The organism is Hymenobacter glaciei, assembly GCF_039539585.1.
Classification (GTDB): domain Bacteria; phylum Bacteroidota; class Bacteroidia; order Cytophagales; family Hymenobacteraceae; genus Hymenobacter; species Hymenobacter glaciei.
Map to the genome: position 1 here is coordinate 173,015 of NZ_BAABDK010000029.1, position 189,314 is coordinate 362,328.

The 189,314-nt window shown below is 59.9% G+C and carries 159 protein-coding genes, 1 tRNA gene, 1 other RNA gene and 1 pseudogene (1 of these 162 cut by a window edge); 67 read left to right on the forward strand and 95 right to left on the reverse strand.

From position 1 onward, the window contains the following. A protein-coding gene (locus ABD837_RS18515) for a sigma-54-dependent transcriptional regulator (RefSeq protein ID WP_345057451.1) crosses the window boundary here: on the reverse strand, window positions 1–244 show its 5' end (the start). 920 nt of this gene lie to the left of the window's left edge; only the first 244 of its 1,164 coding nucleotides appear in the window; the start codon lies at window positions 242–244; the stop codon falls past the left edge of the window. A gap of 241 nt (window positions 245–485) precedes the next feature. Here ABD837_RS18515 and ABD837_RS18520 point away from each other — a divergent pair, with 241 nt between their 5' ends. Together ABD837_RS18520 and ABD837_RS18525 are read left to right on the forward strand one after the other, a co-directional pair. Beyond that, window positions 486–1,769 (forward strand): PQQ-dependent sugar dehydrogenase, encoded by a 1,284-nt coding sequence (locus ABD837_RS18520; protein ID WP_345057453.1) that lies wholly within the window; start codon window positions 486–488, stop codon window positions 1,767–1,769. A gap of 9 nt (window positions 1,770–1,778) precedes the next feature. Further along, on the forward strand, window positions 1,779–2,228 hold the full coding sequence (locus tag ABD837_RS18525) for a c-type cytochrome (protein WP_345057455.1): 450 nt from the start codon (window positions 1,779–1,781) through the stop codon (window positions 2,226–2,228). Between the two features lie 173 nt (window positions 2,229–2,401). Here ABD837_RS18525 and rnpB read toward each other — a convergent pair. From rnpB to ABD837_RS18575, 10 genes are all read right to left on the reverse strand, one after another. Next, an RNA gene (rnpB, locus tag ABD837_RS18530) (RNase P RNA component class A) lies at window positions 2,402–2,806 on the reverse strand. Window positions 2,807–2,885: 79 nt separating this feature from the next. Next, window positions 2,886–3,641 (reverse strand): carboxypeptidase-like regulatory domain-containing protein, encoded by a 756-nt coding sequence (locus ABD837_RS18535; protein WP_345057457.1) that lies wholly within the window; start codon window positions 3,639–3,641, stop codon window positions 2,886–2,888. A gap of 138 nt (window positions 3,642–3,779) precedes the next feature. Beyond that, window positions 3,780–5,642 (reverse strand): M1 family metallopeptidase, encoded by a 1,863-nt coding sequence (locus tag ABD837_RS18540; protein WP_345057459.1) that lies wholly within the window; start codon window positions 5,640–5,642, stop codon window positions 3,780–3,782. A 179-nt stretch (window positions 5,643–5,821) separates the two neighbouring features. After that, complete coding sequence (locus tag ABD837_RS18545; protein WP_345057461.1) at window positions 5,822–6,742, reverse strand: metallophosphoesterase; 921 nt, start codon at window positions 6,740–6,742, stop codon at window positions 5,822–5,824. A gap of 274 nt (window positions 6,743–7,016) precedes the next feature. Then, the gene (locus tag ABD837_RS18550; protein ID WP_345057463.1) at window positions 7,017–7,649 is read right to left on the reverse strand and encodes a hypothetical protein; all 633 of its coding nucleotides are present in this window, start codon (window positions 7,647–7,649) and stop codon (window positions 7,017–7,019) included. 584 nt (window positions 7,650–8,233) lie between these two features. Beyond that, entirely contained in the window at window positions 8,234–10,447 is a 2,214-nt protein-coding gene (locus ABD837_RS18555) for a hypothetical protein (protein WP_345057465.1), read from the reverse strand. Between the two features lie 403 nt (window positions 10,448–10,850). Continuing rightward, window positions 10,851–13,610: a beta strand repeat-containing protein gene (locus ABD837_RS18560; protein WP_345057467.1), complete on the reverse strand. Its 2,760-nt coding sequence runs from the start codon at window positions 13,608–13,610 to the stop codon at window positions 10,851–10,853. A gap of 53 nt (window positions 13,611–13,663) precedes the next feature. Continuing rightward, window positions 13,664–15,166 carry a hypothetical protein gene (locus tag ABD837_RS18565; RefSeq protein WP_345057469.1) on the reverse strand — a complete coding sequence of 501 codons (1,503 nt, stop codon included), beginning with the start codon at window positions 15,164–15,166 and terminating at the stop codon, window positions 13,664–13,666. A 161-nt stretch (window positions 15,167–15,327) separates the two neighbouring features. Beyond that, the gene (locus ABD837_RS18570; RefSeq protein ID WP_345057471.1) at window positions 15,328–16,560 is read right to left on the reverse strand and encodes a Smr/MutS family protein; all 1,233 of its coding nucleotides are present in this window, start codon (window positions 16,558–16,560) and stop codon (window positions 15,328–15,330) included. A gap of 135 nt (window positions 16,561–16,695) precedes the next feature. Continuing rightward, window positions 16,696–17,658, reverse strand: a complete 963-nt coding sequence (locus tag ABD837_RS18575; RefSeq protein ID WP_345057473.1) for a DUF2279 domain-containing protein — start codon at window positions 17,656–17,658, stop codon at window positions 16,696–16,698. Window positions 17,659–17,907: 249 nt separating this feature from the next. Here ABD837_RS18575 and ABD837_RS18580 point away from each other — a divergent pair, with 249 nt between their 5' ends. Next, window positions 17,908–20,727: a DUF4961 domain-containing protein gene (locus ABD837_RS18580; RefSeq protein WP_345057475.1), complete on the forward strand. Its 2,820-nt coding sequence runs from the start codon at window positions 17,908–17,910 to the stop codon at window positions 20,725–20,727. 80 nt (window positions 20,728–20,807) lie between these two features. On the opposite strand, the gene ABD837_RS18585 is transcribed toward ABD837_RS18580, so the two are convergent. The 4 genes from ABD837_RS18585 to ABD837_RS18600 form a co-directional block, all read right to left on the reverse strand. Continuing rightward, window positions 20,808–21,656: an N-acetylglucosamine kinase gene (locus ABD837_RS18585; protein WP_345057477.1), complete on the reverse strand. Its 849-nt coding sequence runs from the start codon at window positions 21,654–21,656 to the stop codon at window positions 20,808–20,810. 415 nt (window positions 21,657–22,071) lie between these two features. Beyond that, window positions 22,072–22,902, reverse strand: a complete 831-nt coding sequence (locus ABD837_RS18590) for a SusE domain-containing protein (protein ID WP_345057479.1) — start codon at window positions 22,900–22,902, stop codon at window positions 22,072–22,074. Between the two features lie 69 nt (window positions 22,903–22,971). Next, window positions 22,972–24,606 carry a RagB/SusD family nutrient uptake outer membrane protein gene (locus tag ABD837_RS18595; protein ID WP_345057481.1) on the reverse strand — a complete coding sequence of 545 codons (1,635 nt, stop codon included), beginning with the start codon at window positions 24,604–24,606 and terminating at the stop codon, window positions 22,972–22,974. 12 nt (window positions 24,607–24,618) lie between these two features. Beyond that, window positions 24,619–27,663: a SusC/RagA family TonB-linked outer membrane protein gene (locus ABD837_RS18600; protein WP_345057483.1), complete on the reverse strand. Its 3,045-nt coding sequence runs from the start codon at window positions 27,661–27,663 to the stop codon at window positions 24,619–24,621. A gap of 554 nt (window positions 27,664–28,217) precedes the next feature. Here ABD837_RS18600 and ABD837_RS18605 point away from each other — a divergent pair. The 11 genes from ABD837_RS18605 to ABD837_RS18655 all read left to right on the forward strand — a co-directional run bounded on the left by ABD837_RS18605 (window position 28,218) and on the right by ABD837_RS18655 (window position 39,484). Continuing rightward, window positions 28,218–28,907 carry a hypothetical protein gene (locus ABD837_RS18605; RefSeq protein WP_345057485.1) on the forward strand — a complete coding sequence of 230 codons (690 nt, stop codon included), beginning with the start codon at window positions 28,218–28,220 and terminating at the stop codon, window positions 28,905–28,907. 27 nt (window positions 28,908–28,934) lie between these two features. Further along, on the forward strand, window positions 28,935–30,134 hold the full coding sequence (locus ABD837_RS18610) for an alpha/beta hydrolase-fold protein (RefSeq protein WP_345057486.1): 1,200 nt from the start codon (window positions 28,935–28,937) through the stop codon (window positions 30,132–30,134). Between the two features lie 340 nt (window positions 30,135–30,474). Further along, window positions 30,475–31,902: an anthranilate synthase component I family protein gene (locus tag ABD837_RS18615; RefSeq protein WP_345057487.1), complete on the forward strand. Its 1,428-nt coding sequence runs from the start codon at window positions 30,475–30,477 to the stop codon at window positions 31,900–31,902. Window positions 31,903–31,958: 56 nt separating this feature from the next. Further along, a complete protein-coding gene (locus ABD837_RS18620) occupies window positions 31,959–32,528 on the forward strand; it encodes an anthranilate synthase component II (protein ID WP_345057488.1) in 570 nt (189 codons plus the stop codon). Window positions 32,529–32,666: 138 nt separating this feature from the next. Beyond that, window positions 32,667–33,662 (forward strand): anthranilate phosphoribosyltransferase, encoded by a 996-nt coding sequence (trpD, locus tag ABD837_RS18625; protein ID WP_345057490.1) that lies wholly within the window; start codon window positions 32,667–32,669, stop codon window positions 33,660–33,662. Between the two features lie 49 nt (window positions 33,663–33,711). After that, window positions 33,712–34,539, forward strand: a complete 828-nt coding sequence (gene trpC, locus ABD837_RS18630; protein ID WP_345057492.1) for an indole-3-glycerol phosphate synthase TrpC — start codon at window positions 33,712–33,714, stop codon at window positions 34,537–34,539. Between the two features lie 9 nt (window positions 34,540–34,548). After that, on the forward strand, window positions 34,549–35,289 hold the full coding sequence (locus ABD837_RS18635; protein WP_345057494.1) for a phosphoribosylanthranilate isomerase: 741 nt from the start codon (window positions 34,549–34,551) through the stop codon (window positions 35,287–35,289). A gap of 130 nt (window positions 35,290–35,419) precedes the next feature. After that, window positions 35,420–36,625, forward strand: coding sequence for a tryptophan synthase subunit beta (gene trpB, locus ABD837_RS18640; RefSeq protein WP_345057496.1), 1,206 nt, complete (start codon window positions 35,420–35,422; stop codon window positions 36,623–36,625). Between the two features lie 25 nt (window positions 36,626–36,650). After that, window positions 36,651–37,430 carry a tryptophan synthase subunit alpha gene (gene trpA / locus ABD837_RS18645; RefSeq protein ID WP_345057498.1) on the forward strand — a complete coding sequence of 260 codons (780 nt, stop codon included), beginning with the start codon at window positions 36,651–36,653 and terminating at the stop codon, window positions 37,428–37,430. Window positions 37,431–37,495: 65 nt separating this feature from the next. Continuing rightward, window positions 37,496–38,500 (forward strand): 3-deoxy-7-phosphoheptulonate synthase, encoded by a 1,005-nt coding sequence (gene aroF, locus ABD837_RS18650; RefSeq protein ID WP_345057500.1) that lies wholly within the window; start codon window positions 37,496–37,498, stop codon window positions 38,498–38,500. Window positions 38,501–38,761: 261 nt separating this feature from the next. Next, the gene (locus ABD837_RS18655; protein ID WP_345057502.1) at window positions 38,762–39,484 is read left to right on the forward strand and encodes a phenylalanine-4-hydroxylase; all 723 of its coding nucleotides are present in this window, start codon (window positions 38,762–38,764) and stop codon (window positions 39,482–39,484) included. Window positions 39,485–39,606: 122 nt separating this feature from the next. On the opposite strand, the gene ABD837_RS18660 is transcribed toward ABD837_RS18655, so the two are convergent. The 8 genes from ABD837_RS18660 to ABD837_RS18695 all read right to left on the reverse strand — a co-directional run bounded on the left by ABD837_RS18660 (window position 39,607) and on the right by ABD837_RS18695 (window position 47,350). Continuing rightward, window positions 39,607–40,077, reverse strand: coding sequence for an Mpo1 family 2-hydroxy fatty acid dioxygenase (locus tag ABD837_RS18660; RefSeq protein WP_345057504.1), 471 nt, complete (start codon window positions 40,075–40,077; stop codon window positions 39,607–39,609). 161 nt (window positions 40,078–40,238) lie between these two features. Beyond that, on the reverse strand, window positions 40,239–41,117 hold the full coding sequence (locus ABD837_RS18665; protein ID WP_345057506.1) for a dienelactone hydrolase family protein: 879 nt from the start codon (window positions 41,115–41,117) through the stop codon (window positions 40,239–40,241). A 40-nt stretch (window positions 41,118–41,157) separates the two neighbouring features. Next, window positions 41,158–41,703, reverse strand: a complete 546-nt coding sequence (locus tag ABD837_RS18670; protein WP_345057508.1) for a hypothetical protein — start codon at window positions 41,701–41,703, stop codon at window positions 41,158–41,160. Between the two features lie 8 nt (window positions 41,704–41,711). Continuing rightward, complete coding sequence (locus ABD837_RS18675) at window positions 41,712–42,917, reverse strand: serpin family protein (RefSeq protein ID WP_345057510.1); 1,206 nt, start codon at window positions 42,915–42,917, stop codon at window positions 41,712–41,714. A 37-nt stretch (window positions 42,918–42,954) separates the two neighbouring features. After that, window positions 42,955–44,256, reverse strand: a complete 1,302-nt coding sequence (locus ABD837_RS18680; protein ID WP_345057512.1) for an ABC1 kinase family protein — start codon at window positions 44,254–44,256, stop codon at window positions 42,955–42,957. A 140-nt stretch (window positions 44,257–44,396) separates the two neighbouring features. After that, window positions 44,397–45,026 carry a TetR/AcrR family transcriptional regulator gene (locus ABD837_RS18685; protein ID WP_345057514.1) on the reverse strand — a complete coding sequence of 210 codons (630 nt, stop codon included), beginning with the start codon at window positions 45,024–45,026 and terminating at the stop codon, window positions 44,397–44,399. 131 nt (window positions 45,027–45,157) lie between these two features. Continuing rightward, entirely contained in the window at window positions 45,158–46,477 is a 1,320-nt protein-coding gene (locus ABD837_RS18690; RefSeq protein WP_345057516.1) for a cryptochrome/photolyase family protein, read from the reverse strand. A 156-nt stretch (window positions 46,478–46,633) separates the two neighbouring features. Continuing rightward, window positions 46,634–47,350 carry an SDR family NAD(P)-dependent oxidoreductase gene (locus ABD837_RS18695; protein ID WP_345057518.1) on the reverse strand — a complete coding sequence of 239 codons (717 nt, stop codon included), beginning with the start codon at window positions 47,348–47,350 and terminating at the stop codon, window positions 46,634–46,636. A 258-nt stretch (window positions 47,351–47,608) separates the two neighbouring features. Between ABD837_RS18695 and ABD837_RS18700 the strand changes: the two genes are divergently transcribed. Further along, the gene (locus ABD837_RS18700) at window positions 47,609–51,130 is read left to right on the forward strand and encodes a pyruvate carboxylase (RefSeq protein ID WP_345057520.1); all 3,522 of its coding nucleotides are present in this window, start codon (window positions 47,609–47,611) and stop codon (window positions 51,128–51,130) included. Window positions 51,131–51,145: 15 nt separating this feature from the next. Then, on the forward strand, window positions 51,146–52,510 hold the full coding sequence (locus tag ABD837_RS18705) for a M20/M25/M40 family metallo-hydrolase (RefSeq protein ID WP_345057522.1): 1,365 nt from the start codon (window positions 51,146–51,148) through the stop codon (window positions 52,508–52,510). Between the two features lie 131 nt (window positions 52,511–52,641). Here ABD837_RS18705 and ABD837_RS18710 read toward each other — a convergent pair whose 3' ends face one another. Then, a complete protein-coding gene (locus ABD837_RS18710; RefSeq protein WP_345057524.1) occupies window positions 52,642–53,463 on the reverse strand; it encodes a hypothetical protein in 822 nt (273 codons plus the stop codon). 214 nt (window positions 53,464–53,677) lie between these two features. Between ABD837_RS18710 and ABD837_RS18715 the strand changes: the two genes are divergently transcribed. Further along, complete coding sequence (locus tag ABD837_RS18715) at window positions 53,678–54,544, forward strand: alpha/beta hydrolase (protein WP_345057526.1); 867 nt, start codon at window positions 53,678–53,680, stop codon at window positions 54,542–54,544. Beyond that, entirely contained in the window at window positions 54,545–55,759 is a 1,215-nt protein-coding gene (locus ABD837_RS18720; RefSeq protein WP_345057528.1) for a hypothetical protein, read from the forward strand. A gap of 98 nt (window positions 55,760–55,857) precedes the next feature. Here ABD837_RS18720 and ABD837_RS18725 read toward each other — a convergent pair whose 3' ends face one another. The 4 genes from ABD837_RS18725 to ABD837_RS18740 form a co-directional block, all read right to left on the reverse strand. Continuing rightward, on the reverse strand, window positions 55,858–57,174 hold the full coding sequence (locus ABD837_RS18725; RefSeq protein WP_345057530.1) for a leucine-rich repeat-containing protein kinase family protein: 1,317 nt from the start codon (window positions 57,172–57,174) through the stop codon (window positions 55,858–55,860). A gap of 107 nt (window positions 57,175–57,281) precedes the next feature. After that, complete coding sequence (locus tag ABD837_RS18730) at window positions 57,282–58,001, reverse strand: hypothetical protein (protein ID WP_345057532.1); 720 nt, start codon at window positions 57,999–58,001, stop codon at window positions 57,282–57,284. Between the two features lie 374 nt (window positions 58,002–58,375). Then, window positions 58,376–58,939 (reverse strand): hypothetical protein, encoded by a 564-nt coding sequence (locus ABD837_RS18735; protein WP_345057534.1) that lies wholly within the window; start codon window positions 58,937–58,939, stop codon window positions 58,376–58,378. Between the two features lie 22 nt (window positions 58,940–58,961). Further along, complete coding sequence (locus tag ABD837_RS18740; RefSeq protein ID WP_345057536.1) at window positions 58,962–62,483, reverse strand: UvrD-helicase domain-containing protein; 3,522 nt, start codon at window positions 62,481–62,483, stop codon at window positions 58,962–58,964. Window positions 62,484–62,521: 38 nt separating this feature from the next. Between ABD837_RS18740 and ABD837_RS18745 the strand changes: the two genes are divergently transcribed. After that, a complete protein-coding gene (locus ABD837_RS18745) occupies window positions 62,522–62,968 on the forward strand; it encodes a hypothetical protein (RefSeq protein WP_345057538.1) in 447 nt (148 codons plus the stop codon). On the opposite strand, the gene ABD837_RS18750 is transcribed toward ABD837_RS18745, so the two are convergent. Next, on the reverse strand, window positions 62,969–63,379 hold the full coding sequence (locus ABD837_RS18750) for an acyl-CoA thioesterase (protein ID WP_345057540.1): 411 nt from the start codon (window positions 63,377–63,379) through the stop codon (window positions 62,969–62,971). Between the two features lie 156 nt (window positions 63,380–63,535). On the opposite strand from ABD837_RS18750, the gene ABD837_RS18755 reads away from it, so the two are divergent. From ABD837_RS18755 to ABD837_RS18765, 3 genes are all read left to right on the forward strand, one after another. Further along, a complete protein-coding gene (locus tag ABD837_RS18755) occupies window positions 63,536–63,730 on the forward strand; it encodes a cold-shock protein (protein WP_208173229.1) in 195 nt (64 codons plus the stop codon). A 138-nt stretch (window positions 63,731–63,868) separates the two neighbouring features. Then, entirely contained in the window at window positions 63,869–64,159 is a 291-nt protein-coding gene (locus ABD837_RS18760) for a GIY-YIG nuclease family protein (protein WP_345057543.1), read from the forward strand. A 280-nt stretch (window positions 64,160–64,439) separates the two neighbouring features. Beyond that, the gene (locus ABD837_RS18765) at window positions 64,440–66,473 is read left to right on the forward strand and encodes a DEAD/DEAH box helicase (protein WP_345057545.1); all 2,034 of its coding nucleotides are present in this window, start codon (window positions 64,440–64,442) and stop codon (window positions 66,471–66,473) included. Between the two features lie 138 nt (window positions 66,474–66,611). On the opposite strand, the gene ABD837_RS18770 is transcribed toward ABD837_RS18765, so the two are convergent. The 3 genes from ABD837_RS18770 to ABD837_RS18780 all read right to left on the reverse strand — a co-directional run bounded on the left by ABD837_RS18770 (window position 66,612) and on the right by ABD837_RS18780 (window position 69,371). Next, window positions 66,612–67,070: a PA2169 family four-helix-bundle protein gene (locus ABD837_RS18770; RefSeq protein WP_345057547.1), complete on the reverse strand. Its 459-nt coding sequence runs from the start codon at window positions 67,068–67,070 to the stop codon at window positions 66,612–66,614. A gap of 61 nt (window positions 67,071–67,131) precedes the next feature. Beyond that, on the reverse strand, window positions 67,132–68,406 hold the full coding sequence (locus tag ABD837_RS18775) for a BaiN/RdsA family NAD(P)/FAD-dependent oxidoreductase (RefSeq protein ID WP_345057549.1): 1,275 nt from the start codon (window positions 68,404–68,406) through the stop codon (window positions 67,132–67,134). An 80-nt stretch (window positions 68,407–68,486) separates the two neighbouring features. Continuing rightward, window positions 68,487–69,371 (reverse strand): SDR family oxidoreductase, encoded by an 885-nt coding sequence (locus ABD837_RS18780; RefSeq protein WP_345057551.1) that lies wholly within the window; start codon window positions 69,369–69,371, stop codon window positions 68,487–68,489. 178 nt (window positions 69,372–69,549) lie between these two features. Here ABD837_RS18780 and ABD837_RS18785 point away from each other — a divergent pair, with 178 nt between their 5' ends. Then, on the forward strand, window positions 69,550–70,422 hold the full coding sequence (locus tag ABD837_RS18785; RefSeq protein ID WP_345057553.1) for an SDR family oxidoreductase: 873 nt from the start codon (window positions 69,550–69,552) through the stop codon (window positions 70,420–70,422). Window positions 70,423–70,573: 151 nt separating this feature from the next. Here ABD837_RS18785 and ABD837_RS18790 read toward each other — a convergent pair whose 3' ends face one another. From ABD837_RS18790 to ABD837_RS18830, 9 genes are all read right to left on the reverse strand, one after another. After that, a complete protein-coding gene (locus ABD837_RS18790) occupies window positions 70,574–71,443 on the reverse strand; it encodes a DUF1571 domain-containing protein (protein ID WP_345057555.1) in 870 nt (289 codons plus the stop codon). Between the two features lie 61 nt (window positions 71,444–71,504). Then, a complete protein-coding gene (locus ABD837_RS18795) occupies window positions 71,505–71,804 on the reverse strand; it encodes a hypothetical protein (protein WP_345057557.1) in 300 nt (99 codons plus the stop codon). A 159-nt stretch (window positions 71,805–71,963) separates the two neighbouring features. Beyond that, window positions 71,964–72,479, reverse strand: coding sequence for a YkvA family protein (locus tag ABD837_RS18800; RefSeq protein ID WP_345057559.1), 516 nt, complete (start codon window positions 72,477–72,479; stop codon window positions 71,964–71,966). A 52-nt stretch (window positions 72,480–72,531) separates the two neighbouring features. Further along, window positions 72,532–72,933 (reverse strand): hypothetical protein, encoded by a 402-nt coding sequence (locus tag ABD837_RS18805; protein WP_345057561.1) that lies wholly within the window; start codon window positions 72,931–72,933, stop codon window positions 72,532–72,534. Window positions 72,934–73,028: 95 nt separating this feature from the next. Further along, window positions 73,029–74,222 (reverse strand): hypothetical protein, encoded by a 1,194-nt coding sequence (locus ABD837_RS18810; protein ID WP_345057563.1) that lies wholly within the window; start codon window positions 74,220–74,222, stop codon window positions 73,029–73,031. Window positions 74,223–74,243: 21 nt separating this feature from the next. Further along, the gene (locus ABD837_RS18815; protein ID WP_345057565.1) at window positions 74,244–75,074 is read right to left on the reverse strand and encodes a type 1 glutamine amidotransferase; all 831 of its coding nucleotides are present in this window, start codon (window positions 75,072–75,074) and stop codon (window positions 74,244–74,246) included. A gap of 122 nt (window positions 75,075–75,196) precedes the next feature. Then, entirely contained in the window at window positions 75,197–76,300 is a 1,104-nt protein-coding gene (locus ABD837_RS18820) for a carboxylate-amine ligase (protein WP_345057567.1), read from the reverse strand. Window positions 76,301–76,377: 77 nt separating this feature from the next. Further along, the gene (locus tag ABD837_RS18825; protein WP_345057569.1) at window positions 76,378–77,451 is read right to left on the reverse strand and encodes an ATP-grasp domain-containing protein; all 1,074 of its coding nucleotides are present in this window, start codon (window positions 77,449–77,451) and stop codon (window positions 76,378–76,380) included. A 95-nt stretch (window positions 77,452–77,546) separates the two neighbouring features. Further along, complete coding sequence (locus ABD837_RS18830) at window positions 77,547–78,251, reverse strand: alpha/beta fold hydrolase (RefSeq protein WP_345057571.1); 705 nt, start codon at window positions 78,249–78,251, stop codon at window positions 77,547–77,549. A 141-nt stretch (window positions 78,252–78,392) separates the two neighbouring features. Here ABD837_RS18830 and ABD837_RS18835 point away from each other — a divergent pair, with 141 nt between their 5' ends. Next, the gene (locus ABD837_RS18835) at window positions 78,393–79,943 is read left to right on the forward strand and encodes an alpha/beta hydrolase-fold protein (protein WP_345057573.1); all 1,551 of its coding nucleotides are present in this window, start codon (window positions 78,393–78,395) and stop codon (window positions 79,941–79,943) included. Between the two features lie 543 nt (window positions 79,944–80,486). Here the strand turns inward: ABD837_RS18835 and ABD837_RS18840 are convergent. Next, window positions 80,487–81,116: an AlbA family DNA-binding domain-containing protein gene (locus ABD837_RS18840; protein WP_345057575.1), complete on the reverse strand. Its 630-nt coding sequence runs from the start codon at window positions 81,114–81,116 to the stop codon at window positions 80,487–80,489. Window positions 81,117–81,219: 103 nt separating this feature from the next. Beyond that, window positions 81,220–81,639 carry a DUF3127 domain-containing protein gene (locus ABD837_RS18845; RefSeq protein WP_345057577.1) on the reverse strand — a complete coding sequence of 140 codons (420 nt, stop codon included), beginning with the start codon at window positions 81,637–81,639 and terminating at the stop codon, window positions 81,220–81,222. Window positions 81,640–81,770: 131 nt separating this feature from the next. On the opposite strand from ABD837_RS18845, the gene ABD837_RS18850 reads away from it, so the two are divergent. After that, window positions 81,771–82,751, forward strand: a complete 981-nt coding sequence (locus ABD837_RS18850; protein ID WP_345057578.1) for an isoaspartyl peptidase/L-asparaginase family protein — start codon at window positions 81,771–81,773, stop codon at window positions 82,749–82,751. A gap of 155 nt (window positions 82,752–82,906) precedes the next feature. Here ABD837_RS18850 and ABD837_RS18855 read toward each other — a convergent pair whose 3' ends face one another. The 3 genes from ABD837_RS18855 to ABD837_RS18865 all read right to left on the reverse strand — a co-directional run bounded on the left by ABD837_RS18855 (window position 82,907) and on the right by ABD837_RS18865 (window position 86,903). Continuing rightward, window positions 82,907–83,893, reverse strand: coding sequence for an aldo/keto reductase (locus tag ABD837_RS18855; protein ID WP_345057579.1), 987 nt, complete (start codon window positions 83,891–83,893; stop codon window positions 82,907–82,909). A 160-nt stretch (window positions 83,894–84,053) separates the two neighbouring features. Continuing rightward, a complete protein-coding gene (locus tag ABD837_RS18860) occupies window positions 84,054–84,974 on the reverse strand; it encodes a cyanophycinase (RefSeq protein WP_345057581.1) in 921 nt (306 codons plus the stop codon). A 99-nt stretch (window positions 84,975–85,073) separates the two neighbouring features. Continuing rightward, the gene (locus ABD837_RS18865) at window positions 85,074–86,903 is read right to left on the reverse strand and encodes a M1 family metallopeptidase (protein WP_345057583.1); all 1,830 of its coding nucleotides are present in this window, start codon (window positions 86,901–86,903) and stop codon (window positions 85,074–85,076) included. 329 nt (window positions 86,904–87,232) lie between these two features. Between ABD837_RS18865 and ABD837_RS18870 the strand changes: the two genes are divergently transcribed. From ABD837_RS18870 to ABD837_RS18880, 4 genes and pseudogenes are all read left to right on the forward strand, one after another. Continuing rightward, a complete protein-coding gene (locus tag ABD837_RS18870; RefSeq protein WP_345057586.1) occupies window positions 87,233–88,975 on the forward strand; it encodes a L,D-transpeptidase family protein in 1,743 nt (580 codons plus the stop codon). Between the two features lie 382 nt (window positions 88,976–89,357). Then, window positions 89,358–89,477: pseudogene (locus ABD837_RS25050) on the forward strand (helix-turn-helix domain-containing protein); the annotation flags it as partial. A 489-nt stretch (window positions 89,478–89,966) separates the two neighbouring features. After that, window positions 89,967–90,374, forward strand: coding sequence for a hypothetical protein (locus ABD837_RS18875; RefSeq protein WP_345057588.1), 408 nt, complete (start codon window positions 89,967–89,969; stop codon window positions 90,372–90,374). Window positions 90,375–91,529: 1,155 nt separating this feature from the next. Further along, the gene (locus ABD837_RS18880) at window positions 91,530–91,700 is read left to right on the forward strand and encodes a hypothetical protein (protein ID WP_345057590.1); all 171 of its coding nucleotides are present in this window, start codon (window positions 91,530–91,532) and stop codon (window positions 91,698–91,700) included. A 118-nt stretch (window positions 91,701–91,818) separates the two neighbouring features. Here ABD837_RS18880 and ABD837_RS18885 read toward each other — a convergent pair whose 3' ends face one another. Together ABD837_RS18885 and ABD837_RS18890 are read right to left on the reverse strand one after the other, a co-directional pair. Beyond that, the gene (locus tag ABD837_RS18885) at window positions 91,819–92,307 is read right to left on the reverse strand and encodes a hypothetical protein (RefSeq protein ID WP_345057592.1); all 489 of its coding nucleotides are present in this window, start codon (window positions 92,305–92,307) and stop codon (window positions 91,819–91,821) included. A 177-nt stretch (window positions 92,308–92,484) separates the two neighbouring features. Next, window positions 92,485–93,975 carry a DEAD/DEAH box helicase gene (locus tag ABD837_RS18890; protein ID WP_345057594.1) on the reverse strand — a complete coding sequence of 497 codons (1,491 nt, stop codon included), beginning with the start codon at window positions 93,973–93,975 and terminating at the stop codon, window positions 92,485–92,487. A gap of 452 nt (window positions 93,976–94,427) precedes the next feature. On the opposite strand from ABD837_RS18890, the gene ABD837_RS18895 reads away from it, so the two are divergent. Together ABD837_RS18895 and ABD837_RS18900 are read left to right on the forward strand one after the other, a co-directional pair. Then, entirely contained in the window at window positions 94,428–95,153 is a 726-nt protein-coding gene (locus ABD837_RS18895; protein WP_345057596.1) for an HAD family hydrolase, read from the forward strand. A 92-nt stretch (window positions 95,154–95,245) separates the two neighbouring features. After that, window positions 95,246–95,794, forward strand: coding sequence for an NUDIX domain-containing protein (locus tag ABD837_RS18900; RefSeq protein ID WP_345057598.1), 549 nt, complete (start codon window positions 95,246–95,248; stop codon window positions 95,792–95,794). A gap of 53 nt (window positions 95,795–95,847) precedes the next feature. Here the strand turns inward: ABD837_RS18900 and ABD837_RS18905 are convergent, their stop codons facing one another. Both ABD837_RS18905 and ABD837_RS18910 read right to left on the reverse strand, forming a co-directional pair. Continuing rightward, window positions 95,848–96,975 (reverse strand): hypothetical protein, encoded by a 1,128-nt coding sequence (locus ABD837_RS18905; RefSeq protein WP_345057600.1) that lies wholly within the window; start codon window positions 96,973–96,975, stop codon window positions 95,848–95,850. A 528-nt stretch (window positions 96,976–97,503) separates the two neighbouring features. Continuing rightward, window positions 97,504–98,094 carry a hypothetical protein gene (locus ABD837_RS18910; RefSeq protein ID WP_345057602.1) on the reverse strand — a complete coding sequence of 197 codons (591 nt, stop codon included), beginning with the start codon at window positions 98,092–98,094 and terminating at the stop codon, window positions 97,504–97,506. 230 nt (window positions 98,095–98,324) lie between these two features. Here ABD837_RS18910 and ABD837_RS18915 point away from each other — a divergent pair, with 230 nt between their 5' ends. The 5 genes from ABD837_RS18915 (at window position 98,325) to ABD837_RS18935 (ending at window position 102,911) form a co-directional block, all read left to right on the forward strand. Beyond that, complete coding sequence (locus tag ABD837_RS18915; RefSeq protein ID WP_345057604.1) at window positions 98,325–98,549, forward strand: hypothetical protein; 225 nt, start codon at window positions 98,325–98,327, stop codon at window positions 98,547–98,549. Further along, window positions 98,546–99,478 carry a UDP-2,3-diacylglucosamine diphosphatase gene (locus tag ABD837_RS18920; RefSeq protein ID WP_345057606.1) on the forward strand — a complete coding sequence of 311 codons (933 nt, stop codon included), beginning with the start codon at window positions 98,546–98,548 and terminating at the stop codon, window positions 99,476–99,478. The genes ABD837_RS18915 and ABD837_RS18920 overlap by 4 nt, the downstream gene beginning before the upstream one ends. Before the next feature lie 82 nt (window positions 99,479–99,560). After that, window positions 99,561–100,556, forward strand: a complete 996-nt coding sequence (locus ABD837_RS18925; protein WP_345057608.1) for a glycosyltransferase family protein — start codon at window positions 99,561–99,563, stop codon at window positions 100,554–100,556. A gap of 232 nt (window positions 100,557–100,788) precedes the next feature. Beyond that, window positions 100,789–102,249 carry a GH1 family beta-glucosidase gene (locus ABD837_RS18930; protein ID WP_345057610.1) on the forward strand — a complete coding sequence of 487 codons (1,461 nt, stop codon included), beginning with the start codon at window positions 100,789–100,791 and terminating at the stop codon, window positions 102,247–102,249. Window positions 102,250–102,269: 20 nt separating this feature from the next. After that, a complete protein-coding gene (locus ABD837_RS18935; protein ID WP_345057612.1) occupies window positions 102,270–102,911 on the forward strand; it encodes a zinc-ribbon domain containing protein in 642 nt (213 codons plus the stop codon). Between the two features lie 6 nt (window positions 102,912–102,917). On the opposite strand, the gene ABD837_RS18940 is transcribed toward ABD837_RS18935, so the two are convergent. The 3 genes from ABD837_RS18940 to ABD837_RS18950 form a co-directional block, all read right to left on the reverse strand. Continuing rightward, complete coding sequence (locus ABD837_RS18940; RefSeq protein ID WP_345057614.1) at window positions 102,918–103,550, reverse strand: hypothetical protein; 633 nt, start codon at window positions 103,548–103,550, stop codon at window positions 102,918–102,920. 193 nt (window positions 103,551–103,743) lie between these two features. Beyond that, entirely contained in the window at window positions 103,744–104,799 is a 1,056-nt protein-coding gene (locus ABD837_RS18945) for a DUF6268 family outer membrane beta-barrel protein (RefSeq protein WP_345057616.1), read from the reverse strand. A gap of 85 nt (window positions 104,800–104,884) precedes the next feature. After that, window positions 104,885–105,340 carry a DUF2147 domain-containing protein gene (locus ABD837_RS18950; RefSeq protein WP_345057618.1) on the reverse strand — a complete coding sequence of 152 codons (456 nt, stop codon included), beginning with the start codon at window positions 105,338–105,340 and terminating at the stop codon, window positions 104,885–104,887. A gap of 303 nt (window positions 105,341–105,643) precedes the next feature. Here ABD837_RS18950 and ABD837_RS18955 point away from each other — a divergent pair, with 303 nt between their 5' ends. Both ABD837_RS18955 and ABD837_RS18960 read left to right on the forward strand, forming a co-directional pair. Further along, a complete protein-coding gene (locus ABD837_RS18955) occupies window positions 105,644–107,149 on the forward strand; it encodes a 3' terminal RNA ribose 2'-O-methyltransferase Hen1 (protein ID WP_345057620.1) in 1,506 nt (501 codons plus the stop codon). Window positions 107,150–107,303: 154 nt separating this feature from the next. Further along, window positions 107,304–108,170 carry a hypothetical protein gene (locus tag ABD837_RS18960; RefSeq protein WP_345057622.1) on the forward strand — a complete coding sequence of 289 codons (867 nt, stop codon included), beginning with the start codon at window positions 107,304–107,306 and terminating at the stop codon, window positions 108,168–108,170. Window positions 108,171–108,703: 533 nt separating this feature from the next. On the opposite strand, the gene ABD837_RS18965 is transcribed toward ABD837_RS18960, so the two are convergent. Beyond that, window positions 108,704–109,255 carry a hypothetical protein gene (locus ABD837_RS18965; RefSeq protein ID WP_345057624.1) on the reverse strand — a complete coding sequence of 184 codons (552 nt, stop codon included), beginning with the start codon at window positions 109,253–109,255 and terminating at the stop codon, window positions 108,704–108,706. Between the two features lie 69 nt (window positions 109,256–109,324). Between ABD837_RS18965 and ABD837_RS18970 the strand changes: the two genes are divergently transcribed. Further along, window positions 109,325–112,081 carry a polynucleotide kinase-phosphatase gene (locus tag ABD837_RS18970; RefSeq protein ID WP_345057626.1) on the forward strand — a complete coding sequence of 919 codons (2,757 nt, stop codon included), beginning with the start codon at window positions 109,325–109,327 and terminating at the stop codon, window positions 112,079–112,081. 45 nt (window positions 112,082–112,126) lie between these two features. Here the strand turns inward: ABD837_RS18970 and ABD837_RS18975 are convergent, their stop codons facing one another. The 3 genes from ABD837_RS18975 to ABD837_RS18985 form a co-directional block, all read right to left on the reverse strand. After that, complete coding sequence (locus ABD837_RS18975) at window positions 112,127–112,618, reverse strand: hypothetical protein (protein ID WP_345057628.1); 492 nt, start codon at window positions 112,616–112,618, stop codon at window positions 112,127–112,129. Between the two features lie 373 nt (window positions 112,619–112,991). Next, window positions 112,992–113,132: a TMEM175 family protein gene (locus ABD837_RS18980; RefSeq protein WP_345057630.1), complete on the reverse strand. Its 141-nt coding sequence runs from the start codon at window positions 113,130–113,132 to the stop codon at window positions 112,992–112,994. Between the two features lie 138 nt (window positions 113,133–113,270). Continuing rightward, entirely contained in the window at window positions 113,271–114,074 is an 804-nt protein-coding gene (locus tag ABD837_RS18985) for a hypothetical protein (protein ID WP_345057632.1), read from the reverse strand. A 95-nt stretch (window positions 114,075–114,169) separates the two neighbouring features. On the opposite strand from ABD837_RS18985, the gene ABD837_RS18990 reads away from it, so the two are divergent. The 6 genes from ABD837_RS18990 to ABD837_RS19015 all read left to right on the forward strand — a co-directional run bounded on the left by ABD837_RS18990 (window position 114,170) and on the right by ABD837_RS19015 (window position 119,394). Then, window positions 114,170–114,940 carry a nucleotidyltransferase domain-containing protein gene (locus ABD837_RS18990; RefSeq protein ID WP_345057634.1) on the forward strand — a complete coding sequence of 257 codons (771 nt, stop codon included), beginning with the start codon at window positions 114,170–114,172 and terminating at the stop codon, window positions 114,938–114,940. Between the two features lie 85 nt (window positions 114,941–115,025). Then, entirely contained in the window at window positions 115,026–116,093 is a 1,068-nt protein-coding gene (locus ABD837_RS18995) for a DNA polymerase beta superfamily protein (RefSeq protein WP_345057636.1), read from the forward strand. A 141-nt stretch (window positions 116,094–116,234) separates the two neighbouring features. Next, entirely contained in the window at window positions 116,235–117,161 is a 927-nt protein-coding gene (locus ABD837_RS19000) for a TIGR01777 family oxidoreductase (protein ID WP_345057638.1), read from the forward strand. Window positions 117,162–117,163: 2 nt separating this feature from the next. Continuing rightward, window positions 117,164–117,697 carry a GbsR/MarR family transcriptional regulator gene (locus ABD837_RS19005; protein ID WP_345057640.1) on the forward strand — a complete coding sequence of 178 codons (534 nt, stop codon included), beginning with the start codon at window positions 117,164–117,166 and terminating at the stop codon, window positions 117,695–117,697. Window positions 117,698–117,757: 60 nt separating this feature from the next. Continuing rightward, window positions 117,758–118,303 (forward strand): hypothetical protein, encoded by a 546-nt coding sequence (locus ABD837_RS19010; RefSeq protein ID WP_345057643.1) that lies wholly within the window; start codon window positions 117,758–117,760, stop codon window positions 118,301–118,303. Window positions 118,304–118,413: 110 nt separating this feature from the next. Then, entirely contained in the window at window positions 118,414–119,394 is a 981-nt protein-coding gene (locus ABD837_RS19015) for an ADP-ribosylglycohydrolase family protein (protein ID WP_345057646.1), read from the forward strand. Between the two features lie 51 nt (window positions 119,395–119,445). Here ABD837_RS19015 and ABD837_RS19020 read toward each other — a convergent pair whose 3' ends face one another. Beyond that, window positions 119,446–121,125, reverse strand: a complete 1,680-nt coding sequence (locus ABD837_RS19020) for a choice-of-anchor Q domain-containing protein (RefSeq protein ID WP_345057649.1) — start codon at window positions 121,123–121,125, stop codon at window positions 119,446–119,448. Window positions 121,126–121,541: 416 nt separating this feature from the next. Here ABD837_RS19020 and ABD837_RS19025 point away from each other — a divergent pair, with 416 nt between their 5' ends. From ABD837_RS19025 to ABD837_RS19045, 5 genes are read left to right on the forward strand one after another with little or no spacing between them, the layout of a single operon-like run. Further along, window positions 121,542–121,769 carry a hypothetical protein gene (locus ABD837_RS19025; RefSeq protein WP_345057652.1) on the forward strand — a complete coding sequence of 76 codons (228 nt, stop codon included), beginning with the start codon at window positions 121,542–121,544 and terminating at the stop codon, window positions 121,767–121,769. A gap of 30 nt (window positions 121,770–121,799) precedes the next feature. Further along, complete coding sequence (locus tag ABD837_RS19030) at window positions 121,800–122,216, forward strand: hypothetical protein (RefSeq protein WP_345057654.1); 417 nt, start codon at window positions 121,800–121,802, stop codon at window positions 122,214–122,216. Further along, window positions 122,189–122,470, forward strand: coding sequence for an ADP-ribosylglycohydrolase family protein (locus ABD837_RS19035; protein ID WP_345057802.1), 282 nt, complete (start codon window positions 122,189–122,191; stop codon window positions 122,468–122,470). The genes ABD837_RS19030 and ABD837_RS19035 overlap by 28 nt, the downstream gene beginning before the upstream one ends. A gap of 10 nt (window positions 122,471–122,480) precedes the next feature. Then, window positions 122,481–122,987 (forward strand): ADP-ribosylglycohydrolase family protein, encoded by a 507-nt coding sequence (locus ABD837_RS19040; RefSeq protein WP_345057657.1) that lies wholly within the window; start codon window positions 122,481–122,483, stop codon window positions 122,985–122,987. Window positions 122,988–123,021: 34 nt separating this feature from the next. After that, window positions 123,022–123,582, forward strand: coding sequence for a protein-tyrosine phosphatase family protein (locus ABD837_RS19045; RefSeq protein ID WP_345057660.1), 561 nt, complete (start codon window positions 123,022–123,024; stop codon window positions 123,580–123,582). A 14-nt stretch (window positions 123,583–123,596) separates the two neighbouring features. Here ABD837_RS19045 and ABD837_RS19050 read toward each other — a convergent pair whose 3' ends face one another. Together ABD837_RS19050 and ABD837_RS19055 are read right to left on the reverse strand one after the other, a co-directional pair. Further along, on the reverse strand, window positions 123,597–124,088 hold the full coding sequence (locus ABD837_RS19050) for a hypothetical protein (RefSeq protein ID WP_345057662.1): 492 nt from the start codon (window positions 124,086–124,088) through the stop codon (window positions 123,597–123,599). A gap of 85 nt (window positions 124,089–124,173) precedes the next feature. Next, complete coding sequence (locus ABD837_RS19055; RefSeq protein ID WP_345057665.1) at window positions 124,174–124,659, reverse strand: hypothetical protein; 486 nt, start codon at window positions 124,657–124,659, stop codon at window positions 124,174–124,176. Between the two features lie 337 nt (window positions 124,660–124,996). Between ABD837_RS19055 and ABD837_RS19060 the strand changes: the two genes are divergently transcribed. Further along, complete coding sequence (locus ABD837_RS19060; protein WP_345057667.1) at window positions 124,997–125,503, forward strand: DUF4112 domain-containing protein; 507 nt, start codon at window positions 124,997–124,999, stop codon at window positions 125,501–125,503. A gap of 495 nt (window positions 125,504–125,998) precedes the next feature. On the opposite strand, the gene ABD837_RS19065 is transcribed toward ABD837_RS19060, so the two are convergent. After that, entirely contained in the window at window positions 125,999–126,385 is a 387-nt protein-coding gene (locus tag ABD837_RS19065) for a hypothetical protein (RefSeq protein WP_345057670.1), read from the reverse strand. Between the two features lie 630 nt (window positions 126,386–127,015). On the opposite strand from ABD837_RS19065, the gene ABD837_RS19070 reads away from it, so the two are divergent. Continuing rightward, window positions 127,016–128,482, forward strand: coding sequence for an Ig-like domain-containing protein (locus ABD837_RS19070; RefSeq protein ID WP_345057673.1), 1,467 nt, complete (start codon window positions 127,016–127,018; stop codon window positions 128,480–128,482). A gap of 71 nt (window positions 128,483–128,553) precedes the next feature. Here ABD837_RS19070 and ABD837_RS19075 read toward each other — a convergent pair whose 3' ends face one another. From ABD837_RS19075 to ABD837_RS19085, 3 genes are all read right to left on the reverse strand, one after another. After that, window positions 128,554–129,429 carry a beta-1,6-N-acetylglucosaminyltransferase gene (locus ABD837_RS19075; RefSeq protein WP_345057676.1) on the reverse strand — a complete coding sequence of 292 codons (876 nt, stop codon included), beginning with the start codon at window positions 129,427–129,429 and terminating at the stop codon, window positions 128,554–128,556. 102 nt (window positions 129,430–129,531) lie between these two features. Next, window positions 129,532–130,908, reverse strand: coding sequence for a lipopolysaccharide biosynthesis protein (locus tag ABD837_RS19080; RefSeq protein ID WP_345057678.1), 1,377 nt, complete (start codon window positions 130,906–130,908; stop codon window positions 129,532–129,534). A 77-nt stretch (window positions 130,909–130,985) separates the two neighbouring features. Further along, on the reverse strand, window positions 130,986–133,481 hold the full coding sequence (locus ABD837_RS19085; RefSeq protein ID WP_345057681.1) for a glycosyltransferase family 2 protein: 2,496 nt from the start codon (window positions 133,479–133,481) through the stop codon (window positions 130,986–130,988). A 281-nt stretch (window positions 133,482–133,762) separates the two neighbouring features. On the opposite strand from ABD837_RS19085, the gene ABD837_RS19090 reads away from it, so the two are divergent. Then, entirely contained in the window at window positions 133,763–135,151 is a 1,389-nt protein-coding gene (locus ABD837_RS19090; protein WP_345057683.1) for a glycoside hydrolase family 2 TIM barrel-domain containing protein, read from the forward strand. A 135-nt stretch (window positions 135,152–135,286) separates the two neighbouring features. On the opposite strand, the gene ABD837_RS19095 is transcribed toward ABD837_RS19090, so the two are convergent. From ABD837_RS19095 to ABD837_RS19175, 17 genes are all read right to left on the reverse strand, one after another. Beyond that, window positions 135,287–136,459, reverse strand: coding sequence for a glycosyltransferase family 2 protein (locus ABD837_RS19095; RefSeq protein ID WP_345057686.1), 1,173 nt, complete (start codon window positions 136,457–136,459; stop codon window positions 135,287–135,289). 112 nt (window positions 136,460–136,571) lie between these two features. Continuing rightward, window positions 136,572–137,204: an acyltransferase gene (locus ABD837_RS19100; protein ID WP_345057689.1), complete on the reverse strand. Its 633-nt coding sequence runs from the start codon at window positions 137,202–137,204 to the stop codon at window positions 136,572–136,574. Window positions 137,205–137,282: 78 nt separating this feature from the next. Next, on the reverse strand, window positions 137,283–138,479 hold the full coding sequence (locus ABD837_RS19105; protein WP_345057692.1) for a glycosyltransferase family 4 protein: 1,197 nt from the start codon (window positions 138,477–138,479) through the stop codon (window positions 137,283–137,285). A 19-nt stretch (window positions 138,480–138,498) separates the two neighbouring features. After that, window positions 138,499–139,725 carry a glycosyltransferase gene (locus ABD837_RS19110; protein ID WP_345057694.1) on the reverse strand — a complete coding sequence of 409 codons (1,227 nt, stop codon included), beginning with the start codon at window positions 139,723–139,725 and terminating at the stop codon, window positions 138,499–138,501. A gap of 191 nt (window positions 139,726–139,916) precedes the next feature. Further along, window positions 139,917–141,116: a glycosyltransferase family 2 protein gene (locus tag ABD837_RS19115; RefSeq protein WP_345057697.1), complete on the reverse strand. Its 1,200-nt coding sequence runs from the start codon at window positions 141,114–141,116 to the stop codon at window positions 139,917–139,919. A 26-nt stretch (window positions 141,117–141,142) separates the two neighbouring features. Further along, the gene (locus ABD837_RS19120; RefSeq protein WP_345057699.1) at window positions 141,143–142,108 is read right to left on the reverse strand and encodes a glycosyltransferase family 2 protein; all 966 of its coding nucleotides are present in this window, start codon (window positions 142,106–142,108) and stop codon (window positions 141,143–141,145) included. Next, the gene (locus ABD837_RS19125) at window positions 142,101–143,549 is read right to left on the reverse strand and encodes an O-antigen ligase family protein (RefSeq protein WP_345057702.1); all 1,449 of its coding nucleotides are present in this window, start codon (window positions 143,547–143,549) and stop codon (window positions 142,101–142,103) included. The genes ABD837_RS19120 and ABD837_RS19125 overlap by 8 nt, the downstream gene beginning before the upstream one ends. A 43-nt stretch (window positions 143,550–143,592) precedes the next feature. Continuing rightward, window positions 143,593–145,713 carry a GumC family protein gene (locus ABD837_RS19130; protein ID WP_345057705.1) on the reverse strand — a complete coding sequence of 707 codons (2,121 nt, stop codon included), beginning with the start codon at window positions 145,711–145,713 and terminating at the stop codon, window positions 143,593–143,595. Continuing rightward, window positions 145,710–146,459, reverse strand: coding sequence for a TolC family protein (locus ABD837_RS19135; protein WP_345057708.1), 750 nt, complete (start codon window positions 146,457–146,459; stop codon window positions 145,710–145,712). Before ABD837_RS19135 ends, ABD837_RS19130 begins: the two co-directional genes overlap by 4 nt. Beyond that, complete coding sequence (locus ABD837_RS19140; protein ID WP_345057710.1) at window positions 146,456–147,655, reverse strand: sugar transferase; 1,200 nt, start codon at window positions 147,653–147,655, stop codon at window positions 146,456–146,458. The genes ABD837_RS19135 and ABD837_RS19140 overlap by 4 nt, the downstream gene beginning before the upstream one ends. Then, on the reverse strand, window positions 147,652–148,029 hold the full coding sequence (locus tag ABD837_RS19145; protein WP_345057712.1) for a response regulator transcription factor: 378 nt from the start codon (window positions 148,027–148,029) through the stop codon (window positions 147,652–147,654). The genes ABD837_RS19140 and ABD837_RS19145 overlap by 4 nt, the downstream gene beginning before the upstream one ends. A 464-nt stretch (window positions 148,030–148,493) precedes the next feature. Further along, entirely contained in the window at window positions 148,494–150,575 is a 2,082-nt protein-coding gene (locus ABD837_RS19150) for an ATP-binding protein (protein ID WP_345057714.1), read from the reverse strand. A gap of 270 nt (window positions 150,576–150,845) precedes the next feature. Beyond that, window positions 150,846–152,786, reverse strand: a complete 1,941-nt coding sequence (locus ABD837_RS19155; RefSeq protein WP_345057717.1) for an LTA synthase family protein — start codon at window positions 152,784–152,786, stop codon at window positions 150,846–150,848. Window positions 152,787–153,245: 459 nt separating this feature from the next. After that, complete coding sequence (locus ABD837_RS19160) at window positions 153,246–156,170, reverse strand: PAS domain-containing protein (protein WP_345057720.1); 2,925 nt, start codon at window positions 156,168–156,170, stop codon at window positions 153,246–153,248. A gap of 499 nt (window positions 156,171–156,669) precedes the next feature. Then, window positions 156,670–159,645, reverse strand: coding sequence for a DUF6493 family protein (locus tag ABD837_RS19165; RefSeq protein WP_345057723.1), 2,976 nt, complete (start codon window positions 159,643–159,645; stop codon window positions 156,670–156,672). Window positions 159,646–159,703: 58 nt separating this feature from the next. Beyond that, window positions 159,704–159,928, reverse strand: coding sequence for an SWIM zinc finger family protein (locus tag ABD837_RS19170; RefSeq protein ID WP_345057725.1), 225 nt, complete (start codon window positions 159,926–159,928; stop codon window positions 159,704–159,706). A gap of 8 nt (window positions 159,929–159,936) precedes the next feature. Then, window positions 159,937–161,043 carry a hypothetical protein gene (locus ABD837_RS19175; protein WP_345057727.1) on the reverse strand — a complete coding sequence of 369 codons (1,107 nt, stop codon included), beginning with the start codon at window positions 161,041–161,043 and terminating at the stop codon, window positions 159,937–159,939. Between the two features lie 319 nt (window positions 161,044–161,362). On the opposite strand from ABD837_RS19175, the gene ABD837_RS19180 reads away from it, so the two are divergent. Further along, on the forward strand, window positions 161,363–161,953 hold the full coding sequence (locus ABD837_RS19180) for a carboxymuconolactone decarboxylase family protein (RefSeq protein WP_345057730.1): 591 nt from the start codon (window positions 161,363–161,365) through the stop codon (window positions 161,951–161,953). Window positions 161,954–162,108: 155 nt separating this feature from the next. Here the strand turns inward: ABD837_RS19180 and ABD837_RS19185 are convergent, their stop codons facing one another. From ABD837_RS19185 to ABD837_RS19195, 3 genes are all read right to left on the reverse strand, one after another. After that, entirely contained in the window at window positions 162,109–162,735 is a 627-nt protein-coding gene (locus tag ABD837_RS19185; RefSeq protein WP_345057733.1) for a class I SAM-dependent methyltransferase, read from the reverse strand. 71 nt (window positions 162,736–162,806) lie between these two features. Further along, window positions 162,807–163,652, reverse strand: a complete 846-nt coding sequence (locus tag ABD837_RS19190) for a DMT family transporter (RefSeq protein ID WP_345057736.1) — start codon at window positions 163,650–163,652, stop codon at window positions 162,807–162,809. Window positions 163,653–163,763: 111 nt separating this feature from the next. Then, window positions 163,764–164,711 (reverse strand): helix-turn-helix domain-containing protein, encoded by a 948-nt coding sequence (locus ABD837_RS19195; RefSeq protein ID WP_345057739.1) that lies wholly within the window; start codon window positions 164,709–164,711, stop codon window positions 163,764–163,766. A gap of 323 nt (window positions 164,712–165,034) precedes the next feature. On the opposite strand from ABD837_RS19195, the gene ABD837_RS19200 reads away from it, so the two are divergent. After that, the gene (locus ABD837_RS19200) at window positions 165,035–166,414 is read left to right on the forward strand and encodes a serine hydrolase domain-containing protein (RefSeq protein ID WP_345057742.1); all 1,380 of its coding nucleotides are present in this window, start codon (window positions 165,035–165,037) and stop codon (window positions 166,412–166,414) included. 179 nt (window positions 166,415–166,593) lie between these two features. On the opposite strand, the gene ABD837_RS19205 is transcribed toward ABD837_RS19200, so the two are convergent. Both ABD837_RS19205 and ABD837_RS19210 read right to left on the reverse strand, forming a co-directional pair. After that, the gene (locus ABD837_RS19205; protein WP_345057744.1) at window positions 166,594–166,932 is read right to left on the reverse strand and encodes a hypothetical protein; all 339 of its coding nucleotides are present in this window, start codon (window positions 166,930–166,932) and stop codon (window positions 166,594–166,596) included. A 128-nt stretch (window positions 166,933–167,060) separates the two neighbouring features. After that, window positions 167,061–167,137 (reverse strand) — tRNA-Asp (locus ABD837_RS19210). 301 nt (window positions 167,138–167,438) lie between these two features. Between ABD837_RS19210 and ABD837_RS19215 the strand changes: the two genes are divergently transcribed. From ABD837_RS19215 to ABD837_RS19230, 4 genes are all read left to right on the forward strand, one after another. Next, a complete protein-coding gene (locus ABD837_RS19215) occupies window positions 167,439–168,386 on the forward strand; it encodes an acetyl-CoA carboxylase carboxyltransferase subunit alpha (RefSeq protein ID WP_345057747.1) in 948 nt (315 codons plus the stop codon). A gap of 93 nt (window positions 168,387–168,479) precedes the next feature. Next, window positions 168,480–169,328 carry an MBL fold metallo-hydrolase gene (locus ABD837_RS19220; protein WP_345057748.1) on the forward strand — a complete coding sequence of 283 codons (849 nt, stop codon included), beginning with the start codon at window positions 168,480–168,482 and terminating at the stop codon, window positions 169,326–169,328. Window positions 169,329–169,391: 63 nt separating this feature from the next. Beyond that, complete coding sequence (locus tag ABD837_RS19225) at window positions 169,392–170,204, forward strand: patatin-like phospholipase family protein (RefSeq protein ID WP_345057751.1); 813 nt, start codon at window positions 169,392–169,394, stop codon at window positions 170,202–170,204. Window positions 170,205–170,400: 196 nt separating this feature from the next. Next, a complete protein-coding gene (locus ABD837_RS19230; protein WP_345057754.1) occupies window positions 170,401–170,937 on the forward strand; it encodes a 1-acyl-sn-glycerol-3-phosphate acyltransferase in 537 nt (178 codons plus the stop codon). Window positions 170,938–170,988: 51 nt separating this feature from the next. Here the strand turns inward: ABD837_RS19230 and ABD837_RS19235 are convergent, their stop codons facing one another. From ABD837_RS19235 to ABD837_RS19255, 5 genes are all read right to left on the reverse strand, one after another. Then, window positions 170,989–172,272, reverse strand: coding sequence for a sensor histidine kinase (locus tag ABD837_RS19235; protein ID WP_345057757.1), 1,284 nt, complete (start codon window positions 172,270–172,272; stop codon window positions 170,989–170,991). Between the two features lie 23 nt (window positions 172,273–172,295). Next, window positions 172,296–172,739 (reverse strand): response regulator, encoded by a 444-nt coding sequence (locus ABD837_RS19240; RefSeq protein WP_345057759.1) that lies wholly within the window; start codon window positions 172,737–172,739, stop codon window positions 172,296–172,298. Beyond that, window positions 172,740–175,058, reverse strand: a complete 2,319-nt coding sequence (locus ABD837_RS19245; protein ID WP_345057762.1) for an ATP-binding protein — start codon at window positions 175,056–175,058, stop codon at window positions 172,740–172,742. Beyond that, entirely contained in the window at window positions 175,040–175,618 is a 579-nt protein-coding gene (locus ABD837_RS19250) for a biliverdin-producing heme oxygenase (protein ID WP_345057764.1), read from the reverse strand. The genes ABD837_RS19245 and ABD837_RS19250 overlap by 19 nt, the downstream gene beginning before the upstream one ends. A gap of 63 nt (window positions 175,619–175,681) precedes the next feature. Then, entirely contained in the window at window positions 175,682–176,344 is a 663-nt protein-coding gene (locus tag ABD837_RS19255; RefSeq protein WP_345057767.1) for a DUF4159 domain-containing protein, read from the reverse strand. A gap of 158 nt (window positions 176,345–176,502) precedes the next feature. On the opposite strand from ABD837_RS19255, the gene ABD837_RS19260 reads away from it, so the two are divergent. From ABD837_RS19260 to ABD837_RS19280, 5 genes are all read left to right on the forward strand, one after another. Further along, window positions 176,503–177,084 (forward strand): Crp/Fnr family transcriptional regulator, encoded by a 582-nt coding sequence (locus ABD837_RS19260; RefSeq protein WP_345057770.1) that lies wholly within the window; start codon window positions 176,503–176,505, stop codon window positions 177,082–177,084. Between the two features lie 93 nt (window positions 177,085–177,177). Beyond that, window positions 177,178–177,894: a hypothetical protein gene (locus ABD837_RS19265; RefSeq protein ID WP_345057773.1), complete on the forward strand. Its 717-nt coding sequence runs from the start codon at window positions 177,178–177,180 to the stop codon at window positions 177,892–177,894. 219 nt (window positions 177,895–178,113) lie between these two features. Continuing rightward, on the forward strand, window positions 178,114–178,671 hold the full coding sequence (locus ABD837_RS19270; RefSeq protein ID WP_345057776.1) for a hypothetical protein: 558 nt from the start codon (window positions 178,114–178,116) through the stop codon (window positions 178,669–178,671). Between the two features lie 40 nt (window positions 178,672–178,711). Further along, window positions 178,712–180,154, forward strand: coding sequence for an RtcB family protein (locus ABD837_RS19275; RefSeq protein WP_345057780.1), 1,443 nt, complete (start codon window positions 178,712–178,714; stop codon window positions 180,152–180,154). Window positions 180,155–180,175: 21 nt separating this feature from the next. Then, the gene (locus ABD837_RS19280) at window positions 180,176–180,676 is read left to right on the forward strand and encodes a hypothetical protein (protein WP_345057782.1); all 501 of its coding nucleotides are present in this window, start codon (window positions 180,176–180,178) and stop codon (window positions 180,674–180,676) included. Here ABD837_RS19280 and ABD837_RS19285 read toward each other — a convergent pair. Next, on the reverse strand, window positions 180,665–181,366 hold the full coding sequence (locus tag ABD837_RS19285; protein WP_345057784.1) for a 16S rRNA (uracil(1498)-N(3))-methyltransferase: 702 nt from the start codon (window positions 181,364–181,366) through the stop codon (window positions 180,665–180,667). The genes ABD837_RS19280 and ABD837_RS19285 overlap by 12 nt on opposite strands. Before the next feature lie 124 nt (window positions 181,367–181,490). Between ABD837_RS19285 and ABD837_RS19290 the strand changes: the two genes are divergently transcribed. Beyond that, window positions 181,491–182,564, forward strand: coding sequence for a hypothetical protein (locus ABD837_RS19290; protein ID WP_345057786.1), 1,074 nt, complete (start codon window positions 181,491–181,493; stop codon window positions 182,562–182,564). Window positions 182,565–182,667: 103 nt separating this feature from the next. On the opposite strand, the gene pckA is transcribed toward ABD837_RS19290, so the two are convergent. Beyond that, window positions 182,668–184,293, reverse strand: a complete 1,626-nt coding sequence (gene pckA, locus ABD837_RS19295; protein ID WP_345057788.1) for a phosphoenolpyruvate carboxykinase (ATP) — start codon at window positions 184,291–184,293, stop codon at window positions 182,668–182,670. A gap of 241 nt (window positions 184,294–184,534) precedes the next feature. Here pckA and ABD837_RS19300 point away from each other — a divergent pair, with 241 nt between their 5' ends. Then, window positions 184,535–185,458, forward strand: coding sequence for a helix-turn-helix domain-containing protein (locus tag ABD837_RS19300; RefSeq protein ID WP_345057790.1), 924 nt, complete (start codon window positions 184,535–184,537; stop codon window positions 185,456–185,458). Between the two features lie 244 nt (window positions 185,459–185,702). Continuing rightward, window positions 185,703–187,292 carry a peptide MFS transporter gene (locus tag ABD837_RS19305; RefSeq protein WP_345057792.1) on the forward strand — a complete coding sequence of 530 codons (1,590 nt, stop codon included), beginning with the start codon at window positions 185,703–185,705 and terminating at the stop codon, window positions 187,290–187,292. 266 nt (window positions 187,293–187,558) lie between these two features. Here the strand turns inward: ABD837_RS19305 and ABD837_RS19310 are convergent, their stop codons facing one another. Together ABD837_RS19310 and ABD837_RS19315 are read right to left on the reverse strand one after the other, a co-directional pair. Next, window positions 187,559–187,984 carry a hypothetical protein gene (locus ABD837_RS19310; protein WP_345057794.1) on the reverse strand — a complete coding sequence of 142 codons (426 nt, stop codon included), beginning with the start codon at window positions 187,982–187,984 and terminating at the stop codon, window positions 187,559–187,561. A gap of 205 nt (window positions 187,985–188,189) precedes the next feature. Next, window positions 188,190–188,756, reverse strand: a complete 567-nt coding sequence (locus ABD837_RS19315) for a helix-turn-helix domain-containing protein (RefSeq protein ID WP_345057796.1) — start codon at window positions 188,754–188,756, stop codon at window positions 188,190–188,192. Window positions 188,757–189,314: the final 558 nt, after the last annotated feature.

The window sequence follows — 189,314 nt, forward strand, 5'->3', positions numbered from 1 at the left end:
GGGCCGATACCATGATGAAGGCCGCGTCGGTGCCCATGGCCTGGGCGCGGGTGAGGACTTCGAGGCCGTCCATCTTGGGCATGCGGATGTCGCAGAGCACCACGTCGTACTTCTGCTGGATGAGCAGGTCGAGGCCGGCGGGGCCGTCTTCGGCCTGGTCGACGGTGTAGTTTTCAAATTCCAGAATCTCCTTCAGCGTATTGCGGATGGCTTTTTCGTCGTCGATGATGAGAATGCGGGGCATGGATGCGGGAACGGGAATGGATGCGAACAGAGAGGCGCGAAGGTAACGAAAAGCGGCGCTAGGAGTTTAAGCAAGGCAATGAACGAAGTAGAGACGCATATTTGCGTCTCGTCGTCTGCGCAATTCGCTTAGCAGCCATCATTCATCTCCGGCGCCTTCGACATTTCGTTCAACGAAGAGACGCAAATATGCGTCTCTACCTCGTTCCACAACTCGCTCCAATCCAATCCTAATTTCCCGCATGACCCATACCCTAACCCGCCCGCTGCTGCTCGTGGCGGCCCTGGCCGGCAGCTTCGGCCTCTACTCTCTCGTCAGCAAGCCTGCGCTGGCCGCCGACCCCAACAACGCCGGCCTGAAGTTGCCCGCTGGCTTCGGCGCGCTGGTGGTGGCCGAAACCGGTGGCAAAGCCCGGCACATCGCCGTCACGCCCCAGGGCACCATTTATGTGAAGCTGAATGCCGCGAAAAATGGCAAGGGCATTCTGGCGCTGCACCCGGCTGCCAACGGCAAGGCCACGGCTGCCCCAACGGGCTTCGGCAGCTACGGCGGCACGGGCATTTATGCCAAGGACGGCTTCCTGTACGCTTCTTCGGATGAAGAAGTATTTCGCTACAAGCTCGATGCGAAAGGGGAGGTAACCAACCCCGCGCAGCCCGAGAAAATCGTGACGGGCCTGATTAACCGCCACCAGCACGAGAGCAAATCCATCGTGCTCGACAACGCGGGCAACCTCTACGTCAACATCGGGGCCTATTCCAACGCCTGCCAGGTGAAGGACCGGCAGCGGGGCTCGCTGGGCGTGCAGAACTGCCCGGTGCTGGATTCGGCGGGCGGCATCTGGCAGTTCCGGGCCGATAAAACGGGCCAGACCTACGGCAGCGGCACCCGCTACGCCACCGGCCTGCGCAACGTGGTGGGCCTCGACTGGAACCCACAGAACAACCAACTCTTCGTGATGCAACACGGCCGCGACCAACTGCACGACAACTTCCCGGCCCTCTACGACGACAAGCAGTCGGCTGAGCTGCCCGCCGAGTGCATGTATGCCCTCACCAAAGGCGCCAACGCCGGCTGGCCCTACCTGTACTACGACGGCCAAAAGAAGCAGAAGATGCTGCCCCCCGAGTACGGCGGCGACGGCAAGAAACTCGCCGACCCCAAATACCTGGAGCCCGCCGCTGCGTACCCCGCCCACACCGCCCCCGACGGGCTGCTGTTCTACACCGGCACTATGTTCCCCGAGAAATACCGCAACGGCGCGTTCATCGCCTTCCACGGCTCCTGGAACCGTGCCCCCGAGCCCCAGAAAGGGTATTACGTGGTGTTCCAGCCCTTCAAAAATGGCAAGCCCGCCGGCGAGTGGGAAGTATTTGCCGACAACTTTGCCGGCACCCCCGCCAAAGCCGCTGCCGGCCGCGCCGACCACAAGCCCTGCGGCCTGGCCCAGGGGCCCGACGGCTCGCTCTACGTGAGCGACGACAAAGCCGGCACTATCTACCGCATCATCTACACCAAGAAATAAGGCCTGTTCGTGAAGAAGTTAATTGTAATGTTGTCGGTGCTGGCCTTGGCTGCCAACCCGGCGCTGGCACAAAAGAAGCCGACCGCCAAAGCCCCTGCCAAGAAAGCTGTTGCTGGCGTATCGGCCGCGCTGTTGGCTTCGGGGAAATCGGTGTATGCCCAGAATTGCCTTACCTGCCACATGGCCGACGGCCTGGGCGTGGATGGCATGAACCCGCCGTTGGCGAAAACCGACTACGTCCTGGGTGATAAAGTCCGCCTCACCACGGTGCTGCTCAACGGCCTGCAGGGTGTCGACATCAACGGCGAGCAGTACCGTGGCGTGATGCCCGCCCAGGCGACGCTCACCGATGCGCAGATTGCGGCGGTGCTCACCTACGTGCGCAACTCGTTTGGCAACAAGGCCAGCGCGGTGACGGTGGGCGAGGTGAAGGCCGTGCGGGCCGCGAATAAGAAATAGAAACAGAGTCAACGCATGCCAAGCGCAGCCGAGGCATCTCGCGTGCCGCCACTAATTATTACGATTGGATTTACTATTGCACGCGAGATGCCTCGGCTGCGCTCGGCATGACGGTTTAGATTACAGTTCAAAACATAAAAAGGCCACTTCCGCGCGGGAGTGGCCTTTTTATGTGGGGTGATGGGTCTGTAAGCCGGGTTTTGTCCGGGGCCGAAGCCCCTGCCTCACCATTTATCTAGGCCAGTCGTTGCCGAAAGGCTCCATCAACCTACCCGCTGGCGCCGGACGAGCCGCCCGGAGCCGATGCGGCCGAAGCCGCGCCGGCGTACCAGCTTATTTGGTCTTTCAACCCCTGAGGTTTACCCAGCCGGAACGGTCACCCGCCCGCTGGTGCGCTCTTACCGCACCTTTTCACCCTTACCGGCCACCCGAAGGCGACGTAGGCGGTAATTTTCTGTGGCACTAGCTGTCCTGGTTCGCATTATACTCGCCAGTCCTTCCCGTTAGGAAGCAAGGTGCTCTGCGTTGCCCGGACTTTCCTCGTCGCTCGAAAGCGCCGCGGTGAGGCGACCCATCACTGCGGGCAAAGGTACGCTTCGAAAAGGAGTCGAGAGTTGTTTTTCGTGCCTCCTGTCGGCTAAGCGCGCTTGTGGTAGGTTAATAGATGTCAACGTTTTTAAAAATACCCGTAATTTGCTTAGGAGCAACGGTTGCGCTATTAGCTGGTACGGCTTGGCAGGTGAACGAGCCAGACACCCGTCGAGGGTTCGTCCCGTACACTGAAACTGACACGGTGCCACTGCCTCCAACGGTCGTCCATTGTTGGACCACACCTTGCGGACTGGTTAGGCTGAAGGTAATGGAGGATGAACCATTGGCACTACCCAGGGGAAAGGCCATTGGAGAATTGTCGATTCCGGACAAGACTATCGACATATTTGCGCCGGCTGAAGAGTACGAGAAGGACAATACATTAGATTGATAGTTGGTGAGTGGTATGCAGAATCCATGGTATTTGCCATCTATCGACCACCACCCTCCTGGAGTAATGTTGGGTTCGTAAATAGAAGTCCCTATAAACTCAGTACGACCAGCTTTCGCATAGCCATCCATAGGAGATAGCCAACTGTAGCCCGGTGCGGGCGAAATGTTGATACTCCATTTGCCAACGGTGATGTCTTTAAAGTAATAGTCGCCATTTGCTGCTGGCACTACGGTTATTTCCTGACCAGTTGAATACGACCTGGCGGTAACGGATGCCGCTGCAAAGGCGGGTAGCGCTTGCCCGTATAGGGTGCCAGTCTGTGGCGAAGTGACGGTAGGGAAGACATCAGACTTGCTGTCGCAGGCCGAAATAAAACCCGAAGCACCCAAAAGTGCCCCTAAAAATAAAGAACGGAAAAAAGCTTTCATGAAGGAAGATGTGGAAAGGGATTTAAGAAGTTCATGCGATAGTAAGGGCACGGGGCAGTTGCTATGGGCTAAGCGGTGAGGAGCAAGTGAATGCAGCTACGTAAACATATTCAAATTTATCGTATCGACACGCATATTCTACTTCCCTTCCCACACATTATCCTTCGGGTAGCTGTCGGGCACTAAGGTGCTGCCCAGGGTGATGCGCCGGATGGGCTGTTTGCTGACCACGGGTACCGTAACGGCCGTTTCGCCCGATTCCCAGACGCTGATGCTGCGGTGGAGCTTCTGGGTGGTGTTATCGGCGAAGGTCAGGGTGAGGTCGACGGGGACGGGCTTGCGGCCGTGGGCTTCGATGAGAATGTCGTAGCCGGGGCTGGTTTTTTCGACACGGGCGATGGCCAGGTCGGGGTACCCGTCCTCGAAAAACCAGCGCTGCCAGAACCAGTTCAGGTTGCGGCCCGCTCCCGTGTTCATGCTGTTGAAGAAGTCGGGCGGCAGCGGGTGCTTGCCGTTCCAGTTGCGGATGTAGGTGTGCAGGGCCTTGGTGAACAGCTCGTCGCCGAGCAGGTCGCGCACGTAGAGGTAGCCCAGGCCGGGTTTGGGATAGGAGTTGAGGAAGGACGGGATGCCGCTCATCTGGGTGGTGAGCGTGACGATGGGCGCGTCCTGCTCGGTATCAGCAAACTGGGCGTAGCGGGCGATGCCGTAGTCGTCGTCCAGCTTGGGCTCGATGATGCTCGAAATCACCCACTCGCCGATGGTGGCCCAGCCTTCGTCCATCCAACCGTATTTGGTTTCGTTGATGCCCATGTAGAAGGGGAACATCGTGTGGAAGATTTCGTGGTCGGTGAGCGTGATGGCGTCGTCGCGGGTGTCGGTGGGGTTGTCGTTCACCATCATCGGGTACTCCATCTGGTCGAGGCCGTCGAACACGGTTTCGTGGGCGTAGGGGTAGGGCCAGCGCGGGAAGGTGTAGCTCATGGCCTCCACCGTTTTGCGGGCGAACTGGATGACTTCCTCGTAATCCTTATGCTTGGGGCTGTACACGGCGTCGACGCGGGTGCGGCGCTTGGTGGCGGGGTCCACGACCAGGCTGGTGCTCTGCCAGACGTAGTGGTCGGCGGTGGCAAACACGAAGTCCGTCACATTCTTTGCCTCGAAGCGCCAGGTATTCTGAGCATTGACGGCGGTGATGCCGCGCTGCTTGGCTTCCTCCGGGGTGATGATGAAGAAAACGGCGTCCTTCTGCTCGGCGGCGGCCAGGCGCTGGGCGTATTTGGGGGCCAGCACCTGGGTGGCGTTAGTGAGGTCGCCGGTGGCCCACACCACAAAATCCTTCGGCACGGTGATGGCGGCTTTAAAGTTGGCGAAGTCGTTGTAAAACTCTGCGTCGCCGGTGTAGGGCAGCTTGTTCCAGCCGTCGAGGTCGTCGTACACGGCGATGCGCGGGAAGAAGTAGGCCACGAAATCAGCGCCCGGCTCCACTTCGCCGGTGCGCTGGTGCGAGCCTTTGTTCAGGATGTAATTGTAGGCCACGCGCACGGTGGCCGTTTGGTGGGCGGCGAGTGGCTGGGCGAGCTTCACCGGCAGGTTGGTGGCCTGTACAGGCAGCTTCTTCACGTCGAAGTTCTCGCCGTTGATGCTCAGCGCCGAGATGCTCACGCCCGCGCTCACGTCTTCGGGGGCAATGGTGCGGCTGCGGGGCGCGCCCTTCTGGTAGAGGTTGGGGTAGAGCTTGAACCAGATTTGCGGCAGCGCATCGGGGCTGTTATTGACGTACTTGATATCGACCGTGCCAGCCACGCGGCGGGTGGCGGGGTCGAAGCTGACCTTGAGGTCGTAGTCGGCGGTGTTCTGCCAGTAGTTGGGGCCGGGCGCGCCGGTGGCAGCGCGGGTGCCTTTCTCAAACAACGGCTGGAAGTTGCGAGGCAGCGGCAGCGGGCTCTGGGCCAGGGCGGGCGCGGCCAGCAGCAGCAGGGCAAGGGGGAGAAAACGCATGGAGGAGGGAAGCAGAAGAAGCCGCGTGAATAAGGAAGAGCTACAAAAGAACGTCATGCCGAGCGTAGCCGAGGCATCTCGCGTGGGGTAGCAACTCAATTGAATGGTTTACTACCCCACGCGAGGCCTCGGCTACGCTCGGCATGACGTTCTGATTCAACCCAACACTCCTTAATCAACTACACCCGCACCAGTCCGCTGGGCGTGAGCGTCTGTTCGCCGTGCCAGCGGTAGGCTACCAGCTCGCCGCCCTTGGCCACGCTGTAGTCGAGGCACACGGAGTGCGGTGTGAGGAGCTGGGGCTCGCCGCGCAGCCAGTAGTGGCCGAAGAAAACGGGCGTCTCATCCTGGTAGTAGCTGGCGCTGGGCAGGGCGGCCACATCCACAGGCTGGCCGGCCAAGGCTTCGATGGGCTCCAGGTAGTAGTCGTTGTAGGTGGCGGCGGCCGGGTCGCGCCACCAGGCGGTGCGCATCTTGGTGCGGCGGTGGCCGTCTTTATCGAAGAAGTGGTGGTCGCCGGGCAGGTCGGTTTCGTGGCCTTTGAGGGTGATTTCTACGGCATCTATCTCGGCCGAACCCTGGCGGCTGGCTCGCAGCAGAAACTCCGGCGTCAGGCGGTCGTTGGGCAGCCACTCGCGTAGCTGGGCAATGTAGCGGGCGTCCCAGCAGGCATGCACCACGCGCAGACCCGGCAGCTCCAGAAACAGCGGCAGCCGCATGAACCACGCGAGGTAGTCGAGCCATTCGTTAAAAAGCTCTTTGCTGCTGAAGGCACGAATGGTTTCGAGGTGCTGGAGGATGTGGTGCGGCAGGTGGGGCCGCAGGTGCCCACCATCGGGGTGAAAGGTCCAGAAGGAAAGGGCGTTGTACTCGTGGTTGCCCATCACGGCCCGGGCCGCGCCGCCATCCACCATGCCGCGCACAAGTTGCAGCGTTTCGCGAATGGCCGGGCCGCGGTCGATAAAATCCCCCACAAAAATTACCTGCCTGCCGGCGGGGTGGCGGTACGTGCCGTGGGCATCGGGGGCGTAATCGAGCTTCGTTAGTAGCTGCCGCAGCTCGGCCGCGTGGCCATGAATGTCGCCGATGAGGTCGTACATGGAAAGGAGGAGATAGGGGATAGGCAAGAAGGGATAGGGAAGGCAAAGGAACGTCAGGCAACTTGCCGCCCGTCATCCTGCCTAACCTGGCAAGCCGGCCAGCACCCCGACGCACATGGCTTTATGGCGGCGTGGCAGTAGCGCCTAATCCCGAAATTGTTCCATACTGCCAGGCAGTACGCAAAGGGCCCGTACTGGTAGTACGGGCCCTTTGGGAAGGTCAACTGTCTGCCCACAGCCGCCTTGGTTCGGCGAATGGAGGCGGCGGGCCGGCTTAGGCGTGCGCCCCGCCGGGCACCAGCAGGGTGTAGGTGGCGCTTTGCGCGCCAGCCACCACGTTTTTCTTCAGGTAGTAGGCGTAGTAGTCGCGCTGCTCGGCTACGGCAGGCTCCCCGTTGGGGCGGTTGTCGAAGTAGGGCAGGTGCGTGACGGTGGCCAGGCGGGTAAACTCCTTTTCGCCGGTGCGGCAGCACCATATTTCCACCGCGTCGAAGCCGTTTTTCAGGCCGCCAATGCTGGGGTGAATGCCGTCCATCTTCACCTTGAGCGTGGGCGCTTCGGCGGCCACCCGGTCGGTGGCCTTGCCGGCGGCGGGGTTCACTTCCAGCAGGTCGAGCACTTCCTGGGGCACGTTCATCGTGTTCTTGATTTGCTTCACGCTGGCCCGCACGGCGGCCGAGGTCAGCAGTTCCTGCTCAATGAGCTTGCTTTGGGCCGTATCGAGGGCCTTTTGGGCCGCATCGCGCAGGCCAAACAGATCCAGCTCAGCCTGGGCGGCTGTGGTAGCGACCGCATAGGTGGCAGCGGGCTGCTTGAGCAGGGTGGTGGCGTCGGCCATGTTGTCGACGAAGTTCTGGAGGAACAGGCGGCGGTCAGCCTCGCGGGAAGGATACCAATCAGTAGGCATGGTAAAACGGGTGAAAAGGATGAAAAAGTAAGTGCCAGTGTGGCAAGGAAATCGGCCAACGCCCGGCGCAAGCAAATAGTATATAGACTACACTGAATTCCCTGTTTGACAGACTCTGCCACACGGCAGGCCTCTCCCGTGACAAGCCGGACTGCCCTCCATTGCCACTGGGAGCTCCCGGTTTCGGAAGGGAAGCTCCCGGTTTCCAGCGGTAGCCTCCGGGCCACCAACCGGGAGGTCCCACTTCTGAAAAGGGAAGTCCTTTTTCGGAAGTGGGACCTCCCGGTTGAAAAAAGGGAGGTCCCTTTTCCCCGCCGGGAGTTTCCGGTTTGAAAAAGGGACCTCCCGGCGGCAAACCGGGACCGCCAGCTGGCCGCCGCTGCCTCATAGGGGAGCAGGATAGTCCCGGGCGTCTACCAAAAAGCCCCCGACCAACCGGCCGGGGGCTTCCTCAGATACGCTGGGCGCGGGCTGCTACTTGCGGGCCTGGGCGGTGGCGGGGCAATTGGTGCGCCCGGCCGACCACCTAACCGCCTGGCATTACTAAGCCGTACAACCAGATAAGGTGGCAACTACCCGGCGCCTCAGGGCGCAAAAGCGGTGAAGGTGAAGGGAAAGTCGGCCGGCACCCCGCCGAGGGTGAACGTGCGAACGGTGATAAAGCCCGCCCCGCCGGTGAAGGTGGCCACGCCGGGGCTCGTGCCATAGATGGACACCGTGACCGGGTTGGCGTCGAAGTTCACCGCGCTCAGGCCGCTGCTGGCCGGAAAGGTGACGGTGTACACGCCCGCGCCGCTGGCCGCCACCGTGTAGTTGCCCGACGTGGACACGACCACCGCGCCCAGGCCCACCTGTCCGTAGGCCACGGCCAGCAGGTTGTGGGCGCCGGTGGTAGGCGTGAACACCTGGCCCGGCGCGGTGGCCGTGCCCAGGCGCACGGTGCCGTTCACGTCGAGGGGTTGGGTGGGGCTGCTGGTGCCGATGCCCACGTTGCCGGTGGTATACTCCACCAGCAGTCGGGTATTGCCGCCGGTGGCGTCGCGCAGCACAAAGTCGTAGTTTTCGCCGGTGATGTCGGCCAGGTTGCCAAGGTTCACCTGCACCCCCAGTTCCCATTGCCGGCCCACGCCGCTGCCGTTGCCGGCGCCCAGGCGTAGCAGCGCCGGCCGGGGCGAGCTCAGCGAGCCAATGTCGAGGGAGCGGCCCGCGTTGGTGGTGCCGGTGTTGATGCCGACGTTGCCGCCGTTGGGGTTGAGCAGCAGCGGGTAGTTCGTGCCCAGGCCGCCCACGTTGGTGCTTTGCAGCCAGGCGCCGCTGCCGCCGTTGCCGCCCAGGTCCAGCACCATCCCGGAGCCGTCGGCAAAGCGGGCGAAGTGGCCGGTGCTCTGCGCCGCGCCGGTGGTGGCTGGAAACGCCGACCCGCCGGTGTTGCGCGCGTCGAGCCGGGTTACGGGCGCCGTGGTGCCGATGCCCAGGCGGCTGCCCAGGTAACCGCTGTTGCTCAGGTTGAAGCCGCCGGATTGCGTGGTGGCGGGCTGGTTCTGCACGTAGTCGGCGGAGGTGGGCAGGGCCGTCGTGCCGATGGTGCCGTCCGGGGCCACGGTCACGCTGCGCGGGCCGTTGAGCACGAAAGCTTGCAGGTCGTTGGCGGGGCTGCCGTTGGCGGCCAGCAGCAGGTTGTTGCCCAACGCCAGGTTGTTGGCGCTGGCGTCGAGGGCGGCCGTGCCGCGCAGCACGGCGCTGGCCCCGCTCACGTCGATGACCTGCAAGGAATTGCTGCCCCGGCTGGCCACGTAGGCCAGGTTGCCGCTCAGGGCCACGCTCACGGGGGTAGCGCCGGTGGCGTAGGTGTGGCGCAGGGTGGGCACTCCGGCCGCCGACAGCGTGTAGGTCAGCAGCGAGTTGTTGGGGATGCTGAGCAGGCACAGCGTGGTGGTCGTCAGGGCCACCGGTACGTCGAAGCCGCCGTTGTAGGCCGGGCAGCCGGTGCTGCCCGTCACAACGGGCGCGGCGGGGTTGCTCACGTCGAGCACCGCCACGCCGCCGTACTGGCTGCTGACGGCGACCAGGGTGCCGGCCGTCGCCACGGCCTGCGGGGTGAAGCAGCCCGAATTGCCGGTGCCCAGCAGTGTGGCCGCGGCTGGCGTGGCCAGGTCGTATATGTAGACATACCCGCTGCTGCCGCCCCGGTCGTAGACCGCGTAGAGGCGGGTGCCGGTCATCGCAATGCCGCCGTTGGTGGCCGAGAGGGCGGCCGGGGGCGTGAGGGTGTTCACCAGGGTGGGCGCGCCACTGCCCAGGGCGTAGAGCTTGGTGAGGCCGATGCCGTTGGCGTGGGTGTCGTTGCAGAGCACGGCGGCGGTGGTGCCGCTCACGGCCACCTCCACCCCGTTGGTAATGCCCGTGGCGGTGCCGCGCAGCGCCGGGGCACTGGGGTTGCTCATATCGTAGAGGCTCAGGGTGCCCGCGTTGCGGTTCAGCACCACGGCCAGCGAGCCGCTCACGGCCACCAGAGGGTTGTTCAGGCCGGTGGTGGTACTGGCCGGGGCCGGGGTGAGGGGGCCGGCGGCGGTGCCCGCGGCGGGGTAGAGTGTGGCGGCCGGGCTCAGGTTACCGGCCGCGTCCACTTGTAGCAGGCGGGTGTCGGTGCCGCTCAGGCCGCGCACGCGCAGGTTGCCGTTCACGTCAAGCGGTTGGGTGGGAGCGGTGGTGCCAATGCCCACGTTCTGGGCCTGGGCGGCGAAAGGCAGGGCCAGCAGCAGCAGCGCGCGGCCCCAGCGGGGGAAGAAGTTCATCATATACAACCAAACAAAATGTACGCCCGCCGCCCACCGGGCCACGGGAAAAAGAGAGCGGCCGCCAACCGCAACAGTACCGGCAGCCCGGCACCCAAAAAGCCCCCGACCACACGGGCTTGTACTTACCCAAAACGCTTTGCCTGCCTGCTGGCGGCACTTGACCGGGCCGGTCCGACCGCCCTAGGCGGTCCGACCGGTTGAAGAACCCCCGATTTTGTCCCGCCAACAACCGCGGACCGCCTAGGGCGGTCGGACCGGAGCAACGACCGCCGTTTTGGGTAAGGACAAGGACCACAGGGCCGGGGGCTTTCGCTTTCAAGCAGAAACAGGCAGATTACTGGCGGGCCTGCGCGCGGGTGGGGCGCCCGGTTGGTGCTGTGCCGGGTGCCGGAACAAGCAGTTCCTAGTTCTTGGTGAGGACAATCCAATCGAAGCCGTTCGACTGAACGGTGATGCGGGAGTTGGTGGGCAGCGTGGTGAGGTAGGCACCGGGCACGTCGTCGTAGATGCCGGGAGAAGTACCGCCTGTATTACCGGTCACGGCCAGGTTCAGGGTGCCGCTGCCAACCGAGCTGATGATGACGTAAAGGCGGCCCGTGCAGGTGTTGGGGTTGGGCAGGGTGATGGTGTTGCAGCCCCCGATGCGGCGCACCGTGTAGTGGGCGTTGGTCAGGGTCAAGTCGGCGTTGGCCGTTACGAAAGGCATGCTGACCGAACCGTTCACGGCCAGCGTGGAAGTGGGGGTGGTGGTACCGATGCCGAAGTTACCGGCGTTGTTGAAGCGGGCCCACTCGGTGGGCACGGTGCCGGTGCTGGTGGTGATGCCGGCGAAGCGGATACCGGCGTTGGCCGTACCCGTGCCCAGGTGATTAATCAACGAGGTTTCGCCCTCGCCGCCGGAGCGGTTCCACTGCAGGTGAGCGCCTTGGTTGGTGGCCGATACGGCGGTGAAGGCCCCGTTGCCCGCAGCCCGGATGCCGCCCGTTTCCACTTCCAGCTTCTGGATGGGCGCGGTGGTGCCGATGCCCACGCTGCCGCCAAAGCTGGTGCTGCCCGTGCCGGTCACGTTCAGCGCAAAGCCGGCGTTGGCCACACTGGTGGCCTGGGTGAGCGTGCCGCCGAGGCGGATGTCGTTGCTGGTGCGGGTCAGGCCGTTGCTGGCCGTAATCAGGGCGGCGCTGGTGGCCGCCGTGGTCTGCACGGTGTTGTCGGGGAAGCGGAAGCCGCCGGTGTTGCTGAACACCTGGCCCGCTACTTCCAGCTTTTGGCCCGGGGCCGTGGTGCCGATGCCGAAGTTGCCGTTGTTGAGGAAGCGGGCCCACTCGGTGGGGGTAGTGCCGGTGCTGGTGGTGATGCCGGCGAAGCGGATGCCGGCGTCGGCGGTGCCGTTGCCCATGTGGTTAATCAGCCAGGTTTCGCCGTTGTTGCCGGTGCGGTTCCACTGCAAGTGGGCCCCTTGGTTGGTGGCCGATACGGCGGTGAAAGGCGTGAAGGAACCCGCTCGCACCCCACCCAGGGCCACTTCCAGTTTCTGGATGGGGGCGGTGGTGCCGATGCCCATACTGCCACCCACGTAGCCGCTGCCGCTAATGCGAAAGTCGGCGGCTTGGTCGGCCGCGCTCTGGTTCTGGATGTAGGCCGCGCTGCCCGTGGCGGCGGCGTAGTCGGTGCCGGCCACGGCGGCCGCTACGGTGCCGCTGGTGGCCTTGAGCAGGCCGGTGATGGTGCCGGCCCCGCCTTTGGCGTTGGGCACGTTGGTGGCGTAGGTCGTGGCGTTGCCCACGCTGGTGATGTCGCCGGTCAGGTTGGCGTTGGTGGTTACCGTGGCCGCGTTGCCGGTGGTGTTAGTGGCCGTGGCGGCGTTGCCGGTCGTGTTCTGGTTCAGGGTCGGGAAGTTGGTCAGGCCGGCCGCGCTGCCGGTGGGCGTCAAGTAATCGGTGCCGGCCGTAGCGGCCGACACGGTGCCCGCGCCGTTGGCCTTCAGGATGCCGCTGACCGTGCCCGCGCCGCCTTTGGTGGCGGGCACCACGTTGGCGTAAGTCGTTGCCGCCCCAATGCTGGTCACGTCGCCCGTCAGGTTAGCAGCCGCCGCGGCCGTGGTCTGGGTGGTCCCGTCGGGAAACTTGAAGCCGCCGCTTGTGGAGTACACCGTGCCGGCTACTTCCAGCTTCTGGGTGGGCGTAGTGGTACCCACGCCCACGCTGCCGCCCTGCACCAGCAGCGCCGTTTGGGCGGGAGTGCCGGGCACACTAATGAAGGTCTGGAAGGTGGCATCCCAGCCGGAACTGGTGCTCATGGCCCCGCCGGCGTAACAGTTGTTGGGGCAGAGGGCGGGCAGCAGGTAGGTGGCCCCCCCGGTGCGCGTCAGGCGCAGGCAGTAGACCTGGCCGGCCGTCATGGCCGGGGCCGGCGCAAACGTGAGGGCCGTCGCCACGAACGGGGAGTTATTCACGTAAGCTGGCAAGGTGACGGCCAGGGTGCCGAGCGGGGTGCCGGTGGGCGTGGTGCCCGCAAACAGCTCCGCCGTCACGTTCACCGACCCACCGGACAGGCCCGCCCCGTAGGTATCAATTCTTTGTAAGGTGCCAGTCAGGCCCGCCGTAAAGGTTTGGTAGTAGTTGTCGGTCACCCCGAAGTTGCTGCTCTGGTCGAGCTGTGTCTGGTCGGGGCCGTTGAAGGCCGTGCTGGGGCTGAACACCTCAAACTGCCCGGCCGGGCTGCTCGTGCCGATGCCCACCTTGCCCGTGCCGCTGATGGCCAGCACGTTACCGCCAGTAGCAATGATGGTAGCCCCGGTGAGCGTGCCGCCCAGCGCCACGTTCTGACCGGTTTTTGTCAGGCCGTTGCTGGCCGTGACGGCCGCACCGCTGGCCGTGGCAATCTGCTGCCAGCTGGGAGCACCAGACGTGCCGGCGTTGTAGTAGTAGCCGGCCGGGGCCCCGGTCTGGAACACAATCAGGCCGGTGGCCGGGCTGGGCACGCTGCCGGTGCTGGCCACGCGGGGTAGCAGCGCGCCCTTGTTGGTCGCCACAATGTCGAGGGCCGCCGAGGCATCAGGGGCGGTGGTGCCCACGCCCACGTTCTGGGCCCGGGCCGACTGCCCGGCGGTGGCCAGCAAAGCCGCCAGCAGCGCGTGGCGGAAAGGGGTAAGGTTATATTTCATCAACAAGAACTAATGAGAAGTATTAAGCGAAACGAGACCGCACCCGCAGGCGCTTATTCCACCACGCAGCGGGTGGTGAAGCGGCCGGCCGGGCCGGTGTAGCGCAGGAAGTAGGCGCCGGTGGCTAGCCCAGCCAGCGGTACCGCGCCGGTGGCGCGCCCGTCCAGGTTCACGGTCCCGAGTACCTGCCCGATGACGTTCAGGATTTCCAACGTGCCGGCCACCGCCGGGCCGGTGTAGAGGTAAGTAGCGGCCTGCCCAATCGCCACCCGCGTGGGGTACACCGCAAAGCCGGCCGCCAGCGGCGCGAGGGCCACCGTGCGCACGGGCGAGTAATGCACGTCGCCGCCCAGGTCGGTCTGGCGCAGGCGGTAGTAGAGCACCATGGCCCCGGCCGGCAGCTTGCCATCGAGTAGGGCGTAGTCGTGGTGGGCAGTGCTGGTGCCTGCCCCGGCCACCGTGCCGACGGCGACGAAGGTGCGGGCGTCGAGGCTGCGCTCCACGATGAAGCCGGCGTTGTTCAGCTCCGAGGCCGTGGCCCAGGCCAGGCGCACCGCAGCCGGCCCTTCGGCGCGGGCTGTGAAGTCAATCAGCGTCACGGGCAGCGGGTTGGCCGCGTTGCTCACCGTGAAGCGGCCCAGCGAGGCAAAGCTGCCCGTGATGCTGCGGCCGCTGGCGTTGGCCGCGGGGCTGCGCACGGCCCAGGGCTGGCCGCCGGCCGTTTGCTCGTAGATGCGGGCCTGCGAAAAGTCAGTCAGGCCGTTATCATTGTCAGGCAGCCAGCTCAGGGTGAGCTGCACGGGGGCATTGGCGGCGGGCTGCGTGGCCGGGGCCACGGTCCAGATGCGGTCGATGCCTTTGAGGCCGGCGTTGTTCAAATTCTGCCCGAAGCTCACATCGGCGGTTTGCAGACCGGCCACGCGGGTGATGGCCACCGTGCCCAGGTTGTTGGTGGTGGGGTCGAGCACGGCCCCGTGGCCGAAGTCGACGGGCGCCCCGCTCACGGCGTTGCGCGTGATTTGCAGCGCGCCGAGTACGTAGCGGCCCGCCGCCTCGCCGCTCAGGGTGGCCCCGTTGGGCAGGAGCAGGGTGTAGACCGTGCCGCCGTTTTTGGTGTTCACCAGGCCGTTGGTGAGCGTGAGGGCGTTGCTCACGGTCAGGTCGCCGGCCAGGCGCAGGGTGTTGGCCCCGGCCGTGGGCTTGTTCAGCAGCAGCTGGTAGAGCGTGGCCCCGCCGGGCGTGAGCAGCTGGTCGGCCGCGCCGGAGAAGGTTACCGGGCTGGTGCCGGTTACCAGGGTGCCGGTGTTGGCGAAGTCGCCTTTCACTTCCAGCCCGCCGGCGCCCAGGTCCAGGGTGCCGGGGTTGGTGAGGGGGCCGTCGACGCGCAGGGTGCCCTGGTTGGTGAGGGTGCCACCGGCCTGGTTGGCCAGGCCGCCCGTTCCCACGTAGAGCGTGGCCCCGGGCTGCACCGTAATGCTGCTACCGGCGTTGGTGAGGTCCTGGGCTACCGCCGGGGCTGCCAGCAACAAAGCGGCCGCAAAGTAGAGTTTGGTCATGGAGTGAGTCGTGAGAAAATAGAACGAATTTATAGGATTACAAATATACTGTCTAGGCTACCGCTATTTGGCATAAAAAAGCACCCATCCAGCCACAGAGGCCAGATGGGTGCTTTTTGTCGGTGAAGGGTGCGGGGCGAATCGCCACCAAGGTGCGCAGGCTACTTCAGCCGCACCAGCGTGGCGCCGAAGCCAAACTTCTCCTTGCGCGCATCCTCGAAGAACTTGATGTCCTTGTTGCGGCTCAGCTGGCGGTGGATTTCCTTGCGCAGCACGCCGTTGCCCATGCCGTGGATGAACACGATTTCGTGCATGTTGGTGGCCAGGGCGCGGCTGAGCGTGTCCTCGAAGGCGTCGAGCTGCAGGCGCAGAATGGCGGTGTTGCTCAGTTCCTCCTCCTTATTGTCGGGGCGCAGGGCTTCGAGGTGCAGGTCCACTTCGTGCGGCGGGGCCACAATGGGTGCGGCCGGTTTGGCTGGCGCCGCGGCTGCAACAACGGCGGCTGGTTTGGCCGGCGCATCGCCCGAGAGCTGGGCCTTGAGGGCCGCGGCATCTACGCCCGCTGGCTTGGCCGGAGCCGTGGGAACAGGAGCAGCGGCTTCTTCGGCGAGTTTCTCCGGCGCGATGGCGGCGGCGGCCTTCTCGTCGAGCTGAAATAGGTACGCATCCTTGCCAATTACCGGCGCGGGCTTCTGGCTGCCGTAGAACGTGCTGGCTTTGAACGCCTGCCGCTTGGTGAGCAGCTCGTAGGCCGCGTCGCCGTTCAGCTTGGTGGGCAGCAATTGAAATACCGCGGCGGGCCAGGTTTCAAAATCCTTCAGGTGTAGGAAGGAGAGGGGCTTGGTGCTGGCTTTGGGGCCGAGCTTGTCGGCGGCCAGGGCGCGGTAGGGGCGGGCGCTGGTTTCCTCGCCATAGGTGAAGAGCACGTCAGCCTCAGTGTTGTTGATGAGCGTGACGCCCAGCAGCTCGGGCGACTGATGCACCAAAGCCAGAAACAACCCTTTGGCCGCCGCGGGCTGCTTGCCACCGGCCCCGGGGCCGCTGCTGCCGGCTGGTTTAGCCACGCCCGCGCCGCTCGACGCCACGGCCGCCAGGGCCTGCTGCAACGAAGGCTGCGGGGGCCGGGGTGGGCCCGCCGACTGGCCTGGCCGCTTGCTCTTATCTTTTTTGCTGGCGTTGGCGTTTTTGCCGGGCGTCTGGCCGGGGCCATAGTCGGGCGCGGCGCGGTCGAAGTTCTTGCCTTCTTCGTGGGCGACCACCACTACTTCGCGCCGCAGCACCGGAATGGTAAAGTCATTATCAATGGCAACCTCTACCAACTCACTGTCGAGCAAGCGGGTAACGATGCCTTCTTCGGTGCCGGTCAACAGCCGGACTCTATCTCCTACGTTCATAATACTGCTGGTTTGCGCCGGGCGGCGCGGGTATCGGGGAAATACGAAACTGCGGCCGTGCCCGGACGGATTCATCAAAAGTACGTTCGCAAGGCGCGGCGCGGCTAAGTGCCGGAATTGTGCGCTGCTTTTCCCCTAGTAATAGAGCCCGTGGAAGCCGAAACCGTTGCGTGGGTTGTACTCCAACGCCGGCGCGGGCAGGTGGAAAATGCTGAGCGTATAAAACACCCGTTTCAGCAGCACGCTGCGGGTCGGAATGCGGCGCAGGTCCACATCGACGGACAGGTAGAATTGCCGATAGGGGCGCAGGCCGGCCGCGGCGTTGGTGCCGTCGTCGTTGTACACCATGTCGTGCCCGCCGTAGCCGATGGCCGGCTGCAGCCAGCGCGGCCAGCGGTTGCCGGGTTTCAGGAAGGCGCCCACATCGGTGCACAGCCAGTAGGTTTGGCCGTTGTAGTCTTTCAGCCACCGTTCGGGTACGGTGCGGCCCAGCACGTTGGGGCGCTGCTTGGCATAGCTGGTGAGGTGGAACGACCATTTGGGCATGATGCGCACGTCGTGCCAGGCCAGCTGCTGGGCCAGCAGCCCCGCCGAGCCCAGGAAGTTGGCGGCCAAATCGGTGGCCGAGGCGCCGTAGGCCGGGTCAAACCCGTCAAGAATCTCAATCGGGCTTTGCACCACAAAACCCACAAATGCGCCGTACCAGATGGCCTTTTTCTCGCTCAGGCCGGCCCAGCGCAGCATGTCGACTGCCCCCCGGCTTTCCTGAAACGAGCCCCAGAAATGCCCGTACTTATCGAGCTGCTGCCACTCGGGCAAGTCGTTGAACCAATGCAGGGAGGTGCGTTCGCCGGTGTACCAGGAAGTGGTGAGGCCGGTGTAAATCACGCCGTAACTAAAAGCAGTACCGCCCACCAGCAGGCGCAGGCGCCGCCGACTACGTGCGGCCGAGTCGACGGGCGCCGGGGATAAGGCCGGGGCGGGTGTCGCAGAAAAAGCGGAAGCTGGCGCCGCAGTTGTAGCGGCCGCTGCAACGGGTGCGCCTGCCGTTTGGGCCGGGGCGATGAACGGCAGTGACCACGCTCCGCCCATCACCATTGCCACAGCGCTTTGCTCCCTCCATTTTCTAAACCTGCCCCGTCGCGTCATGCTGGTAAAATATCGGCCAAAGGTACGGCGCCGGGCACGGCAGGCTGGCCGCCAGCGTGTATCTTGCGACTTGGTTTACTGACGAAAACAATAAAATAATTCCTTGGCAAACGTTTTCGCAGGTCTTTCAGGCGAACTTCTAGGACTCCATTACGCTTCTCATTTTCAACCCAATCCATTCCCACTTCCCGCCAACCAATGCAAATATTTCGACGCATTACCGGCCTGCTGCTAACGCTGCTGGCCTTCGCCAACCTGGCCCAGGCGCAGGTGACGACCTCGCCGGTGTTCTTCACCGACACCACCCCGGTCACCATTACCTACGACGCCACGCAGGGCAACGCCGCGCTCAAGGACTTCACCGGCGACGTATACATCTGGACCGGCACCGTCACCAACCTGAGCACCAGCAACACCAACTGGCGCAACGTGCACAGCCCCAGTTTCAGCACGGCCGACCCCAGCGCCCTGATGACCCGCGACGCCAGCAACCCGAACATTTACCGCATCACCTTCACGCCGCGCACTTACTACCCCATTCCGGCCGCCGAAACGCTGCTGCGCCTGGGCATGATTTTCAAGAATGCCAGCGGCAGCATTGTGGGACGCGCCACCGGCGGCGGCGACATCTTCGTCGATGCCACCCAGCCCGGCCTGTCGGCCCGCATCACCAGCCCCGTAAATAACAGTGGCAACCCGCTGTTTGTGAATGCCAACAGCCAGATTTCGATTACCGGCACGTCTTCGGCCGCTGCTACGCTCACCTTCACCCTGAACGGCACGCAGGTGGCTCAGCAGGCTAATGCTACGACGCTGAGCACCACGGTAACGGCGGCACAGGCGGGCCGCAACGTAGTGCGCTTCATCGCTACTTCGGGCGCTTCGTCGGCCGTCGATTCGCTGGTGTTTGTGGTGCGCCCCGCCGTAACTACGGCTGCGCTGCCCGCTGGCGCCAAGGATGGCGTCACCTACCTGGCCGGTGGCACGTCGGTGATTTTTAACATCACGGCCCCCAACAAGGAGTTTGCGTACGTGCTCGGCGAGTTCAACAACTGGCAGGCCGACAACGCCGGCTACATGAACCGCACGGCCGACGGCACCCGCTTCTGGATACAGCTGAACGGCCTGACCCCCGGCCGCGAATACGCCTACCAGTACCTGGTGGATGGCAACCTGCGCGTGGCCGACCCCTACTGCGAGAAAATCCTCGACCCCAACAGCGACTCGTTCATCCCGGCCGTTACCTACCCCAACCTGAAGCCTTACCCCACGGGCAAAACCACGGGCATCGTGTCGGTGCTGCAAACCGGCCAGACGCCTTATGTGTGGACGGCCAACAGCTTCCAGCGCCCCAGCCGCGCCGACATGGTGGTGTATGAGTTGCACCTGCGCGATTTCATTGCCCGCCACGACTACCAGACCCTGCGCGACACGCTCAACTACATCCAGCGCTTGGGCATCAACGCCATAGAACTGATGCCCATCAACGAGTTTGAGGGCAACGAAAGCTGGGGCTACAACCCCTCGTTCTACTTCGCTCCCGACAAATACTACGGCACCAAAGACCAGCTGAAGCGCCTTGTCGACGAGTGCCACCGCCGCGGCATTGCTGTAGTTCTCGATATGGTGCTGAACCACTCGTTTGGGCAGTCGCCGATGGTGCAGCTTTACTTCGACGGGGCTACGGGCAAGCCGGCCGCCAACAGCCCCTGGTTCAATGTGGATGCCACCCACCCGTTCAACGTGGGCTACGACTTCAACCACGAAAGTGCTTACACGAAATACTTCTCGAAGCGGGTGATGGAGTTCTGGCTGCAGGAGTACCACATCGATGGCTACCGCTTCGACCTTTCCAAGGGCTTTACGCAGCGCAACAACCCCACCAATGTGGGCGCCTGGGGCAATTACGACCAGTCGCGTATCGACATCTGGAAGGATTACTACGACTTCATGAAGAGCGTCGATACCAACGTGTACTGCATTCTGGAGCACTTCGCTGATAACTCCGAGGAGAAGGTGCTGGCCGATTACGGGATGATGCTGTGGGGCAACCTGAACCACAACTACAACGAAGCCACCATGGGCTACGTGAGCACGTCGGACTTCAGCTGGGGCTACTACAAAAACCGCAACTGGCTGAACCCAAACCTGGTGACCTACATGGAAAGCCACGACGAGGAGCGCCTGATGTTCAAAAACCTAACTTACGGCAACGCTTCGGGTAGCTACAGCACCAAGAACCTGGCCACGGCCCTGGCCCGTCAGGAGCTGGCTGCTGCGTTCTTCTTCACCGTGCCCGGCCCCAAAATGGTATGGCAGTTCGGCGAGCTGGGCTACGACATCAGCATCGACCAGAACGGCCGCGTCGGCAACAAGCCCATTCTGTGGAACTACTACCAGGATGCCAACCGCCGCAAGCTGTACGAAACATACCGCGCCCTCATCGCGCTCAAGAAGGTTGAGCCCGTGTTCGAAAACCCTACCACTTACACCCAGCAGCTGGCTGGCGCCGCCAAGTCTATCCACCTGGCCAACGCCACCACCAGCGTCACCATCATTGGCAACTTCGACGTGACGGCTACCACCATCGACCCGGCCTTCCAGCGTACCGGCAAGTGGTACAACTACCTCAGCGGCGACAGCATCACCGTTGCCAACGTGAACACGACTATTAGCCTGGCGCCCGGCGAGTTCGCCGTCTACACCAGCCGCCGCATTCAGAAGGCGGTGTTGCTGCCAACCCGCGCCGAGCAGGCGGCCAGCATCCTACGCCTCACGGCCGCGCCGAACCCCGCCCAGGGTAGCACCACGCTGCGCTATGAGTTGCCCACCGCCACTGCCGTGGCCCTCACCGTGCGCAACGTGCTCGGCCAGGCCGTACTCACGCTGCCCGCCACCCAAGAAACTGTAGGTTCGCACTCCCGCGAGCTGCCTTTGGGCTCGCTGGCTGCCGGGGTCTACATCGTCCAGCTTCGTGCCGGCAACCTCCAGCAAACGCAACGTCTGGTAGTCGAGTAAGAATACCCTCTGTATGTAAAAAGCCCCGTCGGAAATATCCGGCGGGGCTTTTTGTTGGGCTTAAAGGCGAAGCCGAAGGGCTACGGATTCTGCTCGTGGTACGTCACCAAATCATCGATAGGGGAGCGGATAATTTTGCCGACTTCCATGCCGTGGGTACGGGCTACCTGCGTCAGCACGTCGCGAAAGTTGTAGCCCACCGAACCCACGCAGTTGAAGGTGTACTCCTGGTAGCGTGGGTAATGCAGCACCAGGTTCTGGAAGAAGGTTTCGAAGCCTTCGAGCACGATGTCGCGGCAGTAGCTCACGTTGTTGTGGTCGTAGGCAAACTTGGCGAAGCTGGCCAAAAAGCGGTTGGGCAGCGGCTGGTTGTAGAGGCGGTCGAGAATGTCGTTGCGCGAGCCCAGGTTATACTCCTCGCGCAGGGCTTCCTGCAGGCCGTCGGGCAGCAGGCCGCGCAGGTAGTCGCGCAGCAGGCGCTTGCCGAAGTAGGAACCCGAACCCTCATCGCCCAAGAAATAGCCCAGCGAGTCGACGTTGTAGGTGATTTTCTCGCCGTCGAAAATGCACGAGTTGGTACCCGTACCCAGAATGGCAGCGAATCCTGGCTTCTTGCCTAACAACGCGCGGGCTGCGGCCAACAGGTCTTCCGTCACGTGGGCCCGGGTTTGCGGAAACACCTGCCGCAGCGCCGCTGCAATCACCTCGGCCTTCTGTGCCGACGACACGCCGGCGCCGTAGAAATATACGTCGCGCACCTGTTCGTGCGGCAGCGTGTCAGGCATGTTCTGGTTCAGCGACGCTACAATAGCAGCTGTGTCCATAAAATCGGGGTTGTACCCTTCGGTGTTGAAATACACGCGGGTGTGCGCGTCATCAAGTAGGCACCAGCTGCACTTGGTCGAGCCGCCGTCGGCAATCAGAATCATATGAGGGAGGGAAAATACGGGAGACGAAAGTACCACCCCAACCCGTAATCCTTTTCAGTAATAGGAATGGACAAACGTTTGCTGTTGAATATTTTATTCGTGAAAGAAACATGATTACTGTTAACCAGCCATTTATTAATTCATAAAGAGTTGGTCAATGCAAAAATGCCTTGCGCCGGTTTGGAAAAAGAGGCCATGGCTGCTGAAGCATTTTGGCCCAAAATTTTGCTAAATCTGCTTCGAAAGCCCATAAACTGCAATCAGTTATGAAGCCTTTATCCAACAGCTCGGAGATTTTCTCTCATTGGCAGAGCCCTGATGCACCCGATACGTACGTGTGGGGGCATAAAAAAAGCCGCTGAGTAATCAGCGGCTTTTTTTACGACTTGTGAAGACTATAAACTTCAATTACTGCTTAAGGAGTTACAGTCAAGGTAGCACCCGTGACACCGGTACCGGTTCCCACTGGCTTTAAGGTAATGGTGTAAGTTCCTGCGGTGGTAATAGTCATGTCCTCACCGTTAAGCTTCAGAGTAGTAGGCGCGGTACCAGGCGTCAGTGGCTTGGTCAGCGCACCTAAGTTAACCGCCCAATCTTTGTCCTTACGGAACTTGAAGTCCCCTACGTTTAGCGCCGTGCGCAACACGTAGGCATTCACGTTGCAATCCCATTTCAGCATACGGTCGGTAGCAGTGCCGCCGGGCCAGCCGTCACCAGCTGGGCCAACCAAGCCCCAGGTGTCCGAGCTGGGTGCCGTGCACTCGTCATAAGGCGTAGCAGCTAGTTGCATCGTCGGGGAATACAGAGTCGGGAGGTTTCCCGCGACGAAGGTTTTCAGACGCACATCAACCTGACCCGATTGCCCAAATGGTAAGCCCAACGCGAGCAAGGTCTTGTTCAAGTCAACGGTTTTAATGGACAGCGACGAAGCCGAAACTGCCCCGCCATCGATTTCCTTGACCGAGGCGAAGTTGGTGCCCGCCTTCGCAAACTGGAGCGTATAAGTAACCATGGAAGCAACCTTGGACTCATCCGACGTCTTAATGGTGTAAGGCGTCCAGGTATAGGTTACAGCGGTGTTATCCGCATTTGTCTTACTAAGCACGCCAGCGTTGGTCGTGCTCGCCTTCAATGTGGGAGGAGCGCTGAACTCGGAAGTGACTTTAATCTCATCCTTTTTACAGGCAGTAAGGCTTAAAGTCAGCAGTCCCATGAAAAGGGCTGGTTTAGAGAACAAATTATACATAATTATCAGAGAGATGAGTGGGAACAAAAATGCTACCTGCCTGGCAACGCCAGGCAGGTAGCAAAAGGTTTAGTAACCAGGATTTTGTTTCAGGTTCGTGTTAGCCGTCAAGTCAGCTGCCGGAATCGGGAAAAGCTTGTACTTGCTGTCAACACTTCTGCCGCTGGCCAAGCCCCCTTTCCAGGGCCACAGGTAGGTCGATTCCGTGAACTTACCGTAGCGAATGAGGTCGCTACGACGGGTGCCTTCCCAATGCATTTCGCGAGCCCGCTCATCAAGGATGAAGTCGGGCGTCATCTGGGCATCCGTGATGGCGCTGTTGGTGCCTGCACGGAAGCCACGGGCGCGGATTTGGTTCACATAACCCAGAGCAAGAGCCCGGTCAGCACTGCCGCGAGCGGCTGCTTCAGCATAGATGAGCATCACGTCGGCAAGGCGCAGCATTGGAAAGTCTACGCTGGAGAAGTTCAGCGAGAAGTTTTGCGGTGCCCCTGCTGAAGTCACGTTGCGAAACTTGGTTACGCCCAAACCTTGATTGAACTGGCTCAGGTCGCTGATTTCCAAGGTCTGGCCGGGAGTCCAAAAGCGGCCCCGGCGGTCAACTGCCGTATCACCGCCTTGCAGGAAAAATTTGTTGAACAGTGCACTAGTGGTGCGCAAGCCTTGCCAGCCAGTGGTTTCGCCTACATATTTCTGCCAGTTGGCATCAGACCCGCTCGTAGCACCGTTCACAATGAACGTGGTACCACCATAGCTCTGCACGTTGTTCACGTCGAAGATAACAGGCCAAATAATTTCTTCTTTCGCAGGGGCCATGTTATTGTCGGCCAGAAACAGACGACCATAAGCTGACGATACCGGCGCAGCAGCCGTAGTATTCAACTTATAGCCCGAGTCGATGACTTTTTTAGCTTCATCGGCAGCCTTGGCATACTGAGGGGTACCCGTGTATACACCGGCATTCAGGTACAGACGGGCCAAGTAGCCGTGCGCGGCGGCTTGGTCTACGCGGCCGTACTCGTTGGTGCGGGGCGCTGCCAGTTCTGTAGTCAGGGCCTGCAACTCGCTCTCCACATAGTTGTATAGCTCCTGGCGGGTAGCATACCGGGGGTTGCCAGCACCAACCACGTCTTGGTCAGTCACGAAGGGCCCGTTGCCAAACATGTCGATAACGTGCATGTAAGCCACGGCGCGCAGGAACCGTGCCTCCGCGCGGAAGAGCTTGCCTTGTGCTACCTCGCCGCCGCCAACACGGCTGTTGAGCTTATCATCCGAAGACTCGCGAACAAACTCGTTGCAAATGGCGATTTCGTAGTAAATGCGGCTATAGATGCCGCGCACCAGCGGGCCGCTGGCATCCCAGCTCAAGCGGTGCCACTCCTGTACGCCCGGGTCGTTCCAGGCAATTACGGCTTCGTCAGTGGTCAGTTCCTGAGCACTCCACCACTGGCGGATGTAGTCCGAGGTACCAGCGTCGATGCCCACAATGTCGCCTGAACCCGGGCCATTAGGGCCAGTCAGGGCAAAGCCACCGTAAAGCTTCGACAACACCTGCTTGTAGCCAGCCAAGCCTACGTACACTTTATCGGGCGTAAGCTCGTACTTGGGCGTTTGGTCGAGGTCTTTGGTGCAGGATGTGCTGAGGCTAACCAGAGCGGTACTCAGCGAGAGGGCCGTTAGCCCCCGGTATAATGCATTCTTCATGTTTGGTGGGAATTAAATGCCGAGAGCTAAGCCGAGCGTGAACGTACGGGCGCGGGGATAGAAGTTGGAGTCGATGCCACTGGGTACTTCCGGGTCAACACCTTTGTATTTGGTGACCAGGAAGGCATTCTGTACGTTGGCCGTGATGCGCAACGAAGCAGTACCGAGGACCTTGCCGGCGTTGTAGCCCAGCGAGATGTTCTCAGCCCGCAGGAACGAGGCGTTCTGCACGTAATAGTCGGAGAACACCTGCTGACGGGTGAAGCCGGTATTGCGCACATCCGGGTTCAGATTGTTTACAAACAAAGTCGAGCCCTGCGCATTGGCATAGTTGCCGAGGTTAGCAGCGTTGGCGTTGTATACGTAGTTGCCGAGGTTGCTACGCAGGGTGAAAGCAAAAGTCAGCTTTTTATACACAACATTCGAGCTGAAGCCCAGCGTCACGAGGGGGGCTGGTTGCTTATAACGGTCGTAATCAGCGTCGTTGATAATTCCGTTGCCGTCTTTATCAACATACACGCCTTCCACGGGCCGGCCGCTCGAATCGTAGACTTGTTTCGAAACGAAGAAAGAGTTGATGGGGTAGCCCACAGACTGAATTTGGATTTGGTTGCCAGTGCCGCCGCCGATGCCGCCTACTTTGTAACCTGCAAAACCTTCAGTCTGACGGTCTAGCGCGGTTATTTTGTTGACATTGTACGCGCCGTTTAGGTTCACATCCCAGGTCAGATTGTCGTTGCGCAGAATGCCATAGTTCAGGCCAACCTCAACACCGCGGTTACGCATAGAGCCGATGTTCGCGTTGAGTTGGTTGGTGAAGTTAGAACCAGCCGAAAAGTTCACGTTGGCAATCAGGTCGGTAGCCAGACGCTCATACACATCGACGGTTGCCATCAGGCGATTATCGAGAAAGCCCAAGTCCAGGCCGGCGTTGTACGTGTTAGTGGTTTCCCAAGTCAGCAGGGGGTTGTACCCCTGTACGCTATAAGTCGGAACTAGGATTGCGCCGCCATTGCCAAGCGGGTAAGTCGTCGACGAGCCGCTCAATACATAGCGCGGCTGGGTCGAATAGTAGCCGTAGTCGAAGTCCCCGTTCTTATTCACGTCCTGCTGGCCCGTGCGGCCGTAACCAGCACGAATCTTGAATTCCGAGAAGAAGTTATTGTCCTTTAGGAAATCTTCGTTTTTCACGCGCCAAGCCAAGCCCAACGCCGGGAATAAGCCGCTGCGGTAGCCGTCACGGAAGCGCGACGTCTGGTCATTGCGGAGGGTAGCCGTTAACAGATACTTGTCTTTCACATTAGCGGTAGCCCGGCCGAAGTAGGACAGCAGCACAAGCTTGCCGTAGTAATTTGGCAACGTCAGCACATCGCCCTCGTTAACTTTCGTAGTGCGGTCAAAGCGGTAGGGCAGAAAGTTCGGGCCCTGGTACGTGAAGGTCTGGTACGCGTAACCGCCCTGCACATCGAACTTGGTGCCTCCTACCTGCTTACCATAGGCAAGGTAGGCTTCGAGCAGCTTCATATCCTTGTCCTGCGAATACTGGCTGTAGTTGCCGTTCAGGCCAGGGTTGGTGGCAGCGGCAGCAGCAGTGTTGTAATTGCCGAAATCAGTGGGCTGGATGATGTTGTTGCCGCGTCCGCGCGATGCGTCCAGGCCCAAGTTCAGGTTAGCCCGAAGACCTTCGATACCGTGGACTTTGTAGTCGAACTGCACGTTGCCAATGAGGCGCTTCACCGTGCTGGTGTTGTTGGTGTTGTTGAGGGATGCCACCGGATTGCCGGGCGCATTGCCCAACGGCTGGCCAGCCGAGTTGGTGAACTGATAGTAACCACCGTAACGTGCGAAGCCGGCACCTTCAGCGCGCACCGGCTGGGTGGGGTCGTACACCGCAGCGGTGGCTACCGTACCGTAATCCACGAAGCGGTTGTCAACGATGCTGCCTTTGGCGTTCACATCGATGCGCAGATGGTTGTCGAGCAGGGTAGGCGATAGGCTCACCGAGCCCGAGTTACGTTTCAGCTTGTTGGTGATGACAATACCCTCCTGGTAGAGGTTGCCATACGAAACGCGGAACGGTACATTGGCCGCGCTACCAATTAGGCTCACTGTATTGTCATAGGTGCCCGCCGTACGGAAAATTTCGTTCTGCCAGTTGGTGTTGGCGGTGCCCAGCGTTGCGTACTGCGATGCCGAACCATTAGCCTTAATCAAGCTACGGAACTCGTCGGTCGACAGCGTCTCGTAGCGACGGGCTACTGTTGAAACACCCACTTGCGAATTCAATTCCACGCGCAGCTTTTCGCCCTTCAGGCCTTTCTTGGTCGTAATCAGGATTACCCCGCCCGAAGCCCGGTTGCCATAAATGGCCGTTGCCGATGCGTCTTTGAGAACCGTAAAAGTTTCGATGTCGCTTGGGTTAATAAGCGAGAGCGGATTGGAAGCTCCACTGACGCCCTCTTTATCCACTGGCACACCGTCAATTACGTACAGTGGGTCGCTGTTAGCGTTGAGCGACGAGTTGCCGCGGATGCGAATGGTTGTGCCCGTGCCCGGGGCACCGCCGGCGGTGGTAATGCTCACGCCAGCCACTTTTCCCTGAATCAATTGCTCGGGGTTGGTGACCTGGCCCTGCACAAATTGTTTAGCATCGACTGTAGCTACTGCCCCGGTGATATCCTGGCGGCGCTGGGTGCCGTAGCCTACTACCACGGCTTCGGCGAGCTGGGTGGTGTTCTCGCCCAGTGTGGCATCGGCCGATGCATTCTGGCCAGCCACAACCGTTACCGGAATGCGTGCCGAAGTATAGCCCACAAATGAGATGGTGAGGTTGTGTGGACCAGCTGGCACGTTGGTGATGTTGAAGGTGCCGTCTACATTCGAGGAGCTGCCCAGGGTGGTGCCCTCAACCAGCACCGTAGCGCCAGGAATGCCCGCGCCCTTGCCGTCAAGCACCTTTCCGCTAACGGAGCCGGTCTGGGTCTGAGCTCGGGTGGAGAAGCCGAGTCCCGCTAGCAGCAGCAGAAACAGCAGCTTTGCTAAATATGGGTGTTTCATAGAAACAGAGTGGTTAAAAAAAGTGGTGGGAAAAAAACTAAATTATTTGGGCCTGCAAGTTACCAAAAAATAGCATTTAAGAACGTTTGCAGTCTTTTTTTTCAAACGATTGTGATAGGCGTTAATCACAATCCCCCAAACGATTGCGGCTTAAATAGCCATGAATCAGTATTGCTAAAACCACTTTATTTTTGATGCATAATAATCATTACCAGATTGTTATGGCTTACAACAATGATTATTCTAATAAATCCTAGTCAAATGGAATTAATCCCATCATAGAAATTGGATAATGATTGCAAACGTTAGCGCAAATGGCAATTAAAATCAGCAAGTAGAAATTGGCCTAGACCTTGCAAACGTTAGCACACCTGCCAGACGGGATATAGTGTAGAATAGATACTGAGGCAACAGCAAACTTTGGCGCTTGGTTTGCCTCAGGTTGCGCAATCTGGAATTGGTTTGCCTGCGCCTGTTCTTATTGGCCCGACCGGGTGGACTGAATGTGTTGCGGCACTATCACCAGTTTGTTACATTTGGCTTTTACTTCCCTCATGAAAAACCGCATACTGCTGCTTGTTTTGCTGTTGGCCAGCACCGGTTCGGACGCCTGGGCCCAGGCACGGCCCTATCTGAAAAAATCGGCCAAGGGCAAAGCAGGGGCTTCCAAGAATGCCCCCAAACCACCTCCCGTGTACGCACCCATTGTGATTCAAAAGGCTTCCGACAACGAGGATGGCCCACCGCCGGTAGTTGTGAACAAGGTGAAGTTGAAAAAACCCGTGATAGTGTACTACCAGGAGCCTGCGCCCGGCAAAGTGGTGCAGCAGCTCATCATGTCGGAGGAAAACCTGCCCTTGCTCAAAACCAACGATTTGGAGCACCTCATGCAACGGCGCGAAGTATTTGTGGATGGCTTGGGCAACCTGGCGCTGCCTGGCAGCGACATGGCGAAGTACCGGCTGCTGGGCACCAGCATCGTTGCCGAAGACACCCGCCGCCCCGCCGGCGACGGCCGCTGCTTCTACTCGCGTCTGAAAGTGCCGTCATCGAGCTTTTTATATGTTGTTCGTGAGTCGGCCGAAGAATATCGGCACTTCGTGAAAGGCCCGCAGAAAAAGGGCGCACTGCTCGACTTTCAGGTAAACGGCCTGCCGGGCATCGACTCGGTGCGTGCGGCCTACACGCTGCGCAAAACCGACAATTCCGAGCGCGGTGCTGGGACTGGCGAAACCATTCGCTAGCTTTCGGGGGCCACTTCTGCATTGCTGATGACTATTCGATTCCTGCTGGCCGGCCTGCTGGTAAGTTTCGCTGGCTCTGCTGCCGCGCAAGTAGTCCTAAAGATTGCGCGCGTTCCAGCCAGCACCCCGCCCGTCGATACGCTTTTTGTAGCTGGTTCTTTCAACGGCTGGAACCCGCACAATGCTCACTTTGCGCTGCATAAAAACAGCGACGGCAGCTACCAAATCAGCCTGCTGCTGAGCCCCGAGCCAGCCGAGTACAAGTTCACGCGCGGCAGTTGGGCCACGGCCGAAATCGATGATAAGAACCAGCCCATCGCCAACCGCCGGGCCGATTTAAGTGCAGCCCGCGAAATCGGGCACCAGGTGCAGGCCTGGGACGACCAAAGTGGCGGTGCCGGGCCCAAAAAGCATACGGCAACCTCGCAGGTGCATGTACTAGCCCAAGCCTTTGCCATGCCCCAGCTTGGGCGCACCCGCCGTGTGCTCGTTTACTTGCCCGCCGATTACGCTACCCAGCCGAAGCGGCGATACCCCGTGCTGTACCTGCACGATGGGCAAAACGTGTTTGACGAGGCAACCAGCTTCAGTAGCGAGTGGGGCATTGATGAAACGCTGGACCAGCTTCGTAAAGCCGGCCAGGACGCGGCCGGCAGCATTGTGGTAGCCGTTGATAACGGCAATGAATTCCGGTCCGACGAATACATTCCCTGGCATAGCGAAGGCTTGAAAGGTCAGCCGCACCAAGGCGGGCAGGGAAGTGCCTACGTCGACTTCCTGGCTCAAACCCTGAAGCCATACGTCGATAAACACTACCGTACCCAATCCGATGTTGCCCATACTGGCATCGCCGGTTCCAGCCTGGGCGGGCTGATATCGGTATACGCAGCGCTGAAGTATCCGCAGGTGTTTGGCGAGGTAGGTGCGTTCTCACCGGCTTTCTGGGTGTGTAATGACTCACTTCAGGCCTATGCCCGTACGCATCCGGCGGCGCGTACTGCCCGGTTCTATTTTGTGTGTGGGCCCAAGGAATCGGAAACCATGCTGCCGCTTATGGTGCAGTGGCGCAACGAGCTGCGGGCCGGGGGCGTACCGGCTGCCAACCTGTCGTTTCATTCCCCAGTCGATGGCGAGCACAAGGAATGGTTCTGGCGGCGCGAGTTTCCGGCGGCTTACCGCTTTCTGTTTCGGCCCATGCCCGCAAGAGCTGGTTCAAAGAATAAATAGCCAGCTAATTAGCAACTGGGTTGACCCGGGCCACAGGATAGCCAGTGGTTGCCGAATTGCCTGCTAATGGTAGGTCGTAGCACTGGATTTGTATAAAGTTTCGGGTTTGCTTGCCGGTTTTTCAATATTGCTATCCTACCTTTGCAACGCGTTTCAGCCGAAGCGCCCTTCTCAACATGAATTCGAATCGCATTTCTCAGGCTTGGTGGTGGCATCTCCGAAACATCGGACCGGCCTTCCTGTGCGCCTCGTGAATTCATCTTGATTTTACCTGCAATCACAAAAAGCCCGGCCCGCAAGCCGGGCTTTTTTCGTTTCAGCTGTTCCCTTTTTCGACCTCGTGCCTTACCAACTCATCACCCGCTCCCGCCGCCTGCTCGCCGATACCGTAACTCCGGTGGGCCTGTTTTTGCGCCTGCGCGACCAGTATGCCAACTGCCTGTTGCTCGAAAGCGCCGACTACCACGGCCAGCAAAATGCCTTCAGCTACCTGGTGTGCGAGCCGCTGGCCACCTTTGAGCTGCGCCGTGGCGGGGTGTTGCGCCAACTGTTGCCCGGCGCGCCCGAAACCACCGAAACCCTGGCCCACCCCCGCCAGGCGCTGGCCCGGCTGCGCGACTTTGCCGCTGCTGGCACCCCCGATGCTTCGGCCGAAAAGCTGCCCTTCATCAGCACTGGCCTGTTTGGGTACATGGGCTACGAGGCGGTTCAAAGCTTTGAAGACGTGCAGCTGGACCCCGCGAAGGTTGCGGCCGGCGACATTCCACTTATTCGCTACGGGGTATACCGCTACGTTATTGCTTTCAACCACTTCCGGCAGGAACTGCACCTGTTCGAGCACAGCGTAGCTGGCCAAGCCCTGGCCGAATCCGATGGCCTCGACCGCCTCGAAAATCTGGTGCGCCATCCCAGCGTGCCAGCCTTTGGCTTTGCCACGGTGGGCGAAGAACAGACCAACCAGACCGATGAGGAGTTTCTGGCGCGCCTCACGCAGGGCCAGGCCCACTGCCTGCGTGGCGACGTGTTTCAGATTGTGCTCTCGCGCCGTTTCCAGCAGGGTTTTTCGGGCGACGAGTTTAATGTATACCGGGCGCTGCGTTCAATCAATCCGTCGCCGTACCTGTTTTACTTCGACTACGGCGACTACAAAATTTTCGGTTCATCGCCCGAGGCGCAGGTGCTCGTGCAGGGCCGCGAGGCCACGCTGTTTCCTATTGCGGGCACCTACCGCCGCACCGGCGACGATGCCGCCGATGCTGCCGCTGCCCAGCGCCTGGCCGCCGACCCCAAGGAAAACGCCGAGCACGTGATGCTGGTGGACCTGGCCCGCAACGACCTGGCCCGCCACGGCACCCAGGTGCAGGTGCGCACGCTCCGCGAAATCCAATTCTATTCGCACGTCATTCACCTGGTGAGCAAGGTCACGGCCGAGCTGGCCGAGAACACCGATACGCTGCAGGTGGTAGCCGACACCTTCCCGGCGGGCACATTGTCGGGCGCCCCTAAGTTTCGGGCTATTCAGCTCATCGATGGGCTGGAGCCCACTGCCCGGGGCTACTACGGCGGCTGCCTGGGCTTCATGGGGTTCGATGGTAGCTTCAACCACGCCATCATGATTCGCTCGTTTCTGAGCACCGGCAACCAACTCTATTTCCAGGCCGGGGCCGGGGTGGTAGCGGCTTCGAAAGTGCAGTCGGAACTGGAGGAGGTGCACCATAAGCTGGGAGCCTTGCGCGCTGCGCTGCAGGCCGCAGCGGAGGTCAGGTAGTCATTCAAGCCAAGTATAGTGCCTTTCGACACGACGTTCCTTATCAAGTTGAAACCATGAAAATCCTCGTTCTCGATAACTACGATTCCTTCACCTACAACCTGGTGCACTTGCTGCGCGAGCTCGGACACGGCCCTGGTATGATGGTGACGCGCAACGACCAGCTGACGCTTGAGGACGTGGCCGCTTACGATGCCATTCTGTTGTCGCCCGGCCCCGGTATTCCCACGGAAGCCGGCCTGATGCCGGCCATTATCCAGAAATATGCGCCTACCAAACGCATTCTCGGCGTGTGCCTGGGCCACCAGGGTTTGGCCGAGAGCTTTGGCGCGGAGCTTTACAACATCCCGGCCGTGCTGCACGGCGTGGCTAACGAAGCCGAGGTGACGGTGAGCGACGAGCGGTTGTTTGCCGGGCTGCCCCAGCGGTTTCAGGTAGGCCGCTACCATTCGTGGGCGGTACGGCCCGAGTCGATGCCCGCAACGCTGGAGGTAACGGCCCGCGACGCCAACGGCGAGGTACTGGCCTTCCGTCACCGTGAATACGACGTGCGGGGCGTGCAGTTCCATCCCGAAAGCATCCTCACCGAGCACGGCGCACAAATGCTGGAAAACTGGCTGGCTTAAGTACGTCGGAAAATTAAAAGAACGTCATGCTGAGCGTAGCCGAAGCATCTCGCGTGCAATACTAAATAACTCGTCGAACGATGCGAGCGAGATGCTTCGGTTACGCTCAGCATGACGTTCCAGTAAAGTGATAAAGCCTTGAAACAGATTCTCACCAAGCTTTTCGACCACCAGCCCCTGACCCACGCCGAGGCCCACGCCGCCATGCGCCAGCTGGGCGAGGGCGGGGCCAACCCGGCCGAAACGGCGGCTTTCCTGGCCGTGTACCGCATGCGGCCCATCACTGTGGCCGAGTTGGCTGGTTTTCGGCAGGCCTTGCTCGATTTGAGCCGTGACCCGGAACTGGGCACGCATGAGGTCGTGGATATAGTAGGCACGGGCGGCGACGGTAAAAACACGCTCAACATCTCTACGCTGGCCTGTTTTATTGTGGCTGGGGCCGGCACTAAAGTGGCTAAGCATGGCAACTTCGGGGTGTCGTCGGTGTCGGGGGCTTCGAATGTGCTGGCGCACCATGGCTACAACTTCGAAGCGACTTCCGACCAGCTGCGGCGGCAGCTCGACCAGGCGGGCATTTGCTTTTTGCATGCGCCGGCCTTCCACCCGGCCATGCGCCACGCCGGGCCCATCCGGCGCGAGCTGGGTTTGCGCACCTTCTTCAACATCCTGGGCCCGCTGGTGAACCCGGCCCGGCCGGCGGCCCAGCTGCTGGGCGTGTTCAGCCTCGAGTTGCAGCGTCTCTACCACTACCTGATGCAGCCCACCGGCACCCGTTACGCTGTGGTGCACGCCCTTGATGGCTACGACGAGCTGGCTCTTACCGGCCCCGCCAAAGTGGTGTCGTCCTTCGAAGGCGAGCGCCTCTTCACCGCCGACACGCTGGGCCTGCCCACCTGCACCGCCGACGACCTGGCCGGCGGCAGCACCGTAGCGGCGGCTGCCGAACTCTTCAAATACGTTCTCGATGGCCACGGTACCGCTGCTCAGCGCAACGTGACGACCGCCAATGCCGCGCTGGCGCTGCAGTGCGCCCGCCCCGGCCTAGGCTGGGACGATGCCTTGGCGCTCAGCCGCGAGTCGTTGGACTCGGGGGCGGCCCGGCGCGCGTTTGAAACCATGTTGGCCACGCAATAAAATTCTCCTTAGCGCCAAGCAAATCTGCCGCGCTGCTGTTCTCTAAGTCATGTCCCAAGCCACCATCCTCGATACCATTGTCGCCCACAAGCGCCAGGAAGTTGCCAGCCGCCGCGAGCTAGTGCCCGTGAAGCTGCTCGAAACCAGCCTGTATTTCAACTCGCAGCCCTTGTCGTTGCGCAAGTACCTGCTGCGCGAAGGCGGCAGCGGCCTCATTGCCGAGTTCAAGCGCAAGTCGCCATCCAAGGGCTGGATTAACCAGTACGCACCCGTCGAGCGTACCACGCTTGGCTATATGCAGGCCGGTGCGGCGGCGCTGTCCATCCTAACCGACACCGAATTTTTCGGCGGCAAAAGCGAAGACTTGACCACGGCCCGCCGCTTTAATTTCTGCCCCATTCTACGCAAGGATTTTGTGGTGGATGAGTACCAGATTCTCGAAGCCAAAAGCATGGGGGCTGATGCCGTGCTGCTGATTGCAGCCGTGCTCACGCCCGCCGAAATCGATGCGCTGGGTCGGTTGGCCCGCTCGCTGGGCCTCGAAGTGCTGCTCGAAGTACACGACGGAGACGAGCTGGCCCGCTCGGCCAACGCCGAGGCCGTGAACCTGATTGGGGTGAACAACCGCAACCTGCACGATTTCAGCCTGAGCCTCGACACGTCCATGGCGCTGGCCGAAGCCATTCCGCAGGAGTTTGTGAAGGTGTCGGAAAGCGGAATTTCTACGGCTGCGGCCATTGGCCAATTGCGCGAAGTGGGCTACCAGGGTTTTCTGCTGGGCGAAGCCTTCATGCGCCACGCCCGTCCTGAGCGCGCCTGCGCGGCATTGGTACAGGAAATTGCCGCGCTGCCTAAAACTGAATCGGCTGTTGCCTAGTTGCCCGCAATGAAAACACCCCGCCCAAACTTGCCTGCTTTGGCCCTCGCCGCCGGTGTGCCCGGCGCGACATCTCAGCCCGACGCGCCTGCTGCCCCTGCGCGGCTCCTCGTGAAGGTGTGCGGCATGCGCGATGCGGCGGCATTGCCGGGCATTGCCGGGCTCGGGCCGGATTTTCTGGGCTTCATCTTCGCCCCAAAGTCGCCCCGTTTCGTGGGCGAAATGCTGGCTCCCGAGTTGGTGCGCGCCCTGCCGCCAACCATCTGGAAAGTGGGCGTTTTTGTGAATGAGACCACCGAGAACATCCTTGCCACGGTGCAGCGCTTCGGCCTTGCCGCTGTGCAGCTGCACGGGCACGAAACCCCAGTCCAGTGCGAGGAATTGAACGAAGCCGGCCTGCTGGTGATGAAGGCGTTTTCGGTGGGGGAGCAGGTAGATTTTGCTGCGCTACTGCCCTATGTGCCGTATTGCGACTTCTTTCTCTTCGACACCAAAGGGGCTGCGCCTGGTGGCAACGGGGCCATTTTTAATTGGAATTTGTTGAAAGCCTACAACCTGCCCGTGCCCTACTTCCTGGCGGGTGGGTTGGGGGTGGAGCACGCTGCTGAGTTGGCAAGCTTGCACCTGCCCGGCCTGGCGGGCGTCGATTTGAACAGCCGTTTTGAAACTGCACCCGGGGTTAAAGACGCTGCGCGAGTAGGGGAGATGCTGAAAGCGCTACGCTCGAAAGGCGATGATGAAAGTAAATAGTGTGTCATGCTGAGCGCGGCCGAATCAACTCGCCCGCATTGTTGAACGATTTAATTACTGCTGCACGCGAGATGCTTCGGCTGCGCTCAGCATGACGTGCCGAGATAAGTCAAGCTAAAACCGAATAGATATGACTCCCACAACCACCTCTTACCAACAGCCCACGGCCCGCGGCTACTACGGGCAGTTCGGCGGCGCTTTCGTACCCGAAATGCTCTTTCCCAACGTGGAGGAACTGCGCACGCAGTACCTGGAAATCATGGCCGAGCCGGAATTCCAGGCCGAGCTTAAGCAGCTGCTGCGCGACTATGTGGGCCGGCCCACGCCGCTGTTTGAAGCCAAGCGCCTGTCGGAGAAATACGGCACGCGCGTGTTTCTGAAGCGAGAGGACCTGTGCCACACCGGTGCCCACAAAATCAACAACACCGTGGGGCAGATTCTGCTGGCCAAACGGCTGGGCAAAACGCGCATTATTGCCGAAACCGGCGCCGGGCAGCACGGCGTGGCCACCGCCACCGTGTGCGCCCTGATGGGCTTGCCCTGCGTGGTGTACATGGGCGCGGTCGACATCGAGCGCCAGGCGCCCAACGTGGCCCGCATGCGCCTGCTTGGGGCCGAAGTGCGCCGCGCCGAAAGCGGCAGCCGCACCCTGAAAGACGCCACCAACGAAGCCATCCGCGACTGGATTGCCAACCCCGTCGATACCCACTACATCATTGGCTCGGTGGTGGGCCCACACCCGTACCCCGATTTGGTAGCGCGCCTGCAATCCATAATCAGCGAGGAAATGCGGGCCCAGCTGCTGGAAAAAACCGGCTCGGAGCTGCCCGATTTCGTGGTGGCTTGCGTAGGTGGCGGCTCGAACGCGGCCGGCGCGTTCTACCACTTCCTGGATGAGCCCGAAGTGCGCCTCATTGCGGTGGAAGCCGCCGGGCACGGCATCAATTCAGGGCACTCGGCGGCCACGTCGGTGCTGGGAACGCCGGGCATCATCCACGGCAGCAAAACCTTGCTGATGCAGGACGAGCACGGCCAGATTACCGAGCCGTACTCGCTGAGCGCGGGGCTTGACTACCCCGGCATTGGTCCGCTGCACGCCTACCTGGGCGAGGTGGGCCGCTCCGAATTCATTGCCATTACCGATGACGATGCGCTGGCTGCGGTAGCCGAGCTGAGCCGCCTCGAAGGCATCATCCCGGCCCTGGAAACGGCCCACGCGCTGGCCGCCCTCGGCCAGCTGGGCGCGGGCCCCGATGACGTGGTCGTTGTTAACCTGTCCGGCCGCGGCGACAAGGACTTGGAAACCTACCTCAAGAACATGGACAAGCTGGTGTAGCCTGCGGCTCCCGAACACTATTACTATGGACCGCCTCAAACACGCCTTTGCGAGCAAGACCAACCTGCTCAACACCTACTTCACAGCCGGTTACCCCCGCCTGCACGACACCATTCCGCTGGCCCAGGCCCTGGTAGATGCCGGGGCTGATATCCTCGAAATCGGCATGCCTTTCTCCGACCCGCTGGCCGATGGCCCGGTTATCCAGGGGAGCAGCTCGGTGGCGCTGGCCAACGGCATGAACCTGCCCGTGCTGTTCGAGCAGCTGAAAGGCCTGCGCGCTGCTGTGCCAGAAGTGCCAGTGCTCCTTATGGGCTACCTCAACCCGGTAATGCAGTTTGGGGTGGAGGAATTCTGCCGGCAGGCCGCCGCCGTGGGCATCGATGGTCTTATTCTGCCCGACCTGCCGCTCGCTGAATACGAAGAGTTCTACCAGGAAACCTTCAAGAAGTACGGCCTGAAAGCAGTGTTCCTCATCACCCCGCAAACTTCAGAGGAGCGCATTCGCCACCTCGATAGCCTTTCCGAAGCCTTCCTGTACCTGGTTTCCGGACCCGGCACTACCGGCGGCACCACCTTGCCCGACGCCGAGGAGCAGGAGAAATACTTCGAGCGCATTGCTGCGCTGAAGCTGCGCAACCCGCGCCTCATCGGCTTCGGCATTGCTGATAAAGCCGGTTTCGACCGTGCCTGCACGCATGCCGAGGGTGCCATTATCGGCTCAGCGCTCATCCGTGCGCTGGAAGATGCGGAAAATGTACCTGCTGCCGCCGCGCAATTCGTGCGCGGCATTAAGCACGCGTAAGCAGTTCTGTGAAATCTACTGAATGGCCAGCTGCGCTTGTCGTTCTAATCTAACTTGTTCATTCCGTGATAATCCAACTCGAAAAATCGGCTTCGGTCTCCACAATTACCGAGCACCTGAAGCAGCAGGGCTACAAAGCCACCGAAGTCACGACCCAGCACGCGCACTATTTGGTGGCGATTGGCAAAAAAGACTTCGACATCCGTACTATTGGCCAGCTGCCGGGCGTGCGCGACGTGCACCGCGTGAGCGACGACTACAAGCTCGTGAGCCGCAAGTGGCGCGTGAAGCCCACCGTGCTCGACCTGGGCGACGGGGTAACCATTGGTGGCAATTCGTTGGCCATCTGCGCCGGGCCGTGCAGCATCGAGAGCGAAGCCCAAATGGAAAAGGTGATGGACCACCTCGTAGCCAATGGCGTGCGCCTGATGCGCGGCGGCGTATTCAAGCCGCGTTCGTCGCCCTATGCCTTTCGGGGCCTGGGCCTTGAAGGCCTGCGCGATTTCCACCGCATGGCCCGGGCGCGCGGCCTCAAAATTGTGACCGAAGTGATGCAGGTGTCGCAGGTAGAGGAGATGCACGACTTCGTCGACGTGTTTCAGGTAGGAGCTCGCAACACCCAAAACTTCAACCTGCTCGACGCCCTAGGCGGCGTGGATAAGCCCGTGCTGCTGAAGCGTGGCATCTCCGGTTCGATTGAGGAATTGTTGTCGTCGGCCGAGTACGTGTTTTCGGGTGGCAACGAGAAGCTGATTCTCTGCGAGCGCGGCATCCGTACGTTCGAAACAGCCAGCCGCAACACGCTGGACCTGAATGCAGTGCCGATTCTGAAAGCCAAAAGCCACCTGCCCGTAATTGTCGACCCCTCGCACGGCATCGGCATTCGCGAGTACGTGCCCACTATGGCGCTGGCCGGCGTGATAGCCGGCGCGGACGGCATTGTGTACGAAACGCACGAAACGCCCGAGACCGCCGCTTCGGATGGCGCGCAGACGCTGGATTTTGACGAGTCGGCTCGCCTGATTCGCAACCTGCGCCGCGTGTACCAGTTGCGCCAGGAGTTGGAATAAAGAAAAATTAATGTAGGCTAATGCTTGCATTTTCAAAATCGATTCCTAAATTCGTCTCACTCATGCGCCACCAATTCGTCAATTGCATTAACACCCTAGCGACCGCCCCCAAACAGGGCGAGTACGGGCTGCGATTGGCGCTACCGGAAGACGAGGCATGAAACCCGACTTTCTCTAGAATCCTTCAAAAGCCCGAATCCGTCAGGATATCGGGCTTTTTTTTCGCCCTGTTTTACCCACACGTTCTCTTATTGTTTCGCCATGTTTGCCAAGACCAACCCCGCCGCTGCCGCCAACCAGGACCAGCTCATCTGGAAGATGCTGTTTGACCGCCAGACCGCGCTGCTGCACCGCCGGGCCGCGCCGGCATTCAGCCAGGGGCTGGCCCGCCTGGGGTTGCGGCGCGAATCCATCCCCGACATACGGGAGCTGAGCGCCGTAGTGCAGGAGGAAACCGGTTGGCAGCTGGCCCCGGTAGGGCGGCCCTTCGAACCCAGCGCTTTTTTCGCCCTGCTGGCCGAGCGTAAGTTCCCGATTGTGACGCGCATCCGGCCGATGCACGCGTTCGACTTCAGTCCCCACCCGGACCTGTTTCACGACCTGTTTGGGCACGTGCCCATGCTGCTCGACGAGGGGCTGGCTAACTTCCTGCACGAGCTGGCGCAGGCCTACGTTGCCCAACCGGCCGGCTCGCCGGCCCGCGAGCAGCTGTGGGCCCTCTACTTCTTCACGGCCGAGTTTGGCATGGTGCAGCACGAAGGCAAGCCCTGCCTCTACGGGGCGGGTCTGCTGTCATCGGCCGGCGAAATTCACCATTGCGTGAACGAGTACACCCCGCGCCCGGCCTTTGACCTGGCCACGGTACTGCGCACACCCGTAAGCGGGACCCGCTACCAAAACCAGTATTTCATGCTGCCTGCCTGGGAGCAGCTCACGGAGTGCGTAGAGGAGTTGGCAGGTATTCTGGCGGGGCGCTTCGCTTAATTGAGAATGAGGAATGAGGAATGAGGAATGAGGAATGAGGAATGAGGAATGAGGAATGAGGAATTTTGGCCCTGACTGCCAATTCTTCATTCTTCATTCTTCATTCTCAATTAACCGAAGCATCAATATCCCCAGCCTAGCCGGCGATACACGAAGTGCAGCAGCCACAGGGGACCAATCAGCAGAAACTGTAGGTCCTTGAGGAAACTGGGCTTCTTGCCTTCGACTTTGTGGCCCCAGAACTGACCCACCCAAGCCAGCGCGAAGATGATGAGGCAGATGCCCCACAGTGGGAGCACCGCTGCACCGGCTACCAGGCGCAATGCCAGCGCCATGGCCACCCACACCAGTACCATGCCGAGGGCCAGCCGCCCACTCAGCCGCACGTAGTACACGAGGGCCAGCACCATCACCAGCGTGCCCCAGTTCAGCCAGGGGCTGATTTGCTGAATGGCCACGGGCACCGGAATGGACCACAGCAGGCCGATGAGCGAAAACATTATCAGCGGCACGCATACCCAGTGCACCAGCTTGTTGGTGGGGTTCTGGTGGCTTTCGCCGTATTCGGACAGCAGGGAGGCAAGTGGGGCCATGACGTTAAGCAATAGTGTGGCGCGGGCTTTTCGTCCGCAATCGGATAGTTCGGCCTGGCCCTGCAAAGTCGTGCAGTGGCCGGTGGTTCGGGTTTAGCAAAGTAGCAAAAAAAAGCCTTCCCGAGCGGGAAGGCTTTTTCGTTTCAGGTAGGTAATTCTGCTTACGCTTTTACCTTGAAGCGGCCGCGCAGGTAGTTCAGGGCCTGGCCGTGAGCTTTGGCGGCGAATTCCTTGTTGAACTTGGGATTTGAGGGATTCGCGAAGGCGTGGTCGGCCTCGTAGCTTTCGATGGTCACACTCTTGCCGGCAGTGGACATGTCCTTTTTGAACTGGCCAACTACCTCGGGGTTAATCCACTTGTCCTGAGTTGCAAAGATGCCCAGCACGTCCGAGTTCAGGGTTTTGAGTTTGGCCACGTCCTTATCGGGCATGCCGTAGTACATCACGCACCCAACGGTCTGCTTGCCGCCGAGCAGGGCTTCCTGCAGACTCCAGCCGCCACCAAAGCACCAGCCGATGCTGGCCAGCTGCGCCTTGGGGCCGGCGTACATCTGGGCTCCTTTGAGAATGGCCACGGCGCGGTCGGTTTTTACCTCGCCCATGTATTTGCCGGCTTCTTCGGGCGTGGTCGCCACTTTGCCGTCGTAGAGGTCGATGGCAATGATGTTGACGCCGGGCAATTCGACGGCGAAGGTGGCAGCCTCTTTCTTGATGTAGTCGTTTAGGCCCCACCACTCGTGGATGACGAACAGGTACTTGTTGGAAGGCTTAGCGCTTTTAATTTCGAAGCCCTTGCCGGTGCTGCCGTCGGGGGTTTTGAACTCAATCATTTTGCCCTCGCCTTTGAATTCGTACGGCAGCGGGGCGTCGTGGCCACCCGAAAAATCCTTGTCGGTGGCAAGCATAGCGAACGCCTCGGTGGCCGATGCCGAGAGGTTGGCGCCCGGGCGGGCGCAACAGCTGGCCATCTGTTGGGCCGAAGCCGAGAAAGAGAAGGTCAGCAGGGCTGCGCTGAGGGTGAGTAGCTTTTTGGTGAACATGTGAACTGGTAAGAATGAAACAACTGAGCCGCTGCAACAGCTAATGCGGCGAAACTTCCCGTGCAAGGTTGCGAAGTTTTGGCAATTCGCGCGCTGCTCGGCTGCGCAACGCAGCCGAGTCGGAAGTATTCAGGGCGGCTTCGGTGGCGGCTACCACTTCGGCCGCCAGCTCCGGGTAGGAGCCAGCTAGGCGGGCCGCGGCCGTGAGGGCGTAGGCCCGGATGGCGACCGGCTCGCGCGGGGCCCGCAACATTGCCAGGCAGGTATCGAAGGCCAGGGCCTGCCACTCTTCGGGCACGGGCACAAACTGCAGCAGCCGGGCCACGGCCCGCCGAATGGCCGGGTGCTGCTCCGGGCTGGGTTGGGCGGCGGCCAGCAGACCCGGCAGATGGGGCACCAGCCACTTGGGCCGGCGCTCACCCACCCAGCCCAGCACGTCGGCGGCCAGTTGGCGCTCCCGCTCCACGCCGTACCAAAATAGCTGCAGGAGCTCGGCCAGGGCGGTGGGATGAGCGCAGGCGTAGTCGGCCAGCCGCTTGGTCTGGCGCGCCGAGTGTTCCCGCAGTAGCTCAGTCCGGAGGTTCATGGACGAAATCAGTCCAGCTGGTTAACCGTTCCTGCAAAAAGCAGCATGCCATCGGCTTCGTCTACGATGGCGTAGAAAAACGGAGAATCCACTTTTACAACTACCCGAGGCGGGTTTTCCGGTGCGTCGGCACTGCCCCCCATTGCCATGATAGCAGTAACTGCGGCCGCTTCGGTGCCTTGCTCGTCCACCGCCAGGAACGTTTTGTGCAGGACTGAATCGATAAACCCTCCGCCAACTTCGTTGTCATAGCCCAAAGCCGCAAAATCAGCCCCGGGTGCGAATAGATTCGTCAGCCCAAGCCGGCCTAGCGCCGGGGCCAAATCAGCGTTCCATTCCACACGGAAGCGTGGCAAGGTGAGGTCCACTTCTGTTTGTGGGGCGTTCTTAAAATCCCGATGCCAGGACTGCCAGTTGGTAGCGGTAAGGCTAGCCAGAAAGGTGGGCAACCCGGTAGGCTGATTGGGATGAAAAATAAGCATGGATAACCCACGCCGAAAACTCAAGTAGGGTAAGGCAATAGCCTGCCAGCCCGCACCCGCCTGATAGCCGATATCAGTACTGACCTGATGCATGAGCTGGGCTTGCTGCGTTGTGCCATTGGCGAGCCGAAAAGGACCGGAATGCGTGTCGTACGTGTTAAATTCACTGGCCCAACGGGCGCGGAAATAAACGGCATTAAGCAGCAGCAATGCCGGAGGCAGCAAGTTTGCCAACGACTCTGGTGATACAATCGAATCAATGCGTCCCCGTGTACGTTGTCGCACCCAATCGTTTACTGTCAAGGCCGCTGTGGAGGCTGTGAAGTCCAGTGTGGCCACTTCCGCATTGTACAGACTTTGGGCCGCGTTGATAAACTCAGGTGCCAGGACGAATGGTTGGGAGGCCCATAAGCTTGAGGCTAATGTCAGGATAGCACCAGCTTCTTCAAGGAATTCATCCTCAACGTTCAGCAATTGCCGAAGCCAGCCGGAAAAAGCATTTTCCGCCCGCTCCGTGTTGGCTCCAACTCCAAAAAGCACATCGGATAATGCGGCTTTCGTCGGGCCGTCAGCCCCACGTGCTAGCAGCGCAAGAGCTGCCAATATTCCCAGTGGCGAAATGGCTACGTTTTTCTCAGTATCTGCCGCCACCGCTAGCTGCAGCAACTCCAGGCTGGAGGCTGTCTGAGCTACCGTAGTGAAATCGGTTTGAAAGATTGGGAAGGCTGACATAGGACGGAATAGTTTTAAACCGTCCCAAGATAGAGGCCTATTGGGTCCGCACAGATGCGCCCAGCTCGGTGAGCAGCGCGAAAAGGCCCACGTACGTCCGGTTCAGATAGATAAAATGCGCGGAGCCACGGGGCTCGCGTTGTTTGCGCAGTTCGGGGTCGGCCATGAGGTCGTCGCCGAGGGCGTAGAGGGCAGCCATATAGGCCGGGTCGCCGAAGTCAAAGATTGCCTGGCGGAAGGGGCGGCCGACCAGCTCCAGCGATACCTGCAAGGTGCGCAGGTACAACGCGCGCAGCGCCGGGGCATCGGTAGCGCGGAGCACGTCGGCCTGGGTTAGCAGGGCCGCAAGTCGGGCTTCGTCGGCGAAGGTTTCGGGTGCCAACAGGGCCGTGAAAAGCTGATACACGTCCTGCGGTACATCTTTCACACAGCCGAAATCGAGTACGCCCAATGTACCGCCGTTGTCATCGCGCATCAGGAAATTGCCGGGGTGCGGGTCGGCGTGCAGCTGATGCAGCGTGTTGAACTGAAACTGGTAGAAGTCCCACAGGGCCTGCCCGATTTGGTTGCGCACTTCCTGCGAGGGATTGGTCGCCAGAAATTCCTTCAGGTGCAGGCCGGGAAGCCAGTCCATCGTGAGAATGCGACCCGTAGAAAGCTCGGGGTAGTAAGCCGGGAACTCCAGATATTTTAATTCCTGGCACTTGGCCGCGATTTCCTGCCCGCGCCGCAGCTCCAGCTTGTAATCAGTTTCTTCGAGCAAACGGGTTTCTACTTCTTCCAGATAGGGACGCACCTGGGCTTCGTTCAGGCCCATTACGCGCAGGGCAATGGGCTTCACCAATCGGATGTCAGACTTAATGCTGTCGGCCACGCCGGGGTATTGCACCTTCACGGCGAGGGTCTTGCCTTCTTTGCGAGCCCAGTGCACTTGGCCAATGCTGGCCGCCTGCCGCGCCTCCGGCTCAAACTCATCAAAGAGCTGAAATGGCGACTTCCCGAACGCATCACGAAAGGCTTTCACCACCAGCGGGCCCGAAAGCGGTGGGGTCGAATACTGGGCCTTGGCAAACTGCTCGGCGTAGGCCGTGGGCAGCATGTTCTTCTCCATAGCCAGCATCTGGGCCACTTTCAGCACGGAGCCTTTCATCTCGCTCAGCGTGCCGTAGAGCTCGGCGGCGTTGGCCGCGTGCAGGTTCTCGGTGGTCGACTCTGCCCCAACGGCCTTCTTGGCGTAGTGCTTGATGTAGTTGGTGCCGACGTTGAAGCCGGTTTTGGCAAAGCGGGCGGCGCGGGCCACTTTGGTGGTCGGCAGGGAGGTTTGGGGTTCATCAGACATAAGGAAGGAGGGGCGGGGTCGTACCCGGTAGGGCTTAGCTACGCTGACCTTCGGTTGCCCCCGCCCGAATCGTCAGGTGTTTTTCGTTGAACAAAACCGTTCAACGATTCGGGCGGGGGCAAGCCCCCGCCCCTACAGTCTTACTTCCGCACCAGAAACCGCACGAAATCCACGGCCGAATCAAGCGTATTGCGGCCCACGAGGTCGAAGCTCAACGTCACGGCTTTTTCTACGGCGGCATCGGTGCGCTCGAAGTTCACGGTGTCGTCCTTGGCGAAGTAGCCCAGCACGAACAAGGCCTGCTGCCAGAAGAAACGCGGGTAACCTTCCTGCAGAAGGGGGCGGTTGGAAATTTCGCCACTCACGCGACCAGCGCTCAGCAAGTCGCCCACGAAGTATTCAAAGTCCTGCCGGAAGTCGTCGAGCACGCGGGGCGACAGCGCCGGGATACGGCGCAACGAGCGGCGCAGGCTCATCAGGGCGTAAGAGCGGTTATTCTTGAGGATTTCGAGCAGCGTGTAATAAAACGCCAGCAGCTTTTCGCGGCTGCCGTAACCCTCCCACACCGGCTCCGCTGCGGCGGCCTCGCGCGCCTGCCGGCCATAATCAGCCCAGATTTCGCGGTCGATGGCGTCGAAATTGGGGTAATGCTTGTAGAATTCTGCCTCGGCCAGTCCGAGCTGCTGCGTGAGCTTGAACACCGATTGCGGCGGGTGGCCTTCGTTGCGCACGAAGTCGAGGTAGGCTTGTTTGATGCGGTCCTTTTCCATAAGAGTGTAACCGGTTGGAGGTGCGCTAGGTTTGGTAGGACGCAGCCTTTGCTGCGTCGGCTTGCTGCGCCAACTTGGCCAATTGGGGCCGAGCACTTGGCGCGGCTAGCCGACGCAGCAAAGGCTGCGTCCTACATAACCCGCGCCGCCCGAATGGCCTCCACGGCCCGCTCACGGCCAAACTTGTGCTCTACAATAGGCGCTGGATATTTGGAGGTTCCTACCTCGGGTACCCAGCGCTTCACGTATTTCAATTCGGGGTCTACCTGCGCCAACTGGCTCTCAGGGCTGTACACCCGAAACCACGGCGCCGAAACCGCGCCGGTACCCGCCATCCACTGCCAGTTGCCGATGTTGTTGGCTAACTCATAATCAAGCAGCTTGTCGGCGAAATACCGCTCGCCCCAGCGCCAATCGATGAATAAGTGCTTCACCAGAAAGCCGGCCACAGTCATGCGCACCCGGTTGGGCAGGTAGCCCGTCTGGTTTAGTTCGCGCATGCCAGCATCAACCAAGGGGTAGCCGGTGCGGCCCTCGCACCAGGCCCGGAATTCGTCCTCGTTGTTGCGGTAGGGGATGTGGCGCATCTTGGGGTCGTAGGCTTCGGTGGCAGTATTGGGGTAGTGCCAGAGCAGCATCATGAAGAAGTCGCGCCAGATGATTTCGGCCAGCAGCTTCGGGTTCAGTGCTTTGGCCTGGCGCATGGTTTGACGCACGCTCAGCGTGCCGAAGCGCAGCTGCACCGACAGACGCGTGGTGCCGTTTTGCAGGGCCGGGGTGTTGCGGGTGGTGTGGTAGCTGCGCACTACTTCCTCGGCGGGCAGGTCAGCTGTGGGCACGAACTGTTCCTTACGCGCGAAGCCCATGCTGGCCAGGGTAGGGCGGGGGCCGGCTTTTTCAGCCGGCAAACGCGCCAGGTTTTCCTGAATAAAGGCGTCGGCCGAGCCAAAGGGCAGCAGCAAGTCATCGGTCAGCTTGGCCAGAAAAGCCTTGTGGTAGGCCCCAAACACTTTGGGCACCGTGCCCGATTTGGTCATGATGTCGTCTTTAGCGAAAATGACCTGGTCCTTATACAGGAAGAAGTCCACGTGGTGCTGCCGCAGCAGCTCACCCACCGCCGTGTCGCGTTGGCGGGCGTAGGGCTCGTAGTCCTCGTTGGTGTGTACGGTGGCCACCTCGAACTCCTCCACCAGCGCCGCCAGTATGTCGGCTGGTTTACCGTAGCGGGCCAGAAAAGTGCCGCCCGCTGCTTCGGTTTGCTGCGCCAGCTTTTCTACTTCATCGTAAATGAATGTGAGCCGGGCATCGGCTTTGTCGGGCAGGTGTTCGAGAATGTCGGAATCGTAAATGAATAGCGGCACTACCGGCAAGCCACTGGCCAGCGCCGCCGCCAGCCCAGCGTTGTCATGAATGCGTAAATCGCGCCGGTGCCAAAAGATGCAGATTTTCATCAGTGAAGTTGTTGCGAGTGTAGTAGGCCGTCATGCAGAGCGCAGCGAAGCATCTCGCGTGCCATAGCGACTCAATTGGATTGATTAATAACAGTACGCGAGATGCTTCGCTGCGCTCTGCATGACGGCCTTATTTTAAATCTAGCAATATTCCCTTTACTTCAATTTTCCCATGCCGCCATCCACGGCCAGCACCTGCCCGGTTACAAACGAGCTGTGGTCTGATAGCAGAAACGAAGCCGTATAGGCTAGGTCTTCGGGCTGGCCAATGCGCTGCAATGGGTGGCGCTTGCCACCGGCCTCCACCTTTTCCGGCGAGTTCAGGAGCGCGGCGGCTAAGGGCGTATTGGTGAGGGACGGCGCAATGCAGTTCACGCGCACCCCGCTGGCGGCGTACTCGGCCGCCAGGGCACGGGTGAGGCCCTCCACGGCCGCTTTGGCGGTACCAATGCTGGCGTGGAAGCTCATGCCCGTATCAGCTGCCACGGTGCTAAAAAGCACAATGGAGGACGTTCCTTCGGCTTTTTTCAACCGTTTGATGGTGGCCTGAATGATGCGGACAGCGCCAAGTACGTTCAGGTCGAAATCGGCGGCGAAATCGGCCACCGGTATCCGCTCGAACGGCCGCAGCTTGATGTTGCCGGGGCAGTACACCACGCCGTGCAGCACGTCGGGCAGGGCCTCAAAAGTTGTCCCGACTTCCTGCGTAGCATCGTACTCGAAATGGGTTGTATGCAGCGCTTCCAGTTCCGGGGAGCGGTGGCGCGAGGCCGTGAACAGATGGGCGCCAAGGCCGCTGAGCAGGGTGGCCGTGGCCAGGCCAATGCCGGACGAGGCACCGATAATCAGAATGTTTTTGTCGGAGAACTGCATGAGGCGCGAATGGAATAGTTTGCTGGCCTAACCCCGTTTGCGGCTGCTTGTTTGCGAATGCTCCGGCTCGGGAACCGTACAGGCACTTGGGCGTTAGCAGGAACTTGAGCAGCAGCCTGGGCTGGTAACAAATTGGTAACATGGGGTCAGCTCAACTGATTTGCTGGGCATTACAGCAGTTGCAATCGTTTGCATTCCGCATTCCGCAGCCTTTGCCGTAGTTTCGCCGTATCCGCGCCTATTACCCCGCCAGCTTTTATGAAAATAACTAAACTCTTGGTCGCCAACCGTGGCGAAATTGCCATTCGCGTGATGCGCGCCGCCAACGAGCTCAACATTCCCACGGTGGCCGTGTACACCTACGAGGACCGGTACTCGCAGCACCGCTACAAAGCCGACGAAGCCTACCAGATTGGCCGCGACGACGAGCCCCTGAAGCCATACCTCGACATAGAAGCCATTCTGCGGGTTGCCAAGCAAATCGGGGCCAATGGTATTCACCCCGGCTACGGTTTCCTGTCTGAAAACGCCACGCTCTCGCGCCGCTGCGCCGAAGAGGGCATCATATTCGTAGGCCCCCGGCCCGAGGTAATGGAGGCCCTCGGCGACAAAGTGCGGGCAAAAGAAGTGGCTCAGCAGTGCCAGGTGCCCCAAATTGAAAGCAGCGAGGCTGCCCTCGTCGACTTCGAAACCGCTAAAACCGAAGCCAACCGCATTGGCTACCCGGTCATGCTGAAGGCCGCCAGCGGCGGCGGCGGACGCGGCATGCGCATCATCCGCGACGACGAACAACTGGAGAAAGGCTTCTTTGAGGCCCGCAACGAGGCCCTGAATGCCTTTGGCGATGACACGGTGTTCCTTGAGAAGTTCGTGGAGCGGCCCAAGCACATCGAAATTCAACTCGTAGGCGACCAGCACGGCGGCCTGGTGCACCTATACGAGCGCGACTGCTCGGTGCAGCGCCGCTTTCAGAAAGTGGTGGAAGTGGCGCCTGCCCTTAACCTGCCCGACCACCAGCGCCACCTCCTGTACGAGTACGCCCTGCGCATTGGCCGGGCCGTGGGCTACGACAACGTAGGCACCATGGAATTTCTGGTGAACCCCGAGCAGGACCGCATCTACTTCATCGAAGTGAACCCCCGCATTCAGGTGGAGCACACCGTGACGGAGATGATTACGGGCGTCGACCTCATCAAAACGCAGATTTACATCGCCTCCGGCCACAAGCTCAGCGACCCTGAAATTGGCCTCGGCCCCGACGTAATACCTCTGCGCTCGGGCTTTGCCGTGCAGTGCCGCGTGACCACCGAGAACCCCGAAAACGACTTTAAGCCCGACTACGGCACCATTGTGGCCTACCGCACGGCCGGTGGCTTCGGTATTCGCCTCGACGAAGGCTCGGTGTACCAGGGCGCGATTATCTCGCCGTTTTTCGATTCGATGCTGGTGAAGATTTCGGCCCACGCGCCCACCCTGCACGCGGCGGCCCAAAAAATGCTGCGCGCTCTCGACGAATTCCGGGTGCGCGGCGTGCGCACCAACATTCCGTTTCTGAAAAACATCGTCGGCAACGAGGAATTCCAGCTCGGCAAGGCCAACGTCGACTTCATCAAGGACCACCCCGAGCTGTTCGAGTTCGAGCGGCGGCAGGACCGGGCCACGCGCCTGCTCAGCTTCATTGGCGAAACCGTGGTGAACGGCAACCCCGACGTGAAGAGCCTGCTCGACTCGCGCGCCAACCCCCGTCGCCCGCACCTGCCCGAAATTGACATGGCCGCGGCCTGGGGCCTGCACCACGAGGCAAACGGCGGCCCCAAGCCCAAAGGCAAAAAAGCCGCTACTGCGCCGGTCACCACTGATTTCGTGCCCGGCACCAAAAACCGGCTCACCGAAATGGGCCCGGAGAAATTTTCCCAGTGGCTGCGCAAAGAGCCGCTGGTGCACTACACCGATACCACCATGCGCGATGGCCACCAGAGCCTGCTGGCCACCCGCATGCGCACCTGGGACATGCTGAAAGTAGCGGAGTCGTTTGCCCGCATGCACCCGCAAACTTTCTCGCTCGAAGTATGGGGCGGCGCGACGTTTGACGTGGCCCTGCGCTTCCTGCACGAAGACCCCTGGGAGCGGCTGGCCCGCCTGCGCGCCGCCATTCCCAACATCCTGCTCCAAATGCTCATTCGCGGGGCCAACGGCGTGGGCTACAAGGCCTACCCCGATAACCTGACCGAGCGGTTTGTGATGCAGGCCGCCGAAACCGGCATCGACGTGTTCCGCATTTTCGACTCGTTGAACTGGCTCAAGGGCATGGAATCCTGCATCGGCTTTGTGCGCAACAAAACCGACCGGCTGGCCGAAGCCTGCATCTGCTACACCGGCGACATTCTCGACCCCAACCGCACCAAGTACACGCTCGACTACTACCTTAAGCTGGCCAAACAGCTCGAAGATGCCGGCGCGCACATTCTCTGCATCAAGGACATGGCCGGGCTGCTGAAGCCCTACGCGGCCACCGAACTGATTGCGGGCCTGCGCGACACCGTGAAGCTGCCCATTCACCTGCACACCCACGACACCTCGTCGCTGCAGGCTGCCACTTACATGAAGGCGGTGGAAGCCGGCGTGAACGTTATCGACGTGGCGCTGGGCTCGCTCTCGGGGCTCACCTCGCAGCCTAACTTCAACTCGGTGGTCGAAATGCTGCGCCACACGCCGCGCCACCGCGAGTTCGACCAGCACTCACTCAACGAGTTCAGCAACTACTGGGAGGCGGTGCGCGAGATGTACTACCCCTTCGAGTCTGGCCTCAAGGCCGGTACCTCGGAGGTGTTCCAGCACGAAATCCCTGGGGGGCAGTATTCCAACCTTCGCCCGCAGGCAGCTTCGCTGGGCTTGCTCGATAAGTTCGAGGAAGTGAAGGAGCGGTTCTCGGACGTAAATGCCATGTTCGGCGACATCGTGAAGGTGACGCCCAGCAGCAAGGTAGTTGGCGATATGGCCCTGTTCATGGTTAGCAACAGCCTCTCGCCGCAGGATGTGATGGAGAAAGGCGAAACCCTGAACTTCCCCGAGTCGGTACGCGAGCTGTTCCGGGGCGACATTGGCCAGCCCGAGGGCGGCTGGCCCGCCGAGCTGCAAAAGCTCATTCTGAAAAACGAGGCTCCCTTTACCGACCGTCCCAACGAACACCTTGCGCCCATCGACTTCGACAAGGAATGGGCGCAGTTTCAGGAGAAGTACCCCAACGCCAAGTTCACCGACCTGCTGTCGTCGCTGCTCTACCCCAAGGTGTTTGATGAGTACTGGGCCTTCCGCCAGAAGTTCGGCAACGTGAGCAAGGTGCCCACTTCGGCGTTCTTCTACGGCTTGAAGCCGGGCGAGGAGACCATCATCGAAATCGCGCCCGGCAAGTCGGTTATCGTGCGCCTCGAATCGGTGGGCACCATCAACGAAGAGGGGGGACGCACCATCTTTTTCACCCTCAACGGCCAGACCCGCAACATGCAGGTGCGCGACCAGTCGGTTGAAGTCACCAAAATCAGCAACGCCAAAGCCGACAAGGCCGACCCGCGCCAGTTGGGTGCGCCATTGCAAGGCATGCTGAGCAAAGTGTTGGTGAAAGCCGGCCAGGCCGCGCCCAAAAACACGCCGCTCTTCGTCATCGAAGCCATGAAGATGGAAACCACCATCACCGCCCCGCAAGACCTGACCGTAGCCAATGTGGTGCTGACCGAAGGCACCCGCGTAGCCGCCGATGACTTAGTTTTGACCTTAAACTAAGCCGTTGCACCTTTCATGAAAACCATTGTTCTGCTGAGCTGCCTGCTGGTAGCGGTGCCTTTCGCGGCCCAAGCTCAAACCAAAGCCAGGGCGAAAACCAAGACCAAAACAACGGCTTCGGCCGGGACGATGGTATCGGCAGCCACCGTTACCCGGGTTATCCAAACCCTGGCCGCCGACGACATGCAGGGGCGCGGTACCGGACAGCCCGGTGGTCTAAAAGCGGCTCAGTTTCTGGCCGCCGAATTCCAGCGTATTGGCCTGAAGCCGTTGCCGGGACAAACCGGTTTTGAGCAGTTGCTCACCGTGTACCAGAGCCTCACCAGCCCGGTAGCGGCCGTCATCAACGGCCAGACTATGGCCCCGCTCCAGGCGGTCGCCATTTCCGGCCAGCCCACCCTGCGCTGGACCAGCGAAGATGCGCAACCGCCGGCGGTAGTCGTTATCGGTCCCGAGCCAGCCGAGCGCGGCAAGCTGTTCTCCTACCTGCGCCCCACGGCCAATACCCTGGTTTTTGTGGATACTGCGCAGGTAAAGGTGTTCCGCCAGCTGGCTGGGTATGTTTCGAAAGGCACCACTAACGCGGAGCCGCCGAAGCCTTTTTCGACGGTATTTGTATTGGGGCCCAAGCCGGCAACGCTTACCTACCGCATCAGCGCCAGCAGCGTGGTGCAGCCGGTAGAGCTGCGCAACGTAGTGGGCATGCTGCCCGGCCGCGACCCCAAGCGCGCCAAAGAAAATGTGGTGTTCTCGGGCCATTACGACCACCTCGGTTACCTGAAGCCCGTGGCCGGCGACTCCATTGCCAACGGGGCCGATGATGACGCCAGCGGTACTACCGCCGTCGTAGCCTTGGCCGAATACTTCAAAAAGAAAAATAACAATGCCCGCCCGCTCATTTTCGTGGCCTTCGCGGCCGAAGAAGTGGGCGGTTTCGGTTCCCAGTTTTTCTCGAAGCAGCTCGACCCGCAGCAGGTCGCGGCCATGTTTAATATTGAGATGATTGGCAAGGAAGCCAAATTTGGCCCCAACACCGCCTTCATTACCGGCTACGAACGGTCCGATTTCGGCAAGCTGCTGCAAGCCAACCTGGCCGGTAGCAAATTCAAATTCGAACCCGACCCGTACCTCGAGCAAAACCTGTTTTACCGTTCCGACAACGCCACCCTGGCGCGCCTCGGCGTACCGGCCCACACCATCAGCACCGACCAGATTCCGACGGACGGCCTCTATCACTCCGTCGACGACGAAGTAGAAAGCCTTAACCTGACCAACATGGCGGCCGTCATTCAGGCTATTGCCCAAAGCGCCAGCGGTATTGTATCCGGCAAGCAAACGCCCACCCGCATTCCACCCCTTACCGACGACAACCGCCGCTAAGCCAGAAAGGGTACTTCTACCTGCCCCGCGCTGCTTATGCATAGCGCCGCTCAAATTTCCTTAAATGCAAAAAGCCAGCGTCGCGACGCTGGCTTTTTGCTTGATATAGGTTTTGGTAGTGTTTAATCTGTTTACCGGCCGACTTTAAACGTGAAGCCGCCACCCACGGTGGAAGTGCCAGCGGCCGCGCCGCCCAGCACCCGGCCAGCTGTGAAGTCGACGCGCACGCCGGGCACCGGGCGGTAGTAAATGCCCGTGGTGGTGCCCGTGTTCAGGGCCTTGCGGCCATAGCCGTAAGCTTCAACGAAGAAGCCGGTTTTGGCGCTGAGCGGGCCATTTAGGGCCAGTGTGCCCAAAAACTGACCTTTTTCCATGTCCTGCACCTGCAGGCCGGGCTGGCTAAAACCGAAGTTGCCTTCAAGTCCAAACCGTTCGCCGATTTGCTCGCTCACGAGCAGGCGGGCCGACGGGGCCCAGCCTTGTTGCCGCAGGCCCGTGCTGCCCGAGTTTGGTACCGCCGACTCCGCCAGAATAGCTACCTGCGTGCGGGTGTTGTAGTTGGGCGAGAGCATGAACTTGGCACCAACCACGGCCGGAGCCCAGCCGCTGGCCGAAATGGTGCCTGTTTCCGTGGGAATTGTGGGCCCGTTGTGGAAGTAGGGCTGGCTCACGCGAACCTCCATGCTGTTGAAAAAGCCGATGCGGAGCGTGGCGCCGCTCTGGCTTTGGGCGAACCCGGGGCCACCAAACTGGCGCTGGAATCCGGTTTCGAGCTGGAAGCGGCCGGGCTGCAGCACCTGCGCGGTGATGGTTTGCCCGGGGCGGTCGGCGCGGAGGTTGCGAACAAACGGCGCGTCAACGTTGGGGTTGTTTTCTTCAGCCGTGTTCTGGGCCAGGGTGAGGCCGGGGCTGCCCAACAGGGCGGCGGCGGCCAGCAGAGTGGTCTTTCGCATGCTTTAAAGACCGCCGACCCTACGGCATCGTTCAGAATTGGTTGTGAATACCCGAATTTTATACGCGTATTTTTGTGCTGTTAATTTGAAAATCAGGTGAATTTGGACTGATTTCAGGCACCTATTTAACCTGTCGTGCCGTACAAGCCGCATGGTGCACTTCTGTACATTTTGGGCTTGTTTGCTGCCTCTGCTGCTACTGGCGGCACCCGTTATGGCTCAGTCTACCTTGCCGCTATACTCCGGTACTATTCCTAATTCGAAGCCCAGCAACGTGCGCGAAACCAGCGTAACGGAATCGGGCAACCGCGTGCGCATTTCCAACGTGGTGCAGCCCACGCTCACGGTGTTTGCGCCGGCTGCGGGCACCGCCAATGGCACGGCGGTTGTCATCTGCCCCGGTGGCGGGTATGCCCGGCTTTCCATCGACAGCGAGGGCTACGACGTGGCCAAGCGCATGAACGAGATGGGTGTGACGGCTTTCGTGCTGAAGTACCGCCTGCCCAACGACCAAAGCCAACCCGACAAGTCCATCGCACCGCTGCTCGATGCCCAGCAGGCCCTGCGCTTTGTGCACCAGCAGGCTGCCAAATACCAGCTCAACCCCGAGCGTATCGGCCTGATGGGCTTCTCGGCGGGCGGCCACCTGGCGGCCTGGGCCGGCACCAGCTTTGCCCGGCCCGTGGGCGACCAGCCCGGCTCCGAATCGGTGCGGCCCGCGTTTCTGGTGCTGCTCTACCCGGTTATCAGCTTCAGCGATACCCTGCGGCACGTTGGTTCGCGCGACAACCTGCTGGGCAAAAGCCCCACGGCCGAACTCATTCGGCAGTACTCCAACGAGCTGCACGTTTCGGCCCAGACGCCGCCAACCTTTCTGGTGCACGCCGAAGACGATAAAACGGTGCCGGTGAACAACAGCATCGTGTTTTACCAGGCCTGCCTGCGCCACGGTGTGCCCGCCGAACTGCATCTTTACCCCCGCGGCGGCCACGGCTTTGGGCTGAACAATACGACCACGCCCGACCGCTGGCCCGACCGCCTGCGCAACTGGCTCGACGCCAACGGCTGGCTTACCAAATAGATGAGAATACCCCTACCCGTTGTTGGTGCGCTTGTTCTGGTGGCTGGCTTTGCCGTGGCCCTGGCTGGGTGCGAGCAGAAGGCTTACCTCACCGAAAAGCGCATCTCGCCGGTATCAATGGCGATTCCGCCGGCAGCCTCGCCGCCAGTGGTGCCCGCCGCTTCTGTACCCAAGCCAAAAGCCCCAGTGCCTGCGTCGGTGTACCGCCCGGGTTGGGCCCCACCGGCGGTGCTCGACACCACGGTGTCCCTCAACGGCCTGCCGCACCGCCTGCACATCGAAGCCGAAACCGACTCGACGCAGCGCCTGAAGACTACTTACCAGCCTTACCCGGGCCATTTCGAGCAGGCGCGGGGCTACCAGGGGCGCTTCACGTTTGCGTTGCACGACGCTTTGGGCCGGCAGGTGTTTCGTCGCCAGCTGCGCAAAGCTGACTTCTACAAAGCCGCCGGGCAGGACATCGTGACCGAAAGCGAAGCCTACCGCCCCGAGCTCCTGGCCTACAGTCCCGCCTTCGGGGCCTTGGTGTTCACCCTCGATTTCATGGTGCCCGACAGCGACGTGGGCTCGCAGGCGGTGCTGATGCTTGACCTTACCGGCCGCGTTGTGCGAATTAGCGACGGCCGTGCCCCCGGCACCGGAGCCGACTGCGACCCAGCCCTAACGCCCAACGGTCGGGCCCTGCTCACTGGCTCCGAGCTACTGCGGCCGCAGAAGCCGCCGCTGCGCCTGCACCGCGCCGATGCCGACCTGGCCGGCGCCTTCCTGCTCACCGACAGCACCGTGCTGATAGTGTACGCGCCGGGCAAGTCGCACCTCATTCATTCGCCCGGCGAGCCCGAAACCTACGGCCGCACGCCCACCCCGCAGCAACAGCGCGCGCCCAATGTGCTGGTCCGCCACATTGGCACGGGGCGCGTTCTGAGCCGCTTTCGCTACACTGGTTTCTATGAGGAGCTGGGGTATACCATTCCGCGTGCGTATGTAGCGGGGACTCACTACCTACTCGACGAACAGCGTGGCCTGCGCTTGGTGCCGGCCGCCGCGCCCGCCCGCACCGCCGAGGTTCGCTTTGCCGCCATGCCCCGCTTCGTACGGCCACAGCGCAGCCGCGAGGTGCGTTTTGAGCTCCAAAGCAGCGCCACCAGCTTTGCGTTTTACGTCGACACCACCAGCCAGCTGCCGCACATCCGCTACGAGCGGCTGGCGGAGTAGGGGCGGGGCTTGCCCCCGCCCGTCGTTGGGCGATATCGATTATTTATGCCTGACTATTTGAGTGAGACGCGAACGGCGGGCGGGGGCAAGCCCCGCCCCTACATCCCTTTCAGCACTTGTTCAATCTCCGCAAACAGCGGGCGGGCCGAAACCTGGGCCTGCACGCAGCGCCGCTGCAACTCCCAGAGCGCCTCGCTGGCGGCGGGCGCGTCCTCCGCCTCCGGGCAATGCGCCAGCAGCTCTTCGAGCAGGCAGCCGAAAGCGCGCACTTCCACTTGCTGCAAGGCAGTCGCCAGGGCAACTTCTTCGGGGGCAAAGAAGCAGGCGGCCCCGAAATCGCCTAGCAGCGCCTCGCCGGCCGGCGTGTTGAGGATGTTGTGGGCGTATAAGTCGCCGTGCAGAATTCCCTGGTTATGCAGGTGGGCCGCCGCGCTGGCAATGCCAGAGGCAATGCGCAGGGCGGTTTCGAGCCGAAATTCGGTGCTGGCCGCGTACACATCGCGGGTGCAGGTGGCCAGGCTGGGCGGGCCGGCCAGGTTCCCAAAGGCCGGCGCAATCAGCTCTAACACCAACCCTTCGGCCCCAGCCGGGTGCTGGCTGATTTTTCCCTGCACCGCAATCAGGTGGGGGTGGGGGCCGGCGCTGATGCAGGCGGCCATTTCGCTGTGCGGCAGCCCGTCGCTCGTCACCGCTCCCTTGAAGAGCTTCACCGCCACTTCGGGCGTTGGGGCGTGGGCCCGCCGCGCCCGGAAAATCACGCCGGAAGCGCCTTCGCCCAGTTGCTGCTCAATCGTGAGGTCGGCCCAATCGATGGCCTGGATTGGGTGCCGGGCCAGCGCCGCCGCCTCCGCAGCCTCGGCAAACGGGTTGCCGGCATAGGCCAGCCACGCCAGGCGCGGCAGCTGCAGCAGCCACGCCGGCAGCGCCGTAAGGCGGTTAGCCGCGATGCGCAGCAGCTCCAGGTTGGTGCAGTTCGCCAGGGTTTCGGGCAGGGCGGTGAGGCAGTTGCCCGCCAGCATCAGCTTCTGGAGCTGGGTGCAGTTGCCAATTTCGGCGGGCAGTTCTGCCAGCTGATTATCGGTGAGGATAAGCCAGCGCAGCGCCGGGGGGAGGGCTGCGCCCGGCAGCGTGCGTATCCGATTGGCTTTGAAGCCGACCATGCTCAGGTTTGGGCACTGCCCGAGCACGGCAGGTACTTCGGTGAATTGGTTATCGGAGCAAAACAGCACCTGCAATTTGTGCAGCCGGGGTAGGTCGTCGGGTAAGGCAGCAAGGGCGTTACCGGTGAGGTTGAGGACTTCGAGGGTATCGGCGAGGGCGAAGATTTCGCGGGGAAACTCGGTGAGGCCGGCGCTTAAATCGAGGCGCTTGAGGCCGTGGAGCTGGCCGGCGCGCAGTTGGGCAAGGGTGTGCATGGGCGCAAAGTTGTAGCGCGAACTGGTAGTTCGCGTCCCCGCGCCATGCACAAATCGTTGCAACGGTGCCGGGACGCGAACTAAAAGTTCGCGCTACTATGCGCTTGCTAGTAGCTCTCCTTTCGGAAGCCCCAGCTCCGCAATTCGGCCTCGAACGTGTCCGGGAAATTGGCTTTCAGCGCGTACACCACGGCTTGCAGCACTTTGCGCAGCTCCAGCTTCGCGGTGTCTTTCTGGCTCACCGACTTGCTCACTTTGCCGGCCAGGCCGTCGGTTTTGCCCAGCAGGGCTGCGTACTCATCGGCGCGGGTTTGCCAGTAGGCCGTGCCGTAGTCGCGCTTGGCAAACGGGGCTTTGGCCACGGCGGGCAGCAGCAGGTCGCGCAGGGCTTTGAGGCGTTCGCCGCGGTCTTCGCTCAGGGCGAAGCCGCGGCTTTTGCGCGTTACCTGCCCGAAGCCGGGCAGGCGGGCATCGGTGCGGGCCTTGTCGTAGCCGCTGTCTTTGTTGATGTATTTTTTCAGAATGCGCAGGCCCTCGTCGAACTGGTCGTCCAGCTCCTGCAGGCGCTGGCTTTGCGGGGTGCGGGCGGCAGCGGCGCTGCGCTTGTCGGTGATGGCCGCGCCGAATTCGGCAGCCAGCGTGGCGAAGTCGGCCTGCGTTTTCCAGCGCAGTGCAAACCAGGTTTCCTTACCCCAGGCCTCGGCTACGAGCCGGCCTACCTCAGCCAGCGGGCCGTCTTTCTTGGGGGTGAGCAATTTGGGGTTCACCACCGCATCGGTGGGGGGGGCGGTGCCGGTCGAAACGGGCGTGGTAGTTTGGTCTGTCATGGGATGAAAAGGAAACAGGTAGGGATGAACGGTGCCGCAGTAGCACGGCCGGGCTAAGGTGCGGAGAAATTCCGAGGGGGCAAAAATTCCCCGTAACGTTCTCTGGTGTAGCGCGCCGGTGGCCGTCGCGGCGCTCAACGCCCTTCGGCCGGTGGTGCCCAGGGCCGGCGCGGCGCTCAACAGCCCTTGGTGCCGGGTGACAGAGGCTGCCGCGGTGCTCGACGGCCCTTGGCACCTCGCGCCGGGTGCTCCCGCGCCGCTCGACGGCTCCCAACTCACGGTGACAAGGGCCGTCGAGCATTTTTCCGGGATGAATGGTCCGCCAGCCAGCAGGAAAGTTATGAGCCTAGAAGGTACTAAAGTGGCAATTGTGACTAAGCTGCAACCATCCCAGCCTTCTTCATCCTCTTTTGTCCCAAGCTGTAAATAATTCCGACAATTAACCCGATGACTCCACCGGCATAGCTAAAATTATGCATGGAGCCCACCGTAATAAAACCTTTGAAATCAATAATATTGTCAGGTATGAACCAGTTGCTGAATGACTCAACTGGTTCATTTGCCAGGACTAAACATCCATAAACAAGGCCGATGATTCCGGTTATAAATGCTACAGCCATTGTGACCAAGAAGGCTTTCATGGTTACGCTAAACATTGTTTGCCAATTGGTATGAGCCAGCCCGACCAACCCCAAAATGAGGCCAATTGGTACTCCCATCCACCAAGTGGCTAAAAAACCTACTGCGGCTACCCAAACCCTTGGGCTCGCGGGATTCGCTTCCTGGCCTTTATCTACTAATTCAAATTGAATGAATTTGAATTTGGTGTAGTATTCTGGCGAAATTGTATAGGTTAGTTGGTCGTGTATTGCCCCATAAATACCGCCAATTAATGAAGCGGTAATTACAATTAAAATTAGGATAAGAATTTTTTTCACGAATTTTATTAAATGAATTTCCTCACACCTCCACCACTTCCCCCGTCCCGAAATAATAAATAATCCCGCGCACCTCCGCATATCCCAGCTGCTCGAACAGCGTGGCGTAGTTGCGCAGCAGCCGCTTGTGTTTCTCCAGCGCCGGAGGCAGCCGGAAATCCAGCAGCGTGACTAAGCCGCCGAGGCGGTGGTGGGCTTCGAGGGATGGTTCGAGCACCACGCGGTCGGGCTTGTAGTCGCGCAGCTTCACGCCGCCCACCAGTATTTCGCGTTCCGTTTCCACGCTTAGGTGCGGGGCGAAGTAGGGGGCCAGGCGCGGGTCACTCACTAGCTTTTCCAGGCTCTCGACCAGCGCCGGCCGCTCGCGGGCGCTGAGGATGCCCTCGGCCACCAGCTGGCTGGCCACCCGGCCCACATCTCCGGCCGTGAGCAGGCGGCGCAGGGCGAAGTGCAGCTTGCGGTTCCACTCGCCCTGGGCCTTTTGCTCGTCAAAATCGAACAGTGCCGTGGCGTGACGGCGCAGTTTCAGACGCTCCTCCCAAGGCGCGGCCGCGAGATTTGTTAACTCATAGTTGTTGGTTGTTAGTTGTCGGTTGTCAGGCTTTTTGGGGTCTGCTGGCGTGCCTTGAGAGATGATGAAGGAGACTTGTTCGTCCTGCCATTCGCCGTGCCCTACCAAGTAGCCATGCAGCAAATCGGCTACTGTGCGGGCCGCAGCTTCGCCAAGCGGCTCCTTGCCCTCCTTCGAACTAACAACTGACAACGAAGAACTAACAACTGAAGCCGGCCGCTTGCTGATGACGTAGAGGCGGTGGCGCGGCCGCGTAAAGGCCACGTACAGCGTGTTTAGCCCCTCGAGAAAGGTTTTCTCGCGCTCTTCATCGTACTGCGCTCCCAATACTGTCTGCTGAATTCCTTTGCTCAAACTCACGACGGCCACGTCGGGCATCTGCTCAATGGGCTTCTGGCCGGGCTCCAGATGCCCCCACAGCAGCGTGCCCCGGTGCGGCTCGAGGCTCCAATCGGCAAACGGCACAATCACGACACCATATGCCAGGCCCTTGGCCTTGTGCACCGTGGTGATGGTGATGGCCTCCCGCCCGCCCGGCGCATTGATGCTGATGCGCCCCTTGCGCTCCTCCCAATGCGTGAGGAAATTGCCCAGGTTGTTGCCAAACTTCAGGCTGTATTCCAGGGTCAAATCCAGAAAGCGAAACAGGTACTCGCTCTCCCCGTTGCGCCCCAGCAAACCGAACAGGCTCAGCAGCCGCTCGGCCAGCTCGTAGAGGCCCAGGTTGCCGGTTTCCTGCTCCTCCACATCGTAGCCCAACGCCCGCAACTCGTCGAAAAACGAGGTGCCGCCGGCTGCATTCGCTACCTCGGCAATGTGCCGAGCCCGGGCTGGCGTCGGGGCCAGCCTGCGCACCACCTTGTCTACGAGCAGCAGTGCCTCGGCCCGCGCCAGCGTGTCGGCCGGCTGTTGCAGCACTCGCAGGATGCTCACCAGCAAGTTCACCACCTCCGCAAATTCCAGTGCCAGCGAGTCGGCCGAAATAATGGGATAGCCCCGCTCTTTCAGGAATTTGGCAATGGTCTTACTGGCTCCGCGCGTGCGGCACAGCACCGAAATATCGGCCAGCTCATAACCGTCGCGCAGGGCCTGCTCCACCAGCTGCAGGGTGAGGTAGCAGGTGCTTTCGTCGTAGCCCAGCAGCGCCTCAGGCAAGTGGCCCGGAAGGGGTTCGGCGGTGTAAGCGCCGGCGGCGGGGTCGAATAGCAGGGCGGGGGCATCTTTTTGGGTGAAGAGCAGTTCGACGTGGCCGCTGACCCCACCCCTAGCCCCTCCCCGGTGGGGAGGGGGACTAGCATCTAGTGCAAGTTCAGTTGCATCTTTATTGATAGAATTAGAGCTGGTTCCCCTCCCCACCGGGGAGGGGCTAGGGGTGGGGTCCGGCGCCTGCTGCCCAAAATGCGCGTCATAAATTCCCGTCACCAGCCCCAGCGCCTCGTGCCGTTCACTCACCGCCTTAAAAAACGAGTTGTTAAAATCAATAATCTCCCGCGCCGAGCGGTAGTTCACCTGCAAAGCACGCGGCTCCAGCTTCCCCCGAAACGCCTCGTAGCGCCCCCGCAGCAGCTCGCGCATTTCGGGCTCGCGGGCCCGCGCCGCCAGCGCCTCAGTGTTGCCCTGGTGCAGCCGCAGAATCTGCTCCATCTCGCCCCCGCGCCAGCGGTAAATGGCCTGCTTGGCATCGCCCACCGCCAGGCTGCTGTGCCCGTTGGCGAGTGTATTCTCCACCAGGGGCAGCAGGTTATTCCATTGCAGCACCGACGTATCCTGAAATTCGTCAATCAGAATATGCTCGTATTTCTCGCCCAATCGCTCGTACAAAAACGGCACCGGTTCGGTGAGCACAATGCTGGCAATGCGCCGGTTAAATTCCGAAATCAATACTACGTTGCGCTCGCGGCTAATTTGCTCCACTATTTTATTTAATTCACTCAATAAAGAAGCGTGAAACAAATACGGCTGCATCGCCGCCAGCAACAAATAATTCGGTAAATATTCGGTTCGCATTTTATCCAGCGTCGCCACCAAAGCCGTCAGCGGTTCGCGCACGGCATCCACGCGGGCCTTGTCGGCGGGCGCTTTAATTTTTCCGCCGTGCCATTTGTCCTCGGCCAGGGTTTTGCGGACGTAGCTGTTCGGGCCGGCATCGGCTTGCAGCAGCGCCACGCCCTTCTGCACATACTGGCCGATGCCGCTTTTGCCGTAATACAAGTCGTCCACGCTCACGTCGGCCTGGGCCAGAATGGCCGCGCCCACCTCCTGTGTCTGCGCAAAAGCCGCCTCAATCTCCCCCCGCCGCGCCCTGATTTCTTTGTCCAGTCGCCGGAAATCAGCCAGGCTCAGCTTGTCCAGCTGCGCCACCGCTTCCTGCACTGTCTCATTAAACAGGACCCGGCCAAACCCGGCCAGCTCCTCCGGCAGCCGACTCCAGCTTTTGCCTTCTTCGGCCTGCCCCAACGCATATTCCGCCAGCGTCTGCGACAGTAATTTGCTGTTCGGGTCGCGGTTTACCTTGTCGAGTAGCGCTGCCACCGCGCTTTGCAGCACCGCATCGGTATCCAACTCCACCTCAAACGTGGCCGGCAAGCCCAGTTCCCGGGTAAACGCCATCACAATTCGCTGCACAAACGAGTCAATCGTGCTCACCCCAAAATCGCCATAGTGATACAGCACCAGCCGGAATGTTGCCGCCGCCCGCCGCTTCACTTCTGTCTCCGGTAAGTGCAGTTCCGCCGCAATTTCCGTCAGCAGCGCATCCGTCTTTCCCTCCTTGGGGTAGGCAAAGTTCCGCAGTGCGTCCACAATACGGTTCTTCATTTCCCCCGCCGCATCGTTGGTAAACGTAATGGCCAGTACCCGTTTAAAATACGCCGGGTCATCGGCCCCCAGCGCCAGCAGCAGGTATTCTTTCGTTAATTGGTAGGTCTTCCCCGAGCCGGCCGAAGAAGAATAGATGCGGAAGGAGGGAGGCATGTATATTTGATTTTTTAACAGGCGCAACGATAATAATTATGAGAGCCTACAAATTATTGCTGCTTGTATTAATATTAATGGGGACTGATGCTGAAGCACAAAAGCTAATAGGTAGTAAAAAATCAAAATATATGACAACCCCTGATTTTGTTGTTCTACCTTACTACACCTCTGATTGGGATATTATTGGCTTTGAAAAAGATGTGAGGCCAGCAGCTCTTAATCAAGATGAATTAAATAAGTTAGAGTTGCTTTTAACCCATGCTGCTCAAATAAATAAATTGAAGGTATATAAGCACCAATATGTCTGCGTTACAGACCAGCGGGGAAATAAATTAGTTTGGGCGAATTGCTTCTGTCATGAGTTCGATGGATGGAGAACCGATATTCAAGTTGTCATGGATGGCGGAGACTGTTTTTATAGCTTGATAATCAATTTAACAACTGGCGAGTATGATAACTTGATGCTTAATGGGGAGGCGTAATCAATTTGGCTGCAGCCAACTCACCATCTCCGCCGTCACGCGCACCGGCCGGCCGCTCTTTGGGTCGAGCAGCACCCAGGTGGTTTCGGCCTCGCACAGCAACACGCCATCGGCGGCGCGGGTGAGGCGGGTGTAGCGCAGCGACGTCGCGCCGCTGGATTCCCCCACCCAGGTGATGGCCCGCAGCGTCTCGCCCGCAAAGGCCGATTGCAAGTAGCGAATCCGGTGCTCCCGCACCACCCAGATTATCTGGTCGCGCAGCTCGGTTGGGCAGATGCTCAACCAGTGCGCTCCCGCCACGTCCTGCACCCAGCGCACATACTCCACGTTATTGGCGTGGCCCAGCGCATCAATGGCACTGGCCGGGACTTGAAATTCGTGCGAAAAAGCGTGGGCGGGCGGGTCAGGCATACTGTATAGTAGGAGGGGGAGGAGGCAAAGGTCGGCAGGCATCGAAAAAAATACCTATCGACTTGCTCATTTGGAATTTCTGCCTATCTTTGACGCAACCTAAGACATCAAGCCACGGTGGCCCAAACGCTTAGGGAAACTCCACAACCAACCACAATGGCAACCGGAACGGTAAAATTCTTTAATGACACCAAAGGCTTTGGTTTCATCAAAAACGACGAAACTGGCGAAGATATCTTCGTTCACATCAGCGACCTACAAGTTAGCTCGATTCGCGAAAACGACAAAGTTCAATACGAAGTAGCTCAAGGCAAAAAAGGCCCGAACGCAGTAAAAGTATCGCTGGTTTAATTCAGCCGCAGCTTTGCAACTCTAAGAAAGCCCGCCTCTGGTGGGCTTTTTTTTGTGCCATCAGAACGGAATCTAGAACGTCATGCAGAGCGCAGCGAAGCATCTTTACCGCTTCGTAGAACAGCCCAACCTTCTACCATGTACGTCTACATCCTCACCAATACTGGCCTTACTGTCCTGTACATCGGCGTAACCAATGACCTCGCCCGCAGGCTATATCAGCACAGTACGGGCCGGGGCGATGCCAGTAAATTCACTGGCCGTTACCAAGCTGATTTGCTCGTCTACTTCGAGCAACTGCCTGATGCTGCACAGGCTATTTCCCGTGAGAAAGTGTTGAAAGGCTGGTCACGTGCCAAGAAAAATGCGCTGGTTGCTGCGTTCAATCCTGATTGGAAAGCGATTGATTTGGAAACATGGGAAGGTTAAATCAACGAAGCGGTAAAGATGCTTCGCTGCGCTCTGCATGACGTTCACCTAGTATTCTTAAATATTCCCTAGCTTTTTCAAAATAAAAATCCTACCTTTGCACCCGCATTTGAGGACGGCCCAAGTCCGCGCAAGCCCGAGAGTGGCGCTAACGCATTGGCCGCATAGTTTTTTGGTTGTTTTTTCCCGCCTGATTGTGACAAGGTAGAAGGAGGGGAAACGTCGCTGAGTACGGCTGTTTTCAGAGCTAAGTCTCTTTTTCCCCTTATCAACTCCAATCATGGAAGCTGAAAAAATTGTAGTTCGCTTTGACGAACTGAACCTCTCCGAGGAAGTACAACGCGCCATCACCGAGATGGGCTACGAGGAAGCTTCGGCCATTCAGGCTGCTGCTATTCCCGTGCTGCTCGCCGGCAAAGACGTTATCGGCCAAGCCCAGACGGGTACCGGCAAAACCGCTGCCTTCTCCATTCCCGCCATCGATAACATCGATACCGAGAGCAAAGACGTGCAGGTATTGGTGCTCTGCCCCACCCGCGAACTCGCGGTGCAGGTTTCGGGCGAAATCCAGAAGCTGGGCAAGTATAAGCGTGGCCTGATGGTAGTTCCCATCTACGGCGGCAGCCCGTACGACCGTCAGCTCCGCGCCCTGGAGCGTGGTGTGCAGATTGTTATCGGTACCCCCGGCCGCATCATGGACCACATCGAGCGTGGCACCCTGAAGCTGGAAAATACCACCAAAATCATTTTGGATGAAGCCGATGAAATGCTCGACATGGGCTTTCGCGACGACATCGAATTCATTCTGAGCAAGATGCCGAAGGAGCGCCAGACGGTGTTCTTCTCGGCCACGATGAGCAAGCCCATCATGGAGCTCACCAAGAAGTACCAGCGCGACCCGCAGGTAGTGAAGGTGAACCACAAGACGATGACGGTGACCAACATCGAGCAGAGCTACTACGAGGTGCGCGGCCCCCAGAAAAAAGACGTATTGAGCCGTTTGCTCGACATGTTCAACCTGAAGTCGACCATCGTTTTCGCCAACACCAAGCGCATGGTGGACGAAATCGTGTCGGACCTGCAAGCCAAAGGCTATTTCGCCGAGGGCCTGCACGGCGACATGGGCCAGCAGCAGCGCCAGAACACGCTGGATAAATTCCGCAAGTCGACCATCGAAGTGCTGGTTGCTACCGACGTAGCTGCTCGCGGTATCGACGTGGACAACGTGGAAGCCGTCGTGAACTACGACCTGCCGGCCGACGAAGAATATTACGTGCACCGCATCGGCCGCACGGGCCGCGCTGGCAAATCGGGCAAAGCCTTCACGTTTGTGAGCGGCCGCGACATCTACAAGCTGCGCGACATCATGCGCTTCACCAAGGCCGAGATTAAGTTGGAGCAGGTGCCGTCGTTTGCCGACGTATCGGAAGTGAAAACCACGCTGTTCCTGAACCAGATTAAGGAAATCGTTGAGAAGGGCAACCTGGAGAAGTACGTGGGCCGCGTGCAGCGCCTGCTCGACCAGAGCGAGGAAATCACTTCGCTCGACATCGCCGCCGCGCTGCTGAAAATGACCATGAAGGAGGACAAGAGTGCTCAGCAGAGCCTCGACGCCAGCAAGGCAGCCGGCCAGGCTCGCCCCGGCTACACCCGTCTGTTCGTGACCATGGGCAAGAAGGACCGGATTCATCCCCGCGACATCGTGGACCTAATTTCGGAATCGAGCAACCTGACCGGTGCCAAAGTGGGCGACATCGCCCTCTACGACAAGTTCAGCTTTGTGGAAGTGCCGTCGGAATACGCCGATGAGATTGTGGGCAAGCTGGGCCGCACCAGCATCCAGGGCACGCCGGTTAGCTTCAGCATCGCGACTCCCGTGCAGGAAGGCGCAGCTAAGGAAGAAGGCTTCAACCGTACCGGCGGCACGGGTGGTCCCGGCGGCTTCGGTGGCGACCGCGAGCGTCGTCCGTTCAACGGTGGCGAGCGTCGCGAAGGTGGCAGCAGCTACGGTGGCGGCTACAAAGGCGGTAACCGCGGTGGTGGCAGCTTCGGCGGCGGCGAGCGTCGCGAAGGTGGCAGCAGCTACGGTGGCGGCTACAAAGGCAACCGTGATGGTGGCAGCGGCTACGGCAACAAGCCCAGCTACGGTGGTGGCGAGCGTCGCGAAGGCGGCACCGGCAAGTCGGGCTACGGCAACCGCCCGAGCTACGGTGACAAGCCCAGCTATGGCAACAAGCCCAGCTACGGTACGCCCCGCGAGTACGATACGCGCCCTGCGCCCCGTACTCCCCGCAACGAAAGCTTCGACGAATAGCCCTATCCGTTATATCATTTAGGTGAAACTGGGTTATCCAGATTATGTATTTGTATAGGTGAAATCGTTAGGTACAAAAAAGGCCGCTCAATTGAGCGGCCTTTTTTATTGAGATGACTTACGAAAAGTCGGTATTACTTATTTCGACGAGTCGCGTAGCGCTTTGATTTTGTCGTGGCCTTCAACCACGCCCTGGTACTGCTTTTCAATTACTGATTTCAAGGCCGAAGGCAGGCCTTCTGCTTTCAGCGCGGTTTGGTAGGCTTTCTTGGCGTAGTCTTCGCCGCGCTCGCACTCGGCGAGGATGCTGTGACGGTCTTTGCCGGTTACGGCCGATTTAAGGTCAATCCAAGTGCGGTGAATGGCACCGGTGATGGAACCTTGGGCACCTTCGTTGGTGTCGGGCTTCAGGTCCAGCTTGAACATCTGGTCCTCGATTTCATTGAGGTAGCTCGAACGCTGAGCGGCGAAATGCTTGAAGGTGTCTTTCAGGTCGGCGTCTTGTACGTCAACCATGGCTTCGGCGTAGCCTTTCTGGCCGTCTTTCAGGGTTTCAACCAGTTCGTTGAGCAGGGCTTGGGTGGCTTTGGCTTCCATGAGGAAAGAGTAATTTAAGGTGAAAGTGATGCCTTTGTTTACTCTCTGTTGGTGTGGAAGGTTACACACTTACTGTTGGGATGGCCGCCATGGCGCGCCCGGCCAGGAAGCCAGTAGTCCAAGCTGCCTGGAAGTTGAAACCGCCGGTGATGCCGTCGATGTCGAGCACTTCGCCAGCAAAATAAAGGCCCGGTACGCGGCGACTGTGCATGGTTTTAAGGTCAACCTCGTCGAGCGAAATGCCGCCGCAGGTCACGAATTCTTCCTTGTAGGTGGTTTTACCACGCACCGCGAGTGGGGTGCGCAGGAGAAGTTCGAGCAAGCGGTTCTGAGTTTTGGCAGGCAGGTCGCTCCAACGGGTTTCGGCGCTGATGCCGGCCTGCTCGGCCAGATTGCGCCAGAGGCGTTGCGGCAAGCCGAAAAGCGGGTTGCTGGCGACGGTCTTCTTGCCGTTGTCCTGCCGGAACTGTTGTAGCCAGGGACGCAGGGTTTCGTCGGTATGGGTTGGCAACCAATTGATAAGCGCTGTGCCTACGTAGCCCAGCTCGCTGAGGCGGCGCGCCCCCCAGGCCGAAAGCTTGAGCACGGCCGGCCCGCTCACGCCCCAATGCGTGATGAGCAACGGGCCTTCGTATTGCAGCTTTTCGCCAGCCAATACAACCCGCGCCTGCGGTACGCTCACGCCCATTAGCTCACTAAGGGGTGAGTTGGGGACGTTAAAGGTGAAAAGCGAAGGCACCGGCTCGGCAATGCTGTGGCCGAGCGTGCGCAGCCAGTCGTAATTAACCGACTTAGGGTTGCCGCCGGTAGCGACTAGCAAACGGCCGACAGCTAGCGTGCCTCCGAATTGATTGGCGCCGCTACCGCTAAGTTTCAATGAAAACCCATGCTCAGAATGAGGTTGGATTTCGTCGACGCTGGTATTGGTTACGATGCGCACCCCTGCTTCATGGGCGGCTTCTTCAAGGGCTCGCGCGATGGTTTCGCTGGAGTCGGTGGTCGGAAACATGCGGCCATCGGCTTCCGTCTTCAGGGCTACGCCGCGCTTGGCAAACCAAGCAATGGTTTCGGGCACGCCGAATTGCTGGAAGGCGCTTTTGAGCGGCTTGCTGCCACGCGGATAGTGGGCGGTAAGTTGGGCGGGCGAATCGCAAGCATGCGTGACGTTGCAGCGACCGCCGCCCGATACGCGCACTTTGGCCAGCAGCTTGCCGGTTTTTTCGAGCAGAATAACGGGCTGGTCGGGGTTGGCTTCGGCACAGGCAATGGCCCCGAAGAAGCCGGCGGCTCCGCCCCCTAGCACGGCCACGGGAAGTACGGCAGCGTCTGATTTCACGGTGCAAAGGTACGCCGGCACATTGGCCAACGCAGGCCTATCAACTCCGATACCGGCAAAAACCTAAAGGGCAACTTCTGCTAACAGTGTTCCAGCGCAGCAAGCACGTCGTCATGCTGAAACTGATAAGGCAGCAAGCTGCGAATTAAGCTGCTGTCAATCGTCTTGCCGCTAACCACAGACGCGTCCTCGTCCTTAAATACCGGCGATTCCAGCTTCAGAAACTGAGCCGCTGCCGGATAGAAGTCACGTCGACGGGGGTGATGGTCGGCGCACACGTTGAACGTGTGGCCCCACAAGCCTTTCTGAATGATGCCGGAAAGCACGCCTACCACATCGGTGAGGTGTACCAGGTTGACGGGGGCGTTGCCCTGGTCGAGGCCCTGCCGGCCGGCCAGGAAGCGGCCCGGGGAACGTTCGGGGCCAAACAGGCCGCCTAAGCGCACCACGGTGCTTTTCCACTGGCCGTAGCGCGGCACAAAATGGCCTTCAGCGCGCAACACGTCGGAAGCCGCGTCGCGAGTGCTCATGGCGTCGGTTTCGCGCATGATGCGCGGCTCGTTGGGGTATACACTGGTCGAGCTTACAAACAGCACGCAGCTGGTACCAGCCGCGGCTACGGCCCGGTGTACCGGGCGCAGTAGGTTAGGGTAGGCACCGGCGGCAGCAGCGCGGGGCGGAACGTTGAGCACGAGGACGTCGGTATCGGCGAGCAGGCGGTGCAGCAGCGCTTCGGAAGCGGAACCGAAGTCGGCGCCGAGGCGCAGCAGGTGGGGCTCAATGCCGTCGGCGCGCATGCTGTCGAGGTTTTCGGGAGTGGTGCTGGTGCCAACTACACGGTGGCCGGCCTGCACGAGTGAGCGGGCCAGGGCCAGGCCCAGCCAGCCGCAACCCAGCACGAGCACGGTGGGAAATTCCGCCCCCGAAGCCGTGCTCGTGGAGCCCCCGGAAATGGAACTGGTCATATTCTAATAAGGTGCTTGGAACTGCGAAGGTGCGAAAAAATTATGAGTTCCCTATATTTAATCGCATAAAGTGCCTATTTCCGGGCTGCTGGGCCTGTTATGGCTATTCGACGGGTTCGTCTAGTACCTTCGGCCTTTGGCACGTGCGCCCACCCTTCATCTCATTCCCCATTCTCGCATGAACGCACCCTACACCCAGCCCATGCTGCGCGATAACGCGCTGGCCGGCAGAACCATCATCGTGACCGGCGGCGGCACCGGCCTGGGCCGGGCCATGACGACCTACTTCTTACAGTTGGGAGCCAATGTTACCATCACGAGCCGAAAACTGGAGGTGCTGGAAAAAACGGCCGATGAGTTGCGCCAGCAAACTGGTGGCAAGGTGCTGGCCATTGCCTGCGACGTGCGCAAGTACGACGAAGTGGAAGCGATGCTGGAACGCACCATTCAGGAATTTGGCGGCGTCGATGTGCTTTTAAATAATGCTGCCGGCAATTTTATCAGCCCTACCGAACGCCTGAGCCACAAGGCGTTTGACGTGATTGTTGACATTGTGCTGCGCGGCTCCTATAACTGCACCTTGGCCGTGGGCAAACGCTGGATTGCCGATAAAAAGCCCGGCACCATCCTCAATATCGTCACAACGTATGCATCGGTAGGGTCGGCCTTCGTGGTGCCTTCGGCGGCTGCCAAAGCAGGCGTACTGGCCATGACTCGTTCACTAGCCGTTGAATGGGCCAAGTACGGAATTCGCTCTAATGCCATTGCGCCTGGTCCGTTCCCAACGGAAGGGGCTTGGAGCCGCCTCTTCCCCGAACCCCTGGCCAGCAAGCTCGACCCGGCCGGCAGCGTACCGCTCAAGCGCGTGGGCGAGTACCAGGAACTGGCCAACCTGGCCGCTTACCTGGTGTCGGATTTTTCGGCCTACGTGAACGGCGAAGTCGTCACCATCGACGGTGGCGAGTGGCTAAACGGGGCCGGCGAGTTCAACAAGCTCGAAATGCTGACTCCCGACATGTGGGACCACATCGAGAAAACCATGCGCCGCTAGATTGCAGCGCGAAAAGCTCTTTGTGGTTCTGCTTAAAACAGCAGATTACGTTGCTTTAGATACATAAAAAGAGGGGTGCTCAGCTGAGCACCCCTCTTTTTATTGGTGGAATATGGTCTGAGCAAACTCGCAAAACTATCCAATCAATGGGTTAGAATTTGTAGGCCTTATAGCCTTTGCTGAACTCCTCGACCGGAATGGGCTGATTGGGCACGACGTCGGAGAAATCGAATTTCTCGAATAAGCCTTTGTCGTCGTTCACCTGTACCACGGTAGGCAGGTAGGTTTTGGGGTCGATGCAGACAATGGTGCGGCGGCCGTAGGCATTCGGCACCTGCAGCACTTTGCCGGTCGGGATTTTATCGCCAATAGTGAGGTTGTTGCGTTCGATAATGCGGAACTCGCCGCAGCCGAACCGCTCCGCTACCGAAGCAATGGTCTCGTTGGCACCGGCCTTGTAGGATACGTAGCGGAACTGCGGATAGTCGGAGCGCAGCACGTGGTTGGGACGGCCTTGCACGGTGCTGTCGCCCACGTATTTGAACGAGCGACTGAACGACAGGTCCTGGCGCAGGCCGGTAGTACGGAGCAGGTCGGAAATAGTGCCAAAACCGGCTTGCAGCACCGTGTGGTGCTGGTTGCTGCGCATGAGCTTGGCTTTGGGGTCGAGGTTGAGCGTGACGTAGGGGAAAGCTGCCGGGTTCACCCAGGCGTCGCCGTTGTTCTGGCCTGCCACCCACAGCACCTCCACACCTTTCTGGTTTTTGATATAGATGCGCAGCGGCTTGTAGGCAATTTTCATGATGCTGCGGGCCTGATGAATGGTGCCCTCGACACGCTCCTGAGCCTTCACCGTACAGCGCAGGTACTTTAGTCCCTCAATGGCGGTGCCCATGCGCACGGTGAGCTGCTCGGTGGTGATGGGGGCGGTAGCCGGCGTGGCCGCTACCAGTATTGCGGCCGAAGCCAGCGGTGCCGCCCAGCGCAGGGCCGGACGAAATGAAGCGAAAATCGCAACCATAAAAGAAAGGAAAACCGAAAGGACTGTGGCGAGCGGACAAATGCTGTTGCGCGCTACAATATTAATTCAGGCTGATGTGTGGAAAACGCGAGGCGACCGTGTCGAAAATAAACAGCTCATCAATTTCCACGCCATGCATAAACTGGTAAAGTGGAAACTGCTCAACTACGGCGCGCACAGCCGCTTCGTCGTCGCCGTTAATCGTAACCCAGCCCTTGGTCCGGTCGCTGTTGATGGCATAGGTTTCAACAATTTTTTCGTTTAACAGCCGGTTGATATAATCCCGATGGCGCGGAATCAGCGCAATAAATTCGTCGTCGAACGACTCCGGCAGTTGAATTGAAACGACAAACGTGGGCATAAGTGGCAAGCGGACAGACGGCCCGCGCGTAGCTGGCATCGCAGTAGAAATACACAAGCGCCGGAATGTGTCAGGGCGCGAACTCAGAAGAAAATAAACTGCCCCGCCGGCCAGCGGGGCCAGGCGGGGCAGTAAATATCGGTACCCAGGCGGGTTGGTTTACGAGTGGCCGAGTTCTGCTATGAGTGGTTGCTGGGCATCGCCGGTAGCGGGGCGGGCAGCTGCGTCGGGGCGAGCAGCGCCGGCTACGGCAAGGTGGCGGGTGTCTTCCCACGTCCGGTACTTGGCAATCTCATCCTGAAACTTGCCCAGGAACCAGCTAATCAAGCTCAAGTCATCCAGGAAGCCGAGAACCGGAATAAAATCAGGCACCAAGTCGATAGGCGAAAGCACGTAGAGCAATACAGCAAACCCCGAAATGATGGTGCCAGAAGCCACTTCACGGTAGTCGCCGCTTACGTAGTTGCGCACCAGCCGCACCAACGTGGCGCCAACATCGAAGAGCTGCTTGAATTTATTGTCTTGGCTGTCCTTGCTGGCGAGCTTGTCGGCGGTTTCGTTGAGCAGGGCCACTACCCTGAACGGCTTGCCCAGTAGCTTGGTGGCGCGGCCGATGAAGACGTTGAAGACGGCGTTTTTGGAGAGCTGGAAGCCTTTTTCGGCAAGAGTTGACATAGTGAGTTTTTTCAGGCACTTACGCAAGTCAAAAGCGAAGGTTAGCGGAAAGCTAATCTTGCCCCATCATGAAGAAAGCGCCCGTCTCCTTATTCAGAGAGCCAAACTGGGAGTTCTCGTAGGTGATGCATATCTCCCCTTTGCGGTAGCTAGTGCACCAGCCGAAATAAACGATGGTTGGCCGCTCAACCCGGTATTTCATCAGTTGGGCATCTGTTTGCGGGTCAGTCTTCCAGAGCAGTTTCCCGCTTTTATCAATGGCGCTAATGTTAATGCGCAGGCTGTCGATAATAAATCGAACACCCGTGACGGAGTCAACCAGACTATGGGTTGGTAGCCTGCCCCGGTAGTCAACCAACGTGTCCTGGTGGACTTTCCCGTCAGAGTAGTAGGTGAAAACCCTCGCCTTGCTGTTCTTACTATTGCTTGATTTCATTGCTGCATCAAGGAGCATTAAATGCGCGGTGGAAGGTGCCGAACCACAGTTTGCGCAGGAATACAGCAGTAGCGCGAGGCAAAGCAATGAAAGAGACCTCATAGTAAAAGTGATTAACGCTCGAACAGGGGCGTGGTGCCGCCAACCCAGTCTTTGTCCTTGTTGAAGTCGACGCCAATCATCTCGCCGCGGCTCAGGCGGCTGAGGCCGGTGAGCAGGCGAGGCCGCGCAGCACCGGCCGACCAGATGTAGAGCAGACGGATTTCGCACTTCACCAACCCATCGGGCGACTGCACCACGGGCTCGTATTGCACCTTGCGCTGCAGCAGGTAGTGCTGCTTGTTGGGCAGCGCATCAAGGTCGGCGGCAGTGATGTGCAGGCGTACGCCCGCGCCGGCAAACGAGTACAGGGGTTTGAGAACGTAGTTTTCGAGGTCGGCCGGGTAGGTTTTTAACTCGTTCAGGTAGAAGCTGGGCGGTACAAATGGCCCACTCAGCAGCGGCAGCGTGAATTTGCTGATGCGGAAAAACCAGTTGGGGTGGCCCACCCAGTTCACGTCCACATCGGCATCGGTGAGGTGAAACTCGGTTTCGAGGTCAGGGTAGCGGGCCAGCTCATCGAAAATAATGCGGTTGTAGATGCGCTTGATTCGCACCAGGCGGCCATTTTTCTCATAAAAAAGTTCGCGGCCACGCTTGCGTACCTTGGTCAGACACACCGACTCGATGCCCCAGAGCTGACGCGTGAGGGCAAAATCGACTCGGGTTTTCTGCCGCTCCGGAAACAACTCCAGCAACACCACGTTTTCGGCCAGCTCATCTGCTAGCAGGAACTGGCGCATTTCCTCGCAGTAACTGGCAAAGTCGGTTGTTTCGATAAACGGCGACACCGAATCGGGAATGGGAAAGAAGCGGCCAAACTCCCCCGGCAGCCAACTCTGGAAGGCATAGAGCGAAGGGAACCCCTGCATCTCAATCAGCTGGGGCTCGAGCTCGCCGTCGGCATCGCGGCATACCGCAAAGTCAAAAGTCAGGAACTCGGGGCGGCCTTCGTTGCCGGGCACGCGCTGGTGCGCGGGTATGGCAGCTTCGGTACGGGCCAGGAAGTCGGGCTGCTCAACAACGTCGATGATGCTCTCGCCGGCTGCAACCAGCTTATCGCGCAACCCAGCCGGGACAAAAACCGGCGACTCGGCCACCCGAAAATCGAGTTGGTTGGGCAGCTGGCGGTCGATGTCGGCCAGCATTTCCTGGTAACGGGCGGGCGAGAAGGCGGCGTTGTAGTGGCGGCGGGGTTCCGAAATCATAGGAAAGGAGCAGAGGCGGGGCTACGCGAGCGCAGCCGCGGGGACCAGACGGGCCAGCGCCCGTCGCAAAAACGTAGGCAGAATAATAGATTCGGTGTATTCGATGGTGCCCTGGTCAGCCAGCAGGCGCACCATTTCACCGTATTTGGCCTCGCCATAGGCCGTGATGACCTGCTGCTTGCGTTCCTCGGTTAGCATGTAGCGCAGCATGCCTTCGCCATCGGCTTCGGGGTGAAACTGCGTGCCCAGGATTTCGGGCGTGAAGCGAATGGCCATGATGGCCCGCGCCAGGGGCACGTGTGGGCGCTCTTTTTCGAGACAAAGCACCTTGCCACCCAGTTGCGCCAAGCGCTCGGTGTGCAGCTCGGTAAGCTGGTAGTCGCGCGAGTCGACGGCGTAAAACGGCTCGGGCAGCCCCGCAAACACCGGCTCAGCTTCGCCCGCAGCGGTGAGGTGCACCGGCAGCACTCCAAAGGAAGTTGATTTGCGCTTGCCAACTTCGCCCAGCCCCAGGTGCCGGCTAACCAACTGGAAGGAGTGGCAAATCAGGAGCAGGTGCTTTTTTACGGGCTGGTTGTGGTTGTGCAGCAGCAGCGCGTCGATGAAGGCGAAGTAGCGGGCTTCCCAAGGCTCATCGGACTCTAGCGGGCTGCCCGGGCCGCCAGATGAAATGTAGGCATCGTAGTCGAGGCCCGGCAATTGGTTTTCGGCCCGCACATTAAAAGTGTCGACCTGGAATTCTGCTCCTAACTCCGTGGCGCTGCGTTGCAGCAACTGCCGGATGCAGCGCATGCCTTCGTTGGCCACGTTATTATACATATCCAGGATAGCAATTCGAATCGGCTTTGTCATAATCAATCAATAAATGCTTCGGTATAGCGGTCAATAAAACAGACTCGCGCCTCACCGAAAAGAAGCAACGCCCACCGGAAGGCGGGCGTTGGCAGGTCAAAGTTAAGGCTGATGGCCCAGATTTACAGGCCGTGAGCGGTTTCTTGCAGGATGAAATCGACTACGCGGTGCAGGTCGCCGGTTTCGCGGAACACCTGGAGCTGACGGTCGGCACCGGTGCCCATTTCCATCATTTTTAATACGTATTCCACTTCATGTCGGCTGCCCAACTCATCTACTACGTCGTCAATAAAATCGAGTAATTCCAAGATGAGCTGGCGGGTGGGTACTTCTTCCTGCTTGCCAAAATCAATCATGCGGCCGTCGATGCCGTAGCGGGCGGCGCGCCACTTGTTCTCCTTCACCAGGGCGCTGCGGTAGATGCGGAAATTGAGGTTCTGCATCTTCAGCTTATAGATTTTGGCTACCAGCGCCTGCATAATGGCGGCCACGCAAATAGTTTCGTCGGCGCGCAGCATCATGTCGCAGATGCGGTATTCGATGGTATCGAAGAAGGGGTGCAGGCGTAAATCCCACCAAATCTTCTTACCGTTGTCGATGCAGCCGGTTTTAATAAGCAGGGCAATAAACTCGTCATAGTCGCTGGCGCTGTGGAAGAAGCCTGGGATACCCGTGCGCGGAAAACGCTCGAATACCTTGGTGCGAAACGATTTATAGCCCGTTTCGCGGCCTTCCCAGAACGGTGAGTTGGTGCTGAGCGCGAACAAATGCGGCAGAAAATACCGCAGCGTGTTCATCATATACACGCCCATTTCGCGGTTTTCGATGCCGATGTGCACATGCATTCCAAACACAAGGTTGGAGCGGGCAGCCTCCTGCAATTCTTCTACAATCTTGTCATAGCGGGCATCGGGGGTGATGGGCTGTTCCTGCCAGCGCGAAAAGGGGTGTGTACCAGCCGCGCCAATTTTCAGGCCCTGCTGGTCGGCCAGTTCCATCACGTGGCGGCGCAGCATGAGCACCTGGCCGCGCGCTTCGGTGATGTTGTGGCAAATGGTGGTACCCACTTCTACCACGGCCTGGTGCATTTCAGCCTTTACCTGCTCATGCAGGGTTATCTGGCCGCCCTCCACAATCTGCGACAGGTGCGAACGCAGCTCCCGGGTGGTAGGGTCAATGGTCTGGAACTCTTCCTCAATACCAAGGGTGAACTTTGGGAGCGACATATACAGCGGGAGCTAAACCCGCCCGGCTATGAAAGTAGCCGGGCAGGCAATGAGGTAGAAAATGCGCCTCGGCTAGGCTATTCAGCCTTTTTAGCCGGTTTTTTGGGTGCCGCCGCAGCTTTGGCCGGGGCCTTGGCTGCTGCTGGCGCTTTGGCCGCTACTGCTTTGGGTGCAGCCGGTTTGGTAGCTACTGCCGTCGCGGCCCGGGCGGCTGTGGGGTGCACGAAAGTGCCCCAGGTAAGGTTGTCCTGGCCGGGCTTTTGGGCTTTGGCACGGGCAATGGCCAGGTTAGCGGCAGCTTCGACCACCCACTCAAAATTTTGCTGGCCCACCGAGTTCACGTCGGCGTCGGGAGCAGGGTTGCCGAAGTCGATGGCCAGCGGAATGCCGTCGCGGACGGCAAACTCTACGGTATTGAAGTCATAGCCAAGGCCGTGGTTCAGCTTGAGCACGTAGTCTTTCATGGTGGCCAGCAGCTTCCTGCCGGCCTCGCCCGTCGTTTTCATCTCGGTGGCGTAGCGCAGGTGCGGTTCGTTGCGGGGTTCGTAGGGCATGATGAGCACGTCTTTGCCACCGATGCAATAGCAGCGAAAGTAATCCGTGAATTCCACCGATTCCTGGAATAGCATTACCAACTGGCCGGTCTCGTCGTAGGCCCGAAAAAAGTCTTCGGGGCCGTGCAGCTTGTACACGCTTTTCCAACCACCACCCGAGTGGGGTTTCATGTAGGCCGGGAACCCGATGTGCTGGAAGGCCGCGTCCCAGTCCATCATGTTCAGGTTGCGGAAACTGCGCTCGCTGGTGTCGGTGGGGCGCTCTTTGCTGGGCAGGAGCAAGGTTTTGGGCACCGGCACGCCCAGGCGCACGGCCAGGGCATTGTTGAAGAACTTCTCATCGGCCGACCACCAGAAGGGGTTATTGATTACGGCTGTTCCCATCAGGGCGGCGTTTTTCAGGTAGGCGCGGTAAAAGGGCACGTCCTGCGAAATCCGGTCGATGATAACGGCGTAGTCGGTGGCGACGTGCTGTTCCACTTGGTCGATTTGCACGAACTCAGCCCGGATGTCGGCAGGCGCTTTTTCATTCACGCGGTCGACGAAAGCCTGGGGGAAGGTGTTTTCCTGCCCGAAGAGGATGCCAATTTTTTTCATGCGAAAGGGTATTTTGGTTGTTAGTAATTCGGTGGTAGTTGACAGAAGTTCGGTGGAGCAGTATGGACTAACAACCGACATCGAACCCCCGACAGCTAGATGGAGCTTAGATACTCCGGAAACATTTCGCGCCACACTGGCCAGTCGTGGCTGCCGTGAGGCTTGACATCGAGCCGGTATTGGATACCTTTTTCGCTCAGGATGCGGGCCATGTCGTAGTTAGCGGCTTTGCAGAAGTCGTGCTCAGCCGTGCCTAGGATGATGTTCATCCACTGGAAATGCTCGCTGTGCGCGCCAGGAGCGTATTCGGGCGGGTTGTTGAAATAGACGTTGTCGTCGTGGTAGCCGTCCACGAACTGGCGAATGTCGAAAGCCGCCCCCATCGTGAACAGGTGCGCGACCTGGTCGGGGTGGCGAAACGCGAAGTTGAGCGCGTGAAAGCCACCGAAGCTGCACCCGGCCACCGCAATTTTATCCACGTAGCATTCCTGTTGCAGCATGGGCACCAGCTCCTCGCTCAAAAACCGGTCGTAGAACACGTGGTTCTGCACCCGAATACGCGGTTCGAGGTGCTTGGCGTACCACGAGTGTTTATCAATACTATCGATGCAGAAGAGTTTTACGCGGCCCGCCTCGACCAGCGGGCGGACTGCCTCGATGAGGTTGAAGTCGCGGGCTTCGTATTCGCGGCCACCCGAAGTGGGAAAGATGACCACCGGGTAGCCCCAGGTTCCAAATACCAGCATGTCAATGTCCTGGCCCAAATGATGCGAGTAGAAGCGGCGATGTTGTTCCTGCACGAGAGCTGGGGTTAAGGAGGAGCTTACCACCACCCCTGTGGCGGCGTGGCAAACTAGTCAAGAAAAAACGGACCCGTGATAACGGCTTCGTTAATATTCCTAAGCAAGTACGAACTCCGCCCGCCTGCGTTACTTTGTTCGATGCTAGCTGACCACATTCCGTCCACTGCTCAGCCTGTCGGCACCCGCTTGTGCCGAGAAGTGCTGCCTTCTGTCTCCCTGGGGCGCGAAGTAGAGCTGAGCATCCTGCTGCCACCCGGCCCCGTCGGTTCCGGCCCCTTGCCGGTGCTTTACCTCAACGACGGGCAGGACCTGGAGCGCCTGCACCTGCAAGCCACGCTCGATATGTTGTATGCCAGCGGGGCCCTGCAGCCTTTTGTAGTAGTTGCGCCGCATGCCAACGAGCAACGCGTGCAAGAGTACGGCACGGCCGGACACCCCGATTTTAATGGTCGCGGTAGCTTGGCAGATGCGTATACCGAATTTGTCATCAGCGAGCTGCTGCCCTTTGCCCAGGCTCGGTACCACGCTTCGGCGGACCCAGCCTTGGCTGTGATGGCTGGTTTCTCGCTCGGGGGCTTGTCGGCGGTTGACATGGTATGGCACTACCCGGAAGTTTTTGCCCGCGCCGGGGCCTTTTCGGGCTCGTTCTGGTGGCGGCAGCGGGCCGTGGAGGCCGGCTATACCCCCGCCGACCGCATCATGCACGGCCTTGTGCGGGCCCGCCGGGTCCACGCCAGCCACCGCTTCTGGCTGCAAAGCGGCACCCTCGACGAACGCAGCGACCGCAATGAAAACGGCGTTATCGACTCCATTGAAGACTGCCTCGATTTAATTGAAGAACTCATTCGCAGCGGCCTCGACCCGCAACGCGCGCTGCGCTACGTGCAGGTAGAGGGCGGCCACCATCACCCCGATACCTGGGGGCGCGTGATGCCGGACTTTTTGTGCTGGGCCTTTGGGAAGGAGGGAGGCGCGGGCCGCCAGCTGGCTCCGCTGCCTGTGGTGCGCCTGCAACTGGACCCGCATCTGGCGCCCGAAATTCTGCTGCCCACCGCCTCGGCTCCGGCCCGGGTAGTGCCGCTGGTGCTGCCGCCCAACGAAAATTATGTTCCTCAAGTTGCAGCAGCTACTGCCTTTTCTCCCACTTCATTTCGCCAACCTATGACCCTCACTCGTCCCGCTGAAGGCGATTACCTGCCCTACGCCCTGGGCTACATCAACCAGATTCCTGCTAACCAGGACCCGCGCGAGGCCCTGCGCAGCCAGCCGCAGGAAATCCACGCCGTATTTGCCAGCCTGAATGAGGAGCAGACTGAAAAGCCTTACGCTGATGGCAAATGGAGCTTAAAGGAGATGCTACTGCATCAGATTGATAGTGAGCGCATATTCGCCTATCGTGCCCTGCGCTTTGCCCGGGGCGATAGCCAGGATTTGCACGGATTCGAACAGGATGATTACGTGGCCCACAGCAACGCTAACGCCCGCTCCGTGGCCAATCTGTTGGCTGAGTACGATGCTGTGCGGGCCGCAACCTTGGCTTTATTCGACAGCTTTACCGAGGAGCAGCTAGGCCGGCGTGGCACTGCAAATGGCGGCCCGGCTACGGTGCGGGCATTGCTCTACATCATTCCCGGCCACGAGCGCCACCACCTCAACATCATCCGCGAGCGGTATCTGCCCATTTTGTAAGCATTTTCGCTAAAGTATCTACCTTCGCCCGTCACAACACGCCGGCACAGCCGTGCGTTGAAATCCTCGACACCTATTCCCTCACCATAACAGCTTTTCACTCATGGCCAAAGCACAGGATGCCCGCAAAGAAAAAAAGAAAGAACCTGTTAAGACTACCAAAGAAAAAAAGGCGGAGAAAGACGAGAAGAAAGTAGCCCGCGCCCGCAAGCAGGAATAGTTCCGGTTTCACCTAAAGGAAATGCCTTCGCAGTTTTAAAACTGCGAAGGCATTTCCTTTTTATAAACTTATTCAAATGAGAATAAAGCTTCGTGAGGAGGAGATAGAAAACTTGCTCTCCAGTTTGTGTCTGAAATTAGGATTTTGTTTGCCGTCGCCATTGATAAAGCGAATTGTAAACAACCCACCGTCAGATGTCGATAGATTTGTTGATGTAGTATATAGAGGCGAGGGGCTTGACCCTAACCTGAAAACTTCCCTTTATTGTCAGGTACACATAATGGTAGCCGAAGCGTTTGAGCGGCACCAGCAATGAACTGTAGTTAGAGGGTGTAATAAACTTCCTTTTCTTTGTCATGGTGGCGGATGTAACCGTGTAGCACCAGCTTAATCAGGGTTTGGTAGGCGCGGCGCTTGCCGAAATTCACCAGCTTCATGTACTGGGCCAGCGTAATGCGCGGGTGCGATTTGAGGTAGTCGATAACCGCCAACTCCTGCTTGTTGAGAGGGATTGTCTCGAAGCGTGACTCGGGCTGCTGGCGTTCCAGCAGCTTCTCGGTGAGCCCGCTGGTTTGCACACTGGCATCGCGCACGCGCACGTAACCGCGCCAGTCGTCGGGCCCCACGAGGGCGCGGTGGGGTTTGTGCTCACTCTCCGGTACGGTGACGATAATGACGGTGCGGCCGGCTTCGTCCTCTACCTCGCGGAAGCGGAGGTCCGTCAGCGGCGGCTCGATGTAGTGGGCGGCCGCGTCGCGCAACACAAAAAGTTCTTCCTCTGCGTCGCGCACTCCCAGCACCCGACCGGCATCGTCGACGCCCACCAGTACCCGCCCGCCGCGGGTGTTAGCCAGCGAAACCAGCGTGCGCGAAATGCGATGCGGATGCGTGGTTTTCTGTTTGAACTCCAACTCCTCGCCTTCGCCCCGTGCAATCAGCTCGTGTAAATCCATGTCGTATTATACGAAAACGGGACATAAAAAATGCCGCTTCTGACGAACAGAAGCGGCATTTCTAGCAGTTACAGTCTAAAGCTACTGCGGCAAACGCTGGGCCTTAGAAGGGCAGGTCGTTGTCGTCGTCGCTGGCGATAGGAGCAGCCGAAGGCTGAGCGCGCAGCGTGGGGTTCTGGTTTTGAGCAGCAGGGCGGGGAGCCGCTTGCTGCTGGCCACCGCCACCACCGCCGTAGTTGCCAGCACTAGCAGCCTCGATTTTCCAGGCTTCCAAGTTGGTGAAGTACAGCATCTGGCCGTTTTTGTTGAAGCCGCGGCCGCGGAGGTTGAAGGTCACCTTCACTTCATCGCCCATTTTGAAAGGGTCGATGAGGCTGGTTTTGTCCTGAACCATCTGAAACTTAATATGCTCGGGATACTGGCCGTCCTGGACTTCCAGCACGAACTCGCGCTTGCGAAACTTCTCGCTTACCTGCTGTTCGTCAAATATTTCGTGCAGCCGGCCGGTTACGTCGTATGCCATGATAATGGGGTGTTTTTGTATGTGTAGACTTGAACATCAAACCTACGAAAAAAAACGCAAGCGGCCCCGCCGCCGTTCCCTCCGGCTACCTTTGCAGGTACATTTTCCTGGCTTTTTTACTCCTTATATATATGTACGCCCTCGCCCTCCACGGCGGTGCCGGCACCATTGCCCGCGCTTCCCTCTCGCCCGCCGATGAGCAGCAGTACCGCACCGCCCTCGAGGCTGCCCTCACCATTGGCCACGACCTGCTGCGCGATGGGGCCGCCGCCCTCGATGCCGTGGAAGCCACCGTGCGCAGCCTCGAAGACTGCCCCCTCTTCAATGCCGGCCGCGGAGCTGTGTTCACCCACGAGGGCCACCACGAGATGGATGCGGCCCTGATGAGCGGCCACAACAAGCTGGCCGGGGCTGTAACCGGCGTGCGCAAGGTGCAAAACCCCATTCGCGCGGCGCGGCTGGTGATGGAGAAAACCGAGCACGTCCTGCTGGGCTATCCTGGGGCCGACGAACTGGCGCTCGAATATGGCCTGCCGCTGCAGCCAACCGAATATTTTTTCACCCAGCACCGCTATAATCAATTGCAGGAAGCCCTGCGCGAAGGTCGCATGCGCCTCGACCATAGCCAGGCCCGCCCCGTGCCGGAGGCCCCACTCAGCGAACCCGACACTTTCACTGGCGTCGCAGACCCCAACTGGAAGAAAGGTACGGTTGGCGCTGTAGCCCGCGACCTGCACGGCCACCTGGCCGCCGCCACCAGCACCGGCGGCATGACCAACAAACGCTACTCGCGCATCGGCGACACACCGCTCATCGGGGCCGGCACCTGGGCCGATGCGCGTTGTGCCATTAGCTGCACCGGCAACGGCGAGTATTTCATCCGAGCAGTGGCGGCTTATGATATCGCTTGCCTGATGGAATACAAGGGGCTGAGCCTGGAAGAAGCTGCCCGCATTGTGGTGCAGGATAAGCTTGCGCCGGTGGGCGGCGAGGGCGGCCTCATTGCCATCGACGCGGCCGGCAACGTCACGCTGCCCTTCAACTCGGATGGCATGTACCGCGCCAGCCGCCGCGAAGGAGGGGAGGCGATGGTAGCTATATATAAGGAGTAGACTTGCCTCTCGGATAGAAAGTAGCCAAACCAGAACGTCATGCTGAGCGCAGTCGAAGCATCTCTACCGCAGCAGTAATCAATTTTACTATTGCAGTAGAGATGCTTCGACTTCGCTCAGCATGACGTCCTTGGTATAGGGAAAGGAGATGCCGCCTACCAAGTGTAGTGCACCAGCGGCCGGATTTTACGGTCGTAAACTTCTCGCACGGCCTGCATTTGCTCGGTTGAAAGCGCCGGTAAGTCTGCCGCCTTCAGGTTCGCTAGAATCTGCTCGGGGCTGGAGGCCCCGGGGATAACGCAGCTCACTTCGTCAAACATCAGAATCCAGCGCAGAGCCTGGGCGGCCAGCGGGGCCTGGTTGCCGAGCACTGCCTGCAGTTCGGCCACTGCTTCGAGGCCGGTATTGTAGTCGACTCCCGCGAATGTCTCGCCTTTGTCGAAAGCTTCGCCGTGGCGGTTAAAGGCGCGGTGGTCGTCGGGAGCGAAGTGGGTTTGGGGCGAGAATTTGCCCGTGAGCAGGCCGCTGGCCAAGGGCACCCGCACAATTAGGCCGATGTCGCGCCGGGCGGCTTCTTTGAAAAACAGCTCGAGTGGGCGCTGCCGAAACATGTTGAAGATGACTTGCACGGTGGTGACGTTGGGGAATTCGATGGCTTTCAGACCTTCCTCCACTTTCTCGATGCTCACGCCGAGGTTCAGGATTTTGCCCTCCTCGCGCAGCCGGTCGAACAGTTCGAAAATTTCGGGTCGGTAGTACACGTCGGTCGGCGGGCAGTGCAGCTGCACGAGGTCGAGGGTTTCGAGCTGCATGTTGCGCAGGCTGTCTTCTACAAACTGGCGCAGGGCAGCGGGCTGGTAGGCATCGGCGGTGTGGGGCTGCAGGCGGCGGCCGCACTTAGTGGCCACAAAAATTCGCTCGGAGCGCGAGCGTACCAGCCGGCCCACGGCTTTTTCGCTCTCGCCGTCGCCATACACATCGGCTGTGTCGATGAAATTGATGCCGGCATCGACGGCGGCGTTCAGAATCTGGTCGGCATTGGCGTGGCTAAATGGCTCGCCCCAACGGCCGCCCACCTGCCAGGTGCCAAGGCTGATTTCAGAAATGGAGAAGCCGGTTTTGCCAAGTTTGCGGTAGTTCATGGAGCTGGAATGGAATTGGAAGAAGGGAGAAAATAGTTGCCTCGCTGGTCTCGTGAGTCACAAGCAGCTAAAAAGCGTACGGAAAAACGGAACTATAGAACCAAAAGCCCGCTCATTTACGCAATGAGCGGGCTTCGAAAAGTAAAGATGCTAGCCTGTCTTATTTAACCGCCGGAATGTCGATAACTACGCTGGGAGTTACGGCCGGCGCTAGCACGTCTTTGCTCGGGTAAAATTTCCGTTCGCGCATATCATACACGTTGCCCTTAGCCAGCACGTGCATCGTCACGTTTTCAATAGAAAGCACAGTGCCTTTCTTGGCCGCGGCCGCGTTGTTGTGCTGAATATTGTGGCCATCGAGAATGATAACCAGGTTAGAACCAATGGTTTCAACCAGGTTGCCCTCCGTGATGAGCACGCCGGTATCTTCGCCCAGACCGATGCCGATGAGCTTGGGATGCAGTGCAACCGACTCGATGAGTCGGCCAAACCGGCCACGTTTCACGAAGTGCGAGTCGATGATGGCGGCGGACAGCAGGCCCAGGCCAGTGCCCATCTTCACCGCGCCTTTTAGCAACGCGTCGGGTACCGAGCCGCCCCGAATCATGTGCTGCGACATAGCCATGGCCCCGGCACTCGTGCCGGCAATCACGAAGTTGGGCTCGGCATAGTAGCGCTGCATCATGCGGTCGAGAAAGTCGGTTTCGCCGAACATCTCGCGTAGGCGCGATTGATTACCGCCTGAAAACATGACCACGTCGGCGGCGAGCAGGCGTTCCAGATACTCGGGCTGCCGGGCATCTTCGGGCGTGCGAATGTCCATGATGCCAACTTTGAGGCAGTTGAGCATGGCAAACGAGCCCGTGTATATTGGGCCGACCTCGGCTGGAATCATCGAAGCCGTGGTTATGACTTCGATTTGCGGGTCGAGCTTGCCAGTTTCAAGCACAATGCGCTTAAGAATGCCCAGCTCGAAAAAGTTGAGGTAATACTTGCGGCGGGTCTTGGGATTAGGGTACGTACCCTTGTCCTCGTTGCCGCCCACGGCGATGAGCTTGCCAAGTGGGGTGATGGTTTTCAACGGAAAGCGAATTTGACGGAGTGATGCAAAACGATTTGGCCCAGCGCGGCGGCCGGGTGGGAGCAAAGCCCGGGGCAAAGTTCGGGCCGGATGCGTAAACTATTGGCGAGCGGGCGGCGCAGCCAGTACCGCATCGAGTGTGCCGGTTGCTACCGAGTGGTAGTTGGGTCGGGCTTCCTGATAAATTGCGCGGGCCCGGGCCGGGCCATTGGGCCTAGCCAGCAACGACTGGTACAGTGGCACCAGAAATTTCCGTCGCCCCACGTGCCGCAGAAAATTTTCCACTGCAGCGTCGGCTGGGACGTAGCCCGTTCGCAGGGTATGCGGAAACCAGGCAGTAAGAATTTCGGCGTTGCCAGAATTCGTGAAGCCGAACGCCGCGTCGAGTTCAGCCAACTTTTCGGTCGAGAGCCTAGCAGGCAGCCCGTGCAGAAAGTACACCCATTCGTGGCTGCTCCATTCGGCTGTGGCCAGCAGGAGGGACGCGGCCGACGCGCCACTTGCGAGTTGGCTGAGGACTTGGTCGACGGCCACGAACCGGCTCGACGTTGCCGTTGAGGTGTTGGGTGGCAGCCCGGGCCCGTGTACCCAGGCAGCCAGGTTCAGCCGGGCTTCGAGGCCGGACTCCTGGTCCAGCAGCTCGGCCCGGAGGTAGTGCAGGAAGGTAGCCGTGTCCATGGCCTGAAAGCTGAACCGCGCGAAGTACTCCTTAATAAAGGTGTCGAGTTTGGGCCGGCCAACAAGCGACTCCAGTGTGAGAAGCAGGGCGCAGCCTTTCTCGTAGGCAATCTCGGTGAGGCCCTCGTCGGGGTCGCGTCCGGCTAGGTTAAGGTGCAGGTGGGTGTCGGGGCTGGTGGCACCAATCTCTGCGATGGTGTGGCGCAAGGCAGTATCTCCTAATACCTGCAGCATATCGGCGTATTCACGACCATACAAATGTTCCATGATGCGCCGCTCGAAATACACGGTAAATCCCTCGTTTAACCAGAAGTCATCCCACGTTGCATTTGTAACCAGGTTGCCCGACCAGGAATGGGCGAGCTCGTGTGCTACTAAACTGGTCAAACTGCGGTCACCAGCCAGGATAGTCGGTGTTACAAATGTTAATCTTGGGTTTTCCATACCACCAAAGGGGAAGGAGGGAGGTAGTACCAGCAAATCGTAGCGCTCCCAGCGGTAAGGTCCGTAGAGCTCTTCGGCCGCTGCTACCATTTTTTCGAGGTCGGCAAATTCGTGCGTGGCAACTGGCAGGGTGGCCGGCTCGGCATAGATTCCGGTGCGCCCACTGAGCGGCGCGAAGGCGAGGTCGCCCACAGCCAGGGCCATCAGGTATGCCGGAATGGGTTGGGCCATGCGGAAGTGGTACTCGCCGCTTGGACTGAGTTGCTGCGGGTTTTCGGCACTCATCAGGGCCAGTAGATGGGCCGGTACGCGCACCGTGGCTTCGTAGGTGAATCGGATGCCCGGCGAGTCCTGGCACGGCAGCCAGGTACGCGCCAGAATAGCCTGCGATTGTGTGAACAGGAAGGGCTGGGTGCCGGCCGTCTGCGCTGGGGCCAGCCACTGCAGCGCCGCCGCGGTAGGCTCCGTCTGGTAAGCAATGCGCACGGCCACGGCTCCGGCCGGCAAGGTTATGCGCAGAGCTTGGCCCAACACGTCATCGGCGGTTTCCAGCATGAAGACGGTGGGAGTGGTCCGGCTGGCTGCATCCAGCGCCTCCACTGTTTCGATGGTGAGGCCGCGGGTATCGAGCACCAGTTCGGTGTTGGAATCTTGATTGACCAACTGCCAGGTAGCAGTACCCGCCAGCTTCTGCTGGTCGAAATCAACGGTAAGGTATAAGGCCAGATGCCGGACCCGTACCGGGCTGCGGCTGGCGTAGCTGTGTGGGTCGATTGGTTGAGTGGTGAGAGCAGCAGGGGTGGGCATGCGGAAATGTTTTAGCGAAAGGAAGTGAGCGTACAGACCGGCTTGCGAGCAAGTGTCGAACTGATGGTTCCAAAATTTTTGGAAGGGAGCTACGAGTGCCCAACTGCCCGCCCGGCGAGGTATTGGTGGCAGTACATGCAGCTATCATAAAGGAATCCATACGGAACTGGCACGATTCCGGCGGAGTGGGCACCGCCAATGCTGCGTAATGGCGTACTTTGCGGCCACACTGCCTTGGGCAGCCCGGCGCAACCCCGCCCGCGGCTTGGCAGTACAACCCCCACCCTGGCCTACGGTCGAGGCGAGTTCTTGCCCCTTTATTTTCTTCAATGACATTTCTCCTCCGATTTACTTCCCTGTTGTGGCTGCTGCTGGCCGCGCTTGGCAGCATTACCCTCGTCTCCTGCGGTTCCGATTCGCAGAAGCAGACCGCTGGCCAAGCCACGGCTGATTCATCGGCTACCTCTGCGGCCGGGGCCCAGCCCCTCATGGACAGCACTCAACTCATAAATGCTTTCCGGGCCGAACCCGCTTTCAAAGCCCAGCTTCTCCCTGCCCGCCGCTTTTATCGCGAGCGGAAGTTCCAATTAGCTTGGTTTAAAAACCATCAGCCGGTAGCTCAGGTGAAAAGCCTGCAGGATATTACCGCTAAAGCCGCTGATGAAGGGCTTGATGCTAAAGATTACCAGATTAAGAACATATCCCAGATGCTTGCCGAACTTGAGAAGGTTCGGGATGACTCGGTGCGTCGTAATGCGCTGGAGCGCCAGGTTGATATTGCTCTCTCCGGAACTTACATGAAGTGGGCCAACGACTACTACCGGGGTGTAGCCAACCCGCGCGACAAAAAGGATACGTCGTGGCAGGTAAAGCCTAACAAAATCAAGCTGAACAAGGTGCTTGCTACCTTTCTGGGCGAGCGCAAAAGCCGCTATAACTACTACGAGTTTGCCCCCCTGCACCCTGAATACGACCAGTTGAAGAAGGCGCTGGCTACCTACCGGGCCCAGGAAAGGGCAGGTGGCTGGCCCACCTTGCCTGCCAATACTGTCATCAAGCCCGGTCAGTATTCGCCGGCCGTCGCCGCCTTGCGCAAGCGGCTACTCGATAGCCAGGGTGGGGAAGTAGCATCGGCCCCGACTGCAACTGCTGCCAAACCTGGCCAGCCCGCCGACGTGGCCGCCCTCACCTACGACCTCCAATTGCAGGAGGCTGTGAAACAGTTTCAAGCTGATGCTGGCCTTAAGGGCGACGGCATCGTGCGCGGCGAAACGCTCAAGCAACTCAATGTGCCCATCGGCACGCGCATCGACCAACTCATTCTGAACATGGAGCGGTGGCGCTGGCTGCCCAAAAAATTTGAGCCGAATTACCTTTTGGTGAACATTCCCGAGTACACGCTGCATGTGATTGAGGAGAACAAGGAAGCCTTCAATATGCGCGTTATCGTGGGCAAGGTGTTGCACGAAACCCCAGTCTTCAGCGATAAGATGGAGTACGTGGTGCTGTCCCCTTATTGGAACGTACCCTTCAGCATCATCGAAAATGAGCTGCGCGATAAGCTTGTCGCCGACCCCAATTACCTCGACCGCCTCGATATGGAAGTGGTGAAGGGCAGTGGTCGCAAAGCCACCGTTGTGGACCCTTCCAGCGTTGACTGGGCCAACGTGACGCAGGAAAGTTTCAAGTACACGTTGCGCCGCCGCCCGGGGCCCAAAAATGACCTCGGTGACGTGAAGTTTATTTTCCCCAATTCGAACGATATTTACCTGCACGACACCCCGCACGACGAGTTGTTTTCACAGAGTTCGCGCAGCTTCAGCCACGGTTGTGTGCGCCTCTCCGAGCCCATCAAACTGGCTACTTACCTGCTCCGCAACCGCCCCGAGTGGGACAAGCAGACCATCCTCGATAGTATCGCCACGCGCCGCGAAAAATACGTTACCCTCAAAGAAAAGCTGCCAGTCTACCTGGTGTATTTCACCGCCTGGGCTGATGCCAGTGGCCGCCCACACTTCCGCGACGACATCTACGGTCTAGATAAAAAGCTTGCCCGCGAGTACTTCGATTAACCCTTATTCCGCCGGTTTCGGCAGATGCATTGCTTACTATTTAAGCCCCGACGGCCACCAGCCTTCGGGGCTTTTTTGTGCCCCGAGCACTTACTTCAGCGCCATAAGCAGTAAGATTTTACCAGGGACTGTGCTCATTTAGGGGCAGTGCTTTTTGGCAGGCTGGATAAAAGTTGCCGTACTTACAATTGAGTTAAAAGGAACTGAAGGGCTAGAGACCGCAGCGTTACATTTGTTCAAAGTGGGTGGACTGGTGCTTTAAAACAATTGTTATCAGACAGAATTCAGACTAATCCAGTTTATAAATGTAACATAGCGGGTGTCATGTTCTTTCTCGTCTAGTCTAGGTAATGCGTGCTACATTTGTAATCAAAATTGATTCATGGTAGAGCGCATCCGAACCCTGCTGGAGAGCCGTCAGCTGACTCCCACCCAATTTGCCGACCTTATTGGGGTAGCCCGGCCCATCATCAGTCACATTCTTTCAGGGCGCAACAAACCCAGCCTCGACGTAGTGCAGCGCATATTGGGCGCCATGCCCGATTTATCGATGGCTTGGTTGCTGAACGGGGCAGAACCCATGATGGCCTCTGCCCAAGAGACGCCCTTGGTTGCACCTTTGTCGAGTCCCGCCGGAGCTTCGAGCCCTCCCTTTCCGGCGGTTTCGCCGCAGCCAGCAACTCGAGCGCACCATCCCGAGCCAAAGAGGCAACCGCAAACGGCTCAGGCTAATGAAATTACTGTAAATCAGGGCAATATTAGCAAGTTGGGCATGACTTCTGCAGAATTGCCATCGCTGGGTATGCCCGTACTATCCCGTAGCTCTTCTACAGCGGCAGGTGCCGTAGCTGTACCTGGAGTTGCCCCAGCAGCCCAACCGAGGAATACGGGAGCCAGCCGGCCTCAAATGCCGCGCCGGTTTCCCGTTAAGCCGCTGGTACCTGCCGACCCGTCCGAGTCTACTGTGTTGCTGCCATCTCCCGTTAGTCCCGTGCAGCCAGTAGTAGCGGGCAAACCTGCATCTTCTTTCGATGGAATAAATTACTCGGTTGCGCCGGCCGAAGCTACTTTGGTAAGTAGCCATATTGGCGAAGCTTCTGGTAAAGAAGGTATTGCTGCACTGCCCGCGGCGCGCGCCGAACCTTTCGCTGCATCGACTTTGCCAGTAGAAGCCGCTGCCCCACAGGCTGCTCCGGCTGTTGTGCCTTCGGCAGCAGCACCCTCCTCGGCTGCGGTACCTGCCCATGCGCCATTACCGGGCACAGGCGTCGTTCACGCAGCCACCCCGACTTTGGCTAACGATGTGGCATCGGCCTTGTTCACCGGGGCCGAAAAGCCCATCAGGCGGATTGTTATTTTTTACCGCGACGGGTCATTCGCAGACTATCAGCCCGAATAAGTGGGCTTGCACTGGCCTTGCCTTTTGGTGCCTTCATTGCAGCCCTACGCTGAGCCATTGCGTAACGTCTGCCTTCGCCCAAGACCGGTTGAGGGCGCTACTAACGAATAGCAAACTGCAGCCATCACTAGGTCCACCGACTATAAGGCTGAGATGCGGTTGCGTTGACTCCAGCTCTGCACTTTAACAGAGTAGGATATCATTAACGCTGGATAAATCGCGCGCAGCCCTGTGAGGCAGGCGATTAGCTGACGCGTTTCGCCGATAATGGTAGTACCGTTCATCGAGCAAAACGGGCAGTTCAGCGGCTATATCAAAGTATTAAATTCAATTCAAGGGATACTGACAGTTTCAGGGCGTACTTGTATAAGTCAATCAGCATAAGCATAGCTTGCTGGATAACGCAACGGCAAACAGCATATGTTGCTCTTTGTGCGTGCAACTCAGAACACAATTTGTCAGTATATTTTGAGTAGTTCTCTAGATGAGTTGATTGCGCTGTGAGTAGTATTGCATTCACTGATTTAAGGATATATTCAATTTTGCTTACTGCTAAGATATGTGGGCAAACATTATGAGGATACATAGTTGGAAGTATTTTTTGCATAACCTACTTATTTTCAATACATATAATTCAACTAACGAAATTGATAGATGAGGACGAATCGGGAGCTGACTAGTTGAGATATAGGCAATGGTCTGTTGCAATATTGCTTATGGTATTAGCTGGTAAATTTTGCCAATAAGGAGGGCTTTCTAGCATAAGCTACTAATAAAATTGACAACTGGCTGTACTGGATTAGTGTAAATCTTACACCCGGTGTGGTGCGGGGTTACTAACTATGTGAGCCCATATGGCTACTGTAGTGGTTGCATTATTTTATGAGATAAATCATAGTGATGTGCACGTCGTCATTCCGGATAAATGCAAATCCTCTGTTATCTGACGCTAAACTATGCTGTGTACTATCATGGGCATTATGGCCCTAAGCAAGCGAGATGTTCTGCTCTTGTTGCCAAATGTAAACGGCTAAAAAGGCATCTGTTTAAGAGTAATTCAGTAGCGTCACGTTGCTTTGACTACGTAGTAACCAAGTGGGATGCTTTGCTCGTTTGCCAGCCGTAGGCTACCTTCGTAGTATGAAACTGACCCGCATGAATCTTTGGTTGGCCGCCGCAACGGCTATGCTCCTGACGGCCTCTTGTTCCCAGGCTCCCGATGCCGCCGAGGCTGAGAAAGACCCTTCTGCTGATGCTGCTTATAAGCGCGCCCACCGGGCCGAAGGCTACCGCGAAGCCCAGCGCTCCAACGTCACCCGCAACTAGCGCATCCGCCATCCACTTCAGGAACGGCAACTCAATAAAAACGAAAAGCCCCCACCAGATTTTTGGTGGGGGCTTTTCGTTTTTATTGAGTTAAACTTAGACTGGGAGCAGGGCTATTTTATTCAGCAGCCACCAGCACGGGTACCGGGGCCGGAGCATCAGTGAAGCTGGGCAGGCTGATGCCCGCTAGCAAGTCGCACTCCAGTAGGTCGGCCCAGGTACGGAGGTAGAGCACCACGTCGTCGCGCTGGTTGTGGCGGAGGGCATTGCGGCGCTCGAAGGGAAGCTCTCTTCGAATGCGGGCGTCGGAGAGGCGTTCGAGGTGAGTGAGGTCGGTGCGCGTGAAGCCCAATGCCAGCATCTCGTCAATGGTCTCGTCGATGGGCAGGCCGCTGGTGGGGCAGTAGTCAACAATCTGACGCTCCCAATCGCCGTAGCGCTGCATGGCGCGGGTGTGAATTTCGGCTTTGGTGAGGCGCGTGATGGTCTGGGCCAGGTGGCCACAGTTGCAACTGCCCATGTGGCCCCACTGGTAGGGCGCTTGGGTGGCGAGGCGCTGGGCCGTGTCGCGCAGGGCCTGAATAACGGGAAGCGTGGATTGGGCCATTTTTAGCAGGGAATTGGACGTCTGAGTGGTTAAGAACAGAGTGCCCGGAGCAGTGAGGAAAGGGCAGGTATTCAGCCCTAAAAAGCAACAGGCCCCGGAAAAAGTTTTCCGGGGCCTGTTGCTTTTTGATAAAGAGCGTGATGCTGAACTGCAACATCACACTCTTTTGAATACTTCTTAGAACGAGCCCCGACGCGTACCGCCGGCATCGCCCCGACGGCGGCCACCCAGGTCGCCACCTTCGCGGTTGCCGCCTACGTTCACGCGGGCACCACCACTGCCGAAGCGGCGTGCGGTATCAGACTGGCCATTGCTGGCCGGTGCAGCCGGGCGGCTGCGCTCGCCACTAGGGCGGCCACCGCCGTTGCTGGCACCGCTGGGGCGTTCACCGCTACGGCCACCACCCGAGCGACCGCCGCCGCCGTTGCCACCCTCGCGGGGGCCGGAGCGGGCCGGACGACCGGCCGGGCCTTTAGGCCGGACGATGCGCTCGTTGCCGTGCAGCATAACGGGCTTGATGCGGCCCGAAATGAATGGATGCTCAGCCTCCACGTCAATCTGGCGGCTGATGAGCTTCTGGATATCCTGCAGGTAAGCGCGCTCCTCGTCTTCGACAAAGGAGAAGGCAGTACCGAAAGCGCCGGCCCGGCCGGTGCGGCCGATGCGGTGCACGTAGGTTTCGGGCTCGTTAGGGATTTCGTAGTTGATGACGTGGGTCAGCTCGTCCACATCAATGCCGCGGGCGGCAATGTCGGTAGCGACCAGCACGCGGGTGCTGCCGGCTTTGAAGTTCGACAGGGCACGCTGGCGGTGGTTCTGGCTTTTGTTGCCGTGGATGGCTTCGGCCGGAATTTGGTTGGCGGCGAGGGCTTTTACGACTTTGTCGGCCCCGTGCTTGGTGCGGGTGAAGACGAGTACACGCTTGATATCCTTGTCCTGCAGGATGTGGCGGAGCAGGGCAGGCTTGTCGTTGTTCTCGACGAGGTATACCGACTGCGTCACCGTATCGGCGGTGCTGCTGACGGGCGTAACGGCCACGCGCACCGGGTTGGGGCGCAGAATAGTGCTGGCAAGCTCCTGAATCTGGCCGGGCATGGTGGCCGAGAAAAACAGGGTCTGACGCTTGGTGGGCAGCTTAGGCAGGATGCGCTTGATGTCGTTGATAAAGCCCATGTCGAGCATGCGATCGGCTTCATCGAGTACGAAAACCTCGACCTGGCGCAGGTCCACAAAGCCCTGGTTCATGAGGTCAAGCAGACGGCCGGGGGTGGCAATCAGCACTTCCACGCCACGCTTGAGGGCCGAAACCTGCGAGCCCTGGCTCACACCACCGAAAATAACGGTGTGGCGAATCTGGCTTAGGTGGCGGCCGTAGGCGCCGAAGCTTTCGTTGATTTGGATGGCCAGCTCGCGGGTGGGCGTGAGCACGAGGCAGCGAATGGCACCCCGGGCGTGGCTCGAGAGCTGCGCCGTGCGGTGCAGCACCTGCAGAATGGGCACGGTGAAGGCGGCCGTTTTGCCGGTGCCGGTCTGGGCCACGCCGAGAAGGTCTTTGCCCTCCAGCACGTGGGGAATGGCCTGCTCCTGGATAGGAGTAGGGGTAGTATAGCCTTCTTCTTTGAGGGCTTTGAGAATGGGGTCAATCAGGTTTAACTCGTCAAACGTCATAGTAAAGGGTAAGTGGGAGCACCGAGCAACAAGAACTTGCTGCCGCAGTAAAATGGTGGCAGACAATTGCCTGCGAAATGAGTGGTTGAGCCTGCGCCGTAGCATAGGCGGGCATGGCCACGCTGGCAAAGGCCAGGCGTGGGGAGGGTGGGCGGCTCGTCGGAGGCCGGCCTATTCCCGAAAAGAAGAGGAATTGGAGTGAGGTGCGCTTACTTCGCGGAGGCAGCCGAGGCGCGGGGCTTTGCCCGACGCAGCCGGGCAGCGGGCTGCTCCGACGGCGGCCCTGGTGACAACAAAGGTACAACACAGATGCGCGAACGCATGCCAAGCTTTGGAATAGGGCTTGCTGAAGCATTAAATGGCCTCCGCTAGGCGGCCTGCGTTGCCTTACCTGCATATCGCTGCCAATCAATTAATAGTTCCAAGATATTCAGGTCGCTGAAAACCGAAAAATGCCCTTGCCAATCCGCCTGACTACCATTCTGTTCGATTTAGATGATACCCTGTTCGACCACATTGCCACGGCGCGGGCATCCTTGCGAGCGAGCGCTGCCCCGCTGCCGTTTTTTCAAACCATCGATTTTGAGCCTTTCTACCAACTATACAGCGAGCTGCTCGAAGAATACCACGCCCTGCTGATGGCGGGCCGCTACTCTTACGACGAGGCGCGCCGCCTGCGATTTGAGCGTCTGCTGGCGCCGTATTGGCCAAGTGCCACAGCAAAGGAAATCGATGATTTCGTTCGGGCCAATCAACGACATTATCCCTTGATGCGTCAGCCCGTAGCCGGGGCACTGCCCCTGTTGCAAGCGCTGCATCCGCACTATCGTATTGGCATTGTAACGAATAACCGCACTGCCGAGCAGGAGGAGAAACTGGCCTTCCTGGGCATGACCGACCTGGTGGATGCGCTGATTACCTCTGAAGATGTGGGGGTGCCCAAGCCCGACCCCCGCATTTTTGAGGCAGCTATGCAGCGCCTGGGCGTCCGGCCGGAGGAAACCGTTTTGGTGGGCGATAATTGGCGGGCCGATGTGCTGGGGGCACTTGCTGCGGGCATCCGGCCCGTGTGGGTCAATCGGTTGGGGGCCGTGCAGCCCTTGTCCCACGTGGCCGAACTTACCAGCTTTGAGCCGCTGGAAGTCGCGCTGCAGAAAATTACAGCAGTTGAGTTGTAGCCTTGAGTAGGGACATTTCTTAACCATCTATCCGCCGGTTCAGTAAACAAACGAATCCCTTGTAGGGCTGTAGAAGCCCTTGCCAACGTTCTTTGGCCCAAGAAACCCCAACGCCCAACCTCCCAACCATGCAGATTATCGAGCGCAGCCGCGTTTTCAACGGCCATTATAAAGTCAACCAGTTAATCGTGCAGGACGGCGAGCACCAACTCAAGCGCGAGCAGTTCGCGCCCGGCAAGGCCGTGGCCGCGCTGGTCTACGACACGGGCCGGCAGGTGTACGTGCTCACCCGTCAGTTCCGCATCGGCCCCGAAGCGGAGCTCCTGGAAATCGCCGCCGGTATGATTGATGGCGACGAACCGCCCGAGACAGCGGTGCGCCGCGAGATTCACGAAGAGCTGGGCTTCGAAGTCGACAAGCTGGAGAAAATTGTGTGTATGTGGCCTTCCCCGGGCACTAGCTCGGAGGAAATCACCGTGTACTATGCCGAGGTAAGCCACCGTACTGGCAAAGGTGGGGGGCTGGCCGAGGAAAATGAGAACATCGAAATGGTTGAGCTGAGCTGGGAAGCGCTGCTAGCCGAGCCGCTCCGCGATGCCAAGTCGGTGATTGCCGTGCAGTGGGTGCAGCTGCGGAAGTAATCATCAAGGCTGCTTACACCACCGCTTTCTCGGGGCAGTTTGATGAGCATTAATCAATTGCTCCGGGGATGTAGGTGCCACGGCGTCATCGTTTCGGCGTGTAGCAGCAGGGCCTCGGCCAGTGGGCTGACGGACAAGTCCACGAAGCGGACGCTATAGCGTATTTCCTGCGGCGTTTCTACTTCCCGGCTGCCGAAACTGATGACGCGGCGCAGTCGCTGGGCGTTGCGCCAGTCGCGCAGGGCCACGGCGTTGCCGAAAGCGAAGGCATTGGCCGGGATGCTGTACCCAAGAATCAGGGGGCCGCTGTCGACATCGCCTTCGCTGGTTTCGTAACTGCCGATGCGCTCGTTGTAGAGGCGGATAACGCCGAAGTTGGTGCTGAAATGCTGCTGGTAGCCGCGGTATTGCTCGGCGGCAAAGGCCGGGGCGAAGCGGTGAAGGAAGAAAATGCTCCAGCCCAGGTGGGAGCCGCGCGGTTCTTCGGCGTTTTGGTGGCGGGTGGCGGGCTTGGAAAGCAGCAGGCCTGTGGCTGGGTCGGTGAGGTGCTGGCGCGCATAAGCAACCCATTGCCGACAAAAGGTGCGGTAGGTGCTGCCCGTTAGGTCGCTGTGGAGCTGGAGCGAGGCCAGCGCAACAGTATTGTCAGGCACCCAGACCCCGCCGGGGTACGATTCGAGGCAGTGGTTGGGGGCGCTAGCGAGCCGGCGGTGCAGGCTGGCGGAGAGGGAATCGTGGAGCGCTATATAAGGAGAAGCCGGGTCGAGCAAGCGGTGGCAGCCCAGCATTAGGTTGAGATGGCCGAGGTAGAGCACAGAAGTCACAGAATCGGTTTCGATAGCTGCCTCGTGGTTGCGGAAGGCCTGGACAATGGTGCCCGTCAGCATTTGGTGGATGGCCAGAGCGGTATAATGGGCCGCTTCGGGACGGAAGCTGCTGTCGAGCTGCGCCATGTTGGTGAACGCATAAGCCGAATACGACATGGAGAACAACGACCATTCGGCGTTGCCAAGGGCGAGTAACTCCGGCGTTTCAGCTTCGGGCGTGCTGACTATCCGCTCCAAGTAATGGGCTTTCTGGTGCAACTCGGCCCGAGTAGGGTAGTGGTAAACCGGCCAGCTGAATGCAACCAGCAGTACCCCTAATACGATGCCAAACCCGAGGGCTACTTTGTAACTCATGTGGCTTTGAGCACCTCGATGGATAGGCGGCTTAACAACAAGTGGATAAGCTAATTTTTCCAGAGGTTGATTAGTAATGCGGCCGCAAGGCTGTATAAAAGTGGAGAAAACTTTTCTACATTTGTACAAGTAAAAAGCGCAGATAAAAAATAAGGGACCAGGCACCCGGCCCAACCCCTTACCACTACTTGAGGTAGTGAGACAGCAGCATAAAGACCAGGTCTTTGGCTACTCCACTCGCAAACCCCAGCAGAATCGGTTTCCACCAATCTTGCAGTAGTTGTTTCGCACGTCCCCGTTGCATCTTGCACAGAAGTAAGGGTATACGTTCCACCCACTTCTAGAAGCCCCGGTTGTTCCACCAGCCGGGGCTTCGCATTTTTTACAGGCGTCGCTTTGGCGGGAGACTACCGTGCGGTATTCCAAAGATAATAGTAAAAAGGGGGAATAAAAACTAATTAAATTAGTTTTTATTCCCCCTTTTTAGCTGGCGATTTGCTCAGCTAGTGGGCTACTATGGCAGTTTAACTACTGCGCAGCCGGGACTTCCAGCGTGTAATCAAAGGTTTGATAAAGCTTGGTATCGCGGATGCTCACGTTGAGTTCCTGCGGCGCCAAACTAGGGAAGGGGATAACGGCTTTGGCTTGGTAAAGGTCGCGACCAAAGAAGCGACCGGTGCCGGCGGGAGGGGTGTGGGTGAATACTTCCTTGCCGTCTTTGTCGGTTACGGTGATGGCGAGGTTGCCCAAATCGGCATTTTTAGGGCCCTGGCGGTGGATGATGACCAAGAGCACGCCACCGGGGGGAACAGTACCCACGCGGCGCTGGTAGGTGGAGTCGGCCCAGTCGTGCAGCTTTTTGAGGTGGGTGAGCTCGGCCACCATTTCGGTGTATGTGCGGTAGCCGACGCGGGTGAAGGAGCCGTCGACGTCCTCTTCCTCACCGGTGTTTTTGGTGACGTTTTTCACGTAGGGCGACTCTTCGTCCTTTTGAGCAAAGGCGTAGCGCTTACGGCCTTTGGCCGCTTTGCCGGTCGGCTGGGCCAGCGCTGCGCCGGCGCACAGCATGAATAAGGCTATAGTAAGAAAATGGCGGGCGAAGCGGGGTAACGAATGCATCAGATAGGAATGAAATTAGAGGGTTTAGGATGAAGGAATGGCCAACGAAAAATCGGGCCAACAAAGTAACGAAAGGCCGGGCAAACTCCGGCTCTCTGCCATTCAGCGAAATTGCACTGCCTGCGCTTTCGCCATCGTGATGCAAGCATAATTCGGGCGTAATAAAGGCTTCACAGGCAGCACCGACCTTTGAAAGCAGGATTTTTTGTTGGTCATTACTGCTTCAAACCATGTATTTCCCGGCTTTGCTTCTGGGGCTGCGCCGTGTGGGGCGCGGGCTCGTTTACGAATTATTTCAGCTGGCCTTGTGGGTGGCTTTTTGGCTGCACACGCTCAGCAGCCTGCGCTCGGCTTTCGGGGGCAAGCTGGTGGGGCGCTCGGGGCCAGCCATTCGGCCGCGCCGCAACTCGCGACCCGCCCGGAGTGGCCGGATTACGCCAGCCGCTGCCGTATGAGCACGACGACCGCCGGCTTGCCCGAAACCGATAAAATGGGGACTTCCGCCTTACCCAAAGTCCGCGTGCGCCGCAAGCGCCGGGTGCAGGTAGCCGTCATCAGCGACGTGCACCTGGGCACCTACGGTTGCCACGCCACCGAGCTGCTGCGCTACCTCAAGAGCATCCGGCCGCAGGTGCTGGTGCTCAATGGCGACATTGTCGACATCTGGCAGTTCAGCAAAAACTACTGGCCGCCGGCGCACATGCGGGTGGTGCGCTATCTGGCCGGCCTGGCCGCCAAGGGAGTGAAAATCCATTACCTCACCGGCAACCACGACGAGTTGCTGCGCAAGTTTGCGGGCCTGAAGCTGGGCAACTTTCGACTCGATAACAAGCTGGTGCTCGACCTGCCGCACGGCCGCGCCTGGCTGTTCCACGGCGACGTGTTCGACGTGACCATGCGGCACTCGCGCTGGCTGGCCAAGCTTGGCGGGCACGGCTACGATTTACTCATTCTGCTGAACCGCCTCGTGAATTATGGTCTGCTAAAGATGGGACGCCCGCGGGTGGCGCTAAGCAAGCGGGTAAAGGAACGGGTGAAATCGGCGGTGGCAGCCGTGAGCAACTATGAGGAAACCGCCGCGGCTATTGCCGCCGACAAGGGCTACCCCTACGTGGCCTGCGGGCATATTCACCAGCCCGAAATCAAGCCTTTGGCTACGGAAAAAGGAGAGGTGATGTACCTGAATTCGGGCGATTGGGTCGAAAACCTCACGGCGCTGGAGTACACTGCCGAAGGCGGTTGGCAGCTTTATTATTACAACGACGACCCCGCCATGCAGCAAACGGCCCAACCCGAAGCCGCTGATGCAACCGAAGCGCTGGCCGATGCGAACCCGGCCGCGCTGCTCAAAGGCCTGCTGGCCGAATTTAAGATTAAGGGGTAGTGTGGAGCTTTACACCGCGTTTGCGTACTGCCCAAGAAAACACCCACTTTTTACCGAAACGCAGCAGCGGCTGCGTGCTACAATGTCCCGAATTCTCTACGCCATTCAGGGTACCGGCAACGGTCACCTCAGCCGGGCCCTCGATGTAGTGCCGCTGCTGCAAGCCCGTTGCGAGCGCCTCGATGTGCTGGTAAGCGGCCCGCCCGCCGACTTGCCGCTGCCGTTCGAGGTGCACCACAAAGCCCAGGGCATGGGGTTTGCCTTTGGCAAGAAGGGCGGCATCAACTTCGTAAAGACCTTCGCGCAATTCAATTCGGGGAAATTCCTGCACGAAGTGCGACACCTGCCAGTTGAAAAATACGACTTGGTTATCAATGATTTTGAGCCGGTGAGTAGTTGGGCGTGCAAGCTGCGCCACGTGCCGTGCGTGGCCCTCAGCCACCAGAGCGCCGTGCTGCACGCCGCCGCCCCGCGCCCCGACCGGGAAGACCCTGCCGGCCGGGCCGTGCTGAAGCACTACGCGCCGAGCACGGCTCAATACGGCTTTCATTTCCAGCGCTATGCGCCGGAAATATTCACGCCCGTAATCCGCCAGCAGGTGCGCGAGCTGAGCCCCGCCAACGAGGGCCATTACACGGTGTACCTGCCGGCTTTCGATGAGGAGATGTTGGTGGAGCGCCTGCAGCACCTGAGCCGTAGCGTGCGTTGGGAGGTATTCAGCAAGCACAGCGCCGTGCCGGCCAACTACGGCAACGTGCGAATATGGCCGGTGAGCGGCCCCGCATTTTTGGATAGCCTGGCCCGCGCGGCCGGCGTGCTGTGCGGCGCCGGATTTGAAACCCCCGCCGAAGCGCTTTATTTAGGAAAAAAGCTGCTGGTGATGCCCATGAAACAGCAATATGAGCAGCAGTGCAATGCGGCGGCCCTGGCCAAAATGGGCGTGCCCGTTATCAAAAGCTTCAAGGACAAAAACCTTGACAAAGTAGACCAATGGCTACACGAAGACCAGGTAATTGCCGTGAACTACCCCGACCAGACCGCGCAGGTGATTGACCAGTTGCTGCGCGAGCAATTGTAGTGGAATGATGTGGGGGCCGTGAACTAGAGCCGGTTCAGTGGCCAGGAGTGTAGGGGCGGGCCTGCACCCGCCCGTCGTTCGTTCAAAACCACCGATTCCGTTCAACGGCGGGCGGAGACAGGCCCCGCCCCTACATGGTCCGGCCTGTAAACTGACCATGAAACATCGCTCTGCATGACGGTCTTTCGTTTGCGTTCTGTTCTCCTATCGTAAAAAACTCCGCGCCCCGCGCATGATTCAATTATCGCCTAGCTATTCCGAACCGCTGCCGGCGGCCTTTTTTCCATCGTCGGCTCCGGTGCCTTTTTCTCGGGCGAATTTCGGCCCTGATTTTCAATGGGGCGCGTCGGCCGCTGCTTACCAGTCGGAAGGAGCCTGGCAGCAGCAGGGCAAGGGCCCCAGCATCTGGGACGATTTTACGCGCCGCAAGGGCACCATCCGGCGCAACGAGCATGGCCGCGTCGCCGCCGACTTCTACAACCGCTACGAAACCGACCTGGACCTGGCGGCAAGCTTGGGTTTAACTGATTTCCGCTTTTCGGTGGCGTGGCCGCGGGTGCTGCCCGAAGGTACCGGCGCTGTGAACCGCCGCGGCCTCGACTACTACGACCGATTGGTGGATGCCTGTCTGGAGCGCGAGCTGCGCCCCATGCTCACCCTTTACCACTGGGACCTGCCCAGTGCCCTGCAGGCCCGCGGCGGCTGGGCCAACCGCGACATTGTGCACTGGTTTGCCGATTACGCCCAAACCGTGGCCCGCCGCCTCGGCGACCGCGTGCCGCAGTGGTGCGTGCTGAATGAGCCCATGGTATTTGTGGGAGCCGGCCATTTGCTGGGCATTCATGCGCCGGGGCGGCGGCACCTGGGGGCGTTTCTGGCGGCGGCGCACCACGCCACGCTGGCCCAGGCCGAGGGTGGTCGCGCGTTGCGCGCCGTGCTGCCCGCATCGGCCCGGATTGGCACCACCTTTTCGTGTTCGCAGCTCACGCCGCACCGGCCCGGCAATGCCAGTGACGAAGCTGCTACCCGCCGGGCCGATGCGCTGCTAAACCGCTTTTTCGTGGAGCCCACCTTGGGGCTGGGCTACCCCACCGCCGAGCTGCCCGCCCTGCGCTGGCTGCTGGAGCGCTACCAAAAGCCCGGCGACCAGCAGCGCATGCAGTTCGATTTCGACTTCTGGGGCGTGCAGAACTACACCCGCGAAGTGGTGAAGTTCTCGCCCTGGCTGCCCCTGCAGTGGGCCGCGCTGGTGCCTGCCCGGCAGCGCGGCGTGCCGCACACCGACATGGGCTGGGAAGTATACCCGGAGTCGATTTACCACATGCTGAAGCAGTTTGGCGCTTACCCCAATGCGCCTAAGCTGCTGATAACTGAAAGTGGCTCAGCTTTCCCGGATGTGGTGACGGATGGCCGGGTGCACGATGTGGCCCGCCGGGCCTACCTGCAGGCTGCCATCGGCCAGGTGCTGCGAGCCAGGCAGGAGGGGGTAGATGTGGGCGGCTACTTCGCCTGGAGCCTGACCGATAATTTTGAGTGGGCCGAGGGCTACGGACCGCGCTTCGGCCTTATCCACGTCGATTACGAAACGCAGGAGCGGATTGTGAAGGACTCGGGCCGCTGGTACCAGGAGTTTTTAAGTGGTGCTAGAGTGAGTGCGGAAAGAGCGGCAATAGTGGGGACGGATGCAGAGTAGCATTCTGTGTCTTCATTCGTATGAACTATGCGAAGCCTCACAACTCTTTAAGATGCCCTTGCTGTGGAGAGGTGCGCGGACCAGCTGAGCATCAGGCGTTTCTTAAGCAGGTGGCGAAAGAAGTACCCGAAAAAACATACATCACGCGGAGGGGCATTTTGCTTGGCAATGTCTACTGGTGCGACGCCAGGAAAGGCCTTGTGGATTGGGCCTGCGACGAATGCCTACAGAATGGCCGAGCCCTAAGTGCCCAGCCGGTAAAACAGCTGTTCTGCGATATTGCGCCGCATTTTGCTTATTTCGATAAGGCTGGAGTTTGCCGGGAATGCGGAGTGGCTTTTACGTTCTCCAAAGGAGAGCAGCAGCATTGGTATGAGCACCTGCGCTTTTGGGTGCAAGCTGAAAAAGTGCGCTGCGAGGCGTGCCAGCAGCATAAAAAAAGGCGTGACCATTTTTCGCAGCTAATGGCTGCAAATGATTACTCGAACCAGGAAGCCGTACAGGAAATAATAGCTTATTATCTGGAGGAAAAAGAATTCAACAAGGCAAAGCAATTTTTGGCTGCCGGAAAAAGGAATTGTGGAGAAGGTAGTTCGAATTTTGCCGTACTTGATGGCCTATTAACAACTGTACGGCAACTGCAGGACAGTGCGCAGGAGTAGTAGCCGCTACAGTAGCATGTCGCGGCAGCTCAAAAACTTCTCAATCAGTAGTTCCGGTTGCTGCTCGTCAAACTCCCCGAAACCCAGCACAAAGGCCGGGGCGGGCTGCACAAATTTGATGGCCGTATTCACGGCATCGAGGTAGGGGCGGAGGCGGCTGTCGTCGCCCTCGGCGGCGGCAAACTCTTTATCCCAACGCAGCAATTCCGGGTCTTTGCGCACCAGAAACGGAATGACGAAGGGGACGAAGCGGCCGAAAATAGGGTTTTCGTCGGTGGTCAGGCGGGTATCGGGCCAGATGTGGAATTCAGCAAAAGAAGCAGGGGGCACCACCACAAATTGCGTCTTTTCCACGGTCATTTCCGCGAACAGCTCCAAGCGGTTGGGCTGGGCATAGAATTGCGCGTAGGCCGCGTACCACACCGTGATGCCGGCCTCATTCACCAGCTGATAGGGGTGAAAGGAGCTGGCAATTCCCAGGCCGCCGTGGTTGCCGATAACGAGGTTGAATAGCTCGCCAAACTTTGTTAAATCAGTGGATTGCTGGTAGGGCTGGTTGGTGAGCCCGTAGAGGTAGAAGCTGGCGAAATCGTTCAGGCTGGGGCCGGTGGAAGCCGGAGCGGCAAAAGTATCGGGCACAGGAAGTGGCGCTAAAGGGGTTGAAAAAGCGAACAGGCCAGGGCCGGAATCGAGGACAAATTTAATTTCGGCCGGGCCAAACAAGTGCTGTCGTCATCCAAATCGATGCCATTCGGGTTATGGCAGACGCAAAAAAAGGAGCCCCTTAACAAGAAGCTCCTTTTCTGCGGTGTGCAAAGATTCAACAGCGAAACTACGGGCTCACCAGGTTCAGGCTGAGGTTGAAGTACAGCGGGTTGGTCAGCTTGTTTTTGTACAGCGCCGGCTCCGAGCCCAGCAGGCTTTCCTTCTCGCCGGTGGGGTTCTGATGGTGGAACGCGTCGTTGCGGTAGTTGTAGCGCAGGCCCGCCTGGGCCGATACCCACACGAAGCCCGCCAGCCGCTGCTCGTAGGTGAAGCGCGGCTTGAGCTCGCCGCGGCGCAGGTACACGTCATGGCTGCCGGTTTGGCCCAGGTAGTAGGTGTTGCCTTCCAATTCGTAGCCAAATTTCAGCAGGGCCGTAGTTCCGAAGTTGCGGCGCAGCTCGGCGCGGGCCGGAAACACCACTTCGCAGCCCCACTGCGGCGAAAACGTGCGGTTGTACAGCACCACCGGAATGTAGAGCAGCTGCCCGGCGCGGTAGGTGCGGCTCAGGCCCAGGCCCCATTGCAGGTTGTCGTTGGGCTTCCAGCCGAAAATGGCGGTGCCGCTGTACGTCAGCTGCTTGCGCGACAAGTCGCCCAGGCCGCGGTAGTTGCCGTTGAGGTCGGCATTGCCCTGCAACAGCAGGAAGTGCAGGTTATCGAAGGGCTTGAAGACGGTGGCGTTCAGGCCCGTGGTGCGCAGGCCGTCGTTCAGCTGCGTGAAGTACGGCGAGCGTTGGGGGTTGTCGACGCCCAGGTCGGTATTCCAATACGTCAGGCCCAGGTTGAAAATGAAGTTGTTGCGCGAAATCAGCGGGGCATTGAACGCCAGGCGAATGCCGCGGGCGCTGCTGATGCGGGTTTCGGCCGTGGTGGTGAGTGGGGCCGGGCCAGTCGAAGTCAGGTTGTAGGGCAGATGGGCCTCGTAGCCCACCGAAATCAGCTTGGTGGGGGTGATGTACAGCACCTTCTGGGTGTTGTAAGTGCCGCCGCCAGCCGCCGCGTCGCCGAATTCGTCGAAATTAAGGTCGGCCGCCGGAGCGGTGCGGGCGGTATCGGCCACCTGGGCCACGGCAGGCGCGGCGCACATCAGGCAGCCGGCCAGGGTAAGGTAAGTGTATTTCATGCAGCGGGTAGTGAAGTGAAACAGCCTAAAAATGAGTTCTTCCGAGCTGCGGTCAGCCGCTCGGAAGCATTCACACAAAGCGGGGCTATTTCTTCACCTGCCGCTTCCAAACATCGGTGCGGCCGAAGAGCGACACGCCGATGAAACCCCGCACTTCCAGCGTGTTGGCATCGGTCAGGGTCATCTCGCAGCTGTAGTCGTTGCCGTTTTTAGGGTCGTAAATCTTGCCGTTCTCCCACTTGTTGTCGCCGGCGTAGGTGAAATCGCGCATGTTGGTTAGGCCTTTGAGCATGGTTTTGCGCTTGCTTTCCTCGGGGTTGTTCACGTCGGTACGGGGCTTGCCGGCAGGGTCGTTGGGCACTTTCAGCCACACCAGGCGGCCAAAATACTTGTCGCCCTGCTTGAAAATCTGAATCATGCCGGTGCCCTCACCATTTTTCCACACGCCGAGCACGGCATCGGGGTTGCCGGCCGCCAGGGCCGAGAAGGTAGTCAGCACGAGGCCGAGGAGCAGGACGAATCCTAGAAAACGCTTAGTCATGGTGGGTTTTGTGTGAAGATTGGATGAAGATTAGAAACAAATGTAGCCCGCCGTAGCAAAGAACCCAATAAATTTATGCTGCATGCCGCACATTATTCATTCGGGCCAGTAAAAGCCGGTGGCATATTTTGCATGAGCAATGCCAAGTTCCCCTTGGCTTGGAGCAACGGCTTCCTTCGATGGTGTAGTAGTGCGGTAGATGGGCGTTGGGCGCGGGCGGAGCAACAATAAGGCTAGCTAGGGAATGCCAGACAATCTTCCTGGCACTACATTCGGCTTCCCGCTTTTCCCGGTTCGCCGCTTATGCTCCTCACCATCTCTACTACCTACCAGCCCGCTACCGACCTGGGCTACCTGCTGCACAAGAACCCGGCCCGGCTGCAAAGCATCGAAGTAGCCGGCGGGCAAGCCCATGTGTTCTACCCCGAAGCCACGGCCGAGCGATGCACCGTAGCCCTACTGCTCGACCTCGACCCCGTGGGCCTCGTGCGCGGCCGGGGCGGTGCGTCGGGCGAGGGCTTTGCGCTGGAGCAGTATGTGAACGACCGGCCCTACGTGGCCTCCTCCTTTCTGAGCGCGGCGCTGAGCAAGGCCTTCGGCACGGCCATGAATGGCACCTGCAAAGACAAGCCCGACCTGCCTGCCCAAACCCTGCCGCTGGCTGTGAAAGTAGCCGTCGTGTCTGCGCCCGGTCCCGACTGGCCGCGCCGCCTCTTTGAGCCGCTGGGCTACGAAGTGGAAATCGAAACCACCCCGCTCGACCCCACTATCCCCGAGTGGGGCGACAGCCGCTACTACACCCTGCACCTGCGCCACGAAGGCCTGCGCCTGCAAGACGTGCTCACGCACCTCTACGTGCTGCTCCCGGTGCTCGACAACGACAAGCACTACTACATCGGCGAGAACGAGGCCGAAAAGCTGCTGCACCGCGGCGGCGACTGGCTGCCCCAGCACCCGGAGCGCGGCTTCATCACGCGGCGCTACCTGCGCTACCTGGCGGCGTACGTGAACCCGACGCTGGAGCGGCTGATGGAAGGGGATAAAGTGGAGGACGACACCTTCACTGCGAACCTCACCCCCGGCCCCTCTCCAAAAGAGAGGGAAGCCAATCCCGAACCAGACGCTAGCAGCTTGAGCGGTGCCCCCTCTTTTTTGGAGAGGGGGTCAGGAGATGAGGTTGATGCGAAGGGCGACCAGCGCCTGAGCCTCCACGACCAGCGCCTGCAGCAAGTAGCCCACGAAATCTACCAGCTGGCCCCGAAGCGCGTGCTCGACCTGGGCTGCGGCGAAGGCAAGCTGCTGCGCCTGCTCCTGCGTCAGCCCAAAATCGAGTACATCCTCGGCATGGATGTGTCGCACCAGGCGCTGGCCCGCGCCGCCCAACGCCTGCACCTCGATGAGATGCCCCCGCGCCAGCGCACCCGCATCGACCTCATCCAGGGCTCGCTGCTTTACCGCGACGAGCGCCTCGCCGGCTTTGAGGTGGCGGCCTTGGTAGAGGTCATCGAGCACCTCGACGAAAACCGCCTCACTGCCCTCGAAGCCGTGGTGTTTGGCCAGGCCCGCCCGGCGCACGTCTTCGTCACCAGCCCCAACGCCGACTACAACCAGCTCTTTGAGAAGCTCAACGCCGGCGAATTCCGCCACGACGACCACCGCTTCGAATGGTCCCGCGCCGAGTTTGCGGCCTGGGCCGCCGGCGTGGCCGAACGCCACGGGTACGAGGTGCGGCTGGAGCGTATGGGGGAAGAGGTGGAAGGCGTTGGCGCACCTTCCCAAATGGTGGTGTTTACGCTAATACCGTCCTGATTTTTGGCGAGAATTGTTCTTCATCTTTTTGGGAGAACACAATTCAGCATCCCCTTATAGGCCAGTTTCTCTGCAAAGCCGGAAGCTTCACGCTCGAATGGGATTGTGTTAAACCGCTTCTGCACCCATGCAGTGAATAAGGTAGCTTTGGCACATGATTACAAAACATGGTTTGCTGCTCGGGCTGGCCGCTGGCCTGGCCAGTTGCCAGCAGTCGGCCGATGGAGCCAAAACGCCCGCATCGACTGCCGCTAAAGTAGCTCTTGCAGCCGCCAAGCCGGCGGCTACGCTGAGCGATTCCTTGTTGCTGCTGGTGCAAAACCGTCAATTTGCCAATTTGTGGCGAAACCAAGCCAGTCCTAATCCGCCGGGCGTAACCCCGATGGAAGGGTTTTTCGGCCCCGACCGTTACCGGATTTCATTCGCTCTTACCCACATACGTCCGGATAGCCTGGACCCGTTGGCCTTGCAGGTAACTGGGAAAAGCCGGTTTAAAGAAGCAGTGGTGCCATTCTCCGGCGTGCTGCAGCTGCGGGACCTGACGCCTCTGAAACGGGCCAGCCTCACCAATACGAGCGTCCAGGACTCGCTGCTGCGGACTTACACGGCCAAGGCCCATTTTATCTTCCGTCAGGCTCCGACCCAATCGCACACCGGCACCTTCGAAGGAACCGGCATTCTGGAGTTCTACATCACCAAAGGCGGAAGCATCAGCTTCGTGCAAACCGCCACCGAAGAGCCCGAAGGTGGCACCCTGGCGCTGCTCTACAAAGGCAAGTGGACCGAATACCACACCAACCACCAGAAGGAATTGCTCCTCGGCCGCGACTACGAAGCCGTCGGGTGGGGTGTGCTCGAGGCCTTCACCATTGGGGCCCGTGGGGAAAATGTAAATCCCAAATACGCCAAACTGGGCTGGGACCGGTACTGGGAAAACGACGAGTGGTGGACGGGTGTGAAAAGCCCTTCAACCGAAAGTCATATATTAGACAACAAGCCGATTCAACTCATCTCGCGCTGAGCTTATTGCCTGGGCCGCCAGCGTGGCCGAGCGGCACGTATGGCAGCGATGGCTGGTGGGTGTGGGGGAGGAGGTAGTGCGCTTTTGCAGAGGACGTTGTTTGCAAAGTTGGAGTCCTAATTAAATTAGCAGGTCGCTGCAATCAACTTTGACTAAACGGGCAAGTTCACATTGAACATCAACAATGTATTCCCGCTCTTCTGTATCGAATTCGAAATTATCTCTCTCATCAAAGTAGCCCTGAAGTTTTTCCATCATCAAATCAGGCTCAACTATTCCATTTGATATCTGCGAGATAAGGAAGTCGGCAAATTCAATTACGGCTAAGTTAACTCCGTGACGAGTCTCAGTATGCGAAGGCTTTAGCCCTCGGTCTCCCCAATTTTCTACTGGAAAATTGTCACAGATTTTAAATTCTGAAATCTGCTATATTAACCGATTAATAGTGAGGCCTAAGATGGTAGGCTGAAAGAACTATGTTATCTAATAATGCTTTGCGACGGAGCTAAGCATATTAGGTGAAATTGAGCAATTTATTCGTTTTCTAGCTGTAGTTTAATTAGCTGAGGCTTGGCTTTTCTCTCTTGTTTTTGTCTCTCAGCATTTTTTTGCTTAGACCAAGTACGATGGTTATCCGAATTGAAATGAATAGTTCCTCCATAGGCTAGGTGGGAGTCCTGCCTAATCATCATCCCATTCAAGTTGCAAGTGTCATAACCACAAATATGCTTTGAGTATGTGCCGAAATTTCGGTGGCTCAGCCGCTTGTTCTCCAAAATCAACTGCTGATTTCGTTTGATATCATCCCACGCCTGATTTTTATCAGCCACTGTCAATGTTTCGCCCAATATATTCACCTCGAAGTAGGTCACTGGGTCTTTCAACTGCAGAAAGTCAAACGTCTTCGCAAACGCAGCAACAGCAACTTTTCGCAACTCAAGTTTCTCATCAAGGTTCAACTTGGTGGTTTCCACGATGGAGCGGAACAGGCCCAGCGTATTGAAATCCGTGAACTTCTTGTGGTTCTCAATCAGGTGCAGATACTCCCCGTAAGTGAGCGTGTTAAATTGCTTGCCAACCTTCATAATAATGCTTCAAAAGTGGGTAGTTGTGCCTAACCTTGTGTTTGGGAACGCTACACCGTGCCATTAATTATGCCCCAAGATACCCTCAAGCTCCCCGAACTCTCCCTTATCCTCCTCATCGGCAGCACGGGTGCGGGCAAGTCCACGTTTGCGCGGCGCTTGTTCAAACCCACCGAAATCGTGTCCTCCGATGCCTGCCGGGGCCTGGTGGCCGACGATGAAAACGACCAGTCGGCCAGCAAAGACGCCTTTGAGCTGCTGCACTACCTAGTGGCTAAACGCCTGAAGCGCGGGCTGCTCACCGTGGTCGATGCCACCAACGTGCAGGCCGAAGGCCGCAAGCCCCTGGTGGCGCTGGCCCGCCAATATCATGTGCTGCCCGTGGCCATCGTGCTCGATGTGCCCGAGTCCGTCGCCCAGGAGCGCAACGCCCAGCGCCCCGACCGTCGCCATCTGGGCCGGCACGTCGTTGCCCGTCACCGCCAGGACCTGCGCCGCAGCCTGCGCAGTCTGAAAGAGGAAGGCTTCCGGCACATCCACTACCTGCGCAGCGTGGAAGAAATCGACGCCGTCCAGCACCTCACCCGCGACCGCCTCTACAACAACCGCCAGGAGGAAACCGGCCCTTTCGACATCATCGGCGACGTGCACGGCTGCTACGAGGAGCTGTGCGCGCTGCTGGAACAGCTGGGGTATCAGATTGTAGAGGAGCCGATTTTGGATGTGCGGGACTTGGGGGTGCGGGTGACCCCACCCCCCAGCCCCTTCTCTGCTAGAGGCGCAGAATTCGGTGGGGAGGGGGAGCCGGACGGCGCTCAACAGGAGTTATTAGAATCAGCAAATCCTGCGACTGGCACCCCTCCCCACCGGGGAGGGGCTGGGGGTGGGGTCCGCAAAGCCGTCTTCCTCGGCGACCTCGTGGACCGCGGCCCGGCTTCCCCACAAGTGCTGCGCCTCGTGATGAGCATGGTGCGCGACGGCATCGCCCTCTGCGTGCCCGGCAACCACGACATCAAGCTCCTGCGCCACCTCAACGGCAAGAAAGTCACCGTCAACCACGGCCTGGCTGAAACCCTGGCCCAGCTCGAAGCCGAGCCCGAAGCCTTCAAAAGCGAGGTGCGGCGCTTCCTCGACGGCCTGGTGAGCCACTACGTGCTTGACGGCGGCAAGCTGGTGGTGGCCCACGCCGGCCTCACGGAGGAAATGCACGGGCGCGGCTCGGGGGCCGTGCGGGCCTTCGCGCTGTTTGGCGAAAGCACCGGCGAGATTGACGAATTCGGCCTGCCCGTGCGCTATGAATGGGCCCGCGAGTACCGGGGCCGCGCCATCGTCGCCTTCGGCCACACGCCCGTGCCCGATGCCGAATGGCTCAACAACACCATCGACCTCGACACCGGCTGCGTGTTCGGCGGCCGCCTCACTGCCCTGCGCTATCCTGAGCGCGAGCTCGTGGCCGTGCCCGCCGCGCATGTCTACTGCGAGCCCGTGCGCCCGCTCAATTACCGCGCCCTCCAACTGCAAGTCCAGAACGACTTAACAACTGACAACGAACAACTAACAACGGCGCAGCACGGACAAGACGACTTGCTCGACATCCGCGACGTCACCGGCAAGCAGTTCATCGAAACGCGGCTGATGCGCGGCGTCACCATCCGCGAGGAAAACGCCGTGGCCGCCCTGGAGGTGATGAGCCGGTTTGCGCTGCACCCGAAGTGGCTGCTGTACTTGCCGCCCACCATGTCGCCCACCGAAACCTCGGCCCTGCCCGACCTGCTCGAACACCCCGCCGAAGCCTTCGACTACTACAAACGCCTCGGCGTGGAGCGGGTAGTGTGCGAAGAGAAGCACATGGGCAGCCGCGTGGTCGTGGTTTTGGGCAAGGACGAAGCCGCCATCCAGCGCCGCCTGGGGCTGGTGGGCGAGGGCATTGGCAAGTGCTATACCCGCACCGGCCGCAACTTCTTCACCGATGCCGCCCTCGAAACCGCCTTCCTCGCCCGCCTGCGCGACGCCCTGAGTACGGCCGGTTTCTGGGAAAAATTCGATACCGACTGGGTGAGCCTCGATGCTGAGCTGCTGCCCTGGTCGGCCAAAGCCCAGGAGCTGGTGAAAAACCAGTACGCCGCCGTGGCTGCCGCCGCCAACGCCGCCCTGCCCCAGGTCGAAGCCGTCCTCAGCGAAGCCGCTGCCCGCGACCTCGACGGCGCCGAGGCCCTGCTGGCCCGCACCACGGCCCGCCGCCAGGCCGCTACCCACTACGCCGACGCCTACCGCCGCTACTGCTGGCCCGTGCGCTCGCTCGACGACCTCAAGCTAGCGCCTTTCCACCTGCTCGCCACTGAAGGCCGCACCTATTTCGACCGCGACCACGCCTGGCACATGGAGACCCTGCGCACGATGGCCCTGGCCGACCCCGGCCTGCTACGCGCCACGCCCTACCGCGTCGTCCCCCTCAGTGACCCGGCCGAAGTCGAAGCCGCCATCCAGTGGTGGACTGACCTTACCGCCGCTGGGGGCGAAGGCATGGTGGTGAAGCCCTACGACTTCATTCCCCAGGGCAAAGGCGGCCTGCTCCAGCCTGCCCTCAAGTGTCGCGGCCGGGAGTACCTGCGCATCATCTACGGCCCCGATTACCTGCTGCCCGGCAACCTCGACCGCCTGCGCCAGCGCAACGTGAAAGCCAAGCGCAACCTCGCCCTGCGCGAGTTCGCCCTCGGCGTGGAAGGTTTGGAACGCTTCGTGGCCCGGCAGCCCCTGCGCCGGGTGCATCAGTGCGTCTTCGGCGTGCTGGCGCTAGAGAGTGAGGCAGTGGACCCGCGGTTGTAGAATTGAATTTGACCGGAACGATTGTAGAGACGTGACCCTTCGCGTCTAGTCTTTGGGTTCATCCTCGTCTATCTCTACCTGTGAAATGCTAGTGTACCTCGCAAATTCAGAATCCTCCAATTCGGCTTCTATTACTCTTTTTGCGATTTCAAAATCGACTACTACCACGCTTACGTCCATCATCCCGAAGCCAAAGCCATTCCCATCTGCATAGCCTAGCCCCGTCCAACCCATTAGTTGGTCAAGCTTTTCCTCCAACCGATTAAGCTTCTTTAGCCGTACAGAAGTCATCGTCTCAGCGGCGTATTCAATCACTAAAACTGATTCTGTTGTTGACTCAGCAAAGCCTTCTTCACGCTTTTTATTGATTTCAGCCAGAATGGTTTCTCTGAACTTGGCTTGCCCAGTGGCCCGGATGGGTGTCGTTGTTCCACGTTCACCAACAACTCCCCAGTGGATAATTCCACTCTTTGGCGTTTTATCCCAAGTTTCCCAGTAGTGCAGGATACCGTTTTGTAGTTGGTAAAGCTTTATCATTTGGTAAAAATAGGTTTGCTCCCGTGCCGAGACGCGAAGGGTCGCGTCTCTATAATCCTTCGGTCAACGTCCGCTCTATTCGCCGGTTCGGGATGAGCCACATCAGCGCCACGGCTCCGTAGATGCCGCCTGCCGCCCACGGGTTCCAGAAGCTGGCCGCGATGCCCGCGCAGTAGAGTGGGGGCGACGCCTGACCCTTTAAATCGCGCCCAATGGCCCGGGCCAGCGTCAACCAAGCCCTTTGAGCGCGATAATGCGGCTCTGCAAAATTCAGTAGGGCACACTCGCCAGCGACAGCTAGAACAGCAGGTGCAGATTGCCCCACAGCACGCCTCCCGATACGTTGCTAGCGTCAGCCAGCATCACGTGGTGGTTATTCCAGATAGATGCCGATGTAGATAAAGCTCCGTACGTAGCTGAGCACCACGGGCAGCAGTGGGCGCAGGGCCGTGAAATCGGCCCCTTGCGGCACTTTGATTTCCAGCACCATGATGGTGGAGATGATGGCCAGCACGCCATCGATGGAGGCTTAGAGTCGACCCTTTTTGCATAGAGGCAGGTGATGAGCGGACGCACGAGAAATGCCCAGCCGAAAGTATGGCCTTCGACAGTGCCCGGTGGCTCGCGCTGCGGCCGGTGGAGGCGGTGCGGACTATTGCATTTCCGGTTCCGGGGCAATAACCTGCGCGTGGTACCACACCACAAAAATCAGGTCAAACGCCTGATTAACGGCCTGAACCTCGGCCAAGGCGTCTTCCCCAACGCCGTCCAGGCAGAGGTGGGTTACGGTGGTGCCGTCGGCCAGCAGGCCGTAATAGGTGGCGGCGGCGGTTTGGAACGCGAAGCCGTTGCGGACGAAGCCGGGCTGGTCGTGGAATGCTAAGCTGCCCGGATGCGCCGCGCCGAGCACCGCCTGAAGCCGGGCGAAGTCCAGGGCCAGGCCCGGCTCGCCAATGGTTTTCCGAACGTGCAGCTGCTTGAACGACTGGAAGCCGTCATTGGATACCTTCCCGAATTCGGTCCAGACTCGCCGAATGGCCGCTGCTTCCTGTGCCACTAGGGGCCGGGCGGCGCTGCTCAGAAACTCATTTTGCCGCCAGTCATCTTCGAAAATGGTTAGCTCAAAGGCTGAGAACAGTGCCGCCTCATCCGTTTCCGGCAGGTTGTCCGAAATAGTGGGCAACGTGGAATGAATGTCCTGCGGGTTGAGGTACTCGATTTTGTGGAGGCGCAGGGAAAGCTTTTTCGTGCGGCTAAATTCGCTGCTCGTCATCGGAACGGCCGTTCCTACCTGCCATTCTTGCGTACCGAGGGTGAAATTGGTTGCTACCTCAAAGGTAACCGGAAGCTGTTCGGGGGCCATTTTGGTCACCCCAATCACCTCACCAGTAGCGTGGTCGATGAACGTGACTTCCACGTCGGCATTGGGGCGCAGTATCTTGTCAAAAAATCCCATGAATGGCGGATTGGGCTGATTGTATGGCCTGAAACGCTGGGCAGCCAGCGAAGCGGCTAAATGTACCATCCAGCTTCTGATTCACTCCTTGCCCTATGCAAACCCGCATTCAAACCGCCCTACGCCAGCTCGAAACCACCCACGGCATCCGCATCCTCTACGCCTGCGAGTCGGGCAGCCGGGCCTGGGGTTTCCCTTCGCCCGATTCCGACTACGACGTGCGCTTCATCTACTGCCACGCGCCGGCCTGGTACCTTACGCTCGATGAAGGCCCCGATACCCTCAACTTCCCGGTCGATGACGAGCTGGACCTGGCCGGCTGGGAACTGCGCAAGGCCCTGCGGCTGCTGCGCGGCTCCAACGCCTCGCTGTTCGAGTGGCTGCAGTCGCCCATTGTCTACCACGAAGCCCTCGATTTCCGGGCCCGGCTGGCGCCGCTGCTGCCAGGCGCGTTCAACCTGAAAGCCGGCCTGCACCATTACCTGGGCCAGCTGCGCCGCGGCGTGGAAGAAGACCTGACCGGCGACGATGTACGCCTGAAACGCCTGTTCTACGCCCTGCGCTCCGCCCTGGCCGCCCGCTGGATTCGGGAGCGCCACAGTGTGCCGGCCATGGAGTTCGCGCTGCTGCGCGAGCTCCTGCCCGCCGCCCTGGAAACGGAAGTAGCGGCGCTGCTGGCGGCCAAGGCCTCGGCCAACGAGAAAACCAGAGTACGCCAGCCGGCCGTGCTGCCCAATTTTCTGCAGGAGGAGCTGGCGGCCGGCCAGGCTGCGCGCGAAATCTTGCCGGTGCCGCGCAGCACCAGTGCGGCGGGCGAGCTGGATGCGCTGTTTCGGGCGCTGCTGGCCGAAGCGAGCACGAAGTAGCGCGAACTTTTAGTTCGCGCCCCCCGCGCCGTTTCAACGATTGACGTTCTGCGCCGCGAACTAAAAGTCCGCGCTACTTTCGCTCATGACCATTGCCGACCTGCGCCGCCAGAACCTTATTCTCTTCGAAGCCATCAGCGGGAGCCGGGCTTATGGCACCAACCTGCCGCATTCCGACACCGACCTCAAAGGCGTATTCATTTTGCCCGAAGACCAATTTTTTGGCTTGGGTTATATTCCGCAGGTTGCCAACGAGACCAACGACGAGGTGTTTTACGAGCTGCGCCGGTTCGTGGAATTGTTGCTGAAAAACAACCCCACAGTGCTCGAATTACTCGGCACGCCGGTCGACTGCATTGTATACCGGCACCCGCTTTTTGAGCAATTCCAGGCCGCTGATTTCCTATCGAAGCTCTGCCGCCAAAGCTTTGCCGAATACGCCGTGGCGCAAATCCGCAAAGCCCGGGGCCTGAACAAGAAAATCAACCACCCCGAGCCGCCGGCCCGCAAATCGGTGCTCGATTTCTGCTATGTAACGGCTGGTGCGGGCGCGCAGCCGGCCCCCGACTGGCTGGCCCGTTACGGCTACGATACCAGCCAATGCGGCTTGGCCAACGTGCCGCACCTCACCGATTTGTACGCCCTGTTTATTGATGCCACGCCGGGGCGCCCGCTCGGCTACCGGGGCCTGGTGCGCGACCCGGAAACCTCGCAGGACGTTCTGCTTTCGGCCGTGCCAAAAGGGGAGGAGCCTGTGGCTTATCTGTCCTTCAACCGCAACGGGTACAGTACCTATTGCCGGGTTTTTCGCGAATACTGGGAGTGGGTGGAAAAGCGCAACACCGAACGGTACCAGAACACCGTGCAGCACGGCAAAAACTACGACGCTAAGAACATGCTGCACGTGTTCCGCCTGCTGCAAATGGCCGAGGAAATCGCTGCCACCGGCCAGCTGCACGTGCGCCGCCCCAACCGCGAGTTCCTGCTGCAAATCCGTCGCGGCGAGTTCGAATACGAGCAGCTGGTAGCGGATGCCGAGCAGTTGGTGACGCGGGTTGAAGCTGCTTTCGCTAGCTCGCACCTACCGGATGCACCCGACCGGACTGCCGCCGAGCAGCTATTGCGCCAAGTGCGCCATGATTTCTACAAATAGCTCAACACTAGGCGATATGATTTTATAAAATAAATGTATCACAAGTTTCAATAATTATTGAAACTTGTAATACATTTGCCCCGTCCACCGTGGACGCGGCCGGAACGTACTGGTAGCGCGCCGCTTGGTGGGCCATCGCCCATGCCACAGCCAAAACTGGTGATTGCCGGAGGAAACGGATTTTTAGGCCAGCACTTAGCCCAACACTTCCAAGAGCGGGGCTACCGGGTGGTAATTCTGGGCCGGGGCACGGGAGCCGGGCCGAACTACGCGCGCTGGGACGGCCGCACCTTGGGCCCCTGGGCTGCCGAGCTGGAGGGAGCCGAAGCGCTGGTGAACCTCGCAGGTCGAACTGTCGACTGCCGCTACACGCCGGCTAACAAGCGCGCCGTTATTGCCAGCCGCACCGAAAGCACCCGTGTGCTGGGACAAGCCGTAGCTGCCTGCGCCGTGCCGCCCCGGGTCTGGCTCAATTCCTCCACCGCCACCATTTACGCCGACACCGCTGGTGACCAGCCTGCCAACACGGAGGCAGCGGGGCGTATCGGCGAAGGTTTCTCGGTGGAAGTTGCGCGCACCTGGGAGGAGGCTTTTGCAGCCTGCCCGGCCCCGGCCACGCGCAAGGTGGCGCTGCGCACTTCCATTGTGCTGGGGCGCGATGGAGGCGCTTTTCCCGTGATGGCGAAGCTGGCGGGGCGGGGGCTAGGTTCGCCGCAGGGCAACGGCTGGCAGTGGATGAGCTGGCTCCATATCACAGATTTTTGCCGGGCTGTAGAGTTTCTGATGGCCGAGTCTAACGCTGAGGGACCATTCAACTTGTGTGCCCCACATCCGCTGATTAACCGCGATTTCATGGACCTGCTGTGTCAACAGCTGCGGCCGTGGGTACGCCTGCCCCAGCCCGAATGGCTGCTGGAAGTCGGGGCCTTCGTGCTGCGCACCGAAACTGAGCTGATTTTGAAAAGCCGCAAAGTATATCCGCAGCGCCTGTTGGAACTGGGGTTTCATTTTGAATTTGCCACTTGCGAAGCCGCGGTACACGAGCTGCTCACGCCCGCCAATAACTAACAATGCAACCAACAGACAACAAGCCAGCCCTGACACTGGCCGAAGCCCGGGCCCAATTCATTCACCTCTGGGGGGTATCGGGCACCAACTGGGGCGTGAGCAAAACCCTGGCCCAGGTGCACGCCCTGCTGCTGGTAAGTCCGGCGGCTCTAAGCACCGAGGACATCATGGAGCAGCTCACCATTTCGCGGGGCAACGCCAGCATGACGGTGCGCGAGCTGATTGATTGGGGCCTGATATATAAGGAGCTGCGCCCCGGCGAGCGCCGCGAGTACTTCGTGGCCGAAAAGGACATGCTGCAAGTCACGCGCTGCATCATCCGGGCCCGCAAGCGCCGCGAGCTCGACCAGATGAAGCGCACCCTCGACCAGCTGGCCGCCCTGCCCGGCGACCCCGCCGATGCTGAGTACCGCGCCTTCCACGCCACTCTGGCCGACATTCAACAGCTGGCCACGGTATCGGACAAGCTCCTTACCCGGCTGATGCAGGCCGAGAAAAGCTGGTTCTGGGACAAGTTTCTCAAGCTGTTTATGTAGCAGTAGGATAAAAGAGATAAGAGTGACAAGGATGTGCTCGCAGATTTAACTTTACAAATCATGAATAAACCTACAGAAGGAATAATTCTTTCGAAAATTGACCTTTGTTCTGCTGTCGTCCCTGTCTCACCTCTTAGCTGCGCAGTCCAGCACTTGCTACTCACTGTAGGAATAGGATTTGTTTTTTCGACCCTTTTATTAGGCTGGAAGGCCATAGATATGCAAGCGCACAGTTGGATGCACAAGGAGGTGCGCTATACTAATTTCGACGGAGTGTTGAGTGGTGCTTTGGGAATATCAATAATGGGATTGTTTTTGGGGTGTTTAGGTATTTGGTGGACGACTTTGGTTCTTCATTTCGCTATGAAAGTGCATTCCAAAGGCATTTGGTTGGCAGGAGTGCTGTTGTATTGTCTGTTTTACCTGGGAATTGCAGAACACTTGGAAAAGTCAAGTCTCTCGTTAGGCCAAAGTCCGGAAAAAAGTCAATTTTGGCAATCGTTATTAGGGCTGTTGTTTGCTTGGGCCACCGCATCAATGCTGGCAGCCATCTGGGTCAGGGTCCCGAATGCTCAACCAACTAATGCGGCAGCTAACAAAGCCTAAACATCTATGCGGCTACTTCCCATCCGCTGTTTCTGAATTGGGTGTCAAGCGCACAATTGGGAAGGAATAACTCCGCAAGTGTACATTTCGGGCTATCCTTATGGTACCGCATGTCCACTCTCATCACTTTTCACGCCCGCGCCGCCCTGCTCGGGCTGGCTGTGGGCGACGCCCTCGGCGTCCCCGTTGAATTCGCGCCCCGCGCCGCCCGCCAGCAAGACCCCGTGATGGATATGCGCGCTTTCGGCACCCACCGCCAGCCCGCCGGAACCTGGTCCGACGACTCCTCGCTCACCTTCTGCCTGGCCGAAACCCTGGCCCGCCCCGGCGGCCGCAGCGGCGAGCCCGATTTAGCCGATTTTGCCCGGCGCAGCATCAACTGGCTCAACCTTTCTTACTGGACGGCTACTGCTGAAACGTTCGATGTGGGGAATGCTACCCGCACGGCTATCAACAGTCTGGAGCGTGGCATGACGCCTACTGCCGCCGGGCCGCGCTCTGAATTCGACAACGGCAATGGCGCGCTTATGCGCATTCTGCCGCTTGCGTTTCACGATACGTGGCGCGCCGAAACGCTGGATTTGGATGCTGCCTGGACCCTGACTGAGAATGTGGCAAGTGTCACGCACGGCCACCCGCGCTCCACGCTGGGCTCTTTTCTGTACTTGCTGGTTGCGCGTGGGCTGTTGGCGGGTTTGCCTCCGGCCGAAGCGTATGCCGCGATGCGCGAGTTGGCAAATCCGTGGTTAGAATCAAGCCCAATTGCTCCGGTTGATGAACAGAAGTATTATCGGTGGTGGGTCCTATCCGGAGAAATTACAAACCAGTCAGAAGACAAAATTTCCTCTTCTGGTTACGTTGTACACACCCTCGAAGCAGCGCTGTGGTGCTTGCTAAAGCACGACACCTACGCCGCCACCGTGCTGGCGGCTGTGAACCTCGGCGACGACACCGACACCACCGGGGCGGTGGCCGGTGGCCTCGCGGGTCTGGCCTACGGCGAGGCGAGCATCCCAACCGAGTGGCTGGCCGTGCTGGCCCGCCGGGCCGATATTGAGGAGCTAGCTGGGCGCCTGGTTGCTGCTGCGTAGCTTTTTCGGGGCGTGCTGATACCGGTACAGCTATCCAAGCCGGGGGCTCCATTAGCGCAATACCACCAGCTGCTGGTGCTGTACCGCGCCGCCGGGCGCGGTAAGGCGAAGGGTGTAGGTGCCAGCGGCCACCTGCTCTGCCAGGGCCATAGAGGATACGTTTTCCCCCACCATGCCCGACACCGAACGAGTTAGCAATACCCGGCCCAGCCCGTCGAGGAGTTGCAGGGTGACGGGGCCGGCGGTGGCAGCTACGTAGCGCACGGTGAGGTAAGAGCCATCGGAAGGGTTGGGATACAGCTCCAGCGTGGAGGCCGTGGTAGCCGCGTTGGCCGTAGTAGTGACCAGAGGGGCGCCTGCGACGGCGCCTCCCCGTTGGGCCAGCGCGCTGTACTCAAATGCGCCAATGTCGTAGCCAGCGCCCTGCGGGCGGGCGCGGCCATCGAAGTCGGTGGCCGGGGCGCTGGTGGCAGTGCCCGCGTCGATAGCCGGGCTGCCCGCCAGCAGGTGGAAGTCGGCCGTGGCCCAGCTGGTGTTGGCATTCCGGAAAAGTGGGTCAGCCTGCACAGGCGCCAGGCCCAGCACAGCCGCGGTCGTGCCACCAAAGAACAGGTTGTTGCGGTACGTGACGTTCTGGTTGCCGGTGGCCGTATTCAGGCGGTTATCCGCCAGGGCCACTATAATGTTGTTACCGATGAAGACGTCGGATACATTATAGCCAAGAATTTCACCAGCATTGATTTCCGGAGTCTGCGAATTCTGGTAGGCTGTGTTGTTGACGATTTCGATGTGGTCGCTCTGGTAGGCATGAATGCCTGAGCCGCCGTTGCCGGCCAACACGTTGTTGGTTATTAGCGTGCGGCCCTGGAAGGCCCCCAGCGTGGAGCCATTCTGGCTGTTGCGGCTATCGTCGATGATAATGCCATTGCCGTCGTAGATGGCGCATTCGCGGTACCATTTCACATACAGGCGGTTACCGAAGCAGCGGTTGTTGCGCACCACGTTGTGGTAGCCCCTCTTAAAGTCGGAATTCCAGTTCTGATATAGGGAAATGGCGCTGGTACCAAAAAGGGTGTACCAGCAGTTGTTGTATATCAAGTTATTGGACACCGTGATGTAGTCGCACTGAATTGTATTAATACCCGCTGCGCCGCACTCAAACACCTCGTTGTTGAGGAAGCGCAGGTGATGGGGGCGCCCCAGGGTACTGGTCGCATCGCGGCCGTTGGCCTCAATGCCGTGGCCGTTGTAGAGGGGGTTGAAGTCGCCGGCCTGTTTGGTGCCGTCGGGGTTACAACTCTGGTTTTGGGTGAGGGCGGCGGCAAGGGTCAGGCGGGCGGCGGGCCCCTGCATGCGAAAGCCGTTGACTTCGATGTAGGCTCCTCCTGGACGCACCTGAAACCCGCCCCAGCCATCAAATTGCAGCAGGGGCCGCTCGCCGGGATAATTCAGGAATACAATCCATTTGCTGGCCGTACCGGGGCGCGTGATGGAGGCCACATGGCACGTGCTGCAAGCGTTGGTATAGGTGCCGCCCCGAACAAATACTGTGTCGCCGGGCAGCACTAGGTTGGCGGCGTATTGGATAGTGGCGTAGGGCAGCGCCAGCGTGCCGGGGTTGCTGTTGTTGCCGGCGGGCTGGTTGGTAGGGGCTGATACGTAGCGCCGGGTGGCGTGCGCAGCAGGCATAAACCCAAATGTCAGGACGAGCGCCAAGAGTAATTTTTTCATAGTTAGGTAAAAAGAGTTACGGCTTGTAGAAGCCCGAAAGGAGAGATGAAGCGTTGCATTTTTTTCGGCTCCCACCAAGTGAAGAAAGGAGACATATACTTCTAATAAGGCTGACAATAGCAGAGTTGACAACAAATAGAGTTATGCCCGAAATAGCATTAAAATTATAAAGGTTCTATTTGGCTTGAAAATCAAATTATAATATTACGCTATCTTGTGAAATTGCATTATTTGCCGGTAAGTGCATTTCCTAGGCATTGCGCATCGGGCACAAGCTGCGGGGTATCCCCAAGGCCAGAGTTCTAGAGAAAAACGGGTGGCAAGAGCGGCTTTTCCGCCTGTTTGTGGTCAGGAACGTGTGCATTTGCCACCCGCATGGCACCAGGAGGATAATCTGACTTTTTGCCCCGCCGTGTATGCTCCGTCATCTACTTCGCCTGCTCCTATGTTTCGTGCTCATAACCACCCTCGCCCAGGCCCAGCAACCGGTAGCGCGGGCCCGGCAAAGCAGCTATTTTACCAAGGTGTTCCGCCTGACCGACGCGCAGGCCCGGCACCTGTATGAAAAGGGACTGGACGACGTGCGGCCAGCGTTTTTCACCCAGGTCGTGGATTCCTTTGCCACCGACAGCGCCCGCTTCTAGCAGCGTCGGCTACCGCTGGGCTACTACCTGGTGGCCCACGCCGAAGGCCCGGGCTTGGTGTACTTGCTGCGCTCCGAAACCGACCGCCAGGTGATTCTTATCGACACTCAGGTGGATTTGAGCGTGCTGGTGCGCGACACGCTAGGCCGGCTGGTTCCTGGGGCGCAGCTGCGCCTGCGCGGGCACAGTGTGCCGTACGATGCCATCATGGGTGCTTTTCGTCGAACCGGGAGTAGCCGGTTAGGGCTGCGGGACCTCACCGTGGGCAGGCGTACCACCTATCATGCCCCAATCCGGCCGGCGCCTGCGCACAGCTATATACACATCTGGAACCGGGCGCACGAGCTGGGCCACCGCCTCATGTACGGCTGGCCGGTGGGCTATGTGAGCCTGCCGGTACCTGGTCCGACGATGCCTCGCTGCCCTTCTGCTTGGCCGAAACCCTAGCCCAGCCTGGAGGCTGTAGTGGGGAGCCCGATTTGGCCGACTTCGCCCGGCGCAGCATCAACTGGTTGTACAACTCGTACTGGACTGCCACAGGCATAACCTTCGACGTGGGCAACGCCACCCGCACTGCCATCGAACGGCTTCAACGTGGCATTACGCCCACTGCCGCCGGTCCGAACTCTGAATTCGACAACGGTAACGGTGCGCTCATGTCGCATTCTTTCGCTGGTTTTTCAGGATGTCTGGCGGGCTAAGACGCTGGACTTGGATGCTGCTTGTACGCTCACCGAAAAGGTGGCGAGCGTCACGCACGGGCATCCGCGCTTTACGCTAGGCTGTTTTCTGTACCTGTTGGTAGAGCGGGGCTTGCTGGCCGGTTTGGCCCCGATTGATGCGTGTGCAGCAAAGTGCGAGTTGGCTAATCCTTGGTTAGCAAACGGCAGTATTCCTGCCGTAGTGGAAGACAAATACTACCGTTGGTGGGTGTTGTCCGGTGAAATTGTCAATCAATCTGAAGACAAAATCTTTTCCACTGGCTACGTGGTTCACACCCTCGAAGCGGCGTTGTGGTGCCTGTTAAAGTATGACAGCTACGCCGCTACGGTGCTGGCCGCCGTGAACCTGGGCGACGACACCGATACCACTGGCGCCGTAGCCGGCGGCTTGGTAGGTCTGGCTTATGGCGAGGCGAGCATCCCAACCGAGTGGTTGGCTGTGCTGGCCCGCCGGGCCGATATTGAGGAACTAGCCGGGCGGTTGGCGGGTGAGTAAGCGGTGATTTTCACAACTTTCCGTACCTTCTGGTATGAATACTACTCCCACCCCCCGTCCGCTGCCCAACTCGTATTGGGCCACCCCCTTATTGCTGGCGTCTGAGTATCCCGGAGCCCGGGATGCTAACGAAGCCGCGCACCGCCTCGACCTGCTTCTGGCCGCCGGCATCCGCGACTTCTACGACCTCACCGAAGCCAACGAGGGGCTTGAACCCTACGAGGACCTGTTGCGCGCCCGGGCCGAACACCTGGGCCTGGCGGCCGAGAGCGTACGCTTCCGCCGCTTCCCTATTCGCAACGTGAGCGTGCCCACGCCCAAGCGCCTGAACGAAGTGTTGACCGCGCTCGAAGACAGTACTGCCGCCGGCCGCCGGGCCGTGGTGCATTGCTGGGGCGGTATTGGCCGCACGGGCACGGTGGTGGGCTGCCACCTGCGCCAGCATTTCGGCCTGAGCGGCGATGAAGCTCTGGCGCGCATCGCCGAAGAATGGACAACTGTGGAGAAGAACCAGCGCGCGCCCCAATCGCCCGAAACCGACGAGCAAGCCGCCTTTATTAGTGCGTTCGAGCCCGTGCCGGTTCCGGTCGGATAGGTGGCCAGAGTTGGCTAGTTCACGGGCGTGGGTTCGGCAGGAGTCAGTTTCACGCCCGTGAACTGCTGCGGGTTTGCGGCCGAAGCAATGGGCTCGATGCGCATGCGCTTGTCGTATTTGCTCACATTGGCCAGCTTCAGTAGCGAGGTGTAATCGCTCGTGTGCCCGCTTTTGGTCTTGATGAAGTAGCTGTTTACGCGCAGCGTGGCCGGGTCGTAGCTTACTTCCAGCGCCGTGGTATCGCGCCAGTACGTGTACAGGGCCTCGGTGGCACCGGTTTCTGATTGGCGGGGGGTGCGGTCGCGGTCGGGCCGCACCGACTGGCTAATCAAAGGGCGGGCAATTTCGTCGGCGTTCAGGCCCAGCAAAGCCGGTACATCAAAAGCGCGCTGTACGGTGGTCGCAGGAGCAGCCGTCGAAACGGATGGGTTTTCGGTCGCGGGTCGCTCGGTGCTGGCGCAGCTCAGCAACAAGGCCAGCGGCAGGAGGGGGGCATACTGTTTCATTGTCTTTGAGACATAAGAATGAAATCCCTTCTACGCAAAGGCCCATTATACTGTTGGTTACCGACCGTATTACCGGCGTCTCGGCTTAGCCAGGCAGCGTGAGCAGCCCGGCAATGCCCTTCACATTCAGCCGGGCAAACTTGCGGATGCGGTCGAAGCGGGCATCGGTTTCGGCCCACTCTTCATCGGGTGGCAGGGGCCGGGGTATGTGGGTTTCCAACAGGCCGAAGATGGATGCTGCGATATCGAAATACCCCAACAGCAGCAAGTACAGCTGTTTTTTCTCCGCCTCCGCATACGCTTTGGTTCGAATGGCCTTGGTGAGCGTATCGAGCTGGCTGGTTTCGTCGGTGTAGAGGTCGCGCAGGGCGTGGCGGCTGCGCCAGTACTCGGCCAGGGCCCCCGCGGGCACCCCATTAATCGAAAACGGGAAGTCGGAAGCAAAGGCCGACGCCTTCAGAAATGCGGCTTCGGCCGCGTAGAGCGGCGCCAGGTGCTTTTGCAGGCTGGTCCACAGGCCGGTGCGGGCCCGGTCGAAGCCCGGCGTGGAGGTTGGGTCGGAAGTACTCATTGGGAATGCTGTTGGAGGTAGCGCGAAAACCTTCGTGGCCCTACCATGCGGTACCTAGTAGAGTGATAAAAGTGCGCATCGAAAACGAAAGATTGAAAACGAAAGAATGAAGCGAAGGATGGGGTTGAGCCTAAAGCTGAAGCGCACCGGGCCAGCCATAGCATCCCCGGGTCAGCAATTGCCGCGCCGGCGCCAAAGTTAAGTTCTGTGCCGGGCCTCGCCCGCCTGCCCCGTGCAGGCAAGCTGATGCTTGGCGCAAAAAGCCGATACCAATCAACAGAAGGCGCACCACTTCTTGCCGTTTCCTGGCGTATACTTCTATCCACAACTCCTTCTTATGGCTTCTCGCAACCTCCCCGCCACCTTCGATACCGATGAACGACTGCGTTGGGTCGAGCGCGTAGCGCACCTCATGGACAGCCAGTTCCAGGTGCCCGGCACCACTTTCCGCTTTGGCCTCGACCCCTTGCTGGGGCTGCTGCCCATTGTGGGCGACTTGTCCACCACTGCCGTTTCGGTGGCGCTGCTGCTTACCATGCTGCGCCACGGGGCCAGTGGGGCGGTAGTGGTTCGCATGGCCCTCAACATCTTCATCGATACCATTGTGGGCGGCATTCCCCTGATTGGCAACGTGTTTGATTTCGCCTACAAAAGCAACGAGCGCAACGTGGCCCTGCTGCGCCGCCACTACGCCGAAGGCCAGCACGCGGGCAGCGGCAAGGGACTCATACTATTGCTGCTGCTGCTGTTCGGGGTGGTGTTTGCGCTGGTAGCCTGGGGCAGCGTGGCCCTGCTGCGCTGGGGCTGGCATTTTTTTGAAGCCCATTCGGCTATCAGCGGGTAATGGACTGATTTACCTTGACTCCGTGGTTGAGAGGAGCCACGGCTGAATAAGCCCCACGCGACCCCGTTTGCGGCCACCTGCCTATCGGACAAGTACCGTCGTCTACTTGGAACGCTGTTCAATTATAAAGTGCCTTTCCGGAGGTTTCTGGGAGCCTGTATCGGCATTGGGATGATTGGCTGACCAAATAAGGACCGCCGGCCGGCCGATGCCTCGCTGCTTAATAGTTCGTTTGGGACCTCCACTGCACTCATTTATGGAGGTGTCTCCTCTTGCCAATTGCCTTGGTATTCAACAATCTTTCGCCCACCCGGCACTATCCGGCCAATAAACACTGGTATCGTTTCCGGTGCCGACGCTACCACTTCCAATCTGTCTGTCGGTGATGAAGCCCCGCTGATTCCAGCGGAAGCGCTACGCGCCCCATCACCTTTCAATAAAAAAAGCCCTCACTTCAATGAGGGCTTTTTTTATTGAAAGGAACACGCAGTTTGCTTATAGGCCCAGCGTGTAGGTCCCGGTGCTGGAATCGTACGAGCCCTGGGCAAAACTTGACTGCCCGGTTTCGTTGATGATAATATCGACGCTGAACGGGTAGATGTAGTTGCAGCCCGTGCCATAGGTAATGCCGTCCGGAGGCGTGATGGTGGTGACTACCGTCCAGTTGCGCGCTGGTACCTCGAGCATTACGTACCGCTTGATGCCGTTTTTAATGGTCGAGGAAGGGGTTACGTTGCACGGAGGCTGGCTGCCACCGCCGCCGCTACCTCCTCCACCGGGATAGGGGTCAATAGGGGCCACATTATTTGCGCTGCCAGGGGCTGCAGTGGGGGCCGGGGTATCGGCCCCTGTTTTGGAGCAGCCTGATCCCAGCGTTAGCATGGCAGCAAGGAACAGGTATTGGGTTGTTTTGAACATAGCTCGGAAAGGGAGAGTGAAGCGAATGGTCAAATGTCTCTCGTTCGCCGTGCTCAGGAAAGGACAATACGGTTCTATACGTGACTGTAATTTTAACGTGATGGACTAAGACATATTTAATTTCTTATTCGATTTATAGCCTTTACAGTATGGTTTAGGATTGGGCGCATGCTGAAACCGCAGCACAACCTGACAAAATCGGTTGGTTTTGAGCTGGGTTTTCTACCTTTCTCGCTAAACGGCTCTTTAGGCTCACAAGCGCCCCGTGCCGCACGAACGCACCCAGCGTCGATGACTGCCCAGGTCTGCTGCTCACCCCCCCGCTACCTGAGCAGCTGGATTTGCTTTCGCATTCGTATCAGCTCCCTAACAGGCCTATGGGTAGGCGATGCTGCCCGCCCACCCCGAAATAGGTACCTTTGAAGCTGGTCGGGCAGGGGGCTTGTAGTGGGGCCGAATGGCAAGGGTGGGTGCCGTGCCGGGCTCTAATAAGTGGGTTTTTCCTGCTTCCGAAGGAAAAATGCCGGGTTACAAAATTAGCCGGACTAGAGTGAATTTCCGTATTCGGCTGGCATTTCTCACTTCTATTAGTTTATGAAAATACGTCGTCACCCAACGCAGACGAAGCTTTTGCTATTCCTGTTCGGCTTGGCACTGACAGTGCCGCACCGGGCTCTGGCACAAGCAGCACCAGTATTTATATACCCGCCCACGCCCGCCAACGGGCAGGTGTACAGCATTTCGCAGGGCCAGTTTCTCGCGTTCAGCGTGCGTGCTGTTGATACAAATGCCAGCGAAGTACTCACGCTGCAGGCACAAGGCTTGCCCGCCGGAGCGGCTGTGAGTCCCGCAACTCCCGCGAGCGGCAACCCCGTGCAAACCACCTTTTCCTGGACGCCTACGGCCGCCGCGGCAGGTACCTACGTCATTACCTTCACTGCCCGCGACCCCCAGAATCTGCAGGCCAGCACGTCTGTGACAGTGCGCGTGACTGCCCAGCCCTGCAACCCCGTGGCCAACCAGCCCCAGGCTGGCCCCGACCAGCTGACTACCAGCGCCGGCAGCTCCCTGACGTTCACCGCTGCTCAGCTTTTGGCCAACGACACCGACCCGCAAGGCCAGCCTTTGCAAGTAGCCAGCGTGGGAACGCCCAGCGCCGGCACCCTGCAGGCCATCGGCAGTGGCTCCTATACTTACACGCCCCAACCAGGTTTCAGTGGAACGGCGACCTTTACTTACCAGGTGGAGCCAGCTGGGGCTGTGCAGACTTCCGAAGCCTCGGGGCACTACTATGAATTCGTGAGCGCGCCGGGCATCTGCTGGAGCGCGGCTCGTACTGCCGCTGCGGCTCGTTCCTATATGGGCCTGGCCGGCTACTTGGCCACTCCCACCTCGCCAGCCGAAATGGCCCTGCTGACAAACCGCCAAACGGGCCAGTACTGGCTGGGTGGCAGCGACGACGCGGTGGAAGGAGAATGGCGCTGGAAAACAGGGCCTGAAGCCGGGCAGCTTTTCTGGCAGGGCGCCGTGAACGGCACCGCGGTCCTCTACAGCAACTGGAGCCCCGGCGAGCCCAACAATTCGTTAAGCTCGACCCGGCCCAACGGCGAAGATTACACGGTTTTTTTCGGCGCCTCGGGCCTTTGGAACGACGCTTCCGAATGCAACGACGGCAGCACCACGGCTGGCTACGTCGTAGAATACGGCGGGCTCGAACCCTGCACGCCGGTACGCTTTGCCACCGGCACCGTATCAATTGCCGTGGGGCTGGCCACCGCGACAAGCTCAGCCACGGTCCCGGTGGCCCAGCTCGCCGCCCTGCCCAACCCCAGCAACGGCCAACTGCACGTGAGGGTGGAGCCGACGCTGTCGGGCCCGGCCCGGCTGGAGTTATTTGACCTGCAAGGGCGCTTCGTACGCCAGGTCTTTGAGGGCTTCCTCACCGCTGGTTTGCCCGTTGAACTACCAGTGGACGGACGCGACCTGGCCGATGGAGTGTACCTGCTCCGCCTGCACAGCAACCAGCCGACCCAGGTGCTGCGCGTGGTGGTGCAGCGGTAAGCCGCGTTTGTGGCCGTGCCACAACGCTGGCCGCCACAGGCAACTCAAAACTTCCTGCTATTCGCAGAGTCTCAAGCGGGGACCTGGCTTTCGGGCGTAAGCATCGACTGGTCGATGATGGTGAGAATTTCGGCGTCTTTGTCGGTGTCGAACTTTCGGGCGAACAGCCGGTCGCTCTGGCGTAGGGCGGGCGCATCGGCCACGGTCAGCAGTTTGGGGTTGGCGCCGCCGCCCGACCAGTCGATGTAGCGGTAGCTGTCGTTGACGATGGTGTCCTTCAGTGGCGAGTTCAGCAGGACCGTGGTGATGAGGAATTCATCGGCGCCCCAGGTGAGGCGGCTGAAACGCCGGACCTGGGGGTTCTGGTCGAGAAATGCCACCAGGTACTCGGCGCATTCCCGGCTCATGGTCCACCAGGTACCGTAAGTGCCTCCGTAGAGGGCATAAGGCAGGGGAAACCGGCGCTTGGGCAGCAGCTTGTTGAGCAAGCCCTGCAGCACGTACTGAAACCGGAATTCATAGTAAACCGTGTGGTACTCCTCCACGCGCTTGATGGCGTGCTGCCACCACTCGGAGCCCTGGGCTTCGTAGGCAAAAAAGGAGCGACCTATGTGTTGGGCAAAGAAGCGGTAGATGCTGTCGGCCGGCTTGATGGGGTAGTCCTGCCCGCTTAGCAGATTAATGAAATCGTAGGCGATGCCGCTCGCCAGTATTTCGCGCACGCCTTGCACCGTGGCTTCCACAATGCTGTAGGAGCCCCAGCGCACCAGGTGCCGCTGCCGGATAAACCGAACCCGGGGCAAGGCGGCCAAATGCGCAAACTCGCGGAAATCGGCTTTGGCATCGAGGTGGATGTAGAAGTCGAAATGTTCGTGCGCAAGCGCCTGAATCAGGCGCTCTACCTGGCTGCTGTTCTTGTGGGCCAAAATCAGGTGCGCGAGTCTCATTATGAAGGGTGAAAAAAGAGTAAGAGGTAGCCGGCAGCCGGTGGGTATCTCAAAAAGTTAAAACCGCATTGTCGCCGGCCCAATGCGCCATTAGCCAAGTGCTTAGTGTAAGTTCTGGTTGGTGTTGATGCTGGGGCTTTGTTTGGCCATAAAGCGACCCGCCAGCAGCTTGAATTCGCGAAAGCCGGTGGTCATAATGGCCCGGAGGGAAAGCGGCAGGTGCTTTTTGAGGTGAACATAACCAAACACAAAGCCGACAATACCGGTCGGCAAGCTGGCCACTGCCACGCCGTAGATGTTGCCAAACAGCAGCAGCGCTGTTACGTCGCCCACCACGTTCACGGCCAGCATCAGGAACACCTTCACCATGTTCAGGCGGGGCTGGTTCACCACATCCAGCGTTACGCCCACAAACCGGTCGATGGGGAAAAGCAGGGCCAGCACCATGCCAATGCGCAGCAGGTTGGCAGCCTGGGAGCCCTCGTACTTGGCGCCTCCAATGAGGTAGATGGGAATATCGGCCAGCACAATGGTGCCCACAATGAGCGGCACAAACGCCCAGGTGAGCATGCCCGCGTTTTTGCGCAGCAGGCGCGCTACCTCCGGGGTATCGCCCTGGTTGAAGGCCGCCGACATGGCCGGCATGGCCGTGGCCACAAAGCTGCGCAGCGGGATTTCGATGATTTCCATGAAGCGCCCGGCCAGGTTGTACACCGCCAGCATGGCCGGCCCCAGCAGGTAGCTGATGATAAACGTGTCGGAGCTGCGCAACAGATTAGAGCCCACGTAGCTGCCCACGCTGTACTTGCCGAAGTGCGCCAGCTCGGCTACGCAGGCGCGGCTGCGCTGCCGCAAGCTGCTTAGGTCGGCCCAGCCCAGCACCAGCATTAGCAGGCTGGTAACGGCTGCCGCGCCCACGTAGCTGTACACCACTTTCTCGAGGGTAAGCGTGCCGCTGAGCATCAGCCCGACAATGCCAACCACAAACAAGCCCTGCGACAGCAGGCGGATGTAGAGAATGCGGTCGAAGCGCATGTCGGCCTGCATCATGGCCGCCGCCATAAATTGTGGCAGCGTGGCCACCAGCACCAGCCCAAACCAGTGCAGCAGCAGGCCGGTGGCTCCCTCGGCACCGGGCCCGAGCACCAGCCACGCCCCAAGGTTCAGCAGGGCCAGTACGGCGGTGATGGCCAGCGCAATAAACCAGGCCGAACCCGTGACCTCGGCGGCCCGGGCAGGCAGGGCCCCCGAGCGGCCCCGGATAAAAGCCGTGGTCAGAAAGCCGGCCCGAAAAGAGTCGGCCAGGTTAACGGCGGATATAAACAGTATCCACACGCCCGTATCGCGCACGGACAGCGCCCGAAACAGCAGCGACACCGACGCGATGCTCATGACCGACACCGTGAGGTTGCCGGCCAGGGAAAGCACCTGCGGGTTGGCGAGGGAGGACCGAATTTTAAGTACGAAAGCGCTTTTCATTGAGCTTGGGCCGCTGGGCCGCCATGCTAGCTGCCACGGCGGGCACCGGAACGAGTAAAAAATAGAGAGGCTCGGCTCTACGGAGAGGGTGGTGCCGGAATGCGGGCCTGCCTGCTGCCTGCGTTTGCCGCCTGCGCTTGCCCGGCCGCAAACACCACGGCTTTTACCTCGGGGTAGCGGCTGCCATAGTGCCGCGCCCATTGCGCCGAAGCAGCCGACTGCGCCTGGGGCACAAACAGCAGAATGGGCTTGCTCTGCATTTCAATTTGCGCAGCCACCTGTTCCCGGAAGGGGATGTAGCAGGCATCCCCCGAGGAATTGGCGCCGCAGTCGCTGGCCACCCACGTCACATTGGCCGACCCCGGGAAGTAGCTGGCAATGGAGTCGGGGCGGGGCGACGTCCACACCCACACGGCTGTGGTATCGCCGGTGGCGCGGTAGCCTTTCACGAGGGCCTGCCAGGCCGCACGATAGGCGTGGGCATTGGGCGCCTGAATAATGGGGCGCAGCAGAAGCTGGTTTTCGTGCTTCAGGAGGCGAATTACCTGCCGCTGAAACGAGGGGTTGCCGGTGCTGCCTTCGGTTGCGTGCCAGGTCAGCATCGGAATGTCGCCGCGCTGGTTTATTTCTTCAATTGCCGCCACGGGCAACCGGGCCGTGGCACCCGAGGCAATTTCCAGGCTTACCACCTGGCTGCTGGCCTTCGGCGACTTTCCCCAAACGATGAGCCCGGAGCCGACGCTGGCTGCCGCTGGTGCTATCGGCAGCGGGAGCGGGTTGCCGCTGGCAACCACCCCGGTGCGCAGCCCGCCGGAGCCGGTGTGGGCCCAGATGTAGTCATCGGAAATGCCCACCTGCTCGCGCCACTGCACCAGCACGAAGCCGGCCGTGGCCAGGGTGTGAAGGATGGCCAGGCCCATAGCAAAAGCCACCGAGCCTCTGCGCAACTGGCCGGTGATGAGCCCACCCCCGGCTACAAGGCGGTTGTCGACCCATTTCTTGAAGGAAAACAGGGGGGGAGTGGTCCACAGGAACTGCCGCAGCTGGTTGAGCAGCTTGTGCTGGGCCATCACCACCGCCACCAGCAGAATGGCGGCGTTCATAAGGGCCAGCGTGGCCATCAATTTCGTGTAAGGGCCCCGGATGCCGGGCACCTGCATGCTATAAGTCGCGGCCCCGATGCAAACCACGGCCAACAGCAGGTTGAGGGAGCTAAGCGGCCACTCATTTTTTACATGGCCTTCTTTGGGGGTCGGAATGTAGGGCACCTTCACGTTGAAGAAGGTGTAAATCAAACCCAACGTATACACCCACCAGGTGGCGATGCGCAGGAAGCCCCCGGCCAGGTGCAACCCCGGTTCGTGCTGCTCGCGCAGCCACTGCTGGGCGTTGTACCGAATCAGCAGGCCCACCGTGGTCACGGGCAGCATGTGCACGGCAAACTCCGGCAACGACAGGTGCCACGGAAACTCGAGCAGCAGCAGCGAGGCCACGGGCACCACAATGTCAATCAGGGCCACCACACCGGAGAAGAAGTAGAGCGGCAGGGTAAAGTAGTGCAGCTTCTGCCGCCAGGTGAAGTTGCGGAACAGCCGCGGGTACACGTGGGTCAGCAGGTCGAAGGTGCCGCGGGCCCATTTGAGCTGCTGCATGTAGAAGGCCCCGAGCGAGGACGGCACCAGCCCGCGGCTCACCACCACGGGCGCGTAGATGGATTTCCAGCCGGCCGCGTGCAGCAGCATGGCCGTGTGCATGTCTTCGGTCAGGCCCGGGGCGTGGCCGCCAATGCCATCCAAAGCCTTCCGGCGAAAGGTGCAGTTGGCGCCGATGGACTGGACGGTGTTGTAGCTGTTCATGCCCATCATCAGCGGGCCGTAGAAGTGGTAGGTTTGCTCGGCGGCGCCCAGGGCTACAAAGCTTTCCTTTTGGTTGCCATAGGCCTGCACCACTTGCACGTAGCCCACGGTGTCGTCCTCGAAGTAGGGCATCACCTGGTCGAGGAAGTCGGGGGTCACCTGGTGGTCGGGGTCAAGCACCACGCAGAACTCGCCAGTGGCCTGCTGTAGGGCGTTGTTGATGTTGCCGGCCTTGGCATTCTTTTTCACGGTACGCGTCACGTGCACCACACCCAGCCGCTCGCACACCGCCTTCAACTCCGGGTTGTTGCCCTCGTCGCAGAGGTAGGTGGTGTGGGGGTAGCGCACGGCCACCAGGCTTTCCAGCGTGGCAATAATCATGGCGTGGGGCTCGCCGGGGCAGGCCGTGGTGAGCATGTCCACCTTGCGCGGGGGGGCCGTGGGCGGCACTGCCGGCAGGATGGGCTCCTGCACGTGCACGTAGTGGTACCACTCGTGCAGCATGCGCAGCATTTTGTAGCACAGCGAAAACGTCAAGGCCCAGTACAGCGGCGCGTAGCCCATGTGGTCGGAATCGGCGAACCACCAGAAGAACTGCGCCAGCAGAATCAACCCAATCACCACGAGCACCCGCATCTGCTTGGTGCCCTTTGCGTCCTGAAATTGGACCCTTACGCCGATGGTCTCCGGCGGCTGCACGCTTCGCGAAGCCTTCACCTCAGTGGTGGAGAGTATCGTTGCTGCCCCGCTATCCTTGTTTGCTTGGTAAAACTTTTGCTTCATGCTTAATAATCAATGTATTGAATAACTAATAAACCCTAATCAGAATCGTTGAACCGCCAAAACTTCGCTCTGTACGTAAAGCGGCCAACTAATGCCGCGCGGCCCGTTGGTTTTATTTAAAGCGCTATTTAAACACCACCCGGAGCCCTTTTTTCATTTCTTAAATAAGCGCTGCCGTAGTTTCTGCGGTGGAGCCTTGGCCCTTTGCTATTGCAGTGAAATTATACTCCTCCTTCCGGCAGGCAACCCTGCTGATTTGTTGTGTGTTCGGCTCGTTCCTTTGCAGCAATTGCCGCCCAACCCCAGCGGAGCTGGTCGTAAATGTGCTGCCCCTGCAGTCAGCCAGCGGAGTGGTACCGGTACGCGTGCTGCGCACCGGAGCGGACTACGAGCTGCAGCGTGGCGGCAAGCCGTACTTCATCAAAGGGGCTGCCGGTGTGCAGCGCCTCAATCTGATTAAGGAAAAAGGGGGCAACTCCGTTCGCATCTACACTGCCACGTATGCCGACGTGCTGATGGACCGCGCGCAGCAGAGCGGCCTTACCGTCATGTTTGGCCTCTGGATGAAGCCGCCCTACGAGAAGTTCGACTACTACGACCCTAAAGCCGTGGCCGAGCAGCAGGAGGAAGTCTATCGCCAAGTGCAGCGCTTCAAGAACCACCCGGCCCTGCTGATGTGGAACCTGGGCAACGAGCTCGATAACCACAACGGCGACTTCAAGGTGTACCAGATTGTAAACGAGACGGCCAAGATGATTCACAAGCTCGACCCCAACCACCCGGTTACGACGACCATCACCGACGGCACCTACTCCATCCCCTCCATCGCGCACCTGTGCACGGATATCGACGTGCTAACCATCAACGTGTTCACCAAGCTGGCCGAGCAGCCCCAGCGCATTGCCGATGCCGGTTGGAAGGGGCCTTATATCATCGGCGAGTTTGGCGGACGGGGCTGGTGGGAAACCCCGCTCACCAGCTGGGATGCGCCCCTGGACCAGAGCGGCACGGCCAAGGCCGCCTTTTTGCAACGGGGCTATACCACTACCATCGCTGGCCGCCGCTCGCACTGCCTGGGCTCCTACGTGCTGTACTGGGGCAACCGCTTCGAGCAGACCGACATGTGGCTGAGCATGTTTGCGCCCACCGGCGAAAAAACCCCCATGGTCGACATGATTGAGCAACTGTGGACCAACCGCAAGCCCGCCAACGAGGCCCCGCAGGTGGGGCCCATCAGCCTGGCAGGCAAGCAGGATGTGAACGACGTGGCCCTGGCCCCGGGAACAGATTACCCCGCTTCCATTACGGCCTCCGACCCCAACGGCGACTCGCTGCGGGTGGAATGGAAAGTAACCCGCGACGTGGACGAGTTTCACACCCTGCCGCAAAACCGCACCGCCCCCGAAGCCATTCCAGAAGCCATTCGCGCGAGCCAGGGAGTGAATGCCGTGGTGCACACGCCCACCGTCCGCGGCGCCTATCGGCTGCTGGTGAACGTGTACGATGGCAAAGGCAGCGTTTCAAACAACAGCTTTCCGTTCTTCGTGGGCCGGCCCGACCACCCCGACCTGGGCATCCACATGCCTACGTACCGCCGATTCTAGGGCGGTTCTCCGGTTGGTGTACGGCTTCGGCAGCCGTTTTGCCCCACCCCCGGCCCCTCCCCACCGGGGAGGGGCCGGGGGTGGGGTCTGCGTACACGAACGTGAGAACTGCTCTATCCGGGCTGTTGCCGGCAGCTACGCCGTGGGTACGGCCCGCTGCGCTTTGTCCCAGGCGGCGGGTTGCGCCTTGCGCCAGTGCCGCAAGGCTCCCTGAAATACGGCCACGTTCATCATCGTGAAATAAAGCGGCACCAGCAGCTTGCCCGCTGGCTGGCCCCGGCTGGCCAGCTGCCAGCCCAGGGCCGCTGCCCCGTAAAAAAGGACTTGCAGCACCAGCAGCAGGGTATAAATGCCACCGTAGGTATAAGCCAGCACGGCATTGAGTGGCAACAATAGCAGCAGCAGGGCCGGGGTCAGGCTCCAGCGCAGTACCCGGTGCGAGATGTACAGAAACGACACCACCGGCTGGCGCAGCGGGTTGAGCAAGGGCAGCAGCCGGCCCATGGCCTGCCAGCCTCCGGCGCAAATGCGCACCTTGCGCTTCATCTCTTCCGCGAGTGAAAAGGAAGGCGGCTCCATGGCGTAGGCCGCGGGCTCGTACACCACGCGGTACCCGGCGTCGACGATGCGCATGGACTGCACGAAGTCGTCGAGCACCGTGTCGGCCTCCAGGGGCGCGAACAGGCTGGTGCGGAATGAAACCAACTCACCGGCCACCCCCATCAGGCTGTAGATGTCGGAGTCGCAGCGCTTCAGCATCGACTCATACTTCCAGTACAAGCCCTCGCCGGCGCCCGAGGTGCTGCCGTCGTGCAGCACCCGCTTTTCGCCCGACACAGCGCCTACTTTCGGGTCCTGATAGTGGCGCACCATCAGGCGAACGGCTTCGGGATTTAGCAACGTGTTGCAGTCGGTGAAAATGACGTAGGGCGTCTTCACGTAGCCAATGGCGCGGTTTTCGGCCATCGACTTGCCGGCCCGAGCCGGCTCGTGCAAGTGCTGCACGCCGGGGTAGGCCGCCAGCACCTCCCCCGAATGGTCATTGGAACCGTCGGTGATGAAAAGGAGCTTGAGCTTGCCGGCCGGGTAGTTTAGGGACTGGCAGTTGCGCACCTTTTCGTCCAGGATGTCGGCCTCGTTATAGGCCGGTACTACCAGGGTTACTTCAGGCTCAAAAGCTGTGGCCAACGGCCGGGCTTTGCCTCGAACCGCCTTGGCCCACAGCCACACAATAAGTCCATACCCAACGTAGGTGTAAAAAACGATGGCCAGAAACAGCCAGAATAGAAAGAGTAACGTGTCGAGCATGGGTGGGGCCAAGCAGCAGGCCGGGCAGGTATAAATTTTGGATAGGCTCCCCAGCCAAGCCGGCTGAAGGAATAGAGGGAACAGAAGCCGGCTTTAAGAGAGGCTGAGAAACTCAGGTAGCTGAGGGTGCTACATATTTTTCCCACTGCCCGGTATTCGCGTTGTATTGCTTGAGGCAGCGGGCCGGGTTGCCGCCCACGATGGAATAGGCCGCTACATCTTTGGTAACGACGCTGCCGCCCGCCAACACGGCGTGCTTACCGATGCGGACGCCGGCTGTGATAACGCAGTTGGCGCCTATCCACACCTCGTCTTCCACCACGATTTCGGCCGTGCTACAGGGCTGGTCCTTGATAGGCCGCTGCACATCGAGGTAGCCGTGGTTGAGGCCCGAGAACACCACATTTTGGGCTATGATAACGTCGTTGCCGATGCGCAGCGGCCCAATCAGCACGTTGCTGATTCCCACCAGTGTGCGCTCCCCGATGTACACCCCACCCATGCCGTTGTTGATGGTCGCAAAGTCTTCGATAACAGAATCAGCCCCGAGCACGAAAGGCTGGAAGGGCACCACGTCGAGCCGCGTGCGCCAGCGGACCAGTGCCCTGCGGCCCCGCTGGTGCACGAAGGGGTTCACCAGCCAACGCACCCACAGCCGCGGCCGCGCCTCGCGGGGCACCAGCACCAGCCACAGCGCCAGCTGCTTCAGCCGGGGGTTGCTCTTGATTTTTTCGGCAATGGACATGGCAGGGGAAAAGCTGGCAGCAGGCAGCACAAGGCCTGCTCTACCAGGAAAAACAATACGCTAATGAACAACTGCAGGCTAATGCCGGGCACTCACCTCCTCGTACACACGAAGCACCTGACGGGCCGTTTCGCGCCACGAAAACCGCTGCACGCGCTCCAGGCCCAGCTGCGCGAGGCGGGCGCGTTCAGCGGGGCTGTTCTGCAGCTGCAGAATGGCTGCGGCAATGGTTTCGGGTTTAAAGGGGGCTACCAACAAGGCGGCGTCGCCGGCCACTTCCGGCATGGAGGACGTGTTGCTGGTGATAACCGGCGTGCCGCAGCCCATGGCTTCGAGAATGGGAATGCCGAAGCTTTCGCGCAACGAAGGGTACAAGAAGATTTCGGCCAGGTTGTACAGCAGCGGCAACTCCTTATTTGGCACGTAACCGCAGAGCTGAATATCGGCCCTAAGGTCGGGCGCCTGCAACTCATTGAGCACGGCCAGCAACGCACTTTCTGGGTAGTCGAGCATCACCAGCTTACACTGCAGCTGGCCCTGCTTTTTGAGTATTGCCAGCGCCTGCAGCACGCCCCGCAGGTTTTTCTTGGGGTCGGTGTTGGCCAGGAAGAAGATAAACCGGTCGGGAAGCTTGTAGCGGGCTTTCGCCGCCGCCAGGGCCGCCGGGTCGGATATACGCTGGAACTGCTCCCCGGCGCTGTTGTACACCACTTCTACCCGCCCCTTGGTACCCGGCAGGCGCTGCTCGATGCGGGCCTGCTCGAAGGCCGACACGGTGAGCACCCGCTCGCAGTGAGGCACCACGCGGGGCACGTTCCAGCGGCGGTAGAGGTTGCCGGCCCGCTGGTACCAGCTGCCACGGCGCAAATCCAGCGGCTCTAGATAGATGATGTCGTGCAGGGTGAGTACCAGGGGCATGCCCGGGCGTAGCGGGGCGGTGTTGCTGGTGCAATGCAGCAAGTCCACCTGGGCCTTGCGAGCGGCCCGCGGCAGCAGCACCTGCTCCCAAAGCGGGTAAGGGCCGCCGGGTACTTCCACAATGTGAAAGTTAGCGGTTGCCTGCAGCACGCCGTGGTCGGAGTCGGGCTTCACGAAGATGAAGTACTCGTTGTCGTGGTCGAGCTGTTGCAGGTTGCGAATCAGCTCCAACGCCACGATGTCCATGCCGTGCTTGTGCGGCCGAAACAGCCGCTGGGCTTCAATGCCAATGCGCAGCCGCCGCGTGGGTGGGGCCGCGGCAGGGCTTGCTTTGAAAGGTGTAACAGGTTCAGGCATACAACACGGGTATTATAATTCAAGCTGTTTGGGAGCCCACAACAGGCACGCTGCTCGCGGTCGGTAGGGAATCCAGTGCTTGATAGAGGGTTTGCACACTGGCGGCCCAGGTGTGGCTGCGCGCAAAGGCAATACGGGCGTCGGCGGTGCTGGGGCCCGCATGCATCAGGGCCTCATCCAGCAATTCAAGCCATTGCGCTTGGCCTTTGGCCAGGTATACGTGGTCAGCAAACAGGTCCATGGTACGAGTGTGCGTTGCCACCACCGGCTTGCCCATGGCCAGGTATTCGTCAATCTTCAGGGGGTAATTCCCCACGGTGGCGTCGTTTACCACTTGTGGATTGATGCATATGTTGGAGTGACGGAGGTAGGCAGCCAGCTCTTCGGGCCGCTTACCCCCCAGAAAATGCACGTTGGGCAGCTGGTGTAGCTCGCTGCCCTTGAACTCCTCGTCTTCAGGCCCAATTAATACCAGATTCCACTGCGGGCGCTGCCGGGCAATGGTCAGTAGCAGCTCGATGTCGAGGCGGAGGGCCGTTAGAAAGCCGGTGTACACGATGCGGGGCTGCTTTACCGGGGCTAGGCCGGCGGGGCACGAGTAGTCGGCATCAGCATCATACATCGTCAGCACGCAGCCCTGGCCGATGTCGTGGGCACGCGTCGTGTGCTGCCGGGCGTAGTCGGCCAGGTAAGCTGAGTTGGTTGCCACCAGGTCGGCCTGCTGCATCAGCTGGGTTTCCGCCCGCGGGCCGTGCCGCTGGAAGTAGGGCACGCCTAGGGTGTAGTCGCGCAGGTAGTAAACCGAGCGGCTCAGCTGGAGCAAGCGTGGCAGGTCCAACCCCTGGAAGATGATGCCGTCCTGCAGCAGCATGGCGTCTTTAAAACGTAGCGCATCTGTAGCCTGCCGGATGCTTCGGGCCAGCAGCCGGCTGTTCCAGCCGTTCAGCGTATCGAAAGCGCGGCCCGGCTGCAGCCTGTTTATGGAAATGCTCAGCATGCGGGGCGTGAGCACCCACAGATTCGGTTCTGCCTGCACCAGGCTTTCCTTCTGCCCCAGGAGCACCCGCAGCCGGGTTTGAACGGCGGGCTCTTTTCTGCCCCGGAGCACGGTGTTCACATCCAGCGGCAGGTTCACGTACAGCACCCGGTTGTCCTTGGCCAGCTCCTTTGCCAGGTTCTTGGCATTGCTCGCAATGCCGAGGTCCCAGCCTTGCTGGCAGAGCATGATGATGTTACCGTCTTTCATAGCGGGCAGGAGCTACTTCCGGGCCGAGGCCCGCAGGCCCCGGCGCACCCCGATAATCAGGCTGATAAGGGCAGGTATAAAGATGATTTCCCAGGGCATAAGGCAAGTATTCGTTCAGGAGTGAATTAGTTGGTAGTTGTCAGGCTATTTTATCAGAATAAGCTAACAACGGATAACTAGCAACTGACAACTCAGGAGGGACGATGACCGGGAGCCGGCGCGGCGGGGGCGTGCGGAGTGGGCATAAACGAGCTTTTGGCTTTCTTGAGCTGCAGCAACGCCAGTACCATAGCACCCAAAGCAAGCGGCAGGTGCAGTACGGCGCGGCCCACCTGCCGGGTGTAGAGGCGGGCGGGCAAGGCCAGCAGCAGCGCCGCGCCCGTGCCCAGCAGCAGCGCCAGCCAAAATCCCGGACCCGGCTCCACGGGCAAGAGCAACGACAGCCCCAGCAGCAGCGTCAGCGTACCCAGCAGCAGCACCCGGGGCAGCAGCAACGACTGCAGAATTTTGTCGAAAAACTCGAAGTTGCCCCGACCCAGCTGGCGCAGGCCCTCCCCGAAGTACTTCACCAGGAACTCCAGTTGCGTGGCCAGCCAGCGGGTGCGCTGGTTGGCAAATACGCTGGCGTTCGGGATTTTCTCATCGTAGACCAGCGCGTCGGCCAGGTAAGCTATTTTAACGCCATCACGCAGCACCCGGAAGTCCACTTCCTTGTCTTCGCCGGGCGTGTCGCCGATGTCCTGCAGCAGCTGGTGCAGGTAGTCGTACTCGAAGGCCATGCCCGAGCCGATGAGGGCCGACGACATGCCCAGCCGGGCGTGGCCCAATCGGAAAATGTGGTTGTTGATTTCCTCGTTGCAAGCGTCGAGCACGGCAAAGGGCGAGTCCAGGTTCTTGGCCGTGCGGTGGCTCTGCACCACGCGGTAGCCCACGGCAAAGGCGTCGTTGACCTGCGCCAGAAAGCCCGGCGCCATTTCGTTGTCCACGTCCAGAATCACAGCCACGTCGTAGGCGCCGCGGGGCAGCTCGGTCAGCGCTGCGAGCAGGGCTTTGCCCTTGGTGCTTTTGGCAAAGCCCACCTCAATCACGCCGGCGCCATCCTGCCGCAGCGCCTGCACCGTAGCCGGCGCCAACCCGTCGGCCACCACGTGCACGTCGGCCGAGCCGGCGTACTGGTGGGCCACGGCCACCGGCGCGGTTTCCCGAATCACGGCGTCGGCCCGGTAGGCGGGCATCAGCACGCACATGCGGCGCGGCTGCCCCGTAGCAGCTGGCAGCGGCTGGGGCGCGCGTCGATGGCCGGCCACGGCAAACACCAGCAGGTACAGCACATTGAACAGCAAAAAGCCGTCGAGCAGGGAAAAAATAAGGGTTGCCAACGAAAGCAGCATAGTCGCGAGAAGTGAAGCCCGGTAGCTTAAATGGAAGCGGTAGGGGCGGGGCTGATAGCAGCTATGGGGGCCGCGGGAGTGGCAGGCAGAAACTCGTTCTGATGAACGTTGTGGCCCTGCAAATGCCAGCCCAGGCCCCGCCACAACGCCCCCAGGTGGCCCCACTCGCCCCGCAGGGCGTGGCGCAGGCTGTGTTTGGGCACGGCCACCAGCAGGAAAAACAAACTGCCGCTCCACAGGCGCCAGCCCCGGGAGTTGCGCCGAATAAAAAGCAGGCGGTTGCGGTTCATGTAGTAGGTGCGCAAGACCGAGCCCTGGCCCACCGATACCGACTCCTTGTGGTAAACGGTTGCGCCAGCTTCGTAATAAGCCTGGTAGCCCTGACGCTTAATCATCTCGCACCAATCCAGCTCTTCGTAGTAGAGGAAGTACAGCGCCGGCATCAGGCCGGCCTGGCGGATAACGGCCGTGGGTACCATCATGGCCGCGCCGTGGATGAGGGCAGTGGGGCGGGAGTTGTCGTGCTGGCCGTGGTCGGGCTCGAGGTAGCCGGCCGTCTCGCTCCGACCAGTCCAGGGGTTGATGCCATCGTCGCAGCCCGCGTACTGAATCAGGTTGTTGGTGCCGTAGAAAATCAGCTTCGGTGATACCACACCCACGCGCTCATTGCGCTCCAGCACCGCCACCAGGGGCTCGAGCAGGTGCGGCACTACCTCGGTGTCGTTGTTCAGAAACAAGCAATACTCGCCGCGCGCGGCCAAGATGCCGAGGTTGTTGCCGCCGGCAAAGCCCAGGTTTTCCTTCGAGCGAATGAGCTGCACCTCCGGGAACTGTTCGGCAATGGGAGCGGGGTCTTCGGTCGGCGAGGCATTGTCCACCACTATCACCTCGTAGTTGGAGTAGGTGAGCTGGCGCAGCGAAGCCAGCATGGCGCAGGTAACCCGGGCCTGGTTGTAGTTGATGGAAATAATGGAAACCAGCGGCTTAGACATGGTCGATGGAGGCTAACGCGGGCGTGTCGAGCGATGGCCCCGTAAACACCAGAACCCAGGAGGTATAGAGGATGATACTCGAAGGCATCTGGTTCATAATCTCGTTGCCGTAGCTGCACATCAGGATGCCCGCGAAGCCGGCCGTGAGGGCCAGCAGTTTTTGGCGCAACGCCGGGTCGCGAATGCGCCACACAATGCCCGCGCACTTGCCCAGGATATAGAGCATGATGCCGAACCAAATCAGGAAGCCCACGATGCCATATTGCCCCCACACCTTCACGAAGTAGCTGTCGGGCGCGATGGTTGATAAGAACTTGTCGGAGTTGTAGAGCTCGCCCCAGTGGCCCATCACGCCCAGACCGCCGCCCAGGGGCCGGGTGGCGAGGTATTCGCGCAGGGTGGCCTGGTTTTGCAGGCGCACCTGCAGCGAGGGGTCGCTGGGGTCTAGGGCCGAGCGCATGCGGTACACGCTGCCGTTGCTGTCGCCAATGTGCGTGTACTTCAGCACACCAAAGGCTCCGGCGGCAAGCGCTAGCCCGAGCACCAGTACCAGCACACGCTTGCTCAGGGCCAGATACACGAAGGTGCCAGTTGCCAGCACGAAGAATGCGCCGCGGGTACCCGAAATCAGCATACCGTAGAGTAACAGTAAGGCAATGGCGACCAGCAGAATGCGCTTGCGCCAGGAAAACGGCCCCAGCGACAGAATGCCGCAAACCAACGCAATGTGAGCCTGAGACGACCCAAACTGCGCCGCTTCGCTGTAAAAGGAAAACACCCGCAGTTGCCCCCAGATGAGGTGGGTACGGGCCGCGCCCGAGTCGAGCCAGTACTGCTCCATGTCGTCCACGCCCAGCACCTTCTGCTTGAAGCCGTACAACGTGCCAAGCACGGAAAAGCCAATAATCAGGTACAGAAACAGGTTCAGGTCCCGCTTTCGGCTGAACACCAGATAGCAGAGTGGCACGGCAAGCAGCCACAGCAACGCGTTGCCGCGGATGTCGTAAAACCAGCCCAGCACGCTGGCCCCGGCCGGGTTGGCCACTTCCAGCAGGTTGAGCACAAACCAGAGCACTGTCAGCCGGCACAAGTCGTTGCGCAGACGGGTCCAGTCGGGCCGCTCCGTTTGATGAAATACCACTGCCAGCCAGGTAAGCAGCAGAATGGCTTCCATGGCCAGCCCTACCGGCAAGTCCACAAAATGGCGGGCCAGGTAGTTAAGTGCAAAACCGTACGCCAGGGCCGCGATATAGCCCGCCCGCGGGTAGTAGAACACCAGCACCACGAAAAAAAGCAGCGGTGGGCCCAGCACCAGCACCGTAGGCACCGTGGTTCCCTGCGTGCCGGCCAGCCACCCCAGCGCCACTGCTGCCGCCACCGCGCCCGGCAGCAGCCAGCGCGAGTTCAGGAGCGAGTAGGAAAAAGGCGGCGCGGGTTTCATATAGGCAAGCACTGGCACGTCGGGTCACCAGCAGGCAGGTAACTTAGCTAATGGCTTCTTGGGCATGGGCTTCGGTCACGCCGGTAAGCACCATTTCGATGGGGGCCGGCGTAGCAGCCCGCAACTGGTCCACGGCCTGCCGGTCGGCGGGGCGCCAGGCCCGCGTGGCAGACACGGTCAGAAACACCTGACCCAGTTGCCGCAGCAGGCCCACTGGCAGAGCCCCTTCACGCAGAGCCGGAAACTCGACTAAGACCACCTTTGGTAAAGGCTGCCCGGCCGGTTGCCGGGGCGTGGCGTGCACCAGCAGCTGCTCCAGCGGCCAGGCCTGCACCGCCGCCGTTTCGGCCGGGTAATACAACGTGGGTACTTCGCCGGTGGCAAGGCCATCGGTACCGGCCGGATATAGCGCCATCACCGACATGCCCATGGTGTGGCAACAGGTGGCCAGGGCTTGGCACAGCGTGGTTTTGCCTTCCTGCCCCTGCACGCTGCCTATGCCCACCAGAAACGGCCCGGGGGCCGTGGTGGTGTTCGATTTGAGCAGGAGGTAGCGGGCCAGTTGCTCCAGGCTACGCTGCTGCAGTTCCTGCTGTCGGGCCGTGGGGGCGGCGTGGTTTGCCAGCAGGAGCCCTGCTACCGGTAAGCCGGTTTGCCGGCTGGCCTTCTCCGGCGTTTGCAGGGTGCGGTCCAGCAAGCCCAGCCCCGCCACCGTGCCCGCCGTCAGCACCAGCCCACCAATGGTGCTCAGCAGCAGCAGCAGCAGCAGCGGGTTGCTTTTGGGCTGCGCGGGCAGGTTGGGTTGGTCTACTATTTTGAGGTTGGCGGTAAGCTGGGTGTTCTGTTGCGTGGCTTTGCTCGCGTTCAGGTTGGCCAGCACGGCGAGGTAGTTTTTCTCGGCGAGGTCAATTTCGCGGGCAATGCGCTTGAGCGAGGCCCCTAAGGGTGCCATGCGCTGGTACTCCCGCTCAAACTCATCACGGCGCCGGTCCATCACCGCCAGCTTGGCCTTGTTCGACTCCACCAGCACCATGTTCTGCACCCATTCGCCCAGCAGGTCCTTGTTGGGGATGCCGCCCGGGGTGTTGCTCTGGGCATAGTAGGTATTGACGTTGTTCTGAATGGCCTGTGCTGCGGCATCAGCCTCGGCCTGCAGCTGCCGCGCCTTGGCGGTGCCTTCGGCGTTCTGCTGCCCAAAGAGCTGCTGGTCGGCCAGACTGGCATTCACCTGGCTCAGCTTGCGGCGCTGCTCCACCACTTCGCGGCTGCTGAGAATGGCGGACTGCTGGCTGCCAAGCTTGCCGTTCACTGCGCGCAACGCGGCCATGGCTCCGGCATACTGCTGGTTGGTTTCCGTCAGCTGGGTGGCCAGGGCTTCTTTTTCCGTGGCCACGTTCTGCGACTGTGCGTCGTAGTTGATGATGTTGTTGGCGCGGTTGAAGGCCAGATTTTCAGATTCGGCCTTGTCCAGCCGCTCCTTGGCCCGCTTCAGCTCCGTCTCGTAATAGGCAATCACCGACGTCGTCTGGCTTTCGCGCAGGTTTTTCGACTGCGACAGAAATACCTGCGTCACCAGCGAAAGCGTGTTCTGGCACAACTCCGGGTCGTGGCTCTCAAACTCCACCTTTATCAGGTCGCTGAAGCCCAGGTGGGTGGCCGTAAGCTTTTTGAGGGCATTTAGGGAGTATGTGGCATTTTTGGCGTCGAGCAGCTTGCGCACAGCGTTGGAATTGTCCGCCTCGGCCATTGTGCGTACCGCTTCCTGGGTTGCTTCGAGGGTGGAGGCCGTTAGCTGCTGGCGCTGGGTGGCGGGCAGGCCCTCACGCAGGTCCTCGTATCGGCTCAGGGGCAGGTATTCGGGGTGCTGGCGGGTGTCCCACAGGTCCTGGGCCAGCAGGCGGCACAGCACCTCCTGCTTGGTCGAGCGGGCCGTAATCAGGTTGGTGAGGTTATCGAACGCGTTGTTGGTGGCGTTGTAGTCGGCCGAGGCATTGCCCGCGAGTGAATAGCCCGAGGCAATGCCCGTGTAAATGGTCGTGTCCGAGCTGTACGCGGTGGGCAGCTCGCGGGCGAAAAACCACGTCGAGGCACCAAGCACCAGTGGCACCAGCAGCAACAGGGCCCATTTGCGGGCCAGCAGCCGGAATAATTCAGGTACACTCACGGGGCAGGGGGCGTCATTAAGGTCGGTATTTTGGCGCCTACCACTTCTTCGAGCAGCAGAAAGGCCGTGTCGTACTGCGTGCGGGCGGTTTCCTGCGCCACCGACACAGAGGTAAGCTGACTACCGGTAGCCGAGAACTCCTGCAGGCTCAGCTGGCCCTGCCGGAACTGCTTCTCGGCCAACTGGTGGCCGGTGAGCGTGTTCACGTAGGCTTCCTGCTGCAGCGTGAGCACCTTGCGGGCCAGCAGCACGTTTTGGTACAGCGGAATGAGCTGCTGGCGCAGCAGGTTTTCCCGCTCCCGCCGCACGGCTTCGCTGCGCTGAATGCTTAGCTCTTCCTTTTTGATGAGGTGGCCGCGGCTAACCACCTGGCCCACCGGCAGCGAGAAATTAACCCCCACCGAGTAGCGGCCCGCGCTGAAGGTGCCAAACTGGTTGGGGTCCTGCGGGTTGTTCACGCCAATGCTGGTTTGGTTGCCGTAGGTGTAGCCGGCTCCCACGCCCACGCTGTTGAGAATGGCTTTGCGGGCCAGCAGCAGGTTTTGCTCGCCGAGCGACTTGTCAATTTCCAGCGCCTGCAAGTCGGCCGAATGCTTGACGGCCGCCGCCGTAAGCAGGGGCAAGGCGGTGGCAGGTGAATTAAAAAAAACGCTTTGCCAAGCGTCGGCAGAAGCGGGCTGGGCCTGGCCCAGGGCCAGGGAAGAATGCAGCGCCAGCATCAAGCCAAAAAGGACCGTTCTACTCATACATTCTCTTTCTGAAACAAGGCGGGAAAGGTCTTGAGGATGATTTCGAGGTCTTTCTTCATCGAGAAGTCGCGGGCGTACTCAATGTCGAGGGCCTTGCGCTCCTCTTCCGACATGTCGCCCCCCTTGCCGCGCCGGCTCACCTGCCACAGCCCCGTAATGCCCGCCGGCGCAATAAAGCGCTTGGAATAGCCATCGGTGAGCAGCTGTTCGGCTTCGTAGAGCGGCAGCGGGCGGTTGCCCACCAGCGACATGTCGCCCCGCAGCACGTTGAACAACTGCGGCAGTTCGTCGATGCTGGTGTTGCGCAGGAAGCGGCCCAGCTTGGTCACGCGGGGGTCGTTGGCAATTTTGATGAAAGCAGGTGCCTGACTGGCTTTTTTCTGGGTGCGGTACTGCTGCTCGCATATCAGCTGCCCTTTTTCGTTCACAAGCTGCTGCTGGCACTGCGTGCCGTTGGCGGTGCAGGTGGCGCACAACTGGCTGGGGGCCGCAGCTATACTTCCCGGCGCGCCACTGCCGGCCTGGTACTGGTTCAGGCTTTTCATCGAGTCCAGCAGCTTGTCGGCATCCGAGCGCATCGAGCGCAGCTTCCAGAACTTGAAAATGCGGTAGCCCGCGCCCACCCGGTACGAGTAATAGAACACCGGTCCGCGCGATTCAAGCTTGATGAGCGCCGCCAGCACCAGCATTAGCGGCGAGAGCACCACCAACGCCCCCGCGGCGCACACCACGTCCAGCAGGCGCTTGCTCACGGGCATGCGCAGGGCATAAGGGCTGTTCACATCCACGGGCAACGGCTTGGGCTGCGCCAGAAAGTGCAGCCGCGTGAGCAGGCGTTCCTGTTCGCCGCTGGCCGCAAATACCTCGCTGCCCGGGCGCTCCAGCAGCACCTTGCGCAGGGCCTGGGGCACCGATTTTTTTGTGAGCCAGAAAATGGGTTGTGCCAACTGCTGCTCATCCTTCAGCATGCGCACCAAGCGCAGCCCCATGCCCGAAGCTGGGTCAGCGGCATTCAGGATGGCGGTGAAAGTAGCAGATGGCTGCGCACAGATAGCCAGGGCCTGCTCTGCGGTGGTGGCCACCGTTACCTCCAGCTCTTCGGCAAATTCGCGCTGGATGCGTTGGCTGTCTGCTTCCTCCGGTGCCAGCAGCAGCACCGGAATGCGGGCGTGGGGTAGGGATTCCAGGCTCATACCCGAATGCGGTTGAGGATGTTCTGGATGCGTAGGCTCAGCTCTTCGGGGTTGAAGGGCTTCACCATGTAGTCGTCGGCCCCCAGGCGCAGGCACTTAATCTTATCGCTGGTGCTGTCCTTGCCCGACAGGATAATCATGCCCACGTCGCGGTACCGGCTGCTGGCCCGAATCTGACGAATGAAATCGGGCCCGTCCATCAAAGGCATGTCGTAGTCGGCCACAATGGCGTCGGGGCTGTTGCCCTGCTCCAGCCATTGCATGGCTTCCAGGCCATTGCCTTTCACCTCAACATGGTAGTCGGCCCCAAAATAGTGTTCCAGAATCAGGCAAATAGAAGGCTCATCGTCAACTATAAGTAATGATTTTTTCATATATAAGGTATATGCTCTTTGTGCTGCGCAGCGTTCCGATGGGAAGGCGAAGGCACATTAAGAGTTTAGAAAATGGAAAAGTTAAAATACCTGGAAGCGAAACAATAGCGGTAGAATTATCAGCTCAAAACGTTGACTTGCAAGATGATGTACGCGTGCGCACAAAATCATGTAATTCGATATTCCCTTTAGGTTTGGTGAAGGTGTCTTATATCGTGGCCAGCAGAAAAAAGTTTCTACTTGCCGCAACTCATTTTGACTAGCACGGTAGTTTATTTCTGTGGCTTGATATAATTCAACTTGTTGAGGTTAGGCCTGGGGCTATCCAAACCCGGCTGTGTTGGCTGCCAGTTGCCGCTGTCGGTGGCCCACGCAATGCAACAAACCGGGAAAACCCGGCCCGGGTTTAGCCCCAACCAGAAGGGTTGGCAGCGGGCGCAGGGCCCCGTTGTTTATGAATGAGGCTACGCAGTAGGCGGAGACAGCTTGGCCAGGTCTTCAACAAACAGGGCCAGAAAGAGCTGCGTGGCTTTCGAAACGGCTGTTGCGAGCGGCAGTATCTCACTGGTGAGGGCCCGGGCCTCGGCCAACTCTTCCATCACCTTCAGGTTGTTTACCTCGGGCTGAATGTTGAACGTGCCAAAGGTGGATTTCAGCACATGGGCTTCCCGTTGGATGGTTTTGTAGTCGCCGCGGTCGGTAGCCTCCAGCAGCGCCTGCACCTGGCCGGGCACGCGGTCGATGAACATCTGCAGAATCTTGCGCACAAACTCGGAGTCATCGGCCAGCTTGCCCAGCATCTTAAAGTCGTAGTGCAGCCCCAGTTCCGACGCCCCAATAGTCGCTTCAGTCGCCGCTTCGGTACCATCGGAGCGGCGGCTCACCCGTGCCAACACTTTGTAGAGCGCCAGCTCGGAGTATGGCTTGTTCAGAAAGTCGTTGAAGCCCTGTTCTTTAAAGGTTTCTCCGTTGAAACGCACGGCATCGGCCGTGAGGGCCACCACCGGGGTGTTGGCGTTGGGGTTGCCTTCGGCGCGTAGCAGCGCGGTGGCCTGGGTGCCGTCCATCTTGGGCATTTGAATGTCCATGAGCACCAGGTCGTACTTGCGGGCCCTGGATTTTTCCACGGCCTCCTCGCCGTTGTGGGCAATGTCAACCTCCACCTGCCACTGCTGCATCATCGACACGGCAATGAGCTGGTTGATGGCATTGTCTTCGGCAAACAGGATGCTGAGGCCCTTGAGCAGGTCGGGCGTGGCCACCTCAGTTGGCTCGGCAAGCAGGGGCTCGCTGCTGATGGTGTAGGGAACCGTGAAGTAGAAGCAGCTGCCGTGGTCCACTTCGCTGCACAGCCCGATGTGGCCGCCCTGCAGCTCGACCAGGTTTTTGCAGATGGTGAGCCCCAGCCCGGTGCCACCGTACAGCCGCGCAATGCTGCTGTTGGCCTGCTGGAAGCTGCCGAACACCTGGTCGAGGTGTTCGGGGCTGATGCCCATGCCCGTATCGGCCACGCTAAACGTGACGGGCAGGGCCCTGCCGTTGCGCTGGCTGGCGTCGATGCTGATGGTGATGGCCCCTTGCCGGGTGAACTTGATGGCGTTGCTGATGAGGTTCACCAGTACCTGGCGCAGGCGGAAGGGGTCGCCCAGGGCCAGGGGCAGCGGCTCGGCAGTGCCCACAACGCGCAGCAGCAGCCCCTTTTCGTTGGCTTTCAAATTCAGTGAACGCACCGCGTCCTGCACAGTTTTGCCGATGTCGAAGGGGATTTTTTCGAGCGAGATGTTGCCCGACTCAATTTTGGCAAAGTCCAGAATGTCGTTGATGACGACCAACAGGTTTTCGGTGCTGGACTGTATCATCTCCACGTAATCGGCCTGCTCGGTGGTGAGGGTGCTTTTCGTGAGCAGGCCGGCCAGCCCCATCACCCCGTGCAGGGGCGTGCGAATTTCGTGGCTCATGTTGGCCAGAAAGTCCTGCTTGGCCTGCAGCGACTCCTGGGCCAGCCGGGTGGCCTGCTTCAGCTGGGTGATGTCGGACGCGAAGGTGAGCAGGTAGCAGCTGCCGTCGGACCGCAGCAGCGGGCTTTGGGTGGTTTGGTAGGTGCGGGTTTCGCCGTTCTGCAGGTGGTAGGACTCTTCAAACGTGATGGGTTTTTCGAGGGTGCGGGCCGTTTGCGGGAACTGCAGCGCCGCCACGGCTCCGTCTACCTCCACCTCGGGCCGGCTACGGCTGCTCATCCAGCTCAAAATGTCGGCGTAGCTTTTATTCACCATAATCAGGCGTCCGGCATCGTCTTCCACCGAAATCAGGTTGGGGCTGGCGTTCACTACCTGCATCACCAGGCCCTGCTGGTTTTCAAATTCCAGCTCCAGGTTGGCGAGCTGCTCCACCACCCCCGCCAGCTCCTGCATGGCATCGGGCTGGGGCGGGCCGGCCGCAATGGCTTCCAGCTGCGCCCGCAGGCGCGCTATTTCGCCCTCGGCATACTCGCTGCCCAGGAGCTCGGCTGGCAATGACGACGAAGTGGTGGGTCGGCGGGAACTCATGGGAACGTGGGGTAAAGACGAGCAACGGGCTGGCCGGTGCTTTGCTGCCCCGGCCAGTGCCTTGTACTCTTACCGGCATAGTTGGTTTTCCGCTGGGGCATACTTCTTCAAGCCCGGCAGTAATGTGTAGGGCACCCAGCCAACCCAATTTGCTCCGAAAAAAGCTGCTCTACTCAATGTTACCCGCTCCTGGTGCCTTCTGCCTGTGCGCGTCTCGCTCCGCTCATGTTGCTCTTCTAGTGGCCGCCGGGCCTCCGCTAGTTGGCACCTCTACCGGCCCGGTGCTGGCTTTGCTGGGGGCGCCAGTGCCTGCTGCAGGTAGGCATCCTGGTACTGCACCCAACGGGCCAGGCGCCGCCGGCTTGCCAGTACGTAATCGGGCATCCGGTCGGCGATGTTGGTGGTTTCGTGGGAGTCGTGCTGCAGGTCGTACACCTGGGTGGTGCCGGCTGCCGCATTGAGAATGACCTTGTGCCGGGCGTCGCGGTACCCAAATGTGTATTGCGAGTAGGGACTAAAAAAGTAGGCCCTGTTTACCCGCTCGGGGTTAAATAAGCTGGTGCCCTGCCACTCGGCCGGAATGGGCAGGCGCAGAACATCGAATAGGGTAGGAGCCACATCAACCTGCCCGCCAATAACCGGCAACGTCTCGCCATGAAAGAGAACGGGGTTCAGCAGCAGCAGCGGAATGCGCACGTTTTCCTCGTAAATGTTGGATGCGTGGCCGTACTGCACGTGCCGGCCAAAGGCTTCGCCGTGGTCGCCCACCACCACCACCAGCGTCGACTCGGCGAGGCCCCGGCGGCGCAGCTCACGTAGCAATTGCCCCAGCTGCTGGTCGCTGTAGTGCAGGGCATTGAGGTAGCGGTTGAGGTAGCGTTCCGACACGCCGTAGTTGTGCTCGGCGCCGGCAGGAAAGTAGGGGTAATGGGTTTGTGCCGTCCAAACGGTGGCAAAAAAAGGCGCAGCCGCGGAGTCCTTCGGCAGCCATTTCGCCACGCTTTGTATCAGGCAGGCTTCGTCGCTGCTGCTCAGGAAGTCGGTTTTCTCGGGGTCGATTTCCTGCGCTGGCTGGCTGCAGGGGATAGTTTGGAAATCGGCAATGGTGTCGAGCTGTCGATTGGCCAGAAAGCCGTTCATGTTCTGGAAGCGGGTATCGGCAGCAAAAAAGAAACCCGTCCTGAACCCCTTCTTTTTCAGCTCCGAGCTGATGGATGGCCGCCGGATATCGGGGTGTTCCTTGGAGATGCTCTGGTAGGAAATTTTCGGGTAAAGCGAGGCAAGCAGGGCCACCACCGCGTTGTTGGTGCTCGGAATGTGGGCGTACATGTCCGCCACGCGCAGGGCGTGGGGCAGCTGCCGCGCCAGCTCGGGCATCACGTCGGTGCGCGGCTGGTAGCCCGGCACGTACTCGGCCGGCACCGACTCCAGCACGAACAGCAGCACGTTGCGGATACGCGGGTTGCTCGGGGCATGCCCCGTGGTGCCGCCAGCCATTGCCGGGGTAGGAAAAGCCTCGAATTTGGCTGGTATTTGCAGCGTGAATAAATCGGGTGGGGTGGCCAGGGCAGCGTATACTGAGTTGGAAAATGCCAGCACGGGGTTGGCGGTCAGCTTATACGTCAGGTTATTGGCCGCAATGCGCCGCGGGGCCACCGCAAAGTACACCACCAGGCCCAGCGCCAACAGCGTCACCACTCCACGAAGCTTCTGCCCTTGCGGGTCGAGCCGCCGCAGCCCCGCCCAAAGCAGGTAGCTGCCCAACAGCAAACCCGCGCACCACCCCAGCAGCTGCCCCGCCCACTGCCACGACAAATTGGCCTGCAGCGCAGTGTAGAAGTCGCTGTTCTGCATAAAGTCGGAGTAGTACAGCCACCCGTAGGTCAGGGGGCCACCGAGGAGCGTGCTGGTAGTTACGTAGCTTAAGCCGACGGCTACGCACACCAATGCCAGGCCTAAAAAGGCCCCCAGCAGCCACCGCTGTACCCGCGCAAAGGAGCGAAACAGGTACGCCAACGCCATAAAAGCCGCGCCCAGCCCCGCCACCAGCAGCAAGTCGTAATAGCTAGCCAGCAGCACCATGTAAAATGCCCGGGGGTAGCGAAAAACGACGAAATAAGCAATGTCGAGCACCTGCGGGCGAATCAGGAAAAGCACCGCCATGAGGCTGAGCATGATGCAGCCAAGCTTGCGAATTGTATGGGTGGGCATGGCGGAAAATGGTTGAGCTGCTTTTGCAGGCCCCCATTACGTAATTGCTCCGAACTCCGCCACGCCCGGTTGCAGGACCGGGACCTGATGGTGGCCTGCAACCCTGCCACCAACAGCCGTTTCACTATTGGCTTCAGAATGCATGACTGCGACAGGTTTAAATGAAACGAGCGACCCAAGTGGGCCGCTCGCATTATTTCAGGGATAAAAGGGCTCTACGAGTAGTTTCCCCGTGGGATGGCCAAAATGCTGTTGTAGCAACCGGTTCGGCGTGTCGCGGGTGGGGCTGGGTAAGGTAGCCGTTAATGGGCAGGCCCTGCATTTTTGCCACGTCGTTTGGGTTGATGGAGGTCGTGAGCATGGGGATGACCGCCGTGGGGCTTCCGGGGTGGGGCCACTCAGCATATGCCTGCAGAAACTCAAAGCCGTGCATACGCGCAGGCAATACCCGCCATTCGCTTAAGGGAGGAAAGCGGGAAACGAGTGCCCAACAGGGCTGGCGGTATGAGGTAGGAAAACAAAAAAGGTAGTGCCGGCACCAAGCTGGCTGTGCACCTCAATGCGGCCCCCGGCATTCTCGACCATGCGCTTGACCATGTAAAGCCCAATGCCGGTGCCCTCCACGTGGTCGTGGAAGCGCTGGAACATGGTGAACAGGCGCGGCAGGTGGGCGGGGTCGAGGCCAAGGCCGTTGTCGTGCACCTCGAGCACGGTGTGGCCCGGCCGCACGTGGGCCCGCACGTCGACGTGCGGCGTGCGGTTGGGATGGCGGTATTTCACGGCGTTGCTGAGCAGGTTGTACACGATGCTGCGCAGGTTTTTCTCGGCGAATTGCACGGGCGGCAGCACCGACACATCAATAAAGAGCTTGGCCCCGGCGGCCTGCAGCAGGGGCAGCAGGTCCTGCCTTACGTCCTCGACCACAGCGGCCAGGTTGACCGAGGTGGTGGCGGGTGCGTGTTCCTTTTGCAGCTTAGACACCTCGGTGAGGTGGTCGATGGTGCGCTTGAAGCGCTCCACCGCCTCCAGCATGCGGGCCAGCGTGGGGCTTACCTCCGCGCCCTGGGCTACCTCGGCAGGCAACTCTTCCTGGAGCAGGTAAAGCAAGCCCTCGATGTTCGAAATCGGGGATTTGAGGTCGTGGCTGGCAGTGTAAATGAAGTTGTCGAGGTCGACGTTAGTACGGATGAGCTGCTGATTCGAGTCCGCCAATTCCTGGGCCAGGGCCCGGGCCTGCTGCCCGCTTTCCTCCACCACGCCCCGAGCCTGCACCTGGTCGGTAACTTCATGGGCAAAGACGAGCACCCCATCCACTGCTCCTTCGGTGTTGCGGCGGGCCTGGTAGGTGAAAGTCCAGTACATCTGCTCGAGCGGGGCGCCATCGTGGCGAGACAACATGAGGGGCAGCTCCTGGGCCACGTAGGTTTCACCCGACTCGTACACCTGCCGCAGCAGGTCTGGAACGGGCGAGTCGCGGACTTCGGGCAGGGCGTCCAGCAGGGCCCGACCGAGCAGCCCGCGCCCGGGAAAAATGCGCTGGTAGGCCGGGTTTACCAGCTGAAACACCAGGGTGGGGCCGTCGAGAATGACGATGGGTGTTGGCGCCTCCATGAACAGGTGGTGCAGCTGCTGGCGCTCGGCCTCGCGCTGCTGGCGGGCCTGCACCTGCTCCGTCACGTCGAAGGCGAAGATGGAGATGCCGGCAATCTGGCTGTTTTCGCGGTAGGCCTGGTAGGTAAAGGTGTAGTACACTTGCTGCACCGGGCGGCCATCGGTGGGCTCGAGGCGCATGGGTAGCTCCTGGCCAAAGAAGGTGTCGCCGGTGCGGTACACGCGGTCGAGTTCGTTCAGGAAGCCCGCCTCCCGGGTTTCGGGCAGGGCTTCAGCCACGGACTTTCCGGTAAGCTGGCGGTCGGGAAACAGCTGCTGGTAAGCCGCGTTCACGTACTCGAACCGGTGCTCCGGGCCGCGCAGCAAGGCGACCGCGGCGGGGGTATCGGCCAGGATGTGGAACAGGGCTTCGCGCTCCTGCGCCTGCCGCCGGGCCGCGGCCAGCACTTCGGCCTGCAGCGCTTCGGCCTGCTGCCGGGCGCGCACCCGCTCCGTCACATTGATGGCAAAGCTCATGACGCCCTCCACCTGCCCGGTGGCAGCGAACTTGGGCTGAAAGGTGACGTCGAAGTACTCCTCGTGCGACTCGCCGTTATCGAAGCGGTCGAGGTGGCGGCTCGATTCTAGCACGTGCACCGGCTTGCCGGTGCGGTATACCCGGTCGAAGGGTTCGTGCTGTTCCTCGGGCAGTTCGGGCAGGGCCTGGCGGCGGGGCCGGCCCAGCAACGTCCGGTTGGGCAGCAGCTCCTGGGTGCGGGGATGCACCAGGGTCCAGACATGGTCGGGGCCGAAGAACAGGTTAATTTGGGCCGGCGCCTGGCCGAAGAGGCGCACCATGCGGTTGCGCTGCTCATCGGCTTCGGCGCGCGCGGCCTCGGCCTCCTGGGTGCGCTGCTGCACGCGGGTTTCCAACTCTTGGTTGAGCTGCTCGGCCTGCTGACGCGCCTGCACCTGAGCCGTTACGTCGTAGGAGAAGTTAAGTACCCCGGTTATCTGGCCCTGGGCGTTGCGCAAGGCCAGGAAGAAGAAGTCGTAGTACACCTGCTCCAACTGGCCGGTGCGCGTGAAATCTGCCTGGACGGGCAGCGCGCTTGCGATGAAGGGCTCGCCGGTCTGGTACACTTCATCCAGCACATCGAGAATGCCGTGCGAGGCCAGCTCCGGCCAGGCCTCCCGGATGGGCTGCCCCACCAGGTCGCGCCCGTTGGCGATGCGCTTGTAGTCAGGGTTCACGAGCGTAAACACCTGTTCCGGGCCTTCATGCAGGGCCACTTGGGCGGGCAGCTGCATGAGCACATCATAGAAACGCTGGCGTTGCACCTCCGTCTCGGCGCGGGCGGCATGTTCGCGGGCCTGGCTTTCCCGCAAGGCTTCTTCCACGGCAGAACGGGACTGCTCGGCGGTGTCAGTAAAGCTCACCACCAGCTGGTCGCCGGCACGGCGGGCGGCCAGGTGGAAATAGTTGTCGAGGCCGTCGGCTTGGTAATTAACGCCGTAGCGGCGCGACTCAGCGGACAGAAATGTGTCGCGGTAGAAGGCAAAGATGCCGGCCTCGGCGGCGTTGGGGTACAAGGTTAGAAACGAGCCGGTGGGGCGCTCCGGCAGCTGGAGCATCCGTTGGGCCGCCGGGTTGAGGTGCACATATTCCAGGTCCGTGATGGTGGCCGGGTCGCCGGCGGCGTACACGGGCCGAAAGATGATGACACCAGTAAGCGAAACGTCCAGCAGGGCCAGAAGTACGTCGTCGGCGGGAGCAGAAGTGGCAGGAAGCATGAGCAAAAGTGGCGGAGGAAAGCAACCGAACCAAGGAGCGGTCGGGCAACGCGCAACTTTCGGCCAACGAAGATGGCTCAGAAAACGGCCAGTACCCTGCAGGGTTGCCCCTGCCCAGCAGCACGCACAAGCTTGTGGTTGAAGCGCGCGGGCAGCAACTTTACTTAGGTGCGGGAGGGAAGCCAGCGAAGACGTATGAATAGGTCCGGTGACTAAGAAACAAAATGTTGTAAATCAATTAAGTACTCAAATAAAAATAACCGTCATGCAGAGCGCAGCGAAGCATCTCGCGTGCCGCAGTAAATCAATCGTTTGACGATGCGAGCGAGATGCTTCGCTGCGCTCTGCATGACGTGCTTGTACTCGTTTACTTTTGAACTAGTACTTATTTTACCGATACAGGTAAGCCACCACTGGAAAAATAAGCTAACAGCATACGCACCAGCCCGAGGCCAGTAGATGCCCTCCAGTTCCCAATGCCTGCCCAAGCAGTCTGCGGCTACACCAACTGCCCCACGGCCTGCTTGAGCGCGGCCGTGCTCTTCCAGGTGCGCAGATTGATTTTTGCCGCTTCCGTCGGCTGCCGGCCGCTGCGACTGGCCAGGTCGGCGTACAGTTCAACCAGCTTCTTGGTGTTGCGCAGCGGTTCGGCGGGCAGCTCGGGCAACAGGCTGCTCAGAACCTGCAGCAGGGCGTCGTCGGTGGTTGCGTCGATGGCGCGGGCCTGCAGCAGGTTGTCGGCCAGGCGCTGCATGGGGGCAAATTCGTGGGCTAAAAACTGCCCGAGAATCGTTCCCAACGCCTTGGGGTTGAGCCGTCCGGTAGTACAAGCCGCCAGGAATACTTCCAGGGCCAGGGCCCGGCAGCCAGGCACCTTGTGCATCAGGCCCAGCGCCAGCAGCAGGCTGGTGGGCTCGGTAAACACGGGGCCGGGGCCGAGCAGCTCCTGCAGGGCCGCTTGCACAACGTCCCGCTCAATGGCTTCCAGGCCGTCGGCCCAGGCGGCAGTGCGCACCACGTGCCAGTGCAAAGGGGTTGGGTTATGGGGTATCAGGCTGGCCAAGAATCGGAAGTCATGAGGTAAGAACCAATCAACGTGGTTCTTCGCCTTGATGCTGGCGTGCTGGGAATAGAGCAGCAGCAGCGACTGGGGTGTTTGGGTAAGGTACCGGCTCGGAAACTGCAACTCGGTGTATCGGTGCGTAACCGTAGGCTGGCCGGGTTTCCACTTCTCCACCCACGTATTGACTTTAACCTCAAATTCCCACCCGGGAGCCCAGGGACGAACCACGCCGATGTAAGCCGTCGAACTAATGGCGGCCAGCTCCTCGAACACGCCATCGGGCTGACGGGTGCGCGCCGCTACCGCCCACAGCCACGGCCAGGCATCGTTCAGTGTACCAGTAGATTCTCCCTTGCCTGGCAGCAGCTTGCCCAGGCGGGCGGTCAGGTGCTTCAGCACCGGCATCTTCACGGGTTGGAATGCCGGTAAAGGGGGCTGGCCGGGCGTCAGGAGCCACTGCAGCAGCTCGCGCAGCTCCGGCCGCTGCAGGTGGGGAAGCCGGCCCAGCGCTGTTTGGGCATCTGCCGCGTGTGCGAAGGCCAAGCGGGCCAGCGCCACCACCAGGTCGGCCGGGTCTGGTTCAACCTGCGCAGCCTCGTACACCAATAGCTTCTCGACCAACACGGAAGGAGCCACCCAGTGCGGGGCGTGCGACGGCGTGCTCAGCAAGGGCAGGCCAGAGCGGGTGCGCAGGTGGGTTTCGGCGGCGGCGAAACGGCGTTGGTCCACCAGCACCAGCGGGTCGGAGTTGTCGTGTCGTGCGTTCACCTTGTTCACCCGCTCAGTCGTGAAGCCCTGCGCCCAGCCAAGTGCCAGGGTCGCGACCAGCCCGTGGTGCCCGGCAAGGTTGGTTTCTGCAACGATGGCAGCGGCCTGCTCGTCGGTTTTGCCTTTCAGCGCCGGCTGCACCTGCACCAGGAAGGGCCGCAGCTGCGGAGCATATTCAGCTGGAAACTGCGCCTGCAGCCGCAGCAGGCCATCTATCCAACGTTCCAGCTCCAAGGCGTCTTTGTGGCGCAGCACCTGGCCGGTGAGGAACAGTAGCTCGTGCCAGTCGGCCACGGGCGTCACCGCATTGGCTGCCGACAAATCGGGCACAAATTCAGCCTGCGGGACATAGCTGGCGCCCAGGTTCGGCGCGGATTCCGGAGCTGGAGCCAGCCAGGGCGCTAGCAGCTGCCGGGTGCCGGCCGTCATCAGGTCGGCGTAATCCGTCAGGGAGCTGGCCAGGGCCGCCGTTTCATCGGCCGACAGCAGCGGTTGCTTGGATTGGAGCAACGAAACCAGCAGCTTAGCTGCCTTGGCCTGCACGGCAGAATCGGAGCTGGCCAGAGCCGCCGATGCCAGCCGGGCCAGTTCCGGTGCCAGGGCAGGGGTACGCTTCAGCAGTTTCTCGAATCCGCTCAGCAGCGTGCGTTGCGCTGTTTTTAGGTCCTGCCGGGTAACCAAGCCTTCCGCGTACAGCAGCAGGGAGGTTGGGTCAAAATCTGCGCTCGTCCAGAGGACTTTTATTTGCTCCATCGCAAAGTTGACCACCTGCGGCTGCGCATGCGCCAGCAGCTCAACCAGTTCTTCCTGGTAGGCCAGGCCCTCCTCCAGAGTGGGTTGCAGGGCCAGAACCAGGTTTTTGAACCACGTCAGCAGTGGCCGGCGAAAGTCGCGCCGCAAGGCGGCCAAGCTGCGCGTGAGCAGCTCCATGCGCGTCAGGCGGCCCGTCGCCACCAGGCGCAGCAGCACGTCGAGCCAGGTGACGTTCTGCTTACCGTCCCCCATGTAGGCCTGCGCCGAATCGACCGTCGTGTCGTAATCAAAAAAACCAAGCAAATCCCGCTGGTCGGTGTCGAAGCTGGTTTCAAATTCCTGCAGCACCTTCTCGGCTAAATTGACCACCGACTTGTTCTCGCGGTAGTAGTGGCTCTTCATACCCAACGAATGCGCCAGCGTGCGGCAGAATAATGCCGGCTCGAAGTCGAGGAGTTGCCGGGCTTCCAGCTCCCGTAGCAGCGTGTACTCGGGCAGGCTCCACGACCCACCCCGGCTCTGGCGCTCGAACCACTCCCCAAACCAGTTCGGCCGGGCATGCTCCGCCACCGTGAGAAAGTCCTTTTCGTGCGCGGCGAAGGTGGCCCCTTCTCCCCAATACAAGCCCAGGCGTTCGGTCAGTCCCAGGGCTTCTTTGCGGGAATACGTCGCCACGCTCGCCAAAAACAGCATCGCCAGCTGCGGCTTCGTACCCGTCTGCCCCCAGGTAGAGGCGCCGATTTGACGCGTCTCGGTCAATTCCTTGCGCAGCGCCTTGGTTCTGGCGCGCACGGCCATTTGGTCTTTTTTGTCCAGCGCCAGCAGAAAGGGTACCACTGGGAGCACGCTCGGATGGCGAACAATGCGTTCAAAAATATCAACGGGAGACATTACTAATTACAGAAAGATGGGCAAATGAAGCGAAGCGCGTAAACGGAAATCGGTGAGCCTATAAATAGCGCATTTGCGCCGCTAATATGTGTTTGCACGGCCCCCGCTGGCCTTGGTGGCTGCTGAACCACGAGCAGGTACAGCGGGCCGCCTCCGTACCACCCACCACCACGGTATGCCACACGTCGGTGCCACGCACGCGGGCCTCGGTTTGGCCGCCGGCCCCCACGCCCACCAGCTGCACGTCATCGGCCGCGTCGAGCAGGGCGCGGGCATTTTTCAACCGGGGGTTTAATTTGAGGATGCGGTCGAGCTTGAAGGGCAGGCGGCGGTAGAAATGCTGGTTTCGGCCAGGTCGAAGCCCAGCAGGCCCATAGCCGAAAGGCTGGCGCAGAGCCGTTCCACGGTATCGGGCGCCAGGTCGTGCTCTAGGGCAAACAGGCTGGGATTGAACACCTCGTTGCCACGGAACAGGCGGTTAGCGCCGCTCATCCATTCCGTCGGCAACTCATCCATCAGCGTTTCGAGCTGGTTGCCTTCGCCCGAGAAGCCGCGCCACACGTCAGCCGACAGGGCCAGCAAGAAGCGCTGCCCGCCACCCAGTTCCAGCACAAAGGCCGAGGCCTGACCGTCGGGAGTGGCGTACACGCGCACGGCTTCGCAGAGGGGCAGCAGCCCGTCGAGCAGGCGCAGGCGGTGCACGCCGCCCACCCGCACGGCCCCCACGCTGGCCACCGGGGCAAAGCTCGGGCGCGGGCCTCGTAGCACCAGGTAGTAGTCGGTTTTGGCAGTACCCGCCGGAATACTCTGCACCAGCTGCACCGCCTGAACGCGCGTCAGGCGCATTTTTTCCTCCATCAGCGCCAGGTAGGCCTGCACCGAGGTCAGACCTTTAATCCAGCGTTCGGGCAGGGCCACCTTGCGCTCCACGACTTTGCCCGCGGCCCGCTCCAGCACCACTTCCTGCTGCCCCACCGACAGCAGCACCGGCTCGGTGCGCGAGATGCGAGCCAGCGCGTTCACCATCGGCTCGTTGAAATCAACGTTGGTGGTGCCGCTGCTGAGGAACTCCCCATCCAGGGCCTCCGGGCCCAGGTCCAGCCGAGCATACACGCCGTTGCACGACGAAAAGGCTTCGAAGCGCAGCTGGCCGGCGCCGGCTGTCACAATGGGGTCCCGCAAGGCGGCACTCTGCGGTACAAACCGCGAGGCCACCACTTTAGCCAGGGTAGACAGCCCACGCGCTGCCAGCCAGGAGTTGCGCAGCCGACCCCAGAAAAAACAGGCGGTTTCCGCGTCCAAGCCCTCTTCGGCAAAAGCGGACAGCAGCAGGGCATTGCCCTCCGGGCGCTGCTCTAAAGTAGAGGGGCGGGCGTATGCGTATGCGAAGTCAGACATGAAGCAGTAGTTATATGCTAATTATGGTAGCAATTACTAACTAATTTTAATAGTAAACTGCCGGGCGGGATTTTCACCTTCATCGAAAGGGCCAGGGCAATAGATGTTGCACGCTTTGCGCTCTGATGCCCTACCCATTTCAAGCCCCTTGCTAAAGCCGGCTGGATAATTGCAGCCGCCACCAAGTTTTGAAAGTCCTACCACAAACGAGTCCGGTTGGCATTGCCCGCCTTTTCTGCCAGCATGTTATTCGGAAATATATATTTATTTTTGTGAAATAAATAAAATAAGACAAATCTACGGTTTACCAATATCCCACATGCAACGCCCGCTTTTTACCTACCACACCCCCGATACAGCACCCGAGAAGTCACAAGAGGCTTTGCAAAGAGTCCTGAATAAGTTTGGAATCATTCCCAATCAGGATAAAATCCTCGCTGTTGCGCCCTCCATATACGAGGCGTATAATCATTCTTTTGATTTGTTTTTGGGCAAATCCAGCCTCTCCCTGCTCGAAGGGCAGATTGTTATCATGACGGCTAGTTTCGAGAATAATAGCCCGTACTGCATGGCTGTGCACACGTGGGGAATGGAAATGACCAAGGTCCCGCAAGACGTAATTGATTCTCTCAGAAATGGGGAGCCCATCAAGGATTCTAAGTTAGAAGCCCTCAGAAGCTTCACCAAAGACTTATTGGTGTGTCACGGTCACGTGGACGAATCCGCCATCGCCGCTTTTATTGATGCCGGGTACACCCAGCAAAACATCGTGGAAGTAATTGGTGGCTTGTCCGCTAAAATGATTTCGAATTACATCAATATTTTGGCAAAGACGGAGTTGGATGAAGTCATGAAACCTTATCAATGGACCCACCCCGATAAAGTGAAAGCCGAAGGAACCACGGCATAACCTGGATTTTACTGTCCGCAGCGCATTTTTACCAGCAAGCCCTAATTGTAGCACTTGGCCCTGCGCCACCTTCAAGCAGGGGTGCAACCGAAGCAAGGTGCAACTGCACTGTATCGGTATTCAGTGATGCTTTCAGGCGATAGTTGCCTCTCTAATTACTTGTTTTTCCGGCCTGTAAATCGAATTACCGAAGCTTTCCCATTATGAAATAAGCCTTCAGTCAGTTCAATTTCCTGCTCTGCTAATTCGATGATTTCAAAATCTGGAAAATCCGCTTTTAATTCATCAACTGAGAAGAGCATCGCGACGTCAGTTGGTCCGCCAACGTTCTTGTTAGTTGCGTTGAACTTCAAATGATTTTTGCTAAACGCTTCAAAAATCACCAGGCCGCCTTTGCGTAAATAGCCGCTCAGTAAATTGTGGTATCTAGATTTGTCCTGGGCTGGGAAGTGCGCATAAATTAACGCAATTACGTCAAACTGCTCCGGGCGGTATTGCAGGGTTGGTGATTCACCAACCTGATAGTCAATGGTTACATTGGCAGCCTCCGCTAAACGAAGGGCCTTTTTCTTCCCTTCAATGCTAATATCAAATGCCGCAACTTTCCATCCAAGCGTAGCGGCGAAAACGGCATTGCGTCCCTCACCCTCTGCCGGAAATAAGATGGTGCTGGCCGGTAGCTCTTGTAATTGTTCTTTTAAGTAGTTATTAGGCTGCTCACCATAGGCAAACGCTTCGGTGGCGTATCTACTATTCCACTTTTCGAGCCAGGAGTCGTTCATTTTTATTGGGGTTTGGTTGGTTAGACACACCGTTTAAATCGCATCTCGTAACGACTATTCTGCAGCAGGACTTACTTGGCAGCAGCAGCGTTGCCCCACCATACCCCCGCCAGGGCTAGCCCGCCGCCCACGGCATGGAAGAGGTGCAACGGCTCCTGTAGCAGCACCCAGGCCGAAAGGGCGACCAAAACAGGCAGCAGGTTCATGAACAGACTAGCCCGGGCGGGGCCTAAGACCTTGACACCCCGTATCCAGCAGTAGGGCGCGCCGATGGAGGCAGCCAGGGCTGCGTATCCCACCAAAGGTGCGTTGCGCATTGTGAGCGGCGATGCTGGCGCCAGCAGCCAGAAAGGCAGCAGCACCAACGTGCCAAAGCCGACTTGTACGTACAACTGCTGCCAGGTGGAAAGGGGCAAGGCCCAGCGGCGCAGCAGCACTCCGTACAGCGCGTTCGAGCCCACGGCCAGCACCATAAGCACATCGCCCCGGTGCAGGGCCCCGTTTCCCGGGGTATCCCACTGGCCGTGGGTCGTGAGGACCACTAGTCCCGCCAGTGAGAGCAACGCACTGCCTACTCGGTTGGCCGTCAGCGACTCGTGCGCGAGCCCGGCGCTGAGTAGCGACGAGAACAGCGGCATCAGCGCCACGATAATGCCCATGTTGACCACGGAGGTCGTTCGGGCTGCTTCGTAGGCCAGTCCCTGGTACGCGGCCATACTCAGGGCCCCCAAAAGCGCCAGTTTAGGCCAGTATGCCCGCACCACGGCACGCTGCTGCCACACCGCGCGAGCCACAAAAGGGGTTAGGACCAGTCCCGCGCCAAGCCACCGGTAGAATGCGATGGCCGCTGGCGCAATCAACCCGGCAGCAGCTTTGGTGACGAGCGTGTTGCCGGTCCAGAGAAGCACTGCCAGCATGGGAAACACGGAAGCATGCCCGGTAAGCCAGGCGGAGGAAGGGCGGTTTTTTGCCATTAGCGAAGGGCGCCTTGAAAGCAACCGCTGCCAAAGCCCGCCACAAAGGTCTGGCTAGCCTTCCCCGGCCGCGCTGGACAAAGTGGCCAGAATGGGGGAGGAATGGTGCGTGAGCTGCACAAATTCGGTCACACTCTGCCCGGTCTGCTGGCGAAAAAGCCGGGAGAAGTAGTGGGGGTCGTTGAAACCCAAGCGGTAGGCTACCTCTTTCACCGAGCACAACGGCCCGTGCAGGAGCAGCCGCTGCGCTTCGAGCACCAGCCGGCGATGCAGGTACTGTTTGGGCGACACCCCCGTGTAGCGCTGCACCAGCCGCCCCAGCACCCGGCCCGACACGCCAACCGCCTGCGCCAGCGCCGATACACTCGGCTGGTGGGCAAACTGCTCGTCAACGAGCTGCTTGAAGTGGCCAAACTGCCTCATGCTGGCCTCTACCACGGGCGAGGATTCCGCCTGAAAATAGGCGTAGTTCAGCTCGCATAGCAGGGTGTGCAGGTACGCCAGCAGTAAACTGGTAGCGGCAGGTGCCCGCCGTGCTTCGGCTGCGGTTGTCTGCACGGCCTCCACCAGCACCTGCACGCGGCTTTGCGCATCGCCAGCCAAGCCGAATACCGGCTGATGCCAGGGGTTGCGCAGAAACGGGTAGGCCTGCGGCAATCGGGCTACGCATTCGTCATCGAACACCAGTTGCCAGCTGCCCGGTGGCAGCGGCTGCTTCGCCGGGACGTGTATCTGGTGGGGCACCATCAGGAATACCTCCCCGGCTTTTACGGCGACCTCTTGTAGGTCCACTCCCTGTTGCGACTGGCCCTGGGCTACATACAGCAGCAGGTAATACGGGTGCCGGTGCGGCGTGGCAGGCCGCTGGCGTTCAGGCTCGCCCTCCCCAAAGCAACGCGCGTACACGTTAATGGTGGGGTGTTGCGTAAGCTGATGCAATAAGTGGCTGGTTTCTATCATGGCTGTTTTGGCCCACGGCACCATTTCCCTGGTTTGACGCATTCAGGGATGAAGCCTTAAAATTCGACCAGCGAGACAAATAAAGTAAGCTGGAATTGTGCCTGTCAAACTTACTGGTCCTTCAAAGGCTAAACTGCAGCTGGAAACACTGCTTTCCTTGAGCCGCTCAAGCAGAATGCCTCGAGCGGGGCATCATCTACCAAAACGCCTGCCCCGCAGACGACTCGGTTCTTTGCCGCCATAGTGGCCTATGGCAACCTCTAACTGGGTTAAAAACTTTATTATTGCACTACTGCTGATTAACGATATTATTACGGACACGCAATACGAGAAACAAACCGCCCAAACGCAGTTCCAACGCCAACATGAAGTTATTTTTTGCGGCTTGCTCATACTTCCTGCTCATCCCGCTTCTTCAAGGGCAAGCCCTCAAGCAACGGGTAGATGCCTATCTCCTGCGGGAATTGAAGAAATTCGATGTGCCTAATGTGGAGGTAATCATTGTGACAAACGACTCCGTCATTTACACCAAATCAGTGGGTGGGGCAACCAGCCCAGACACGCCGTATTACCTGGGGTCGGTGAGCAAGTCCTTGACCGCCTTTGGGGTGCTCACGCTGGTAGAGAAAGGGTTATTGACGCTTGACCAACCCGTAACGACCGTTATTCCTACGCTTCACTTTACCGGCGGCAAGAAGATTACCATTCGCCACCTCCTGAATCATACGAGCGGAATTGCCAAAAAAACGGGGTTTGACGTCCTGCCCCTGCTTCGTGAAGTAGAACGAGCGGGCTTTTCCGTTGCCACCACGTCCTTGCCGGGCCAACGGCACGAATACTCCAACATGAACTACGCCCTGCTGGGGTTAATTATCGAAAAAGTTAGCGGCCGCTCGTTCCAGCAGTACATGGCCGAGCAGGTGTTTGCGCCGATGGGCATGACGCATTCGCGGATTGGTTCGTCCGAGCAGAACGAAGACCGGGTCATTTCGCAGTACCAGTATTGGGGGCCTTTCGCCATCAAGCGTTCCCAAGTCAACTACTCGCTCACGGCGGTTCCCGCCGGTTTTATTTGTAGCTCCGCGGCCGATATGGGGAAATACGTGCAGGCGAATCTTAACAACGGCACCGTAGGCACAACAAATGCGCTGGACAGCAACCTCATGAAGGCCATGCACACGCCTTGGACAAAAGGCCGGGCGGGGTACGCCATGGGCTGGAACCAGGGGAGCTACAACGGCAAGCGGCTGCTGCAGCACCTCGGCTCCACGGCCACTTCGTATTCCGGTATTTTTTTGTTACCCGACGATAACCTCGGACTGGTGGTGTTGACGAACTCCAATTCCATGGGCTTTTCGGAAGGTCTCATGGAAGGCATTCTGAGCATCATCACCGGCGGCGAAGCCAAAAGCCCGTCTGGTAACGAATTGTATTTGAGGTGGCTGATAGCGCTGCTGACGCTGTTTGTAGTGGGGCGCCTGGCGTATAAGGTTGTGCTCATGTGGTGCACAGGCCACCCCGATAATACGACCAGGAGCAAGGAAATTCGAGGTTTCGCCATCAGCATCCTATGTTTTGGAGGGGGCATATTCCTGTTCGGAAAAATCACCAACGTCCCGTTTACCAGCATGCTGAAGCTTCAGCCTGACGTTGGCTTGCTCATTCTTCTTGCTTTTGGTAGTACTGTCTTTATCAAGCTGTTACGGCTGGTGCAATTGATGGCTGCACCTTTGCCACCAAAATAGGTAGCGTCCGATATCTAAATGAACCATCATGCTCACCGCTGGACGCGCGCCGCGCCCATCCGGTGACCAACCGAAGCTCGCCCCTACCTCATCCGTCTGCAGGACGTGAAGGCCATTTTGGGGTGTCAGGCTGCGTCAGCCTGGGCCACGCGACGCGCGCGACGGCCACCCTTTGGAGCTTAGCGGGGCTTGCGCAGCAGCACAAAGACTGCGGGGGTGGTACCGTTGCTGGAAGCATAGCCCATGGGATTGGCCGCGTACACTTCGTAGCCGCGCGCCTCGAATTCGTTGACGGCCTTAAACAGCGGCCCCACGTCGTGGTAGTCCTTGGTTTCGTCTTTGACCTTGCGCTCCTCGAACTTGCCTACCCCCTCCGAGACGAAGAGGAAATTGCCCCGCTTCTCGACCATGACGTAGTCGTACTGCTTGCCCTCGGCGGGCAGCTTAGCAGCAATGAGGCTGCCGGCGAGCAGCAGGGCCAGGCCGAAGAGGCCGGTTTGGCGGGAGAAGAAGGTCATGGGAAAGGAGCTGAAGATAGAAAGGCAATATTACGCTGCCACCTTGTTCGGCGGCCCGTCGGGCACCCTTTTTCTCTTGGACAATAAAAAAGGCCATTTCCGTAGTGGAAATGGCCTTTTTAGCAAACTGGCGGTCTGGACGGGACTCGAACCCGCGACCTCCGCCGTGACAGGGCGGCATTCTAACCAACTGAACTACCAAACCGTTTGCCTTGGTGGAGAAGCCGTGTGCTTTTCCGTTTTGGTGTTACAAAGGTAGGGCAAGAAAACCGCGCCCTGCAAACCTGGGGCCAATATTTCTTCAAAAAAGCGGGTTCACGGAAGCTTGGGGGTTGTTTCTCAGGAACATTAATTTTTGCACTACACCCCAACTACGGATGTTTTACCTTTGCCAACCGCCGTATCGACGGCATTTACGGGCAGAGGTCGCGGGTTCGAGTCCCGTCCAGACCGCTGCTACCCGCTATTTTCGCCTTCCCACTCACTTGCCAAGCCATTCGCCGCCCATGCTTCTCGATTTTGAACAACCCATCGCCGCCCTCGAAGGCAAACTCCTGGAAATGCAGAAACTCGCCGCCGAAAGCGATGTGGAAGTAGGAGAGGCCGTAGCGGCGCTGGAAAAACGCATCAAAGACCTTAAAAAGGAAACCTACGCCAACCTCACGCGCTGGCAGCGGGTGCAGCTGTCGCGGCACCCCGACCGGCCCCAGATGCTGGACTATATAGGCGTGATGGTTGATAAGTTTGTTGAGTTGCACGGCGACCGCACCGTGGGCGACGACAAGGCCATGTTGGGTGGCCTGGGCAAGCTCGATGGACAAACCGTGATGTTTATTGGCCAGCAGAAAGGCCACAACACCAAGGAGCGCCAGTACCGGAATTTCGGCATGGCCAACCCCGAAGGGTACCGTAAGGCCCTGCGGTTGATGAAAATGGCCGAGAAATTCAACGTGCCGATTGTAACGATGATTGACACGATGGGCGCTTTCCCGGGCCTGGAGGCCGAGGAGCGGGGCCAGGGCGAGGCCATTGCCCGCAACCTTAAGGAGATGTTCATGCTCAAAGTGCCGGTTGTGTGCGTCATCATCGGCGAGGGGGCCAGCGGTGGCGCCCTGGGCATTGGCATCGGCGACCGGGTGCTGATGCTGGAAAACACCTGGTACTCGGTGATTTCGCCCGAGTCGTGCAGCAGTATTCTGTGGCGCACCTGGGATTATAAAGAGCAGGCTGCGGAGGCGCTCAAGCTCACGGCTACCGATATGCACAAGGCGGGCCTCGTGGATGGCATCGTAAAAGAGCCGCTGGGCGGGGCCCACACCGCGCCCGAGGCGATGATTGAAACCCTGAAAACCACGCTGCTGAAGACGCTGAAGGAACTGGCCGCCATCCCGGCGGCCGACCGCATTTCGCAGCGCATCGACAAGTTCTCGGCAATGGGCGTGGTGGTGGAGTAATCGTAGCACGCAGCCTTTGCTGCGTGTTTGAGGCGAGTCCTATTCAATAATGCTCAATCATACCCGCAGCAAAGGCTGCGTGCTACTTTCCTGATGAAGATTCATACCATCGATACCGGCTTGTTTAAACTCGACGGCGGGGCCATGTTTGGCGTGGTGCCCAAAAGCATGTGGCAGAAGCTGAACCCGCCCGATGCCAACAACATGTGCACCTGGGCCATGCGCTGCCTGCTGATTGAAGATGGCGGCCGGCTGCTACTCATCGACAACGGCATTGGCGACAAGCAGGACGAGAAATTCCGCGGCCATTTCTTTCTGCACGGCGACGATACACTGGAGAAGTCGTTGCGCAAGCTGGGCTTCACCAGCGCCGACATTACCGACGTGTTCCTCACGCACCTGCACTTCGACCACTGCGGTGGGTCGGTGCAGCGCCGGCCCGATGGCGCGCTGCAAGTCGCCTTTCCCAACGCCACGTATTGGAGCAACGGGGCGCACTGGGACTGGGCCGTGACGCCCAACCCGCGCGAAAAGGCCAGCTTTCTGAAGGAGAATATCCTGCCGATTCAGGAGAGTGGGCAGTTGAAATTCGTTGAGCTTACTGGCGGCGTGCCCAATTCCCTGCCGCAGTTCCGCGAAATCATTCTGGCCGACGGGCACACTGAGAAGATGATGGTGCCGGTGATGGAGTACAAAGGCCGTACCCTTGCTTTTATGGCCGATTTGCTGCCCAGTGCCGCGCATATTCCGCTGCCCTACGTGATGAGCTACGACGTGCGCCCGCTGCTTACTATGCCCGAGAAGGAAGCGGTGCTGCGCCGTGCCGCCGCCGAGAATTGGGTGCTGCTGCTCGAGCACGACCCCACAAACGAAGCCTGCACGGTGGTGCTAACCGACAAAGGCGTGCGCCTCGACCAAACCTTGCGGGTGGCTGACTTATGAGTTTGTTGCATGGCGGAGTAGGGGAAGAATACCGTATGAGGAGAAAATTCGACCGAAAAGAACGTGCAGCTTCCTTACGACCCCGCCAATCCAGCAGCTCCCCAGACCAATAATCCGCAACTCGGGTTGGCGTTATCGGGAGGCGGGGCGCGGGGCATTGCGCACTTGGGCGTACTGGCCGCGCTCGATGAGCTGCAACTCCCGATTGGCCAACTCTCGGGGGTAAGTTCGGGAGCCATTGCCAGCGTGTTTTACGCCGCTGGTTTTCCGCCGCGCGAGATTCTGAGGCTGCTGCTGGCCACCAATTTGTTTCGGCTCACCCGGCCAGCCTTCAGCCGGTTTGGGCTGCTGCATTTTGATGCGGTGGAGCAACTGCTGGCCCGGCACCTGGGCACCACGCTTACCTTCGAGCAGCTGAGCCGGCCGCTTACGCTGGTAGCTACCGATTTGATGGTGGGCGAGTCGGTGTATTTCAGCTCGGGACCATTGTTGCCGCCACTGCTGGCGTCGTCGGCGGTGCCAATCATCTATCGGCCAGTAGAATACCAGGGCCGGCAGCTGGTGGATGGTGGCCTGCTGAACAACCTGCCCGTGGAGCCGCTGCTGGGCCAGCCCGGCTTGCGCGTGGTGGGCGTGCACTGCAACCCCATCAACACCGAAGCGCGGATTCCTACTTTCCGCCGCCTCATCGAGCGCACGCTGCATTTGGCCATCAACGCCAACACGGCGGCCCGCAAAACCCAGTGCCACCTGCTGCTCGAGCCGCCCGAGCTGCGGCACTACCGCCCACTGGGCTACAAGCGCGGTCCCGAGCTGTTCGATATTGGCTACCGATATACCATGGGGCAGGCGGCCGCGCTAGCGGCGCTGCTATGAATTGTGCGTTGAGCTTACGCTTGTCGTAGACCCGGCCGGACAGGTCGCTTGCCCGATGATTGGGCAAAACGGCTAGTTTTGCCTTTTGCTCCAACTATTCTATACGTTCCGGCCCGATTGTGGCAGCTAAAGCTTGCCTCATTACCCCTATTCCCTGACAATGTCTCCTCGCGATAAATCCCCTTTTTGGCATTCTATGGCCACGCTCGTCTTCAAAGTGGCTGGCTGGCGCCTGGGCGAGATTCATAACCCGGACATCAAGAAGAGCATGATGATTGCCGCCCCGCACACCAGCAACTGGGACATTATCCTGGCTCGCGCGGCATTTTACCTAATGGGCGTGCCCGTGCGCTTCACAGTGAAAAAGGAGTGGACCGAGAACTGGGCCATGGGCTGGCTCGTGAAAGCCATTGGCGGCCTGGCCGTGGACCGTAGCCGCAACAACAGCCTCGTGGATGGCATGGTGAAGCTGTTTGCCGCGCACGAGGAATTGGTGATTCTCATTACCCCGGAGGGCACTCGCGCCTACCAGCCGCGCTGGCGCAAGGGCTACTACTTTGCCGCCCTCGGCGCGCACGTGCCTATTCGGCTGGGCTACCTCGACTACGCGAAAAAGGAAGCCGGCATTGGCGAAGCCGTGTGGCCCACCGGCGACTATGAGGCCGACGAGGCCAAGATAAAAGCATTCTACCGGACCAAAACCGGCCGGTTCCCCAGCCAGGGCGTGCGGTAGCTTAAGCAACCAGGCGCCTAAATACGCCGGTTGGATGGCCACTAAACCGCGTTAGGTAACTGCTTGCTGCACCGATTCGGAGACGAGCGCGGGCGCGGGGCTGGTGGCACACAGCTTCACCCGGAACGTGGTGCCTTGGCCTTCTTCACTCTCCACGTCGATGTGGCCGCCTTCGTACTGCACAATGCGGTTGACCAGGAACAAGCCGACACCGGTGCCGTCGCCCGCGTTGGGGTGAAACCGCCGGAACAAGTGAAACAGCTCGTGGCCATGCTGCGCGAGGTTCAGCCCCAGGCCGTTGTCGGCTACTTCGAGCACGGGACAACCATCGTGGTGGTAGGAGCGGATGAATACCTCGGGCGGGCGGCCAGGGTGGCGGTACTTGATGGAATTGCTAACCAGGTTGAGCAGAATGGTGCTCAGGTTGCCGCGCGCATACCGCACGTCGGCCAGGGCGCCGAAATCGGCGCTGATGCGCGCTTCGGAGGCCACAATCTGCGGGTCCAGCGACTGCAGCACCTCGGCCAGCAACGGGCCCAGGGCCACCAACTCAGGTAGCTGCTCGCCCTGTTGGCGCTGCTCCTGCACCACGGCCGCCAGGTCGGTGACGGTAGTGTGCAGGCTGGTGAGCGAATTGTCGAACAGCCGCAGGATGAGGGCTTGTTCGGGGTCCTGAAACACCGCCGAACGGCGCAATTCCTCAAACAGGCCGCGCAGGTTGTTCACGGGCTGGCGTAGGTCGTGGCTGGCAGCGTACACAAAGTTGTCGAGGTCCTGGTTGGTGCGGGCCAGCTGGCGGTTGCGGGCCTCAACGGCCTCGTTGGCCGCGTTGAGCAGGGCGTTGCGCTCGTCGCGCTCCTGGCGGGTGCGGGTGAGCTCGGCCAGGGAATCGCGCAGCTCTTGGTTCATGCCTTTCAACTCGCTGTGATAGCGGGCCTCGTATTGGCGCCATTCGTTTTTCTCAATGGCAAAACGAACAGTTTTGTTCAGTAGCTCGCTGTCGAATTGCTGCTTCACGAGGTAGTCGAGGGCGCCGCTGTTGAGGGCGCGTACCGCCAAGCGCTCGTTGCCGTCGCCGGTTATCATTACCACGCACATGGCATGCTCGGGCACCAGCTTGGCCAGTTGGGCCAGCATGGTCAGGCCATCAGTATCGGGCAGGTTATAATCGAGCAGCACGCAATCGGGGCGCACGTCCCGAAAAAGAGCCAGTCCCTCGTCCCCGCTGTAAGCTTCGTGGATTTCGAGGCGCTCCAAGCCCGGCTGCAGGCCCAGAAAGCGCCGGTAGAGCAGGCAGTCCTGCGCGTTATCGTCAATAATTAATATCTTCTTCACGCGGGTAGGCACTGTGCCTGCGGCTAATTTACGGTGGGTGGTTCGTTGGATTCCAGCCAATATCGCACAATAAGCCGGACTTTCTCTTCCAATGCCGGGTAGTTTACGGGTTTGGTCATGTAGCTGTTGGCCCCCAGGCGGTAGCATTCGTCAATGTCCTTCACATTGGACGACGTGGTGAAGACGATAACCGGAATTTTATTTAGTTTGGGGTCCGCTTTTAACGTGCCAAGCACGGTGCGGCCGTCGGTGCCCGGCATGTTCAGGTCGAGCAGGATAAGGGCGGGCAGCGCCGACGGCCAGTTGGGGCGGTCGCCGTAGCCGAGCAGGTAGTCGAGGGCCTGGTCGCCGTCTTCGCACCGAAACACCGGGTTTTGCAGGGCGTGCTTGCGAAAAGCACGGCCCAGGGCGGTAAAGTCCTCGGTGCTGTCTTCCACCACGAGTACGGGTTTAAGGGATGAAGTCACTTACAATAATTTAGAGATAGTGAAATAAAACGTTGCGCCCTGGCCCAGTTCCGATTCAACCCAGAGCTCGCCGCCATGTTTGTCCAGCATCTTCTTTACGATGGCCAGGCCGGCCCCGGTGCCACCGCCGTATTTGTCCTGGCCGTGCAAGCGCTTGAAAATGCGGAAGATGCTTTCGTGGTGGCGGGCATCGATGCCAATGCCGTTGTCTTTTACATACAGCACCTCGAAGGCCGTGGTGTCGACCAGCCGGTGATAGGGTGGATGAGCGGTTGGCGCAACGCCGATTTCTACGTGTTTCTCCGGCCGGTCGTTGTAGCGCAGGGCGTTGGTGAGCAAGTTATTGAACACTTCGCCCAGGCGCACCGGGTCGCAGCGCAGCGTGGGCAGCGGAATGGGAACCGCCACGGTGGTGCCGGTTTGCTCGAAGCGGGGCGCCAGCAGCTCAAGCACCCCGGCCAGCAGCTCATTCAGGTCCACTTCCTCCACGTTGAGCTCCTCGCGGCCCGCGCGCGAAATCCGGAGCAGCGACTCGATGAGGGCCTCCATGCGCTGGCTCAAGCGGACCAGGGTTCGCAGCTTGCTCACGCCTTCGGCATCGAGCTTGTCGGCGTAGTCCTCCAGCAAAAACAGCGAGTAGTTGTGGATGCCGCGCAGGGGCTCCTTCAGGTCGTGCGAGGCCACGTAGGCAAACGAGTCGAGCTCCTCGTTGCTGCGCTCGAGCTCGGTGTTGAGAGCCGTGAGGCTGCGGGCCCGGGCCTGGAGCTCGTTAAATATTTTCAGCCGCACGTCGGAAATAAACAGACGGATGTCGCGGGCGGCAGCAATTTCCAGCGGCTGCCACGGCACAGCTGTGTCTTCTACCGCTTGCTTCCAGGCTTCGAACGACTGGCGGGGCGAAAGGAAAATTTGGCCGTCGACGGTGGTTTGGTTTTTTTCGTGGCGGCCGGCCCAGGTCACGGTTTGCAGCTGCTCGGGCCGGAACCAAAAAATGTATTCGTTGGGTGCCTGGGCGAGCCGAATGGCCAGAATGCCGCTGGCTGTGCCCCGAATGGCGCGCCCGGCTGGGTTGAGCTGCGCGTAGGAATCGGTGTGAAACACCTCCTCGTTGGGGGCGAACTCGCGGAGCCAGTCCACCAAGTCGGCCAGCTGTGTGGGCGTGGGCGTGTGGCCCAGCCGAATGGTTTCGCCCTCGAAACAAATGGCTGCCCCACCGCAGTCGAACACGTCGAGCAGGGTGGGCGAGAAGCGGTGCAGGCCATCCACGAAGTTGGGCTGGGTGCTCACCAGCTCGAATAAGCGCGTTTGGGTTTCGGCAATGCGCTGGCGGTAGGCCAGCTCGTCGTACTGCTGCTTGGTTTTGAGCAGCGCCGATAGGGTTTTGCCCAGAAACTGGCACAGGTCGCGCAGCTCGTAACTCACCAGGCGCGGGCTTTGGTGGTGGCAGGTAATCATGCCCCACAGCCGGCCATCTTCGATGAGCGAGATGGTCATGGTGGCCTGCGAGCCCATGTTGTGCAGGTACTGAATGTGGATGGGCGACACGCTGCGCAGCACCGAGTAGGTCATGTCGGGCGGGCGGTTGCTCATGGGGTGCCGGGCCGGCACCAGCGGCGTGGGCATGTACGAGGCGTCGGGGATGAAGCGCAGCCAGTTTTTGAGGTACATGGCCCGGGCCTGCTTCGGAATGTCGGTGGCCGGGTAGTGCATGCCCAGCCAGGGCGGCAGGTCTTCTCGCACGGCTTCGGCAATCACCTCGCCGCTGTCGTCGGGGGTGAAGCGGTACACGGCCACCCGGTCGAAACCGGTGAGGGCACGCACTTGCTCCACCGCTACCTGGCACATTCCGAGGGTCGTGGCCGCGCCCAGCAGGCTGCCCAGCGTGAGGTTGAGGGTGGGCAGGTCGAGCGCGCTCACGGTGGTGTCGGCCACGGGCTCGCCTTCTACCCACAGCAAATCGTCGTAGCGGTGCAGAATAAGCTTGTAGAAGGGCCGGTTCAGCACGCGGTCGAGGCGCACGCCCAGCAGGCGGCCCTGCTCGGTAATGCTCGGCCAGAGGCGTTCGACCTCAATCAGCTGCTCAGCCTCCATGAGACGGCCCAGGCCGGTGCCCACCAATTCTTCGGGCGCAACGCCCAGCAGGTCCTGGGTGTTGGCGCTGGCCATCACTACCTGCCGCGTCTGCTCATCGAGGCACAGCAGAAAGCCATAAGGCTGAATCAGGCCGGGAATGTGGATGGGCTCGCGGTCGCAGTTGTTGAGGTCGATGGGCTGACCGACCAGCGTTTCGTCGGACAGTTTTACTCCTGAATGAGCCATGCGGCGAGGGTTTGGAACGTGAGAATAGCCGACGCCACAACGGCATCCGCGTCTTCGGCAGCCGCGGCGGCTTCCAGCAATTGGCCAAACTGCTTCCAGAGCGGGCCGGTGCGCTCGGCACGACCCGCGAAGAAACTGCGGCCTTCGATGCCCGCGGCAGCCAAGTGGCGGGCAATCACCTGCCCGCCCAAGCTCGAGCCTTCGAGCACGTACATAGCGCCCAATAGCTGGGCACGAGTGTCGAGCGGGGGCAGGGTGGGGCACAGCGGCGGCTGGCCGGGGTAGCCCAACCGGGCCAGGTCTTCGAGAATGAGCGGGGCGCGGTAGCGCTGCTCGAGCTGCCACTCGGGGCCCAGGGCAGCGGCGTGCCGGTGCAGGGCAGCTTCGTAGGGCTGGACAAAGCCGTACATGCGGGCCAGAAAATGCGCGGTTTGGGCGGCAGTAACGGTGCCGTTTGTCAGGGCTTGGTTGAAGGCATTGGATTCAACTCCGTCGTGGAATGGTCTGGTTTCGAGACGCAGACGCGGGAGTATGGCCGGGCTTTCGGCCGGAGCGGCCATCGGGGGTTGCAATGAGTTCAAGCTGCGAAAATTGGATGACGCCCGATAAACGCACTTTTCGGGCTAATCCTGGGTCAGGGCGTAGCTGACCAGGTTGGCTCCCATGCGGAGGGCTGTGTCGTGTACGGCGGGCGAGTCCTCCGGGTACGTGCCCTGGTCTTCCCAGCCGTTGCCGAGGTCGCATTCGTAGGAGTAAAAGCACACCAAACGGCCCTTGTACAGCAGGCCAAAACCCTGGGCGCGCTTGCCTTCGTGCTCGTGCACCTTGGGCAAGCCCCTGGGAAACTGGTATTTCTGGTGGTAGATGGGATGCGAGAAGGGCAGCTCCACAAATTCAAGCTCGGGAAACACCTTTTTCATCTCGGGGCGGATGAATTTATCGAGCCCGTAATTGTCGTCGATGTGCAGAAAGCCACCGCCGGTGAGGTAGCGGCGCAGGTTGCGCGCCTCGGCGTCGGTGAAGCTCACGTTGCCGTGCCCGGTCATGTGAACGAAAGGGTAGGAGAGCAGCTCGGGCGCATCGAGCTCCACGGTGGCTTCGTCGGGCGCGATGTTGGCGTGCAGGGCCTGGTTGCAGAATTTGATGAGGTTGGGCAGCGAGGTTTTGTTGGCGTACCAGTCGCCCCCGCCCCCGTAGTGCAGCTTGGCAATGCGGAAACTAGGGGCCGGGGCCGCCGCCGTGAGGGTGAGCAGCAGCGCGAAAGAAAGCAGCAGGGATTTGAACATAAGTAGAGAAGCGCGGCTGAGCCGGATGGGCTTATAATTGCGAGCCGGGCCGGAAAGTTCGGGCCTGCTGGCCGTGGTTGGGGCCATTGGGCGTAGCAAGGCTGCAAAGTAGCGCCAAGCCACTACTTCCCACCTCTGATTCTTTGCTGTCTCATTCCATGCCCACACTTCAACTCCAGCAATTTCTACAAAGCACCGGGGCCATCAGCGCGGTGCAGGCAGTGGAAATCTCCGCCAGTTTCAGCTTACGGCATCTTTCCCGTCACGATTTCCTGCTGCAAGCCGGGCAGGTGAGCGACACGTACTTCTTCATCAGCCGGGGCCTGCTGCGCTCGTTTGCGCTCGACCCTGACGGCACCGAAGTGACGACGGGCTTGGCGGGCCCGGGCCAGGTGGTATTCGAAGTCGCCTCGTTTTTCAACCGGACGCCCTCGCTCGAATACATTCAGGCCCTGACCGACTGCGAAGGCTGGTGCCTGAGCTACCAGCAGCTGAATGAGCTGTTCCACGCGCGCAGTGAGTTCCGGGAATTTGGGCGCGGGGTGCTGGTGCGGGGCTTCGCGGCGCTTAAGGCGCGCATGCTGGCCACCATTACCGAGTCGGCCTCGGCGCGCTACGAGCACCTGCTGCAGGCCCACCCCGAACTGCTGTTGCACGTGCCTCTCAAGTACATTGCCTCCTACCTGGGCATCACCGACACGTCGCTGAGCCGCATCCGTAAAGCCGGTGGCAAGAAATAAGCAGATGCCCTGATTTCTTGCCAAATGGCAAGCGGCAGGTCGAAGGCAGCGGGTTGTTTTGTAACACGAATTCCGCAACTAAGCCCACCCGAAATGGAAACCCTGCCGCTGGCGCTGCCACTCACGTTTATACTGACCACGGCCCTTGCAGTTGGGCTGTTTTATGTAGCCGCGCGGCGGTCGGGGCGCGTGCTGGCCGGGCTGGGGGCGTGGCTGTTGCTGCAAGGTGCCGTCGGGCTCAGTGGGTTCTATACCGTCAGCAACACGGTGCCGCCGCGGCTAGCACTGCTCCTCGGACCGCCGCTGCTGGTTACTGGGATGCTGCTGGCTACGGCCGCCGGCCGTCGTTTTCTTGATGGCCTGCGCCTCGATGTGCTGACCCTGCTGCACGTCGTGCGCATTCCGGTGGAGCTGGTGCTTTTCGGTCTCTACCTGCACCACGCCGTGCCGCAGCTGATGACCTTCGAGGGCCGCAACTGGGACGTGCTGGCTGGTATCACTGCGCCGCTGGTGTATTTCCTGGCCTTTCGGCAGCGGTGGCTGGGGCGGCGCGGTTTGTTGCTCTGGAACGTGCTGGGTTTGGCTTCGCTGCTCAACATTGTGATGAATGCGGTACTGTCAGCGCCCACGCCAGTGCAACAATTTGGCTTCGAACAGCCGAACGTGGCCGTTCTGCATTTTCCGTTTGTGTGGCTGCCGGGCGTGGTGGTGCCGCTGGTGCTGCTGGCGCACCTCACGGCCATTCGTCGGCTGTGGGTAGCAGCTGCGAAACCTGTTGCCGCCGAAATTATGAGCGCGGTGTTGCCATAGCCGTAGCAGGTGAGGCTCCAGGGGTTACGCCTCGTCGCGACACTGGCGCATTTCAGGCCCAATCTTACAATGCCTGCTGCTCGGGCGCCCACCAACTGACGCACCCATTCCTGCGCATCCTGCCGCAACTCAACAGCGTGCTTACGCACGCGGAGCCGCCGGAGTAGCGGAACCGGCTTACTTTCGCTTGGCCCGAATACACCCCCACGGGCAATGCTCATGACCGGCTTCAAAATCATTGCCCTCCTCATTCTGGCTTTCGGCCTCTACCACAATTATCAGCAGGATGCCGGGCAGCACCGCAAGGCCAAAACGTGGCAGGCCATCTGCCTGGCGCTGCTGGTGCAGGCGTATGCCGGCATTTTCGGGCAATTGGGCTGGCTGGTGAGCCATTGGGCCGACGCGCAGCAGAAGTTCGGCGTTGCCGTGGGCTATGTGCCGGGCGAGGCGCACTGGCCACTTTACCTGCTGCACATTGGCTTGGCCCTGCTCGCGCTACTCACGGCAATGCGCATGATAAACCGCTCGGACGCCGCCCGCCGTCGGTTGCTGTGGCTGCTGCCACTACTGGTGCTCGCCGAAACCTTCAGCTTCTACCGCGGCTGGCTCAGCGGCAGCGCCGAGGTGCCGCTCATGCACGCCTTCGTGCTGGCGCTCGGGTTCGCCTTCAACGGCGCCGTGGCGCTGGTGATGCACTTGGTGTACCGCAGCCAGTTTATGCGGGCGTTTTACCAGACGGTGCCCGTGGCGGTAGCTGAGCCCGCCGCATTGGCTTGATTTGTCCAGCAGCTGTTTTAATTACTGAAACCAACGACCAATGATAACGGGCAAGGATTTACTCGATTTGGGTTTGAAGCCCGGCAAATGGTTCAAGGAAGCGCTGGAGCACATCAATGCCCACGACCTGACTGGCGACGCGCTGCACGCCTACCTCGATACGGTAAAACCCGCGCCGGTCATCCCGCTACTGGATGCGCCGGTGCATTTCTACGAAAACATCCGGGCCGATACCGCCGTTGAGCAAGCCAACATCGACTACGTGCGGCAGTCGATGCAGCAGCTCATGCGCACGCCCACGGTGGTGGCCGGCGCTATTATGCCCGATGCCTGCCCGGCGGGGCCGCTGGGTACCATCCCGGTGGGCGGGGTGGTGGCCACGCGCAACGCCATCCATCCGGGCATGCATTCAGCCGACATCTGCTGCTCGGTGATGCTGAGCAACCTGGGCAAAACTGACCCCAAAACGGTGCTCGACGTGGCCCAGGCCATCACGCACTTCGGCCCCGGCGGGCGAGACCCCGAAAAACAGTTTGCGCTACCCGCTGAAATTCTGGCGGAGATGCAGGCCAACCCGTTTTTGAACTCCGAGCGCAGCCTGAAAATGGCGCGCGAGCACCTCGGCACCCAGGGCGACGGCAACCACTTTCTGTACGTCGGCGTCTCCAAAGCCACTGGCGACACCATGCTCGTAACGCACCACGGCTCGCGCGGCGTGGGAGCCGTGCTGTATGGCCACGGGATGAAAGTGGCCGAGTTCTTCCGCCGCGAAATATCGCCCGCCACCGCCCCCGACAACGCCTGGATTCCCAGCGAAACGCCCGAAGGCGTGAACTACTGGGATGCCCTGCAAACTGTGCGCAAATGGACCAAGCGCAACCACGAGGTGCTGCACGAGGCCATTGCCGCCAAGCTGGCCGCCACCGTGCAGCAGCGCTACTGGAACGAGCACAACTTCGTGTTCCGCGACGGCGACGTGTTCTACCACGCCAAGGGCGCCACGCCGCTAGCCGCCAAGTTCATGCCCGACATTACCGGCCCGCGCATCATTCCGCTGAACATGGCCCAGCCCATTCTGATTGTGGAAGGCGACACCACCACCAACAACCTGGGCTTCGCTCCGCACGGCGCGGGCCGCAACCTTAGCCGCACGCGCCACAAATACAGCAAAATTGGCCAAACCAACGAAGCCATTTTCGAAGCCGAAACCCAGGGCATCGACGCCCGCTTTTATTTTAACCGCATTGATATTTCGGAGCTGCCCAGCGCCTACAAAAATGCCGAGGACGTGAAGCAGCAAATCACCGATTTCAACCTGGCCACCGTCATCGACGAAATCCACCCCTACGGCTGCATCATGGCCGGCGACTGGGAGCAGGACGCCCCCTGGCGCAAAAAGAAGCTGGCCAAAGCGGCGGCAGCGTTGGCGGCCCAGGGAGGAGTGGACACGCAGGAGGATACCTCGGCGCTTACCGTGGAATAACCGGATGACCTACAAATTATCATGTTACCATTCCTACGCACCACTGCTCTCATCTTCATATTAACCGCAGCCATTCCTACTACTATTGTTCGCGCGCAAACAAAAACAATACAATCGGGCTGGAAAGTACTTCAGCTTCCTCATGGCTGGCTCCTCAACGTTCCAAAGGATTTCAAAATCAGGAAGCTACAAGGGATTGATACTGAGGGCGGCGTTATTCGTTCAAGAAAACGCAACATATCCCTGACCTATGAGGAGTTCTCAAATTGGTATGTAATCAAAAAAGACTGCGATACGACAAAGGCCGTACTCGAAGCCACCAGAATTTACTACCAAGAAGGCCAGCGAGTAATAATGACAAGCGGAGATGATTGTGAAGGCCGCACTGACATTACTCTGCGCAGTTATGACCTCATAAATGGAGCAGAAATTTTATTAACCGAAATCTTCAGTACGCTTCGCTTACCCCATTCCAGCTTAACTAGAGATAAAAACCTGAAGTCTTTGAAATCAGTGCGCTAGCTGGGCGGTAAACACTGCCGCTAACGCCGCCGTCTCGGTGCGCAGCCGCGAGGTGCCCAGCGTCACCGGCCGAATGCCTTTCGCCAGCGCCAGTGCAATTTCCTGCGGCGTAAAGTCTCCTTCAGGCCCAATGAGCACACAACAGCTTGCTCCCGCGCCGACTACCTGCGTCAGCGCCGTGCGCTCGCCTTCCTCCAGGTGCGCGATGTAGGTGGTTTCGGGCGCAGTGCCCGCCACGAAAGCGCCGAAATCCTGTAGCTCGTCCAGCTGCGGCAGCCACGCCTGCCCCGACTGCTTCAGGGCGCTGATGGCAATTTTCTCCAGCCGCTCTAGCTTCAGCTCGCGGCGCTCAGAGCGGGCGCAACGCAGGAAGCTGATGCGCTCAACGCCCACTTCCACGGCTTTTTCCACGAACCACTCCATGCGGTCGAGGTTTTTGGTGGGCGCCACCGCTACGTGGGTGAAGTGCGCGCGGGGCGCTACTGCTTCGTGGTGGGTAATGCGCAACTGGCAGCGCTTGGGGTTGGCGTCGGCCACAGCGGCTGTGTAGAGGCCGCCACGGCCGTCTACCAACGCTACTTCATCGCCCGCGCCCAAGCGCAGCACCCGCACAGCGTGTTTGCTCTCCTCTTCGGAAAGCTGGTAGGTGGCGGCGGCAGGCGTAAGGTCGGGAGCGAAGCAGGTGAGCATGGGGGCGAAGTTCGGGCAGCAGGCGGTAATTTCGATAACTATTAACTTAGGGCAGTCAGTGATTGCAGGACTTTTGTCGAATGAGTGTTAACTGCGTGTTTTCTTGTTTACGCGTGATTTGGATATGAAAAACACCCTGTTTATCCTGCTATTTTTGGTTGGTTGCTCACCCAAATTTCTTCCTCAAGCTGCCACCAGGGTTGAGCCGTTACCAAAAGGAAAATATGCTCACCGGCCGACCGAAGGCTCCGGAATGGAAGTGCCTATTGATACCGTTACTGCTGTTGACACGCTAATTCACCGTCTCAATGGCAAGTGGGAGTTTGTTGAAACAGGCAAAGCTTATTACATCGGCTACACTGACGATATGTATTCAATCGCAGCTCATGGAGAAACTGCGATTAAGCCGCTGATGGAATTTCTGAAGTCATCTGCTACTCCACAAGGCAAATACGGGGTCGTGTATACCCTACACTTGATAGGTATAAACAGTGTTGTAGCCGGCCGTTTTTATGAAGAATTCACCAGTAAAAAAGCACGCCAAGCACTGTTGTCGTTGCTGAACTCTTCCGAATTATCTCCTGCTGTTATTCACTTACTAATGCGCGACCCTTGGCAATCGGATGTGCCTAATTATTTCACATTATTAGCCAAGCCTTCAGATAACTCCTGGATTCTTGTCAATGCTTTGAAACTTCAGAATCTTCCGGGGCTGCCGATTCAGCAGGAGCGAAATATTCCGAAGAGGATTAGTGAAACAGTTTTTCCTTACCCTCGTGTAATTCATCGAACCCGGCTTGAAGAAAAAGTAGCGGCTGAAGAAAGCAAATTAAGTAGTGATGACGAGCAGATTTTGGGGATTCTGCAAGCCATCAAAAGCCTGAACCGACCAGATATCCATGTGGAGAATGCACTCTTTCACGAAAAGAAATTCTGGGGACGTTGGAGTACAGAATTTGGATGTAAAAACTGCATTGGGGTTGGGGGTGAAGTTTTATCAATTGCAACCTTTTTAGAAAATATAGATGAAAGCCGGATTCAATATTATCTCAATGCTGAAGGACTTACTATCTGCACCTCCGAAACGGCTCGGCAGCTTTTGGTTGAATGGTGGAATGCACAATCCGATGCTTTTAAAATGAGATTCCAGGTTGATAAAGCAGACCCTGCCATTAATAATATGCGAATAGGATATTAAAAACCGCGTCATAAACCTCGCTAAAACGCAAAAACCCCGTCAGCTGCAACTGACGGGGTTTTTAGCGGGTGAGTGAAAGAGGGGAAGTGTGGGGTAAGAAAGGTTATGCTTCTACAGCCACGCGCGGGGCGCCGGCCAGGATTTCTTCGTTGGCGTACTCGGCGTACTTCTGGAAGTTGGTCACGAACTTCTCGGCCAGCGAGTTGGCGGTTTTGTCGTAGGCTTCTTTATCGGCCCAGGTGTTGCGCGGGTCCAGAATTTCGGAGGGCACGCCGGGCACCGCGCCAGGCACCATCATGCCAAACACGGGGTGCTTGGTGAACTTCACCTCGTCGAGCTGGCCATTCAGCGCAGCCGTAATCATGGCCCGGGTGTAGGGCAGCTTCATACGCGAGCCGGTGCCGTAGCTGCCGCCGGTCCAGCCGGTGTTGATGAGCCACACGTTGATGTCGGGGTTTTCGTCCATCTTCTGGCCCAGCATCTCGGCGTACTTGGTGGGGTGCAAAGGCAGGAATACTGCGCCGAAGCAGGCCGAGAACGTGGTTTGCGGCTCCGTCACGCCCATTTCGGTGCCAGCTACCTTGGCGGTGTAGCCCGACATGAACAGGTACATGGCGTGGCTCTTATCGAGCTTGCTGATGGGCGGAATCACCCCGAAAGCATCGGCCGTGAGGAAGAAAATGTTCTTCGGCGCATCGGCCACGCCGGGCTCGATGGCGTTGTCGATGAAGTTGATGGGGTAGGCGGTGCGGGTGTTCTCCGTCACCGACTTGTTGGCGTAGTCCACGGTGTGGGTGCCGGGAATAAAGCGCGTGTTCTCCACGATGGAGCCGAAGCGGATGGCGTCCCAAATCTGGGGCTCTTTCTCCTGGCTCAAATCAATCACCTTGGCGTAGCATCCGCCCTCAAAGTTGAAGATGCCGGCGTCGGGCGTCCAGCCGTGCTCGTCGTCGCCGATGAGGCCGCGGTTGGGGTCGGCCGAGAGGGTGGTTTTGCCGGTGCCCGACAGGCCGAAGAACACGGCCGTGTCGCCTTTTTCGCCCACGTTAGCCGAGCAGTGCATGCTCAGCGTGCTGTGCTCGTGGGGCAGCAGGTAGTTCAGCACGCCAAAAATGCCTTTTTTCATCTCGCCGGCGTAGCCCGTGCCGCCAATCAGAATCATCTTCTTGGTGAAGTTGATGATGGCGAAGTTGGGCTGGCGGGTGCCGTCCACGGCCGGGTCGGCTTCAAAGCCGGGGGCGCAGATGATGCTGAAGTCAGGCGTCCAGCTCGTGTCCGCGCCTTCGGTGGGGCGCAGGAACATGTTGTAGCAAAACAGGTTGTGCCAGGCCTGCTCGTTCACCACGCGCAGCTTCAGCTGGTAGTCGGGGTTGGCGCCGGCGTAGGCTTCGCGCACATACAGGTCCTTGTCGGCCAGGTAAGCCACCATTTTCTGGTGCAGCTGGTCGAACTTATCGGACTCGAAAGGAATGTTGATGTCGCCCCACCACACGCTGTCGGCGGTGTTGGCGTCCTTCACCACAAACCGGTCTTTAGGCGAGCGGCCGGTGAATTTGCCGGTGTCGGCCATCAGGGCGCCGTTGTCGGTGAGGGAGCCCTCGCCGTTGCGCAAAGCGTGCTCAACGAGCTCGGCAGGCGTTAAATTGAGGTGAACGGTAGCGGTATCGGTGAAGCCCAGGGGCTGCAAACGATTCCGGACATCGGCGGCATTGGTGGGAGCTGCGGACATGACTACGAAGGGGTTGGGTGGGAATACTCGCAATTGAGAATACAAAGGTAGAATCGGACGGGCTGACAGTAGTGAAACAATTCGTTTCTTTACTGGGACAAATTAAACCTGTCGTCGTTCATCCAATGGTTTTTAGTTTCGCAACGCCCCCTACGGGACGTCAGGAGGCCAAATCGTTGGACAGGCCCTTACGCATAGGCCGGCAATTGGTTTGCTTTGTCCCTGCTTTTTTCTGCCTACCATGCCCACCCACATTGCTCGCTACCACGGCCTCTACGGCGACGACAAGGCCCAGCTCTCGCACGATTACCTGCAGAGCCAGCTCATCGCGCCGCGCCCCCGGGCCACCGATTGGGGCCTCAAGCCCCACCTGCACGAAAACTTATTCCAGCTGTTCTTTCTCGAGGCCGGCCGTGCCGCCTTCGAGGCCCCCGAACCCGTGCCGCTGCGCACGCCCTGCCTGGTCATCATTCCGGCCAACACGGTGCACGGCTTTACGTTCAGCCCGCAGGTGCGCGGGCGCACACTCACGCTCTCCGAGGCCCTGCTCGATACCATTCTCCAGGCCTCGCCCGGCGTGCTGGTCGAGTTGAACTCGGTGCACATCCTGTCGGATTTCAACACGGAAGTCACCTTCGGTGATTTGCTCGACCTGGAGATGCAGATTCACCAGGAAATTCATGCCGAGCTGCCGGGCAAGCAGCTCGCGCTGAACGGCTTTTTCAAGCTGCTGTTTGTGAAGATTTTCCGCCTGCTGCAGCACAACCGCCGCAAGCAGGAGAGTCCCAACCGCGCGCTGCACTATTACCGCGAGTTTCAGAAAGCCATTGAGCGCACCCAAGATTTTAGCCGCAAAATCTCAGACTATGCCCACGAGCTCAAGATTACCCAGGTGCACCTCAACCGCATCTGCCAGGCCGTGAAGGGCAAAACGGCCCAGCAGGTTGTGCAGGCGCATACCATTCGCAAGGCGCACAACTACTTATTATATACCTCGCTCTCGGTGGCCGAAATTGCCTACGCGCTGCAGTTCGTCGACCCGGGTTACTTCGCCCGGTTTTTTCGCAAGCAAACCGGGCTCGCGCCCGGGGCTTACCGCGCCAAAGCCTACCGCAGCGAGGGTGCAGGCAAGGCCGGAAAGGGGGATGCTGCCTTGTCATCCTGAGCGCAGCGAAGGACCTTGTCACGCTTGAACCACTGCCGTAGTTCTCATTGGCGCGGCCGTTATCGCAGATGTGATAAGGTCCTTCGCTGCGCTCAGGATGACAAAGGGCATCGGCGCTGGTATTACTTATCAAAAGGCGCACAATCCCGAAACTTTCCTAGCTTTACCGTGCCCGTACTGCATTACTTGCGCATTGGAGCCGGTTTTACCCGTCATCATCTCATTTCCCACCCTAGTTTCCTCTATGCAAACTGTTCCTGCTCAGACCGAGCAACCGCTGTCGGCGGAATCCACGAGCCACCCCAAGGGCTTGTCCGTGCTGTTCACCACCGAAATGTGGGAGCGGTTCTCCTTCTATGGCATGCGGGCCATCATGAAGCTGTACATGGTAAAGGCCCTGCTGTTTAGCGAAGCCGATTCCTCGAACCTGTACGGCTCGTACCTGGGCCTGGTGTACCTCACGCCGCTGCTCGGCGGCTACGTAGCCGACCGCTACTGGGGCAACCGGCGCTCAATTATGATTGGCGGCCTGATGATGGCCCTGGCGCAGTTCGTGCTCTTCGCTTCGGCGAGTGCCTACCAAAACGTCGGTTTTTCGCACATGGCCTTCTACACCGGCCTAGCGCTGCTCATCTTCGGCAACGGCTTCTTCAAGCCCAACATTTCCAGCATGGTGGGTAACCTTTACCCGGCCCGCGACCGGCGTATTGACGTGGCCTACACCATTTTCTACATGGGCATCAACGTGGGAGCCACGTTCGCGCCCATCATATGCGGCTACTTCGGCGATACGGGCCGCCCGGCCGATTTCAAGTGGGGCTTCCTGCTGGCCGGTATCGGCATGCTGCTGGGCACGGCCACGTTCGAGTTCCTGAAGGGCAGGTTTGTGGTAACCCCCGAAGGCGGGCCACTGGGAGCCAAGCCGGAGCGTTTGCCGGCCCAAAGCGCCGCCGATGCCGCCGTTAGCAACCGCAAGAACCTGATGCTGGTGGCTCTGTTTGCCGGCGTGTTTGCCTTGCTGTACTTCCTGGTGCTTGACCAGAAAATCATCGATTCGCTCATCTATTCGGCCATGGTGGTGGTGCCTATTGCCGTGCTGGCCGATAAATCCCTCACGCCCGTCGAGCGCCGCAAAATCAACGTGGTCCTCATCATCGGCTTCTTCGTGATTTTCTTCTGGGCCGCTTTCGAGCAGGCCGGCAACTCGCTCACCACCTTCGCCGACAAGCAAACCGACCGGCAGCTGGGCTCCTTCCTGGTGCCGGCGTCGTTCTTCCAAACCATCAACCCGTTCGGCATCATCCTCTTCGCCCCGGTGTTCGCCGTGCTCTGGACCTGGCTGAGCAAGCGCGGCTGGGAGCCTTCCTCACCCCTGAAAATGGCTTATGGCCTGGCGCTGCTGGCTGTGGGCTACCTCATCATCGCCTTTGGCGTAAAGGACGTGACGGCGACCACCAAGGTGAGCATGTTCTGGCTCACGGCCATGTACTTGGTACATACGTTTGGTGAGCTGTGCCTGTCGCCCATCGGCCTGGCGCTGGTGAACAAGCTGGCCCCCGCCCGCGTGGCTTCGCTGATGATGGCCGTGTGGTTCCTGGCCATTGCCACCGGCAACAAGTTCTCGGGTACGCTGGGTGCGCTGTACCCCGAGCCGGGCAAGCCCGCTCCGCACTTCGCGGGCTTCGAGATTACCGGCCTTTACGAGTTCTTCATGGTGTTCGTGGTGCTATGCGGCGCCACGGCCTTCCTGCTGCTTCTCATCTACCGCAAGCTGACCAAAATGATGGAAGATGAGCCCGCTACCGGGGTTACTCCCATGCTGGAACAAGCTTAAGCACCATTGCTAATAACTGCTATAAAGGCCCCCGATGCTACTGCGTCGGGGGCCTTTTTCTTTACCTGCTCCTAGCCAAGTAGGGTGCGGGGCTTGCCCCCGCCCGTCGTTGAACGAAATCCGGACCAATCGTTCAACGACGGGCGGGGGCAAGCCCCGCACCCTACTTCGTCAGGAGCGTAATGGCCCCCAATGCAAAAGCCCTTTCGGCCACACGGCCAAAAGGGCTTTTGCGTTGGAGAAGGGCGCGGTCCGGCCATGGGGCATTAAGCGGGCAACTCGGCTTTGCGGGTGGCTACCAGCGGCAGCAGCACATCGGCGCGGGTCAGGCGGCTGTCGGCGGTGTTGGCGTCGAACATGCGTTCGGCCTTGTCGTCGCCGCCCTGCTTGTAGGTTTTCAGCACCAGGTTATTGAGCCGGGTTTCGTCGGCCAGCAGCTCGGCTTTGGCCTTCGCCTTCGCTTCCGGCTCGGTGATGGCGGCGACCTCCAGCGTGCGGGCCGCGTTTTGAGTGGTGAGGCGCGTGATTTCGGTGGCGCGGCCTTCGGCGCTGTCGAAGTTGGCCACGGAATTGGTCAGGCCCAGGCGCTGGTACTCGGCCGTGGATTTGCTGTTGGTCAGGAAGACCGTGAATCGGTCGCATTCGGCCTTGGTGAGGAGCGCCGCTACGATTTGGGCATCGGTGTAGGACATGGCAGGAATTGGTTGATGTGGAAAAAAGTGAAAGGAAAAATGCTGAGCGAATAAGAGGCCGCTGAAGCGTCAGGCTTCAGCCAGTGTCCCGCATGGTCGAAGCCTGACGTTTCGACCTATTCCTAAACGGCTCCATTGCGGCATACAACCACTGCTATCCTTCTTTATTGCGTGTCCCTACGAATAATCCGGCGCGGGCCCGCCCCTACGCTTCGAGGGCGGCGGCCAGCACGGCGGCTTCGGCGCGCAGGCCGGCCAGGCGGGCCTGGGCCAGCAGGGTAGGTGCCCGGCCGCTGGTGCCAAGCAGTTCCTGCCGGGCCTGGCTGAGCAGCAGCGCCCACTGCGCCTGCTGGGCCCCGAGGCGCTGGGGCGGCAGCGGGTCGGCGGCCGGAGCGAGGGCGGCGGGCACGGCGGTGGCGGCCCCCAGCCGCTGCCGGGCCGGGGCCGCGCGGGCGGGCAGCACCTGGGCCAGGCGGTGGGCCAGCCGGGCGGCGGCGTAGCGGCAGTCGGCCAGCCGGCCAATGGCCGGGCCCAGGTCGTCGGCTTCGTCGGGGGTGGGGGCGGGTGGCCCGGCGGGGGCGGCCAGCACGAGGGCGTGCAAGGCCCGCAGGCGCTGGTCGGCGGCGTAGGGCAGGGGCCGCCGGCCAATTTCGGCGTGGTTGATGCGGGTTTGGGTGGTGCCCAGCAGGTGGGCCGCCTCGCGCTGGCTCAGGCCGAAGTGGGCGCGGGTGGTGGTCAGGCGCTGGTCGGAGGCGCAGGGAAGCTCAGTCATGGGGAGCTAACGCATGGGGGGACTCAAAATTACAGGGCCTTATATTTTGAGTCCCCCCTCGGGGAGGACTCAAATTTTAGTCGCCATTTTTTTGAGCCCCCCCCGTAGCGGTAGCTGGGCTGCCGGTAGGGGCTCGGCCCGCGCATTTCGGGCAGGCTGGCTTTACTAACAACCCGCCCGGCCACCCTGCCGCTTCAGCCGCTGAAGAAACAGAAAGCCCCGCCAGTAGCTGGCGGGGCTTTTTTGGTGGGTATGGTTTCGTTAAGCGGACTAACTTGCGAAAAGTTAGTAGACTACGAATTCCACCGTTTTTGTGAACCCTTTCGATGAGCGCGCTGCGCCCAGTAAGGTGGTAGCTTGCTCTCCTGATTTCACGTTGCCAAGGTCCCACCCTGCTTGGCTCACTCTCTCCCTTTGCATGAAGAATTGTTCGGCCTCCCTCCACTTCACGTTACTGCTCATGGCCCTGCTCGGCGGCGTGGCCGGCCCCAGCTGGGGGCAAGCCCAGCTGGCCAGGGCCCTGGACCCGCGTGTCCTCTTCACCCAAACGGCGGTCGT

Bases quoted from the DNA above. Each gene is read 5' to 3' on its own strand.
- ABD837_RS18520 (WP_345057453.1), top strand. From the start codon at position 486: ATGACCCATACCCTAACCCGCCCGCTGCTGCTCGTGGCGGCCCTGGCC.
- ABD837_RS18535 (WP_345057457.1), bottom strand. From the start codon at position 3,641: ATGAAAGCTTTTTTCCGTTCTTTATTTTTAGGGGCACTTTTGGGTGCT.
- ABD837_RS18540 (WP_345057459.1), bottom strand. From the start codon at position 5,642: ATGCGTTTTCTCCCCCTTGCCCTGCTGCTGCTGGCCGCGCCCGCCCTG.
- ABD837_RS18545 (WP_345057461.1), bottom strand. From the start codon at position 6,742: ATGTACGACCTCATCGGCGACATTCATGGCCACGCGGCCGAGCTGCGG.
- ABD837_RS18550 (WP_345057463.1), bottom strand. From the start codon at position 7,649: ATGCCTACTGATTGGTATCCTTCCCGCGAGGCTGACCGCCGCCTGTTC.
- ABD837_RS18555 (WP_345057465.1), bottom strand. From the start codon at position 10,447: ATGATGAACTTCTTCCCCCGCTGGGGCCGCGCGCTGCTGCTGCTGGCC.
- ABD837_RS18560 (WP_345057467.1), bottom strand. From the start codon at position 13,610: ATGAAATATAACCTTACCCCTTTCCGCCACGCGCTGCTGGCGGCTTTG.
- ABD837_RS18565 (WP_345057469.1), bottom strand. From the start codon at position 15,166: ATGACCAAACTCTACTTTGCGGCCGCTTTGTTGCTGGCAGCCCCGGCG.
- ABD837_RS18570 (WP_345057471.1), bottom strand. From the start codon at position 16,560: ATGAACGTAGGAGATAGAGTCCGGCTGTTGACCGGCACCGAAGAAGGC.
- ABD837_RS18575 (WP_345057473.1), bottom strand. From the start codon at position 17,658: ATGGTGATGGGCGGAGCGTGGTCACTGCCGTTCATCGCCCCGGCCCAA.
- ABD837_RS18580 (WP_345057475.1), top strand. From the start codon at position 17,908: ATGCAAATATTTCGACGCATTACCGGCCTGCTGCTAACGCTGCTGGCC.
- ABD837_RS18585 (WP_345057477.1), bottom strand. From the start codon at position 21,656: ATGATTCTGATTGCCGACGGCGGCTCGACCAAGTGCAGCTGGTGCCTA.
- ABD837_RS18590 (WP_345057479.1), bottom strand. From the start codon at position 22,902: ATGTATAATTTGTTCTCTAAACCAGCCCTTTTCATGGGACTGCTGACT.
- ABD837_RS18595 (WP_345057481.1), bottom strand. From the start codon at position 24,606: ATGAAGAATGCATTATACCGGGGGCTAACGGCCCTCTCGCTGAGTACC.
- ABD837_RS18600 (WP_345057483.1), bottom strand. From the start codon at position 27,663: ATGAAACACCCATATTTAGCAAAGCTGCTGTTTCTGCTGCTGCTAGCG.
- ABD837_RS18605 (WP_345057485.1), top strand. From the start codon at position 28,218: ATGAAAAACCGCATACTGCTGCTTGTTTTGCTGTTGGCCAGCACCGGT.
- ABD837_RS18610 (WP_345057486.1), top strand. From the start codon at position 28,935: ATGACTATTCGATTCCTGCTGGCCGGCCTGCTGGTAAGTTTCGCTGGC.
- ABD837_RS18620 (WP_345057488.1), top strand. From the start codon at position 31,959: ATGAAAATCCTCGTTCTCGATAACTACGATTCCTTCACCTACAACCTG.
- trpC (WP_345057492.1), top strand. From the start codon at position 33,712: ATGTCCCAAGCCACCATCCTCGATACCATTGTCGCCCACAAGCGCCAG.
- ABD837_RS18635 (WP_345057494.1), top strand. From the start codon at position 34,549: ATGAAAACACCCCGCCCAAACTTGCCTGCTTTGGCCCTCGCCGCCGGT.
- trpB (WP_345057496.1), top strand. From the start codon at position 35,420: ATGACTCCCACAACCACCTCTTACCAACAGCCCACGGCCCGCGGCTAC.
- trpA (WP_345057498.1), top strand. From the start codon at position 36,651: ATGGACCGCCTCAAACACGCCTTTGCGAGCAAGACCAACCTGCTCAAC.
- ABD837_RS18655 (WP_345057502.1), top strand. From the start codon at position 38,762: ATGTTTGCCAAGACCAACCCCGCCGCTGCCGCCAACCAGGACCAGCTC.
- ABD837_RS18660 (WP_345057504.1), bottom strand. From the start codon at position 40,077: ATGGCCCCACTTGCCTCCCTGCTGTCCGAATACGGCGAAAGCCACCAG.
- ABD837_RS18665 (WP_345057506.1), bottom strand. From the start codon at position 41,117: ATGTTCACCAAAAAGCTACTCACCCTCAGCGCAGCCCTGCTGACCTTC.
- ABD837_RS18670 (WP_345057508.1), bottom strand. From the start codon at position 41,703: ATGAACCTCCGGACTGAGCTACTGCGGGAACACTCGGCGCGCCAGACC.
- ABD837_RS18675 (WP_345057510.1), bottom strand. From the start codon at position 42,917: ATGTCAGCCTTCCCAATCTTTCAAACCGATTTCACTACGGTAGCTCAG.
- ABD837_RS18680 (WP_345057512.1), bottom strand. From the start codon at position 44,256: ATGTCTGATGAACCCCAAACCTCCCTGCCGACCACCAAAGTGGCCCGC.
- ABD837_RS18685 (WP_345057514.1), bottom strand. From the start codon at position 45,026: ATGGAAAAGGACCGCATCAAACAAGCCTACCTCGACTTCGTGCGCAAC.
- ABD837_RS18690 (WP_345057516.1), bottom strand. From the start codon at position 46,477: ATGAAAATCTGCATCTTTTGGCACCGGCGCGATTTACGCATTCATGAC.
- ABD837_RS18695 (WP_345057518.1), bottom strand. From the start codon at position 47,350: ATGCAGTTCTCCGACAAAAACATTCTGATTATCGGTGCCTCGTCCGGC.
- ABD837_RS18700 (WP_345057520.1), top strand. From the start codon at position 47,609: ATGAAAATAACTAAACTCTTGGTCGCCAACCGTGGCGAAATTGCCATT.
- ABD837_RS18705 (WP_345057522.1), top strand. From the start codon at position 51,146: ATGAAAACCATTGTTCTGCTGAGCTGCCTGCTGGTAGCGGTGCCTTTC.
- ABD837_RS18710 (WP_345057524.1), bottom strand. From the start codon at position 53,463: ATGCGAAAGACCACTCTGCTGGCCGCCGCCGCCCTGTTGGGCAGCCCC.
- ABD837_RS18715 (WP_345057526.1), top strand. From the start codon at position 53,678: ATGGCTCAGTCTACCTTGCCGCTATACTCCGGTACTATTCCTAATTCG.
- ABD837_RS18720 (WP_345057528.1), top strand. From the start codon at position 54,545: ATGAGAATACCCCTACCCGTTGTTGGTGCGCTTGTTCTGGTGGCTGGC.
- ABD837_RS18725 (WP_345057530.1), bottom strand. From the start codon at position 57,174: ATGCACACCCTTGCCCAACTGCGCGCCGGCCAGCTCCACGGCCTCAAG.
- ABD837_RS18730 (WP_345057532.1), bottom strand. From the start codon at position 58,001: ATGACAGACCAAACTACCACGCCCGTTTCGACCGGCACCGCCCCCCCC.
- ABD837_RS18740 (WP_345057536.1), bottom strand. From the start codon at position 62,483: ATGCCTCCCTCCTTCCGCATCTATTCTTCTTCGGCCGGCTCGGGGAAG.
- ABD837_RS18745 (WP_345057538.1), top strand. From the start codon at position 62,522: ATGAGAGCCTACAAATTATTGCTGCTTGTATTAATATTAATGGGGACT.
- ABD837_RS18750 (WP_345057540.1), bottom strand. From the start codon at position 63,379: ATGCCTGACCCGCCCGCCCACGCTTTTTCGCACGAATTTCAAGTCCCG.
- ABD837_RS18755 (WP_208173229.1), top strand. From the start codon at position 63,536: ATGGCAACCGGAACGGTAAAATTCTTTAATGACACCAAAGGCTTTGGT.
- ABD837_RS18760 (WP_345057543.1), top strand. From the start codon at position 63,869: ATGTACGTCTACATCCTCACCAATACTGGCCTTACTGTCCTGTACATC.
- ABD837_RS18765 (WP_345057545.1), top strand. From the start codon at position 64,440: ATGGAAGCTGAAAAAATTGTAGTTCGCTTTGACGAACTGAACCTCTCC.
- ABD837_RS18770 (WP_345057547.1), bottom strand. From the start codon at position 67,070: ATGGAAGCCAAAGCCACCCAAGCCCTGCTCAACGAACTGGTTGAAACC.
- ABD837_RS18780 (WP_345057551.1), bottom strand. From the start codon at position 69,371: ATGACCAGTTCCATTTCCGGGGGCTCCACGAGCACGGCTTCGGGGGCG.
- ABD837_RS18785 (WP_345057553.1), top strand. From the start codon at position 69,550: ATGAACGCACCCTACACCCAGCCCATGCTGCGCGATAACGCGCTGGCC.
- ABD837_RS18790 (WP_345057555.1), bottom strand. From the start codon at position 71,443: ATGGTTGCGATTTTCGCTTCATTTCGTCCGGCCCTGCGCTGGGCGGCA.
- ABD837_RS18795 (WP_345057557.1), bottom strand. From the start codon at position 71,804: ATGCCCACGTTTGTCGTTTCAATTCAACTGCCGGAGTCGTTCGACGAC.
- ABD837_RS18800 (WP_345057559.1), bottom strand. From the start codon at position 72,479: ATGTCAACTCTTGCCGAAAAAGGCTTCCAGCTCTCCAAAAACGCCGTC.
- ABD837_RS18805 (WP_345057561.1), bottom strand. From the start codon at position 72,933: ATGCTCCTTGATGCAGCAATGAAATCAAGCAATAGTAAGAACAGCAAG.
- ABD837_RS18810 (WP_345057563.1), bottom strand. From the start codon at position 74,222: ATGATTTCGGAACCCCGCCGCCACTACAACGCCGCCTTCTCGCCCGCC.
- ABD837_RS18815 (WP_345057565.1), bottom strand. From the start codon at position 75,074: ATGACAAAGCCGATTCGAATTGCTATCCTGGATATGTATAATAACGTG.
- ABD837_RS18820 (WP_345057567.1), bottom strand. From the start codon at position 76,300: ATGTCGCTCCCAAAGTTCACCCTTGGTATTGAGGAAGAGTTCCAGACC.
- ABD837_RS18825 (WP_345057569.1), bottom strand. From the start codon at position 77,451: ATGAAAAAAATTGGCATCCTCTTCGGGCAGGAAAACACCTTCCCCCAG.
- ABD837_RS18835 (WP_345057573.1), top strand. From the start codon at position 78,393: ATGCTAGCTGACCACATTCCGTCCACTGCTCAGCCTGTCGGCACCCGC.
- ABD837_RS18840 (WP_345057575.1), bottom strand. From the start codon at position 81,116: ATGGATTTACACGAGCTGATTGCACGGGGCGAAGGCGAGGAGTTGGAG.
- ABD837_RS18845 (WP_345057577.1), bottom strand. From the start codon at position 81,639: ATGGCATACGACGTAACCGGCCGGCTGCACGAAATATTTGACGAACAG.
- ABD837_RS18850 (WP_345057578.1), top strand. From the start codon at position 81,771: ATGTACGCCCTCGCCCTCCACGGCGGTGCCGGCACCATTGCCCGCGCT.
- ABD837_RS18855 (WP_345057579.1), bottom strand. From the start codon at position 83,893: ATGAACTACCGCAAACTTGGCAAAACCGGCTTCTCCATTTCTGAAATC.
- ABD837_RS18865 (WP_345057583.1), bottom strand. From the start codon at position 86,903: ATGCCCACCCCTGCTGCTCTCACCACTCAACCAATCGACCCACACAGC.
- ABD837_RS18870 (WP_345057586.1), top strand. From the start codon at position 87,233: ATGACATTTCTCCTCCGATTTACTTCCCTGTTGTGGCTGCTGCTGGCC.
- ABD837_RS18880 (WP_345057590.1), top strand. From the start codon at position 91,530: ATGAATCTTTGGTTGGCCGCCGCAACGGCTATGCTCCTGACGGCCTCT.
- ABD837_RS18885 (WP_345057592.1), bottom strand. From the start codon at position 92,307: ATGGCCCAATCCACGCTTCCCGTTATTCAGGCCCTGCGCGACACGGCC.
- ABD837_RS18890 (WP_345057594.1), bottom strand. From the start codon at position 93,975: ATGACGTTTGACGAGTTAAACCTGATTGACCCCATTCTCAAAGCCCTC.
- ABD837_RS18895 (WP_345057596.1), top strand. From the start codon at position 94,428: ATGCCCTTGCCAATCCGCCTGACTACCATTCTGTTCGATTTAGATGAT.
- ABD837_RS18905 (WP_345057600.1), bottom strand. From the start codon at position 96,975: ATGAGTTACAAAGTAGCCCTCGGGTTTGGCATCGTATTAGGGGTACTG.
- ABD837_RS18910 (WP_345057602.1), bottom strand. From the start codon at position 98,094: ATGCATTCGTTACCCCGCTTCGCCCGCCATTTTCTTACTATAGCCTTA.
- ABD837_RS18915 (WP_345057604.1), top strand. From the start codon at position 98,325: ATGTATTTCCCGGCTTTGCTTCTGGGGCTGCGCCGTGTGGGGCGCGGG.
- ABD837_RS18920 (WP_345057606.1), top strand. From the start codon at position 98,546: ATGAGCACGACGACCGCCGGCTTGCCCGAAACCGATAAAATGGGGACT.
- ABD837_RS18925 (WP_345057608.1), top strand. From the start codon at position 99,561: ATGTCCCGAATTCTCTACGCCATTCAGGGTACCGGCAACGGTCACCTC.
- ABD837_RS18930 (WP_345057610.1), top strand. From the start codon at position 100,789: ATGATTCAATTATCGCCTAGCTATTCCGAACCGCTGCCGGCGGCCTTT.
- ABD837_RS18935 (WP_345057612.1), top strand. From the start codon at position 102,270: ATGAACTATGCGAAGCCTCACAACTCTTTAAGATGCCCTTGCTGTGGA.
- ABD837_RS18945 (WP_345057616.1), bottom strand. From the start codon at position 104,799: ATGAAATACACTTACCTTACCCTGGCCGGCTGCCTGATGTGCGCCGCG.
- ABD837_RS18950 (WP_345057618.1), bottom strand. From the start codon at position 105,340: ATGACTAAGCGTTTTCTAGGATTCGTCCTGCTCCTCGGCCTCGTGCTG.
- ABD837_RS18955 (WP_345057620.1), top strand. From the start codon at position 105,644: ATGCTCCTCACCATCTCTACTACCTACCAGCCCGCTACCGACCTGGGC.
- ABD837_RS18960 (WP_345057622.1), top strand. From the start codon at position 107,304: ATGATTACAAAACATGGTTTGCTGCTCGGGCTGGCCGCTGGCCTGGCC.
- ABD837_RS18965 (WP_345057624.1), bottom strand. From the start codon at position 109,255: ATGAAGGTTGGCAAGCAATTTAACACGCTCACTTACGGGGAGTATCTG.
- ABD837_RS18970 (WP_345057626.1), top strand. From the start codon at position 109,325: ATGCCCCAAGATACCCTCAAGCTCCCCGAACTCTCCCTTATCCTCCTC.
- ABD837_RS18975 (WP_345057628.1), bottom strand. From the start codon at position 112,618: ATGATAAAGCTTTACCAACTACAAAACGGTATCCTGCACTACTGGGAA.
- ABD837_RS18985 (WP_345057632.1), bottom strand. From the start codon at position 114,074: ATGGGATTTTTTGACAAGATACTGCGCCCCAATGCCGACGTGGAAGTC.
- ABD837_RS18990 (WP_345057634.1), top strand. From the start codon at position 114,170: ATGCAAACCCGCATTCAAACCGCCCTACGCCAGCTCGAAACCACCCAC.
- ABD837_RS18995 (WP_345057636.1), top strand. From the start codon at position 115,026: ATGACCATTGCCGACCTGCGCCGCCAGAACCTTATTCTCTTCGAAGCC.
- ABD837_RS19000 (WP_345057638.1), top strand. From the start codon at position 116,235: ATGCCACAGCCAAAACTGGTGATTGCCGGAGGAAACGGATTTTTAGGC.
- ABD837_RS19005 (WP_345057640.1), top strand. From the start codon at position 117,164: ATGCAACCAACAGACAACAAGCCAGCCCTGACACTGGCCGAAGCCCGG.
- ABD837_RS19010 (WP_345057643.1), top strand. From the start codon at position 117,758: ATGAATAAACCTACAGAAGGAATAATTCTTTCGAAAATTGACCTTTGT.
- ABD837_RS19015 (WP_345057646.1), top strand. From the start codon at position 118,414: ATGTCCACTCTCATCACTTTTCACGCCCGCGCCGCCCTGCTCGGGCTG.
- ABD837_RS19020 (WP_345057649.1), bottom strand. From the start codon at position 121,125: ATGAAAAAATTACTCTTGGCGCTCGTCCTGACATTTGGGTTTATGCCT.
- ABD837_RS19025 (WP_345057652.1), top strand. From the start codon at position 121,542: ATGCTCCGTCATCTACTTCGCCTGCTCCTATGTTTCGTGCTCATAACC.
- ABD837_RS19045 (WP_345057660.1), top strand. From the start codon at position 123,022: ATGAATACTACTCCCACCCCCCGTCCGCTGCCCAACTCGTATTGGGCC.
- ABD837_RS19050 (WP_345057662.1), bottom strand. From the start codon at position 124,088: ATGAAACAGTATGCCCCCCTCCTGCCGCTGGCCTTGTTGCTGAGCTGC.
- ABD837_RS19055 (WP_345057665.1), bottom strand. From the start codon at position 124,659: ATGAGTACTTCCGACCCAACCTCCACGCCGGGCTTCGACCGGGCCCGC.
- ABD837_RS19060 (WP_345057667.1), top strand. From the start codon at position 124,997: ATGGCTTCTCGCAACCTCCCCGCCACCTTCGATACCGATGAACGACTG.
- ABD837_RS19065 (WP_345057670.1), bottom strand. From the start codon at position 126,385: ATGCTAACGCTGGGATCAGGCTGCTCCAAAACAGGGGCCGATACCCCG.
- ABD837_RS19070 (WP_345057673.1), top strand. From the start codon at position 127,016: ATGAAAATACGTCGTCACCCAACGCAGACGAAGCTTTTGCTATTCCTG.
- ABD837_RS19075 (WP_345057676.1), bottom strand. From the start codon at position 129,429: ATGAGACTCGCGCACCTGATTTTGGCCCACAAGAACAGCAGCCAGGTA.
- ABD837_RS19080 (WP_345057678.1), bottom strand. From the start codon at position 130,908: ATGAAAAGCGCTTTCGTACTTAAAATTCGGTCCTCCCTCGCCAACCCG.
- ABD837_RS19095 (WP_345057686.1), bottom strand. From the start codon at position 136,459: ATGCTCGACACGTTACTCTTTCTATTCTGGCTGTTTCTGGCCATCGTT.
- ABD837_RS19100 (WP_345057689.1), bottom strand. From the start codon at position 137,204: ATGTCCATTGCCGAAAAAATCAAGAGCAACCCCCGGCTGAAGCAGCTG.
- ABD837_RS19105 (WP_345057692.1), bottom strand. From the start codon at position 138,479: ATGCCTGAACCTGTTACACCTTTCAAAGCAAGCCCTGCCGCGGCCCCA.
- ABD837_RS19110 (WP_345057694.1), bottom strand. From the start codon at position 139,725: ATGAAAGACGGTAACATCATCATGCTCTGCCAGCAAGGCTGGGACCTC.
- ABD837_RS19115 (WP_345057697.1), bottom strand. From the start codon at position 141,116: ATGCTGCTTTCGTTGGCAACCCTTATTTTTTCCCTGCTCGACGGCTTT.
- ABD837_RS19120 (WP_345057699.1), bottom strand. From the start codon at position 142,108: ATGTCTAAGCCGCTGGTTTCCATTATTTCCATCAACTACAACCAGGCC.
- ABD837_RS19125 (WP_345057702.1), bottom strand. From the start codon at position 143,549: ATGAAACCCGCGCCGCCTTTTTCCTACTCGCTCCTGAACTCGCGCTGG.
- ABD837_RS19135 (WP_345057708.1), bottom strand. From the start codon at position 146,459: ATGAGTAGAACGGTCCTTTTTGGCTTGATGCTGGCGCTGCATTCTTCC.
- ABD837_RS19140 (WP_345057710.1), bottom strand. From the start codon at position 147,655: ATGAGCCTGGAATCCCTACCCCACGCCCGCATTCCGGTGCTGCTGCTG.
- ABD837_RS19145 (WP_345057712.1), bottom strand. From the start codon at position 148,029: ATGAAAAAATCATTACTTATAGTTGACGATGAGCCTTCTATTTGCCTG.
- ABD837_RS19150 (WP_345057714.1), bottom strand. From the start codon at position 150,575: ATGAGTTCCCGCCGACCCACCACTTCGTCGTCATTGCCAGCCGAGCTC.
- ABD837_RS19155 (WP_345057717.1), bottom strand. From the start codon at position 152,786: ATGCCCACCCATACAATTCGCAAGCTTGGCTGCATCATGCTCAGCCTC.
- ABD837_RS19160 (WP_345057720.1), bottom strand. From the start codon at position 156,170: ATGCTTCCTGCCACTTCTGCTCCCGCCGACGACGTACTTCTGGCCCTG.
- ABD837_RS19165 (WP_345057723.1), bottom strand. From the start codon at position 159,645: ATGTCTCCCGTTGATATTTTTGAACGCATTGTTCGCCATCCGAGCGTG.
- ABD837_RS19175 (WP_345057727.1), bottom strand. From the start codon at position 161,043: ATGTCTGACTTCGCATACGCATACGCCCGCCCCTCTACTTTAGAGCAG.
- ABD837_RS19180 (WP_345057730.1), top strand. From the start codon at position 161,363: ATGCAACGCCCGCTTTTTACCTACCACACCCCCGATACAGCACCCGAG.
- ABD837_RS19185 (WP_345057733.1), bottom strand. From the start codon at position 162,735: ATGAACGACTCCTGGCTCGAAAAGTGGAATAGTAGATACGCCACCGAA.
- ABD837_RS19190 (WP_345057736.1), bottom strand. From the start codon at position 163,652: ATGCTGGCAGTGCTTCTCTGGACCGGCAACACGCTCGTCACCAAAGCT.
- ABD837_RS19195 (WP_345057739.1), bottom strand. From the start codon at position 164,711: ATGCGTCAAACCAGGGAAATGGTGCCGTGGGCCAAAACAGCCATGATA.
- ABD837_RS19200 (WP_345057742.1), top strand. From the start codon at position 165,035: ATGAAGTTATTTTTTGCGGCTTGCTCATACTTCCTGCTCATCCCGCTT.
- ABD837_RS19205 (WP_345057744.1), bottom strand. From the start codon at position 166,932: ATGACCTTCTTCTCCCGCCAAACCGGCCTCTTCGGCCTGGCCCTGCTG.
- ABD837_RS19215 (WP_345057747.1), top strand. From the start codon at position 167,439: ATGCTTCTCGATTTTGAACAACCCATCGCCGCCCTCGAAGGCAAACTC.
- ABD837_RS19220 (WP_345057748.1), top strand. From the start codon at position 168,480: ATGAAGATTCATACCATCGATACCGGCTTGTTTAAACTCGACGGCGGG.
- ABD837_RS19230 (WP_345057754.1), top strand. From the start codon at position 170,401: ATGGCCACGCTCGTCTTCAAAGTGGCTGGCTGGCGCCTGGGCGAGATT.
- ABD837_RS19245 (WP_345057762.1), bottom strand. From the start codon at position 175,058: ATGGCTCATTCAGGAGTAAAACTGTCCGACGAAACGCTGGTCGGTCAG.
- ABD837_RS19250 (WP_345057764.1), bottom strand. From the start codon at position 175,618: ATGGCCGCTCCGGCCGAAAGCCCGGCCATACTCCCGCGTCTGCGTCTC.
- ABD837_RS19255 (WP_345057767.1), bottom strand. From the start codon at position 176,344: ATGTTCAAATCCCTGCTGCTTTCTTTCGCGCTGCTGCTCACCCTCACG.
- ABD837_RS19260 (WP_345057770.1), top strand. From the start codon at position 176,503: ATGCCCACACTTCAACTCCAGCAATTTCTACAAAGCACCGGGGCCATC.
- ABD837_RS19265 (WP_345057773.1), top strand. From the start codon at position 177,178: ATGGAAACCCTGCCGCTGGCGCTGCCACTCACGTTTATACTGACCACG.
- ABD837_RS19270 (WP_345057776.1), top strand. From the start codon at position 178,114: ATGACCGGCTTCAAAATCATTGCCCTCCTCATTCTGGCTTTCGGCCTC.
- ABD837_RS19275 (WP_345057780.1), top strand. From the start codon at position 178,712: ATGATAACGGGCAAGGATTTACTCGATTTGGGTTTGAAGCCCGGCAAA.
- ABD837_RS19280 (WP_345057782.1), top strand. From the start codon at position 180,176: ATGTTACCATTCCTACGCACCACTGCTCTCATCTTCATATTAACCGCA.
- ABD837_RS19285 (WP_345057784.1), bottom strand. From the start codon at position 181,366: ATGCTCACCTGCTTCGCTCCCGACCTTACGCCTGCCGCCGCCACCTAC.
- ABD837_RS19290 (WP_345057786.1), top strand. From the start codon at position 181,491: ATGAAAAACACCCTGTTTATCCTGCTATTTTTGGTTGGTTGCTCACCC.
- pckA (WP_345057788.1), bottom strand. From the start codon at position 184,293: ATGTCCGCAGCTCCCACCAATGCCGCCGATGTCCGGAATCGTTTGCAG.
- ABD837_RS19300 (WP_345057790.1), top strand. From the start codon at position 184,535: ATGCCCACCCACATTGCTCGCTACCACGGCCTCTACGGCGACGACAAG.
- ABD837_RS19305 (WP_345057792.1), top strand. From the start codon at position 185,703: ATGCAAACTGTTCCTGCTCAGACCGAGCAACCGCTGTCGGCGGAATCC.
- ABD837_RS19310 (WP_345057794.1), bottom strand. From the start codon at position 187,984: ATGTCCTACACCGATGCCCAAATCGTAGCGGCGCTCCTCACCAAGGCC.
- ABD837_RS19315 (WP_345057796.1), bottom strand. From the start codon at position 188,756: ATGACTGAGCTTCCCTGCGCCTCCGACCAGCGCCTGACCACCACCCGC.